The organism is Dyella sedimenti (assembly GCF_022760995.1).
In the GTDB taxonomy this organism is placed as follows: Bacteria; Pseudomonadota; Gammaproteobacteria; order Xanthomonadales; family Rhodanobacteraceae; genus Dyella; species Dyella sedimenti.
This window is the reverse complement of record NZ_JAKWJO010000003.1, coordinates 283794-512709: the sequence shown is the minus strand read 5'-3', so window position 1 is coordinate 512709 and position 228916 is coordinate 283794. Positions and strand designations below refer to the sequence as shown.

The window sequence follows — 228916 nt, the reverse complement described above, 5'->3', positions numbered from 1 at the left end:
CCCCGGCGTGGCGACGCTGCTGCTGGCCGGGGTGGCGATCAACGCCATCGCCATGGCCGGCGTGGGGTTGCTGACCTTTCTGGCCAACGAGCACCAGTTGCGCGACCTGAACTTCTGGACGCTGGGCAGCCTCGGCGGCACCGACTGGACGCGGCTGGCGGCGGTGGCGCCGCTGATGCTGCCGCCGCTGTGCCTGCTGCCGCGTTATGCGCCGGGCCTGAATGCGTTGCTGCTGGGCGAGCGCGAGGCGGCGCTGCTGGGCTTCGATCCGGAACGGCTGCGCCGCGAGCTGATCGCCCTGGTGGCGTTGGCCACCGGCGCGGCGGTGGCGATGTGTGGCGTGATCGGTTTCGTCGGCCTGCTGGTGCCCCATGTGCTGCGCATGATCTGGGGGCCTGACCATCGCCTGTTGCTGCCGGCCTCGGCGCTGGCCGGGGCGGCGCTGCTGATCGGCGCCGATGCCGTGGCGCGCGTGGCGGTGGTGCCGGCGGAGCTGCCCATCGGCGTCATCACCGCGCTGCTGGGCGGACCGTTCTTCCTGTGGCTGCTGCTGCGCCTGCGCATGGGGGAGGGGACATGAACCTGGCCCTGGATTGGCGGGCGGCGTCCACCGCGGTGGCGGGCCTGTTGGAGGTGCGCGAGGTCCACCTGAGCCTTGGCGGGCGGCGCGTCCTGCAGGCGGTGAACCTGGTAGCCCAGCCGGGACGCCTGCTGGTGCTGGTCGGCCCCAATGGCGCCGGCAAGAGCAGCCTGCTCGGCCTGATGGCCGGCCTGTGCCGGCCGTCGCTGGGCAGCGTGGCGCTGGATGGCAAGCCGCTGGTCCGCTGGAGCGCGACCGAACTGGCCCGCCGTCGCGCCATGCTGTCCCAGCAGGTACGGCTGGGCTTCGCGTTCCGGGTGGAGGAAGTGGTGATGCTGGGGCGCAGCGTGCATGGCGCGGCGACGCCCGGCATGGCCGACCGGCAGGTGGTCGAGGCGGCGCTGCAGGCCACTGGCGCGCATCACTTGCGTGGCCGCAATTACCTGGAGCTTTCCGGCGGCGAGCAGCAGCGCGTGCAACTGGCGCGCGTGCTGGCGCAGATATGGGATTGCCGCGACGCGCCCGGCTGGCTGCTGCTGGACGAACCGGAAGCCGGGCTCGACATCGCGCACCAGCACCAGCTGCTGCGCCATGCCAGGGATTGGGCGGCGCGCGGCTACGGTGTCGTGGTGGTGCTGCACGATCTCAACCTGGCGGCGCGCTATGCCGACGAGGTGGCCTTGCTCGCGCAGGGACGGCTGGTGCGCCACGGCAACGTGGCCCAGGCGCTGGATGCCGAGGTGCTGTCGCACGTGTATGGCATCCGCCTGGGGCGTTCCCTCACGGCAGATCGGCACTGGCTGTTCCATGCGCAATGAGGGCGTGCGCCGCACGGCTAGCAGGCATGGCGTGAGTCCCTCGTGACGGCGCGCCACGCCTCACGCGCACGATGCCGCCATCCGGTCAAGGATTGACTTCAACCGGACGAAACCTGTACCAAGAGCCACGACACTTACTCTTTCCGAGACGGTGGTTGTGATGGTGGCTCTGGCGACAGAAACCGTGATCGACGTTCATCACTGGAACGACAGTCTCTTCAGCTTCCGCACGACGCGCGATCCCGGCTTCCGCTTCGACAGCGGCCACTTCGTGATGATCGGCCTGGAAGTGGACGGCCGTCCGCTGATGCGTGCCTATTCCATCGCCAGCGCCAACTACGAGGAACACCTGGAGTTCGTCAGCATCAAGGTGCCCGACGGCCCGCTGACCTCCCGCCTGCAGCATCTCAAGCCCGGCGATCCGGTCATGGTCAGCCGCAAGCCGACCGGCACGCTGGTGCTCAACGACCTCAAGCCCGGCAAGCACCTCTACCTGCTGGGCACCGGCACCGGCCTGGCGCCGTTCCTGAGCATCGTGCGCGACCCGGAGACCTACGAGCGCTTCGACAAGATCGTGCTGGCGCACGGCGTGCGCCGGATCAGCGACCTGGTGTTCGCCGGTTACCTGGAACAGGAACTGCCGCGCCACGACTACCTGGGCGAATGGGTGCGCGAGAAGCTGGTCTACTACCCCAGCGTCACCCGTGAGCCGTTCCATCACCGTGGACGATTGACCGACGCCATCGTGGATGGCCGCCTGAACGAGGCGGCGGGCCTGCCGCCGCTGAATCCGGCCACCGACCGCCTGATGCTGTGCGGCAGCCCGGCCATGCTGGAGGACGCCTGCGCGCTGCTGGACGGCCGCGGTTTCCAGGCCTCGCCGCGCACCCGCGAGCCGGGTGACTATGTGATCGAGCGGGCTTTCGTGGAAAGGTGAGCGAAGGTCGGTTCGGCGTAGGTTGGAGCCACACGCCAGGACAGGCGACACGAATCCGGCCGAACGGCCAGTCGAGACTCCGCCCCGAGGAGCGTCCGTCGTGCATGCATTGCCCCGAGTTGTCGAAGCGTTGAAAGTGGCGTATCCGCCGACGAGGCGGGAGGCCGGCGCATGAGCGGTTCCCGCGAGCGCTTGTCCATCCTCGGCTCCACCGGCTCCATCGGCACCAGCACGCTTGATGTGGTGGCGCGCCATCCGGAACGCTTCGAGGTGGTGGCGCTGACCGCGCACCGCCGCATCGATCGCCTCTACGAGCAGTGCCTGGCATTCCGCCCCGCGCTGGCGGTGGTCGACGCGGCGGCGGACGCCGAGCGTCTTGCCAGGCGCCTGCGCGAAGCCCGGTTGCCCACCGAGGTGGCCCATGGGCCCGAGGCGCTGTGCGATGCGGCCTGTGCCGGCGACGCCGTGGTGGCCGCCATCGTCGGTGCCGCCGGGCTGGCCTCGTCGCTGGCCGCCGCGCGCGCCGGCAGGAAGATCCTGCTCGCCAACAAGGAGGCGCTGGTGATGTCCGGCGCGCTGTTCATGCGCACGGTGGCCGAGCACGGCGCCACCCTGCTGCCGCTGGACAGCGAGCACAACGCCATCTTCCAGTGCCTGGACGGCGGCAAAGCGAGCGGCGGCGTGGAGCGGCTGATACTCACTGCGTCCGGCGGGCCGTTCCTGCATCGCGACCTCGACAGCCTGGACGAGGTCACGCCCGACGAGGCCTGCGCGCATCCCAACTGGGTGATGGGGCGCAAGATCTCGGTCGATTCGGCGACCATGATGAACAAGGCGCTGGAAGTGATCGAGGCGCGCTGGCTGTTCGACGTGCCGCCCGAGCGCATCGAGGTGGTGATCCATCCGCAGAGCGTGATCCATTCCATGGTGGCGTACGCCGACCAGTCGGTACTGGCGCAACTGGGCAATCCCGATATGCGCACGCCGATCGCCCACGCGCTGGCCTGGCCCGGGCGCATGGCCTCGGGCGTGGCGCCGCTGGATTTCACCCGGCTCTCCGGCTTGAGTTTCCTGGCGCCGGACCTGGCGCGCTTTCCCTGCCTGCGCCTGGGCCTGCAGGTATTGCGCGAGGGTTGCGCGGCCAGCGTCACGCTCAACGCCGCCAACGAGGTGGCGGTGGACGCCTTCCTGCAGGGGCAGGTCCGCTTTACCGCCATCGCGGCGGTGGTGGAGGAAGTGCTGCAGCATGCCCCCGTGCTGGCGCCCGGCCATCTGCTGGATGACATTCTCGCCGCCGACGCGCACGCGCGTGCCTTGGCACGACATCTCATTCGCCGCCTGCCGGCGCCCGGCATCCGCCGGGTGGCCGCCCATTAGGAGACCCTTGTGAGTGAAGCTTTCCAGCTCTGGCCCGATGCGTCGTCCACCGCGGGTCCCGAGCCGTTCGATGCCTGGATGGCCAGGATCCTGGCGCGTACCGAGCATGCGCTCGAACGCTACCTGCCGGCGGCCGACGCGCCGCCGGCAACGCTGCACGAGGCGATGCGCTATGCCACGCTGGGCGGCGGCAAGCGCCTGCGCGCTCTGCTCTGCCATGCGGCGGGCGAACTGGTCGGCGCCAGTCCTGTGGCACTCGACGGCGCGGCCAGCGCCATCGAGATGATCCATGCCTATTCGCTGGTGCACGACGACCTGCCGGCAATGGACAACGACCTGCTGCGCCGCGGCCAACCCACCGTGCACGTGCGCTACGGCGAGGCGATGGCCATCCTGGTCGGCGACGGCCTGCAGGCCCAGGCGTTCGCGGTGATCGGCGAACTTCCAGTGCCGGCGACACAGCGCGTCGTGCTGTTGCAGGAGCTGGCGCGGGCCAGCAGCTCGCACGGGTTGGTGGGCGGGCAGGCGATCGACCTGGCCAGCGTCGGTGTCGCGTTGCCGCGCGAGGAACTGGAATGCATGCACCGCATGAAGACCGGTGCGCTGCTGCGCGCCTCGGTGTTCATGGGCGCGGCTTGCGGCGCCGGAGTGCTGGAACCGTCCCTGCTCGCCGCGCTGGATGACTACCAGCGCGCGGTGGGGCTGGCCTTCCAGGTGGTGGACGACGTGCTCGACGTCACCACCGATGCCGCCACGCTCGGCAAGACGCCGGGCAAGGATGCGCAGGACAACAAGCCTACCTACGTGTCGCTGCTGGGGCTGGAGGCCGCGCGCGTACTGGCCGAGGATCTCGGCGCGCGCGCACGCGCTGCGCTGGTTCCGCTGGGCGAGAGCGCTGCCTACCTGGATGCGCTGGCCGACATGGTGGTGCACCGCGTGCGCTGATCGCTGCCCGGTGGGAAGCCCGGATCAGGCTTCCCGGTACCACAGCAGGATCACGCCGGTCAGCATGAAGCAGATCGGCCACACCACGCCGGCGATCCGGCCGCCGCGCCCAGGCAGGCGCAGTTCCAGCCAGCGCGCCCAGCCGGCGGCCACGCCGCTCAGCGCCAGCGGCGTATGCGTCAGCTCGATCAGCAGTTGGTCCTTCACGTTGGAGATCTGGTGGCTGTGCGTCAGCAGCATGGCGCCGCCCACCGCCACCAGCAGGGGAAACACCAGCGCGGCGCGCGCGCTGCGCAGGCGACCGGTGCGCACCGACCATTCGAACGCGCCGAACAGGACGATCAGCAGCACGAAGAAGCGGTGCTGCGACACCTCGACATCGCGCCACGCCGCCCACCATCCCTCCTGGCCCAGCGGCCATACCTCGGGATCGGAGCGCACCAGCAGGAAGGCCGCCATCACCAGGAACAGCAGCGGCCAATGCCTGGCCCATCCCACGCCCGCGCGGCCGAGCAGGGCCAGCAGGCCGATCAGCAGCACGAAGATGCCAGCCCAGTGGTGGTTGTATTCCGACCACGCGATGTCCTCGGCATTGCGCGGCGGCAGCACGCCCGAGCCGGGCACTGTGGCCGCCTGCGCCACCTGGTGGTGGCGCTCGGCGTCCCGGTCGAGCTGCGCCTGCAACTGCGAGATGGCCAGGCTGTCGTGGTCGGGCGAGCTGAGCCGCGGCCACGACGGCGCGTTGCGCTCGGCGATCTCGTGCAGACTCACGCGGTCGGCGGTGAGGTCGATCGCCGGCGGCACCGAAGTCAGCGAGGCGGCCGCGAAGAAGATGGTGAAGCCGATGCCGATCTCCACCTCGGCGAACCGGCGCATGCGCAGCACCGGCGCCACCTGGCCCTTGCGCAGGCGCTCGGTGACCCGGAAGTTGCCCAGGCCCAGCAACAGCAGGGCCAGGAACATCACGATCTTGGCGCCCACCATCACACCGTAGGCGGTGCCGTAGAAGCCGGACCAGTCGCCGATGTAGAACACGCACATGGTCACGCCGGAGAGCAGGATGCATGCCACGCCGGCCATCGACATGCGCGAGAAGCGCGCGCCGACCTGGCGCAATCCCTGGGCCTCGTCGAGATGGTGCAGCACCAGCACGAAGGCCGGGATGGCGCCGATCCAGATCGCCGCGCCGAGCTGGTGCAGGCCTTCCACCGCCAGCAGCAGCGCGTTGTCGTCCAGGCGCGCGTAGGCGTGGGTGGTGAAGGTAGCCGCGGCCAGCTCGGCCACGCCGACCAGCAGCAGCGCCAGGCGCCCGCCACGCGAGGCAAGCGTGCGCGGATTCAGTCCGGCCAGGATCAGCGCGGCGCACAGTATCTTCACGCCGCCGGCGATCGCGAACGATGCCTGCAGCACGTTGCCCAGCGGCAGGTCCACCGTGGCCATCAGCACCGCCACCTGCAGCGCCGTGGTGGCAAGCTCGGCCAGGATCAGCCCCGCGGCGGCCGTGCAGGTCAGCCGCAGCACGCGCCGTTCGAGCGAGGCGCCCCGCGCCAGCGACGGCGCCAGGGGAAGCAGCAGCAATAGCAGGAATGACAGGCCGCCGAGCGTCATCGACTGCGCGACGATGACCAGTCCATGCAGGATGATGCTCAGGTAGCCGAAGATATCGACGAACAGGTTCACGCGATCCCTCGTTGGCGGGCGGTGGATGGGCCGGCAACGGTATGGAGATTACGGCGCGGCTGCGCCCACCGTGAACGGCAGATCGCCGCGGGTGATATGGCCGTCCAGCGCGAGGGCCTGCCAGTGGATCACGTAGCTGCCGGGCTTGAGGTCCGCCTCGCTGTCCAGCTCGCTGGGCTTGCCGGCATCGGCGGCGATGCGCAGCGTGACGTCCTGCTGGCCGGGGCCGCCGGAAAGCACCAGCTTGGAGCGCGCCTGATCGATCTTGCTGTTGTACTTGAGCGCCAGCGGAACGTGCCCAGCGGCCACGCTGCCGTTCGCCTTGGGCGAACTGTCGATGAGGATGGCATGGGCGCTGGCGGCCATGCTGGCGAACGCCATGGAGGCAGCGAAGGCGACGGTCGCGAGGCGATGGACGGGACGCATGGGTCACTCCTTGGATGGGTCAGTGGTGGGGATCGGGCCGTGCCGGCGGTGGCTCGCACAACCCGATCGAATACAGCATGGCGGGCAGGAAGGCGAAGGTGGACAGCAGCACGGCCAGCAGGCTGAGCAGCAGCACCTGGCCCATGCTGGCGGTGCCGGGATGGCGCGCGATGGCCAGGCTGCCGAAGGCGGTGCCGGTGGTGAGCGCCGAGAACAGGATGGCGCGGGCGGTTGGCGAGCCGAGGAACAGGTGCATGCCGTGCCGCCAGTTCATCACGAAGTACACGTTGAACGACACGCCCACGCCCAGCAGCAAGGGCAGGGCGATGATGTTGGCGAAGTTGATCGAGATGCCGGCCAGGCGCGCCAGCAGGGCGGTCAGCAGGGCCGACATGATAAGGGTGGCGAGCACCAGCCCCGCGTCGCGCAGCCGGCGCAGCACCAGCAGCAGCACCACGCCGATGGCCAGCGTGGCGTAGATGGCGGCCTCGCGGAACGCATCGAGGATGGTGTCCGCGGCCTTGATGGTGCTCACCGCCGAGCCTGCCGCATCCGGCGCCAGGCGATGCACCGCCTGTACGAAGTTGCGCAGGCCCATGGTGTTCTGCGCCTTCGCCGTCGGCGTCACCTGCACGCGTACCCGGCCATCCGGCGTGAACCAGTCGCGCTTGAGGTCGCCGGGCAGGCTTTGCAGCGTGATCGGCTCGGCCGACAGCGAGTCGGCCAGCTGGTTGAGCGTATAGGGCAGGAATTGGGTGAGCGCCTGGTTGGCCATGGCCATCTGCGCGTCGGTGCCTTTCGCCAGGGCCGCCAGCGCCTTGCCGATGCGCAGCAGTGGCGAGCTGGCCGGCAGCTCGCTGGCCACGCTGGCGATGTTGTCGCTGGTATCCCTGGCGGCGGCGCGCATGTCGTCGTAGCTGGGTGCCGGCGCCTTCTCGCCCGGGTTCAGCACCGCGTACATCAGGTCGGAGGCCTGGCCGATCTGTTCGAGCTTGTCCGCCTGGCCGGAGGGGATGAAGTCCGCGCCGCTCACCACCTGGATGACCTCGGGCAGCTTGTCCAACTGCTCGCTCAGCTGCTGCGCCGCGGGCAGGTCACTGGCCAGGATGTCCATGGTGAACGGGTTGGTGTTGGGGTCGTTCATCAGCGTGGTCAGCGTGCGCATGGCCTCGCTGTCAGCGCGCTTGGTATGCAGCGGGTTGGCGTCGAAGGGAATGGTGGCGGCGCACCACGCGCCCGCCAGCCCAAGCAGCACGAACACGACCAGCACCGCCTTGCGCTGGCGGTCCAGCCAGCCGTCCGCCCGGGCGCCACCGGGCAGCGCGACCTCGACGTGGGGCGAGGCGCGCGACAGCAGGCGCAGCAGGGCCGGCAGCACGGTGAGCGTGCAAACCAGCGCCAGCAGCATGCCGACGCCGGCGATGATGCCCAGCTCGGCCACGCCGGTGAAATCGGTAGGCGCGAAGGCCAGGAAGCCGCAGGCGGTGGCCAGCGCGGCCAGGCCGATCTGGCTGGCCGCGCGCTGGGCCGTCTCGTGCAGCGAATCGTGGAAGCTGTGGTCGCTGTATTGGCGGGCGCGCAGGCGCACGGCGAACTGGATGCCGAAGTCCACCGCCAGGCCAACGAACAGCACCGCGAAGGCCACCGACACCAGGTTGAGGCGGCCCACGGTGAGCGCGGCGAAGCCCAGCGTATAGATCAGGCCGACGATGAGCGTGACCAGCACCGGCACGATCAGCCGCCACGAGCCCAGGGCCAGCGCCAGCCAGAACACCAGCAGCACGGTGCTGCCGATGGCGATGGGCGTGGCCCGGTCGGTGAGCGAGGCGAACTCCTCGTCCGACAGCGGCACCGAGCCGGTGTAATCCACCCGCACGCGTCCCGACTTCACCTCGGGCAGCTCCGAGGCCAGCCGCAGCATGGCCTCGGTGGCGGCGCGGCCGGGCTCCAGCGCGCGATGGTCGAGCACGGGGTGGATCAGCACGAATTCCTGCCCGCCCTGGGCGCCCACCAGGTTGGGCGTGAGCAGGGCCTGCCAGGAGAGCGGTGCGGCACGGCCGGCCACCGCGTCCTCCATGGTCCGGGCCACGTTGCCCAGGGCGGCGTCATAGGAGGACAGGTCCTTGGCCATGCCGTGGCGCACGCCTTCGACCATCAGGTCGATGCCCTTGAACAGGCCCCGCGCGGAAGGATCGGTGGCCAGCGGTCCCAGCAGCGGCTGCGCCTGCAGCATGCTGTCCAGCGTGGTGTTCAGCTCGTCCTGGGGCAGCAGGACCAGGCCCTCGCGGTTGAGGAACGGGCTGATGCCCGGCGTCGAGGACGAACGGAAGTGGACAGGGTCGCCTTGCAGCTTCCGGTTCAGCGCCTGGGCGGCGATGCGCGCTTCCTCGGGCGTGGGCGCGCGCACCACGGCGGTCAGCGTGTCGTTGAACTGGGGAAACTGCCGGGCCAGTGCCAGGCTCTGCTGGCGCCAGGGAAGCTGGTCGGAGAACAGGTGGTCCGAATCGGTATCCATGCTCAGGTGGTGCGAGGCGCCGAACAGGCTCAGCAGCACCAGCAGGGCGGCCAGCAGCAGCACGATGAAGTGATGGCGGCCACTGCGGTCGACCAGCCACACCAGTCCTTTCTGAATCGCATGGAACACGCCATCTCCTCGGGGTTGATACGCCGGCGGCCCATCGAGGCCGGACTGGTATCCGTCATCGCTCGCGCAAGGTTAGCAGGGGCCGCATGACTCGCGCGCCCATCCATCGCCGGCGGCATCGGCTGCCGCGCGCAGGGCGCGGGTGGCCTGGCGCATGCGCGAGGCCAGGCGGGGCAGTTGGGCGAGCAGGCCGGGGTGGCGGCCCAGCGCGGCCAGCAGCGCCAGTGTCCGGGGGCGGCCCCAGGCGTCCACGGCCGACTGGAGCGTGAGCGGGACATCGTCGTCGCATTCGTCGACGATGGCGCGCAGCACCACGAACGGGACCTGCCGCTCGCTCGCCACCGCAGCCACCGCCGCGCTCTCCATGTCCACGGCAAGGGCCTGGTGCCGCGCATGCATCGCCTGCTTGTCGGCGACGCCGAGCAGCGGTGCATCCAGGCCGAGCAAGGTGCCGTTGTCCCGTACGGGATGAGCCGTGGTGCGCAATCGGCTGGCGAGCGCCGCCTGCCAGTCCGGCGTGGGCTGGTACTCGCGGCCGGCCGCATCGATGACCCGCGAGGGGCAGAACAGCGTGCCGCTGCGCAGCCCGGGCGCGAGCCCGCCCGCCACGCCGAACACCGCCAGTGCATCGGCGCCTTCGCGCACCAGCGCTTCCGCGGCTTCGTGCGCCGCGCTGGGACCCATGCCGCACAACCACAGGCAGCGGCCCTCGCCAAGGCGAATGGGCCGGTCCGGCGCCACCGCGCGATGCGCGAGCACGCGCGCTTCCGCCGCCAGTGCCGTGACGATGCCTACCCGGTGTTTCACTTCGCGGTGTTGGCTCGCGGGGACGACAGTTGCCGGTAGCGGGTCAGCGCCCACAACGGGAAATACGCGGTGTAACCGTGGTATTTCAGGAAGAACACGCGCGGGAACCCGGGGGCGTTGAAGCTCGGGTGGTACCACAGCCCCGTTTCACGCTCGCCCGTGGGTTGCTGGTGGTCGAGCAGCCAGTCGATGCCGCGTCGCACCGCCTCGCTGTCCGCCTCGCCGGCGGCGAGCAGGCCGAGCACGGCCCAGGCCGTGCTGTGCGGGGTGCTGACGCCGCCGTTGGTGCCGCGCAGCGCCGGGTCGAAATAGCTGTCGTTGGTTTCGCCCCAGCCGCCGTCCGCGTGCTGCCTGGACAGCAGCCAGTCGATCGCGCGGCGGATCCACGGCTGCGACATGTCCTCGCCGACCAGGGCCAGGCCCGCCAGTACCGACCAGGTACCATAGATGTAGTTGGTGCCCCAGCGCCCCCAGAAGGAGCCGTCCGGCAACTGCGCCTGGCGCAGGTAGGCCAGGCAGCGCTCGATCGCGGGCTTGTCCTTGGCGCGGCCGAGCACGCCCAGGCACGCCAGCACGCGGCCGGAAACGTCCTCGGTGGGCGGGTCGAGCATGGCGCCGTGGTCGGCGAAGGGAATCTGGTTGATGTGGTAGTGCGTGTTGTTGCGGTCGAAGGCGGCAAAGCCGCCGTTGTCCGACTGCATGCCGACCAGCCAGTCCGCCGCGCGCTCGATGCGCTCGCGGTAGCGCTCGGCCTGCGGCGTGCCGCGCACGGCCACGTGCAGCAGCCCCGCCACCACGGCGGTGTCGTCCAGGTCCGGGTAATAGGCATTGGCGTACTGGAAGGCCCAGCCGCCCGGGGGCAGGCCGGGGGCCTGCACTGCCCAGTCGCCTTCCAGGGTGAGTTCCTGCAGCGGCGCGAGCCATTCCAGCGCGCGCGTCACCGCATCCTGCGTGGCTTGGTCGGGCGAGGCGCGCAGCAACGCCATCGCCGCCCAGCCGGTATCCCATACCGGCGATACGCAAGGCTGGCAGAACGCCGTGCCGTCCGGGCGGTGCACGACGAGCTTCTGCAGCGACTTCAGGCAGGTGGCGCGGGCGGGGTGGTCCTTGGCGTAGCCCAGCAGGTCCATCGCCTCCAGCGCGTTCACCATCGGCGGGAAGATCGCGCCCAGCCCGTCCTCGCCGTTGAGTCGCGGCAGGAACCATTGCTCGGCCCTGGCGATGGCCTTGCGGCGAAGCGCGCGGGGAACCAGCGGGTCGCAGGCGCGGCCGATCTTGTCCAACGCCAGGAACAGCCGGTTGACGAATCCCTGTCGGGCGAAATAGTGGCGCTCCTGTTCCGGCGGCGTCACGAACAGCTCGGCGATGCCCACGCCGCGCGGGTTCTTCGCGCGTGCCTTGAGCGAGCACAGGATGAACAGCGGCACCATGGTGGTGCGCGCCCAGTAGGACACCTTGTCCAGGTGGAACGGCGCCCAGCGCGGGAACAGCATGATCTCCACCGGCACGTAGGGCGCGGCGCGCCAGGGCACCTGGCCGAACATGGCGAGCAGGATACGCGTGAACACGTTGCTCTTCGCCGCGCCGCCCAGTGCCAGGATGGCCGCGCGCGCGCGCGCCATGTGCGGCGCCTGCGGGTCGTCGCCGGCGGCCTTGAGTGCGTAGTAGGCCTTGACCGAGCACGAGATGTCGATGGCGCCATCGTGGTAGAGCGGCCAGCCGCCGTGCGTGTCGGTGCACTGCTTGAGGCGGATGTAGCGCGCCAGCTTCTCCTGCAGCACCTCGTCGATCTCGTCGAGGAAATGCATCATCAGGATGTACTCGGCCGAGATCGTGCAATCGGTCTCGAACTCGAAGCACCAGTGGCCGTCCGGCTGCTGCCGCTCCAGCAGGGCCTTGCGCGCCCGCTCGATGGCGCGGTCCAGCCTGGCGTTGCCGGTCTCCTGGCGCTCGTCCGGGGCGACCGCGGCGTCCGCGGAGGAGACGCCCGTCATAGCGTGCTGACGTCTTTGGTGTTGCGGCCCGGCGCCACGCCGCCGTAGTACGAGCGGCGGCGGCGCGGCCAGGCATGGAGCGTGCGCGGCGGCTCGCCCCATTCGGGCGCCAGCGGGGTCAGCGGCAGCTTGCGCGCGGCCGCCGCGAACAGCCAGCGGACCGCCGGGTCGAACTTGTCGGTCAGCCGGGTCAGGCCGATGGTCTGCGCCACCGCGGCGCGCGACACCTTGACCTGCGTGCCGGAGGAGAAGTCCAGGCGGTCCTGCAGGTTGCGCAGGGTGAGAACGGCCAGGCCGATGCTCCACAGGCAGAAGCGGCGGAAGCCGGCGTGCCGCGCCGGTACGATCAGGGAATATTCGACCGCGTCGCACAGGTGGGCATGGGCGACGCCGATCAGTTCCGTCATCGCCTGCGCATAGTGCGCATCCTGCTGGCCGGCGCGCAGGTCTTGCAGCGTCACGCCATGGCGCGCGAACACATCCTGCGGCAGCCAGCACACGCCGTGGCTGCGATCCTCCCACTGGTCCTTGAGGATGTTGGTCATCTGCAGGCCCTGGCCGAAGGACACCGCCAGCCGCATCAGCGTCTTGTACTGCGGCACCAGCTCGGGCTCGAAATCGACCAGCAGGCGGGTAAGCATCTCGCCCACCACACCGGCGACGACATAGCAGTAGCGGTCCATGTCCTTGAGGGTGGCCAGGCCCTGCAGGCCGACCACGCGCTGGAACTCGTGCATGCCCTGCGACATCACCTGCAGGCACTCGATGATGGCCGCGCGCTGCGCTGTGTTGAAGGACTGCGTGACCTCCAGCACCAGCGGCAGCCTGGCGACCAGTTCGCGCTCGCTTTCGGACGTGGCGTCGGAGAGCCGGGCGGCTACTTCGCTGGCGAACGCCTGCGCGTCGATACGGCCGGTGACCGCCTCGACGAAGGCGGCCTCGTACTGGCCCTTCTGTTCCGCCGACAGGGCGGGCTCGTCCTCGATGGTGTCCGCGATGCGGCAGAGCAGGTAGGCGTTGGCGACCACGTGGCGCAGCGCCGGCGGCAGCTGCGGGATGGTCAGGGCGAACGTGCGTGAGACTTTCGGAAGGATCTCTTCCTGGTAGGCAGCAGCGTTGCTCGGGGCGATCGCGGCGGCTTGCTTCACTTCAAACATGGGCATGCCTCGGCCTTCTTAGTATTCACATACAGAGAAACGCACGACATCGGCATGTTAACACCCGGATCTCCGCGCATGCAGCCTTCCTTTTTTTCGGTCTGAATATAGAAGCGACGCGGCGGCGCGGGGCGGGGGATGCGCCAGGCAGCGCCTTCATCGTACATAATGAACCGCAACGGTCCCAAGAGTTCACGGAACGCCCGCGCTATGCATCCAGGTGTCCTGCAGGTGATCTTCAGGTTTCGCGGCGCGGTGCGATGGCCATGAAAGCCGTCATCACCGGCGCCACCGGCTTCGTGGGTTCGGCGGTGGCGCGGCGCCTGCTGCGGGAAGGACACGAGGTGCGCGCGCTGGCGCGTCCCGGTTCGGATCGCCGGAACCTGCAGGGGCTCGAACTGGAGGTGGTCGAGGGCGACCTGGCCGACGCTGCATCCCTGGCGCACGTGTGCGACGGCTGCGATGCGCTGTTCCACGTGGCGGCCGACTACCGGCTGTGGGCGCCGCAGCCCGAGCAGTTGTACCGCACCAACGTGGACGGCACGCAGGCCCTGATGGAGGCAGCCAGGCGATCCGGCGTGCCGCGCATCGTCTATACCAGCAGCGTGGCCACGCTGGGCATTCCCACGGACGGACGCCCGGGCGACGAGGATACGCCGGTCTCGCTGGCCGACATGGTGGGACACTACAAGCGTTCCAAGTTCCTCGCCGAGGCGCTGGTGCGCCGCTACGCGGCGGAAGGCCTGCCGGTGGTCATCGTCAATCCGTCCACGCCGATCGGGCCGCGCGACATCAAGCCCACGCCCACCGGCCGGATCGTGCGCGATGCGATGGCCGGCCGCATGCCGGCCTATGTCGATACGGGCCTCAACGTGGCGCACGTGGACGACGTGGCCGAGGGACACCTGCTGGCCTGGCAGCGGGGCGCGATCGGCGAGCGCTACGTGCTGGGCGGCGCCAACCTCAGCCTGCGCGAGCTGCTGTTCGAGATCGCCGACATCGTGGGCCGCAAGCCGCCGCGCTGGCGCCTGCCGCACGCGGCGGTGATGCCGGTGGCCTATGCCGCCGAGGCCTGGGCGCGGATCAGCGGCAAGCCGCCGATCGCCACCGTCGAGGAGGTGCGCATGTCCAGGAAGCGCATGTTCTTCTCCAGCGCGAAGGCCGAGCGCGAACTGGGCTATGCCGCCGGCCCGGTGCGCCTTGCGCTGGAAGATGCGGTGGCGTGGTTCAGCCTGCACCACTAGGGCCTGTTCAACGCACGAAGCGTCGGGCCAGCCGCGCCAGGCGCGGCACGAAGGTGGGGCGCAGCAGGCGTTCGTCGTAGCCGTCCATGCGCAGGCTGTTCTGGGCGAGGCAGAGGTCGATGAGTTCGCCCAGCTTCAGGTCCAGGCCGATCTGCTGGTGGCCGGTCAGGGTGAAATTGGCGTCCTGCATCTCGCCGTTGTCGTCCAGGCCCTTGGCGATGCCGATGCGTTCCCAGATCAGGAACAGCCATACGCGCATCACCTTCAGTTCGAAAGCGGGGCGGCGCCACCACGGCAACTGCCGGCGATGCCAGGCGACCCAGTTGGCGAAGAACAGGATGTGGCGCGCCTCTTCCTGCATCACCGGCTCGAAAGTCTCGACCAGTTCGGCGGGGAAATAGCCGGTGCGCTTGGCCGACTCGAACAGGCCGAAGGCGAAGAAGCTGTCGATACATTCGCTGTAGCCGGTCACCAGCCAGCCCCACTCGGGGTCCTTCGGCACTTCGTATTCCGGTTCCGGCGCCAGCGCGATGCCGTAGGCCTCGACCATCTTGCTCAGCACGACCTTGTGGCGCGCTTCCTCGTCGCCATCCATGGTCATGGCCTCGTGCAGCAGCGGGTCGCCCACCGTCGCGGTATAGGTCGCCACGCGCAGCTTGGCCTTGCCCTCGGTCTGCACCGCGATGTCCCAGATCGGCAGCGAAGTGATGCGCTGCAGGGCGTCGGCTTCCAGCGCAGGCCATTCGATCACGGCCGGCTTGTACGGGTTGTGGGTGTCCAGCAGCATGCGGCAGAACAGGCGCTTGTGCGCCTCCGAGCCGATGCGGATGCGACCGGGCTCGCCGAGCCAGTGGCGCATGGCGTGGTCGGCGGCGGCAACGGTGGCGTCATGCGTCATCAGGCATCTCTCTCCGTGGATCAGGAAGGCAACTGGCCGTCGGAGGCGTCGGCCGCCACGCGGGCGCGGCGCGCCCGCCAGCCGGCATGCAGGCGATGCGCCTCGGCCCATTGCCAGGACAGCAGGGCGGGCACGCCAAAGCCCACCTCGCGGGCGCGCTTGACCAGCGACAGGGCGATGGCGGCGTCGGCGGGCAGGCCGATCATGCCGCCGAACAGCACCAGGCCGCCTTCCTGCACGCCCAGTCCTGCGGGAACGAAGAAGATGATGTGGCGCACCGACTGGGTCACTGCCTCGATCGCGATGGCATCCCACGGCGAGATTGGATAGCCCAGCAGCTGTAGGGCCAGCCAGCTCTCGAAACTGCCGACCACGAAGCCGGCCACCTGCCAGCCGCACGACACCACCAGCCGCAGTGGTCGCCCGTAGAGGTCGCGCACCTCGCGGTCCAGCCGCGAGCCGTCGAGCAGTTCAGTGAAGCGCGAGGGGCCGCCGAGCAGCTTGGTGGCAAACGCTTCCAGTCGCGAGAACAACTGGCCGTGGCGCAGCAGCAGGATCAGCGCGATCGGCAGGGGCAGGCTGGCGGCCAGGGCACCGATGACCGAGTTGAGCGTGCCGATATGCTCGGTAAGGCCGATCAGCAGCAGGATGCCGAGCGCGGCGAACACGTACTGGCTCACCAGCGTGAGCAGCACTTCGATCACCACGCTCGCCGCCGTCGCGGCGCCGTCGAGGCCGCGCCACTTGACCAGGCGGATGCCGACGATCTCGCCGCCGATATTGGCCACCGGCAGCAGCCGGTTGCAGGCCTCGCGGACGGTGGCGACCCAGAACAGGAACGGCACGCCGGCGCGGCGCTGCGGATCGCGCGGGGCCAGCAGCGTGCGCCAGCCCAGCACATCCAGCAGCAGCGGCAGTACATGGAACGGCAGTAGCCACAACAGGGCCCAGCCCGCGTGGTCGAACGCGCCGCGGATCGCCGTCCAGTCCTGGTGCACGACCAGCACGATGGCCGCGGCCAGGCCCAGCAGGCCGGTGATGTAGACCAGGTATTTCATGCGGCCGCCGGGTCGGCGAAGCCGTGGCAGAGCTGGCAGTGCTCGTCGATGGCGCGGCGCACGCGCGGCGACAGCAGGGCGGCCAGCTCGTCCGCGTGACGATAGCTGGCCATGGCGGGCGTAAGCTCGCCGTGCGTGGCCGGATGCAGGTAAAGCTCGGAGAGGCCGGCGGGCAGGCGCCCGATTACGTCCAGCACCACGTGCTCGTCCATGCCGCCACTGTGCCGGATGCCGAATACATGGTCGTTGTAGCGTATCCCGGCACGCCGCAGCCGCCAGCGCATCAGCGCCAGCCAGGGTTGCAGCCAGCGGGACATGCCCGGCTCCGCCGGCAGGCGCACCGCGCGCAGGCCGTACTCGCGCCCGATCGAGACCAGCAGCGAGAGCACGGTGGGATGCAGGTGGAAGTGCTTGTGCGCGTTCACGTGGTCGAGCGCCAATCCGGTGGCGGCGAAGGCGTCGAACTGGGCGCGGATTTCAGCGGCGAGCTGGCGCCGCACATGCGGCAGGAAGAAGAAGCGGCATCCGTCGCGCGCCATGGCGTCGCCGAAGCGGCCGTCACCGTCCACCAGGGCGGGAATGCGCGAGGGCGGCAAGGCCGATCGGCCATCGGCCAGCACCAGGTGCAGCCCCACGGCCAGGCCCGGCAGTTGCCTGGCGCGCGCGACCGCATCGGCGGCCGCCGGCGCGGTGACCATCAGGCTGGCGGCGCCCAGCACGCCGTCGCGGTATCCGCGCTCGACCGCCTGGTTGACTGCCTCGTGCAGGCCAAAGTCGTCGGCGGTCACGATCAGGCGTGGTCGCGAATGAAGCGGTTTCGAGCCCATGGCGCGCGGCGTGGCGGGGCGCTCAGGCCTCGTGCGCACGCAGGAAGCGGAAGAATTCCACGCCCTCGCGCAACCGGCGCTTGGTCATTTCCCAGCTGCCGAGCATTTCCCTGACGATCTCCCAGATCTTCGACGGGCGGAAATAGAAGCTCCGGTAGAACGTCTCCACGCCGTGGAAGATCTCTTCCTTCGACAGGTGCGGGTAGCTGATCAGTGCCAGCTGCACGCCCTTGTCGTTGACCAGGTTGTGCGTCTCGTCGGGCTGCAGCCAGCCGTTCTCGACCGCCTGCTTGTAGAGCGTGGTGCCGGGGTAGGGCGCGGCCAGCGATACCTGCACGGTGTGCGGGTTGATTTCCTTGGCGTACTGGATGGTGCGCGCGATGGTTTCCTTGGTCTCGCCCGGCAGGCCGAGGATAAAGGTGCCGTGCACGGTGATGCCCAGCTTGCGGCAGTTCTCGGTGAAGGTGCGCGCGATGTCGGTGCGCAGGCCCTTCTTGATGTTGTGCAGGATCTGGTCGTCGCCCGACTCGTAGCCCACCAGCAGCAGGCGCAGGCCGTTCTCCTTCATGATCTTGAGCGACTCGTAGGGCACGTTGGCCTTGGCGTTGCAGCTCCAGGTCCAGCCCATGGCGTGCAGGCCGCGCGCGATCTCGTGCACGCGCTCCATGTTGGAACTGTCGGTGAAGGTGTCGTCGTCGAACATCAGTTCGCGCACTTCCGGCATGTTCTCCTTGATCCACTTCGCCTCGGCCAGCACATTGGCGGCCGAGCGCACGCGGTAGCGGTGCCCGCCCACGGTCTGCGGCCACAGGCAGAAGGTGCACTTGGAACGGCAGCCACGGCCGGTGTAGATCGACACGTAGGGGTGCTTGAGGTAGCCGATGAAGTAGCGCTCGATCTTCAGGTCGCGCTTGTAGACCGGCGCCACGAACGGCAGGTCGTCCATGTGCTCGATGGTGGCGCGCGGCGGGTTGTGCTGCGCGCGGCCATCCGGGAGCTTGTAGCTCAGGCCGGTGATGTCCTTGAACGGGCGGCCCTCGGCTACTTCCTTGCAGGTGTAGTCGAATTCCTCGCGGGCCACGAAGTCGATCGCCGGCGAGGCCAGCAGCGAGCCTTCGGCATCGACCGCCACCTTGGCGCCGACCATGCCGATCAGGATGCCGGGGCGGCGCGCCTTGAGCAGTTCGGCGAATTTCGCGTCGGTGGGGAAGGACGGCGTGCTGGTGTGGATGATCACCAGCTCGTAGTCCGCGGCGATGTCCAGCGTGTCTTCCACCGAGAGTTCTTCCACCGGGGCGTCAAGCACGCGCGAGCCGGGCACCAGCGCGGCCGGCTGCGCCAGCCAGGTGGGGTACCAGAAGCTCTTGATCTCGCGCTTGGCCTGGTAGCGAGAGCCGGCGCCGCCGTCGAAACCGTCGAAGGAGGGCGCCTGCAGAAAAAGCGTTTTCATGGATTGCCAAGCTCCTGCAGCAGTCTGGTTCAGATCCGCAACGAGTCGTTCATCGATGATGCGCCGCACGGTCCTGTGTGCCTCAAGAATACCGCGAGGGCGCATGCTTGCGCGCGTGCAATACCTGTCCGCGCCAATGGACCTGCCAGCGGATCAAGGCGCCGGCCCATTCCAGCAGCAATAGCGCGTCACGGAAAGGGGTCAGCAAGATATCGCGACGGGGGAAAGGCCGGCGCATGTCGATCCGCGTCACAAAATAACGCAGGAGGCGCGCGCCGATGCCAGCCGCCGCAAACACGGCATTCGGCCAGCCCGGAGCGATCCACAGGCCGATCGCCAGCACCGGCCAGGTGAAGCACACAAAGCTCATGGCGAAACCGGCCGGCGAAACGGAGCGTATGGTGCGCAGCCAGCGCAGCTCGTGTGTCCACAGCTCGCGCAGGCGGCCCTCGTTGACGCCGGTGCCGACCACCACCTCCGACAGCACGGTGCGCCGGCCGAGGCGGCGGCTTGATTCGCCGAGCCAGAAGTCGTCCGCCAGCGTGTCGCGCAGGCTCTCGAAGCCGCCGATGGCGGCCAGCGTGTCGCGGCGCAAGGCGATGGTGGAGCCGAAGGCGAAGCGGGTGGAGCCGAAGGCGTGCGCCAGCCGCACCGAGGGAGCGAACCAGTCGTCGATGAACAGGCAGCCCAGCCGCGACCAGAAGCCACCGCGCGGCACGCCGTGGTAGAGGCAGGTGACGATGCCTACCTCCGCATTGGCCAACGGTGCCGTTACCCTGGAGAGATAATCGGCTGTCACGCTGATGTCGCTGTCGGCCAGTACCAGCCAGTCGTGCCTGGCGTGCGCCATCAGGTTGATGAGGTTGCTGACCTTGAGGTTGGCGCCATGCACCGTCGGATCGACGACCAAGGTCATGGCCCGTTGCGGAAACTCGGCCTGCAGCCGGCGCACGACCGCGATGGCGGGATCGTTGGCATCGCGCACGCCGAACAGCAGTTCGTAGTCTGCATGATCCTGCAGGCAGAACCCGCGCAGGTCGTCGTACAACCCGGGTTCCCCGCCATGCAAGGGCTTGAGCACGCTGATCGGACGGCCGTGGAAGCGGCTTTCCGGTTGCGCGATCCTGCGTCGATGGCGAAGGCCCGCCCACAGGCTTGCGCAGGCGTAGCCGCAGGCGCACAGGCACAAGGCCGTGCCTAGCCAAGCCAGCAGGGTGGGGACGATAGCGTGGGGCAGCATGGGGTGGCTGTGCTCGATCCGTCTTTACTTCTAAAGTATTCCCATGAGTCAGGCAATGCTTGCCTTTTGGCGCATCTTCTGCCCAGGCGTGCGCAAGTGGCGATGGGGATGGTGGCTCGCATGGGCGAGCCTGTGCGGATGCCTGGCGCTTCATGCGCAATCGCCCGTGCCGGATGGTTCATCAGCCATCGTCGGCGATTGGCTGGTGGCCAGTCGCGACGCGATCATCCGCATCGAACGGGAAGGCGACGGTTATGCCGGCCGCATCGTCTGGCAGCTGCACGACACCTATGGTCCCGAGGATGGCTCCGCGCTTGCGGGCAAGACGGTCACCGACCGCCACAATCCCGATCCCTTGCTGCGTTCGCGGCCCTTGGCCGGGCTCCGGCTGCTGTGGGGGTTGCATTACGATCCGGATGGCCGCAAATGGGTCGGCGGACGTGTCTACGACAGCGACGACGGCAAGACCTACCACTGCGAGATCCGCCTGCTCGATCGCGATCGCCTGAGCCTGCGCGGTTACATCGGCGTTCCCCTGCTGGGCGGCAGCACCACCTGGACCCGCACGCAGGCGCCGCCTGTGACCGGGTCGCCATGAGCAAGGCGTGGGGACTACTCGTGCCGGGGCTGCTTTGTTAGCCTGACGCGGAGTCCTTGCCGCCACGTTCCGTTTTTGTGACGAAGACGTGATGGCGTGAACCGTATGCCGCCCGCAGGATCTGAGAGGTTCGACCTTGGCCAATCGCGAACTGGACTATGCCGTAGGACAATGGACGACGGAGATCGTCTCGTTCCAGGACGAACCACTGGTGCTGGTCGACGAAGACGACCGTGAGACCGGTTTTCTCGACAAGGCCGCCGCCCATCAGGGGCGTGGCACCTTGCATCGTGCTTTTTCGCTGTTCATCTTCAACCGCCGGGGCGAACTGCTGCTGCAGCAGCGCGCGGCGGGCAAGCGGCTGTGGCCCGGCTACTGGTCCAACACCTGCTGCAGCCATCCGCGCCGCGGCGAGGCGATGGAGGCGGCCATTCATCGTCGCCTGCACGAAGAACTGGGACTGGACTGCGAGTTGCGCTTCGCCTTCAAGTTCCAGTACCAGGCCCAGTTCGACAGCGAGGGTGCCGAGAACGAGCTGTGCTGGGTCTACCTGGGGCAATGCGACGACGAGCCGGTGGTGAACGCGAACGAAATCGCCGCGCTGCGCTATATCTCGCCCGAGGCGCTGGATCGCGAAGTGGCGGAAACCCCGGACAGGTTCACGCCGTGGTTCAAGATCGAATGGGAGCGCCTGCGCAGGGAGCACGCGGCATGGCTCGCGCCGGGCGCGTCACTTACCCCCTGAACGCCGCCGCGTGGTTATACTCCGGCTCCATGGCGGTCCGGCAACGGACGGGCTCTCCGGGTGTTCCGGGAAGCAGGCAGGTTACAACCGATAAGGCGGCGAGGAGATTCCGTTGGGCATTCCTCTGATTCAGCAGACCAAGATCGCGCGCTACATCATCGGCAAGAAGCTGAGCGGACAGAAACGCTATCCCCTGGCGATGATGTTGGAGCCGTTGTTCCAGTGCAATCTGGCTTGTGCGGGCTGCGGCAAGATCGATCACCCCAAGGACATCCTGCAAAAGCGCATGAGCGTGGAGGATGCGCTGCGCGCGGTGGACGAGTGCGATGCGCCGGTGGTGTCCATTCCCGGCGGCGAGCCGCTGATCCACAAGGAGCTGCCGCAGATCGTGCAGGGCATCGTGGCGCGCGAGAAGTTCGTGTACCTGTGCACCAACGCCATCCTGCTGCCCAAGCACATCGACGAATACACGCCCTCGCCGTATTTCACCTGGTCGGTCCACCTCGACGGGCTGAAGGAGCGCCACGACGCGTCCGTGTGCCTGGAGGGCGTGTTCGACAAGGCGGTGGCGGCGATCAAGCTGGCGCTGTCGCGCGGCTTCCGCGTCACCATCAATTGCACCCTGTTCAACAACGAGAAGCCGGAAGAGATCGCCGAGTTCTTCGATTTCGCCATGTCGCTCGGCATCGAGGGCATCACGGTGTCGCCCGGCTACAGCTACCAGCATGCGCCGCGCCAGGATGTGTTCCTGGGCCGCACGGAGAGCAAGCAGCTGTTCCGCGACGTGTTCCGCATCGGGCGCGCGCGCAAGAGCAAGTGGGTGTTCAACCAGTCGTCGATGTTCCTGGACTTCATCGCCGGCAACCAGAGCTACCAGTGCACGCCCTGGTCCAACCCGACCTACAACATCTTCGGCTGGCAGCGCCCCTGCTACCTGCTGGTGGACGAAGGCTACGCCAGGACCTACAAGGAACTGCTGGAAGAGACCGAGTGGGACAAGTACGGCGTCGGCATCAATCCCAAGTGCGACAACTGCATGGCGCATTGCGGCTTCGAAGGCACGGCGGTGGACGACACCTTCGCGCATCCGCTGAAGGCGGCGCGCGTGGCGCTGTTCGGACCCGCCACCGAAGGCGCGATGGCGCCTGACCTGCCGGTGCTGTACGGCGACCGTGCCGACGCTACCGCGATCCGCATTCCGGTCAGCGCCATCGAGCGTCGCGGCGCCGCCGCGGGAGCGGACGCCGGCCACTGACGCCGATGCTTGTCCTCATCGGCGCCATCGTTCCCGTCCTGGTGTGGGTGGGACTGCTGCTTGTGCCCTGGCGCCCATGGAGCACGCGCGAGCACCTCGAGGCCGGCGGCGACGCCACGCTGGACGAGGTGACGGTATTGATTCCCGCGCGCAACGAGGCCGAGGTGATCGCCGCCACCCTGGCCGGGCTGCAGGCGCAGGGCGAAGGACTGCGTGTCATCGTGGTCGACGACCAGTCCACCGATGCGACCGCGGCCATCGCGGCGGGGTTTCCCGGTACCGAAGTCGTTCGCGGCGAACCCTTGCCGCCCGGCTGGGCCGGCAAGCTGTGGGCGCTGGAGCAGGGCCTGCGGCACGTACGCACGCCGATGACCCTGTTGCTGGACGCGGACATCCAGTTGCGTCCCGGCCTGCTGGCCGCCTTGCTGGCGCATAAGCGATGCGGGCAGCGCCAGCTGGTGTCGCTGATGGCCGATCTTCGCCGCACCAGTTTCTGGGACCGGTTGTTGCTGCCGGCCTTCGTGTACTACTTCAAGCTGCTGTATCCGTTCGCCCTGTCCAACTCGCGCTCCCGCCTGGTGGCGGCCGCGGCGGGCGGCTGCATCCTGGTCGATACCGAGGTGCTGCGGCGCGTGGGCGCCTTTGCCAGCCTGCGCGATGCGCTGATCGACGACTGCACGCTGGCGCGGCAGGTCAAGCAGGCGGGCTTCCGCACCTGGCTGGGATTGAGCCGCGACGTGGTGAGCCTGCGCCCCTACGGCACGCTGGGCTCGATCCACCAGATGGTGGCGCGTTCGGCATTCACGCAACTGCATTACTCGGCCGCCCTGCTGCTGGTCGTCACCGTGCTGTTCGCGCTGGCCTATGGCGCGCCGCTGCTGCTGATCGGCTCGGTGTACTGGCCGTGGGCGGCGCTAGCCCTGCTGGCGATGATGTTCGGCTACCTGCCGATGCTGCGCTACTACCGCATGCCGCCATGGTGGGCCTTGCTGCTGCCGCTGGGAGCGCTGCTGTACCTTGGCATGACCTGGAGCTCGGCCTTGCGCTACTGGCGCGGCGTGCGTTCGCAATGGAAGGGGCGCGTCTACAGTTCCTGAGCAGGGTCGGCCTGGCAGCCGGAGCGCATGGCGCGGCCAAGGTCGGCGGGCGTATCCACGTCCACCAGTTCGCCGAAGTCGAAGGTCTCCACGCGCGATGCCTCCGCCTTGAACAGGTCGCGTGCGCCACGATCGCCAGCGCAGGCCCGCAGCGCATCGAAGCAATCACGGGGGAACAGGGCCGGCGGACCGGCCGCGTCGCCGTGGCGGGCGGCAAGCACGCGCGTGGGGGCCTGGGCATGCCGCGCCAGCAGGCGTTGCAGCATCCATGCGCGCAAGCCGGGCTGGTCGGCGAGGCAGGCCAGGATGCCGCTGGCCGATGGCTGCCAGGCGAGCAGGGCGCGTACGCCGGCGGCAAGCGAACCGCCCATGCCCTCCCGCCAGGCTGCGTGATGCTCGATGCGCAAGGGGAGATCGCCAAGCTCGGCCTCGACCGGGGCGGCGTGCGCCCCGGTCACCGCCAGTACTGGCATGCCGGTGGCCAGCAGGGTACGCGCCGCGCGCCGGACCATCGGCTCTCCCTCGATCCGGGCGAGCTGCTTGATGCCGCCATAGCGGCGCCCTTCGCCGGCGGCGAGCAATACGATGCCGACCTGCGGCGCGTTCATCCGTGGATGCTGCCTTGCATGCGATGCAGCGGCGCGCCGCTGCGGCGGTGGAGCACCGCGAGGATTTCCGCCACCACGGCCAGTGCGATCTCGGTGGGCGTCTCCGAGCCGATGTCGAGGCCGGCGGGGGCATGCAGGCGCAGGTCGGCGAAGCCTGCCTCGCTTTGCATGCGAAAGGCGCGTTCGCGCGAGGCGAGTGCGCCGATATAGGCCACCGGCGAGTCGCGCAGGGCGGCGAGATAGGCGATGTCCTGCTCGACATTGTGCGTCATCACCAACACGGAACTGTGCGTATCCAGCGCCAGTGCCTCCCTGATCCTGCCTGGCGAAGCGCAGACCGTCGCCAGTCCGGATGGCAGGCTGCCGGCGCGCAGGCGCTGCGGGTCCTGGTCCACCAGGGTGAGCTGCCAGCCCAGCAGATCGGCTACCGGCAGCAGGGCGCGTGCCGCGGCATTGCTGCCGATGACCACCAGCGCATGGGCGGGTTCCACCGGCTCGATCAGCACATCGGCCACCTGCCCGTGGGCCGACAGGCGCCGCGTGGCCGCGGGCATGACATCCACCGTGCCGATGGCGTCGGCGATGGCCGCCGTCCAGGCGGGATCGCCAAGGCCGTCATACAGGACGTGCTGTCCATGCGATACCAGGTGGCGTGGCGTCAGCGTGGCGCCGTCCACCGCGAACAGGGTAGCCAGCCACAGGCTGCGGCGTTGTTCCAGGCCGCGCGCCAGCGCGTCGGCGAACGCCGCCGAGCCGGGCGTGGCCAGGGGCTCGACCAATACGTCCAGCTCGCCGCCGCAGCCCATTTCCATCAACACGTCCATGCCCGACTCGGCGTTGTAGCTCACCACCTGGGCCTGCCCGGTGTCGATGGCTTCCAGGCAGCGCAGCAGGATGTCGCGCTGGGGGCAGCCGCCGGATAGCTCGCAAACCACCTCGCCATCGTCGAACACCAGCATGTGCGTGCCCGGCCGGCGGAAGGTCGAGCCATGCGTACGCACGATGGTCGCCAGCGCCGCCTCGCGGGATGCTTCCTGATGCAGCGAACGCAGCGCGCCGACCAGCGAGCGCCATTCCTGTGCGGAATTCATCGGTACCTCGCAGCTGGGCGGAAGAGCGGATGCAAGGCTAGGCCGGCTTCTCCGGGGCATCAAGCGGGAATGCCGGTGGGCAGGGCCGCATCGCTAGGCCACTTTGGAGGCGAGCAGGTCCTCGATGCGGATCGGCAGTTCCCTCACGCGGATGCCGGTGGCGTGGTGGACCGCCGACGCGGTGGCCGCGGCGAAGCCGGCCAGGCCGATCTCGCCGATGCCGCGCGCGCCCATCTGGTTCAACTTGGTGTCGGGGTAGTCCAGGAACACCACGTCCATCGTCGGCGCGTCGGCGTGGGTGGTCATCACGTAGTCGGCCAGGTTGCCGTTGGCCGCCATGCCGTTGCGCGGGTCGTAGTGGGTTTCCTCGAACAGGGCCATGCCCACGCCCATGGCGATGGCGCCCTCGATCTGGTTGCGGCCGGTCAGCGGGTTGATGATCTTGCCCGCGTCGATCACGCTCACCACGCGGCTGACGCGCAGCCGCGCGATCTGTGGCTGCCAGGCCACCTCGACGAAGTGGGCGCCGTAGGAATGCGTGGAGTAGGCCTTCTTGGCCTTGCTGCCGAAGGTGCCTTCCGACTTGCCGCGGCCTTCCACATGGCCCACCCGCGCCGACGCCAGCACGTCCTCGAAGCGATGCCCACTGCCGGGCGGCTGGTCGCGCCGGTGGACGAAGCCCTGGGTGAAGGCGAGCTGCGCCGCCGCCGTGCCGCCGAAGTGGGCATGGTCCTCGCTCGCCGCGGCCAGCAGGTGCTCGGTGGCCTGTTCGATCGCCTGCGCCATGGCAGGCACCATCGAGCCGGTGACCATGGAGCCGCCGGAGATGGGGCCTGGCGGCAGGTGGGTGTCGCCCAGCACCACCCTGATGCGCGACAGGTCCACGCCGGTCAGCTGCGAAGCCATCTGGGCGATCACGGTATAGGTGCCGGTGCCGATGTCCTGGGTGCCACTGGCCACGCGCACGCTGCCGTCGCTGTTGAACATCACGCTGACCTCGGCGGGAAAGCGTTCGGCGATCCAGGTGCAGGCGGCCACGCCCCAGCCGAGGATATGGTCGCCCTCGCGCATGGCGCCGATGGCCGGGTTGCGCCGCGCCCAGCCGAAGCGTTCGGCGCCGGTGGTGAGGCATTCCTTGAGATGGCGCGAGGAGAACGGGATGTTCTCGCTTTCATCGATGCCAGGCTCGTTGAGCAGGCGCAGTTGCACCGGGTCCATCTTCAGGGCGAGCGCCAGCTCGTCCATCGCCGATTCCAGCGCGAACAGGCCGGGCACCGCGCCGGGTCCGCGCATCGCGGTGGCCACGGGAATGTCGCGCAGTGCCGGCGCCCAGGCGGCGCGCAGGTTCGGCGTGCTGTACAGGAACCCGGTGGCCTCGCCGCAGTTTTCCTTGTAGTCGCCGATGCGTGCGCGGTGGAACAGGTAGTCGTGCTGCAGCGACACCAGCTTGCCCTCGCGCGTGGCGCCCAGCCGGATGCGCTGCTGCGTGCGCGGGCGATGGCCCACGTTGTGGAACATCATCGGGCGGGTGACCACCAGTTTCACCGGCAGGCCCAGGTCGCGCGCCGCGGCGGCGGCCAGCAGGCTGTGCGGCCACACCCACAGCTTGCCGCCGAAGCCCGAGCCGAGGAACTCGGTGATGACCTGCACGTTCTCCACCGGCACGCCGAGCATCTGCGCCAGCGACGCGCGCTGGTTCATCACCGCCTGGCTGGTTTCGTAGAGGGTGAAGCGCGTGCCGTCCCATAGCGCCACGCTGGCGTGCAGCTCGATGGGATTGTGGGTCTCGGTGGGCGTGACGTAGGTTTCATCGATCTTGACCGGGGCGCCGGCGAAGGCCGCCGCGGCGTCGCCGCGCTGGGTATCGACCTTCTGCGGTTCGCTGCCGGACAACCGGCCGTCCACGTCGGGCGCCTGCCTGTCGGCATAGCTCACCGCGACGCGGTGCGCGGCGGCGGTGGCCTGCTCGAAGGTGTCGGCCACCACCAGCGCTACGTACTGGCCGTAGTAGTAGATGCGGTCGTCCTCGAATGGCGGGCGGTTCTCGTCGATCATGGCGCCGCTGGACTTGGAGACGCGGTAGAAGCGGCCGATGTTCTCGCGCGTATAGATCTTGCGCACGCCGGGCATGGCAGCGGCGGTGGCGGTGTCGATCGAGGCGATGGTGCCATGCGCCACGCGCGCCCCCACCGGTACCGCGTAGAGCATGCCGGGAAAGTGGAAGTCGGAGCTGTAGCGGGCGGCGCCGCTGACCTTGAGCGGCCCATCGACGCGCGCGGTGGGGCGTCCGACCGGGGAAAGGGGGATGACGGATGCATCGGCGGGCATATCGGTTCCTCGCAAGGCTTGCGTTCAGGCGGCGGCGGTGGCCAGTGCATGGGCCAGGCAGCGCTGGGCCAAGTCGATCTTGAAGCCGTTCTGGCTTTGCGGCCGCGCGTCGTGCAGGGCCGCCTTGGCGGCGATGGCGAAGGTGGCCGGCGTGGCGGGCCGGCCTTGCAATACGCGCTCCGCTTCCGGCGAGCGCCACGGGCGGGTGCCCACGCCGCCGAGCGCCACCCGGGCATGCGCCACCTTGCCGCCTTCCACCGCGAGCACCACCGCGGCCGAGGCCAGGGCGAACTCGTAGGAGGCGCGGTCGCGCAGCTTGAGATAGTGCGAACGCGCGCCCTGGCGTGGCGGCGGCAGGATCACGTGGGTGATAAGGTCGCCCGGCATCATCACCGTTTCCTGATGCGGCGTGTCGCCGGGCAGCAGGAAGAATTCGCCGATCGGCACCCGACGTTCGCCATGGGCGCCGCGGATGACCACGGTGGCCTCCAGCGCGGTCAACGCCACGTTCATGTCCGACGGGTTGGTGGCGATGCAATGCTGGCTGGTGCCGAGGATGGCGAGGTTGCGGTTGTAGCCCTCGATGGCCGCGCAGCCGCTGCCGGGCTCGCGCTTGTTGCACGGCATGCCGGTGTCGCGGAAGTACACGCAGCGCGTGCGCTGCAGCAGGTTGCCGCCGGTGGTGGCCATGTTGCGCAGCTGCCCGGAGGCGCCCGCCAGCAGGGCCTGCGAGAGCACGGCATAGTCGCGCTGCACGGCGGGGTGGTGGGCCAGGTCGGCGTTGCGCACCAGCGCGCCGATCTTCAGACCGCCCTCGGGCGTGGATTCCACTTCGGCCAGCGGCAGGTGGTTAATGTCCACCACCTGGTGCGGCCGTTCCACGTCCAGCTTCATCAGGTCGATCAGGGTGGTGCCGCCCGCTACGAAGCGGACTTCCGCACCCTGCTGGGCGGTGCTGGCCCCGGCGGCCCATTGGATGGCCGCATCGGCGTCGGTGGCGCGGGCGAAGGCGAACGGCTGCATCACGCATCTCCCTTGGCGCCGCGCACCTGCTTGATGGCGGCAAGAATGTTGGGATAGGCGCCACAGCGGCAGATATTGCCGCTCATGGCTTCCTTGATGTCGGCGTCGGCGGGGCCCCAGGGCTCCTTCAGCATGGCGACCGCGGACATGATCTGGCCCGAGGTGCAATAGCCGCACTGGTAGCCGTCATGGTCCACGAAGGCCTGCTGCATCGGGTGCAGGTGTCCCGGCTGGCCCAAGCCTTCGAGCGTGGTCACTTCGTCGCCCTCGTGCATGGCCAGCAGGCTCAGGCACGAATTCACGCGGCGGCCGTTGACGTGCACGGTGCAGGCGCCGCACTGGCCATGGTCGCAGCCTTTCTTGGTGCCGGTGAGGTACAGGTGCTCGCGCAGCGCGTCCAGCAGCGTGGTGCGGGGATCGACCCGCAGGGTCTGCGGCTGGCCGTTCACTTTCAGCGTCACCGTGATACGGTCATCCGGCTTGCCGTTGGCCGTCTGGACGGCCGCCACCGCCGCCGCGGCCTGTACCCCGAGCGGCAGCCCCAGGCCCGAGGCCGCGCCGGTGACGCCGACGATCTGCAGGAAACTGCGTCGGCCCGGCCGCAAGGGTTGGTCCTGGGCGGGCGTGGGATGTTCTACGGAGCGCTTGTCGGACATGGCTGGCTCTCCCGGAGCTGGCTGTTTCGCATGGCATCGCGGCAAGGCCGGAGGATGTCACGGCATCGATAAGCAATGTGTGATTGCCCCGTGCACTGCATGTGGCACGGGGCGGTCGCCTACAGTCCCACCATTTCCCGCAGTTCGCGCGCATGCGAGCGGCTGACCGGCACCCGGGCCAGTTCCGGCCGGTCGTACACGATATACATCAGCTCGCCGTCGCGCTCTATCTCATGCACATGATGGAGGTTGACGATGTGGCTGCGATGACAGCGGAAGAAGCGGGCCGGGTCGAGCCGTTCCTCAAGGTCGCTCAGCGACAGGTTGCTGAGATAGCGGTCGGTGGCGGTGACGATCCAGGTGTAGTGGTCGTTCGATTCCAGGCGCAGCGTATCGTCCACCTCGATCAGCACCAGCCGGTTGGCGCGATAGACCGGGATCTTGTTCAGCCGGCGCGGTGGGCGCGGCAGGGGCGATGGCGTGTCGTCGTCGTGCGGGGTGGTGGTGATCTCGGTGAGGTCGTAATAGACCATGCAGGCTCCCACCACGCCCTCGGCGTTGAACATCTTCGACACCTTCAGCAGCAGCACGCGGTCGGGGATGTTGATCATCATGGTCACCGGCGGCGGCGAGCGCACGGGACAGCGGTCCACGCCGGAAGGCTCGCCGCCGCCCAGCAGCAGGGCGATCTTCTCGCGGCTCTTGGCGGGGTGCAGACGAAGCAGGTCGATACCGATCAGCTCCTCGCGCGATACGCCCAGGGTCTGCTCGCCGGCCGGGGCCAGCAGTTGCCAGGCGACGTCGTTGAAGCCGATCACGCGGTTCTGCCTGTCCACCCAGACCATGCCGAGGTCGAGGCGCTGCAAGCGATGCTGGAGGGTTTCGTTGTCCATTGAGTCCGCCTGGGTTGACGAACCACGCGCCGGCTTCCGTTGACGCATGGATTTCTTCCAATCGCGCTTCAAGGACTCCATTGACGAAGACGGCATTGAATCTCAAGGACACTTGCGCGCAGGGTTCCGCCCGCATCGCCGTCCATGGCTTCCAGGCATTCGCCTGGGAAACGCCGGCTTCGTGCCAGGGAGATCTTACTCATGATCTTTCCACGTTACTTGTGCGTCGCATCATTGCTCGCGTCGTGCTGCCCGCTCGCCGCGGCGCAGGACAGTCCGCCCGACGCCTATCGCTGGGTGGTGAAGGTCGGCGTGCACAACGTCGATCCGAAATCCAACAACGGCAGCCTGGCGGACAGCGCGTTCGCGGTGGACGTGGGCAATTCGGTGCGCCCCACCGGCACCATCGAATACCTGCTCACGCCCAACCTCGGCATCGAGGCGCTGGCCGCCTGGCCGTTCAAGCACGACATCCGGCTCAACGGCACGCGGGCCGCCACCGCCAAGGAACTGCCGCCGGTGATCTCGCTGCAGTATCACTTCCTGGTGGAACAAAAGCTGTCGCCGTATGTCGGCGTCGGCGTCAATTACACGCGCTTCTTCAACATCGGCGAGACCGGCGCGCTGGCCGGCACGCACCTGTCCCTGGGCAGTTCCTGGGGCGTGGCCGCGCATGCCGGCGTGGACTACCGCATCAACGATCGATGGCTGGCCGGCGTCGACCTGCGCTGGGTCGACCTCGATACGCGCGTCAAGCTCAACGGCTCGCGCCTGGGCACCGTCAACGTCGATCCGCTGGTGTATGGCGTCTACGTCGGTTACCGCTTCTGAGCTTTCGCCTGCTGCATCGCATCACGGCTTGCGCTGGCGAGCCATCCCTGGTCGTCGGCGCACGGATGGCGTGCGTTCGCGAAACCGCCGTTGCCTGCGCGGCAGGGCTGACGCTTCCTACCGGCATGGCTTGTGGCGACCCGGGCCAGGCAACGATCCAGGAGGCAGGCGTCCATGATTCCGCGGCCGTTCGAATACCACGCACCGACCTCGCTGAACGATGCGGTGAAGCTGCTCGGAGACCTGGGTGCCGAAGCCAAGCTGCTGGCCGGCGGGCACAGCCTGCTGCCCATGATGAAGCTGCGTTTCGCCGAGCCGGCGCACCTGATCGACCTGGGCAGGATCGACGCGCTGCGCGGCATCGGTATCGACGGGCAGGTGATCCGCATCGGCGCGATGACCACCGAGAACGAGCTGGTGTGGTCCGAACTGTTGCAACAGCATTGCCCGCTGTTGGTGGAGGCCGCGCGGCTGATCTCCGATCCGCAGGTGCGCTACATGGGTACCATCGGCGGCGACATCTCGCATGGCGATCCCGGCAACGATCATCCGGCGCTGATGATCTGCCTGGATGCGACCTTCGTGCTGCGCGGGCCGCAGGGCGAGCGCACGGTCAAGGCGGTGGACGGCTTTTTCCTCGGCACCTACACCACCGCGCTGGCGCCGGACGAGATCCTTACCGAGATACGCATCCCCATTCCAGCCGAAGGCAGCGGCTGGTGCTACGCCAAGCTCAAGCGCAAGACCGGCGACTTCGCCACCGCGGCGACGGCGGTGCTGCTGCGCATGAAGGGCGGGCAGGTGGAGGACGTATCCATCGCGCTCACCAATGTCGCCGACACAGCGCTGAAGGCGCGCGATGCCGAGGGCCATCTGCGCGGCAAGCGCCTTGACGAGGCAGCGATCGGCGAGGCAGCGCGGCTGGCCATGGCGATCTGCCAGCCGGCCGAGGACTTGCGCGGCAACGTCGAATACAAGACCGCCATGGCCGGCGAGATGACGCGGCGGGCACTGCGCACCGCCGCGTCGCGGGTCCACTGACAGCGGAGACGGCGATGGCCAAGAAGACCGTGGTGAGTTTCAGGCTCAATGGCGTCGAGACCGATGTGATGGTCGAACCGCGCGAGCTGTTGATCCATGCCCTGCGCGAGCAATGCGTGCATACCGGGCCGCATATCGGCTGCGACACCTCGCATTGCGGCGCGTGCACGGTGGACTTCAACGGCAAGTCGGTGAAGTCCTGCACAGTGCTGACGGTGCAGGCGGAAGGCGCCGAGATCATCACCATCGAGGGCATGGCCCAGGGCGGCGAGCTGCATGCCTTGCAGGAAGGCTTCATGCAGGAACACGCCTTGCAGTGCGGCTTCTGCACGCCGGGCATGATCACCCGCGCCTACCGGCTGCTCAAGGAAAACCCCAGCCCGACCGACGAGGAGGTCCGCTACTGGATGGCGGGCAACCTGTGCCGTTGCACCGGCTACCAGAACATCGTCAAGGCGGTGCAGTACGCCGCCCGCAAGCTGCGCGGCGAGGCGGTGGAAACCTCGCATCCCCTGCTGGAAGAAGCCGGCAAGCCAAGCGAGCCAGTCACGGCCTGAGCCGACGAGGACACGCACCATGGGTCTCGAACCGAACCTGGAACGCCTCACCCAGCTCGAAGGCATCGGCTGCGCGCGCAAGCGCCGCGAGGATCCGCGCTTCATCCAGGGGCGGGGGACTTACGTCGACGACGTGAAGATGCCCGGCATGTGCTTCGGCGCGATGGTGCGCAGCCCCTATGCGAGCGCGCGCATCAGGAAGATCGACGCCAGCCGCGCGCTGGCCTTGCCCGGCGTGATCGCGGTGATCACGGCGGAGGAACTGAAGCCCTTCAAGCTGCACTGGATGCCGACCCTGGCCGGCGACGTGCAGGCCGTGCTGGCCGATGGCAGGGTCTCCTTCCAGAACCAGGAAGTGGCCTTCGTGATCGCCGAGAACCGCTACATCGCGGCCGACGGCGCGGACCTGGTCGAGGTGGAATACGAGGAACTGCCGGCGGTCGTCGACCCGAGGAAGGCGCTGGAGCCCGATGCCCCGGTGGTGCGCGAGGACCTGGCCGGCAAGACCGACGGCGCCCATGGCGCGCGCCGCCACCACAACCACATCTTCACCTGGGAAGTGGGCGACAAGGACAAGACCGCTCGCGCCTTCGAGCAGGCCGAGGTCACTGTCACGCAGGACATGCTGTACCCGCGCGTGCATCCGTGCCCGCTGGAAACCTGCGGCTGCGTGGCCTCGTTCGACAAGGTCAAGGGCGACCTCACCGTCTACATCACCTCGCAGGCGCCGCATGTGGTGCGTACCGTGGTGGGGCTGCTGTCGAGCGTGCCCGAATCGAAGATCCGCATCATCTCGCCGGACATCGGCGGCGGCTTCGGCAACAAGGTGGGCGTGTATCCGGGCTATGTCTGCGCGATCGCCTCATCGATCGTGCTGGGCCGCCCGGTGAAGTGGATCGAGTCGCGCAGCGAGAACCTCACCACCACCGCCTTCGCCCGCGACTACTGGATGACCGGCGAGCTGGCTGCCACCAGGGATGGCGTGATCAAGGCGCTGCGCGTGAAAGTGGTCGCCGACCACGGCGCCTTCGACGCCTGCGCCGACCCGAGCAAGTGGCCGGCAGGCATGTTCCATGTCTGCACCGGCTCGTATGCGATACCGAATGCCTTTGTCTCGGTCGATGGCGTGTATACCAACAAGTTTCCCGGCGGCGTGGCCTATCGCTGCTCGTTCCGCGTCACCGAGGCGGTGTACCTGATCGAGCGGATGATCGACGTGCTGGCCCAGAAGCTGGGCATGGACAAGGCCGAGATCCGCCTGCGCAATTTCATCCGCAAGGAACAGTTCCCGTACCAGACCCCGCTCGGACTGGAATACGACTCGGGCAACTACGAGACGGCGCTGCGCAAGGTGATGGACGCAGTGGACTACGCCGGGCTGCGCGCCGAGCAGGCCGCGCGGCGCGCCGACCCCGGGGCGGAGTGGCTGATGGGCATCGGCGTGACCACCTTCACCGAGATCGTGGGCGCCGGGCCGTCGAAGATGTGCGACATCCTCGGCGTGGGTATGTTCGATTCCTGCGAGATCCGCGTGCATCCGGACGGTTCGGCGATCGCCCGCATGGGCACCATCACGCAGGGCCAGGGCCACCAGACCACCTACGCGCAGATCATCGCGAGCGAGGCCGGCATTCCCGCCTCGGTGATCCAGGTGGAGGAGGGCGATACGGCCACCGCGCCGTACGGCCTGGGTACCTATGGCTCGCGCTCTACCCCGGTCGGCGGCGCGGCGACCGCGCGCTGCGCGCGCAAGATCCGCGAGAAGGCGCGCCTGATCGCCGCGCACCTGCTGGAAGTGAGCCCGGACGACCTGGAGTTCGACCTCGACCGCTTCGTGGTCAAGGGCGCGCCGGGGCAGGCCAAGACCATGAAGGAGATCGCCTGGGCGGCCTACAACAACGTGCCGTCCGGCCTGGAGATGGGGCTGGAGGCGGTGGACTACTACGACCCGCCGAACTTCACTTTCCCGTTCGGCGCCTACCTGTGCGTGCTCGACATCAACCGCTACACCGGCGAGACGAAGGTGCGGCGCTTCTATGCGCTGGACGACTGCGGCACGCGCATCAACCCGATGATTATCGAGGGCCAGATCCACGGCGGCCTTACCGAGGGCTTCGCCGTGGCGATGGGCCAGCAGTTGCCCTACGACGAGCAGGGCAACGTGCTGGGCGGCACCTTGCTCGACTACTTCGTGCCCACCGCGGTGGAAACCCCGGTATGGGAGACCGACTACACGGTGACGCCCAGCCCGCACCATCCCATCGGTGCCAAGGGCGTGGCCGAGTCGCCGCACGTGGGCTCGATCCCCTGTTTCTCCTCGGCGGTGACGGACGCCTTCGCGCACCTGGGCGTCACCCATATGGACATGCCGCACAACGCCTATCGCATCTGGCGGCAATCGCACGCACTTGGACTGGACCGGCGGTGACCCATGAAATTCTCGGTGGAAAAGACCTTTCCCATGCCAGGCAGCAGCGAGGCGGCCTGGGCCTTGCTGCAGAACGTCGAGGACGTGGCCGGCTGCATGCCGGGCGCGACGATCACCGAGCGGGTGGACGACAGCCATTACAAGGGCACGGTCTCGGTCAAGCTCGGCCCGGCCAGCCTGGTGTTCAAGGGCGATATCGAAGTGGCCGGGATCGACGCGGCCACGCGCACCCTGCACCTGGTGGGCAAGGGTGCCGACGCCACCGGCACCTCGGGCGCCTCGATGGACCTGCTGGCCAGCGTGCAATCCGGCGACTCGCCCGCCAGTTGCCAGCTGGTGGGCAAGAGCGACGTCTCCGTCAGCGGCAAGGCCGCCACCTTTGGCGGACGCATGATGGGCAGCGTCACCGAGCAGATCCTGCAGCAGTTCGCCAGGAACTTCGCGGCGGAGGTGGCCAGGCAAGCCCCCGCCGCGCCCGCGCAGGAGGCTGGCGAAAAACCTGCGCCACCGCCGGCCAAGGGTCGCGAGCTGAATGCGTTCGCCTTGTTCTGGGCGGTGGTGCGCGACTGGTTCCGCCACCTGTTCGGCCGCCGCGGCTCGGCGTGATCCGGCGAGGCTGGCCATGGACCGCATGCGCGACGTCATCGACCTGCAGGAACGGCTGTTGCGGCTGGGCTATGTCGCCGAGCGGCCGATGGTGGCGCTCCTGCTGCTGATGAACGAACTGCGCCGTCCGTTGCTGCTGGAGGGCGAGGCCGGGGTGGGCAAGACCGAGGTGGCCAAGGTGCTGGCCCGCCTGCACGGCACCGATTGCGTGCGCCTGCAGTGCTACGAGGGTCTGGATGCATCCGCGGCGATGTACGAGTGGAACTACCAGCGCCAGCTGCTGGCCATCCGCCTGCTGGAGCGTGACGAGCGCTCCGCCGCAGCCAAGGAGCAGGACATCTTCTCCGAGCGCTACCTGCTCAAGCGCCCGCTGCTGGAATCGATCACGCGCGAACAGCCGGTGGTGCTGCTGATCGACGAGATCGACCGCGCCGACGAGGCCTTCGAGGCCTACCTGCTAGAACTGCTCTCGGACTTCCAGCTGTCCATTCCCGAGCTGGGCACCATCGTCGCGCGTTCGCGCCCCTGGGTGGTGCTGACCAGCAACGGCACGCGCGAGCTGTCCGATGCCTTGCGCCGGCGCTGCCTGTACCACTACGTCGAATACCCCGCGTTCGAGAAAGAACTGCTGATCGTGGAGACGCGCATGCCCGAGGCGCCGGCCGCGCTGGCCCGGCAACTGGTGGAGTTCGTGCAATCGCTGCGCCAGCTGGGCCTGCAGCGCCGGCCCGGCATTGCCGAGACGCTGGACTGGGCGGCGGCGCTGTTGCGCCTGGAGGTGCAGCGGCTCGACCAGGCTAGCCCGGACGTTCTGCTCGACAGCCTGTCGGCCCTGCTCAAGACCCGCGCCGACCGTGCCGGGGTCGGCGTCGAGACCGTGCAACGGCTGGTGGCTGCATGCTGAAGGCGAAGGCTACCGCGGCGGCCGGGCACGCGCTCACCGTGCGCCTGACGGGCTTCGTCTCGTTCCTGCGCGCCAACGGGTTCGGCGTCGGGCTGGACGACGCGGTGCTGCTGCTGGGCGCGGCGTCCCGCATCGACCTGCTGGAGCCCAGCCTGTTGCGCTGGTCGGCCCGGGCGCTGCTGTGCCACCGCGCCGGCGACCGCGAGCATTTCGACGAATTGTTCGATGCCTGGTTCCAGCCGCCCAACCGGCAGCGGCTGGTGGCGAGCCAGGGTGTCGGCGCGGGCGCGCTGTCCAAGGGAAAGCCGTCGGCGGGCGGCCCGTCGGATCGCAGCGAAGGCCAGGCGCAGGCCGCCGCCAACGACGATGCCGATGCCGATGCCGATGCCGAGGGCGGCGCGGCGCAGCGTGGGGCCAGCAGCCGGCCATCGCTGGAACGCGCCGATTTCAGCCACCTGCACGAGCCGGACAGCCTGCGCGCCATGGATGCCCTGATGCGCCGCCTCGCACAACGCCTGCGCTGGCTGTCGCTGCGACGCGAGCGATCCGGCGAAGGGCGCCGCATCGACCTGCGCGCCACTGCGCGGCATAGCGTGGCCCATGGCGGCGAGCCGCTCGAACTGGCCTTCCGCACATCGCGGCGTCAACGGCCGAGGCTGGTGTTGCTGCTGGACGTGAGCCGCTCGATGAACCTCTACAGCTTCTTCTTCCTGCGGCTGGCACGTGCGCTGCAGGGCGCGCACTGGGATACCCATGTCTTCCTCTGGCATACCCACCTGAGCCTGGTGGGCGATGCCTTGCGCGACCCTGATCCGCGGCGTGCGCAGGAACGGCTGCAATTGCTCTCGGCGGGCTGGGCCGGCGGTACGCGCATCGGCGAGTGCCTGCATCAGTTCGAGCGCGGACACGCCGCGCTGCTCCACCGCCGCACCGGGCTCATCGTGGTCAGCGACGGCTACGACACCGGCGATACCGAACTGCTGGCCGTCACGCTGCGGAGCCTGCGCCGGCGCGTCCGGCGGATCCTATGGCTGAATCCGCTGGCGGGCCGCGACGACTACCGGCCGCTTGCCCGCGGCATCGCCGCCGCCATGCCATACCTCGACCTGCATGCGCCGGCCCATGACCTGGCCAGCGTGGAACGCGTGCTGGAGCCCTTGCTCCGGGCACTACGATGAAGGAGGCTGCCGTGAGCACTCCCGAACTGCTCGATCTCGCGCGCGAACTGATGCGGCAGGCGCGGCCGCATGCCTGGGTCACGGTGATCGCCGTGAAGCCACCGAGCTCGGCCTACCTGGGCGCCCAGGCCGTCGTGGAAGCCGATGGCAGCCTGCATGGCTGGGTGGGTGGCGGCTGCGTGCAGAGCGTGGTCAAGGCCACCGCGTTACGCGTCATTGCCACCGGCCAGGCGCAGCGGCTGCGGCTGAGCAACAGCGGCGATCCGATGGACGACGTGGACGTGCAGCCCATGCAGTGCGCGAGCAATGGCGACGTGGAGCTGTTCATCCAGCCGGCGGCGGTGACGCCACGCCTGCGCGTGTACGGCAATACGCCGGCGGCGCGCGCGGCGGCCTGGTTCGCGCGTGAGGTGGGCTTCGAGGCGCTGCTGGATTCGGCCGTGGCGGCCACGGGCGAGTTCGCCGCCACCTTCGGCCTGCCAGGCGATGCGGCGCATGTTTCCGCCTTGCCGGCGCCGGAATCCTACGCGCTGGTGGCCACGCAGGGGGATGGCGACGAGGCGGCACTGGAGGATGCCCTGCAATCGCCCGCGCGGGGCGTACTGGTAGTGGCGAGCCGGCGCAAGGCCGAGCGCCTGCGGGCGGCGATGCGCCTGCGCGGCATCGCCGAGGAGCGCCTGGCCGACATGCACGCGCCGGCGGGGCCGGATATAGGGGCGACCACGCCGGGCGAGATCGCCCTGGCCGCCGTCACCGGGCTGGTGGCCCTGCGCCACGGCCGCCGCGAGTCGACGGCCGGCGGCGCCGGTGAGGAGACCCGGGCCGAGCCGGGGAAGGCTGGCCCGCCCGTCCAGATCGCGACGGGCTACGTGAATCCCGTCTGCGGCGCCCAGGTCGACCCGTCCACCGCCCTCAGCAGCCTGACCATGGAGGGGCAGACCCACTACTTCTGCTGCACCGGCTGCCGCGAGGAATTCGAGCGGCACCCAGGCAAGTACCTGGCCATCGGCGCGCGCATGCGGCTCACCGAAACGCCGAAGGCCGGCGCATGAGCACGGTGTCGTTTTCAGCGGTGCTGCTCGCCGCTGGTAGCGCCTCGCGCATGGAGGGCGCCTTCAAGCAGCTGCTGCCGCTGCCGCGCGACGGCGGAGCGATGCCCGCCGTGCGCCTGACCGCCACCGCCTTGCTCGAGGCCGGGCCGGAAGAGGTCATCGTCGTCACCGGGCATCGCGGCCGCGAAGTGATGGCGGCGCTGGCCGACCTGCCATTGGCGTTCCGCCACAACCCGCGCCATGCCGCCGGGCAGATGGGCTCGGTGGTCGCGGGGCTGGCCGCGCTGCAGCGTCCTTGCCTGGCGGTGATGGTTTGCCTGGCCGACATGGTGCTGCTCGAAGGCGGGGACTACCGCGCGCTGGCCGAAGCCTTCGCGGGCCTGCCACGCGATGCCATCCTGGTGCCGCATCACCAGGGTCGGCGCGGCAATCCGGTGGTTTTCGCGGCCAGCCGCGTGCCGGAGGTGCTGAGCGGGCAGGTGAATCCGGGTTGCCGCCACCTGATCGAGGATCACCCGCAGGACGTGGTGTGCTTCGAGGTTGGCCATGACCGCTGCACCACGGACATAGACACGCCAGACGACTACGCCCGCATCCGGCGACGCCTGGCCGATGCGGCGGCGATGGCGCAGGCATCGTAGGCATGCCGGCGGCCGGCTCGCGCAGGCCATCGCTGTCCGGTGCCGCCGAAGCCGCTAGACTCACTGCCGGCAGGCTGGCGTGCCAGGCGGGGAGGGCGCTCCATGTTGGAACTGAAGGGAATGCTCTGGCTTCATGCGGGTGGCCACGCGCTGGGCGGCAAGGATCGTATCGAGCTGCTCGCCAGGATCGGCGAGACCGGCTCGATCACCGCCGCGGCGCGTGCCGTTGGCATGAGCTACAAGGGCGCCTGGGACGCCGTCGAGGCCATGAACAACCTCGCCGACGAGCCGCTGGTGCACCGGGCCACCGGCGGCAGGCACGGCGGCGGCACGCGGTTGACGGCGCGTGGGGAGCAACTGGTCATGACGTTCCGCGCGCTGGAGCAGGAGCACCAACGCTTCGTGGAGCGCCTGGGCGCGCTCGACGGGGCTTCCCTCGACAACATCGCACTCGTGAGGCGGCTGATGATAAGGACCAGTGCACGCAACCAGTTCGCCGGCAAGGTCGTCGGCATCCGCAAGGGCGTGGTCAACGACCTGGTGGAACTGGAGATACCCGGCGGCGACCGCCTCGTGGCCGCCATCACCAGCGAGAGCACGCACGGCCTCGGCCTGGCGCCGGGCGGAGAGGCCGTGGCGCTGATCAAGGCATCCTCGGTGCTGATCGGGTTGCCCGACGATGGCCTGCGCCTCTCGGCCCGCAACCAGCTCGCCGGCACCGTGACCGGAGTCACTTCCGGCGCGGTCAATGCCGAGGTCAAGGTGGCCCTCAAGGGCGGCAGCGTGCTGGTTGCCATCATCACCAACGACAGCGTCGATGCGCTGGGCCTGAAGGAAGGCATTGCGGTCCTGGCCATCGTCAAGGCATCCAGCATCATTCTCGGCACCACCGGCTGAGCAGGTAGCCCCATCACAGGCATCCCAAATAGACGGCCAATCCACGCCACGAGTCATGTGCACATGCACAAATGTCATTTCCGGCCGGATTGTTTCCTGGCCAGCATGGCCTGATTCGCTGGGAGGCGGCCCGTGCCATTGCCAGTGTCTGGACGTCGATATGTATCGCGTTATATAACGCCTGCGGAAACTGCCTTGTTCGCCAACCCGCACCTGTCCCAGGGAAAAGGATGCGTTTCATGCTGACGAATGCCATGCGCAGGAACCATGCCCGTGGGTGGCTTTTTCTCCTCGGATGCCTGCTGGCTGCGGTAGCCCAGGCGGCCGAGCCGGTCGCGTCGGTCCGTGTCGCGGTGGCCGGCCAGCCGCCGGTCAGCTTTGATCGTGCCGCGCTCGCCGCCATGCCGCAGGCCACGATCACCGCCGCCGCCCACGAGGAGGCGCAGAGCCAGTGGCAGGGCGTGGCGCTGGACGAGTTGCTGCGCCGCGCCGGCGCACCGCTGGACAAACCCTTGCGCGGGCACAACCTCGCCCGTTTCGTGCGGGTTACCGCCACCGACCATTACCAGGTCGTGTTCAGCCTGGGCGAGCTCGACGCGACCCTGGGGCACGCCAAGGTGATCCTCGCCAGCCAGCGCGACGGCAAGCCCCTGGCGGCCGACGGCCCGTTCAGGCTGGTCGTGGCGGGCGACGAGCGGCCTGCGCGCTGGGTACGCAACGTAGTCAGCATCGATGTGATCGACGGCGCGATAGCGCCCTGATTTCCCGCGTGGTGCAGGGGGCGGCGCCATGGCCGCCATCGCCGCGCGTCCTTCCACGTTCGACTATGTCCAGGAGACCCGCTTCATGCCAAAGAAACTCCTTGCCACGGCGTGCGCTTCCGTACTTGCCACCTGCTGCCTGCAGGCGCATGCCGACGACGATAGCGGCTTCGATGACATCTTCACCAAGGGGCATGTCGACGGCCAGCTGCGCGCCTACGACTTCAGCCGCCTGTACAACACCAACCAGACGCCGGACGCGCATGCATTCTCCCTGGCTGCCCTGCTCAACGGGCAGACGGGCGCCTTCGCCGGCGGCTTCAGCGTGGGCGCCTCGTTCTTCGTCGCCTCGTCGCTGAATACGCATGACGACCCGGTGGCGAGAGTCGACACCTCCCTGGCGGGCCCCGACAACGAAATCGCGGGCGTGACCCAGGCCTACCTGCAGTTCAAGCGCGATGGCTTCCTGGTCCGCGGCGGCTACCAGTTCCTGGATACGCCATGGATGGGCAACAACGATTCACGCGTGATCCCATCCTCGTACAACGCCATCACCGTCGCCTATTCGCCCAACGCCGAATGGAACATCATCGGCATCCGCGAGTTCGAGTGGAAAAGCCGCACCTCCACCGGCATGTACAAGGACAACCTCTACTACCCATCGACCTTCGACGGCGATTCGATGTACGGCAACAACGGCTCGCTGCCGGCGGACGCATCCAAGGCCAATGGCACCTGGGCGCTGGGCACCACCTACAACGGCGGCGCGCTCAAGGCCGAGGCCTGGTACTACAACTTCCTCGGCTTCGCCCGTACCGGCTACCTCAATGGCAGCTACACCTTCCAGACCGACACGCCCTTCAACCCCTCGATCGCGTTCCAGTACCTCACCCAGAACGGTGGCGGCGACGGCAATGTCCTGGTCGATACGCAGGCCAAGCTGCTGGGCGTGGCCGGCGACCGGGTACGCAGCCAGGTGTGGGGCGCGGACATCGGCACCAGCGTGTTCGATGGCCGCATCGATTTTGCCTACAACAAGCTGGACCAGGAGAACGGCGCCGTCGGCGGCGGCGCGCTGATCTCGCCCTACACCATGAACTACGGCACCGACCCGCTGTTCACCACCTCGATGATCCGCGGCCTGGTCGAGACGGGCCCCGGCCATGCCTGGAAGGCCAAGGCGCTCTACAACTTCTTCGACAAGAAGCTGCAGCTGGTGGCTTCATATGCCAAGTACACCACCGATTACCGGGGTACCAGCCATGATGTGTACTTCGACGTCATCTACCACCTGGATTCCCTGCTGAAGGGCCTGACCCTGCGCGACCGCTGGGAGCGTTCCGTCGGCGGCGCCGGCAACCTCAACCCCAACAACGCCTCGTTCACCTATAACCGCCTGATGATCTCCTACGTGTTCTAGCCGCTTGCCTGGGCCGCGCGGGCAGGCAAGGACGGAAGGTGATCTTGTCGCAGGGATGCGACCAATCAACGCGGGAACAAGGCACATATCGCAACGGCGGCCCGGGTTTCCGCCGCCGGAGCAGGGCCGCCATGGGCCCGCCATGGCTTGCCAGGGCGCGCTCCGCCTTCGCGCGCCCTCCATTTTCAGATTCGTCTGATACTTCCGCCGACGGCCATAGTGAAGATAGGCACGGCTAATGAATCCTCATTAGCGGGAAGTGCGTCGCATGCGACCACCGGGATGCATGGCCGATCCAGCTACCGGCCGCTTGGCCACGCACTTCCTTGCCATCCCCAACGCCAAGGAAATTCCATGAAAAGGACAAGCGTCTCCACCGTGCTGGTGGCGGCTTTGGGTCTCGCTGCGCTGTTTCCCGGCCATGTGCAGGCCCTCGAAGGCATTCTCACGTTCTACGGACAGCTCGACGACGCCACTTGCGACCTTGCGGGCGGAGGCGCCGCCACGGGCGACGACCACAATTTCTCCGTGACCTTGCCGGCGGTCAGCGCCGCCGGCCTGCCGGTATATACCGGTGGCGGCGAAACCCCGTTTTCCTTGATCGTGAGCGGCGCCAACTGCACCAATGGCAAGCTGGTTTCCTTGTGGATCGACCGCACCATCAGCCCCGCCATCACGCCGCAGGGCACCTTGCGCAACGCGACCTACAGCAGCGACATGGCCGAGGGCGTGGAAATCGAACTGCTCAATGCAGCCAACGGCAACCGGGTCAACCTGGCCGTGGACGCGCCGCTCGACGACGGCAGCGGCGACACGCTTGGCGCCAACAACCAACCGGTCGCCACCATCAGCAACCACACCGCCTCGCTGAACTATATCGTCCGCTACTACAACCCGGGCCCGGCGGGCGCCATAACGCCCGGTCGCGTCCAGGCCCACATCGCCTTCACCTTGCAATACAACTGACAGGCCACGCCTGGCCTCCGACCGGCGGAGGCCAGGCATTCGCCGGTGCGTTGAATCGGCGCAGGGGCATGGCCCATCGCCGATGGCGCTCCTGTCCTTTTCCTCGCGGGCCAAGCGTGGCGCGACGTTCGTGCCGCACGCCGCCGCCTGCGCTGCCACACGTTCTGCCCGAAGGTCTCCCGCTATTTGAGAGTCGTCTGATGTACCCGCTTGTCGCCGTGGCGAAGATGGGCGCGCTGATGAATCCAATGGCCGGCGTGCCACAACGCCAAGGAGACCTTATGAAGAACGCACTTTTCCTCGCCGCCCTGGTGGCGGCGACAGGCATGGCCATGTTGTATCCCGGGCGCGTGCCGGCCTACGACGGCACCATGGTGATCAGCGGCAACGTCATCGACAGCACCTGCAATATCACGGGTGGCGGCGCGGCCACGGGCAATGCAGGCAGCATCACCATCAAGTTGCCCGGAGTCAGCCTGGCGGCGATACAGAACCAGAGCCACGCCGGCGATACCCCGTTTTCGCTGGTGCTGAGCGGCGCCAACTGCGCCAACGGCAAGATGGTCTCCCTGTGGATCGAGCCCACCGTGCCCAACAGCATCACGCCGTCCGGCACCCTGAGCAACATCCAGGGAGGCAGCGGCTTCGCCAGCGGCGTGGAAGTGGAACTGGTCAATCCGGCCAATGACAACCGGATCAACCTGGCCGTCAATGCGTCCATCGACGGCGCCAGCGGCAACGTGATCGCCGGCAACAACCAGCCGGTCGCCACCATCGCCGGCAACACCGCCTCGCTGGACTATGTGGCCCGTTACTACAATCCGGGTACGGGTTCGATCACGCCTGGGCAGGTTCTGACCTACCTGGCCTTCTCCCTCCAATACAACTGAAACGGCCGAGGCCTCCGGCGGCTCGGCCCACGGGCTACTGGCACATGGCCGGCATCCGGGACAGGTCGCGATGGATGGCCTCGGCCAGCGTCGCGGAAACCTCGGGCGATGGAGGGGCCATGAGGCCGGGCTTGCCGCGCAGCGAAGCCTCGCAGGTGGCCAGCGCCCGCTTGCGCAGGTTGGCGCGCAGGTTGGTGCATACCCAGGCGCGCTGGTCGCCGAGCGGCAGCACGCCGTAGGCCACGGGGGTGCATGGATCGCCCAGGCGCTCCCGCAGGTCGCGTCCCGCGATGTCGGGCGGCGCCACGTCCAGGCCGGGATCGAAATAGCTGTCGGGAAAATGCAGGGCGTAAGGTTCGGGGTCCAGCCGCAAGGCGTAGCCGCCGGCATCGATGTCGAGCCGGCGGCCACAAGGAGCCGTCGCCACCAGTCGCCGGATCATGGCGTATAGCACCGGGCGCAGTTCGGGTTGCCCGGACAGGGCATCGGTCATGCCCTCCAATACCGGAAGCCGCGCGAGAACCGCCATGCGGGCCAGCTCGTGGGCATGGGATGGATCGCAGCGGTCGCGCAGGCCGCTGGCCAGCAGGAACAGTACGTCGCGCGCGAAATCGTCGCGGGACCGCAGCAGCCCCGCCAGCACCGTGGCCTGCGCCTCCGTGCCACCATCCATTCGGACCGCCATGCCTGGCGGAGCGGCTGAGGGCGGGCCGGAGGCAGGCATCGACCGCGAACGGGGCTCGCCGGTGTCGCCGATCCGAGCCAGCGGCAGCAGGCCCATGATCGTCACGGTGAGGATGGCCATGACCCATCGCCGCACGCGGCCATGGGATTCATTCGAAGGCATTGCGCAGGTTTTGCGTGTTGTCGTCGCTGTACGGCTGCAGCGTGCCATCGTGCATCGCATAGGCCGACTCGGCCATGCTGTTGCGAGTGGTCTCGATCCGCAGCACGCCCTCGAGCCAGAAGGCGTCCCATAGCTGCGGCGCCTCCACGCCGCGCGCCAGCGTGACATGAACCATCATGTTGGGCGGCGGGGGCGGCACATGGATGCAGGCGCCATAGAAGGGCACGAAGAAGAACTCGTTCATGTGCCCGGCATCGTCCGAGCCCAGCGGCACGACGTAGCCCGGCAGGCGGACCTTGCGGCCATCCAGCGCGGCGATGGTATGCAGCGTGCCGAACTGCTTGCCGCGTTGCGTGCCGATGTGCACGACGGGCGGCGCCTGTTCCAGCAGCTTGGCGTCCTCCTTGGGCATCATGCGCGTCCATTCGAGTTCGGCGTAGCCGTTTTCGTCCGCGTCGCCGAGGGTGCCGGGCGGCAGGCCGTCGTCCGTGCTGGCGGGCTTGGCTTCCTCGGCGGCCAGGCCTCGCGCGGCGAGCATGCCGGCGGCCATGGCCTTGGCGCGGCGCGCCCGGCCGGCGGCGGCTTCGGCTTCCGCATGCGCCAGCACGGCCGAGGCGCTGGTGCCCGCCGGCGCCGGGGCATCGGCCGTGCCGGTGGCGGGGTGGTGGCAGCCGGCCACCAGCAGGCCGAGGGCGGCAAGGCCAGGCAGGAACAGGCGGCGCGTCATAGGCGCATCCGCAGGCCGTCGGCCAGCGAACGGCGGTACGCGATCCAGGCCGGCAGGCAGCCGGCGAGCAGGGCCATGACGAGCACCGCGCCCATCAGCAGCCATTCGCCCGGTGCCGGCGGCGACAGCGTCAGCATGATGCCCAACCGTTCCTGCACCACGCCACGCACCACGGCGAGCATGGCATACAGCAGCGCCACGCCCAGCACGATGCCGGCGATGGCCAGCAGGGCGGATTCGGAGAGCAACAGCAGGAACACGGCGTGCGCGGGCGCGCCCACCGCGCGCAGGATGGCCATTTCCCGACGGCGTTCGTCCAGCATGGTCAGCAGGGCGGTGAGCATGCCGCACAGGCCCACCAGTACGACCATCGCGCTGACGGCCCGCAGGGTGTTCTCGGCGGCGCCCACCAGGTTCCACAGCTGGTCCAGCGCCACGCCCGGCAGGATCGCCAGCAGCGGCTCGGCCGTGTAGTCGTTCACCGCGCGCTGCACCGCGAAGGTGGCCAGCCGCGACTTCAGGCCGACCATGAAGGCGGTGATGCTGGTCGGCGTCAGGTTCATCGTGCGCGCCTGCGCGGCGGAGATCTGCATGCCGGGCAGGCGCATGCCCGAGCGCCAGTCGACGTGGATGGCCTCGATGCCAGCGAGGCTCACCATCACGGTGCCGTCCACCGGCGTGCCGGTAGGCGCCAGGATGCCCACCACGCGGAACGGCTTGTCCGCGTGCAGCATCTGGCGCATGCCGCCGAAGCCGTGGGCGATCACGATCGACTGGCCGAGCCGATAGTGAAGTCGCCGGGCTACCTGGGCGCCAATCACCGCGTCGTACAGGTCGCCGAACGGAGCGCCTTCGGCAAAGCCCAGCCGGTTGCCTGCGCCATAGCGATAGCGGTCGAAGAAGGCGGTCGTGGTCCCCATGACGCGGAAGCCACGGTGGGAATCGCCCAGCGAGATCGGCACTGTCCATGCCACCTCGGGCAGGGCGGCGATCTCCTGGTAGCTCTGCCACGAGACATTGCTGGTGGCGTCGCCCACGTGGAATATCGCGTAGAGCAACAGGTTCACCGGGCCCGAGCGGGCGCCGACGATGAGGTCGGTGCCCGACACGGTGCTGGCGAAACTGCTGTGCGCCTGGCGGCGCAGGCGATCCACGCCAAGCAGCAACAGCACGCTCAGCGCGATGGTCAGCACGGTGAGCGCGACGGCGTAGCGCCGTTGCCGCATGCTCTTGAAGGCCAGTACCAACAGCCGCATGGTCAGGCGGCCGCCGTCTGGGGCATGGCGTCGAGCCGGACCATGCGGTCGAAGTGTTTGGCCAGGCCCAGGTCGTGGCTGACGAAGAGCAGGCCGCTGTGATGTCGCGCGCACTCGGCCAGCAGCAGGTCCAGAAAGGCGTCGCGGGCGTCCGTGTCCAGGGCCGAGGTGGGTTCGTCGGCGACGATCAGCTCGGGATGACCGATGAGCGCCCGTGCCGCCGCCACGCGCTGTTGCTGGCCGACGCTCAGCTCGGTGGCACGCTGCCGTTGCAGGGCGGCGCCGTCGAGGCCCAGGGCATCCAGCAGGCGTTCGGCCTCGTCGCGGCAGGAGCCCGCCAGGCTGGCGTTGGCATGGCGGCGGCGCGAGAAGGCGCAGCTCAGCAGCACATTGTCCACGACGTCGAGGTAGGGCAGCAGGTTGAACTGCTGGAAGATGTAGCCGATGTGGTCGGCGCGCAGACGGTCGCGGCGCGTGGCGGGGAGATGGGACAGCGGCTTGCCCAGCAGGGTGATGTTGCCTATGCGCGGGGTGATCATCCCGGTGATCAGGCTCAGCAAGGTGCTCTTGCCGCTGCCGCTGGGGCCGTGGATGAACACCCGTTCGTCGCGCCGCACTTCCAGCCGCGGCAGCGCGATGACGTCACGGAGGCCGTTCCAGGCGAAGCGCAGGTCGCGGCACACCAGCAGCGGCGGACGATCGAGCAGGTTCACGGGGCGAGCCTTACCCGGTAGCTGCCTGCCTCCAGCACCTGGCGATCCTCGCGCTGGGGGAGCACCAGGTCCACGACCAACTGGTGCGTGGCGGGAAAGCGCTCGGCCAGATGGATGTCGATATGCGCCAGCGCATCCGGTGCCGCGCAGCGATAGTCGTAACGCGCATCGACGTCGGCATGCTCATGCCCGCCTTCGGTCTGCGTGGTGTCGTAGCCATGCGGCGTCACCTGGGCATCGGCGAGCCGGCATTGCGCGGCATCGGCGGGCTGCATCCAGTCCTGCGGCTTGCCGAGCAGCGCGAGCGCGGCCTTCAGTTGGGCTTGCTGCTGGGCATCGCCGGGCGGGTGCTCGAAGCCCACCACGTTGATGCCGGGAGCTTCCAGCTCGACTTGCAGGTCCTGGTTTTCCAGGGCGATGGTGACATGGGTGATGCCATGCACGTGTGGCGCGGACTGGCGCAGGGTCTGGGCCATCAGGCCGGGAGACAGGACCAGCGTCGACAGGGCAAACGGGATGATGGCCGGCAGGATACGTCGCATGGAGATCGGTCGATGGATGAGTGTGAAACGTTATAACATTCCATGACCATGCCGTGGCAAGTTTTTTGGACGACCGTGGATGGCGGATGCGCGCGGACCCTCACGGTGTCCGCGCGCATGGCCGGGCTTATCGGTGGCCGTTGGCCAGCTCGTCGGCGAGCTGGGGCAGCTTGTAGACCTTGCGCACGGCCTCGACGATGGCGGCGGTATCCACCGCCACGGCGCGGTTCACGCTGCCGTCGAAGGTGAAGTCGCCGCCCAGCGAGTGGATGTTGCCGTCGAAGATCAGGCCCACCGCGTGTCCCTCGCGGTCGATCACCGGGCTGCCCGAATTGCCGCCGATGATGTCGTTGTCGGTGACGAAGTTCATCGGCGTGGACAGGTCCAGCGACGCCTTGGCGTTGAGCCAGTTGTCGGGCAGCTTGAACGGATCGGCCCCGGTGGCCCGGCGGTACATTCCCGCGAGGTCGGTGAAGGGCGGCACCGGCTTGCCCTGTTCGTTCCAGCCGACCACCTTGCCGTAGGAAAGACGCAGGGTGAAGGTGGCGTCGGGATAGCTGGAGGTGCCGTCGCGCTCGAAGCGCGCACGGGCGATCGCCTCGCTGGCCTTCTTGGTGGGCGCTTCCACTTCCTCCTCGTACAGCTTGCGCAGGCGGCGGGCCTCGGGATCGATCTGGCGGGCCAGCGCGATCATCGGGTCGTCGGAGGCGGCGATGCCCTGCGCACCGGCCTTCCACAACTGCATGCGCACCGCCGGATCGCCCAGCCGAGTACCGCTCACCAGCGCGTGGGAAAGCTGGTCGGGCGACTTCGTGCCCAGCACCGCGTGCACGAAGTCATCGTCCGCGCCCAGGCTCTGGCGCAGCTTCTCCAGGGTCCAGGACAGGCGGGTTTCCTCGTAGCCGGGATAGACCGGCGCGGTCGAGGCCAGTTCCTGCTCAAGCGCGGGCAGGTTGGCCTCGCGGTAGTTCGGCAGACGCTCGGCGTCGGGCTTGGCACGCTCGGCGGCGGCGCGGACCAGCATGCGCGCATAGCCGAACAGCCCGCTGCCGAAGCCGCGGCCGGCCTCGATCATGGTGTAGCGCTCGCGCAGCTCGGCACCGCGCTGCTGCGCCTTGTCCAGCGTGGCCCATGGGTCGCCGTAGGTCGCGCGGCGCTTGGCGTCGGCCGCGATCCATTCGCGCAGCGTGGCATCCTCCTGCTGCTTTTTCGCGATGAAGCGCTCATCGCTGAGCGTCTCCAGCCAGCCCTTGTAGACCTTCAGCGAATTGTCGGTGCCGAACAGGGCGTCCTGCGCCTCCTTGGTCTGCTGGTCGCCGAGCCGGCTGTATTGCCAGAGCTGGCCGCGCGACTCGGACAGGTAGCCGAAGTTGGGGGTGAGCACGTGGTCGCGCATGTAGGCGAGCGAAGTCCACGGCGTCTCGCGCTGGGTGGAACCGGGGTTGCCGACGACGAAGGTCAACTCGCCCGCCTTGGGGCCCTTGAGGTCGAACTTCAGGTATTGCGGCGTCCTGGCCGGCTTGCCGTCCACGTAGGCGCGGAAGAAGGTGAGGTCCAGGTCGTAGCGCGGGAAATTGAAGTTGTCCGGATCGCCACCGAAGAACGCGACGCTCTGCTCCGGGGCGAATACCAGGCGCACGTCCTGGTAGCGGCGGTACTTGTACAGTGCGTAGCGGCCGCCGTGGTAGAGCGTGACCACGTCGCAGCGCCAGGTGCCGGCATCGCCGCCCACGCATTCCTGTTCCAGCGCGCTGTTGATCGCTCGCTCGGCCTTGACGCGGTCCGCGCCATCCTTGCCCTGGGTGGCCGCGTTGACGCGGTCGGTGACGTCGGTGATCTTCTCCAGCTGGTTGAGCTCCACCTCGGGGCACCTGGGCTCTTCCTGCCTGGCCGCGTAGCCGTCCTGCATGTAGTTGGCCGTCTTGGACAACTGCGACAGGCAGCTGTTGGCGCAGTGGTGGTTGGTCATCACCAGGCCGTCGGCGGAGACGAAGGAGCCGGAGCAGCCTTCCGCCAGTCGCACCGCCGCGTGCTGTACCAGGTCGATCCACTGCTGGCTGGGGGTGAACCCGTAGCGCGCCTGGATCTGCGCCACCGGCAGGTGATCGAGCGTCCACATGCCTTCGTCCGCCATGGCCGCACCCGCGCCCGCCACCAGCAGGCCGCCCAGCGCGGCACCCAAGATTCGCTTCATGCTGCTTGTTCCCATTGTTGGATGACCCGATTGCCGGGCCGGATGAACTGCTTCCTATCCTGACTTACTTTGTTACTTTATAACAATAGGGGCGCCCGTTCAGATCGCCCTGGCGCGCCAGCGATTGACCGCGAAGCCAATGGCCAGCATCAGGGCCACGGCCAGCTGGGCCAGCAGCGATTGCCAGGTCGGGTAGATGCCGAGCAGGTCGATGGAAGGCACGGGCGCGATCGTGACGCCGGTCCAGCCGGCTTCCTGCAGCGCGGCCACGCCCTTGCCGGTGAGCACGATGGCAAGCACCGCGATCACCACCGAGCTGAGGGAGAAGAACAGGCCCAGCGGCAGGCGGCGGCTGGTGCGCAGCAGCAGCCAGGCGACCAGCACCAGGACCAGCGCGCCCACCACCAGTCCCGCCAGCATCCACAGGCCCTGGTCCTCGCTCCACAGCGCCGTGTAGAACAGGATGGTCTCGAACACCTCGCGGTAGACCGAGATGAAGGTCAGGCCGAACACGAACCAGGCCGAGCGCCGGTCCAGCGCGGTGGCCATCCTGGCCTTGAGATAGGACTGCCAGCGGCCGCCGATGCTTTTCTGGTGCATCCACAGGCCGACGCCAAGCAGTACGGCGGCGGCGAACAGCGAGGAAAGCCCTTCGGTCAGTTCACGACTGGCGCCGCTGATGGCGATGGCGTAGCGCGCCACCGCCCAGGTCGCCGCGCCGGCCACCAGCGCCAGCACCCAGCCGGCATGGACGTAGCGTGTCGCATCGTGCCGCTCGGCCTTGCGCAGGAAGGCGAGCAGGGCAACCACCACCAGCAGGGCTTCCAACCCTTCGCGCACCAGGATCGTCAGCGCTCCCAGGAAGGTGGTCATGGGACCGGCGGCGGTCTCGGCCAGCAGGGATTGCGCCTCGGCCAGCAGGCCATCGACGCCGTCCGCCTGGGCCTGCGCCGCGTCGGCATCGCCGCCTTGCGACAAGGCGGTGCGGTACGCGCCCATGGCGGTTTCGATACGCGAGCGCAGTGCGGTGTCGCGGGCGTCGAGCTGGGCCTCGACGGGCTCGACGCCGTCCAGGTAGGCGGAGAGGGCCAGTTGCCTGGCTTGCTCGGTCGCGCCCTTGCGGTACGCGGCCACGCTGCCGGCGAGCCGCGCCCGAGCCAGCGGGATGCCGGCAAGCGCCTCGTGCACGGCCTGCGGGTGCGCACGCAGGTAGCCCAGGACCAGGCGCGCCTGGTCGGTATCCATTGCCTCGGCCAGGCTGGCGACACGTGCCCGCGCCAGTTCGCTGGCCGAGGTGATCGCGCCACGGGCCTTCTCGCTGCGGTGCCAGGCCTGCTCGCCCTGCGCCGCGGCCCGCGGATAGGCGAAGGTGCCGACGTAATAGGCCAGCGACCAGCGATCATCCGCCGACAGCGTGCCGGCATAGCTCGCCATGGCCGTATCCGGCACGCCCTGGGTGATGACTTCATAGAGCGAAAGCGCACTGCGCTGGTCGGCGCGCGACGGGTCGGTGAAATCGATGGGACGCGGCGAAAGCGCGACCCCTGCCGGGCCATCGCCATGGCCGCTGGCGCCATGACAGGCGGCGCACTGCGCCTGATAGACGTCGGCCCCGCGCGCCAGGGCGGGCGTGCGCGACGGCGCGGTAGGTATCGGGTAGGCCTGCAGCAGGCTGTCCGCCAGCAGATGGGCCTGGCGGGCCACGTCGCCTTCCGCCGCTTTGGCGTCGATCAGCGCGATGAGAACGTCCGCCTGCTGGCGCAGCACGGGCGTCGCGGCCGATGGCGGCAGGGCGAGCACGCGCTCGCGCGTATGGCGGGCGAACTCCTGCATCTCGGCGTATTCGGAGGTACTGACCACCTCGCCATGCTTCACCGCGCCGGCGTAGTCCGCCGCGAGATAGTCGAGCATCTGCCAGGTCTGCGGCACGCTCGCCGCGGGATCGGTCGTCGCCGGCGGCGCCGCATCGGCGAACGACGTGCACGGGATGCCGATCATCAGCGCCAGCAGGACAAAGAGAGCCAGCAGTTGACAAATACGATTCGTTCTCATTTGTCCAGTGTACTCTCCCGTCCGATCCTGGCCACAGCGGCCCGTGAGTCGGAAAGGATGCGCTGGCCCGGGCCCATTCGATTCACGGCGTGGCCAGGCCCGCCTCCATCTCTCTCGCAAGCGGGGAAGGGGGTGGTGCCTTCATGGCTACAGGCTTCGGGAAATCAAAGGGGATAGGCCGGCGCTTCGCCCTTGACGGTCAGCCATTGCCACTGGGTGAACTCTTCCAGGTTGGCGGCGCCGCCCACGCTCGATCCGTTGCCCGACGCACCCACGCCGCCGAACGGGTTGATGACCTCATCGTTCACTGTCTGGTCGTTGATGTGCAGCAGCCCGGTGCGCAGTTGCTCGCCCAGGGCGAGGGCACGGCCGACGTTGCCCGACAGCACCGCCATGGAGAGGCCGTATTCGGAATCGTTGGCGAGCGCGATGGCTTGCGCATCGGTATCGAAGGGCGTGATGACCGCCACCGGCCCGAAGATCTCCTCGCGGAAGGCCGGGTTGTCGGGCATGACGCCGCTCAGTACCGTCGGCTGGAAGAACAGCCCCTCGTACGTGCCGCCCGTTTCCAGCCGGGCGCCGGCGTCGATGGCCTCGGCCACCACCTTGGCGACATGGTCGCGCTGGGTCGCGTTGATCAGGGGGCCCAGTTGCACTTGTCCCTTGGCGGGATCGCCCACGACCAGGCCCCTGGCGTGGGCCACGAGTTTCTCCAGGAAGGCGTCGTGGATGCCGCGCTGGACGAGCACCCGCCCGGATGACATGCAGATCTGTCCCTGGTGCAGGTAGACGCCCCAGGCGGTATTGGCGATCGCCAGGTCCAGGTCGGCGTCGTCCAGCACGATGAGCGAATTCTTGCCGCCCAGCTCCAGCGACACCTTCTTCAGCTGCCGGCCGGCGGCTTCGCCCACCTTGCGGCCGGCGGCGGTGGAACCGGTGAACTGGATCATGGCCACATGCGGATCGGCGGTCAGCGCCGCGCCGGCCGCGCCGTCTCCCGGCAGCACCTGCAGCACCCCCGCGGGCAGGCCGGCCAGTTCGAACAGGCGGGCGATGACGAAGCCGCCGCTCACGGCGGTACGCGGGTCGGGCTTCAGCACGACCGCATTGCCCAGCGCCAGGGCGGGCGCCACGGCGCGCATGGCCAGGTACAGCGGGAAATTGAAGGGGGAAATCACGCCGATCACGCCCAGCGGGCGGCGGCGCGCCAGGCTGAGCCTGCCCGGCACGGAGGGCAGCACGTCGCCCACGGCGCGCGAGGGCAGGGTGGCCGCTTCGTGCAGCGACTTGGTGGTGACCGACGTCTCGAATGTTGCCTTGGGTTGGGTCGAACCGCTTTCGCGCACCAGCCAACCGACGATCTCCGCCGCATGGTGCTCGGCCAGCGCCGCCGCCTGGCGCAGCACCTGCGCGCGTTCCTCGTAGGGGCGCCGGGCCCATGCCTTCTGCGCGTGGGCCGCCGTGGCGGCGGCAGTGGCCACGGCGGCGGGTTCGGCCATGCCTATCCGGCCCAGCTCATCACCGGTCGCGGGCTCGATGACCGCCTGGGAGAAATCGCTGGGTTCCCATTGCCCGGTGAAGTAGGCACCGTTCCATAGGGCGGCGGGGAGGAAATCGTGGGTCGTGGTCGTCATGGTCCAGCCTCCATTGGGGGGATGACGGCAATGTCCAATGGGAGCGACGCCGGGGCCATCCGCCTTTGGCCCCATGGGCCAAGTGCCTGTGTTGCCTGGGCCTGTGCCGGGAAAGTGTCCAGTAAGCGGACACATCGCCCAGCGGCCTGTTCGCATGGCGGCGCCGGCGGAGTGCGCGTCAGGGGATTTTCAGAGCAAGCCTGCGCGCCGAAGCTGGGCCAGCTTGGCATAGAGAGTGGTGCGGGAAATGCCCAGGTGGCGCGCCGTGGCCACCATGTTGCCGCCGTGCGCCCGCAAGGCATGGGCAATGGCCAGCAGGCTCTGGTGGCGCAAGGTGTCGGCCGGTGCCGGCGCTGTCTGCGCGGGAACGTCCGCCGCCAGGGCGGTGATTTGCGTCATGGCGGACGCGACGGACGAGGCGCGTTGCGGCGGGCGGGCATGCTGTATCCACAGATGGCTGCCGTCGGCCAGCGCCATGCGTTGCGCCGGGCGGCGTGGATGCATCAACTGGCGGCGCTGCCGCGATGGGGCGGTACCGAACAGCGATTCGATGCGCCACGAGCGTACCGGTCCGGCGTCGGGCAAGCCCAGCATCCGCCGGGCCCTCGAACTGGCGGCGCGCAGCCGCCCGTCCTCCTCGAAGGCGAGGACGCCGGCCAAGGGGCTGGAAAGCCAGCGCGGATCGTGATGCACGCGCAGCAGATGGCAATGGCGCAAGGTGGAGAGCAGCCGCGTTTCGGCGGAAAGCGCGGCGATGCGGGCCTGCTCCAGGAGCAGGCTCGCATCGCGTTGGCCGCGTCCCGTCATGTCCAGGGCGCCGATTACCTGACCCTCGATGCCCATCAAGGGCAGCGAAAGGCAGAAGATGTGCTCGAATTCGGCCAGGTAATGCTGGTTGCCGCGCACGATGGCCTCGGCGCCTTCGTTCAGCACGCAACCGGGTGCGGTGGTGCCGATGTCGCTCTCGGCCAGGCGACGCCCCGGCGTGATATGGCGCAGGACGGTATCCTGGCATCCGGGACTTTGCCGCGCGTGCAGCACCACGCCCTCGGGATTGGCGCAGAAGATGGCCCAGTCGGGGCCGCCGAAGGCGCTCCAGAGCTGCTCCATTTCCTCATGCACGCACTGGTAGAGAAGCCGGTCCGCAGGGGATTGCCGGACGTTCCGGGCCGGCAGGCCGGCCTCGTAGCGCGGCGGTTGCCAGGGCAGCAGCCCCGCCTGGCGCGAACGCTCCCAGGAACGCGCCACGAACCCGGGGACGAGGGCAGGCGGCAGGGGCTCGCCCTCCAGAAAGCGCAGGCGCGCCGTGCGCAGCTGCTGTTGATCGGGCGAGCGGGCCAGCATGGTCGATCGAGTCTTCGCCATTTCAGGCCGCCATGCTACGCCAGGGTCACGTCCACGTCGAAAACGCGGGATGGTTACCGCCGCTATTTTCCCTGGACCACCAGCGGCGTGCCATCGCTGTCGATCATCTTCAACTCGAAACCGTCCGCGGTCTGCCGGTAATCGACGTTGATGGGAACCGGCATGACTTCCTGGACGCTGCGGGGATATTTGCCATGGAATATGCCGTAGTCATGGATGGCCTTGGATACCAGCAGCAGCGATGCCTTCTGACCGGCCCGCAGTTCTTCCGGTGTCGGCTTGGCGGGATACGGGTCCAGCGTTCCCTGGAAATACAGCGCCAGGGCGCCCACGCTGAGCAGCAGCAGTATCGGCAAGCCCCACTTGCGGGCACGCCCGCCGGGCAGGCGCGATGCCGGCTTTCCGGAAGGCGGCGGCTGGCCTGGGTTCTTGCGGCTCTGCTTCACCAAGCGGTTCCATTCGTCCTGGACAGGGTCTGTCATGGTTTCACGGTCTGGTTGAATGAGGGTTTCACGCCATCCCACAAGGGCGAGGTCGCACCATTGGTCGGCGGGTTGTAGTCCACCACCTGGTTCACCTCGACATGGAAATTCCCGCCCAGCGGCAGGCCGCCGTAGCTGCGGTCCACGCAGCCGGTCGCACTGTCGATCTTCAGGTTTTCCTGGAAGTTGGCGTAGGGCGTCACGATGGTGAAGATCACCGATGTGTTGTTCTGCCCGGTCAGCGGGCCGCCGCTTGCCGCGCCGATGCAGATATGGACGTCGGCCGTCCAACTGCCGCCGTTGTTCGTGCCGGTGACGGTAATGATGGAGCCGCCTCCCGATGCTGGCGGCACCGTGCCGGTGCCGGCATTCGACTCCCCGCCGTTGCCTGGCGATGTGCCGCCGGAAGCCCCGCCGCCCGCGCTCGACGATCCTCCAGGATTGGAGCCGGACCCAGTCGATTCGTCGGTCGAGCCGTTGGACGTGCCGCCGTTGGATCCGCCGGGACTGCCCGGCTCGGTAATGGTCGTGCCGCCGCCCGGCGGCTGGCTTCCGGACGAACCGCCACCGCCGCCGGCCACCGTGCCGCCCTGGCCGCCCGCGCCACCGATATTGATGGGATAGATCAGCTGCGCGCTGGATGCGTCGGCGCTGGACTGCACCCATATCTTGTCGCCGTCCCCATGCGGCAGGATGGAACGAAGCACGCGCAGGCGGACCACGCCGGGAAGGTTGTTGACCGTGGCGACGAGCGCGTAGGTATCGTCCTTGGGAAACGAAGCGAACGTGCCGGCCGGCGCACGTATCAGCTGGAAAGTCATGCCGTCCTTGCCGTTGAATTCCGATGCGCCCATTGAACCGGCCAGCGCCGGCGGCACGGCGCCCGGCACGCTGTCGTGCTCCAGGTTCGCCTCGCCATCGGCATAGGTCTTGACGGCGAGCACGGTGCGGATGTGGCCGTAGTTCACCAGCGCCTGGGATTCCTCGGCCTTCAGCACGTAAAGCCGATAGACGGGAAGGGCGAGCGAAGCGAGGATGGCGATGATGGAAACCACCATCATCAATTCGAGCAACGTGAATCCCCATGAGCGCCTCGGCCCCTGGGCGAATGGCATGGACCAAAAGGAGGGACGCAACATGCGAAGATCCGTTGCTTTTGTATGTGGAATGACGTTATAGGCCGCCTTGCGCCGTCGTCAAGGATGGCGCCTCGGGTGAACCGTCTGGCCTCGGCAATCGCAACGGCGCGTGTGCCCCGAAGCGCACATGCCCCCCGGCCGAAGCGTGTCGCCGAGGATGCTACGGGCCCTGCATGCCGGCCGTGAACACAAAGTCTTCATCTCCCTTGTCGCTCACTTGATGCAACGGCCGCCGCGACGCACTATTTGCCGAAAGGCTTGCCCATAACGATCCGTTGGGAGCATCGATGACCGCTTCAAGGGGAATACGGATTCTTCTCGCGGACGATGAGAAGCATGTGCGCCAGCTTCTGAAGGCCGTCCTCATGCCTTTCCACTGCGAGGTCGTCGCCGAGGCGGAGAACGGGGCGCAGGCGGTCGCCCTGTACAAGGAACTCCGCCCGGACGCCGTGCTGCTCGACATCAACATGCCGGTCAAGGACGGCAGGGCAGCCCTGCGCGAGATCATCGCGTTCGATCCGAACGCCGTGGTCGTCATGCTGACTTCGATGTCGGACATCGCCACGATCGAGGGCAGCCTGGACGAAGGGGCGACCCACTACATCAGGAAAGACACGCCCCCCGCGCAGATGCGGGAGCTGCTTTCCGACGTGTGGAAGGAGCACTTCCAGGATGCCTCGCCATGAGCGGGCAGCCGGCAAGGAACGAGGCGGACGACGACCGGCTGGAGCTGAACAGGCTGCTGCGCGAGATCGAGGCCGAAGCCAAGGAGAAGCCGCAGGGCACCGTCAAGCAGTCCGATATCCTGGAACTCATCAAGAACCGCAAGAAGCGTGGTCCTCATGCCGATGGCTAGGTCCGCGTTCGTCCAAAGTCTCGTCGAACAGGGCGTGGTGCACGAGTCGGAGGTCGACGAACTGCCGCAGCGCTACGGCACCAGGGACTTCGACATCGCCATTGGCCTCTACAGCGACCTTTCGCTGCCCGAGGACCGGGAACTGCTGGGGCACCTGTACGGCACCAGCATCGGCAAGGCCTATGTGCCGCTGTCGAAGACCCTGTTCCAGTCCGAGGCGCTGGAAAAGCTCGTTCGCGACATGGCGGTCAAGCTCCAGTGCATCCCCATCTACCTGCTCGGCAACGTGCTGACCTATGCCACCGCGCATCCCGAGGACGAGTCCGCGCAGGCGGTGCTTTCCCGGCTGGTCGGCTGCGCGGTGAGCCCGGTATTCGCCTTTCCCCAGGAAATCGCCAACTACATCGAGATCGAATACGGCAGCGCGAGCGACCTGCAGCAAATCGGCAACGAACTGTCGGACCAGGCCAGGACGCCGGACCAGATCACGCCCGAGCAACTGAAGCAGTTCGCATCCTCCGCCGGCGTGGTCCACCTGGTGCGGGGCCTGCTGCTCTACTGCATCAAGCACAATGCCAGTGACATCCACATCCAGCCCACGGCCAAGTCGCTGGCCGTGCGGTTTCGCGTCGATGGCCAGTTGCAGACCCTGCTGACGCTGAGCAACGCCCTGAAAGAACCCGTGATGATCCGCCTGAAGGTTCTTTCAGGCCTCAACGTCGTGGAGAAGCGCGAGCCGCAGGATGGCCGCGTCAGCCTGGAATTGAAGGACAAGAGCTACGACTTCAGGCTTTCCACCACGCCGACGGCGTTCGGCGAAAAGGCCGTGTTGCGCGCCATCGGATCGTCCGACCAGGTCGTGAAGTCGCTGGACGAGCTGGGGCTTTCCCAGCGCAACCGCCAGTTGCTCGGCGACCTGATCAAGGTGGCCCACGGCGTGCTGTACGTCACCGGCCCCACCGGATCGGGCAAGACGACGACGCTGTACTCGGCCCTGTCCAGCCTCAACACGCCCGATATCAATATCGTCACGGTCGAGGACCCGGTCGAGCTGCGCATCGACGGGCTTTCGCAGATCCAGGTGAACCCGACGATCGGCCTGGATTTCGCCAAGGCGTTGCGCGCCATCCTGCGCCAGGATCCGGAAGTCGTGCTGGTGGGCGAGATCCGCGACCTCGAAACCGCCCGCATCGCCTCCCAGGCCGCCCTGACGGGCCATCTGGTGATGACCACGCTGCACACGAACAATTCGTTCCAGGCGATCACGCGGCTGGTCGACATCGGACTGGACCCGTACCTAGTGGCGCCATCCGTCATCGGCATCGTGGCACAGCGTCTGGTGCGCAGGATCTGCATCCACTGCCAGGAGAAGTACGCACCCTCGCAGGACGTGCTCAACCGCCTGTTCAAGGACTGGACCGACCAGGAGGTGTTCTTCTACCGCGGGCGCGGATGCGAGGCGTGTCACCATTCAGGGTACGCGGGCCGGATCGCCATCCACGAGATATTCGTGATGACCGATGACATCCGCGACATGATCACCAAGCACGCCTCCGTCACCGAGATCGAGCGGGAAGCCACGCGTCACGGATTCACCACGATGCGGTACGACGGCGTGATGAAGGTCCTGAAGGGACTGACCACGCTGGAGGAGGTGGATCGCGTGACCGGCGCCGTCAAGCAGCAGCGGTAAGCGGGGCGTTCGTCGCTCCCAGGGGCAGCCGGGCCCAGAAGTAGGCGCCTTGCCCGGGCGTGCTGTCGCAGCCGACCTGTCCGCCGTGCAGTTCGACGATGGCTTTCACGATCGACAGGCCCAGGCCCGTCGAGGATTCACCGGCGGTCGGCCGGGCGCTGAGCTTCTTGAACTTGCCGAACAGCTGCGGTTTGTCTTCTTCGGTGATGCCTGGTCCCTGGTCGCGCACGCCGAACTCGATCCACTTGCCGTCGGCGGCCAAGGTGAGCGACACCGTTACCGTCTTTCCCTGCGGGGAATACTTGACGGCGTTGCTGATGTAGTTGTCGAGGGCTTCGCGCAGGCGGGTCTTGTCGCCCTGGTAATGGATATCCGGCGTGATGACCGCGCTCAGGGTGATGCCCTTGCGTTCGGCGGATGGCGTGGCGAATTGCACCAGGTCTGTCGCCAACGCGCTCAGGTCCACGTCGTCCTTGGTGATCGACAGGCCCTCCTGTTCCAGCCCCTCGTTGGCCAGGATGCCCTTGACCACCTCGAACATGTGGCTGGAAGCCTCGTGGATGCTCTTGAGGAACTCGATGTCCTGCTGGGAGGCGCCCCCTTCGGCCGTTTTCATGTCGAGCAAGATCTGCGCGAGCCCCGCGATGGAAGACAGCGGATTCTTCAGGTCATGGCTGGCGATGGCCAGCAATTCGCCCTTGGCCTTGTAGGCCGCCTCGGCCGCTTCCTTCTTGGCCCTGAGTTCCTCCTGGGCCTTGCGTTCGGAAATATCCACGACCGAAACGAGAACCATGAGATCGTCGTTGGTCTGGACGGGATTGAGGCCTACCTCGATCGGCATCGTGGTCCCATCCTTGCGCAAGCCGATCAGGTCGCGTCCCGATCCCATGTAGCGCGTCTGCGGATGGTCGAAGAAGCCATCGCGAAGAGAATCGTGGTGCTTGCGGAACTGCTCGGGGATCAGGATTTCCACCTGGGCGCCGCATAATTCCTTTTCGCTGTAACCGAACAGGGTGCCGGCCTGCTGGTTCGCCAGCATGATGCGGCCCTTGCGATCGACCAGCAGCATGGCATTGGGAGCCGAATGCACCACTTGGCGAAACCGGTCCTCGCTGCGCTTGCGCTCGGTGATGTCCACCACGGTGGCCAGCACCCAGATACCGTCGACCAACACCAGCGGGTTCAGGCCGATCTCGACCGGGAATTCGGTGCCGTCCTTGCGCAGGCCATAGAGTTCACGTCCCACGCCCATGGAGCGCAAGGTGGGCGCCTTGGAATAGTCGGAGCGCAACGACGGATGCTTGTCGCGGAACCGCTCGGGAATCAGGGTCTCCACCTGCTGGCCGATCAGCTCCGCCGCGTTGTAGCCGAAGAGCACCTCGCATTGCCGGTTGACGTAGGCGATGCGTCCGTCATTGTTGGCCAGGAGCACGGCGCTGGGCGACGATTCGACGATCAGGTGAAAAGTAATATCGGTCAGCTTGGTCGGGTTGGTGTCCATGACCCATTCCGCATTGGTTCGAAGAAGTGATGTCCGAGAGCCGCGAGGCGGGGGTGCTCATCCATCGGCGGTGCCGTCATGCCCGCGCTTGACAGCATGAAGCTCGTAGCCGGCGGCGCCGAGCAGGCGCAGCACGACCTTCAGGCTCATGTCGTCCTTGGCGACAGTCTCCATGCGCGAGACCGTCGAGCGCGTCACGCCCGCCAGCTCGGCCAGCTGCTGCTGGGAAAGGCTGGCCGCCTTGCGCAACTGTCGCAATCGGTGAGCAACGTCCTCGAGTGTCAGCACGGATGATCCACCTGGGTCGAATGGCACGGCGAAAGCTATCGGCGGCATGACGGTTCCCGGCCGTCACTTTCCCATGACCCGGGCCACCCCTATATGCCGCGAATCATGGGGGCCGGGGATGTGAATGAGGCGTGATAGCAGCGCAGTCAATGCACCACTGGGCGGGTTCCCCGGCGGATCACGTCGAAGCTGTGCCGCGCGATCTGTTCGTCTTCCTGCGCCGGCAGCACGGCCACCCGGCAGGACGACTCGGCGGTTTCCAGTTCGCCGGCGCCTTCGGCGTTGCGTGCTGGGTCGAGTACGACGCCCAGCCAGCGCAGTCCGGCGCAGACATCCGCGCGGGTGGCGGCATCGTGTTCGCCGATGCCGCCAGTGAAGACGAGCATGTCGATGCCCTGCAGGGCCGCCGCCATCGCGGCGACCTGGCGGCGCACGGCATACCCGAACATGCGCACGGCCAGGCTGGCCTGCGCATGCGTTGCCATGGCCTCGCGCAGCACGCGCATGTCGCCGCTGAGCGCGGAGACGCCGAGCAGCCCCGACCGGTGATCGGTCAGCTGTTCCAGGCGGGCGGCGTCGAAGCCGTGTTCGCGCAGCAGGTAGATCAGCACGCCGGGATCGATGTCGCCGCATCGCGTCGCCATCATCAGGCCGCCGCTTGGGGTGAAGCCCATGCTGTTGTCGATGGAGCGGCCTTCGAGCACGGCCGTCACGCTCGCGCCGTTGCCCAGGTGGGCGATGACCAGCCGCGGCGGCAACGAGGCCCCGAGCTGGTGCAGGATCGACTCGCAGGAAAGGCCGTGGAAGCCATAGCGCTTCACGCCTGCCTCGCGCCATGAATGATCGATCGGCAGGGTTTGCGCGACATCCGGCATGGTGGCGTGGAAGGCGGTATCCAGGCAGGCAACCTGGGGCAGGCCGGCGAAGTGCTCGCGGGCGAAGCGTACGCCCGCCAGGGCCGCCGGTGTGTGCAGCGGCGCCAGCGGCGTGGCCGCCTCGAGTTGGGCCAGCACCGCATCATCGATCAGTACGTGGTGGCGCACGCTTTCGCCACCGTGGACGATGCGGTGTCCCACCGCTTCCGGCGGCGGCAGCCGCTTGCCGTCGAACCAGCACCCCAACTGCAGGAATGCCGCGCGATGGTCCGGCAGGGGCAGGGACTCCTCGACGGGCTTGCCCTGTGGCGCCGGTTGCACGACGAGGCGGCTCTTGCCCGTGCCCAGCGCCTCCGCCATGCCGGAAGCCAGCCCGGTCGTGGCGCCCGAGGGCGCCACCTCGAATATGCCGAACTTGAGCGAGGAGGAACCGATATTGAAGGTGAGAACGCGCATGTCGCATCGTCCATCGGCGGGGTAGGGCCGAGCGTAGCAGGATCGATGCGCGGCCTTTGCCGGGCCGTACCCGCAGCGTGGCGCGCGCGTGGTCCATTGATATCCGTCAACGGCACGCCGCCTGGGCGGCGCCAGGATGACGGCTTGCTTCACGGCACCGTCACCGGCCATGGCCTACGCGGTGGCACGCGATAGCCCAGCATGGGCGCCTCGATCCTCCATAAGGGAAGTCCTTGCAATGACCACGCATGCACTCGATGCGGAACTTCTGCGCAGGATGGACGCCTATTGGCGTGCCGCCAACTACCTCTCGGTCGGGCAGATCTACCTGTTCGACAACCCCTTGCTGCGGCGGCCGCTGAGCCTGGCGGACATCAAGCCCATGCTGTTGGGACACTGGGGCACCACGCCGGGCCAGAACTTCATCTATACGCACCTCAACCGCGTCATCCGGCAGTACGACCTGGACATGATCTACCTGTCCGGTCCCGGCCATGGCGGACCGGCGGTGGTCGGCAACGCCTATCTCGAGGGCACCTATAGCGAGGTCTATCCCGAGGTGGGCCAGGACGAGGAAGGCCTGCGCCGGTTGTTCCGGCAGTTCTCCTTTCCCGGCGGCATCCCCAGCCATGCCTCGCCGGAGTGCCCGGGTTCCATCCATGAGGGCGGGGAGCTGGGCTACTCGCTCAGCCATGCCTTCGGCGCGGTGCTGGACAATCCCGGGCTGATCGCCGCCTGCGTGATCGGCGATGGCGAGGCGGAGACCGGGCCGCTCGCCACCGCATGGCATTCCAACAAGTTCCTCCATCCCGCCAGCGACGGCGCCGTGCTGCCGATCCTGCACCTCAACGGCTACAAGATCGCCAACCCGACCGTGCTGGCGCGCATCGACAGGCAGGAACTGGAATCCTTGCTGCGCGGTTATGGATGGACGCCCATCTTCGTCGAAGGTGACGATCCCATGCCCATGCATGCGGCCATGGCCGCCGCGCTGGACAACGCGATCGAACGGATTCTCGACATCCAGGCGCGGGCGCGAGAGCAGGGCGAGCAGGCACGGCCGCGCTGGCCGATGATCGTGCTGCGCAGTCCCAAGGGCTGGACCGGGCCGAAGACGGTGGATGGTATCCCGAACGAGGGCACCTTCCATTCGCACCAGGTGCCGATGGCCGTCTCCGCCGACGCACCGCCCGAGCATCTGCGACAGTTGGAGGCATGGCTGCGTGGCTACCGGCCCGAGGAACTGTTCGATGCCCAGGGTCGCCTGCATCCCGAACTGGCCGAGCTGGCACCCAGGGGCGAACGGCGCATGAGCGCCAATCCGCATGCCAACGGCGGCCTGTTGCTGCGCGACCTGCGGCTACCCGATTTCCGGGCCTACGCCTGCAAGGTGCCGATACCCGGGACGCCAGGCACCGGGGATACGCGCGTGCTCGGCCCCTTCCTGCGCGATGCCCTGGCGCTCAACGATGCGCCACGGCATTTCCGCCTGTTCGGGCCGGACGAGACCATCTCCAACGGCCTTGAAGCGGTGTTCGACGTCACCGCGCGCCAATGGGAGGCCGCCACGCTGCCTACCGACGAAGCACTGGCGCCCCAGGGCGGCGTGCTGGAGATGCTCAGCGAGCACCAGTGCCAGGGTTGGCTGGAGGGTTACCTGCTGACCGGCCGGCACGGTGTATTCAACTGCTACGAGGCCTTCATCCATATCGTCGATTCGATGTTCAACCAGCATGCGAAATGGCTGAAGGTCTCCGCCCATCTTCCGTGGCGGCGGCGGATCGCCTCGCTCAACTACCTGCTGTCCTCGCACGTATGGCGCCAGGACCATAACGGCTTCTCGCACCAGGACCCCGGTTTCATCGACCACGTGATGAACAAGAAGGCCGAGGTGGTGCGGGTCTACCTGCCACCCGACGCCAATTGCCTGCTGTCGGTGATGGACCATTGCCTGCGCAGCCGGCACTACGTCAACGTGGTGGTCGCGGGCAAGCATCCCGCACCGCAATGGCTGGACATGGACGCGGCGATCAAGCATTGCACCAAGGGCATCGGCATCTGGCCTTGGGCCAGCAACGACGAGGACGCCGAAGAGCCCGACGTCATCATGGCCTGCGCGGGCGACGTGCCCACGCTGGAAACCCTCGCGGCGACCAAGCTGCTGCGCCAGCACCTGCCGGACCTGAAGGTTCGCGTGGTCAACGTGGTGGACCTGGCGCGCCTGCAGCCACCCAGCGAGCATGCCCACGGCCTGCCGGACGAGGAGTTCGATGCCTTGTTCACCCGGGGCAAACCGGTGATCTTCGCCTTCCACGGTTACCCCACGCTCATCCACAAGCTCACCTACCGCCGCGTCAACCACGACAGCTTCCACGTGCACGGCTACAAGGAAGAGGGCACCATCACCACGCCCTTCGACATGACCGTGCTCAACGAGCTGGATCGCTTCCATCTCGCCATGAGCGCCATCGCCCGCCTGCCGCACCTGGGCTCCCGTGGCGCCTACCTGCGGGAACACCTGGCCGACAAGCTGGTGGAGCACCGCCAGTACATCAACGCCAACGGCAAGGACATGCCGGAGATCCGCGAGTGGCAATGGCATTCACCGCAGGCATGAGTGGTGATGCCTTGTCTATCGAGGCGATGCGTGTTGCTTCTGCCAGACGGATGTCCAAACCGGCGCGCCCGGTCGATCTTGCGAGGCATTTGCAGCTAGGATATTGCCAGGGATGGGGCATGGCGCGCATCAGGTGAGCAAAGCAGCGACGCAGGTTGCGAGCGGATCGATCGGCTGGCCAACATGGCTATGGCGCGACCTCATCGCGCTGGCCCTGTGCCTCTGCGCCGCCGGGCAATTGCAAAGCCTGTTCGCCGGTATAACGAATACGGCCTACCGCCCACGCGAATCCCTGGGCGTGGTCTATAGCGTGTCGATTCCGGCACCCTTCTGGATCGGCGTCGCGCGGGTGACACCCGACGGCCCGGCTGCGGCCGCCGGAATCCGGCCGGGGGACTCGTTGCACTTCGATGCTTTCCCCGGGCAATCCATCATCTGGCAACCTGGCGATCATGTAGAAGTCACCGTTGCCCGGGGCGATACGCGCTTCCGGACGACGATCGTCGCCGCCTCGCCGCCGGAGCGTGACGATACCGAACGCATGGTGCCCCTTCTGTTCGGCATACAAGGCCTCATCACGGTCGGACTTGCCGTCCTGCTGCTGATCCGGGGCCGATATATCCCGGTGGCGGTGTTGTTGGCTGCGCTATTGATCGCAGCCAATGGACAGGCGCCAACCGCATGGCTGCCGAAGAGCCTCGCGGCGCCCGCCCTGATGCTGGACTTGTCGCTGAACGTGGCGATCGTCTATCTCTGGCCGGTCTTCTGCCTGCAGATCTCCGGCGGAGCATCCAGCCGTTCGCAAACCAGATGGATACGGGGTGTGGCAATCGCCTTCGTCGTCGTCCATTTCTATAACCGCCTCGGGGATTTCCTGCCCGCCAATCTCCCCGGGACAGGGCCGGCGCTCTACGCGCTGATCATTTCGCTCAACCAGTTGTTCGGCTACGCGATCCTTGGCGCCAACTACCGCAGAAGCAGCGCACCAGCGCGCAACCGGATCAAGATCGTCATCCTGGCCTTCGCCTGCTATCTGTTCTCGGCCCTGTTTCAGCTCTTTGCCAACCGGATTCCCTGGGTTTCGATGCCCTGGTCGCTGATCGTCGCGGGCAGCCTGCAGATATTCGCGATCGCTCTTCTGTCCTACTCGGTGCTGCACCGCCGGCACTTCGACGTCGGCTTCGTGATCAATCGCACCCTGGTCTATGGCGCCGTGAGTTTTACGCTGCTCGCAAGCTTCGGCCTGGGTGAGTGGGCGGTCGACCATTTCATGCCGCAGACGTGGCACGGCGCGAGCGAGGTCTACAGTGCCGCGATCGCGGTGGCCCTGTTCCTGTCCTTCCACCGGTTGCGGGACTGGGTCGAGCATCGTGTCGAACGGTTGTTCTTTCATCGCTGGCAGCAGAATGAAGCGGAGCTGCGACGCTTCGTGGCGGCGGCAAGCCATTTCGAGCAGACCGAGGCGCTATGCGATGCCTTCGCTCAAGAGATGACCCGTTTCTCACAAGGAGCGGCCACGGCGCTCTACCTGCGCCGTCTTGACGGTTCCTACCGCCTGGAGGCGGGCACGCTGGACAGAGCGCTCCCCCAGCTGGCCACCGATGACCGGGCTCTCGCGCTGATGAAGGCGGAGCGCCATCCCATCGACTTGACCGAAGAGGCCAGCGCCTTGCCCGGTGCGCTTGCCCTGCCGATGCTCGACCAGGGGCTTCTCGTGGGCTTCATCCTGCTGGATCGCAAGCCTGACGGTATCGATTACCGCCCTGACGAACTGGATATCCTGGGATGGGCCACGCATCAGGTCGGCCTGGTCTTGCAGGTGCTGCGCGCCCACTATTTGGAGGCACAGGTCATCCACCTGCGCGAAGGTCTCAGTTGGCTCAGCGAGGAAGGTGCCGACAACCCCGGGGGGCACAATATCGTGCAAGCACTCAGGATGGCGGTCGACAAACTGACGAAGTAGCGCCACGCACCAATGAATCTTCCGGCGCGGGAGCGCACCTGACCGCCGAATAAGGATTCGTGCTCAAGGCGCATGGAGAACCGCAAGAGGTCCGCGGAATGGGAAAGGCAAGCCGTGCCAGAGGTGCGTGCCGCTTGTGGTACTCGACGGGTGAAACGCCAACGTGCGTCATGGACGAAGCTGTGGCGAAGCGCCCGGAAACCCTCGGGGGAGACGTACCAGGGGCGCATGGCGCGGCGTTTTTTGCCCTTGCCAGCGGCCATCCATGACTTCGCATAATGTATATTATGTAAAATATGAGAAGTTACCTTAGATATCTCATATAACAGTTTGAATTTTCAGCTTTTTGTCGGCCTGTGATGGGTCCATAAATGGACCCGATGTGTGATACCGCGCCGTTACAGTCAAATCAAGCGCTCTAATCCAGAAGGCCAAGCGCTGCATGTGGATCGTCAGGATGCGCTGGCGCGATTTGAGCGCATCCTGTCCGGCAATCGATCGCCCACAACAGTGCGCCTGTACGTCGGCGTCGTACGTCGCTGGCTCGCTTACGGCGGCGCATCGGACCGGCTGCACGCCGATCTGCTGCATCGCTGGTTGGCCGACCGGCGAATCCAAAAGGCGGCGCCGGCTACCATCAATGTGGATTTGAAGGCGCTGCGCGCCTTCTACGAAACGATGATCCTTTTGGGCATCGCTCCGCAAGGAGAATCGAATAATCTTCCGTCCAATCGTCATGTGCCGGTGCGCGTGGTGCGATGCTTTTCCGATCACCAGGTGCTTGCCATGCTGGCCGCTCCGGACGTGTCGACCTTCACCGGCTACCGTGACAGCGTGCTGATGCGCACCTTGTGGGAGACAGGCTTGCGCGCCACCGAACTGGTCAGCCTGGGCATTGGCGACGTGCGCCCGGATGCCATCTATGTGGCGTCCGGAAAAGGTGGTCGAAGTCGCTGGGTTCCGATCAGCGAGGAATTGTACCAATTGCTTCAGGGTTATCTGGCGCTTCGCACGGGCACACGGCCTGGTAAGCGCAACGCGCTTTGGGTGACAGACGGCGGACTGGCCCTTCACAGCCGTCGAAGCATATGGTTCATCGTCAGCCATTGGGCGCGAGCCACCCTTGGCGGTGCAGTTGGATACGATCGCGTGCGCCGCGCAGCCCAACAGCGCCCATGGAGCGGTCAATACCCTCACCTGCTCCGGGCTAGTATGGCCACTACCCTGCTCCGCCACGGTTGCCCGTTGCCTGCCATCATGCAGATGCTTGGCCATGACAGTCTCGACAGCACGGCGCGCTACCTTAGTGCTGATATCAGTCACCTGCGTGCCGAGATTCGTAAGCATCCCCGTTTCCATGCGTCAGGCCGCTCGCTTGGCGCTTCGGCTAAGGAATGATGGGCAATCGGGTAATGCACTGAGACCGGCGAGCAGTTGGTGAAACTGTTCATGGCTCAACGCAAGGGAACTGCTTGCGCCTACCGCTCCAAGCCGCATGAGGTATTCCTCTTCGGTCAGACCCTTCCGGGATCTGGCCAGCACATGGATCAAGCGCACATGATCTTTAGTCATGCGCCAGCGCTTGCGGGCTGTGAGATCGATCCCGCAGCACCAGCGTTCATTGGTGGCGGCATGACATCGCGGGCAAGTTCGCTTTATCACGGCCGCCTCCTTATGCCGCCGGTCGGCCGCATCACCGAGCGCCATACCCCGAGCAGCCGATTGTCTGCGGGACAGTTGGCCACCAAGATGGCGCTATTCATAATGGATGGGGGTTCACGCATGGGCATCGCCACCGTTGGAAAGTTCACGATTACCAGCTCGTATTCCTCGCAGGACCACAAGATCTGGTTCGGCAAATACCGAATCACCTGCGATGGATCGCACATCGCAATCGAAACCCTTCAAGAACCATTTCCAGATGGAATCGCCGCAGCCGCTCACGCGCTGAAGATTGGAGTGGAAAGAGCGAAGGCACTTCTGCAGGGCGATTGACATCACGCCACCTCCCTGACTCTGTGCGTGATTAGGGCATTGACCAGAGCAATGCGCTGTCCGATCCATCGCATGCATGGGACGGCCATGCTGTTGCCCAGCGCCTTGTAGCGCGGGCCATCGGCCGCCGGCTTGCCTCGGTATTCGATCAGCGTGTAACCATCGGGGATGCCCTGCAGGCGCTCGCATTCGGTGGGGGTGAGGCGCCGCACGCCGCTGTAGTCGAAGGCGATAGCACCCAGAGAATTGCTACCGGAACGAGGATGCCCTCGCAGGATATCGACCAACAGGAGCGTCTCGCTCTCGAAGTCATGTCGGCCGGTGCCGCCATGAGCGTTCCACGCGGTGGCGACCTCGATTGAACCGCTGGTGTTGTTGCCGCCGAAGGCAACAGGGACGAGCATGCCCCTTTCCGCATCTTGCTGCGTGGCGCTCCCTGCGGCTTTTCCAGAAGCCATGAGCGGGCCGGCAATCAGCGTATCGCTTCCGTCTCCCCTAGGGCTGCTATGGCCGTGGTGGCCAGCGCTTGCTGTAAGGCTGGCGGCAATGTCTTGCCCCGCTTCTCGGCGCGGAGGCCGTGCGCGCAGCTATCGCCGCGGGCAAGGACGTCTATAGCGAGTGGCCGCTGACCACGCTCACCGCCACTTCGAAGGCGCTGGTCGAACTGGCCGGCCAGGCCGGCGTCCGGCACATCGTGGGCCTGCAACGCCGCCTGGCGCCGCACAACCGTTACCTGCGCGACCTGGTGACCCAGGGTTACGTGGGCAAGCTGCGTTCGGTCCGCATCCACGTGAGCATGAATTACTTCCAGGCGCTGCGTCCGAATGCGTTGCGCTGGACGATTCCCCCGGAGAATTTCTCCAGCGTGGTGGCCATCTATGCCGGCCACTTCCTCGACATGCTGTTCGCCGCCACCGGCTGGCCCAGCAGCCTCTCGGCGCTCTCGGTCAACCAGTTCCCCGAGGTCACCATCACCGAGACCGGCGAGGTTTTCCACACCAGCAGCCCGGACCAGTTGGTGTTGATCGGCACACTGGCCGATGGCGCTGTGCTCACCGTGCACATCGAGGGCGGCAAGCGCAATGGCTCGGGCGTCCAGATCGACATCACCGGCGACCAGGGCGACCTGCGCATCACCAACACCTCCGCCTTCGGCGGCGTGGGCGACGACTATCGCGTGGAAGGCGTCCACGGCGACAAGCTGCCGTTGAAGGCATTGCCGGTGCCGGCAAGCTACCGGCGCCTGCCGGCGTCGGAGCTGCCGTCGGCCGTGCTCGAACTGGCCGAACTGTATGCCGCCCATGCAGACGACATCGCCCACGGCACGCATACGGCTCCGACGTTCGAGGATGCGGTACGCATGCACGAGTTGCTGGATGCGGCGGCTGAATCCACGCGAAGCGGGCAACGCATCGCCCTGGCCTGATCGCACCGCGCGGCCGGCGCCATGCCGCGCTGGCCGCCTAGGCGGGTTGCTTCGGAAACAGGTGCTCGGCGAGGAAGTCCACGAACGCCCGCCGCTTGGGCGAAAGATAGCGGCTGGAAGGCCATACCGCCCGGAACACGCCCTGGTATTCCACATACTCGTCCAGGACGCGTTCCAGGGCGCCCTCGTCCACTTGCCGGCGTATGGCGAAATCCGGCACGCAGGCCAGGCCGTGTCCCAGTTCCGCCAGGGCGATCAAGGGTTCCAGGGTGCTCGCCGCGGCCGCCACCGGGGGCGACCACTCCGTACCGTCCTCGCCCTTGCGCAGAGGCCACCGCTCCAGTTTGCCCGTGGTCGGGAACCGGTGATACAGACAGGCGTGGCCGGCCAGGTCCACCGGTACGCGCGGACGCCCCCGCCTGGCGAAATACGCCGGCGAACCCACGATCTGGAACTTAAAGTTGCCCAGCGTCCGCGCCATCAGGCGCGAGTCGGATACCTCGCCCGTACGCACGACCACGTCGTAGCCATCGGCGATCACATCGACCATGTGATCGGAGAAATCCATGTCCAACTCGATGTCCGGGTAGGCCGCCATGAACCTGCTCAGGGTGGGAATCAGCAGCATCGCCACCAGCGGCAGGCTCACCCGCAGCTTTCCCCGGGGCGCTCCCTTGTTCTGGGCAAACTCCATGCCGACCGCCTCGATCTCCCCGATGATGCGCCGGCAGCTTTCCAGGAACAGCTGGCCTTCCTGGGTCAGCGTCATGCTGCGGGTGCTGCGATGGAAAAGCCGCACGCCGAGCCGTTCCTCCAGGCGCGCGATGGCCTTGCCGATGGCCGACGAGGAAATGCCCAGCTGGCGACCGGCCTCCTTGAAGCTCAGTGCTTCGGCCGCGCGGACGAAGATCGTCAACGCGCCAAGGCTGTCCAGGATGGGGTCGTGGTTGCTCATGGCGGGATTCCGGCAAAGGTGCCCGAGGGCGCGGCGCGACATTCGCCACGGCAGGCATGGTGCGGCCTGCGCACCGCGCGCGCAACGGGAAAGGCGGCACGAAGGCGCCATGGCCGGATAGCGGACATCCCGATCCGGAGTGTTGCGATCCCCGGCCCACTTTATCGGCCATCCATGCCGCCCCAGTTTGCGCGCGTACCGGACGGCGACTTCGTTCGAGCCCAGGCGCAGGTCCCCCTCACTTTTCTCAGGACGTGATTCGTATGTCAGCCCCCACCGCTTTTCCGCGCACTGCGCTGTACTGGCTCGCCGCCGGCGCATTCGCCGTCGGCACCGAAGGCTTCATGATCGCCGGCATGCTGCCGGGCATCGCCTCGGACCTCGGTACGACCATCGCCGCGGCCGGCCAACTGGTGACGGTGTTCGCCTTCGCCTATGCGGTCAGTTCACCGGTATTGACGGCCCTTACTGGCGGTATTCACCGGCGGACCCTGCTCATCCTCGCCATGTCGGTATTCACCCTGGCCAACCTGGTGGCGGCCAGCGCCACCGGCTATGCGGGCCTGATGGCCGCGCGCGTGCTGCTCGCCTTCGCGGCGGGCATCTATGTACCGGGCGCCAACGCATTGGCCGGCGTGATCGTCGCCCCCGAGCGGCGCGGCAAGGCGATCGCCATCATCAATGGCGGCCTGACGGTCGCCATCGCGCTGGGCGTTCCCCTGGGTACACTCGTCGCCACGCATTTCGGCTGGCGTACCACCTTCGTGGGCGTCGCCGGCCTGTCCGTCATCGCCACCACGGGTCTCGTATTCGGCCTCGACAAGCGCATCGGCGCCCATCTCCCCGTCGCCACGCTGGGCGAACGCCTTGCCGTGGCGCGGCAACCGGCCATCCTGCTGTCGCTGCTCGTCACCACGCTCTGGGCCACGGGCGCCTATACCGTCTACACCTACCTGGCCCTGTTCGTCGGTACCGTGACGCCACTGCATGGCGCGCAGGTGGGCTGGGTGCTCTTCACCTGGGGCGTTGCCGCCGGCATCGGCGTCGCGCTGGGTGGCCCGACCATCGACCGGGTGGGACCACGCCGTGTCATCATCCCGACCTTGTCGCTGGGCGCGCTCGCCTTTCTCGCGCTGTCGCTGACCGCGTATCTCGTTCCCCTGGCCTGGGCCATCCTGCCCGTCGTCGTCGCCGTGGTGGTCTGGGGCGTGGCGCACTGGTCGTTCTACCCTGCCCAGCAGGTCCGGCTGATCGGCCTGGCTGGCACGCGCGCCGCACCGATCGCCACGGCGCTCAACGCTTCCTTCATGTACCTCGGCTTTTCGCTGGGCGCGGCCGCCGGTTCGCTCACCTTGACGCTCGGCCACGGCGTGGTGGGCCATCTCGGATGGGTCGCCGCGCTGTTCGAGCTGGCGGCGCTGGCGCTGATGCTCGCCATCACCCGCCCGCAAGCACATGTCGCCGCCCAGGCGACACAGCCGCATCCCCCGCTCGAGGCGATCGGCCTAGACTGAGCCGCTCCGATGCCTCCCCGGAACCGCACCCCGGGCCATCACTCTCCAGGATCTTTCATCATGTATTCCCATGCTTCCTCTTCCGGCGTCTTCCGCATCGGCGGGGACCTGCCGATCCATCGACTGGGCTTCGGCGCCATGCGCATCACCGGCAAGGGCATCTGGGGCGAACCCGACGATGTCGCTGGGGTCATCCGCACGCTCAAGCGGCTTCCGGAGCTCGGCGTCAATTTCATCGACACGGCCGACTCCTACGGGCCGGATGTGTCCGAGCGGCTGATCCGCGAAGCGCTGCATCCCACCATGCACCGCTATAGCGGCATGGTCGTCGCCACCAAGGCCGGGCTGGTGCGCACCGGGCCGGACCAATGGACACCGCTGGGAAGGCCGGAATACCTGATCCAGCAGGCGCACCGCAGCCTGGCGAAACTGGGCATCGACCAGATCGATCTCTGGCAGCTCCACCGCATCGATCCCAAGGTGCCGCGCGAGGAACAGTTCGACGCCATCCGCTACCTGCAGAAACAGGGCCTGATCCGCCATGCGGGACTGAGCGAGGTCGGCGTCGAGGAGATCGAAGCGGCCTCCAGGTACTTCAAGGTCGCCACGGTGCAGAACCAGTACAACCTGACCAACCGCGGCAGCGAGGACGTGCTCGACTACGCCACCGAGCACGGCATCGGCTTCATCCCCTGGTTCCCGCTGGCCGCCGGCGGCTTGGCCCAGCCCGGCACCCCGCTCGACCAGATTGCCCGCCGCCACCAGGCCACCCCGGGACAGGTCGCCCTCGCCTGGCTGTTGCGGCGCAGCCCGGTGATGCTGCCGATCCCGGGCACCTCGAAAGTGCAGCACCTGGAGCAGAACGTGGCGGCCGCCGGCATCGAGCTTTCGCAGGAGGAATTCACGGTGCTCGACCGGCTGGGACGGGCGGACTGATTCGCCCGCTCCAAGCCTAATCTTCGGCCTACTCCGGTCTTGGGAATTGCCCTACTATCGGGCGATGAATCCTACGGCCCCATCTTCCCCGGGCGGCGCTCCCCGGGGCAGCCTGTCCTGCGTCGGCCTGGGCATGACCCTGGGCTCCCATCTCACGCCGCTGGCGCGCAGCCATATCGAACAGGCGGACGTGGTGTTCGCCGCGCTGTCCGACCACGTGGTGGAGCTGTGGCTGCAGCGCATGCACCCTGATGTGCGCAGCCTCCAGCCCTATTACGCGGAAGGCAAGTCGCGGCTGAAGACCTACCGCGAGTGGGTTGAGTTGATGATGGCCGAGGTGCGTGCAGGCAAACGGGTCTGCGGCGTGTTCTACGGCCACCCCGGGATCTTCGCCTGGTCGCCGCACAAGGCCATCGAGGTGGCGCGTGCGGAAGGCTACGAGGCACACATGGAGCCCGGCATCTCCGCCGAGGATTGCCTGTATGCCGACCTCGGCATCGACCCCGGCCGTTTCGGTTGCCAGCACTTCGAGGCCAGCCAACTGCTTTTCTACGAGCGGCGCATCGACCCCGCCGGCTACCTGGTGCTGTGGCAGGCCGCCCTGGTCGGCGACCGCTCGCTGGCGCGCTTCGAGACCGGCTCCGAATACCGCCAGGTGCTGGTGGACCTGCTGGCTCGGGACTATCCACTCGACCACGAGATCACCATCTACCGCGGCGCCACGCTGCCGATCGAACGGCCGAGGGTCCGGCGCATCGCCCTGCGCGAATTGCCCTATGTTCCCTTGGCTGCCGAGGAAACCGTGGTGCTGCCGCCAGCCGAGACTTTGAAGCCGAATCTTGCCATGCGTGAGCGGCTAGAGGCGCTTGACAGGCTCAATGAGGCAAGCACGATCACATCGTAAGGGGAAATTGGGCACGGTGCCTGTTGCTGGCTATCAATAAGCGCCGATATCGGCCGTTATCATGCTTTGAGCGAATGAATGCATGGCATAGACACGCCGGTTCCATCGCGCAAATGCGACGATACAAAACAGGGGAATCCAAAATGACAGATACGATCGAGCTGTTGGAAACCATTGGCAAGAATGCCTCCTTGCGCCATGCCGCGACCGACGAACTGGCGTACGCCTTGGAACGCGCAGACGCCTCGGAAGCATTGATGGCCGCCGCCTTGGTTGGGGACAGTGCCTTGCTGGCCGTCGAACTGGGCCAGAAACCGATGAAGGTAAATCATGACGTTCACGCTCCAGGTCATGAGGAAGAGCCGGAGCAGGCACCGGGTGAAGCGGATCCGCTTCTTCCGGCCCATCCCGACCAAGGCGGATCCGTGCGCGACCAGTAGGTCTTGTCTACATGCCCCGGCAGTGGAGGCGCTTGCAGCCATGGCCCCTTTTCGTGGCCATGGCTTTCTGCGCATTCACGCAGCCATCCTTCGCGATAGATCAGGAAGCCAGCGCCACAGCACTGCTCGACCAGGCTGAAAGCCTGCGCACCATCGACAATCCACGCTTTCTTCGCCTACTCGAAGAAATTCGCCAGTCATACCCTCACCTGTCGGTCCATGAGCACTGGAAGCTGCGCTATCTCGAGGCATGGCAAGCCTCCTTCCAGGGCGACTACGCCCATGCGGACCCCTTATTGCAAGATGTCATCGACCATGCCGGCGATCCCGCCCTGGTAGCCAAGGCATCAGCTGTGCTCATAGACGACATGGGTAGCAACAAGCGCTATGGCGAGGCATTCGAGCTGGCCAATCGATTGGTGGCCGATCTGCCGAATACGGAGGATAAGCTGGCACGCTTCTTCGTACTGTTTTATGTATCCCAATTGCTCAGGTCAGCCGGGCAGTACGAGTTGGCCGCCAACTATGCCAGCCAGGCACTAGCACTCTCCTCAGGCGAGGCCGCGTGCCCAGCAACAGCACTGCTCCTGACGGTGCGTTATGAAAGCCACAAGCTGACCTCCACCAGTCCCGAGCTTCAGCAAGGAATCAACATCTGCCAGGCCGCCAACGAACCGGTCTACATGGATTCCATCTGGCTGTTGAAGAGTAGTCTTTATCTGGATGAGGACCAGCCAGGCAAGACTGTTGCCTTGCTGCAGCGTATCGCTCCCAGCGTCCGTTCAAACCACTACTACGCGAACATGCTGGCGTCCCAAGTCGAGCTTGCCCAGGCCTACTTGAAACTGGGCGACGATGCATCGGCCCGAAGGGCAGCCCTGGCCGCTTTGGCGCTTAGCGATCCTGACGATATCAGCGAATCGCTGAGAGATACCTACCAAGTGCTTTATCTCCTCGACAAGAAGCACGGCGACTCCGCTGCGGCGCTGGCCAATTACGAACACTACGTCACCCAGAACAATGGCTATCTCAACGACATCAGCGCCAGGGCGCTCGCCTATGCCATGGCCCAGCAACATATGCTGGTGCAGAAGTTCGAGACGGAAAAGCTGAGCCGGCAGAACAATATCCTCCGGCTGCAACAGGCGCTGGATACCAAGGCGGTGGAAGCTGGGCGGCTCTATATTGCCTTGCTGCTGATGGTCCTGGCTTCCGTGATCTTCTGGCTGTTCCGGCTGCGGCGCTCGCAGCTCCGCTTCAAGAAACTGTCTCGCCATGATGGGCTGACCGCCATCTACAACCACCAGCACTTCGTCAGCGAGGCCGATCACGCCTTGCAGCTGCTGAAGAAGAAAGCTGGCGCCGCCTGCCTGGTCTCCATCGACCTGGACTACTTCAAGCAGATCAACGATACCCATGGCCATGCGGTGGGCGATGCTGTGCTCAGGCACACCGTGGCCCTCTGCCGACTGCAGTTGCGTCCGGGCGATCTGTTCGGCCGCCTGGGTGGCGAGGAGTTCGGCATCCTGCTGGTCGGCTGTGCGCGCGACCAGGGCAAGGCCATCGCCGATCGCATACGCATGGCCATCGAGTCCTCGCCAGTGAACGAGGATGGTTGCGTCGTCTCGTTTTCCGCCAGCATCGGCATGGCGTCCACCGATACCTCCGGCTACGAGTTGCAGCGCCTGCGCCGGGAAGCCGATGCCGCGCTCTATCGGGCCAAGCGCACCGGGCGCAACCGGGTCATCGCCGATACCCAGGGGGATGGGTTGGTTGGTGTCTGATCCTGGGGCTTTTCGCGGGTTGGTCGCGCACTGGGTGCGCTCCTACAGACAGCTAGACCCGTCAGATCAGTGTCTGGTCCAGTGGTGTCGGCTCCTTGCCCAGCAGATCCACCAGGGTTCGCAGCGCCTGCTCCAGCCGATAGCGCTGCTTGATGCCGCCCAGCGAGATACGAATTGCCCGGGGCTTTTCCGTGCCGGCGGCAAAGGCATCCGAGGAGGTCACCGCCAGTCCTTCCATGCGCGCGGCAATGGCCAGTTCCGTCGGCGTCCAGTGCCCGGGAAGCTCGTACCAGAGGTGGATCGTACCGCGCGGCCAGCGCCGCTCGCCGTCGGCCAGTATGTGCTCGGCCAGTTCCTGGCGCGTGCGTGCCTCCGCCTTGACGCCCTGCAGCCACTGGCCGGCGGTGCCGTCATGGATCCATTGCGTGACCATCGCCGTCGCCAGCGGCGAGGGCATCAGCGTGGTCGCCCGCAGCGCGGTGAGCAGCGCCTTCCGCGCATGTTCGCTGGGCGATGCCACGTAGGCCGTCCGCAGGCCGGGCGCCAGGCACTTGGATAGCGTGGAGAGATAGTGCGTGCGCTCAGGCGCCCAATGGGCGACAGGCGGCGGCGGGTCCTCGGCCAGCAGCCAGTAGGGATCGTCCTCGATGATCTGCAGGTCGTGCCGCGCGGCGACCTGGGCCAGCTCGCGCCGTCGCGCTTCCGGCATGGTGGTCGCGGTGGGGTTGTGCAGGGTCGGGTTGAGATAGAGCACGCCTGCCCCACCCTCGCGGCAGGCCGAGGCCAGCGCGTCGGGCCGCATGCCGTGCGCGTCGCGCTCGACCACCGCGAGCGAGCGGCCGAGCTGGCGGCAAGCACCGATCAGCCCAGGATAGGTCATCGCCTCGGTGAGGATGCGGTCGCCCGGCCGGGTCAGCGCCAGCACCAGTCCGGCCAGCGCCGCCTGGGCGCCGGGCGCGGTCGCCATCCGCTGCGCGTCCACGCGTCCCAGCATGGGGGCAAGCCAGCGCGCTCCCGCCGCACGCTCGGCCGGGCTGCCGCCGCCGGTCTGGTAGCTCACCAGTTTGTCGATGTCGGCATGGGCCAGCACCTGCGCCATGCCGTCCTTGAGCAGGCCGGCCACGTCGATCCGTGCCGGTGGCGGCGGCATGTTCATGCCCAGGTCGAGCACCGGTGACAGTTCCACCATCGGCGCCGAGACGAAGGTGCCCAGCGCCCCGCGCGCGTGAATGAGCTGGCGCGCGCTCGCCTCGGCATACACGCGTGTCACCGTGGTCAGGTCCAGACCCAACTGCCGGGCCAACTGGCGCTGGGGCGGCAGGCGGTCGCCCGGACGCAAGCGCCCGTCGGCGATGGCGCGCTCCAGGAAATGCAGCACCTGCAGGTAGCGCGGGCCTCGACCGCCCAGGGCGTCCGTCCAATCGAGCGCAGCGCCAGGCTCTTGTATGGGTCTTGTCCGAGGCATTTTGCCGCCGATGTATGGATTTTGTCGGCGACTAGTATGCGCGCACCTCCCTAGCAGAATCCAAGCGTGGCGGCCTTGACGTTGCTCATGAGCTACCAGGCGCCCTTCCCAGGTGCATATTCCCCATGTCTGATTTCCTGGCCCGACATGTCCGCAAGGCCATGCAAGGCATCGCCGACCCGATGCGTCCCCGCCTTGGCGGCCTTGCCCGCCTCCTGAGCCTCGGCTCGACCAGCTTGCTCGCCGGTTGCCACCTTGCCCTGTTCGATCCCAAGGGCGACATCGGCATGCAGGAGCGGCATCTGATCGTGCTGTCGCTGGGCATCATGCTGGCGGTGGTGATCCCGGTCATCGTGCTGACCCTGTTCTTCTTCTGGCGCTACCGCGCCACCAACACCAAGGCCACCTACGCCCCCGAGTGGGCACACTCGACGCGCATCGAGGTGGTGGTGTGGACCATCCCCTGCGTGATCGTCGCCTTCCTCGCCGTGCTGATCTGGCGCAGCACGCACAGCCTCGATCCGTACCGGCCACTGGCCTCGGACGTGCCCTCCGTGCGCGTGCAGGTGGTGGCGCTGAACTGGAAGTGGCTGTTCATCTACCCCGACTACGGCATCGCCACGGTCAACGAACTGGTCATTCCCGCCCGCACGCCGATCGATTTCGAGCTGACCGCCGACTCGATCATGAACTCGTTCTTCATCCCGCGCCTGGGCAGCCAGGTCTATGCCATGGCCGGCATGCAGACGCAGTTGCACCTGGTCGCCGACCAGCCTGGCACCTACCTGGGCCAGTCCTCGGCCTATAGCGGCTCGGGCTTCTCGGATATGCATTTCCAGGCACGGGCGATCGGCGATGCGGACTTCAGGCAGTGGATCGAGCAGGCCAAGGCCTCGCCGCTGAAACTCTCGCGCGATGCCTACCGCTCACTGGCCGAGCCCAGCCATGGCTACGAACCCACCGAGTACGCCGCCGTGGACCCGGGCCTGTTCCAGACCGTGCTCAACCAGTACATGCCGGCGCCCAAGGACGGCCAATTCTGCGGCCCCGCCTTGCCCGGCCTGCGCGCCCAGGCGTCCTGGGCCACCGCGAAACCCGTGAACGAGTAACCAGCCATGTTAGGAAAGCTCACCCTCGACGCCATTCCGCTGCACGAGCCCATCATCATGGGCACGCTGGCGGTGGTGGCCCTGCTCGGCGCCGCCTTGCTCGGCGCGATCACCTACTTCGGCAAGTGGAAATACCTGTGGAGCGAGTGGCTCACCTCGGTCGACCACAAGCGCATCGGCGTCATGTACATCATCCTTGCCCTGGTGATGCTGCTGCGCGGCTTCGCCGACGCCATCATGATGCGCGCGCAGCAGGCCATGGCCGCCAACGACGCGGCCGGCTACCTGCCCCCGCACCACTACGACCAGATCTTCACCGCGCACGGCGTGATCATGATCTTCTTCGTGGCCACGCCGCTGATCCTGGGCCTGATGAACGTGATCGTGCCGCTGCAGATCGGCGCGCGCGACGTGGCCTTTCCCTTCCTCAACCAACTGAGCTTCTGGCTGTCCGCCGTGGGCGCGGTGCTGGTGATGATGTCGATGTTCGTGGGCGACTTCGCCGCCACCGGCTGGGTGGCCTATCCGCCGCTGTCGGAACTGGGCTATAGCCCCACGGTCGGCGTGGACTACTACATCTGGTCGCTGCAGATCTCCGGCCTGGGCACGCTGCTCACCGGCATCAACCTGGTGGTGACCATCCTGCGCATGCGCGCGCCGGGCATGGACCTGATGAAGATGCCGGTGTTCACCTGGACCGCGCTGATCACCAACATCCTGATTATCGCCGTGTTCCCGGTGCTCACCGCGACGCTGGCCTTGCTCACGGCCGACCGCTACCTGGGCATGCACTTCTTCACCAACGAGGCCGGCGGCAACGCGATGATGTACATCAACCTGATCTGGGTGTGGGGCCACCCGGAGGTATACATCCTGATCCTGCCCTGCTTCGGCGCCTTCTCCGAGATCATCGCGGCCTTCTCGGGCAAGCCGCTGTTCGGCTACACCTCGATGGTCTATGCCACCTCGTCCATCGGCGTGCTGTCGTTCTTCGTGTGGCTGCACCACTTCTTCACCATGGGCTCGGGCGCGAACGTCAATGCCTTCTTCGGCATCATGACGTCGATCATCTCGATTCCTACCGGCGTCAAGCTGTTCAACTGGCTGTTCACCATGTTCCGGGGGCGCATCCGCTACCACTCCGCCACGCTGTGGACGGTCGGCTTCATGGTGAGCTTCGCCATAGGCGGCATGACCGGTGTGCTGCTGGCGGTGCCGGGCGCGGACTTCGTGCTGCATAACAGCCTGTTCCTGGTGGCGCACTTCCACAACGTGATCATCGGCGGCGTGCTGTTCGGCTGCCTGGCCGCCATCAGCTTCTGGTTTCCCAAGGTGTTCGGCTTCACGCTGGACGAGTTCTGGGGCAAGGTCTCGTTCTGGTGCTGGCAGATCGGCTTCTACCTCGCCTTCATGCCGCTGTACGTGCTGGGTTTCGACGGCATGACGCGTCGCATGAACCACTACAGCAACCCGGACTGGCATCCCTGGCTGGTGGTGGCGCTGTGTGGTGCGGTGGTGATCGGCGCGGGCATCGTGGCGATGTTCATCCAGTTCGCCGTCAGCATCCGCCATCGCCACGCGCACCGCGACCTCAGCGGCGACCCGTGGAACGGCCGCAGCCTGGAATGGGCCACCTCCTCGCCGGCGCCGTTCTACAACTTCGCCCACATCCCACAGATCACCTCGCTGGAGCAGCACTGGGAGGACAAGGTCACCGGCCGCGCCTACAGCCAGCCCGACCGCTACGAGGACATCCACATGCCACGCAATACCGGCGCCGGCTTCATCATCTCGATGCTGTCGCTGGTGCTGTGCTTCGCCCTGGTCTGGCATATCTGGCCGCTGACCTCGGCGTCGCTGGTGGCGGTGATCGTCGCCTTCCTGGCCCGCACCTACGACCGCGACGTCGACTACATCGTGCCCGCCGCCGAGGTGGCGCGCATCGAGCGCGAGCGCTACGCCCGTCTGTGGACGTCCGTCTCGTCACTGGAACTTCATCCTCACCGCGCCGAGAAGGCGGCCTGATCCCATGGACATGACGCTTGCTACCACTCACCACGACGGCGCCCATGAGGGCGGATCCATGACCACGCTCGGGTTCTGGATCTACCTGATGAGCGACTGCCTGATCTTCGCGGTGCTGTTCGCCACCTTCGCCGTGCTGGTGGGCAACACCGCCGGCGGTCCCAGCGGCAAGGATCTGTTCGAGCTGCCCTACGTGCTGGGCGAGACGGTGTTGCTGCTGTTGAGCAGCTTCACCTTCGGCGCGGGCGTGCTCGGTGCGCGCGCCAGCCGCAAGGGCCAACTGCTGCTCTGGCTGGGCGTGACCTTCGTGCTGGGCTTCGCCTTCATCGCCATGGAAGTGCACGAGTTCGGCGCGCTGATTCATGAAGGCGCGGGGCCGGGCGTCAGCGCCTTCCTCTCGGCCTACTTCACCCTGGTTGGCACACACGGCCTGCACGTCGCCTGCGGCCTGCTCTGGCTCGCCGTGCTGATGCACCAGGTCGTGCGCTACGGGCTGGACGGCATCGCGCAGCGCCGCTTGGCCTGCCTCAGCCTGTTCTGGCATTTCCTCGACCTGATCTGGATCTGCGTGTTCACCTTCGTCTACCTGCGTGAATTCCTATGAGCATTCCCAACCACGGCCATGACGCCACGGCCTCGCACGGCAACCTGCGCTCGTACTTCGCCGGCCTGCTGATCTCCCTCGCGCTGACGCTCGCCGCCTTCGGCGCGGTGATGACCGGCAAGGTGCCGCACGCAGCGCGCCTGCCCGCCATCGTCGTGCTGTGCGTGGCGCAACTCTACGTGCAGCTGGTGTACTTCCTGCACCTGGGCGCGGCACGCAGCCAGCGCCAGAACACGGCGATCTTCATCTGCACCACCTTGCTGATCGCCATCCTGGTGGCCGGCTCGCTGTGGGTGATGCACAACGCCAACGTGAACATGATGCCGATGTCCATGTCGGCGCAGGATGCGATCAACCGGCTCTAGCCATGATGGCCGGCCGATGGCGCCGGCCGTCATGCCCGCTGCGGATAAGCCAGCGCCAAGGCCGGCGTGCCGGTGATCTGCCGGATCAGCTTGCCGACCGCCGCCGAACGCTCCTGCCGGCGATAGACTGCCGCCACGCCGGAAGCGATGGGCGTTCCCGCCAGCGGCTTGAAGCGCACGCCCGGCATGTTGACCACGTCCTTGAGCACGCTGGGCACGATGGCCACGCCCGCGCCCACCGATACCTGGGTCAGCACCGCGAGCAGGCTGCCCGGTACCCCGCCGATACGTGGCGTGAAGCGCCCGCGCCGCGCCACTTCGTAGGTGCCCAGCGATTGCTCGGGCACGATGAACGCCTCGCCCGCCAGCGCCTTGGCGCGCAGCGGGCCTGACGCGCCCGTCAACGCATGCGTGGAAGGCAGCGCCGCGCAGAACACATCGTTCAGCAGCGTGTGCGAGGCCAGCGAAGCGGGCAGCCGCATCGGCAGGCGGACGAAGCCCACGTCGATGCCGCCCGCTTCCAGCAGGCCGGGCAGGTCGTCCATGCGATGTTCCCGGGCGACGACCGCCACCTCCGGCCAGCCCTTGCGGAAACGCTGCACCTGCGCCTGCAGTACCCCGGCATAGACGGCCGAACCCACGTAGCCGATCTCGATACGCCCTATTTCGCCACGCCCCGCGCGCTGGCCCACGCTCTGCGCCCGTTCGAACTGGGCCATGGCGAGGCGGGCCTCGGCGAGGAACGCCTCGCCGGCGGGCGTCAGGGCCACCGACCGCTTGGAGCGCGCGAACAATCGAGCGTGCAGGCTGCGCTCCAGTTCCTGGATCTGCACCGTCAGCGTAGGGCTGGCGATGCCCAGCCGTTCCGCGGCCCGGGCGAAGTGCAGTTCCTCCGCCACGGCGATGAAGTACCTGACATGCCGCAGCTCCATGGAGGCTCGCCTTTATTAGTTATTGCCTAATATAAAACCCGATTCGTCGCAATGAAAACGAACTCATGCGGCGCTTGAATAGGTGCATTGCAGCCGCTGGGATCGCTACATGAGCGACTTCATTAGCACACCGACCGCCCATATGCCTCACGCCGAGGGGCGCGCCATGCCGGTGCTCGCCCTGGCCTCCGCCGGCTGCGCGCTCACCGTGCTCGACACCAACGTGGTGGGCATCGTGCTGCCCGCCATCGCCAGGGATCTCCACGCCAGCTTCGCCGGCATCGAATGGGTGGTCAGCGCCTACGTGTTGCTGTTCGCCGCACTGCTGCTGCCGGCCGGCGCCATCGCCGACAAGCATGGACGCAAGCGCGTGTTCCTGGTTGGCATCGCGGTGTTCGGGCTGGCCTCCCTCGCCTGCGGACTGGCCGGTTCGGCGATCACACTGGCCCTGGCCCGTGCCTGCCAGGGCGTGGGCGCGGCCTTCCTGATCGCGCCGGCGCTGGCCATCATCGGCCACCGCTTCCACACGGAGCGCGACCGCGCCCATGCCTGGGCCATCTGGGGCAGCGTGATGGGCCTGACCATGGTGCTGTCGCCCATCATCGGCGGCCTGATCAGCAGCACCTACGGCTGGCGCTGGGCGTTCTACATCAACGTGCCGATCTGCATCGCGCTGCTGGCCACGGTGCCGGCCATCGTCGAGGACTCCCGCGATCCCCATCCACGTCCGCTGGACCTGGCCGGCATGGCGCTGTTCGTGCTCGGCATGCTCGGCGTCACCTCGGCCCTGATCCTGGGCCCCGGGAAGGGCTGGACCTCGAACGCGGTGACCGCGCGCTGGCTGGGCGGCATCGGCATGTTCGCCCTGTTCGTGCTGGCCGAGCAGCGCAACGAACAGCCGATGCTCGATCTCGGCCTGTTCCGTCGCCCATCCTTCGTCGGCGCGGTAACGGCGATGTTCGCCTACGCCGCCTCCGCCCAGGTCATGGCTTCGCTACTGCCGCTGTACCTGCAGGGCGCGCAGGGCCATGCCCCGCTCGCGGCCGGCATCGCCATGCTGCCGTTCGCGCTGGCCATGCTGCTGTTCCCCCGCGTCGGCCGCTGGCTGGGCACCCATGGGAACGGCTACCAGGTGCTGACGCTCGGCTTGCTGCTGGTGGGCTTCGGCAATGCGCTGATGGTGCATGCCGCATGGCATGGCGGCCATGCCGCCCTGGTGGCCGCGATGGCGATACTCGGGGCCGGCGGTGGCCTGCTCAACGGCGAAACGCAGAAGGCGGTGATGGTGAACGTGCCGCCGCAGCGCGCGGGCATGGCCTCCGGCATCAGCACCACCTCGCGCTTCGCCGGCATCCTGCTCGGCTTCTCGGGCCTGGGCGCGCTGCTGGCCAGCGGCACGCGCGCGGCGCTGGCCAGCGATCCGCGTTTGCGTGGGCTCCTTCTTTCGAATGAACTCATCGACCGCATCGTGGCCGGCGACGTCGATCTCCGGCCGTCCGTGATCCCCATGGGTGACTGGCCCACCTTCCTCCAGCAGGTACGGCAGGACTACGGCCATGCCTTCGCCGACGTGTTCCTGCTGGCCGCGCTGATCGCGGGCACGGCGGCCAATATCGTGTTCTGGACCATGCGCCGCCGCCGTGCGGACGGTCAACGCTGACTTTTCCGGCTTTCCATCGGCATCCTTATCCCATGAAACCGCATACCTCCCCGCTCCCCCCGCCCGACCCCGAGCATGCCTTTGTGCTCGATACCGAGCGTGTGGCCATCTTCGATCTCGATGGCACCCTGGTGGACTCCGTCGACGGCATGACGGCGGCGATCAACCGGATGCTGCGCTCGTTGAAGGCCGCACCGCTGGATCGCCAGGAAGCCACACCGCTGCTCGGCCATGGCCTGGAACGATTCGCCAGGCGCGCATGCCAGCTGCGCGGCGTGCTGCCGACGGACGAGGACATCGAACGCTTCCTGCACGACTACCGCCTGGATCCCCTTAGCGGCACCCAGCTCTATCACGGCGTCAACCCGGTGCTCGGCCTGCTCGCCCAGACCGGATGGCGCCTGGCCGTATGCACCAATAAGGCCGAGGCCGCCGCGCTGACGATACTGGACGGCCTCGGCGTGCTGGGCTATTTCGACGTCGTCTGCGCCGGCGATACCGTGGCGTGGCCCAAGCCCGATCCGCGCCATATCGGCCAGACACTGCAACTGGGCGGCCTGCTTGGCCTGCCCGCGGTGATGATCGGCGACAACGCCGTGGATATCGCCGCAGCCGCGGCCTACGGCATACCCTGCATCTTCGCTTCGTGGGGATACGGCCAAGCAACCGGTGATGCGTCGGCCTGCCATCCGGCTGGCGTCTTCACCGAACTGCCTGGTCTACTGGAGAGACTGGTGCCGGCGTCCCATCGCCAGCCGCTCCGGTGATGCGTCCTCGCGGGTATGGACCGCGCACGCCCACGCCGCGCCGGCGAAGCGGCCGGAGCCGGCAGCCACGCTGAAACAGCGAAGGCGCGCCCCGAGATGTTCATCCGGCGGCTCACGATGTATCTTGCGGCAGAGCCGCCCCGGTAACGGGGCCCAGCCTTCGCACTCCCGCCGGACGCCATTCGCAACGACTGCCCATGCCTGTTGCCGAGCCCGCCAAGACGTCTTCGCCACCGCTGCCGCATATCCTGGTCGTGGACGACGACGTGGAAGTCTCCTCGCTGGTCAAGCGCTACCTCGGCACCCAGGGCTTCACCGTCTCCGCCGCCGAGAACGGCAGCCAACTGCGCGAGACACTGCGCGCGACGCCGGTGGACCTGGTGCTGCTGGACCTGGGCCTGCCCGGCGAGGACGGGCTGGATCTCACCCGCTACCTGCACAGCCACTGGGCCGGGCCGGTCATCATCGTGTCCGGCCGCGGCGAATCGATCGACCGCATCGTCGGCCTGGAACTGGGCGCCGACGACTACGTCACCAAGCCCTTCGAACTGCGCGAGCTGCTGGCGCGCATCCGCAGCGTGCTTCGTCGCACCGGCCGCCTGGCCACGCCCGAACCAGTGCCGTCGCGGCAGCCCACGCTGGTGTTCGGGGGCTACCGCATGGAGATCGCCTCGCACGTGCTGCGCGCGCCCGGCGGCGAGGAAGTGCCGCTGACCACCGGCGAATACGAGCTGCTCAGATTGTTCCTGGAGCATCCCAACCGGGTGCTTTCGCGCAATGACATCATGACCCGCATCCATGGCCGCGACGCCGGCCCGTTCGACCGCGCGATTGACGTGCAGATCGGCCGGCTGCGCCGCAAGATCGAGCCCGACCCGGGCCGGCCCAGCATACTCAAGTCCATCCGGGGCACCGGCTACATCCTGACCGAGCAGGTGCACCGCGAATGAACGACGCCCCCGCCATCCACGGCGACCTGTTCCAGGCCCTGTTCAACACGGCGCCGGACGCCATGGTGGTGGTGGACCGCGAGGGACGCATCGTGCTCGCCAACCCGCAGGCCGAGCACATGTTCGGCTACGGGCCGCACGAGCTGCACGGCCAGCCGGTGGAGGCCCTGCTGCCGGAACGCGTCCGCGTGGCGCACCAGTCGCATCGCTCGGGCTACATGGACCGTCCCCGCGTGCGTCCGATGGGAGCCGGCTACGAACTGACCGGCGTGCGCCGGAACGGCCAGCCGTTCCCGGTCGAGATCGGCCTCAGCCCCATCCGTACCGGCGAGCAGTTGCTGTTCGCCGCATCGATCCGCGACATTTCCGAGACGCAACGCGCGCGCCAGGCGCTGGTGCGCGCCCGCTACGACGCGGCTGCCGGCCAGGTCAGCCGGCTGCTGCTGGAATCGCCCAGCTACGACATGGCGGTGGACAAGGTGCCCTCGCTGGTCGCCACGGCGCTGCACACGGATGCCGCCGCCATCCTGTTCCGCGACAGCCATGGCCGGGGTTGGCATTGCCGGGCCGCCGTCGGCGCCGGACAACTGCTGCAGAAGGCCATCTGCCGCGACCTTTCCGAGGGCGGCTGGCACGGCGACGCGCGCGCGCTGGCGCTGGGCGAGCCGAGCGTCGAAGCGTTTCCCCGCATGCGCGCCGCGGCGGAAGCCGAGCATTTCATGGACGCCGCGCTGGTGCCGCTGCTGGACCGCTACGAGCCCCTGGGCCTGCTGCTCGTGCTCTCCAGGGGACCGGGCACCTTCGACCACGACAAGATGCACTTCCTGCAGTCGGTGGCCAACATGCTGGCCGCCGCCGTGCAGCGCAGCCGCAGCGAGGAGCAACTGGCGCATGCGCAGCGGCTGGACGCCATCGGCCAGTTGACCGGCGGCATCGCGCACGACTTCAACAACCTGCTGACCGTCATCTCCGGCAACCTGCAATTGTTGAGCGCCGCGCTACCGGACGATCCGCTGGCCCGCGAGGCTGCCGACAGCGCGGCGCGCGCCGCCGACCGCTGCGCGGCGCTCACCGGCAAGCTGCTGTCCTTCGCCAGCCGGCGCCACCTGTCGCCGCGCGCCATCCAACCCGGCCAGTTGCTGGCCGAGCTGAAGGAGATGCTGGGCCGCACGCTCGGCGAACGCATCGTGGTCGCCACCGCCACCGCCGGGGCGCTGCCGCCGATCGAGGTGGACCCTTCCGAATTCGATACCGCACTGGTCAACCTGGCCGTCAATGCCCGCGATGCGATGCCGCGCGGCGGCCGGCTGGACATCGCGGTCCGGTTCGACGCGGGCGAACCGTCGCAGCCGCCCGGCAGCGGCCAGGTGGTTTTCCGCATCCAGGACACCGGTTTCGGCATGCCCCCGGAAGTGCTGGCCCACGCGCTCGATCCCTTCTTCACCACCAAGGAGGTGGGCAAGGGCAGCGGGCTGGGGCTGAGCATGGTCTACGGCTTCATGAAGCAGTCCGGTGGACGCATGACGATCGAGAGCCAGCTCGGCTACGGCACCGTGGTGGAACTGTTCTTCCCGGCGGCGGACCCGTCGCGCCTGCCATCGCCGGAAGGCGCTCCGCCCGCCTCGCCGCCGGGTGTGGCGACCATCCTGGTGGTGGAGGACGAACCGCAGGTGCGCGGCGTCGCGCTCGCCTTCCTGCATTCGCTCGGCTATACCGCCCACGAGGCCGCCAGCGCGGAGGAAGCCATCCAGCGGCTGCGCGAGCATCCCGCGATCGACCTGCTGTTCTCCGATATCGTGCTGGGCAACGGCATGACCGGCGTGGAACTGGCGGAAACGGCCCGGCACCTGCGTCCCGACCTGCCCGTGCTGCTCACTTCCGGCTATGAACGGCTGGCGCCCGACATCAGCGACGCGGCCCTCCAGCAATTCGCGATGCTGCCCAAGCCCTACCGCAAGGAAGACCTCGCCCGCGCGGTCTACCGGGCGCTAAGAGCCGTGCAACCCTGATTCCCCAAGGCCGGTCAGGCGTGCTGGCCCGCCAGCGAGCGCAGCGCGCTATCGTCGAGCACCCGCACCTCGCGCCGGGCCACGTCGATCAGCTTCATGTCGTGCAGGCGGGTCATCACCCGGCACACCGTCTCGTTGGTCAGCGCGAGGAAGCTGGCCATGTCCGCGCGGCGCATGCGCAGCACGAAATGCCTGGCGCTGAAACCCTGCCTGGCCTGGCGCCGCGCCTCGTCGAGCAGGAAAGTCGCCACCCGCTGTTCCGCGTTCAAGGTGCCGATGGTCAGCATCCAGGCGTGGTCCGCGCGGATCTCGCGAGCCAGCGCGGCGGTCAGCTTGGCGTGCAGCTCGGGCATCTCGCGGCAGGCGTTGAGCATGGCGGGATAAGGCAGCTCCCATGCCTCGCCGCCCTCCAGCGCCACGGCGCCGCAGGCATAGGTGGAGAGCCCGATCGATTCGGTGCCGAGGAAGTCGCCCTTGCTGCGGAAACCGGTGATCTGGTCACGCCCATCGTCGGACAACTCGATTGTCTTGAGGAATCCCGCATGGACCAGGAACAGCGACTTGAACGGCTGCCCCGCGTGATAGAGCGCATGGCCCGGCGACAGCTTGTGGCGGAACACCGGCACGTAGCGCCGAAGCGTCTCGACATCGATGGTGGTGCCGTCCTCTTCTTCATCCGACGGCAGCGACATGGACGTGATGGAACGTGAGCGCATGTACATGGCGACACCCCTCATAGATCGCAACGATTCGCTGCTGGGGGTGGACGATAGTTGCCGACTGTCACGGCGTGACGTCGGCCCGGCAACAGTTTGTAACGGTGTGTAACAGCGCGGGGAGTGTTGACGCAACGCAATGTCAACGCACTGTCATCGGGCAACACTCGCCGTGACATGAAGGAACCCCCCGGCATCCCATGATCTGGCCCTCGGCATTCATCGATCTCGCCGCCGTCGAGGCATGGGATGCATGGTTCCGTTGGCGCCAGCACGACGAACTGCGCGACGTATCCATCCAGGATACGTGGACGCGCGTGGCGCATGCCCTGGCCGGCGCGGAATCCCCGGAGCAGGCGGGTGCGTTCGAACTGCGACTGTTCGAAGCCATGGAGGGCTGGCGCCTGCTGCTGGACGAACGCGTGCTCGCCACCGCAGGCACCGATCGCCCCGACTGGCCGGACGACGACCTGGTTGCCGTGGTCAACCTCGCCAGCCTGGTGCGCGAGCCGGGCCAGGCCGAGGCCTGCCTGGACCACGCCGGGCTGGAGTCCACTGCCGAGCTCGCCGTGGTCGCCCTGGATAACGCCGCCGCGCTGGCCGTGCCGCGTATCGGACCGCCGGCCATGCATCTGCGCATCGGCCTGATCGGCCTTGCCGACGCCATGGTGCTACTGGGATATCGCTATGACAGTTCGGACAGTCGCCGCCTGGCCCGTGAAGTGGCGCGTGGCCTGGCCCATGGCTGCCTGCGCGGCAGCCTGCGCCTGGCGCGCGAACGGGGCGCCCGCGCCCGACTGGACGAGCATCCCGCGCTGGGCGACAAGCTGCGCGGGATGTCCGCCGACATGGCCGCCGAAGCCGCGGCGTCCGGCGTCCGCCATGCCCGCCTGACCGCCATCACTTCCCAACCTCGCCTGGCGCAGCTGGCCAACCATGTTTCCGATGCGATCGATCCCCTGGCCGTGCGGGACGACGCCCCGGCGGCGCCGGGCGCACCGACCCGGCTGCCCGGCTCGCCGGGCTTCGCCCTGGAGATCCTGCGCCGCCAGGGGCTGAGCACCAGTCAGTTGAACGCCTCGATGACGGATGCGACGGCCTCCACGCAGGCGCAGGTCGAATTGCGGGTCGCGATGCAGGCCTGGATCGACCATCCCATCGCCTATCCGCTGCCTGCCCATGGCGCGCCGGGCCAACGGGTACCGCTGGATTCGTAAGGCTCAGCATTTCATTGCGCGGGATCAATGCCCACTGGGCCGCCTGTGACAGGCTGACAGGTACGGCCCCACCGACCCGAGGGCACCGGCCATGAAACAGATCCATCCCGCTTCCTCCAGGCCACTGGCCTGGCCTTTCCTGGGCTCACCGTACCTGGATGCCGCGTCCAACCTGTTCACCGCCTGGATGCAGGAGAACGGCCGGATACAGAAGGAGTGGCTGCGTTTCTTCAGCCAACGCCTGGAAAAAACCGCGACGTGGTCGGTCCAGTGCGCCGAGTGCGCCAGCCCGGACAGCTGGCTCGACCTGCAGGTGAACCGCTGGACCAGCCTGGCGACCGATTACCTCGACGAAACCCAGGCGATGTCCTCATTGTTGCGGGAGGCGGCCGAACGCTGCTGGGAACAGCTCGACAAGGCCTTCGCCTCCGTTGACGCCCATCAACGCGCCACGCCGCCCGGCAGGTAGCGTGGCGGGCCCCATCGGAGCCATGCCATGCAGCCAGCGGACATCGCACGCCATTCCACGGAAGAGACGCCCCACACCCGCTTCCGCCTGCTGCTGGAACGCTGTCGCGGGCTGCCGCCGATTCGCATGGCGGTGGTGCATCCCTGCGATGCCGCCTCGCTGCAAGGCGCCATGGACGCCTGCGAGGCAGGCCTGATCGAGCCCGTGCTGGTTGGCCCGGAAGCGCGCATCCGGCGGGCCGCCGAAGCGATCCAGCGCGACCTGGGCCACCTCGAGATCATCGCCACGCCGCACAGCCATGCCTCGGCGGCCCAGGCCGCGACGCTGGCGCGCGATGGGCGGGTGGCCGCCCTGATGAAGGGCGCGCTGCATACGGACGAACTGATGCACGCGGCGTTGGAAAAGACCGCCGGACTGCGTACCGAACGGCGCGCCTCGCACGCCTTCGCCATCGATGTGCCGGGCTATGGGCACCCGCTGATCGTGGCCGACGCGGCGGTCAACATCCTGCCCGACCTGGAAACCAAGCGCGACATCTGCCAGAACACCATCCTGCTGGCCCATGCGCTGGGCATCGCCGAGCGCCGCGTGGCCGTGCTGGCGGCGGTGGAAACCGTCCATTGCAGCATGCCCGCCACGGTGGACGCCGCCGCCCTGAGCAAGATGGCCGAGCGCGGCCAACTGGTCGGCGCCCAGGTGGACGGGCCGCTGGCCATGGACAATGCGCTCAGCGAAGCCGCGCGGCGCGAGAAAGGCATCGTCTCGCCGGTCGCCGGCCGGGCCAACATCCTGCTCGTGCCCAGCGTCGAGGCGGGCAACATCCTGGTCAAGCAACTGGTGCTGCTGGCCGATGCCATCGCTGCTGGCATCGTGCTGGGCATGCGCGTGCCGATCGCGCTCACCAGCCGCGCCGACGATGCGCGTGCGCGCCTGGCTTCCGCCGCCATCGCCCTGCTCCTCGCCCATCAGCCCGACGCCGAGCGCCTGGCCGCGCTGAAGGCGGCGGTCGCCGAGACGGCCTGATGCCTCCTCGCCAGATTGATCGCCATCAACTTCCCTCGAAGGATGGATACTAGGCTTGCGGGCATCGGCCCGGACCAGCCCGGGAGCGGATCGAATCCATGTCCGAATACCTGATGCCATCCAGCGGCGGCACCCGCCGTGCGGTGCGCGCATGCCCATGACGTCCGGGCGCGCTCCCGCCATCGAGCGATCGTGGCGCGGCCTCGCCAAGGCCATACCGACGTGGCTCGGCCAGTTACGGGCGGGCCTGATTACCGGCGCCGCCGACGACGATCCCAGCGGCATCGCCACTTATTCGCAGGCCGGCGCGCGCTACGGCTACGGCACCCTGTGGACGGTGATCCTGACCCTGCCGCTGATGATCGGCATCCAGATGATCTGCGCCACCGTCGGGCGCGTCACCGGCCGGGGCCTGGCCGCCAACATGCGGCTGTACTTCCCGCGCTGGCTGGTGCTGGCGCTGGTGTTCTCCCTGCTGGTCGCCAACATCATCAACCTGGCGGCCGACATCGGCGCGATGGGTGCCGCGTGGCACCTGCTGATGGGCGGCTCGGCGCCGCTGTATGCCGCCCTGTTCGCCACGATCTCGCTGCTGCTCGAAGTGTTCGTGCCGTTCCCGCGCTATTCGCCGTTTCTCAAACTTCTCACGCTGGCCCTGTTCTCCTACGTGGCCGTGGCCTTCATGGCCGACGTGCCATGGGCCAGCCTGGGGCGGCTGCTGTGGCCCCGCGGCGTGCCGCTGCACGATTATTTCGTGATGATCGTGGCCATCTTCGGCACTACGATCAGCCCTTACCTTTTCTTCTGGCAGGCCTCGGAGGAAGTGGAGGAAGCGGACGACTCGACGGCCATGGCGCCGCTGTCGCTGGCGCCGGCGGAAGCGGTGGCCGATCTCAAGCGCATCCGCTTCGACACCGTGGTCGGCATGACCTATTCCAACCTGGTGGCGTTCTTCATCATGGTGACCGCGGCGGCCGTGCTCCGTCCCAACGGCATCATCGACATCCAGACCTCCAGCCAGGCGGCGCAGGCGCTGGCGCCGCTGGCCGGCAAGGCTGCCTCGCTGCTGTTCGCCGTGGGCATCATCGGCACGGGACTGCTGGCCGTGCCCGTGCTGGCCGGCTCGGCGGCCTATGCGGTAACCGAGGCCGCCGGGCAATCGGCACGCCTGAGCCAGAAGCCCGGCGACGCCCGCATCTTCTACCTCATCATCGCCGGCGCGACCGTGCTCGGCACGCTGCTGAGCTTCTCGTCGATGGATCCCATCCGCATGCTGTTCTGGGCGGCGGTGATCAACGGCGTGATGTCCGTGCCGCTGATGGTGGGCATCATGTGGATCGCCACGCAGCGCAAGGCCATGGACCGTTTCGTGATCGGCGGCAGGCTGCGCTGGCTGGGCTGGCTGGCCACCGCCGCGATGGCCTTCGTCGTGCTGGGCATGTTCCTGTAGGGAGGTTTCCCCATGTTCGCCATGGTCGCCAGAGCGCCTGGCCTGCCGCTGTCCGCCGAGGAGCGCGAGGACCCGCGTCCCGCGCCGGACGAAGTCCTCATCCGTGTCGAGGCCTGCGGCGTGTGCCGTACCGACCTGCACCTGGTGGACGGCGAGCTGCCGCAGGCGCGCTATCCGGTGATCCCCGGGCACGAGGCGGTGGGCGTGGTCGAGGCCCTGGGCGAGCAGGTCACCGTCCTGTCGGTGGGCGACCGCGTGGGCGTGCCCTGGCTGGGCGGTGCCTGCGGCGTGTGCGAGTACTGCCGCAGCGGCCGCGAGAACCTGTGCGACACCCCGGTATTCACCGGCTGCAGCCGCGACGGCGGCTACGCCACCCACATGACCGCGCGCGCCGCGTTCTGCCTGCCGCTACCGCGCGAGAGCTACCCCGATGCGGCGGCGGCCGCGCCCCTGCTCTGCGCCGGCTTGATCGGAGGACGCGCCCTGCGCCTGGCCGGCGAGGCCCAGCGCGTGGGCCTGTACGGCTTCGGCGCCGCCGCGCACATCCTGGCCCAGCTGCTGCACCACCAGCAGCGCGAGGTGTATGCCTTCACCCGGCCGGGCGACGACGCCTCGCAGGACTTCGCGCGGCAGCTCGGCGCGCAGTGGGCCGGCGGCTCCGACGAGATGCCGCCGCGTCCGCTGGATGCGGCGATCATCTTCGCCGCCGTAGGCGAACTCGTGCCCCTGGCGCTGCAGGCGGTGCGCAAGGGCGGCAGCGTGGTCTGCGGCGGCATCCACATGTCGGACATCCCCCGCTTTCCCTACCGGCTGCTGTGGGAGGAACGCCGGCTGCTCTCCGTCGCCAATCTCACCCGGGCGGACGGGCATGCCTTCCTCGATGCCGCCAGCGACGCCGGCATCGCCACCCAGGTCACGCCCTACCCGTTGGCCGAGGCGAACCGCGCGCTGGACGACCTGCGCCATGGCCGGCTGCATGGCGCCGCCGTGCTGGTGCCCGGCTAGCGCCGGGATTGTTGACACACGTCAACGGCCGGAGCGATGGAGGGCCTACAAGGGAAGCGCGCCATGCCATGGGCGCATGCTATACGAGGTTCCCATGTCCACTCCCACCCAGCCGAACCCGACGCATGTGGGTGATTTTTCCGCCTTTCCCGATGCGCTCACCGGCGATCACTGGATAGAGAAACTGCGTGACGGCACCACGGTGCTCATCCGCCCCCTGCGCGAGGAGGATCGCGAGCGCGAGATCGCCTTCGTGAGCCGGTTGTCCCACCAGGCGAGGCGGCTCCGCTTCCTTGGCGATTTCAGGCAGCTCAGCGCCGCGCAGGTGCAACAGCTGATGGATATCGACTACGACAAGCGCATGGCCTTCGTGGCGCTGGTCCACGACCAGGGCGAACTGCGCGAGATCGGCGTCAGCCGGTACGGCGCCACCACCGACGAGCGGACGTGCGAGTGCGCCGTGACCGTGGCCGACGATTGGCAGAATCGCGGGCTCGGCGTGCTGCTGATGCGCCACCTGATCGACTTCGCGCGCCGCAACGGCTTCAAGCGCATGATCTCCATCGACGCCGCCAGCAACGAAGGCATGCGCGACCTGGCCAGCTATCTCGGCTTCCACCGCGAAATGGACCTGGCGGACAGCTCACAGGTCATCCACACGCTGGCGTTGTAGCCTGCCGCCGGCTTGTTGAGCACGGTCGACACGCGCTCATGCCATCGGTCCAGGATGAAACGGCGGCGCGTCCTTCATCCAGCCCAAAGGGAGTGACCATGTTCAAGCGCATCCTGCTGCCTACCGACGGTTCCGACCTCTCGCTGCGCGCGGTCGATCTCGGCATCGCCCTCGCCGCGCAGCTCGGGGCGAGCGTGTACGCCTTCCACGCCATGCAGCCTTTCGAGGCGGTGCCCTATTTCACCGACATGATGCTGTTCCCCGAGGACGCCTACGAAAAGGCGGTGGAGGAACGCGCGGTCCATTGCCTGGAACAGACCAAGGAGCGCGCCAAGGCGGCGAACGTGTCCTGGGACGGCCATCACGAATACGCCCACCAGCCCTACGAGGCGATCATCCAGGCGGCCAAGGACCAGCATTGCGACCTGATCGTGATCGGCTCGCACGGCCGCACTGGCCTGGATCGCCTGTTCCTGGGCAGCCAGACCGCCAAGCTGCTGCCCAACTGCGATATCCCGGTGCTGGTCTGCCATTGACCGACGCCAATCAGTCGTTGCGCCGGCCCGGCAGGTTGATGTGCACGGCCTGTACGCCGGCCAGGGAACGGCAGGCATCGGCCATCGCGCTCAACTGGCGGGTATCGATGGCCGTGGCGAAGCGCACCTCGGCATTGTCCTCGCCGCTGGGCGAGCGGCGCAGCCGGATCTGCCGGATGGGCGCATGGAGATCGGCGAGCACGCCTTCCAGCGCCGACAGTTTCCCCGCGGCGCCCAGCTCCACCTCCAGCGACACGTATTGGTGGCGCGGCTTGACGAAGCGGCGTTCCAGCGGCTTGAGCAACGCGAGGATGCCCCACAGCAGCACCGTGGCGATGACGGCGGGCACGAACAGTCCCGCCCCGGATGCCAGGCCCACGGCGGCCACTGCCCACAGTCCCGCGGCGGTGGTGAGGCCACGGATCACCTGTTCGCGCTCCAGGAACAGGATGGTGCCGGCGCCGAGGAAGCCGATCCCGCTGACCACCTGCGCCGCCACGCGCGACGGGTCGAGGACCACGTGCGGATAGGTCAGCGCATGCTGGAAACCGTAGGCTGACACGATCAGCGCCAGCGCGGCGCCCACGCTCACCAGCATGTGCGTGCGCAGGCCCGCCGCCCATTCCAGACGCCCCCGGTTGACGCCGATGACGCCGCCGAGCACGGCGGCCATGAACAGTCGCAGCGCGACTTCGTAGACGCTGATCATCAGAACCCTCCTCGCGGATGGCGGAACCCATGGCGCCTGCCTCGTCCCTACCCTGGCAGGGTGCGCCACACGCAGGCGTGAGTGCGCGTGCCGGGCGTTAAGACCTGTTCAAAGTTTCAATGTGACCCACAGCCCCCTCCCAGCCTCCCCCTACAAGTAGGGGGAGGAGCCAAGGCGTGCCGCATTTACTCCCTCCCCTGCATGCAGGGGATGGTTGGGGAGGGGTAACTGGCCACGCGGAGACGCCACCCAACCCTCAAACGTGCCCTGCCACCGCATGCGGCACGTAGGGCTCTTCCAGCGCGGCGATCTCCCCGGCGGTGAGCTTGAGCGACAGCGCCGCCACCGCATCGTCCAGGTGCCGCGGCTTGGAGGCTCCCACGATGGGCGCGGTGATGAAGGGCTTGCCGAGCATCCAGGCCAGCGCCACCTGCGCACGCGGGACGCCGCGCGCCTTGGCCACCGCGGCGACGGCCTCCACCACGCGGCGGTCCGCATCGGGCACGTACAGGGTCTTGCCGAACTCGTCGGTGCGGGTGCGCTCGGTTTCCTCGTCCCAGTCGCGGGTCAGGCGTCCGCGCGCCAGCGGGCTCCATGGGATCACGCCGACGCCCTGGTCCTGGCACAGCGGCATCATCTCGCGCTCTTCCTCGCGGTAGAGCAGGTTGTAGTGGTTCTGCATGGTGACGAAGCGCGTCCAGCCGTGGCGCTCGGCCACCTGCTGCGCCTTGGCGAACTGCCAGGCCCACATCGACGAGGCGCCGATGTAGCGCGCTTTGCCGGCCTTCACCACGTCGTGCAGCGCCTCCATGGTTTCCTCGATCGGCGTATGCGGGTCCCAGCGATGGATCTGGTAGAGGTCCACGTAGTCGGTGCCCAGCCGGCGCAGGCTCTTGTCGATCTCGCCCAGGATGGCCTTGCGCGACAGGCCCATGCCGTTGGGTCCCGGGTGCATGCGGTTGAACACCTTGGTGGCGAGCACGATGGTGTCGCGGTCGGCATGCTCCTTCAGCACGCGCCCGACGATCTCTTCCGACGAGCCGTCCGAATAGACGTTGGCGGTATCGAAGAAATTGATGCCTAGCTCCAGCGCCTGGCGGATCAGCGGGCGGCTGGTCGCCTCGTCCAGCGTCCAGCTGTGGTTGCCGCGTTGGGGATCGCCGTAGGTCATGCAGCCCAGGCAGAGGCGGGAGACGTCCACGCCGGTGGTGCCAAGCTTGATGTAGTCCATGGGAGATGCTCCGGCAACGAGGGGAAGCGCCGATGGTAGCCAATGCGCCCTCCTTCCCGGGATGATCGGGGTGGCAACATGAAATATGTTTCATCGAAGCGCGGCGTGAAATTTCACGTCAAGTCCTTGATGGCCCCACGCCCTATCGGGCCTACTTCCACCCTTGGCTAGCATGCGGGATGGAAGTTCATGTCCGACGGTCGACAGGAAACGCGCCACGTGGGCCTGGTGTTGCTCGCGCTGGCCGTCGGCGGCTTCGCCATCGGCACCACCGAGTTCGCCACCATGAGCCTGCTGCCGCTGTTCGCGCATGGCCTGGGCATCGATGCGCCCACCGCGGGGCACGTCATCAGCGCCTACGCCCTGGGCGTGGTGGTCGGCGCGCCGGTGCTCGCCGTGCTCGGCGCGCGGCTGCCGCGGCGCACCCTGCTGATCGCGCTGATGGCGATGTTCGCGCTCGGCAACGGCCTGAGCGCCTTCGCGCCCACCTACCACTGGATGCTGCTCTTCCGCTTCCTCAGCGGGTTGCCGCACGGCGCCTACTTCGGCGCGGCGGCGCTGATGGGCACCTCACTGGTGCCGGAGAACCGCCGCACCATGGTGGTGGGCCGCATCTTCCTCGGCCTGACCTTCGCCACCATCGTCGGCGTGCCGCTCGCCAACGGACTCGGCCAACTGGTCGGCTGGCGCTGGAGCTTCGGGCTGGTCGCCCTGCTGGGCTTGCTCACCTGCGTGCTGGTGCGCCTGTACGCGCCAGCGGCGCCAGCGGACGCGGCCTCCAGCCCGTTGCGCGAGCTGGGTGCGCTCACCCGCGTGCAGGTGTGGATGACCCTGGCCATCGGCGCCATCGGCTTCGGCGGCCTGTTCGCCGTGTATACCTATCTCGCCGACATTCTCGAAACCGTCACGCGGGTCTCGCCGGCCGTGGTACCGGTGGTGCTGAGCGTGTTCGGCGTGGGGCTCACCGTGGGCAACCTGGTGGTGCCGGTGTTCGCCGACCGGGCACTGATGCGCACGGCGGGCGCCCTGCTGGCGTGGACCGCCGTCATCCTGGCGGTATTCCCGTTCACCGCGGGCAGCCTGGTGGCGATCACCGTGGACATCTTCCTGCTCGGCTGCGGCGGCGCGCTGGCCACGGTGCTGCAGACGCGGCTGATGGACGTGGCGGAGGATTCCCAGGGCCTGGCCGCCGCGCTGAACCATTCGGCCTTCAATATCGCCAACGCGCTGGGCCCGTTCCTGGGCGGCATGGCCATCGCCGCCGGCCACGGCTGGACCTCGCCGGGCTGGGTGGGCGCGCTGCTGGCGGTCGCCGGCATCGTGCTGTGGGCGATCTCGTGCCTGCTGGACCGCCGTGGCGCCGGCGCGATGGCCGAGTGCGCCTGTTCTTCCTGAGCGAACGCATCTTGGAATGGCCACGGCCATCCCCATGACTTCAGTTTCCGTCACCCACAGAGGACCTTCCCCATGGAATATCGGCAATTGGGCGCATCGGGCTTCAAGGTGCCCGTGCTCAGCTTCGGCACGGGTACGTTCGGCGGCAAGGGCGAGCTGTTCGCCGCCTGGGGCAATACCGGCGTGGCCGAGGCCAAGCGGCTGGTCGATATCTGCCTCGAGGCCGGCCTGACCCTGTTCGACAGCGCGGACATCTATTCGGGCGGCGAGGCGGAAGCGGTGCTGGGCGAGGCGATCAAGGGTCGCCGCGACCGCGTGCTGATCTCCACCAAGGCCACCTTCCGCTCCGGCGAGGACGCCAATGACGTGGGCTCGTCACGCTTCCACCTGCTCAAGGCCTGCGACGCCGCCCTCAAGCGGCTGGGCACCGACTACATCGACCTGTTCCAGCTGCACGGCTTCGACGCCGTGACGCCGGTGGAGGAAACCCTCTCCACGCTGGACGACCTGGTGCGCGCGGGCAAGATCCGCTACGTGGGCGTCTCCAACTTCTCCGGCTGGCACCTGATGAAGTCGCTGGCGGTGGCCGAGCGCTACGGCTATCCGCGCTACGTGGCCAACCAGACCTACTACTCGCTGATCGGCCGCGACTACGAGTGGGAGCTGATGCCGCTGGGCCTGGACCAGGGCGTGGGCGCGGTGGTGTGGAGCCCGCTGGGCTGGGGCCGCCTCACCGGCAAGCTGCGTCGCGGCGCCGAACTGCCGGCCACCAGCCGCCTGCACAAGACCGCCGACATCGGCCCGCCGGTGGACAACGAGTATCTCTACCGCGTGGTCGATGCGCTGGACGAGATCGCCGCCGAGACCGGCAAGAGCGTGCCGCAGATCGCCCTGAACTGGCTGCTGCAGCGCCCCACCGTCTCCACCGTGGTGATCGGCGCGCGCAACGAGGAACAGCTGCGCCAGAACCTGGGCGCGGTGGGCTGGAACCTCACCAAGGAGCAGGTGGCCAGGCTCGACAAGGCCAGCGAGGTGACGCCGGTGTATCCGTACTGGCACCAGCGCGGCTTCGCCGAGCGCAACCCGCCGCCGGTGTGAGCGGCTGAAAAGCTCGTCGTGCCCTTGTCCCCAAGGGGGCAAGGGCCGGAACCCAGTCGCCGGGCGGTCACGCCACAGCCAACGCCTCGTCCACCATCCGCTGCGCCTCCTGCAGCAACTGCCGCAGGTGCGCCTCGTCCTTGAAGCTCTCGGCGTAGATCTTGTAGATGTCCTCGGTACCGGACGGGCGCGCGGCGAACCAGCCGTGGGCGGAGGCTACCTTGATGCCGCCGATGGAGGCACCGTTGCCGGGAGCCTTGTCCAGCACGGCCTCGATCCGGTCGCCGGCCAGCTCGGTACTCTTCACCTGCTGCGGAGACAACCTGGACAGGCGCGCCTTCTGCTCCACGCTGGCCGGCGCGTCCACGCGCTCGGACAGCGGCGCGCCCAGCTCGGCGGTGAGCTGGCGGTACAGCTCGCCCGGATCGCGGCCGTTGCGCGCGGTGATCTCGGCCGACATCAGCGCGGCGGCGATGCCGTCCTTGTCGGTGCTCCACACGCCGCCGTCGCGGCGCAGGAACGAGGCGCCAGCGCTTTCCTCGCCGCCGAAGCCCAGCGAACCGTCGAACAGGCCATCGACGAACCACTTGAAGCCCACCGGCACCTCGTACAGCCGGCGGCCCAGGCGCGCGGCCACGCGGTCGATCAGCGCCGTGCTCACCAGCGTCTTGCCCACCGCGGCGTCGCCGCGCCACTGCGGGCGATGGCGGAACAGGTAGTCCACCAGCACCGACAGGTAATGGTTGGGCGGCAGCAGGCCGCTGCTGCGCGTGACGATGCCGTGGCGGTCGTGGTCGGTGTCGCAGGCGAAGGCCACGTCGTAGCGGTCCTTCAGCGCGATCAGGCGCTGCATCGCGTACGAGGAGGAAGGATCCATGCGGATCTTGCCGTCCCAGTCCACGCTCATGAAACGGAAGGTGGGATCGACCTCCTGGCTGACCACGGTGAGGTCGATGCCGTAGCGCTCGGCGATCGGTCCCCAGTAATGCACGCCCGAACCGCCGAGCGGGTCCACGCCCAGGTGCACGCCGCTGCCGCGGATGACATCGAAGTCGATCACCTGCGCCAGGTCGCCCACGTAGGCGTCGATGTAGTCGTGCTCCCGCGTGGTGCCGGCGCGCAGCGCCTGCGCGAACGGCATGCGCCTGACCTGGGCCAGGCCATTCTCGATCAGCGCGTTGGCGCGTTTCTGGATCCAGCCGGTGACGTCGGTATCGGCCGGGCCGCCGTTGGGCGGGTTGTACTTGAAACCGCCGCCATCGGGCGGATTGTGCGAGGGCGTGACCACGATACCGTCGGCCAGCCCCGCCTCGCGGCCACGGTTGTAGGTGAGGATGGCGTGCGAGATGGCGGGCGTGGGCGTGTAGTCGCCGTCTTTGGCGACCAGCGTAGGCACGCCGTTGGCGGCAAGCACTTCCAGCGCGCTCTCGAACGCGGGCTGCGACAGCGCGTGAGTGTCGATGCCCAGGAACAGCGGCCCGTCGATGCCCTGCTCCTGGCGGTAGTCGCAGATCGCCTGGGTGATGGCCAGCACGTGCCATTCGTTGAAGCTGCGCTCCAGCGACTGGCCGCGATGCCCGGAGGTACCGAATGCCACCCGCTGCGCCGGCACCGAGGGATCGGGGCGCAGGTTCACATACGCGTCACGCAGCGCGGCGACGTCCGCCAGCAGCTCGGCGGGCGCATTCTTGCCGGCCAGCGGGCTGAGCCGGGCGCTCACGAACGCGCCTCGCGGCAAGCCGGCGGGCGGATGCGGAAGGACATCATCATGGCAACAGGCGCTCCTGGCTGCGGGAAAGCCTGGTATTGACCACCGCCGCGCGCACCAGTGTCAAGCTCAGCGCAACTGGCTGTCCTTGCTGCCGCGGCGGTTATAGCCGCTGAACGTGGCCTGCTCCTGGTCGCTGGCCTCCTGGCAGGCCACGCATAGCCGCACGCCAGGCACGGCCACGCGGCGCGCTTCCGGAATGGGCGCGTCGCACTCTTCGCAGCGGGTCAGCCCCGGCCCGCGCCGCAACTGGCTGCGGGCGCGCTTGACGGCGTCGTCCACCGTCGCGTCGATTTGGTCCTGAACGGCGCCGTCACCGGCCCAGCCAGTCGCCATGTTCGCCTCCAGGTGGCCCTGAAAGACAAGGAAAACGAGCGGCCACCAGAAGAATGGATATAGGGCTCTTGCCGGCGGAATTCCAGCCGTTACCTGTCCAGCGACGCTTGCGACGGCTGCGCCTGGCTGACCTGCGCCACGTCGGCGCTACCGTCGAAGCCGCCGCCCAGCGACTCGACCAGGCGGATCGAGATATCGGTCTGCTGGCTCTCCAGCAAGGCCAGGCGCTGCTGGGCCGCGAGCAGTTGCTGGCGGCTGGTCAGCGGCGTGAGCGGCCCCTTCAGGCCGCCCTTGTACGCCTTCATCGCATCGTCCCAGCTCTTTTGCGCGTCATCCACGGCGCGCTTTTCCAGCACGATCTGCTCGCGCACGGAGGACAGCGCCGAGACGTTGTCGGCCACGTCGTTGAGCGCCTTCACCAGCAGGCCGTTGTAGCGCGCCACCATCGCGTCGTAGTCGGCGTCGGCGATGGCCAGGTGCGCGCGGCGGGCGCCGCCGTCGAACAGTGGCAGGCTCAGCGCGGGACCGAACGCATAGGTGCGCGCCGGCAACTGCAGCACGTTGGCGCTGTTGCCGCCCACGGCGATGAAGCCCGCCATCGCGCTCAGGCTGATATTGGGCAGGAAGGCGGTCTTGGCCGCCTTGATGTCCTTGTGGGCGGCCTCGATCTCCCAGCGCGCCGCGACCAGGTCCGCGCGGCGGCCGAGCAGGTCCACCGGCAGCTTGTCCGGCAGCACGGCGGGACCGCGATCAAGCATGTGGGGACGCTCGATGGCGAGGCCGCGATCCGGCCCCTGCCCCAGCAGGATGGAGAGAGTGCTGCGCGCCGCGTCGATGGAGCGGTCCGCCGCCACCTTCTGCTGCTGGGCGCTGGCCACCTGCGAGTCGGCCAGATGTTCCTGCTGCGGCGTGCCCAGGCCGCCGGCCACCAGCTTGCGCGTGACCTCCAGCGACTGCGTGGCGCGCTGCAGCTCGGCCTCGGCCACATCCCGCTGGGCGAAGGCATAGCCCAGGTTCACGTAGGCGCGTGCCACGTTCACCGAAAGTTCGATGCGCGCGGCGTAGGCCTCGATCTGCGCGGCGCGACTGCGGCCCAGCGACGCTTCCCAGGCGGCGCGCTTGCCGCCCCACAGGTCCACGTCCCAGCTGAGTCCGCCGGTGAGCGACTTGCTCCATGCGAACACGCCCAGCACGTACTCGGGATAGATCGGATTCATCTTGGACAGGTAGGCGCCGGTGATCGAGGCATCGAGCTGCGCCTGCGGCTTGCGGCCAGCATCCACGCCCTCGGCTACCGCCTGGGCCTGGCGCGCGCGCGCCTGCGCCTGCTCCAGGCTGGGATTGTTCTTCAGCGCCTCATCGATCAGCGCATTGAGCTGCGGGTCGCCATAGCTCACCCACCAGTCCTGCGCCGGCCATGCCGTGGGGCTCAACGGCGTGTCGGCCAGGCTGCGCCCGGATTGCAGCGTGTCCGGATCGGTCATGCTCCCCGTGGTATGCAATCCGCGGCTGGTCGCGCAACCAGCAAGGACGAGACAGAACGCGACGGCGGAAGCTAGGGCAAGGGAACGCATGGGGTGGGAGATCCGGATGTAAAGAGTGCTTGCGGAATGGCAACCTGCCGGCGGGATTCAGGCGGCGGCGATAGCCTCGCGGCGGCAGGCGCATGGCGCGCAGTATATCGCCGCCTCGCCGGCGGGACGCCCGAGGCGCTGGCCGACCATGGTCGAATGGCGTCGCGCGGCCATCGCCATGGCACGGCGGCATCTTCACCCGGATATCACCCCGGGTCGTGTCAAAGTACTATGTCGTGATTCGACGCCGTTCCCGGTTCGGGCGGCGCGACCGGCGTATCAGGAACCATTGGCAAGTTGCATGCGATCGAATGCCCGCGGATGGCCCGCCCGCTCGTTCTGCCCGGGGCGGGGAGTGATGGCGGCATGATCGTCCAGCCGCCCACGCGAACACAGGCCCGCGCGAAGCTGTGGCGCGAACGCAACCACGGGGAAAAGCATCATGGGGGAAGCAACGGTAGTGCGTGACTGGGGACGCCATGTATCCATCGTCATCGCTTACGCGCTCTGCTACGTACTGCTGCACGACGTTTCCGTCTCGCACTGGAACCTGCCCGCCGGCCTGCGGGTGGCCAGCCTGCTGCTTTTTCCCTATCGCTACTGGCCGGCGCTCATCCTCGGCGAGTGCCTGCCGGTGGGCTACCACGCCTGGGACTGCCGCGACGAATTCGGCCTGCGCTGGGCGGTACTGGCGGCCCTGCCGCCGATCCTGCCGACGGCGGCCGTGGTGGCGGCATGCCGCCAGCGGATACGCCTGCTGCAGGGTGGCCAGCAGATCAACATGGCGCTGCTGCTGGGCGTCGTCCTGGCCAGCGCGGCGCTGACGGCCGCCGACAACGCCATCGTGCTCTCGGCGGTGCGGCTGCCGCCGGGCGAATCCGCCCCCGGGATCGATGCGCAGATCCTGCTCGGCTACTTCCTGGGCAACTACCTGGGTGGGCTGGCCATCGCGCCCACGGCCATCGCCCTCTACCTGCGCCTGCGCCGCCACCCGGAGCACGCGGCCAACCTGTCGCTGCTGGCGCGCGACTGCCTGGCCGGCGTGCTGGTTCCACTGTTCGTGCTGATGGGGCTGGCCTTCAGCAGCGAAGGCGACAGCACGCAGGTATTCCGTCTCGCCATGTTCCTGCCGGTGGTATGGCTGACTTCCCGCCACGGCTGGCAGGGCGCTGCCCTGGGCGGCACGCTGGCCAGCACGGCGGTGACGCTGACCTCCAGCATGGTGCGCGACCCGGCGGTGATCCAGGCCCAGGCACTGATCGGCTTCGCCGTCACCACCCTGCTCATGCTCGGCTCGCGCATCACCCACCAGGCCAGCTCGGCCCAGGCCAGCCATATCGATACGCTGCGCGGCTTCCAGCTCGCCCAGCAGGGCCTGTACCTGGAAGAGCTGCGCATGCGCCAGGCGGCCGACGCGCTGGAACACATCGGCCATTCCATCCGCGAGAACCACAACCGGCTGCTGGAACGCCTGCGCCACGTGCTGCCCGCCAACGAGGAACGCAGCTATTCCAAGCAGGTCGCCCTCGCCCAGCACGAGATGCACCGCCTGGCCAACGCGCTGTACCCGCGCGGCTGGCGCGAGCGCGGCGTACCCGCCACCCTGCGCGAGGGGCCGTTCGCCCAGGCCATCCACATGGCCGGCGCCACCTACCAGTGCGAACTGTCGGGCCGTGGGCTGAGCCAGCTGGCGCCGGATGTGCACATGACGCTCTACCGCCTGGCCTGCGAGGTGCTGGTCTACGTGCTGTCGCGCGGTTCGGCGCGGCACATCCACCTGCGCCTGCGCGGCGGCTGCACCGGCGGGCGGCGCTGGGTGGTCATGCGCCTCACCGGCGAGGAGATCGACGCGGCGGGACACGCCGTCGATGCGTCATGGAAGCAGGCTATGGCCCTGCTGGGCGCCAGCGGCCTCGGCATCGCCACGATCCGCGACCGCACCCAGATCTACGGCGGCGACGTGCACCTGCGCGAGCGGCCCGAAGGGCTGAGCGTCACCCTGTTGCTGCATGACTCGCTGCGTGCCGTGCCGCTGCGCCAGGGCGCCTCCCGCTAGGAGACGCCCCGACGCACGCGCCTCAATTGGCGCGCGAACTGCATTCGATGGGATCCTTGCAGTCGCCGTTGGCGGTGAATACCCGCGCCGTGCCGTTGGACTGCGGCGCCACCAGCACCTTCACCGACGGATCCTGGTAGACGATTTCGCCCTGGGTGCCGGACGGTGCCGACTGCGGCTCTTGCGGCGTCGCCAGGCGCGATGCGTCGCTACCCAGCGGAAGCGCCAGGAAATGGCCGGACGACACGGCGAATGCCGCGCGCACCTTGCCGCCCAGGTCGTTGATCTGGACATAGCGGATGCCGCTGCGCTCGAACACATAGACATGCCAGTGAGGACTGGCGCTCACGTCGGTGGCATTGGGCCACGACTGGCCGAGCCCGGTGGATGGCAGGCCGTCGTCCGCGAGCGCACGGGTGGAAACCATGGCCATCGCCGCCAGCCCCAGCGCCGCCATGCGGCCCAGCCACCGATTCGATACGTGGTGCATTTGCTTTCCCTCCATTGCTGATTCCAGGTTCGGGATGCCGAGCGGCATTGCCCAGTTCCATCAAGGCCGACACCCGCGCCAGCGGCGCGTTGCCGGCCTGCCCAATGTGCCTCACGCCATTCCGCTCCGTAAGTGCCCCGCGCGGCCCCAAGGCCCGTACGCCATCGCAAAAACGGCAGCCGCGCGGCGAATTTCACGAAGTCGTCACATCCAGCCCATAGCGTGGCGGCCTTGCCCGTAACACTGCCGACGACCGGAGTCGACGGCGCTGCGAGTGCTTGTGACCATCGATCCGATGTCCGGGCTGGCGCGCTTGTTCGAAGAACAGCACGACACGCTCAATCGCTACTTCCTCAAGCGCACCGCGCATGCCTGGGATGCGCAGGATCTCGTGCAGGAACTCTACCTGCGGCTGTTGCGCACCGATCGCGGCAGTCCCGAGGTGATCCGCAACCCCGAGGCTTACCTGTTCACCGTGGCCGCCAACCTGGTGAAGGAGCATGCGGCCAAGCGCCAGCGCAACCCGCTGGGCAGCGACGAACTGGACGTGGTGATCGATCGCCTCGCCACGCCGTGCGACGCGGCGGCCGGCATCGACCGCGCCCTGCGCCGGCAGCGGCTGGCCGACGTGATCGGCCGGCTCACGCCCAAGTGCCGCGCGGCGCTGGTGATGCATTACCGCGACGAACTGGGCTACCGCGAGATCGGCGAGCGGCTGGACATATCCACGCACATGGTGAAGAAGTACATCGTGAAGGCATTGGCCGCATGCCGGCTAGGGATGGCGCGCTATGACTGAGTTCGCCCGCCATCGCCAGGCCGCCGAACAGCAGCGCCGCGCCGCCGAGCAGGCCGCCAGCTGGTACCTGGACCTGCGCGAAGGACTCGACGAGGCGCAGCGCCAGGCCTTCGCCGACTGGCTGCGCGAATCGCCGGTGCACGTCGCCGAGTACCTCGCGATGACGCGCCTGCATGGCGACATGGGTGCCGCCAGCGCACTCGATCCGCTGGGTGGCGACGAACTGCGCGAACTGGCCCGCCACGAGCGCGCCGTCGTTCCCCTGCGGCTCAAGCCGGCGATGGCACCCGCCGAGGTGGCGCCGCGGCATCGCTGGCGCGCTGCTCTCGCCCAGGTGGCCGCGGTCCTCATGGTGACCCTGCTCGGTGGCGGCGCGTGGCTGTACGGGCCGCCGCCGGGCTGGGATGCCTATGCATCCGCGCCAGACACCTTGCGCAGCGTGCGCCTGCCTGACGGCACCGACGCGCAACTGGACCGCGCCAGCGTCGTGGCCGTCCACTTCGATGCCCGGCAGCGCCATATCGAGATCATTCGCGGCGGCGCGCTGTTCGACGTCGGGCACGATCCCGCGCGTCCCTTGACGGTGCGGCTGGGCGCCAATGAGCTGCAGGACATCGGCACCGTGTTCGATGCGCACCAGTGTGCCGATGGCGGCACCGTCACCGTAATCAGCGGCCGCGTGCGCATCTGGCAGGACGGCGCGCACGCCGCGGCTGCGCACTTTCCCGCCACGCGCAGCGCACCCATCGCGGAACTGGCCTCGGGCCAGCAGGCCAATCTGCGCCACGATGGCTCGCTCGACCTGGTCGACCGCCATGCCGACCTGGCGCGCAGCACCGGCTGGCTGCCGCCCGACATCCATTTCGAGCACGCCAGCGTGGCCGAGGTGGCGCGCCGCTTCAACGCCTACAACCCGCATCCATTGGTGATCGAGGATGCGGCCATCGCGGCCACGCGCATTTCCGGCCGCTTCCATGCGCGCGACATGGAGTCCTTCGTCGCCTACCTGGGCACGCTGCCCGGCGTGCGCGTGACGCGCAGCCAGGACGACATCCGCGTGGACAGCACGCGGGCCGCTTCACCCATGCCCCGTTCGCTGTAAGAAAAAATTCACGAAAAGAGCGGTACCCAACGGCGGGCTTGCCCACTCGTAGAGGGTCATGCAGCGGCGATGGCGATGTGTCTCGCCGCCCCGTCATCCTCCATCGAAGGCCCGCCCCACCATGCGTAAACTGCTTCCCCTCCATATCGCGCTGCTGCTCGGCAGTTCCCTTCCCTCCCTTGCGCTGGCCCAGGCCGCGCCGGCACCGGCCATTGCCGCGATGCCGCTCAGCCAGGCGCTCGACCAGTTCTCGCGCAACAGCGGCCTGCAGGTCGTGTACGGCGCGGACGTGGCCGACAACCTGCACAGCGGCGGCGCCACCGCCGGGCTGGACGCCAGGCAGCAGCTGGCGCAGTTGCTCAAGGGCACCGGCCTCGGCTTCCGCTTCGTCACGCCGACCACGGTGACCATCGTGCGGGAGTCCGCCGCGGGAAAGGCGCTGGCCGCGGGCACGGATCCGGCTCGCGGCCTGCCGCCGATCAATCCCAATGACGGCACGCGCGAGCTGGCCCCGATCAGCGTGCACGCCAACGCGGTGGATACGCTGGCGCCCAGCGCCGCGCCACTGGACGCCACCCAGCCCACCTCGGTGATCGACGAGCGCTTCATCCGCGACGGCCTGCGCTTCAACGCCAACTTCGACGACATCATCAAGTACGCGCCGAGCGTCACCGTGACCTCGCCGGAAGGCCCCGGCCTGGGCAAGAACGAAAGCATCAGCATCCGCGGCTTCCAGGACGGCCAGTTCAACATCACCTTCGATGGCATCCCCTTCGGCGACGCCAGCGACCTGCACCACACCACTTCGGCCTACTTCAACAACCACGTGCTGGGCCAGGCCGAGATCGATCGCGGCCCGGGCGGCGGCGCCACCATCGGCAACGCCACCTTCGGCGGCACCGTCGCGCTGCGCTCGCGCGATCCCAGCGACGTATCGGGCATCACGCCCTACGTCACCGCCGGCAGCTGGAATACTTTCGCCGGCGGCGTGAACGTGGACGAGAAGCTGGGCTCGAGCACGCGCCTGTTCGCCGACCTGTCGAAGGAATCGAGCGACACCTTCCTCAAGGGTACCGACGATAAGCGCGAGCACGTATTCATCAAGACCATCACCGACCTGGGCGCGCAGACGCAGCTGACCTTCGTCACCAGCTACAACCAGGAACACCAGAACACCGTGCAGGGTGCCACCAAGGACGAGATCGCCCAGTTCGGCTGGCGCTACGGCCTCACCGACGACCCGACGCTGCAGTCGTACACGGGCTACAACAAGGCCGCCTACTACTCCAGCTTCACCTACGTGGGCATCACCAGCCGCCTGGGCGACTGGGACCTGGACAACAAGGTCTACTACAACAGCTTCGACCACTGGTCACGCAAGGCCAGCGACGCCACCGACAACGATCCGGCCGACAACGGCGTGACCTTCTACAACGCCAGCGGCAAGAAGGTGAGGACGGTCGCCGCCGACGTGCCGGGCAAGCTGGCCGACAACGGCTTCCATGCCTTCGGCGACGTGCTGCGCCTCGCGCGCGACCTCGGCCCGGGCTCGCTGCAGACCGGCGTATGGCTGGAGCGCGACCTCGACGCCCGCTACCAGCTACCCATCGACGAGACGACCGGCGCCAACACCGGCACCAAGTACGGCCCGATCTACAACTACGCGTTGAACGACCGCACGGACACCGTGCAGCCGTACCTTCAGTATGACTGGAACGTCACCGACCGCTTCACGCTGAGCCCGGGCGTGCGCTATTCCGAAGTCACCCGCGAACTCAACGCCGCCCTCAACAAGGTGTCGCCGCCCGTGCCGTCCTATGCGGAGGCGACCTACCACGCCACCCTGCCCTCGCTGAGCGCGCACGAGAAGATCACCGACGAATGGAGCGCTTACGCCCAGGTCGCCAAGGGCTTCCTCGCGCCGCCCATCGACGTGATCTACGTGAACGGCTCGCACGACCTCAAGCCCGAGCAGACCACCAACTACCAGCTCGGCACGGCCTATGCGACGCGCCAGTTCACCTTCGGCGCCGACATCTACTACATCGATTTCTCCAACTATCTCACCGAGACCGAGGTCAAGACCGGCAACGGCAACGAGACCACGTACATCAACGCCGGCGGCGCGGTGTACAAGGGCGCGGAAATCGAGGGCACCTACGCGCTCACGCAGACGCTGAGCATCTACGGCAACGCCAGCTACAACAAGGCCACCTACAAGAACACCGACGTGCAGATCGCCGGCACGCCCAAGGTCACCGCCGCGTTGGGCCTGCTCTATTCCAGCCCGACGGGCTACTTCGGCTCGGTCATGGGCAAGTTCGTCGGCAAGCAGTACGGCCTGGACAACGTCACCGACGACGCTGGCAACAGCGTGTTCGGCAACGACCAGCGCATCGCCGGCTACTTCAGCACCGATGCCGCGCTGGGCTACCGCTCCGACCATGGTCCGTGGGGCCTGAAGGGCTATTCGGTGAGCATGGACATCAACAACCTGTTCAACGTGCGCAAGATCACCGGCTATGCGGGCACGCAGTCGGTCAGCGGCACGCCGCTGTTCTTCGGCCTGCCGGGCCGCGGCGTGTTCCTCGACCTGTCGGTGAAGCTGTGAGGCTCGCCGCCATGCGGCGCCTGCTGTGCGGCCTGCTACTGGCCTGCCTGCCGCTGGCCGCGGCAGGCGCGGACACCGCCTCGCCGCTGGTGCGCGTGGTGGTGCTGCGCCACGGCGTGCGCGCGCCTACCAGCGGCCCGGCGGAACTGGCGCCGTACGCCAACCGCGACTGGCATGCCTGGCCGGTGGCGCCCGGCATGCTCACTGAGCACGGCGCCCAGGGCATGACCGCGCTGGGCGCGCGCTATCGCCGACTGTTCGCGGCCGATGGCACATGGTCCGGCCAGTGCGATGCGCGCGACCAATTGGTGATCATCGCCGACAGCACGCCACGCAACCGCGCCAGCGGCGCGGCGCTGGCCAGGGGGCTGGCGCCGGATTGCGCGGCGCCCTACCTTGCGCTGCCCGAGACGCAGTCCAATCCGCTGTTCCACTTCGGCAAGGAGGACAAGGACGACGACCTTTCCGCCGCCCCTGCCACATGGCCACCGGCGGCATTGGCCGAGCTACAGTCAGTGCTGCTCGGCTGCACGGGCGACGATTGCCTGGCGCAGGCGCGCAGCCACCAGCGCAAGCTGCTGCTCGATGCCGCCGATGACCGCGCGCGCGCCAAGGCGCTCAAGCAGGCAGGCAGCCTGAGCGAGAACCTGATGCTGGAATACGCGCAGGGCTTCCCCGCCGCGACGGTCGCCTGGGGCCAGGGCGACGAGGCCGCCATCGGACGGCTGATCGGCCTGCACAACCTGCAGTTCGATCTCGCCAAGCGACGCATGCCGGCGGCGGCCAGGGGCGGTTCCAACCTGCTGGCCCACATCCTGGCCACGCTGCAGCGGGCCGCGGGCATGGAGACGCCGGTGGCGCCGCTGGCCTCCGCCGACGCCCGCGTGGTGCTGCTGGTGGCGCACGACACCAACCTGGCGCAGCTGGGCGGCCTGCTCGACGTGGACTGGCGCGATGCGCGCCAGCCCGACGAGTACCCGCCCGGCGGCGCCCTGGTGTTCGACCTGGTGCGGGAGCACGGCGTCGATAGCGTGCGCCTGTCCAGTTGGATGCCGACGCCGGATGCCCTGCGCCGGGCGGACGTCAGCCGGCCCGATGCGCTGGTGCGGCGCACGCTCGGCCTGCCGGCCTGCGACGGCAAGGCCAGTTGCCCATTGCCCGTGTTCGCGCACTGGCTGGAGCAGCGCGTGGACCCCGCGGCGTACGACCCGGCCATGCCCGCGCTGCCCGCCAACCTGCCCTGAACGACGAATGGCGTGCACGGACGCGTGCGCGCTTTTTTCTCCTGGCCATCATCGTGCGCGACCTAGCCTGCTAGCGCAGGTTCGGTCGCGCCGTCATGATCGCCCCTTCCCCCGCCCGCTGGACTGTCCGATGCACGTCGCCTTCGCCTTGCCGGCCACCATGACCGAGATCCAGATCACCTCGCCCGGCGATGCGAGCGTGCTGCAACCGCGCGAGGTTCCCTTGCCGCAGCCACGGCAGGGCGAGGTGCTGGTCAAGGTGCTGGGAGCGGGCGTCAACCGTCCCGACGTTTTGCAGCGCGCCGGCCATTACCCGATCCCGCCCGGCGCCCATCCCGGCCCCGGACTGGAAGTGGCGGGCATCGTGGCCGCGCTGGGCGAGGGCGTGGCGGGCTTCGCGGTGGGCGACTCCGTCTGCGCCCTGACCAATGGCGGCGGCTATGCCCAGTACTGCGCAGTCCCGTCCGGACAGGTGTTGCCCATGCCGCCCGGCCTGTCGTTCCTGCGGGCGGCGGCGATCCCGGAGACCTTCTTCACGGTATGGGCCAACCTGTTCCAACTCGGGCGCGCCAGGCGCGGCGAGGTGGCGCTGATCCACGGCGGCACCAGCGGCATCGGCACCACGGCGCTGATGCTGTGCCGCGAGTTCGGTCTGCGCGCCTTCGCCACGGCGGGCGACGTGCGCAAGTGCGAGGCGATCCGCGAATTGGGCGGCGAGCCCATCAACTACCGCCAGGAAGCCTTCGCCGAGGTGGTGCGGGCCAGGACCGACCAGCACGGCGCCGACGTGATCCTGGACATCATCGGCGCCAGCTATTTCGAGGACAACCTGGCCACGCTGGCCCGCGACGGCCGCCTGCTGCTGGTGGGCTTCCTTGGCGGCTCGGTGGTGGAGCAGATCAACCTGCAGGCCATCATGGCCAAGCGCGCGACCATCACCGGCTCGGCCATGCGCCCACGCAGCGCGCAGGAAAAGGCCGCCATTGCAGCCGACCTGCGGGAACGGGTATGGCCCGCGCTCGCGCAAGGCCGCTGCCTGCCCCTGGTGGATGCCGTCTATCCGCTGGAACGTGCCGCCGACGCTCATCGCGCCATGGAAAGCGGCCAGCACATCGGCAAGATCGTGCTGGAAGTGCGGCACGAGCGCTAGGAGCCTGATTTTGAACAAAAGCCCTAATAGACGGCCGGCAAGCCCTGGCGCGCGGCGGTCGGCAGCGGCGTGTGGCCGCGCGAGGCTTCCATCAGCTCGTCCATCTGGCGGCGCGCCTCCCTGATCTGCATTTCGCCAGCCGGGTGGCGGCGCAGTTGGGCACACAGCAGCTCGATCTCCTGCTGCAGCAGCGAGTTCTGCTCCAGCAGCTCGTCGCAAGCGCGGGACAACAGGTCGTTTTCGCGTTCCCAATCGATCATGGCACCGCCTCTTCGCCGGTGGGATGACCAAGCTGCCCCGAGCGCCGTTAAGCCGGCGTGACCCTTTGGGAAAAGCTTTCGCGCCACGTCCACATCCATCGGTTGTAGGCTCCGGGTCCATGGACAAGCCACACGCCGAAATCGACCGCATGCTCGATACGCTGGACGCGTCGGTGCCACGGCTGCTGCAAGGCAAGCCCAGCCCCGGCGATTTCTGGGCCAGCTTCATGGGCATGGCCAACGCCATCCAGGACTGCGCCACGCCCGACGAGCGCGGCTGGGTGTGCGATCGGCTGGACGCCATCCAGGTCAAGCATCACCTGGTGCCCCCGGCCGACCAGATCTGACCGCCCTGCCGGCTAAGAGCCTGTTCACGATCTCCCCGCGGGCTACGGTGAGATCGTGAACAGGCTCTAACGGCTGGACAGATAGGCGCCCAATGCCTGGATGTCCTCGTCCGTCAGCGCTTGCGCCACGCCTTGCATGATGCGCGCGTTGCTGGTGCCGGCGCGTGCACCGCTGCGGTAGTCGCCGAGCGCTTTGGTCATGAAGGTGACCGATTGCCCGGCCAGATGCGGGAACGTCGACCATGGCGGCTGCGGCGCTTGGCGCTTCTCGGGACGCGGCCCGAGGCCATCGGCGCCATGGCAGCCCTGGCATGGCGGGATACCACGCGCGGGATCGCCATCGCGGTAGAGCCGCGCACCGGCGGAACCATCGTCGCCTCCGCCATGGATGGCCGGAGGAAAGCCGGCGAAATAGGCGGCGATGTCGCGCATGTCGGCGTCGCTCAGCAGTGCGGCCTGGCCGTTCATTACCGCATCAGTGCGCTCGCCACCCTTGAACGCCTTCAACTGCACGTAGAGATAGGTGGCGGGCTGGCCGCCCAGGTTGGCCAGCGCCGGCACCACCGCCGTGCCCTGTTGACCATGGCAGGCCGCGCATACGGTGACCTTGCCGGCACCGGCATGGGCGTCGCCAGCGATGGGCTGTTGGCCGCGCAGGTCGAGGAAGGCGGGTGGCGGCGCGGCCCGGCTGGCCGCCGGCGCCGCCTCCTGCGCAAGCACGGGAAACGACCATGCCAGGCAGAACAGCGCGGGGAGAACCATGTCGGTGCGCATTGTGGTGGCTCCCTACAATTTCACGTTGAGCATCACGCCGAGCGTAGTCACGCTGTAGTGCAGCTGCGGGCCCTCGTCGGTGTAGATGCGATGGTCGTAGACCAGCGTGTCGTCGAAACCCAGGTAATGCCAGTCGAGGAAGCTGCCGCTCTGGTAGCTGCCGAACAGGCGCACGCTCACGTTGCGCACCACCGGGAAGGTCAGCCCCGCGTTGAACGTGCTGCTGCGGTAGTGGTTGTTGGGAAAGGCGCCGACGCCGTCCGGCGTAGCAGCTTCCGGGTGGGTGAGCGCACCGGGCGAGGCGTAGTCGTAGTTCATCTTCGACAGCGATTGCGTGTAGTTCCAGCCCAGGTCCAGCCGCACGCGGCCGAAATCATGCGCGAAGGTGATGCCCGCGTTGTAGTCGCGCTCGTTGTCCAGGTCGTGCCAGTAGTTCTCCAGCGGATAGAACGGACCGCCGAGGTCCGCGTTCTCGCCGCCGGGCTCGTCTACCAGGGCCTCATTGTCGGCCACGTTGGCCAGCTTCAGGTGCGTGCTCTCCACACCGATGTAGGCGCTGCCGGTGGTCTGCGGCCCGGGCTGCCAGTCCCACGAGGCGGTGAAGCCGGTGGTGCTGGTGTTCTGCCGTCCCACCGGCGCATCGTAGTGGTCCCGCGTGCCGTAGAAAGTGCTGGTCAGCGTGCTGGTCTCGCCCAGCGGATACAGCACGATCAGCTTGGCCTTGGCCTCCTTGCGGTCGCTCATGTCGTACTTGCGCATGGCGTCCACGGTGAAGGCGGTCGGCGCAATGCCGTCGGCCGGCACGTAGCCCGGCAGCGAGGCGGAGTAGTAGGCCAGGTACGGGTCGTAGTTGTACTTGCCGCCGTCGCGGTCGCCGTACTCGAAGCTGGCGCGGAGGGTGGCGCGACCTACCGCGCGGTTGCTCCAGGTGAGCTTGATGCGCTGCTCGTCGAGGCGGCTGCGCTCGCGGTGCTTGGGCTGATCGTGGTCGTAGGTGTAGGTCAGGCCCAGCGTATTGCTGCGGCTCGGGTTCCAGTCGGTGCCAAGCTCGAACAGCGTGTCCTGGTAGCCGAACGGGATGCTGGCGATCTGCACGTTCGAGGTGTTGTAGTAGCCGTTGTCGAAGATGCCGACCTCGCCCGGCACCACCGTGCCCTGCGAACCGTTCTCGGAGATATAGCCATACTGGCCGGTGATCGGGTTGTAGGACAGGTAGCGGGTCTTGTTGTCTTCCTGGTAGTAGCGCAGGTCCGCGTGCCAGGCGAACGCGTTGGTAGGATGGAAGCTCACCTTCGCGTCGAGCAGGTGGGTATCGATGCGCGCGTTGGCGCTGGTCTTGGACAGCGCCGCGCTGGTGTTCCAGTCCGCGCAGGGAATGAGCTGCTGCAGGGGTCCGGCGGAAAAGCCCAGGGTGCCGGTGCAGTTCACCGGCGGCAGCAGGTCGTCGTCCTGGCGCATGGTGCCGTAGGCCGCGGCCAGCGAAAGCTCGCCGCGCCATGTCAGCTCGCGCGACAGCTCCAGCCGCAGGTTGTGGTAGTCGTTGTCCGGTTCCAGCGAGAACTGGCCGTTGGTCACCAGCCCCGCCGCCGGCACGCCCACCACCGGGCTGACCAGGAACGGGTTCTGGTAGTTCAGGTAGTCCTTGTGGTCGCGGAAGAACGAACCGGTGTACAACGCATTGAAGTGCCACAGCTTGCCCACGTTGCGCAGGCCCAGGTTGACGTCGGTGGTGGTGAAGTCGATCGGCCGCACCGTCTCCAGCACGCCGCCGTTGCCGCCGTAGGGCGATCCCGTGCTGGGAAAGGCGAAGTTGAAGAACATCGGGCCGCCCCATAGCCGGTCGCCGTTGCGCTCCTCGTTGGTGATCGAGGCGAAGCCCACCCAGTTCCTGTACAGCCCGCCCTCCACGCTCAGGCCAGTGCGCGTGCGGGTGAGCTTGATCTCGCGCCGGGCGGCATCGCGCGAGGCCTGCTGCACCGCCGCCACCGTGCTGTCGCCGGGCGTCAGCCCGGCCGGCAGGGTCAGGTTGGTGCCGCCCACGCCGTTCCATAGCGGGTAGGCGGCGGTGGACACGGTATGCGGGATGTCGCGGTAGAACGCCTCGACGCGGTAGCTGCCATAGCGTCCTGCGCGCAGCCGGTAGTACTGGTCGTCGCTGCTGATGCGGCTGCCACGGAACTCCACGTAGCTGCCGGTCTTCGTATTGTTCAAACCCACCGCGAGCAGGCCCAGCGCGGCGCCGTTCTTCCAATCGGTGTACTGGCGGAAGAATTCGGCGTTGCGGTCGCCGTTGAGGTGGATGTAGCCCAATTGCAGCAGGCCCCAGTAGGTCCAGTCACTGCCCGGCGCCAGCGGCTTGTCGCCCAGCGGCGCGTTGGGATACGGATACAGCGCGCCCGAGGGCGTGCGCAGTGTGCCGGCATGCAGCCAGGACATGCCGTCGGCATCGGGATCGACCAGCGGTGTCCAGCCGCGCGGGTCCAGGCCATTGCCGTACTGCATGTCGCCCACGCGCATGGTGCCGCTGGTATCGCTGGCCGCCGCCACGACGGACCAGCCGACGCACAGCCCCAGCAGCACGGCCACGGAGATCGGATTGAACGCGCGCATCGTCACCCTCCTCCTTGCGGCTATTTGTGGAATCGCGACCCGGACGGATTGTTCGAGCCGTGGACGTTGGCGTGGCAAGTCAGGCACGAACGGCCCATCAGGCGCTCGTCCGGCGTCGGCCCGGTGCCCAAGTTGGTGGGCACCTGCAGGTCGTTCGGGTGGCGCGTCATGGTGTGGCATTGCTGGCACAGCATCGGCAGCGGCGCGACCAGCAGGGTCTGCTGGTTGGAGCCATGCGGGTCATGGCAATTGAGGCAGTTCTCGCGCACCGGGGCGTGCTCGAACAGGAACGGCCCGCGCTTCTCCGCATGGCAGGTGTAGCAGGTCTCGTTGACCGTATCGGTCTTGAGCAATGGACGCGTCAGCGTGCCGTGCGGATTGTGGCAATCGGTGCACGCCATCTGCCCTTCCGGCAGCGGCATGTGCGAGCGGCGGTTGAACTTGGCCAGGATGTCCTGGTGGCAGGTGGCGCACACCTCGTTGATCGAAGGCTTGGCCAGTACGCCTTCGGGCGACATCCGCGCCATGGGATTGTGGCAATCGCTGCACGACAGGCCGCGCTCCTGGTGCACCGACCCGAGCCAATGCTGCCGCGCCCCACCCGCATGGCAGCCGAGGCAGACCGTGGTCTGCGTCTCGGGCGCCGTATCCGCCCCATGCGTGAACCCGATGATCGAACCCCTTGCCGTGGGGTTCTTCGCATGCTCCGAACCTGGACCGTGGCAGGCTTCGCAGGCTGCCTGCGGTCCGGTGCGGGCGGTGCCCACGCGGAACGAGGCCACATGCAGCGTGTGCGAGGCCTGTACGTTCTCCAGCGCATGGCAGGCGATGCAGGTCTTGGCGCCCACCGCCTGCGCCTCGGGCGCCAGCGGGTTGGCGGGAATACTGGCCGCGTCGAATGGTGTGGCCGGGCTGTCGTTCACCGGTCGCAGGTGCGGGTCCGCGTTGCGTGCCGCGTCCGCTCCCATGTCCGTGGCGGGCAGCATGCGCGCGATGTCGCTTTGGGTGAGCCCTGCGCTGCCCGATGCCGGCGGCGAGGATGGCTGCTGGGCCTGGGCGGATCGCGACGCCAGCAGCAGCCCACCCATGGCTAGCAACAGCGAAAGCGCGACCGCGAACGAAAGCGGCAAGGCACGCATGGCTTCAGATCCCCTTCTGCTTTGCGTGTTCGGTGGCAGCGGCGGCGGCCAGCCCCCTGGCCTTGCGTCGCGCCGCAAGTATTCACGCAAGCGCCACGCGGATTAACCGTCAATGGTTGGAATGAATTTCCGGGATCGCAGAACAATGCGCCGGATACTGCACTGCAACGTGGCAATCTTGCGCCGCCGGGTAGTCTGGATGGCAGGGCGAGGCCACGAAGGGGAGCTATCCATGCGGGATCTGAACGACCTCTACTATTTCGTGCAGGTGGTCGAGCAAGGTACCTTCACCGCCGCGAGCAAGGCACTGGGCATCGCCAAGTCCCAGCTCAGTTCCCGCATCGCGCGGCTGGAGGAAAACCTGGGCGTGCGGCTGATCCAGCGCACCACGCGGCGCTCGCACATCACAGACGTCGGTCGCCTGTACTACGCCGAATGCCTGCAGGTTCTTGCGGCGGCGCAACATGCCGAAAGCGTCATCGAAGAGGCGCGAGCCACGCCGCGCGGGCGCATCCACGTGGGCTGCCCGGTGCTGTTCGGCCAACTGCTGATGGCGCCAGTGCTGGCCGATTACCTCAAGCAGTATCCCGAGGTGCAGGTGGACCTGGGCATCTGCGGCCACCAGGCCGACGTGCTGGCGGGCGGCTTCGACATTGCCTTCCGCGTACGCCAGTCGGTGAAGGATTCCAGCCTGGTCGTGCGCAGCTTCGGCATGGACCCGCATATCCTGGTCGCCAGCCCCGCGCTGCTGCAAGGCATGCCGCCGCCGCAGCAACCGGCCGACCTGCAACACCTGCCCAGCATCGACGTGGTACAGGACGACGGGCGCCACTTCTGGACCCTCACCGATCGCCAGGGCCATACGGAAACGATCGAGCACCACCCGCGCCTGGTGACGGACGACCTGCACGTATTGCTCCGCGCGGTGGCCAGCGGTGTGGGCGTGGCGCAACTGCCCCAATGGCTGTGCCGCAGCGCGCTGGCTCGTGGCGAGCTGGTCAGGCTATTGGGAACCCACGCGCTACCGCCGGGCAATGTGCACAGCGTCTACGCCTCGCGGCACGGCCATACGCCGGCGCTGCGCAGCTTCATCGAATTCGTCGCGAAGGAACTGCCACGCACGCTGCTGTCGCTGCAGCGCAGCTCGTATGCCTATGCGCCGGAGCCGATGGCACAGGCGATGTGACGTCCCCTCAGTGGCAGACCAGCACCGGGATGTCGCAGCTCAGCATCACCTTGTGCGTCACGCTGCCCAGCAGCACGCGCTCCAGCCCCTGGTAGCCGCGCGAGGCCATCACGATCAGGTCGCAGTGGTGCTTGTGCGCCGCGGCCACGATGGCGACGTAGGGGCGCAGGTCGAACACGTATTCGGTTTCGCACGCCACGCCGGCGGCCTGGGCGCGCCTGGTCACCTCGGCCAGGAAGCCTTCCGCGCGCTGCTTGGCCAGGTTGGTGTAGGAATCGCGCGACTGGAGCAATTCCGCCACGTAGGACACTGCCGGCAGCGGCGGCAGCACGTGCACGCCGTAGACCCTGGCCTGCAGGCGGCTCGCCAGTTCCACGCCTGTCTCGATCGCCCGCAGGGAATGCTCGGAACCGTCGACCGGCAAAAGAATGTTCTGGAACATCGGAAAGCCTCCCCTTTGGCAATGGCCTCAAGTGTAGCCGCCGAATGTTGGCGCCGTGTGCATGGCCCGGTCGAAGCGTATGGCATCGCGTGAACGCGCCATCGCGCGGCAGATTGACGCTCGCCAATATCTCTCCTGTCCACCGCGCCTAGGCTAGGAACCAGCCGGGCGCCCCGTTCGTGACGGGTGCCGCACGGGCCGCGCGCGACGCTGGGCCTTCCGGCGACGCGTCCCGCTCCACTCCATCGCCGCCACCGCGGCCATAGCGAGGAACCCATGTTCAAGCACATTCTCATCCCGATCGACGGCTCGGAACTTTCCATGCGCGCGGCCAGGACCGGCATCGAGCTGGCCAAGCTGTGCCAGGCCAAGGTGACGGCCCTGCACGTCATCGCGCCCTTCCAGACCATCGCCTACATGGGCGCCATCCTCGCGGCTTCCGAGATCGTCTACAACGAGGAGGCGCGCGCCAATGCCGAGCGCTATCTGCTGGAGGCGCGCCAGCTGGCGGAAGCAGCTGGCGTACCCTTCGAGGGCGAGGCCATCTTCGGCGACCAGCCCTGCGGGACCATCGTGCAGACGGTGGCCGACAAGCAGTGCGATCTGGTAGTGATGGGCTCGCACGGCTGGCGCGGCATGACGCGCCTGCTGCTGGGCAGCGAGACCCAGAAGGTACTGCTGCGCGGTAACGTGCCCGTGCTGGTCTGCCGCTGAAGAAACCGCCGCCTTGCCACGTTGACTCAAGTCAACCAGACCGAGTCCGGGGGGCGGTACAAGTCCACCGATCACTGCGGCCGACTCATCGTCGCCAGGCTCGGGACCGTCCGCCTGGCACGCCCCTTCCGGAGGCTTCCATGTCCACGTCCCCTCGTCCGAACGACCCCGCAGGCGGTGCCGTCATCCCGCCTGGCCCGACCCTGGCCGGCGCGGGCCAGTGGGAGGAACGCCTGCGGGACGGCACACCGGTCACCATCCGCCTGCTGCGGCCGGAGGACCGCTCGCTGGAAACGGACTTCCTCCGCGGCCTGTCGCCCCGGACGCGGCGCGCGCGCTTCCTGTGCGACTTCCGGCAACCCAGCGACACGCTGGTCGACCAGCTGATGGACGTGGACGACGACCGCCGGCTCGCCTTCATCGCCCTGGCCGACCTTGGCGGCGAGCTGCGCGAGATCGGCGTCAGCCGCTATTGCGCCGCCGGCGGCGGCTACGGCTGCGAGTGCGCGGTCACCGTGGCGGACGACTGGCAGCGGCGTGGCCTGGGCGTGCTGCTGATGCGGCACCTGATCGGGGCGGCGCGGGAACACGGCTTCCGCCGCATGGTTTCGGTGGACGCCGCCAGCAACCAGGCCATGCAGAGCCTGGCCACGCGCCTGGGCTTCCGGCGCCGGCTGGATCCGGCCGAACCGTCGCAGGCCATCCACACCCTTGAGCTGGAGGCGCCCTGCCCATGACCGCCGCCGCCCCATTCGCCCCATTCGCCACCGGCGCGCCGACCGACGTGCTGGCGCTGGTGACGTCGGTATCGCCGTGGAGCCCGGCCGCGCGCGCCGCCGTCGCCCTGGCGGCACGCTTCGGCGCGAGGCTCACCGGCTGCTACGTGGATCCCTCGCTGCGCATGCTGCATGGCGGCGAGGCCGAGCCCTCGGTGCTGGCCTTGCTGATGGACACGCCGGGCGAGCGTCCGGAGGACCACGAGGCCTTCCTGGCCTACGCCCGGGAAAGCGGCGTGCATCGCGCCTCCTGGCTGGCCACCCGCGCGGGCATCGCGCCCACCGTGCGGCGCCTGGGCGCCTGGCATGACCTGGCGGTGATCGAACGCGACCTGGCCGGGGAGGACATGGCCTTCGAAGTGCTGGGCGAGGCCTTGCTCACCTGCCGCACGAGCTCGCTGATCTTGCCGCCGGCCTGGTCGGGCGACACGCGGTTCCCACGCGTGGCCGTGGCCTGGAATGGCTCCATCGAATCCGCCCGGGCCATCCATGCGGCCCTGCCCTTCCTGCGCGCGTCGGAAGAAGTGCTGCTGCTCGATGGCGAAGCCCCGGTCTACGAGGACGACCAGGTCCACGCCCCGCAGTTCGATCCCGAGGCCTACCTCGGCAACCACGGCGTCCTGTTCCGCACGCGCCGCGTGCGCGCCACGCCGCGCGACGCCGGCGCGGTGCTGCTGCGCGAGATCGCCCAGGCCAGGGCGGGGCTGCTGGTGATGGGCGCCTACGGCCATTCGCGCGTGCGCGAGCGCGTGCTCGGCGGCGCCACCCGTCACATCCTGCAGCACGCCGAGCTGCCGATCTTCGTGCAGCACTAGGATGGCGGCATGCGCCGCCACGCCGGGTTCACCCGTCCGCGGCCATGCTGTGCCGGTTCCGGGCGCCGCAAGGGAGAAAGCATGCCCCCGTCGATGATCTACAGCTGCCACGGCGCCGCCAAGCAGGTCACCGGCTCCTGCCACCTCGTACGCTGCGGCGACCGCCAGATCCTGATCGATGGCGGCCTGTTCCAGGGTTCCCGCGAGGAGGAACAGGCCAACACCGAGCCGTTCGGCTTCGATCCCCGGCACGTCGATGCGCTGCTGCTGACCCACGCGCACCTCGACCATTGCGGGCGCATTCCCCGGCTGGTGCGCGAAGGCTTCCGCGGCCCGATCCTGGCCACGGCGGCCACGCGCGACCTGGCCCGCATCGTGCTGCTGGACGCCGCGCGCCTGCAGGAAGAGGACGCCGCCCGCGCTGCGCGCGGCAACCACCGGCGGGGCGAGCCTCCCGCACCGCCCATCTCCACGCTGGACGATGCCTTCAGCGCGCTGGAACGCTTCGCCGATCCCGTGGTCTATGGCGACACCGTGGCGGTGGCGCCCGGCATCCAGGCGCAATTCCTCGACGCGGGGCACATCCTCGGCTCGGCCAGCATCCTGCTTCACCTGGACGACGGCCGCCAGACGCGCCGCATCGTGTTCTCCGGCGACCTGGGCAGCCCGGGGCGTCCTCTGCTGCGCGATCCCGTGCCGGCGCCGCCGGCCGACTTCGTGGTGATGGAAAGCACCTATGGCGACCGCGACCACCGCAGCCTGCCCGATTCGGTCGACGAGCTGTACGAGGCGGTGAACGACACCTTCAAGCGCGGCGGCAACGTCATCATTCCCACCTTCGCGCTGGAACGCGCGCAGGAAGTGCTCTACTACCTGCACCAGGGCCTGCGGCGGCGGCGCATCCCCGAGCGCACGCCGGTGTTCCTCGATTCGCCGATGGCGATCTCCGCCACCGAGGTGTTCCGTCGCCACCCGGAATGCTTCGACGAGGAGTTCGCCGCGCTGCTGCACAGCGACGATCCCTTCGCCATGCCCAACCTGCGCTTCTCGCACGACGCCGCCGACTCGATGGCGATCAACCGCATCGAGGGCGGCGCGATCATCATGGCCGGTTCGGGCATGTGCAATGGCGGCCGCATCCGCCACCATCTGCGGCACAACCTGTGGCGCGACAAGAGCAGCATCGTCTTCGTGGGCTACGCCGCCGAAGGCACGCTGGCGCGGCGCATCATCAACGGCGCCCGGCGCGTGGCGATCTTCGGGGAGGAGATCGCCGTCAACGCGCGGATCTGGACCATCAACGGCTTCTCCGCCCACGCCGGCCGCGACGAACTGCTCGCCTGGCTAGGCGACCATCCCCGTCGCGCGGTGATGCTGGTGCACGGCGAATACGATCGCGGCATGCGCGCGCTGGACGAGGCCCTCACCGCACGCGGCGTCACCGCGCGCATGCCCGGCAAGCAGGAACCCATCCTGCTCGACTGAGCCCGTCCCCTATTCCTGTGAGAGCGCACCCTGTGCGCGACGGGACAGGCGCGACGCTGGACATGGCGGTCGTGCACGGGGCGCGCTTCCACAAGGGCGAAAAGCCGGCTTGTCCCTCCCGCCAAAGCGCAGGCCGTGGGCTACAGGCTCAGCTTCACGTCCGCCACAAAGGTGCGCTGCGGGAACGGGTGGTAGAGGTAGTACTTCTCGTTGTTGATATTGTCGATGCCGAACGAGGCCGCCAGATGGTCGTTGACCTGGTAATGCGCCCTCACGTCGAACACGCGGAAGCTGTCGAACGCGCCGAACACGTGCGCCGTGTGGTCCGAGTTGTCCAGCGTGGAGTACTGCCGCCCGCTGTAGCGCCCGGCCAGGGTGAACGCCCAGGCGGCATCGGGCCGGTAGGTGGCCACCGCGGTGGCGCGCCATCGCGGCACGTACGGCGCGTGCTTGCCCTCCGAAGTGGTGCCGGTGGTGCTGACGAAGCTGTCGTTGGAAAGAATGGTGGAGTCGACGAAGGTAACGCTGCCGGACAGGCTCAGCCCGTGCACCAACACATCGTCCTTCTGCGCCACCAGTTCGAGGCCGCGATTGCGCAGCTCGCCCACGTTCATCACATAGGTCACCGGCACCGCCACGTTGGGCAGCGTCGAGGTCTGCGAGACCAGCGCCTGTTTGGTGTTCTCCTGGAACAGAGACAGGCGTACCAGCCCATGGTCGATCGCATGCTCGATCGCCAGTTCGCCGGAATACGCGGTTTCCGGCTTGAGGTCCGGATTGGGCACGCTGTACGTCGAGCCGGTGGACACCAGTTGGTACAGCTCGCCCACCGTGGGGAAGCGCACCGCCTTGGCCAGCGAGCCGTTGATGCGCCAGCCGGGCGCCAGCGACCACTGCAGGCTCAGCTTGGGCGAAAACGCGTCGGCCTTTTCCACCGGTTGCGTCACCGCCGTCTTGCCGCTGAAGTTGAAGCCGTCGCTGGCCTTCCACCATTCGTAGCGCCCGCCGAGCGTCAGCAGCCAGGCCGGTGCCAGCTGCCAGGCATCCTGCAGCCATAGCGCCTGCGTCCGTGTCTTGCCGCGTCCCGAGGCGTACAGCGTGGTGATGCTGGAAGGATCCTGCCAGTCGGCCAGGTTGTCGGTCGGGTTGTTCAGTTCGTACTGGTCGGCATGCGCGCCCAGCGAGACCTCGTGTGGCCCGCCATAGCCCTGCGGCCGCCAGATGCCGGTGGCATCGGCGGTGGACCACTGCGTGCCGCCGTAGCTCGCCAGGCGTCCGTTGGTGGTGAAGCTGGTACCCGCGCCGACGCCCGCCGGCTGCCACTGGTCGTCCTTGAGGAAGGCGTAGTGGGTCGCCACGAAGGAGGCGTCGTAGTCGCCCTTGGTATCGGACTTCAGCGACAGCGCCTGCATCAGGTGATGCGCGCTCAATTGGTACACGTTGTTGGCGAAGCCGGCGACCTTGCCGTAGGTGGGATCGCCCGAGGCATCGTCCAGGTAGGTGTCGGCGCGCGACTGCCCGTGGTCGCTCCAGTAGCCAACCAGATAGGTCAGCCGCCACTGCGGCGTGAGGTCGTAGCTGAGCCTGCCGTTGAGATCGAGCATGCGCGTATGCAACAGCCCGCCCGCGCCATAAACGTTGGCTACCTGCCCCTGCTTGTTCAGCGCCGGAAGAGTGCCGGTGGTGCCGGCCGGCGTGCTCGTGCCCGTGATGATGGACAGCGGCTGGCTGAAGCTGTTGGCGGCGTTGGCGCCGAAGAACCAGTCCAGCTTGCCCGTATGCCCTCCCGCGGCGAGGCTGGTCTGGCTGGTGGCATAGTCGCCCTGCGTACCGTGCAGGTCAAACGATTGCATTGCCTCGGTCTGCTTGATGGTGACCTCGGTGTGGTCCGGCGCGCGCGTGACGATATGCATGACGCCACCCATCGCGTTGCCCGCATAGGCGGCCGAGAACGGGCCGTAGAGCATGTCGATATGGTCGATCGCCTCCGGCGAGACCATGCCCCAGCGCGGCGCGCCGATGGTGTTGTTGTTGGCGATCAGCGCCGAGATGGGAATGTCGTCGATATAGACCAGTGTGCGCGCGCTGGAATTGAGTCCCCAGGTGCGCGTGGCCAACACCGGCTGGGTATCGCCATAGTTGCGCTTGCGGATGAACACGCTGGGCAGGTACTTGGCCGCATCCTCCACGTCCACCGCATTGATGGTGGCCTCCACCTGCTCGGAAGGCACGGTGGCCAGCGTGGCGGGAAAGCCTGGCGCGGGCAGCGCCGGGGTGGCCGCGCTCACCTTCACCGCGTCCAGGTTGGTGGTTTGCAGGCCGCTGGGCGGCGGCTCGGCGTCCGGCCCGCCCTGGGCCAACGCGATGGAGGAGGCAAGCAGCGTCAGCGGCAGCCCCAGGGCCGCGCCGCGCAGGAAAGAGGAACGCATGGCAGGAAGATCCGTCGTTGCCCGGCACCGCCTTGCGGCGCCGGAAAGTCCTGGCAAGCGGACACGCAGGCACGCGGAACCGATCCTCCGGCGCAGCGATCCGTGGTTGCCTCGTCATGGGGCGTGGCTGCCGAAAGGCACCCGCGACCCGGCTCGGTCATGCGATCGGCGACGACGGCGGGCCGCGCGGACGCGCGCCCTGCGAGGGGCGCGCATACCATCGAATGACGCTGTGGACGGCGGGCGGCAAAGCGGGCGACGACGAGGCCACCGACAGGACGGACACGCCGCCTGCCAGCCAGGGACTCTCGCCCGCGAGCACGCAATAGCCGCACAGGTCCATGTGCGGTGAGGACTTGTCGGGCGCGGAGGGATGCTGGCCACCGGCATGTTCCGGGCACTCGTCGCCCATCGCCATGGCCATGGCATGAGGCACGGGCAGCACCCGCGTGATCGTCGGCGCGGCCACGAGCAGCCACATGGCGGCAACAGCCAGCCATGCGACGAAACCCCGTGGTGCACCGCGTCGGATCAAGGTATCCCCAACTCTGGAGTGTGCTCCAGGCTATGATCGCACGCCTCGCCGTGTAGGAGCAGTCTTACAACCGTGCGGCAAGGCGTCACATCGTCAACGCGGGTTGGGCATTCGGTCTGTGCCGGGGAATGGGAAATACGGCGTCCGGCAAGCCCGTCAAGCGGACGCCCGCCTGCGGATAAGCGACCTGATCCGCTCCGCGTCCTCCGGCGTGGCCGGGTTATAGACCACCATGCCGAGGTCGGTGCGGCCGTCGACGGCAAAGACGGAATATTCCATCGAGATCAGGCCGGCCACGGGATGGCGGAGGGACTTGATGCCCTCGCCATAGGCGCGCACATCGTGGTCGCGCCACATGGCCTCGAACTCCGGGCTCAACCGGCTCATTTCCCCGGCGAAGGCCGCGATATCCTTCGCCGCGCCGGCACGTGTGGCATCGGCGCGGAACGTGGCCACCACGAACCGGGCCACGTTCTCCCAGTCGAGCTGCGCCGCACGGACGCGCGGGTCGCAGAACATCATGCGCAGCACGTTGCGCTCCCTGGGCGGCAGCGATTCGTAGTCGGTCAGCACCGCTGTCGCGGCGCGGTTCCAGGCCACGATGTCCCAGGTCGGGGTCTTGACGATGGCCGGGCTGTATTCCAGCGAATCGAGCACGTGCTGCAAACGCGGCGTCACGCCTTCCACTGCCCGATAGCGCACTTCGGGTGGCCGCCCCAGGCCGAGCAGGAACAGGTGTTCGCGCTCGACCTCCGTCATCATCAGCGCATGGGCGATGCGGTCCAGCACATCGGCCGAGGGCGCACCGCCCCGCCCTTGTTCGAGCCAGGTGTACCAGGTGGCGCTGACGCTGGCGCGCTGGGCCACTTCCTCGCGCCGCAGCCCGGGCGTCCGCCGGCGCGCCATGGGGAAGCCCAGCGCCGCCGGATCGAGCTTCGAGCGGCGGTCCCGCAGATAGGCGCCCAGCAGGTTTTCGTCGGTGATCGCCATGAAAGTGTTAATCCCTATACCTGGATAACGCCACTACTTTACCGGGATAAGACGCACCACCGAGGATACCTCCGCTCAACTCCTGGAGGATATTTCCATGCGTGTCTTCGTTACCGGCGCCACGGGTTTCGTCGGCTCCGCCGTGGTGGAAACCCTAGTCGCCGCCGGGCACCAGGTGCTCGGCCTCACCCGCTCGGAAGCCGGCGCCGCCGCGCTTGCGGCGGCGGGTGCCGAGGCGCATCGCGGCTCGCTGGAGGACCTGGCAAGCCTGCGCAGCGGCGCGGCCGCAGCGGATGGCGTGATCCATACCGCGTTCAACCATGATTTCTCGAAGTTCGCCGCTAACTGCGAACTGGATCGCCATGCCATCGAGGCGCTCGGTGCCGCGCTGGCAGGCACCAGCCGTCCCCTGCTGGTCACCTCCGGCGTGGCGGTGCTGGCCCAGGGCCGCCTCGCCACCGAGGACGATGCCGCCGTGCCGCCGTCCGCCGCCTATCCGCGCGCCTCGGAAGCGACGGCGCTCGCGCTTGCCGCGCGCGGCATCCAGGCCTCGGTGGTCCGACTGCCGCCATCCGTGCATGGCGACGGCGACCATGCCTTCGTGCCGCACCTGATCGAGGTGGCGCGCAAGAGCGGCGTATCCGCCTATGTGGGCGAAGGACTCAACCATTGGCCTGCCGTGCACCGGCGAGATGCCGCCGAGGTCTACCGGCTTGCGCTGGAGAAGGCAGCCAAAGGCGCGCGCTACCACGCGATCGCCGAGCAAGGCGTACCCTTCCGCGACATCGCGACGGTGATCGGGCGACGCCTGAGCGTGCCCGTCGCCGGCAAGACACCCGACCAAGCCACCGCTCACTTCGGCTGGTTCGCGGCATTCGCCGGCATGGACGTATCGGCTTCCAGCGAGCAGACCCAGGCGCGACTGGGATGGCGACCGACGCAACCCGGCCTGCTCGCCGACCTCGACCATCCGCGCTACTTCGAAGCCTGAACGTGCGGCGGCGATGTCGCAGGCGAGAAACCCGGTCCGCGATTCCGCCTAGCGGAGGATGCCGTTGATGCACGCCACGGCCTTCTGCAGCGTCTGGCTGTCCCGCCGTTCCCCGACCTTCGAAAAGATCTCGTGCAGCGGGGTCATGGACCACCAGAGGCTGCTTTCATCTTCCAGCGTGTCCACGCTCACCCAATCGAAAGAGATCGCATCGCCGCGCTTGGAACGCTGGTGAAGCTGATACTGGTCGCCCTGGAAGCGCAGCCGGCAACCACGGATAAACAGGGAGGGCGAGTCGAACGCATGCAGGCTCTGCGCTCCGGCGTTGATGGAAACCAGCGTGAGCTCGCCGAAGATCTTCGCCTGGTCACGCACCTCGTCGAAGATGGCCCTGCCCCAGTCGCTCCGGTACTTCACCTCCACCAGGAATTTCTCGTTCTGTTCCCGGTTCATGACGGTGAAGTCGGGAAGCCGGCTGAGCGCGTCCGGATAGCCCAGGGCGGAGTATTCCGCGTGGCTCAGGCATGAGAGTTCGCGCAGGACCTTCTCGATGCCGGAGTCGATCACGCGATAGCCAGCGTCCTCCAGGATCGCGCGCACGATGCCCTCGGCCATTTCCTTCTTGATGCGATTCACAAAGTCCATGGACATGCTTTTCCCTCGTAAGAATCGGTTTGCCGCGGTCATGCGCTTTCCTCGGAGGCCGGCGCCGCGCCCGGCTTCGGCGGCCCCAGCACCACGGCCAGGTGACGCAGGTCGTCGATGGCGAAGCTGTAGCCCCGCCCCGTCTCGCTCTTGCCCAGCGAGCCGAGCGCATAGACGGTGAAGTAGCGGACCTGCTCGTCCATCTTCAGCAACGCATCGAGATAGGCGCGATACCGATAGGCCTCCATCATGCTGGAAGGCACGTATAGCGAGACGGCCTCGCCCTGGTACTTGTCGTAGAACTGGAAGCGGAAGCCCAGGCCATAGCGCTTCATCGTGGCCCCGCCCCACATCACGCGCGGGTTCCCGCCCTCGCGGACGTACTTGATCGGCGCGAAGTACGAGCGGAACTTGACCTCGCCGCGCTCCGGCACGCGGATCGTCAGCGCGTCGAATTCCTCTTCCGTCAATTCGCCGTTCCTCACCCCCGTCACCACGTTGCGATAGCACTCGACCAGCCGTTCCAGGCTGTTGGTCCGCCGCTGCGGTGACTGGGCCGATGGCTTGACGCCACGGACGGCTTCCGCCTTGTCGGCATCGTCATCGTCGGTGGCATCGGAGGCGTCGCCCTTGGCGGTGGCGGGCCGGCCCTTGCGCGCCTCCTCCCGCAAGGGCTCGAATACGTCGATATAATCGTGCAGCTTGCGCTTGGCCTTGCGCGCCGCGGCTTCCTTCTCCGTCTCGCCGGGCCGCGCGCCCTCGTCGTCCCCGTCGCGGCCATGGTCGATCCATTCGCACTCGGGCGCGTGCTCGTCCCTGGAATTGGCGCGGAAATGCGGCGCCTGGACCTTGACATCCTCCTGCGGCCACTTGTCGTAGTTCACCCCGGTGACCTTGGCGCCGCTGCCGGCATGGCGACAGGCCCCGGTCGAGCAGAGGAACCCGAAGCGCCGTCGCGGCGCCTCCTGCTGGAAGTACTCGCGACGCGCATCGACGATGGACACCACCCGGTCCAGCTCGACGCAATAGGCGTAGGCAATGCGCTTGTTGGTCTTCATGACACCTCGCTGCGAGGCTTCTTGCCAGGAGCGATGGATCGTACCAACAACCCGATGTTTGAAGAGCGCCCTCCGCCGCTCGTCATTCCGGCACAGGCCGGAATGACGGCAAGGGGCACGCCTACCGCTCGGAAGCCCAGCCGAGCCCGAGGCTTTTCTGCAGCGACACGAAATCCTTGAGCAGTTCCGCCCTGCCCTGCACCAGGTTCTGCTGGGCGTTGAATTGCGTCCGTTGCGTATCCAGCAGGTCGATCAGCGACGAGGCGCCCGCCTCGTAGCGCTGGTGCATCAGGGTCGAGGAGCGGTCGGCCGAGGTTTCGATCTGCTGCAGGCGCGTCACGCTTTCCCGCTGGTGGCCATAGCGCGACAAAGCGTTGTTGGCGTCCTGCAGGGCGGCGAGCACGGTTTGCGCGTAGCGCGCAGCGGCCTCGTCGCGGCCCGCCTCGGCCTGGCGGATGCTACCGCGCGTGCGGCCGAAGTCCAGCACGTCCCATTGCAGGTAAGGCACGCCCAGCCAGGTAAACGAACTCTTTCGCGGCAGGTGTCCCGGGTTGCCCGCGCTGGAACCGATAAAGCCGAGCATCGTCACCTTCGGGAACAGGTCCGCCTCGTGCTGGCCGATCTGTGCGTTGCTGGCGGCAAGCCGGCGCTCGGCGGCACGGATATCCGGACGCCGCTTCACCACCTCGGACGGATCGTCCACCGGCACGGATGCCGGCAGCGCGGGCAACGGCGCCGGCGCGGCAAGCGCCTGGTCCAACGCACCGGGGGCCTGCCCGGTCAGCACCGCCAACTGGTCGAGCGACTCGGTGATCTGCTCATCCAGCGGGATCAGCGTGGCCCTGGTGTTTTCCACCTGCGTGGTCTGTCGCTCGACATCCGCCTCCGGCACCACGCCACGCTCGCGCCGCTGCCGGATCAGCTCCAGCGTCTTTTGCTCCAGCTCCGCCGACTGGCGGGCCAGCACCAGGCGCTGCTGCTGGCTGCGCAAGTCGATATAGGCCTGCGCCACTTCGGCGGCCAGCGATACCTGCGCATCGGCCAGGTCCGCATCGACCGCCTGCGCCTGCGCCGAGGCCGCCTCGGTGGCGCGGCGCGTGCCGCCGAACAGGTCGATCTCCCAGGAGGCGTCGAACCCCGCGCTATACAGTTGCAGCGGGCCACGCCCCTTGGAAGCACTGCCCTGGCTGTCCTGCGTGCCGTCGGATCCCTGCTGCGAATTCTGCAGGCCGGACAGGTCTGGTTGGCGCATGCGCAGGATGGCCGCATCGCCCGACACGGTCGGCATGTCCGCCGCGCGCTGCTGCTGCAGTTGGGCTCGCGATTGCCGCAGGCGCGCCTGGGCCGCCTGCAGGTCCGGATTGTTCGCCAGTGCCGCGTCGATCAGCGCGTTCAACTGCGGATCGCCCAGCGATTCCCACCAGCGGCTTGGCGCATGGGCTGCCGGCGCAACGCCGGCAACGGGCATCCGCACGAACGTGTTGGCCTGCGTGGCGCCGTGGGCCACGTCCGGCGCGCCGCGATAATCGGGACCCACGGTGCATGCGGAAAACACGACCGCCGTGGCCATCAGCGCGATATGCGAGGCATGCCTGCCGCGCAAGGAAGAAATCGACATGCGGAACATCCTCAATGAGCCTCGCCGGCCGGCGCGTGGTAGCGCGGCGTCCTCAACAGCAACGCGAGCGGAATGCAGCACAGCAAGGCGATGCCCAGCACGTAGAACACTTCCGAGAAGGTCATCACCATGGCCTGCTGCCGGATCTGGCTGGCGAGCTGGCCCAACGCGCGCATCTGCGAATACGCCAGGTCACCGGTGCGATCGAGCCAGCTCGCCGCGTTGGCGGCCATGCGCTCCTGCCCGAGCACGGAGTTGGCCGTCAGCGTTTCGCGTATCGCCGCGACGTGGAATGTGTTGCGGCGGTCGATCACGGTGCCGATGATGGCCAGGCCAATCGATCCGCCCAGGTTGCGCGCCATGTTGTAGATACCCGCCGCGTCGCCCGATTCCTCGCGCGACACCGCCGCCATCGACGCCTGGTTCAGCGGCATCATCGCCAGCATCTGTCCCGCCCCGCGCACCAGCTGCGACCAGAAGAAATCCTGGCCGACGCTCTGCGCCGTCAGGTGGATGTCCAGCATGCAGCTCCACACGAAGCACAACAGGCCCGTGATGACCAGGATGCGGAAGTCCACCCGGCCGAGCAGGCGCGGCAGGATGGGCATCATCAGGAAGGCGGGCACGCCCGACACCAGCATCACCCAGCCCGATTGCTCCGCGTTGTAGCCCGCGATCAACCCCAGGAACTGGGGAATGATGTAGATGACGCCATACAGCGCCGCGCCGACCACCAGCACGATGAAGATGACGCTGGCATAGCGCGGATTGCCCAGCAGGCTCAGGCGCATCACCGGCCGCCTGGCGGTGAACTGCGAGATGGCGATCAGCACCATGCCGGCCAGCGAGAGCAGGCTGAGCCAGACGATCATGTCCGATTCGAACCAGCGCTCGCGCTGCCCTTCCTCCAGCACCACGGTCAGCGAGCTGAGCCCTACCGACAGGCCCACGATGCCCAGCCAGTCCGCCTGCCTCAACGCCTCCAGATGCAGCGACGCGGACGGAAGGCCGGCCAGCAGCAAGGTAATCAGGCCGATGCATACCGGCAGGTTGATGAAGAAGCACCAGTTCCAGCTGATGTTCTCAGTCAGCCAGCCGCCCAGCACCGGTCCCAGCAACGGGCCCAGCAATACGATCAATCCGAACGCGGTCATGCCGATCGGCAACTGCGACAGCGGCAGGCGGGTGCGGATGATCGTCTGCGCGGTCGGGATCATGGCGCCGCCGGTGAGTCCCTGGCCGATGCGGCCGATCACCATCGCCATCAGCGTGTGCGAAAGGCCGCACATCATGGAAAACAGGATGAACAGCACCGCGCAGCCCAGCAGGAAGTTGCGCAGGCCGAACACGCGCGTGAGCCACGCCGCGAGCGGGATGATCACGATCTCCGACATCAGGTAGCCGGTGGAAATCCAGGTGCCCTCGGTGCCGGTGGCGCCGATCTCGCCCTGGATCTGCGGCAGGGCCGAGTTGGTGATGGAGATATCCAGCGTGGCCATCAGGGCGCCCAGCGAACCGGCCGCCACGGCGATCCAGTCCGCCACGCTGGCGCGCTCCGGATGCGGAACCGAAGGGGCGGCCGCCTCAGCCATGGCGGTCGTCCGACGTAGCGCCGCCTTCCTTTCGCGTATCCACGTCCACGGTGACCGAGAGGCCCGGCACCAGCCGCTTGCGCGTCGGCTCGTCGGCATCGATGCGGATGCGCACCGGCACGCGTTGCACGATCTTGGTGAAGTTGCCGGTGGCGTTTTCCGGCGGCAGCAGCGCGAACTCCGACCCCGTGCCCGGCGCAAAGCTGTCCACCACGCCATGCAGGTCCGTGTCGGGCAGCGCGTCCACGTGCACCTCGGCCGGCTGGCCCGCGCGCATGCGGCCAACCTGGGTTTCCTTGAAGTTGGCGGTGAGGTAGATGCTATCCACCGGCACCACCGTCATCAGGCGCGTGCCCGGCTGCACGTACTGCCCCACGCGCACCGTGCGATCCCCGACGCGGCCGCCCAGCGTGCTGCGCACCAGCGTGTCCTGCAGGTCCAACTGTGCCTGCTTGGCCGATGCCTGCGCGGCTTCCAGCTGCGCCTTGGCCTGGGCGACCTGCGCATCGAGGTCCGCGACGCGGGCCTGCGCCTGGTCCAGCGCGGCCTGGTCGGCCGCCACCGTAGCCTGCGCCTGGTCCCGGTTGCTGAGCAGCACGGACAACTGGTCGCCGCTTTCCGCGCCAGTCTTTTCCAGCGGACCGTAGCGACGCACTTCGTCCTCCGCATGCCTGGCGCTGACCTGCGCGACCCGCAGCTGCGCCCTGGCCTGCTCGATGGCCGCCTGCTGCTGCAGGATGCCCGCCTGCGCGCGGGCGATGTCCGCCTTGCGCGCATCGACGGTCGCCTGCGCCTGGTCCAGCGCCGCCTGGTACTGGCGGCCATCCAACCGCACCAGCGGGTCGCCCGCCTTCACCGTCGCGTTGTCGCCCACGTAGACGTCCGTGACATAGCCGCTGACCTTGGGCGCCACGGTGACGCTGTCGGCCTTCAGGTAGGCATCGTCGGTGCTCTGGATAAAGCGCCCGACCACCCACCAATAGCCCAGGGCCGCCAAGGCCGCCACCGCCAGCGCCACGCCGACCGGCAACAGGAACCGCGGCGGCTTGCGGCGCGCCGGCGTGGCGGCAGGAGCGTTCGGCGCATCGTTCGATGCGCTGTTGTTGGAAGCAGGCATGCCTATTCGACCCCAAAATTATTCCAAGTGGAATATTTATACCGACCGGTACAATTCTGTCAAATGCTATCGTGGAGCCGGAGACGGAGAACCGCATGACCCAGACCAAGCGCCCACGTCGCTCGCCCGCCGGCGGTTATGCCCGGGGCGACGAAACCCGCCAGCGCATCATCGACGCGGCCATCCGGCTGTTCGGCGAACACGGCTTCGACGGCGCCTCGACGCGCGACATCGCCACCGCCGCCGGCGTGAACGCGCCGGCGCTGCAGTACTACTTCGAAAGCAAGGAAGGCCTCTACAGGGCATGCGCCGAATACATCACCAACGACCTGAGGGCCCGCTATGCGCCCAGCATGAAGCGGATCAGCGATGCACTGAAGGACGACGCAGGCATCGACGCGCTGGTCGATGCCTACCTGGGCATCCAGGCGACGACCCTGGACAGCGTGCTGGTGCCGCCGCACCTCTCCAAGGGGCGCCTGGTCGGGCGGGAACTGGCCGGCGAATCGCCCAACGTCGCCTCCGAGATGCTGCAGCGGCGCATCAAGCGGCCGATCAACAAGCTGCTGCTCGCCCTGCTCGCGCGCATCATGCACACCCGTCCCGACGATGCGATCACGCGCATCCGCATGCTGACCCTGAAGGGCCTGATGATGGCCTTCTACTACCCGCCCGGCGCCTGCCTGGACCTGCTCGGCTGGAAGGAAATCGACGCCGGCCGCAGCGCCCTGATCAAGGCCGCCATCCAGGAGCAGACACGCACCCTGCTGATGAGCTGGCACAAGGCCGGCGGCTCGCCCAGGGAAGGCGGAAAGGCCTAGCTTCCCACCTCTCCCCGGCCCTTCGGAGGCCGGGCGAAAGTTGAGCAGGGATTTGCTTATGTGATAGACAAACCGCGTTACTTCGACCAAGGATCCCCATGGCCATCAATCTCGACGCCCTATCCCCCACCGAACTCGAAGCCCTTATCAAGAGCGCGGAAGCGCAGATGGAGGCCGCGCGCAAGAGCCAGATCCACGAGGTTCGCGCCAAGATCGAGACCCTGCTCAAGAACGCTGGCCTGACCCTGGCCGAGGTCTACCCGACGCAGGGCGGCAAAGGCGCGAAGGGACCGAGGTCGGTCGCGCCGAAGTATCGCAATCCGGACAATCCGGCCCAGACCTGGTCCGGTCGCGGCAAGCGCCCCCTGTGGTTCAACGAGGCCCTGAAGAAGCGGGGCGTGACCGCGGAGAGCCTGTTGATCCAGGCCCCCGCCAAGGCGCCGGCGACAGCCCGGAAAAGCGTGGCCAAGGCCACCCGGAAGGCCCCGGCAAAAAAGGCCCGCGCCAGGAAATAGTCCCGGCCGACCAGCACGTGAAAAGCCCCGCGGTAGACCGGCGGGGCTTTTTTCATGCCCCTGCCGCACAGGGGCTTGCGGCAAATCAATTGTCATCGCCACTCAGCAAGGAGCCCACGATGCCTCCGAGCAGGCCGCCGCCGATGGCCGCCCGACCGCTTGCGCCATCGTTGCCAGGCAGATATTCGGCAACCTGGTGCGCCAGGCGTGAAATGGGCAGCGTCTGCAGCCATACGGTTCCAGGTCCGGTAAGCGCCGCCAGGAAGATGCCGTCGCCGCCGAAGATGGCGTTCCTGATGCCGGGCACCGTGGTGATCTGGAAATGGACCGAAGCCTGGAACGCACCCACGTGTCCGGGATGAACCCGCAAGGTCTCGCCAGGCGCCAGGTCCTTGCGGATGAGTTCGCCGGAAAGTTCCAGCCATGCCGTGCCCATGCCGCCCACTCGCTGCAGCATGAAGCCCGAGCCACCAAAAATGCCGGCCCCCAGCGACTGCTGGAAACCCAGGCCAAGGGTGACTTGCGACGTGGCGCAAAGAAAGCCATGCCGATGCACCAGGTATTCGCTGCCCGGGCTTACCGGCACCGGCACGATATGGCCGGGCACCTTGGTGGCGAAGGCCACCTCTCCCGTCGCCTGCATGGCGCGATACTCGGTCATGAACAAGCTGCCGCCACCGGCCACGCGCTTGAACATGCCAAACAACCCTCCGCCGCCACCCATCTGCGTATGCGTGGTCATCTGGATCGACGAAGTCATCCATGAAAGCTCCCCGCTCTCGGCAAAGACGCTTTCGCCGGGTTCGAGCCGTACTTCCAGCACGGGCATCACCGTGCCCTGGATGCGTGTCTGCATGGAATGTTCTCTTGGTGGTGAATGGTTGCGGCGGGTTCCGGGAGAGCAAGCCCCCGGGCCAACTTGCCGCTCTTGGCCGCTGTTCACGGCAGCCGACGCATCGCCACGGGGAAAACGCCCGATTGGCGTATCCATCGCAGCGGGCAGCATACCCCCGTTCGCATGGGGCGCGGCGCCTCCCGGCTGCGAAACGCAAAGCCGTCCATCGACACAAGAGATACTCCCTGCCGGCCCGGCAAGTTGCCATACTGGACGGCGGGAATATCAGGGGATGCCCGCCGTCCACCGGGCGGGCATGGGAATCAGGGGGGAACCATGAAGTTCTGGACAGTCCTGGCTGTCGGGCAGGGGTTGCCCCGTCCCGAAGGAGCCACGGGTTTCGAACTCTACGGCGTCGTCTCGGCAGCCGATCCCGATGCGGCGTTCGCCAAGGCCATCGACCTGGCGACGCAACGCTGGCCGGAATTGGCACCCGGCAGCCAACCGTCCGCGCTCATCCGTGCCGAAGCCATCGACGAGGTCACGCCGGTGCCGGGCATGGAGGTCGACGTGGTCGATGTCTCCTGGGACTAGGCTGCGACCAAGGGCCCCCGCGTAGCGGCCAATACCGGCGAGGCGATGCGCGGGCCACCGGCCGATCATGCATGCCGCCGCCCTTCCGCCTGGCCAAGCCATGCGCCGGTAGCGCCGCGCTCATACCAGCCCTTGGAGCGGTTCACGATCCGGACCACGGACAACATCACCGGCACCTCGACCAATACGCCGACCACGGTCGCCAGGGCCGCGCCCGAGTCCAAGCCAAACAGGCTGACGGCCGCCGCCACGGCCAGCTCGAAGAAGTTGCTGGCGCCGATCAGGGCCGACGGCCCCGCCACGCAATGCTGGACGCCCAGCCGGCGGTTCAACAGGTAGGCCAGGCCCGAGTTGACATAGACCTGCACCAGGATCGGCACCGCCAGCATGGCGATGATGAGCGGCTGGGCCAGAATTTGCCGCCCCTGGAAACCGAACAGCAGCGTCAGCGTGACAAGCAGCGCGACCAGCGACACCGGCCCCAGCCGGCGCAGGCATCCGGCCAGCAGGGCCTCGCCGCCACGGGCCAGGATCAGGCGGCGCAGCAGGGCCGCCCCGATCACCGGCACCACGATGTAGAGCCCCACTGACAGCACCAGCGTGGCCCACGGCACCGTGATCGCGGAAACACCGAGCAGCAGCGCCACCAGCGGCGCGAAGGCCACCACCATGATGGCGTCGTTGATCGCCACCTGGCTGAGGGTGAACGTCGGCTCGCCGCCGCACAGGCCGCTCCACACGAACACCATGGCCGTGCACGGCGCGGCGGCCAGCAGGATCAGGCCCGCCACATAGCCGTTTACCTGGTCCGCAGGCAGATGGCCGGTGAAAACGTGGCGCAGGAACAGCCAGGCGAACAGCGCCATGGAAAACGGCTTGATGAGCCAGTTGACGAGCAAGGTGACGCCGATGCCCTTCCAATGTCGCCCCACCTGGCGCATCGCGCCCAGGTCGATCCTCAGCAGCATGGGTACGATCATCAGCCAGATCAGCGCGGCGATCGGCAGATTGACCTTGGCCACCTCCATCGCCCCCAGGGCGGCGAACGGTCTTGGCAGCCAATGGCCGAGCGCCGTGCCCAGCACGATGCACGCCGCCACCCAAAGGCTCAGGTAGCGCTCGAAGAACCCGATGGCAGGCCGGGAAGCGGCGGCTTCAGCCATGGCCGGCCCCCCCGGACTGGATAAGGCCGATACGGTCCAGCGCCATCTTCAGTGCCTCGCGATCGGCCCAGGTCTCCGGCGGCAAGGCCAGGAAGGCCCTCAGCCGCGCCATGATGACGGCATGGGCCCTGGCGAACGCCTCCCGTTTTTCGGCATCGCCGCCCTCCACCGCCGCCGGATCCGGCAAACCCCAATGCGTGCGCACGAAGTCCCCGAAAAAGACCGGGCATGGTTCCGAGGCCGCGCTGTCGCACACGGTCACCACCAGGTCCAGCGGCGGAGCGCCCGCCCCTGAAAACACATCCCACGACTTGCTGCGCAGGCCCGCCGTCGGCATGCCGGCGGCGGCGAGCGCCTCGAGCGCATAAGGGTTGATTCGCCCGGCAGGCTGGCTGCCCGCGCTGAACGCCTCGAACCCGGCACCGCCCCAGGCGCGCAAGGTAGCTTCGGCCAATACGCTGCGGGCGGAATTGCCGGTGCAGACAAACAGGACGCGATGGGTCACGGGATGTCCTTCGATGAATCAGCAACAGGCATCGCCGGGCCGGCAAGCCGAGGTCATGGGCGCGCAGCCGTCCTGCGGGCTGCCCGCGCAGCAGTTGTCGGTGAGGTAGGCGATGAGTCCGTTCATGGCCTCGAACGCCGCGCGATAGCAGACGAACCGCCCCTGCGGCTCCGCCGTGATCAGGCCCGCATGCACCAGTTCCTTCAGATGGAAGGACAGCGTGGCCCCCGGCAGCCCCAGCTCATCGCCGATGTCGCCCGCCATGCGCCCCGTGGGGCCGGCCACCACCAGCAAGCGAAAGATGGCCAGGCGCTTGGCATGGCCCAGCGCGGTCAGGGCGGCAATGGCGTCATTTGTTTCCATGAAACTAGAATAATCGAATCATTGAGCCCTGGACAAGCCCAGGCGGCACCCGCCAGTTCCCCTCCCCCTGCGACCGCAGGGAGTTCCTTTTCGGGACGAGCAGGGGGAGGGGCCAATCTTCTCGCCGCGAGATGATGGCCTCAGTCTTTTTTTGCCAGCGCCTCCGCGACGGTAATCCCCCCGCTTTTAACGCGAGGCAGAAGTAGAAGCTATGCCGCGGCCCTCAGCCGCTGTTTCGGCGTTATGCCGCCAAGACCCATGTTGGGGCGCTCGTGATTGTATTGCCACATCCATTCCGTCGCGAAGTGCTGCACATGTGCTAGGTCATCCCAGTAGTACTGCGATAGCCACTCGTAGCGCACTGTGCGATTGAAGCGCTCCACGTAGGCGTTCTGCTGCGGCTTGCCAGGCTGGATGTAGTTCAATGCGATGCCTTGTGTCCTCGCCCATTGGGTGATCGCTTCACTCAGGTATTCCGGGCCGTTATCACAACGTATCGCCGCCGGCTTTCCCCGCCAGCCGATGATCTGTTCCAGGGCGCGTATGACACGCGTCGAGGGCAACGAGAAGTCGATTTCGATGCCTAAGGCTTCTCGGTTGAAATCGTCGATCACGTTAAACAGCCGGATGCTGCGGCCATCCTTCAACTGGTCGTGCATAAAATCCATCGACCACACCGCGTTCATCGACACAGGCACGATCAATGGCTCCGGCGCCTGCCGCACAAGGCGCTTACGCGGCTTGATGCGCAGATTCAATTCGAGCTCGCGGTAGATCCGGTAAACGCGCTTATGGTTCCACCCAAAACCCTTGACGTTGCGCAGGTACAGAAAGCAAAGACCGAAACCCCAGTTACGGTGGTTGTCGGTCAGTCTCAGTACCAGTCAGCGATCTGATCGTTCTCTGCGTTGCGCTGGCGCTCATAGCGGTAGCACGTCCGGCTCACGCCAAATGCCTCGCATGCAAGCCGGATCGAAACCCCTCGGCGTGCCACTGCGTCCCTGGCCATCTCGCGGCGAGAAGATGGCCTCAGTCTTTTTTTGCCAGCGCCTCCGCGACGATCTCCGCCTTGATCTTTTCCTCGACGTACATCTTGCGTAGGCGGGCATTCTCCGCTTCCAGCTCCTTCATCCGGGACATCAGCGACACGTCCATGCCGCCGTACTTGCCGCGCCAGTTGTAGAACGTCGCCGTGCTGATACCCAGCTCCCGGCAAATCGCCGGCACCCCCAGCCCCGATTCCGCCCGCTTGAGCGCATCCATGATCTGGCTATCCGTGAATTTCGACTTCTTCATTGCGTAGAACTCCCTTTGCTGGAAATTCTACTTCTGGGCCCGCTTACTGGGCGGGGGGATTACCTCGCAACGCGCCTACTTGAAGCGCCACGGCCTACTGCTGCCGGCAGAGCGCCGGCAGATTCCCGAGCCAGTCCGGTATCCGCTGCGCATTGAGGCCGCTACGCGGTGGAAGTAATGGCACCTCAACCTTTTGACATTGCTCGATATGTATCTAGGAGTTCACGATTGCCGGATGCCACTTCGATTATGACTTGAAGGAGCATCGTCGGCCCAGGAAGGATGTCATCAAGCGAAATATCTTCGCCATCAAAGTCGGGGTTTGTTGGAATCTCGACATTGTAAATCCACCATTTTTCCAGCTTGTCCAAAAGGATGGCAAGCTGTTGAAAATTGCATGTCAGGTCAATGTCTTTATCACCAAAAACGTAATGCTGAAGCTCATGCGCGAGCTGATTACGAACCGCTTTCAGTCCATCGAAGATGATGAGATCGCTCCTATCAATCACTTCATTCTCGATAAGCCATTCGAGAGATGCATACAGCTTGCTGGTGTTTCTGCTGGTGACTTCTGATTTGTACTTGTCGTCGAGTGAAGGGCCGGAAGGATCGAAGCCTATGGTGTAGAACGATTCAATCCTTCCGCATATGGAGTCTTTGAGTAGCTCAAATGCCGTAATGTAAAGCGATACAGACACCAGTCTTTCGCGAAGTGCATTTGGGTCAAGGAATCTTTCCCATGTGTTGAACGAATCTGTCATCGCTTTCACTCGGTTGTGGCTGAGGCCATCAGAAGTCGAGATGCTTTCCACAATGCCCAATTACGATGCGCTTTTCTGGTGCAACCCATTCAAAATGGATGCGAAGCGTCTCCGCCGAGCTATCTTTGACGCCGTGCTTCAAGTGTCGCTCCATAAGGATAGGTTGACCTTTGTACTGGAAAGTCCTGCGCGATTTTCCATCAGCGCTCAGTTTCTTGCTCTCTTGCGCGGCATAGTCGTCACGCCCGAAAACACTTTTTGCTTGCGCGTCTGGCTTCCCTTCATTTAGGGCTTCCCAATACCCGTCTGCCAGTTTTGCCAAGAGGTCAATTGCGACCTTCCCATACTTGAAGTCGCTAGAGTCCTGCGCGCTTTTCCTCGCTGAGGGAAGCACGATCACTCGTGAGCCATACATGAACTCTACGAAGTCTAAGCATTCCTCTAGCGATGGTGATCCATTGAGTAGCGGGAACACGATTCGCCTTAATTTCTGTATCTCTTCACTCTCATTAAAGGCTGTGTTCGCGCGTGCGTCCAGCGCGTGATTCAAAGTATCCACTTCAGCACGAGACTTTCGAAGGTCAGCAGAGGACTCTTCAAGTATGGAGCGGAGTTCTGATATTTCCTTGTCCTTTGAACTCAACTCTTTGTCTGCTTCGATCAATAGATCGGTAAACACCGAGTTTTGTTCATCGGTTTTTGAGTCTGCGATTGCCTGAGCAAGCTGATTACGAAGGCGAGCTTGCTGTACGACTTCTAGCGAGATGTGTCGCCACGACATCGGTAAATTTGTGCGATGCGTTATCGCTGCAAGAACTTCGGATTCGATATTTGTTCCAGACTCAAGCATGTCGGCGAGTTGTGCTGGTCGAAAGAGCACTGACTCGCAAGTTCCGCCACTTGCCCCCGGTCGCGGCGGAAAGATGATATTTATTGCGCCACCCCAAGCGGAATAGCGACGACCAACTATATCTTCAAGCGTGAATGTGTCCGTCCCGTTAGGAATGTCCACCACATCAGCAAGCCCGATGAGGAGCGATTTCAGGCGATCAGGCGAAATCATGTACTCACCCTTTATCGTGCAGCTTGTCACTACCAAGGGTGCTGAACGATCCTCTCGCTCCACTGCTGCCAAATAGGCGTGAGCGCTTGCAACATCTAGTGTTTTTATTCGTGTGCCCGCGGTAGCAGGTGTGGGACTGCAATTTTTTGCTAACTCGTCAACCAAGCGAGGTCGAGTCACTTGGATTGGCGCGGTAACACGCGCACTAATTTCGTCCGTTTTCAATAGGAATGAGCACTCGATATCTTCATCTTCGCCGTCTTGGCGTATGCCGATTTCAGTTACCCATCGCCGCCCAGAAACTGTTTGGTCGGCATGAGAAAATTTGGTGCAAAAAAGATATGGATATGCTTTGGGCGAAGATTCGCCGATCTGGTTCGTTCGGGCTTGAACACGTTGACCTTTGGCTAGCACAAGTTCCCGTATCCCGCTCTCCAGCCGGATTGGATCAACAAACGATCCGCCTAGGCTCCCCATCCACCGTGCAACTTGCTGGACGATGCTTTCAGAACCGTTCTTCGCACTCAGTACGAGCTTGCTGCAATAAACGAGCATAGCGTTCCCCCCATCAGCGCTAGGCCACAGTATTCACCGACTTAGAACGGGTTGCTAGCCAGCTTCCGCGCCATTGTCTAAGACCATGCAGGCATGTGCAGGAGCGTGTCGCGCGGAGACATCAGTACGTACCTACTGCCCCCCGCGACCCGTACACAGCGAAATCGCTTCGTACATGGCGGCCATCCGTGTCCGTAGCCGTCCGCGCACAAGCGGCCTGTAACATAGGGACGAAAGTAGGGACGCTAACCAATAGGCAAGAAAAAGCCGCTTAATTCAGCGACTTAGTTCCATTTCTGGCGGAGAGAGTGGGATTCGAACCCACGGTAGGCTTACACCTACGGCAGTTTTCAAGACTGCTGCCTTAAACCACTCGGCCATCTCTCCGATTTGTGTCCGCGGCAGGCGCGCGTTGCGCGCCGCTACGGCAGTTTGATTCCTGGCATCCTGCCCTCCACCCCTGCGGGGTCATCGACTTCGTCGATGTTCGTTACGGCATCCTGCCTTCGCGTCAAGACTGCTGCCTTAAACCACTCGGCCATCTCTCCGGATTGCTGCTGTGGGCGCTGCTAGGGCGTTTCGCTATGGGTGCCCTGCCCTTCGCTCCATTTGGGACCATCCGGCGCTGGATTCCGGCCTGCGCCGGAATGACGAGCGGGTGGGAGGCTCCTTGCAGGCGCCACATCCTATCAGGAATGCGGGGCCGTGCCGTGCCCCTTGCGGGCCAGGGCGAACATGGCCCATAGCATGATGCCGACGGGGATGGCGGCGCCTAGCAGGGGGAATAGCAGTACGGGTTGGCGGATCACCATGGGCGCGAGCTGGGTGGCGGCGGCGAAGCCGATGATCCAGAAGCGGGCCTTGCGGCTATGTCGGGCGAACCAGAAGGCGCCGATCACCAGCACGGTGGCGATGAGAGACAGCACCATGTCCACCGGCGGCAGCGGGAACATGGTGAATAGACCGAGGCGGGTCAGCAGTTCTATGGCCAGGATCGTCAGCAGTGTGTAGCTGGCGGTAAGTTCGACCTTGTCCCAACGCTGGGCGCTCATGGTGATGGCCTCAGGCAATCTGGTCGAGGTTGCGCAGGTAGGGGCGCAGCGCCTCGGGCACGGTGATGGAGCCGTCGGCATTCTGGTAGTTCTCCATCACCGCGACCAGGGTGCGGCCCACCGCCAGGCCGGAGCCGTTGAGGGTGTGCAGCAGTTCCGGCTTGCCGGTGGCGGGGTTGCGCCAGCGGGCCTGCATGCGGCGGGCCTGGAAGTCGCCGCAGTTGGAGCACGAGGAAATCTCGCGGTAGGTGTTCTGGCTCGGCAGCCACACTTCCAGGTCGTAGGTCTTGATGGCGGCGAAGCCCATGTCGCCGGTGCACAGCAGCACCTTGCGGTACGGCAGGCCCAGCAGTTGCAGCACCTTTTCGGCGTGGCCGACCATTTCCTCCAGCTGGGCGTGCGACTGCTCCGGTGCGGCGACCTGCACCATCTCCACCTTCTCGAACTGGTGCTGGCGGATCATGCCGCGCGTATCGCGGCCGTAGCTGCCGGCCTCGGCGCGGAAGCACATGGAGTGCGCGGTCAGGCGCATGGGCAGCGCGTCGGCCTCGACGATGCTGTCGGCCACCAGGTTGGTCAGCGCCACCTCGGCGGTGGGTATCAGGTAGCGCTTGCTGTCGCCCACCTGGGTGGAGAACAGGTCTTCCTCGAACTTGGGCAGTTGGCCGGTGCCCTGCATGGCCTCGCCGTTGACGATCAGCGGGACGTTGCATTCCAGGTAGCCGTGCTCGGCCGTGTGCAGGTTGAGCATGAACTGGGCGAGCGCGCGGTGCAGGTGCGCCAGCTGGCCGCGCAGCACGGTGAAGCGCGCGCCGGAGAGCCGGGCGCCGGCGTCGGCGTCGAGCCAGCCGTGGCGGGCGCCCAGGTCCACGTGGTCCTTCACCTCGAAGTCGAACGTGCGCGGCGTGCCCCAGCGCAGCTGTTCGGCGTTCTCGGCCTCGTCCTTGCCCAGCGGCACGGACTCGTGCGGCAGGTTGGGAATGCCCAGGGAAATTCCGGCGAGCTGGGCCTGCACCTCGGCCAGGGCGGCCTCGTTGGCCTTGAGCTTGTCGCCGATGCCGGCGACCTCGGCCATCAGCGGGGCCACGTCCTCGCCCTTGGCCTTGGCCTGCCCGATCGCCTTGGAACGGGTGTTGCGCAGGTTCTGCAGTTCCTGCGTCTCGGTGGACAGCTGCTTGCGGCGACTCTCCAGGGACTCGATGGCGGCCACGTCCAGTACGTAGCCACGGGTTTCCTTGAGACGCGCGGCGGTGTCGGCCAGGCGCGAGCGCAGCAGTGCGGGGTCCAGCATGATGGGTCCAGGTGGATGGCTCGGAACGAGGGATTATCGCTGCGGGGTGGCAGGGGTCGCAAATGGTGGGGAATGTCCGCGCTGGACGAGGCGGCTCACGGCCTTGGTTGGGAACCGGGGCGCTGGGTCCGGCCCTCACCCCCTTTTGCGGGATACGCCGGGACGACGGGCCAGGCAGCGGCTCAGGCCTTGCGCTCCGCCCCTATGGGCAGGGTGGCGAGGCGGTGCATTTCCGGCTCGTCCCACAGCGTGGGGTCTTCCAGGCAGGCCAGCGCGAAGGCGTGGGCGTCGTCGCCCCAGAACAGGCGGCCGTCCAGCGACAGCGTGGGCACGCCAAACACGTTTTCCGCCACGGCCGCGTCGAAATGGGCGCGCAGCTGGGTCTTGGTCGAGGCGTCCTTGATAGCCGCCGCCGGGTCGTCGATGCCCAGGCGCGCGGCCACCGGGGCCAGCGCCTCGATGCTGTCGCCCGCGTTGCCCTGTCCCCAGATCCACTCGAAGATCGCATCCGTCGCCGCCACCGTGGTGCCGGCGGCGATGCACAGCCGCAGCGCGGCCAGCGGGTTGAACGGGTGCGCCGGCGGGAAGCGCAGCGGCTGGCCAGCCTGCCGCGCGCGCCACAGCGCATGGCGATAGGTGAACTCGCGCTTGCCCGGGATTTCCGCCGGCCCCTTCTGCCCATGCCGGTCGAGCAGGCCGGCGAGCAGGATGGGCCGCAGCGTCACCGGGCGCGAGGCCGCCAGTGCCTTCACCTTGGGCCATTGCAGCCAGGCGAACGGGGAAACGAAATCGTAGTACCAGACGATGGACATGCGTCACCCTGGGAGTTAGCCAATTACCTGCCGCGCGCCTTGCGCCGCGCCTCGCGCAGGCTTTGCAGCTTTTCGCGCAGTTTCAGTTCCAGCCCGCGCTCCACCGGCTCATAGAAGGTCATGCCGTCCAGCGCGTCGGGCAGGCATTGCTGGTCCAGCGCGATACCGCCTTCGGCATCGTGGTCGTACTGGTAGCCCTTGCCGTAGCCCAGGCCCTTCATCAGCTTGGTGGGCGCGTTGCGCAGGTGCATGGGCACCTCCAGCGTGCCGGTTTCGCGCACCACGGCGCGGGCCTGGTTGTAGGCCACGTAGGCGGCGTTGCTCTTGGGCGCGATGGCCAGCCAGATGGCGAGCTGCGCCAGGCCCAACTCGCCCTCGGGGCTGCCCAGGCGCTCGTAGGTGTCCCAGGCGTCCAGCGCCATGCGCCAGGCGCGCGGCTCGGCCAGGCCCACGTCCTCCACCGCCATGCGCGTCATGCGGCGGGCGAGGTAGAGCGGGTCCACCCCGCCATCGAGCATGCGGCACAACCAGTACACGGCGGCGTCGGGGTCGGAGGAACGCACGGATTTGTGCAGCGCCGAGATCTGGTCGTAGAACTGCTCGCCGCCCTTGTCGAAGCGGCGCGTGCGGTCGGCCAGCACCTGGGTCAGCGTGGACTCGTCGATGCGATGGTCCTCGGCCAGTTCCGAGGCGATTTCCAGCAGGGTCAGCGCGCGGCGCACGTCGCCGTCGGCGGCCTGGGCGATCAGCCGCAGCGATTCGTCGGAGACCTCCAGTTCCAGCTCACCCAGGCCACGCTCGCGGTCGTCCAGCGCGCGCTTCAGGGCCACCACGATGTCGTCGGCGGTGATCGCCTCCATCACGTGCACGCGGCAGCGCGAGAGCAAGGCGGAGTTGAGCTCGAACGAGGGGTTTTCCGTGGTGGCGCCGATGAAGATGATCACGCCCCGTTCGATATGTGGCAGGAAGGCGTCCTGCTGGGCCTTGTTGAAGCGGTGCACCTCGTCCACGAACAGCACGGTGCGGCGACCCTGGGCGAAGTTCGCCTCGGCCTCGGCCAGCGCCTTGCGCACCTCGGGCAGACCGGAAAGCACGGCGGAAATCGCGCGGAAATCCGCGTCGGCATAGCGCGCCACCAGCAGCGCCAGGGTGGTCTTGCCGCAGCCGGGCGGCCCCCACAGCACCATCGAATGCACGCGCCCGGCTTCCAGGGCGCGGCGTAGCGCCTTGCCCGGCCCCAGCAGGCGCTGCTGGCCGACGATCTCGTCCAGCGTGCGCGGCCGCATGCGCTCGGCCAGGGGCTTGAGGTCGTCGGGCTCGCCGAACAGGCCCGGCGCGTCGTACATATCGCTGCGTGACATGCCGTGCATGATAGGGCATCGGCATCCCGGCCGGGCTCCGGCGCCGCTACCCGTCCAGCGCGGGCAACGCGGGAAGCCCGCCCGCATCGCGTGGCGAGGTTGCCTCGCCATCGTGGCGGTGCCACAGCTCATGCGCATCCACGCGCACCCGGGTGACCGCCTCGAAGGCATCGATGGCGGCCTGGTGCTCGGCCAGGGTGGCCTCGCGTTCGGCACGCCGCGCGGCCAGCAGGTCCTCGATGCCGGCCTCGCCCAGGGCATAGGCGCGCGCGGCCTTGGCGGCATGCTGGCGCGCGGCTTCCAGGGCCTGGCGCTGGCTGGCCCAGAGGGCGCGGTTGGCGCGCGCCATGGCTACCGCCAGGCGTGCGTCGCGCTCGATGTCGCGCCGCACGGCGGCCAGCCCGGCCTCGGCCGCATCGGCGTCGGCCCTGGCGGAAGCGGCCTCGGCGCTGCGATAGCTGCCTCCCAGCGGAAGGCCCAGCACCACGCCATAGGCGCGCTCCCTGCCCGCCAGGTCGTTGATGACGCGGATGCCCACCGTGGGATCGGGCACGCGGTCGGCGCGCACGCGGCGGGCCTGCGCATCGGCCTGCCGCGCCAGCGCGGCGCTGGCGCCGATCTCGTGGCTGCGGGCCACGATGGCAGCCACCCAGGCTGCGTCGTTGCCGGCAAGCTCGGGCGGCGCGTAGTCCTCGCCGGGCTCGACCTGCGGCAAGGGCAGCGCGGGAAACAGGCTTTGCCAGGTGAGTTCGGCCTGCGTCTGCCCACGCCGCGCCTCCACCAGCATCGCCTGCGCCTGGGCCAGGGCGGCATCGGCGGCGATGCGCTCGCGTTCCGCGGCGTCGCCCAGCGCCACGCGCCGGGCCACCACATCGCGATCGCGCTGGGCGATCTCCGCCAGCCGCTCGCGCTGGTGGCGCGCCGCCCTCGCCCGCTGCCAGTCCGCCCAGGCGGCCAGCAGGCGCCGCGCGGCGGTGTGGTGGGCATCCTCCAGGTCCAGCCGGGCCACGTCCTTGCCCAGGCTGCCTATCTCGCGATCCAGCCGCGCCTTGCCCGGCAGCCGGATCGGCCGGGTGATTTCCAGTTCCCATTCGTTGTATGCGCGATCGCCTTCCACCCGGCGCCGCTGGGGAATCACGGTGGCCTGCCCTTCGTAGCTGCCGCCGTTGAGCAGGCGCGCCTGCGCATCCGCGCGCGATACGCCGGCTTCGGCGCCATGCACTTCCGGCGTGCCGGCGATGGCGCGCCACACCAGTTCGGTAGGCGGCAGCATGGCGTCGTCCGCTTCCGCGGCCATCGCCGGCATGCAGGCGACGGCCAGCCACAGGGTCCAGCGCCTCATGCCAGCCTCCCGCCGCGTTCCACCGGTTCCACCCACCACACCACGTCGCTGGAAGGCAGCTCCGCGGACAACCGCGCCAGCAGCCGGTCCAGCGTTTCCACCGGCAGCACCAGCCACAACAGCACGCGATCGATGCTGCCGCGCACCCGCTCGGCGGTGCTGGCGCGTTCGAAACCCTGCCCATGCCCGGCCACCGGCAGCACGGTGAAGCCGGGCAGCGGCGGATGCATGCCGAGCAGGATGGCGACCAGCTCATTCTCCAGGGCGCGCGGCGCCACCAGGGTCAATCGTTGCAAGGGGGGCTGCATGGGATTACCTCGCGGCGCAGAAGCGGCGGAACAGCACCGGCAACAACAGCAGGGTCAGCGCGGTGGAGGTCACCAGGCCGCCGATCACCACCACGGCCAGCGGGCGTTGCACTTCTGAGCCCGGGCCACTGGCGAACAACAGCGGCACCAGCCCCAGCGCCGTGATGGACGCGGTCATCAGCACCGGGCGCAGGCGCCGCATGGCACCCTCGCGCACCACCTCCGCCAGCGGCATGCCGGTGTCGCGCAGGTGGTTGAAGTACGACACCAGCACCAGGCTGTTGAGCACGGCGATGCCCAGCAGCGCGATGAAGCCGACCGAGGCCGGCACCGACAGGTATTGGCCGGACAGCCACAGCGCAACCATGCCGCCCACCAGCGCGAACGGCACGTTGCACAGGATCAGCAGCGCCTCGCGCACGGCGCCGAAGGTGAAGAACAGCACCAGGAAGATCATGCCCAGCGCCACCGGCACCACCAGCCCGAGCCGGGCCGCCGCGCGTTGCTGGTTCTCGAACTGGCCGCCCCAGCTCACCTGGTATCCCGAAGGCAGATGCACCTCGCGTTCGACGACGGCCCGGGCCTCATCGACGAAACCGACCAGGTCGCGCTCCGCGACGTTGGCCTGCACCAGCGCATAGCGCGAGGCATTCTCGCGGCGCACCTGCACCGGGCCGCTGGTCGGTTCCAGCCGGGCCATGCGCTCCAGCGGCACCTCGCCACCATCGCCGCGCGCCACGCTGATCTGGCCGAAGCGCTCGGGCGCGCTGGCGATCCGTTCGGCGCCGCGCACCACGATGGGAACGCGCCGCTGCTGTTCGATGACGGTGCCGGCCCGGGCGCCTTCCAACTGGGCGCGCAGTTCGTCCTGCACGGCGGTGACGTCGAGCCCATAACGTCCCGCCGCCTGCCGGTCGATCTGCACGCCCAGGTAGCGCATGCCCTCCTGGGTCTGCGCCAGTACGTCCTGGCTGCCGCGCGTGCGCTCCAGGATCGCCGCGATCCGGTTGGCCAGGTCGTTGAGCACGCCCAGGTCGGGGCCGAACACCTTCACCGCCACGTCGCCGCGGCTGCCGGTGAGCATCTCCGACACGCGCATCTGGATCGGCTGGGTGAAGCCGTATTCCACCTCGGGGAAGGCCTTCATCACATCGCGCAGCTGCTGTTCCAGCCAGGCGGCATCCGGCGTGCGCCACTGGGCACGCGGCTTGAGCTGGAGAAACATGTCCGTCTCGTTCAGGCCCATCGGGTCCAGGCCCAGTTCGTCCGAGCCCAGGCGCGCGACGATGTGCTCGACCTCGGGCAACCTGGCCTTCACGGCGCGTTCGATCTTCAAGTCCAGGTCGCGCGAGGCTTCCAGCGAGATCGAGGCGGGCTTGACCAACTGCACCAGCATGTCGCCCTCGTCCATGGTCGGCATGAAGGTCTTGCCGGTACCGAGGTAGGCGACCACGCCGATGGCGAGGCCTGCCACGGCCATCGCCGCCATCGCGCGTCCGTGGGCCAGCGACCATGCCAGCAATGGCCGGTAGATACGTTCCAGCTGGCGCATCAGCCACGGCTCACGGTGCGTCCCCTCGCGCAGCACCAGCGAGCACAGCACCGGGATCACGGTGAGCGACAGCACCAGCGAGGCGGCCAGGGCGAATACGATGGTCAGCGCCACCGGCGCGAACAGCTTGCCCTCCAGGCCCTGCAGGCTCAGCAGCGGCATGAACACCAGCATGATGATGACGACGCCGGCCGCCACCGGCGCGGCCACTTCGCCCGCCGCGCGATAGATGCGGTGCAGTCGCGGCAGGGCCGGGCCGTCGGGTCCCGCCAGGCCGCTGACGGTGTTCTCCACCACCACCACGGCGGCGTCCACCAGCATGCCGATGGCGATGGCCAGGCCGCCGAGGCTCATCAGGTTGGCGCTCATGCCGGTGATGCGCATCAGCACGAAGGTGAGCAGCACGGCAAGCGGCAGCGTGACCGATACCACCAGCGCCGCTCGCGCGTCGCCGAGGAACAGCAGCAACAGGATCACCACCAGCACGCTGGCCTCGACCAAGGCGCTCTGCACGGTGCCCACGGCGCGCTTGATCAGGTCGCTGCGGTCGTAGAAGGTCTCGATGCGCACGCCGGCGGGCAGGCCGCGTTCCAGCCCGGCCAGGCGCTCGCGCACGGCTGCCACGGTCTGCGACGCGTCCGCGCCACGCAGGCCGACCACCAGGCCTTCCACCGCCTCGCCCGCGCCATCCCGCGTCACCGCGCCGTAGCGCGTGAGCGCGCCATAACCGACCTGCGCCACGTCGCCGACGCGCACCGCCACGCCGTCGCGCAGGCTGACCACCACCTGGCGAAGATCGTCCAGCGAGGCGATGGCGCCGGCGGCCCGCACGATCAAGGCATCCTCGCCATCGCGCAGGCGGCCCGAGCCATCGTTGCGATTGTTGCGGCCGATGGCGTCGGCCACGTCACGGAAATGCAGGCCGGCCGCCGACAATCGCGCACGGTCGGGCGTCACGAGAAAGCTGCGCACCTCGCCGCCCAGCGCATTGATGTCGGCCACGCCGGGAATGGTGCGCAGCGCGGGACGGATGGTCCAGTCGAGCAGCGTGCGCCGCTCGGCCAGCGACAGGCCGTCGCCCTCGATGGTGAACATGAACATGTCCGAGAGCGGCGTGGAGATCGGCGCCAGGCCGCCGCTCACATCCGGCGGCAAATCCGCCGCCACGCCGGCATAGCGTTCGGATACCTGCTGGCGCGCCCAGTAGATGTCGGTGCCTTCGGCGAAATCCAGCGTGATGTCGGCGATGGCGTACTTGGCGGTGGAACGCAGCATCGCCGCCTGCGGGATGCCCAGCAGCTCCATCTCCAGCGGCACCACCACGCGGTTTTCCACTTCCTCCGGCGTCATGCCGGGCGCCTTGAGGATCAGCTTGACCTGGGTGGGCGCGATGTTGGGATACGCATCGATGGGCAGGCCGAGGAATGCCCATGCGCCGGCGGCCACCAGGCCGAGCGCCGCCACCAGCACCAGCAGGCGCTGCGCCAGCGAGAACGCAATCAGCCGCCGCAGCATCTCAGCGGACCTCCGCCGCGGCATCGGCCCGCAGCGCGTCGAGCGAGCCGGTGGCCACCTCCTCGCCCGGCTTCACGGCGCCGCGCACGATGCGGCGGACCTCGCCATCGCGCGCCAGCTGTTGCACGTCCACCGCACGGAATCCGTTCGTGCCGCGCACGTAGACCTTCAACGCTTCGCCTTCGCCCTGCAACGCGCTGGCCGGCACCGAGACGGCATCCGGCGGCGCGGGCAGCCATAGCGTGGCGTTGGTCTGCATGCCGGGCAGCAGGGCGCCCGCCTCGCCTTCCGCGCGGACCAGCACGGTCTGGCTGGCCGGGTCCAGCACGCCGCCGGTCTCGCTGACCTGGGCCAGCGCGCCCTCGCTGGTGCGCACCTCCTGGCCGCGCCGCACCTCGCCCGCCCGTGAGGCCGGCACGCGCAATTCCAGCGTCATGCGATGGCCATCCACCAGCACGAAAGCCTTGGCCAGCGCCTCGCTGGTGGCGCCCGGCTGCAACGCGCGCTCGATCACCCGGCCATCGGCCAGTGCCCGCAATTCATAGACGCCCATGCCGGCCCTGCCGCCAGCGGCGGGCGCCCAGGCACGCAAGGCCTGCAACTCGTGCAGGCGCGCGGCGGCGGCATCGCGCGCCGCCGCGCTGGCCTGGGTCCGCGCCTGCGGCACGATGCCTTCGGCCAGCAGTTGCCGGTCGCGTGCCGCCTGCGCGGCCGCCACGCCATAAGCGCCTTGCGCGGCGGCGAGATCGGCATCCAGCGTCATCGCCTCCCGGCTCTGCAGGCGCGCCAGCGGCTGGCCCCGCGTCACCGCGTCGCCTTCGCGGACGAGCACCTCGAGCACGACGCCGGGCAAGGGCGTGGTGACGGTCGATGTTCCGCGCAGGGGCAACCGCACCGTGGCGGGCAGCGACTCCAGCGGCACGCGCTCGACACGCGCTGCGGAAGCGGTGGGTATGGGAGCGGAAGGCTCCGCGGCGAATGCCTGGGCGATGGCCAAGGCCATCAGGCCCAGGCCCGCAAGCCGGCGCAGCATGGCGTATCTCCTGTAGGGGGTGAGGCGCGAGTATCGGCAGCGGCCGCTTTGGTTCCGCTTAAGCCGCCGGACCGCCGCCGCGCCGCCCGGGCAGCATCCGCAGCAAGGTGTCGTCGTGCCGCACCCAGTGGTGGAACAGCGCGGCGGCGGCATGGACCATGGCCAGCCACATGAAGACGTTGCCGGCGGTTTCGTGGATTTCCTCCAGGACATGCGCCAGCCCCGGGTCGGGCGTAGCCATCGACGGCAAGGGCAAGCCGAGCAGGTTCCATGGTTTGCCCGAGGCGAACATCATCGCCACGCCCAGCAACGGCACGGCCCATGCGAGCAGATACAAGGCCAGGTGGACCAGCTTGCCCAGCCACGCCTGCCAGCGCGGCAGCGGCGGCGTGATCGGCGGCACCTGGCTGCGCAGCCGCATCCACAGGCGCGGCCCCATCAGCAACAGCACGGCGATGCCGAACTGGATGTGCCCCCATTGGACGGCGCGTCGCTCCGCCGAGCCGCGCGGTAACCATCCCTTGGTTTCAATCAACACCAGCGCGAAGGCAACGCAACCGGCAACCAGCCAGTGCAGGCGCCTCAGCCAGGGGGCGTAACGCACAGTGGACATGGCCATCTCCTCATGACGTGGATGCCACGGGGCGGCTTGGGCGCAAGAAGCCCGCGCCCGCTGCACGTGACCGGGGAAGGATGGGAGACGCGGCTTTGGATCCGCTTAAGCTCGTATCCGCGCTCAAGCCATTGCGGCACGACGACGCATGACTCAGCCGTCGCTGGGGATGGTCGCGATATCGGGCAGCGCTCCCAGCTCCGCCCACAACCGGCCGTCACTCAACGAAAAGCGCAGCGTGGCGCCGAGCACCACCGCCAGCGTGCCGGCCAGGGCCAGGCCCAGCCCGCCATGGCCATCCGCCTCGCGTGCCGGCGACTTGCGCCAGAAACGCTGGCCGAGATGCGACAGGTCCGCCTCGGTCAGCTCGGGCGCCGCGTTGCCGATGCGCAGCAGCCATTGGCCCCGCGCCAGTTCGAGCGCCAGTTCGACCGTGCCGCCCTCGGGCGCGTACTCCAGCGCGTTGCGCATGAGGTTATCGACGATGCGCTCCAGCAGCGCGGGATCGGATTGCACCCAAGCCTCCGCCGGCAACACCGCATGCACGCGCGCCTGGCCGTCCATGGCGCGACGCAGCAGCGGCACCAGGTCTACCGGTTCCAGCTCCGGTGGCACCAGCCCGGATTCATAGCGGGACACGGCCAGCAGGCTGTCGATGCAGCGCTGCATGCGCTCGATCGCCTCGCCGAGATTGGCCAGCGAGACCGGCGTGCTGCCATCGCGGCGCGCCAGCTCCACCGCCGAGCGCATCTCGGCCAGCGGCGTGCGCAGCTCATGGGCGACGTCGCGCGAGAAACGGCGCTCGCGTTCCATGCCCGCCCGCAGGCGATCGAACGCGTCGTTCAGCGCCTCGGCGAAAGGTGTCAATTCCAAGGGCAACTGCCGCTGGGGCAAATGCGGCGGCTCCTCCGAGCGGCGCGCCACCGCACCGAACCGCACCAGCGGCCGCAAGCCCCGGCGCACCGTCACGATGGCAAGCAGCGCTGCCGACAGCGCCGTGCCCACGACGCCGCCCAGCAGGGCCATGTGCACGCTGCGCTCGAAGCGATCGACCTGCTCGCGCTCTTCCGCCACCGCGATGGTGGCGGGTTCGCGCACGCCCGGAAACAGCAGTTGCAGCGCGACCGCGCGGCCACGGTGGTGGTCCGGCAGCGCCAGATCGTAGAACAACGGCTTGTTGGCGGGCACCGCGGCCGGACGCTCCAGCCGGCCGCGAGGATTGCTGCCCGATACCAGCAGGGTACGCCCCGCGGCATCCCACACCTGGAGAAACTCGGTATGGCCGCCACCGGCATAGGCCGGCCGGAAGGTTTGCAGCCGCGCCATCTCCTGCTCGGCGGGCTGCGTCTCCAGCAGCGCGGCGATGCCGCGGGCACGCTGCAACAGGTCATCGTCCAGGCGCTGGTAGATCTTGTGGTCGATGCTGTGGTCGAGCAGCACGAACATGACCGTCATCAGCACGCCCAGGCCGACGCACAACGTCAGCAGCAGGCGGCCGTGGATGGAATGGAACAGCCAGCTACGCGGGGATGACATAGCCAAATCCCCGGCGCGTCTCGATCAGCTCCGGCATGCCTGCGCGCGCCAGCTTGGCGCGCAGGGTGCTCACCAGTACCTCGATCACCTTGTCGGAAGCATCGCTGCGCGCATCATAGAGGCGCTCGAACAACGCACCGCGCGCCAGCACAGTGCCGCGCTGGCCCAGCAGGGCTTCCAGCAGTGCGTATTCCTTCGGGGTCAACGCCAGCACCTTGCCGTCGATGCGGGCCAGCCGGGCGCGCGGGTCGACCTCCAACGCCCCGGCTCGCAGCAAAGGCGCCAGGCTGGCGCCGCGCCGCGACACGGCAAGGATGCGCGCCAGCAGTTCGTCGTAGGCGAAGGGCTTGACCAGGTAGTCGTCCGCGCCGAGGTTCAGCGCTTCCACCCGGTCAGCCACCTGGTCGCGCGCCGACAACACCAGCACGCCCGGGCTGCCCTCGCCCTGCTTGACCCGTTGCAGCACCGCCCAGCCATCCACCTTGGGCAGCATCAGGTCCAGCACCAGTACGTCGTAGGCATAGGCGGCGGCGAAAGCCAGCGCCTGCGCGCCATCCACGGCGAGATCCACCGCATGGCCATCGCGCACCAGGGCGACCCGCAGGTCGTGCCCCAGGGCGGGCGAATCCTCGACGATCAACAGGCGCATGGAAGAGACGGCAGCGGCATTTTTCCATGATAGGACATGCGGAGCGACGGGCACCTGCGGCTATGATGCTGCCGCGCGCACGGAATGGAGGCGCGGGCGGGATCGAAGCCATGCCGAAAACGCGAAGGCTCCATGAGGGCGGGCGCGCCGTGATCCGGTACCTTGCCGGCCGCGCGCCGCGCGGATGGCGGCTGGCCCTCCTGCTGCCCTGGCTCGTGCTGTTGCCGCTGGGGCTGGCGCGGGCCGAGGATCCGTGGGCACCGTTCGACGCGCCCTGGTTCGATCGCCTGGGCGTCAGCGACGGCCTGCCCCACTCGATCACTACCGCGCTCGCCCAGGACGAGCGCCAACTGGTCTGGATCGGCACCATGGCCGGCCTGGTGCGCTACGACGGTTACCGCATGCAGGTGTTCACCGCCACCGGCAACCCGGCCTATGGCCTGCCCGACGCCTATGTCCGCAGCCTGCTGGCCCTGCCCGACGGCAGTCTGCTGATCGGTACCAACGCCGGCGGATTGAGCCGGTTCGATCCCGCCGACAACCGCTTCCACAACTACCCCGTCGGCAAGGACGGCACCAGCGACGGCAAGATCTATGCGCTGGCGCGTGACGGCGACAGCGGCGCATGGATCGCCACCGAGCGCGGCCTGGACCACCTGGACCTGCGCAGCAACCGCATCACCGCCGTGCCCACCGGCAACGCCGCCGCGCCACGCAACTTCAGCGTGCTGCAGGACCATGCCGGCAACCTGTGGCTCGGCAACAACCTCGGCCTGTTCGTGCGCTATGTGGGCAGCCACGCCTTCGTGCGGCCGAGGCACCCGGCGGGCGACATCCACACCGTGCTGAGCGACGGCATCTGGGCCTTGCACGAGGACCGCGAGGGACGGCTCTGGGTGGGCAGCACGCGTTCCGGCGCGGCCTACCGTGATGCCGACGGGCGCTGGCAGGCGGTGGGCGGCTTCAGCGGCTATCGGCAGGATGGCGAGCGGCACCCCACCGTGCGGGACTTCCTGGAACTGAACGCCGACACCCTCTGGCTGGGCACCGATGGTGATGGCGTGCTGGCCTACACGCCCGGCAGCGACCATGTGCGCCCGATGCTGCACGACACGGCGATGCCCTCCTCGCTGCCGGGCAACGCCGTGCGCGCGCTGCTGCAGGACCATGCCGGCAATGTCTGGGTCGCCACGGACCTCGGCGTGGCGCGCCACGATCCCGACGCCCGCACCGCGTTCGCACTGCTGCCTTCCAGCCATGACGAGCGCACCCTCGCCAACACCAACGTGCGCGGCATCTATGTCGATACGCGGGGACGCATCTGGCTGGGCATGAGCGCCGGGCATATCGACGTGATCGATGTCGAGCACGGCGTGATCCGGCACCTGCAGCTCGGCGGCAGCCAGACCCGGCGCGACGTGCAGGCGTTCCATGAAATGCCCGACGGCGCGATCTGGGTCGGTACGCAGGGGTTGGCCCGCATCTCGCCCGACACGCTGGCGGTACAAGATTCGGCCATCCCCGCGCTCGACGACAAGCCGGTGCTGCACCTGCTGGGATACGACCGGCAATTGCTGATCGCGACGTACGACGGCGTGTACCGCTACGACACGCGAACCCGGGCGCTGGCACACATCGGGCACGATCCCAACGACCCGGACAGCCTGGCCAGCAATACGGTGCGGGCCATCGAGCGCATCGGCAACGCGGTCTGGTACCTCACCAGCCATGGCATCAGCATCGCCGGCGATGCGATGCAGAACCACGGCTTCCGCAACGTGCTGAACCAGCCGGACGATCCGTCCAGCTTGCCGAACAACCTGGTCAGTTCGATCGCCAGCGACCCGCAGGGCGCGCTGTGGATCGGCACCTACGGCGGGCTCGCCCTGCTCGAATCGCACGCCCCCGGCGAGCCGTTCCGCTTCCGCACCATCGGCGTGCCGCAAGGGCTGAGCAGCGAGAACATCAACGCCGTGCAGAGCGACGACCAGGGCAATGCCTGGGTCAGCCTGCCCAACGGAATCTCCCGCATCGACGGCACCACCCATGTCGCACGCAACCTGGGCAGCCGCGATGGCCTGCGCATCGCCAGCTACATCTATGCCGCCACGGCACGCGCGCCCAGCGGCGAGCTGCTGTTCGGCGGCCTGGGCGGGCTCACCGTGGTGCGCCCCGACTGGCGCCCGCCGGACCGTCCCGACGCGCCGCTGGCCATCACCTACGCCACGCTCAACGGCCAGCCCCTGCCGTTCGCCCGGCTGCCGCGCGCGGGCGAGACCCTGCGGCTGGGACCGCACAGCCGCAGCCTGCGCCTGGACTTCGCCCTGCTGGATTACCAGGCGCCCGCGGAAACCAGCTACAGCTACCGCATGATGGGTTTCGACGAGGAATGGACCGAGGTACCGCACGGCAGCCTGCCCTCCGTCATCTACACCAACCTGCCCCATGGGGATTACGCGCTGCAGCTGCGGGCGCAGACGCATGGCATGGAGCCGCGCGCCATCATGGCCACGATCGGCATCGCGGTCGAGCCGCGCTGGTACGAAACGCTCACCGCCCTGGTCGCGGGCGGCCTCCTGCTGTTGGCGGCGCTGGCCGGAGTTACCCAGTTGCGCACGCTCTACCTGCGGCGCCAGGCGCGCCAGCTGCAGCAGCAGATCGACGCGCACACCCGCGACCTGCTCAGCGCCAACCAGCGCCTGGACGAACTGGCCAGCACGGACGAGCTGACCGGCCTGTGCAACCGGCGGCGCTTCCTGCAGCTGGCCGAGGAGGTCCGCGGGCAGGCCGCCGACGGGAATGCCTGCGTCGCCCTGCTCGACCTGGACCACTTCAAGCAGATCAACGACACCTATGGCCACCTGGCGGGCGACGCGGTGATCCGCACCGCCGGCCGCATCGTGCGCGAACAGTGCCGCGAAGGCGACCTGGCCGGCCGCTACGGCGGCGAGGAACTGGTGGCCTGCCTGCCCGGCACGACGCTGGCGCAAGGCATGGAGGTGGCTGAACGGATCCGCCGGGCCCTGGCCGCCTCGCCCGTCGTGCACGAGGGACAATCCATCGCCATGACGGCGAGCATCGGCGTGGCCGCCTGGCGGGCCGGCGAGAGCCTGTCGCAATGGCTGTCGCGCGCCGACCGCGCGCTGTACGAGGCCAAGCACGGCGGGCGCAACCGCAGCGCGGCCGCGCCGTAGGGCTTGTTCGAGGTTGCCCCCCTCCCAGCCTCCCCTGCGACCGTAGGGGAGGGTTGGGGAGGGGTTCGACTCTCTCAGCCGCCCGATGGTGAACCGAGATACAAATGCCGGTAGATCGTGTAGCCCAGGCCCACCACGCCGGTGATCGCGGCGGGCACGTACAGGACGTGCTCCTGGAAGGCCATGAAGCCCAGCGCTCCCAGGGTGGCGCCGACGATGAAGTGGGAGGCCACCAGCAGGCACACGTGGATGCGCAGCCAGTCCACTTCCAGGCCGCGCAGGCGCTGGCCGAGGTAGATGCCCAGGTCGGTGAAGATGCCCGACAAGTGGGTGGTGCGGAAGGTGGCGCCGCTATAGGTGCTGACCATGGCGTTCTGCAGGCCGCAGGCGCCCGAGGCCAGGTACAGGCCGAGATCGCGGCCTTCGTGGATCAGCGGCGTGGCGGCGAACAGCAGCAGCGACTCGATCATCAGCACCACGCCGTAGCGGCGCCCGAGCTGCAAGGTGCGCTGCTGCACGATGAAGCCGCTCGCCACCGCGCCGATCAGGAACGACAGGATCGCCATCGCCCAATGCAGGATCTCGCCGGCGTCGAGCCGGGCCAGGGCCAGGCCAAGCTCCGTGCTGGTGCCGGTGAGGTGGGTGATCGGCTGGTGGCGGAAGCACAAGTAGCCGACCGCGTTGATGCAGCCGGCGATCAGGGCCAGCAGGCCGCCACCGACCCAGGCCCAGCGAGGCAGCTGACGCAGCATGGCGGGATCAGTTCTTGATGGGCTGGGTCTGGATCACCGGCAGGTCGCCGATCACGTCGGCTCCCTGCGGCGGCACGAAGTTGAAGGTGGCGGGCGGAATCTCGATGTTGCGCCGCCAGCCCGAGAAGCGGATGTCGGTGACCGCGCCCAGCTGGTCGCGGAACACCATGCGCGCCAGGCCGTTGGCATCGAAGCCGAGGTCGGCGTAGTCGAACTGCGGGTCCTTGGCCTTGGAGGTCAGGCGCAGCCAGGCCAGGCCGTCGTGCTCGCCCTGCTCGGCCACGTTGAAGTCCTTGTCCATCTGCTTGACGTCGGTGAGCACGGTGAGCGGGCTGTGCGACTCCTCCGCGCTCTGCACGCGCACCGTTACCTGCTGCAGGTCCGGGTCGTACAGCCACACGCGGCTGCCGTCGGCCACGATGGTTTGCCTGGACGGCGCCAGCGTTTCCCAGCGGAACTGCCGCGGCGCCTCCAGCGCGAGCGTGCCCGAGCTGGGCTTGCCCGGATCGCCGTTGGCGTCGCGGATGGTCTGCGCGAACGTACCGGTGAGCGAATGCAGCCCGCTGGTGAAGGTCTCCAGGCGCGCGCGCGCGGGACCCGCGGCGGCCTGGGCCAAGCTGGCCAACGCGAAAACGAAGGTGGCGGCAACGAGTAGAAGCGAGCGTTTCATGAATGCCCTGGAAAGGAGGCTGATGGGCGAATTTCGAGGTGTGTAAGTTTAATGGCAAATCGCCCGGATCTTTCAGCCGTCATGCCGGCGCAGGCCGGCATGACGAGCAAGCCGGCTCAGTTCTTCGGTGGCGGCGGCGCCAGCACCTCGCGGTTGCCGTTGTGCTGCGGGGCGCTCACCACGCCGTCCTGCTCCATCTGCTCGATCAGGCGCGCGGCGCGGTTGTAGCCGATGCGCAGGTGGCGCTGCACACCGGAGATCGAGGCGCGGCGCGTCTCGGTGACGATGCGCACGGCCTTGTCGTACAGCTGCGCATCGGCGTCGCCGCCTTCCTCGCCGTCCTGCGGCAGGCCCGAGTCGTTGATGAACTTGCCGTCGGCGGTGGCCTGCACCTCTTCCAGCACGCCCTCGATGTACTGTGGCGAGCCCTGCGCCCGCAGCCAGTTCACCACGTTGTGCACCTCGTGGTCGTCCACGAAGGCACCGTGCACGCGGTCCGGCGTGGCCGTGCCCGGCGGCAGGTAGAGCATGTCGCCGTGGCCCAGCAGTGTCTCCGCGCCGGACTGGTCGAGGATCGTGCGCGAGTCGATCTTGCTCGACACCTGGAAGGCGATGCGGGTGGGGATGTTGGCTTTGATGAGGCCGGTGATCACGTCCACCGACGGGCGCTGCGTGGCCAGTATCAGGTGCACGCCGGCGGCGCGCGCCTTTTGCGCCAGGCGGGCGATCAGTTCCTCGACCTTCTTGCCGACGATCATCATCATGTCGGCGAACTCGTCGATGATGATGACGATGTGGTACAGCGGTTCCAGCGGCTCGGCGGCGAGGTTGGGCATCTCCGGATTGGGGCGGAACAGCGGGTCCAGCAGCGGCTGGCCGGCGTTCTCCGCCTCCCTCACCTTCTTGTTGAAGCCGGCGAGGTTGCGCACGCCCACCGCGGCCATCAGCTTGTATCGGCGCTCCATCTCCGCCACGCACCAGCGCAGCGCGTTGGCGGCCTCCTTCATGTCGGTCACCACCGGCGCGAGCAGGTGCGGGATGCCCTCGTAGACCGAAAGCTCCAGCATCTTCGGGTCGATCATGATCATGCGAACGTCTTTCGGGCTGCTCTTGTAGAGCAGGCTCAGCACCATGGCGTTGACCGCCACGGACTTGCCCGAGCCGGTGGTGCCGGCCACCAGCAGGTGCGGCATCTTCGCCAGGTCGGCCACCGCGGGCCGGCCGGCGATGTCCTTGCCCAGCGCCAGCGCCAGCGGCGACTTCAGCTGGTCGTACTTGTCCGAGCGCAGGATCTCGGAGAGATAGACGATCTGCTTCTTGGCGTTGGGAATCTCCAGGCCGATCACGTTCTTGCCGGGGATCACGTCCACCACGCGCACGCTGACCACCGACAAGCCGCGCGCGATGTCCTTGTCCAGGCTGGACACCTGCGAGCCGCGCACGCCGGCGGCGGGCTCCAGCTCGAAGCGGGTGATGACCGGGCCGGGATAGGCGCCGACCACCCTGGCCTCGATGCGGAAATCCTTGAGCTTGAGCTCCACCTGGCGCGACAGCACCTCGAGCGTTTCCTCGGAATATCCCGGCCCCTGCGGCGGCGCCTCGTCCAGCAGCGACAGCGGCGGCAGCTCGCCCGGCATCGAGGCGCCGGTGAACAGCGGGATCTGCGTCTCCAGCCGGGCGCGCTCGCTCTTGACCACCGGTGCAGGCGGCGTCTCGATGCGCAGCGGCTCGCGCCTGGCCTGCTTGACGGCCTCGGTCTTCTTGACCACTTCGCGCTCGGCGCGGGCCTGACGGGCGGCCATCATTTCCGGGGCCTCGCGCAGCTTGCCGCCGAACCAGCCGGCGAGCTTGAGCACGCCCTGCCCGGTCAGGTCCATCACGCGGAACCACGACAGTCCGGTGGCCAGCGTCACCGCCACCAGGAACAAGGCCAGCAGCAGCAGCGGCGCGCCCTTGTCGCCCAGCGCATGCAGCAAGCCGCGACCCAGCCACAAACCGATGATGCCGCCTACGCCACCCGCGCCCTGCGGGGCGACATAGTCACGTTGAAAGATGATGTACAGCAGCGCCGGCGCGGTGATGAAGAAGAACACCGAGCCGATCAGGCGCAGGGAGGGCTCCCACGGCTGCACCCTACGCTCGCCGCGATGGCGCAGCACCTGCACGCCCAAAGCGAGCAGCAGCAGCGGAAAGCAATAGGAGACCAGGCCGAAGATGTAGCGCAGCACGTTGGCGATATTGGCTCCCACCTCGCCGCCGAAATTCCTGGTGTGCTCGGCGGTGCCCGCGTGGCCCCAGCTCGGGTCCTGGTCGTTGTAGCTGAACAGGCAGACCAACAGGTACAAGGCCAGGGGCAGCAGCAACAGGGCGCCGGCCTCGCGCAGACGGCGTTTCAGCTCCTCGCTGAGGCCCTCGCGCGGCTTTTCTTTCTTGACGTTCGCGCTACGCGCCACCGTGGTCCTTTTCCCGATTCTCTGGCGTAAGGCCGGCCACCCATGGAGGCGACCGGCCAGTGTTGCATCCGCCGAAACGACAGGGAGACCTTAGATCATGCCCTTGAGCGCCGGATGAACCAGCTCGCCGTTGTCGACGTTGATGCCCCCGCGCAGCGGTTCGAACTGGCGCCATTCGTTGCCGGCGGCCAGACGCTGCACGTAGGGAAGGATAGCCGCAGAGATCGCTACCGACGAGGTCTGCGGGACGGCACCCGGCATATTCGTGACGCAGAAGTGGGTTACGCCGTGCACGTCGTAGGTCGGCTCCTTCCAGGTGGTCGGGCGCGAGGTCTCGAAGCAGCCGCCCTGGTCGATGGAGATGTCCACCAGCACGCTGCCCTTCTCCATGGTCTTGACCATGTCCTCGGTGACCACGCGCGGCGCCTTGGCGCTGGGGATCAGCACGGCGCCGACCACCAGGTCGGCGGTGGCCACTTCCTCGGCCACGGTCGATTCGTAGGCATACAGGGCGGTGACGTTCGGACCCAGCGCCATCATCTCGGCCAGGCGGTCCTGGCGCTTGTCGAACACCACCACGTTGGCACCCGCGGCGGCGGCCAGCGCGGCGGCGTTGCCGCCCGCGGCGCCGGCGCCCAGCACCACCACCTTGCCGCGCGGCGTGGAGGCCATGCCGCCCAGCAGCTTGCCCTTGCCGCCCTCCGGGCGATGCAGCAGGGTGGTGCCGATCTGGGTGGCGATGCGGCCGGCGATCACCGACATCGGCAGCAGCAGCGGCAGGCCGCCGTTCTCCTCCACCGACTCGAACGCCACGCCGGTCAGGCCGATCTCGAGCAGGCGCCTGGTCAGCTCCGGCTCGGCGGCCAGGTGCAGGTAGCAGAACAGCAGGTGGTGCTTCTTGAGCAGGGCCAGGTCGCCGGCCACCGGCTCCTTCACCTTCACGATCAGCTCGCCCGCCTCGTACAGCGCGGCGGCGTCCGGCGCGATCTTCACGCCGACCTTGGCGTAGGCCTCGTCGGAGAAGCCGCTCTTCTCGCCGGCGCCGGACTGGATGAAGACGTCATGGCCGCGGCGCACCAGGTCGGCGGCGGCGGCGGGAATGAGGGCGACACGACCTTCGAGGGTCTTGGTTTCGGAAGGAATACCGATACGCATGGGGAGTGGATCCTGTGGGAGAAGCTTTGGGTGGCAACGACACCGGACCGGGCAACGATCCGACGAAACGCGAGGTACGGCGGCCTTGAATCGCCCGTGCGCCTTCCCCATCCTTGCGGGTTCGGACGCTTCGCCCGGACCTGCGACACGGCCTGAGGAAACCGCCGCAAGGGATGGAGCGAATGGCTGTTCAAGCCGCCAGCAAACCCGCAGGATTATAACCATGACGGACCGGCCGTTTTCACATTCCCGACACGCCGCATAAGCAGACCACTTTGCGCATGATTAGGAAAGTCAAAGGGATAGCCTGGCCTTAGGTGAAAACCAGCCAGTCCACCCCCATGATGGGCGACGCCGTCCACCCTTCGCCGGAGCCTGGTTGTCCGTCCGCGGCGGCCAGGCTCCCTCGCCCACCCGACCCTAAAAAGCAGATCGCCGCCCACGAGGCGGAGAGAAGGAACGCATGAACGCATCGACCAAGCACAGCCGCCTGCTGATCCTGGGCAGCGGTCCCGCCGGCTACACCGCCGCCGTCTACGCGGCCCGCGCCAACCTCAAGCCGACGCTGATCACCGGCCTGCAGCAGGGCGGCCAGCTGATGACCACCACCGAGGTGGACAACTGGCCGGGCGACGACAAGGGCGTGCAGGGACCGGAGCTGATGCAGCGCATGGCGCAGCATGCGGAGCGCTTCGAGACCCAGATGGTGTTCGACCACATCCACAGCGTGGACCTCAAGCAGCGGCCGTTCCGCCTCAAGGGCGACTCGGGCGAGTACACCTGCGACGCGCTGATCATCGCCACCGGCGCCACCGCCAAGTACCTCGGCATCGCCAGCGAGGAGCACTTCAAGGGCCGCGGCGTGTCCGCCTGCGCCACCTGCGACGGTTTCTTCTTCCGCGAGCAGGAAGTGGCGGTGATCGGCGGCGGCAACACCGCCGTCGAGGAGGCGCTGTACCTCGCCAACATCTGCAGCAAGGTCTACCTGATCCACCGCCGCGACAAGCTGCGCGCCGAGAAGATCATGCAGGACAAGCTGTTCGATAAGGCCGCTGCCGGCAAGATCGAGCTGGTGTGGAACCACTCGGTGGACGAGGTGCTGGGCGACGACTCCGGCGTCACCGGCGTGCGCGTGAAGGACGTCAACTCCGGTGCCACCCGCGACCTGCCGGTCACCGGCTTCTTCGTGGCGATCGGCCATACGCCCAACACTGGCATCTTCGACGGCCAACTGGACATGCACGACGGCTACATCAAGATCCGCAGCGGCCTTGCCGGCATGGCCACCATGACCTCGGTGCCGGGCGTGTTCGCCGCCGGCGACGTGGCCGACCACGTCTACCGCCAGGCGATCACCTCGGCCGGCTTCGGCTGCATGGCCGCGCTGGATGCCGAGCGCTGGCTGGACCAGCAGGGCCCGGCGAGCTGAACGCCTGCCCATCCCTCCAGTGCATGGATGCGCCGCACCCCTGCCCGTCATTCCGGCGCAGGCCGGAATGACGGCCTGTCCTTCAATCAACGGTCGTCGCGATGCGCCGGCATGACGACATGGCGTTGCGTTACTCTTGAATGACGTGATCGAAGCCCGCTTCCACGACAGCATCGAAACCATCCCCGCACCCGTGTGGGATGCGCTTCGCCCCGACGACAACCCGTTCGTCTCGCATGCCTTCCTGGCGCTGCTCGAGCGCACCGGCTGCATCCGCGCCGACTGGGGCTGGCGCGCGCACCATCTCGGCCTGTACGAGGACGGCGAACTCATCGCCGCCGCGCCGCTGTACCTGAAGGGCAACTCGCACGGCGAGTTCGTGTTCGACTGGAGCTGGGCCAGCGCATGGGAGCGCGCCGGCGGCGACTACTATCCCAAGCTGCTCAACGCCGTGCCCTACTCGCCCGTGCCCGGCCCGCGCCTGCTGGCCGGCAATGGTGCGCAGGCTCCATCGCGGCGGCAAGCCCTGGTATCGGCCATGGGCATGTTCGCCGAGCGCATGGGACTTTCCTCGGTGCACGCCAATTTCCTGCGCGAGGATGAACTCGCCGCCTTCGACGATGCCTGGCTGGCGCGTTCGGACGTGCAGTTCCATTGGCACAACGCGGGCTACGCGGATTTCGACGCCTTCCTGCACGCGCTGAACCACAAGAAGCGCAAGAACATTCGCCACGAGCGCGCCCAGGTCGAACGCAGCGACCTGGCCATCGCCATGCGCGGCGGGGCCGCGCTGAGCGCCGCCGAGTGGCGCCAGGTGCATGCGCTGTACGAGTCCACCTTCGACGCCAAGGGCAACCATGCCGCGCTCACCCGGCGCTTCTTCACCGCGCTGGGCGAGACGCTGGGCGATGCCGTACAACTGGCCCTGGCCCGCCGGGGTGAGGCGATCGTCGCGATGGCGCTGTTCCTGCAGAGCCACGACACCTTGTATGGGCGCTACTGGGGCGCCATCGAGGACGTACCCGGCCTGCACTTCGAGCTGTGCTACTACCAAGGCATCGAGCATGCCATCCGCCATGGCCTGCAACGCTTCGAACCGGGCGCGCAGGGCGAGCACAAGCTGGCCCGCGGTTTTCTTCCCACGCGCACGCATTCGCGCCACTACCTGGTCGATCCGGGCTTCCGCGAGGCGGTGCGCCAGGCGCTGCTGCACGAGGCCGAGGCCATCGACGACTACGCGCGGGAACTGGATACCCATAGTCCCTACGCCAAGATGGATGCCCCGTAGCGGTTCATCGCCTCGCACTGGATACGGCATCGGCCGCTTGACGGGCCTGCCGGTAGCCGATGGCCATGGAGGCCAGCCATGCGGCGCCGGCGACCGCGTGGAGGGCGATCATGCTAATCGGCGCGGCATGCCGCTAGCATGTGTCGCGTAGCGCTCGCGCCCCAAGGTTCTCCGCAGACCCCGACGATGATCCGACTGCCCCTGCTCGATTCGGCCAAGCCGGAGCATTTCCCCGATCCGCGCAAGGCATTGAACGAGCCGAACGGCCTGCTGGCGTTCGGCGGCGACCTGTCGCCCCGACGGCTGCTGGCCGCCTACGCCCAGGGCATCTTCCCCTGGTTCAACGAGGACGAGCCGCTCTTGTGGTGGTCGCCCGACCCACGCTGCGTGTTCCACACCGCTGCGCTCAAGGTCAACCGCAACCTGCGCCGCCGGCTGGCCCGGGTCTCCTGGCGGATCACCGTGGACCATGCGTTCCGCGAGGTGGTGGACGCCTGCGCCGCCCCGCGCCCCGGCCAGGCGGGCACCTGGATCGTGCCGGCCATGGTCGAGGCCTATACCCGCCTGCATGAGCTTGGCCATGCGCACAGCGTCGAGGTATGGGAGGGCGAGCGGCTGGTCGGCGGCGTCTATGGCATCGCGGTGGGACGGCTGTTCTGCGGCGAATCGATGTTCAGCCGCGAAAGCGGCGGCTCCCGTGCGGCGCTGACGGCGCTCGCGCAGCTGCTGCACCGCTGGGACTACCCGCTGATCGACGCGCAGGTGACCAACCCGCACCTGCTGCAGCTGGGCGCGGTGGAATATCCCCGCCCCCAGTTCCTGCGCATGATCGCCCAGCTCACCCAGCTGCCCGGCCAGCCCGGCAGCTGGGCCGCGTTCACGCCGCTGGCGCAGTTGCGGCCGGTTGCGCCATAGCTCACCGGCGCCCCGTCACGCGCCGGCGATGAAGCCCCAGCCTTGAAGCAGCTCGTGCACGCCGTTGATGGCGAACTGCACGCCGATGCACACCAGCAGGAAGCCCATCAGGCGCGACAGCGCGTCGATGCCCGTCTCGCCGAGGACACGCATGATCCTGGCCGCGCCGCGCAGGCACAGCCAGAAGATCAGCGCGAACAGCAGCGTCGTAGTGGCGACGGCCAGGTGCACGACCAGCGGGCCGGCCTGCCCGGCGGGCAGGGACGAGGCGGCGCTGATGACGAAGGCGATGGTGCCCGGTCCGGTGGTGCACGGCATGGTCAGCGGAATGAAGGCGACGTCCTGCAATTTCGCCGGCGATCCATGCGCGGCCATCTCGGCCTGGACCTCGTCCTCCGCCGCCCGCGCCGGCGGGAACAGCATGCCGAAGCCGATATAGGCCACGATCAGGCCGCCGGCCAGGCGCAGCCCGGGAATCGAGATGCCGAAGCCGCGGATTACCGCGTTGCCGGCGTAGAAGCACACCAGCAGTACGATCGCCACGTAGAGCGTGGCCCGGTTGATCTGCCGGTTTCGCTCCGCTTGCGGGTAGCGGCCGGTGAGTGCCAGCAGCACGGTGGCGCTGGTCACCGGGTTGGCGATGGGCAGCAGGCCCAGCAGGCCGAACGCGACGTAATCGAGGAAGAGGTTCATGTGCCTCCCGCAGGCCTACGGCAGGAGCCAAGCCTAGCGAACCCTCCCGGGCGGGGAGAAGTGCCCGCGATCACGCCTCCAGCCGCTCGTCCATGCCGATCGCCTTCAGCTCGGCATAGTGCCGCAGGAACAGCGCCACGATGGCCGGATCGAGCTGGCTGCCGGCGGCGTTGCGCAGGTACGCCAGCACCTCCTCCTCGGGCCAGGCCGGCTTGTAGACGCGCGGGAAGCTCAGCGCATCCCATACGTCCACCACGCTGAAGAGGCGCGCCGCCAGCGGGATCTCCTCACCACGCAGGCCGCGCGGGTAGCCGGTGCCGTCCCAGCGCTCATGGTGGGCGTAGGGAATGTCCACGGCCGGGCGCAAGAAGGGCGTGCGCATCAGCAAGTCCCGACCCAGCGCCGGATGCGTTCGCATCAGCGCCGTTTCCTCCGCCGTGAGCGGGCCAGGCTTGATCAGGATGGCATCCGGCAGGGCCAGCTTGCCGATGTCGTGCAGCAGCGCGCCGAAGCGCACGTGGCGCAGGGCGTCGCCATCCAGCCCGGCGCAGCGCGCCAGCGCCACCGTCATGCGCATCACGCGCTCAGAATGGTCGCTGGTTTCCTTGTGGCGCGCGTCCATCGCCGACACCAGGGCGCGCAGCGACTGCTCGTTGCCGGTGAGCAGCAAATGGTTGAGGCGATCCAGGCGCTGCATGTCGCGTCCGATCAGCCAATACAGCAGCAGGCCCGTGCACAGCACGTACAAGGTGCCCTTGAGGGTCTGCAGCAGGCTCTGCAGGCGCTCGTCGGACACCAGCGAGGACAGCAGGCGGTCGGAAAGGAAGATCCACGCCAGGGCCAGCGTGACATAGATGAACACGATGCGAATTTGCGGCTTGAGCCTCACCGATCCCCCCCGCCGTCCCAGCACTTGTCTCCTGGCGGGGGGCGCCGGCGAGCATACCCGCAGACGGAAGGCCGTGGGCAACGCTGAGATCGTGAACAGGCTCTTAGCCCTCTTCCGGCTCGATCAGCACATCCACGCTCTGCCCGGGATCCACCCCGGCCGCCTCTTCCAACTGCAGCCAGAACGCACCGCCCCGCTCGACCACAGCACCATGGAAATCACGCCCGTTGAGGCTGCCGCGGACACGGTGCCCATGGCCGCATTTCCACAGCGGACGCGCCGGCGTGGACCACTGGCTGACCGGATCGAACGGCAAGAGCACCAGCCATGGCTGGTGGCCGCCCTGCACGATGGCGCGAAACGCAACGGCACGATGCCTGCCCATGCCCCGTCCCCCTTCAGCGGGTCCCCGCCGTGAAGATAACGGAAGCCGGCCTGCCGGTGCGAGGGTGCAGCGGCTCGTGCAGGGCGGTCAGGCGCAGGCCCGCGACGGTAAAGGCGTCCAGCCATCCGCCAAGGGTGCGGAAATACCAGGGCGCCGGGTCGCCGAACCCCTCGCCGCAGCCGGCCCATGAGCCCTCGCGCCAGCCGTCCCGGTAGGGCTGGACGCCGGCATACCAAGGATGCAGCGTCTGCACCAGCAGCGCCCCGCCCGGCTCCAGCAAGGCGGGTACGGCGGCCAACAGGCCGTCCACGGAAGCCGCGCCCAGCAGGGAGAAATTGCATACCACCACGTCGGCGCGCCGCCTGAGCGCCCCGCCCGCCACCTCGGCGTAGGACATGACCTGGAACGAGCCGCCGCCCTGGGCCTGGGCCGCCTCGACCAGGGCCGGCACCGCATCCACGCCGGTGACGTCGACGCCGTGCGCCGCCAGGGCCCGTGCCAGCCAGCCCTCGCCGCAGCCGAAGTCGATCGCGGTGCGCGGCGCGCGCGCCAGCACGGCCTCGACGATGGCGCGGTCGGTCGCCAGGCGGCGGCTCTCGATGCCGCCCGCGCGCACGGCGCGCGTCCAGGGCGTGGCGTTGGCGTGCCAGGCGTCGAGGATCAGCGATTCGCCCGGGCCGCCGATGGCCATGCGCCCGTCAGCCCACCCGGCTGGCGTACTTGTTGGCGACGTAGTCGTCGAGGATGCCGATGAACTCATGGGCAATGTTGTCGCCGCGCAGGGTCATCGCCTTCTCGCCGTCGATGAACACCGGCGCAGAGGGCGCCTCGCCGTTGCCGGGCAGCGAGATGCCGATGTTGGCGTGCTTGGATTCGCCCGGCCCATTCACCACGCAGCCCATCACCGCCAGCGTGAGGTTCTCCACGCCGTCGTACTTCACCCGCCACACCGGCATCTGCTCGCGCACGTGCGCCTGCACCGTGCGCGCCAGTTCCTGGAAGAACTCGCTGGTGGTGCGTCCGCAGCCCGGGCAGGCGGTCACCAGCGGGGTGAACGCGCGCAGGCCCATGGTCTGCAGCAGCTCCTGCGCCACGATCACCTCGCCGGTGCGCGAAGCGCCCGGCTCGGGGGTGAGCGAGATGCGGATGGTGTCGCCGATGCCTTCCTGCAGCAGCACCGCCAGCGCCGCCGACGAGGCGGTGATGCCCTTGGAGCCCATGCCCGCCTCGGTCAGGCCCAGGTGCAGGGCGTAGTCGCAGCGCGCGGCGATGTCGCGGTACACCGCGATCAGCTCCTGCACGCCGGAGACCTTGCACGAGAGAATGATGCGCTCGCGCGGCAGACCCAGTTCCTCGGCGCGCCGGGCCGAATCCAGCGCCGAGCGGATCAGCGCCTCGCGCGCCACGTGGGAGGCGTCCCACGGCTCGGCGCGTTTGGCGTTCTCGTCCATCAGGGTGGCGACCATGCTCTGGTCCAGCGAGCCCCAGTTGGCGCCGATGCGCACTGGCTTGCCGTACTGGATGGCCTTCTCGATGATCGCGCCGAACTGGCTGTCTTTCTTCTTGCCGAAACCCACGTTGCCGGGATTGATGCGGTACTTGGCCAGCGCCTCGGCGCAGCCCGGCTCGGCCTCCAGCAACTGGTGGCCGTTGTAGTGGAAGTCGCCGATGATCGGCACGTCCACGCCCATCATGGCCAGCCGGTCGCGGATGCGCGGCACGGCGGCGGCGGCGGCGGGCGTGTTGACCGTGATGCGCACCAACTCGGAGCCGGCGCGCGCCAGTTCGGCGATCTGCCTGGCGGTGCCGACCGGGTCCTCGGTGTCGGTGTTGGTCATCGACTGCACCACGATGGGCGCGCCGCCGCCCACGGTGATCTTGCCGATCTGTACGCCCACGCTGGGGCGGCGGGACTCGGGCTGGGCGGAACGCGGGGAGGGAGACTGGTCGCTCATGGGAAGTCGGGATCGCGCACTTGAGCCGCGGACGATGGCGGCAACCGCCACAGCATAACCGAATGGCGCCCGGGCGCCCCAGCAAGCCCCCAGTACGGTTCAGCGATGCGGCAAAACCGCGCACGACGGCCATTCCCGGCCCGCGAGCGAGGATCATGGCGGCACGGAAACGAGCTCGGACCAGGAGGCCTAGCACTTATGTTGCAGACTTATTTCCGCCAGGAAGGCGCTCATCCCATGTCGCCCTCCCCCTCTTGCGCCGGTTGCGGCCACGCCTCGGTGTGCCAGGCCAGCGGCTACGACCGGGCCGAACTGTCGGGCCTGCGCCATATCGCCGAGCGCATCGGACCGCTGCGCACCGGCGAGTACCTGTACCGCCCCATGTCGCCGTTCCGCGCCATCTACGCCGTGCAGTCGGGCATGGCCAAGACGGTGGCGGTGGATATCGCGGGACGCGAGCAGGTGTTGGCCTTCCACCTGCCCGGCGAGCTGATCGGGCTGGATGCCATCGACCGCGAGTTCCATGACAACGCGGTGGTCGCCCTGGGCAAGACCCAGTTCTGCCGCTTCCCGTTCCAGGCGGTCCGCCAGATCTCGGCCGAGCAGCCGGAGGTGCCCTGGCACCTGATGCAGGCGGCCAGCCAGCGCATTTCCCGCCTGCAGCTCAGCGGCGGCAACTACCTGGCCGAGGAACGCTTCGCCGCCTTCCTGGTCGACATGCGCGACCGCCGCGCCCTGCTGGGCCTGTCGGCCGACTACCTGCCGCTGCCCATGTCGCGCGCGGACATCGGCAACCACCTGCGCCTCACCACGGAAACCGTGAGCCGCCTGCTCGGCCGCTTCCGCCAGCGCGAACTGATCGCGCTGGACCGCCAGGGCCTGCACGTGCTGGACCTGCGCACGCTGCGCGAGCTGGGCCAGTCGCTGCTGATGAACTAGGCCGGTGCCGGCGGGAGCGTGCCCGCACGTTCCCGCCGAAGCGGCTCACCCGGCCCGGCGCAAGGCCGCGAGCAGTATCCGGCGCAACATGTACCCGCCAAGGCTCGCCGGTCGTTCCAATCCCATGCGCGCCAGCGCCTCGTCCTCCCCGGCCGCCGGCGTACCCGGGCGCAGCGCCGTGCGCAGGATCTCGAGCTTGCCGCGCCAGTGGCCGCCACGCTGCTTCAGCCAGTCCAGCGCGGGCAGCAGGCGCTGCTCGACCTCGGTGAAGTCGCTGCCGAACGGGAACGCCGGCAACTGGCCCTTGGCCTGCCAGGGCTTCAATGCCTCGCGCAGGTGCTCGGGCCGGTTGCGGCGCCAGCGCTCGGGCACCTGGAAATCCGCCGAGAGCTTGCCATGCGACTTGGCCTCGGCGCACAGCGCGTCGATGAAACGGGCGTCGGTGATCGCCAGCATGGCTTCGATGCACTCGCTGTCGCTCTTGCCGCGCAGGTCGGCCACGCCGTATTCGGTGACGAACAGGTCGCGCAAGTGGCGGGGAATGGTCGAACTGCCATAGTTCCAGCGGATATTGGTCTCCACCCCGGCGGGACCCTGGCGCGTCGAGCGCAGCAGCAGCACGGAGCGCCCGTCCGGCAGCTCGTGCGCCATCGCGACGAAGTTGTACTGGCCGCCGACGCCGCTGACCACCTCGCCGTTCTCCAGGCCGTCGGACACCGCCGAGCCGAGCAGCGTGGCCATCATGCAGGTGTTGAAAAAGCGCGCGCCCCGGCGCTGCAGCATCGCCAGTGCCTGATGGTCGCCATAGAGGTGATTGACGTTGGACACGCGACACATGTCCAGCGCGCCCGGGGCTTCCGCTTCCAGCGCGGCGATCCATTCGTACAGCTCGCGCGAGCCCAGGTAGAACGCGCCGCGCAGGACGTGCCCGCCCGGCGTTTCCGGCGGCAGCCGGCCGCAGGCGGCGGCGCGTTCCTGGTCGAGGTCGTCCCAGGCGCGGCGCTTGAGTACGCCGGCGCGATGCAGGTGCATGAAGCCATCCATCACCATCTCGCTGGCGCCGTACAGGCCGATGCGGAACGGCGCCAGGCCGCCCATGCGCGCCGCCAGCGCGTGCGTGCCGCCGCGCGGGTCCAGCGCTACCAGGGCGCGGCGCCACTGGGTGTTGTCCTGCTGGCGCCAGCGCAACGCATGCACCAGCGCATCGGACAGCGCGCCGATGCCGATCTGCAGGCAGCCGCCGTCGCGCACCAGCGCGCTGGCGTGCAGGCCCAGGGCGTATTCGGTGATGTCCACCGGCTGGCGCGGCAGCGCGAACAGCGGCGGCGCCTCCTCGGTGGCGAGCTCAAGATCGAAATAGTCGCGCGAGACTTCCGCATGCCCGCTGACGTAAGGCAGGTCCGGATGCACCACCGCCACGCACAGCGGCCGCGGCTTGCCGGACTGCACCACCTGGTCGATGAAATCCAGCGTCAGGTCGGGATTGCACGAGAGGCTGTAGCGCGCGCCATCCGGCGTGTCGCGGCGGGCCACCAGCTGCACCAGCACGTTGATGTCCTGCACCGCCAGGTCGCGGGCCACGTGGGTGTAGTTCTGGCTGATGTAGTTGCGCTGCGCGCTGCCGGACGACAGCAGCGCGCCGGACTGCATGTAGAACTCGTGCACCGCCACGTTGAACGGCAGGGCGTTGGCCGCCTGGTCGACCGCGTAGGCCGGATCGACCGCGCCAGCGCCGAAGTGCCGTTCGACAAAGGGCGCGAGGAAGCGCTCCTCCAGCCCGCGCGCCGGATGCGGGCGGGTCAGCGAAAGCGCGGTGTACAGCGTCAGCGAGCGCGAGGTATCAGCCTGGGTCAGGCGGTATAGCGCATTGAGCAGACCGTGCGGCTTGCCCAGCCCGAGCGGGGCCGCCACGCGCAGGTCGGGGCCAATCCTTTCGGCGATGTGCTGTGCGCAGGCTTCGGTGTCGGTATGACATTGCTCAGGCGACATGGAGTGGACATGACAGTGGGTTCATGGGAACGGCATGTCGGAACGGACGGCGCGTAATTCGTGGCATGTTCCGGGTGAACGCGGCTTGAAGGCGGCACCGAGGCATAGCCTACACTCGGCCCATGGATTCCAAGCCCTTTGCCCCCGCGACCACCCGCCTGCTCGCCGAACAGGCCCTGAGCCGCGCCGCCGGCGCGCCGCTGCTGGGCGGCAATGCCGCCGAACTGCTGATCGACGCCGCCGCCCACTACGAGGCCTGGCTCGCCGCCATCCGCGGCGCGCGGCGGCACGTGCTGCTGGAGAACTACATCGTCCGCGACGACGCGGTGGGTCAGTCCTTCCGCGAGGCCCTGGTGGCCTGCGCGCAACGCGGCGTGGCGGTGGCGGTGATCTACGACTGGCTGGGCTGCAAGGGCCAGTCCGGCGACCGCTTCTGGGCACCGCTGCGCGCGGCCGGGGGACAGGCACGGGCGTTCAATCCGCCACGCTTCGGGGCGCCCTTCGGCTGGGTCAGCCGCGACCACCGCAAGCTGTTGGCGGTGGACGGCGAGATCGGCTTTCTTTCCGGCGTCTGCATCAGCGAGAAGTGGCTGGGCGAACCCGCGCGCGGCGTGCCGCCCTGGCGCGACACCGGCGTCGCCCTGCGCGGCCCGGCGGTGGCGGAACTGGAAAACGCCTTCGCGGAAAGCTGGGCCAGCATCGGCACGCCGCTAGCGCCGCTGGATTCCCCGCCGCAGGGAGCGGACGAGCCGGGCTCGATCGCCCTGCGCGTGATCGCCACGCAGCCCTCCACCGCGGGCATGTACCGGCTCGACCAGCTGATTGCCGCCATGGCGCGCCGCACCCTGTGGCTGACCGACGCCTACTTCGTCGGCATGGCGCCCTACGTGCAGGCATTGGCCGCCGCGGCACGCGACGGCGTGGACGTGCGGCTGCTGGTGCCCGGCAGCAGCGACATCCCCCTCGTGGCCGGGATGTCGCGCTCGGGCTACCGGCCGCTGCTGAAGGCCGGCATCCGCGTGTTCGAGTGGAACGGCTCGATGCTGCACGCCAAGACCGCGGTAGCCGACGGCCTGTGGGCGCGCGTGGGGTCATCCAACCTCAATATCGCCAGTTGGCTGGGCAACCGCGAGATCGACGTGGCTGTCGAGGACGCGGGCTTCGCCGCCGCGCTGGCCGCGCAATACGAGCAGGACCTCACCAACGCCACCGAGATCGTGCTGGCGCCCCGGCGCTGGCGCCGCCACGCCGACCAGGTGCGCAGCAGCGCCGGGCAGCCATCGCGGCAACGCCACGTGGGCGGCAGTTCCGGCCGCACCGCGGCCGGGGCGCTGCGCATCGCCAATACGGTGGGCGCCGCGCTCACCGACCGCCGCGTACTGGGCGACAGCTCACCCACTCCCCTGCTGGGCGGCGCCCTGCTGCTGGCCCTGCTGGCGGTGGTGGCGGTGCTGTGGCCCGCCGTGCTCGGCTGGCCGCTCAGCGTGGTCGCCGCCTGGCTGGCGCTCAACCTGGTGGCTCGCGCCTGGCAGCTGCGGCAGCGGCGCCGGTCCATGCCCGCGGAAGACTGACCGCCACGCGCCCGCAAGCGAGAAAAAACCTGCAGAGGATCGGGCAAGCGATTGTTATCCAAGCCATCCATGCTAGGCTGCACAGTCCATGCAGACGCCCGACGACCACCCGCCCTCCCGCCAGATCCTGACGCCCAGCACGCTCAACCGGCTGGTGCGCGACCTGCTGGAGGACGCGCTGCCGCTGGTCTGGATCGAAGGTGAATTATCCAACGTGGCCCGTCCGGCCTCGGGCCACCTCTACTTCACCCTGAAGGACGCCGGCGCCCAGGTGCGCTGCGCCATGTTCCGGCCCAAGAGCGGTTGGCTGAAGTTCCGCCCGGCCGACGGCATGCACGTGCTGGTGCGCGCCCGGGTGGGCCTGTACGAGCCGCGCGGCGAATTCCAGCTCGTCGCCGAGCACATGGAGCCGGCCGGCGAAGGCGCGCTGCAGCGCGAGTTCGAGCAGTTGAAAGCGCGGCTGGACGCCGAGGGCCTGTTCGATCCGGCCCGCAAGCGTCCCCTGCCCCGCTATGCCCGCCGGATCGGCGTGATTACCTCGGCCACCGGCGCGGCGATCCGCGACGTGCTGAGCGTGATGTCCCGCCGCTGGCCGCTGGCCGAGGTGGACGTGTTGCCGGTGCCGGTACAGGGCCGCGAGGCGCCGCCGGCCATCGCGGGCATGCTGCGCAAGGCCTCGGCCAGCGGCCGCTACGACGTGCTGCTGCTTACCCGCGGCGGCGGCTCGCTGGAGGACCTGTGGGCCTTCAACGACGAGGCGGTGGCGCGCGCCATCCACGCCAGCGCGGTGCCGGTGGTATCGGCGGTGGGCCACGAGATCGACTTCAGCATTGCCGACTTCGTGGCCGACCTGCGCGCGCCCACGCCCTCGGCGGCGGCCGAACTGTTGGTGCCCGACGCCCATGCGCTGCGCCGCCACCTGCAGCAACTGGAACAACGGCTCTCCACGCTGGAGCGGCGGCGCCTGCAATCGCGCGTCCAGCAACTGGACCACCTGCTCGCCCGCCTGCAGGCGCAGCGGCCGCAGGCACGCCTGGCACGCGACCGCGAACGCCTGCTGCATCTGCAACGCCGTCTGCTTGGCGTGCAGCGCGAACAGGCGCGTTGGCGCCGTGCGGAACTCGAACGCCTGCACGCCCGCCTGCTGGCCCAGCATCCGCGCCAGCGCCTGGCGCTGCTGCAACAGCGGCTGGCCGAGTTGTCGCAACGCCTGCGCCGGACGGTGGAGCGGCGGCTGGAACGCGACCGCCTGGCCTTGCGCCACGCCGGGCGCGCCCTGCACGCAATCAGCCCGCTGGCCACGCTGGAGCGCGGCTACGCCATCCTGTTCGATGCCGAAGGCAAGGTCGTGCGTTCGGCCAAGGATGTCTCCGACGGGGCCTCTCTACGCGGGCGGCTGGCGGATGGCGAGCTGCCGCTGGTGGTACGAAGCGATGAGCCCCATCGCCCCTGACGTTCCCCTCTTTGTTTTCCCTCGTGGGAGCGCACCCTGTGCGCGACTGATGTGCCCGACGACGATGCAGGTTTCCCTCATCCGCCAGTCGCGCACAGGGTGCGCTCCCACAAGGGATAGATGGCGGCGCGGCCTTTCGCCTCACGCGATATGAACGAGCCATGCCGCATCCTGCGCGCTTCGCAGCGGAGAGCCTCGCATGAAGGCAGCGGCATTGTTCGTCAAGGCGCTGGAAGCGGAAGGCGTGCGCAGCATCTTCGGCGTGCCCGGCGAGGAAAACCTGGACCTGGTCGAGGCGTTGCGCGAATCGTCGATACGCCTGGTCGTGACCCGCCATGAACAGGCCGCCGGTTTCATGGCGGCCACCTGGGGCCGGCTTACCGGCGAGGCCGGCGTCGCGCTCTCCACGCTGGGTCCCGGCGCCACCAACCTGGTGACCGCCGCGGCTTACGCCCAGCTCGGCGCCATGCCGATGCTGATGATCACCGGGCAGAAGCCGATCCGCGAGCACAAGCAGGGCCTGTTCCAGCTGGTGGACGTGGTGGACATGATGCAGCCGCTGACCAAGTACACGCGCCAGCTGGTGTCGGCCGCGACCATTCCCGCGCGCATCCGCGAGGCGTTCCGCCGCGCCGAGGAGGAACGTCCCGGCGCGGTTCACCTGGAACTGCCCGAGGACATCGCGCGCGACACGGTGGAAGAGGCGATCCTGCTGCCCACCGAATACGCGCGGCGCCCCGCGCCCGACGAGGCGGCATTGGTGCAGGCCGCCGAGGCCATCGCCAGCGCGAAGCATCCGATCCTGATGATCGGCGCCGCCGCCAACCGCCAGCGCACCACGGTGGCGCTGCGTGCCTTCATCGACAAGCTGGGCATCCCGTTCTTCACCACCCAGATGGGCAAGGGCGTGATCGACGAGGACCATCCGCTGTGGCTGGGCAATGCCGCGCTGTCCGACGGCGACTTCGTGCACCGTGCCATTGACGCCGCCGACGCCATCGTCAACGTGGGCCACGACGTGGTGGAAAAGCCGCCGTTCCTGATGCGCAAGGGGCGGCGCACGGTCATCCACATCAACTTCTCCAGCGCCGAGGTGGATGCGGTCTACTTCCCGCAGATCGAGGTGGTGGGCGACATCGCGCACACGGTGGAGCGGCTCACCGACGCGCTGGAACCCCAGGCGCACTGGGACTTCGCCTTCTTCGACCGCGTGCGCGTGGCGTTCCACGCGCAGCTGACCGACCATGCGCGCGACCAGCGCTTCCCGATGCACCCGGTGCGCATCGTGGACGACACCCGCCGCTTCATGCCCGACGACGGCGTGCTGTGCCTGGACAACGGCATGTACAAGCTCTGGTACGCGCGCTACTACCGCGCCCGCCAGCCCAACACCATCCTGCTCGACAACGCGCTGGCCACCATGGGCGCCGGCCTGCCCTCGGCGATGGCGGCCACCATGGTCTATCCCGGGCGCAAGGTGCTGGCCATCTGCGGCGACGGCGGCTTCATGATGAACGCGCAAGAGCTGGAAACGGCCGTGCGGCTGAAGCTGGACCTGGTGATCCTGCTGCTGCGCGACGATGCCTACGGCATGATCCGCTGGAAGCAGGCGGAGATGGGCTACGCCGACTACGGCATGGCGTTCGGCAATCCCGATTTCGTCCAGTTCGCCCAGGCGCATGGCGCGCACGGCCACCGTCCCGGCAGCGCCGCGGAGTTCCTGCCGACGCTGCAGCGCGCGTTCGACGCCGGCGGCGTGCACTTGATCGACCTGGCCATCGATTACTCGGACAATCACCGCATCCTCAACGAAGAGATCAAACGGCTGAGCGCCGCCGTCTGATCGCACGGAGCCCCGCATGCTTGCCAAGAACTACCCGTACTACCTCGCCAACCAGCCGCAGACCTCGAAGGAAACGATGGACGTGCTGGACAAGTACAGCGGCAAGGTCGCCACGCGCGTGGCGGTGCCCGACGCCAAGGCGGTCGAGAAGGCCATCGCCGCCGCGGTGAAGGCCACCGGCCCCATGCGCGAGTTCAAGCCGTGGGCGCGCCAGGCGGTGCTGCGGCACTGCGCGCGGCGCTTCGCCGAACGCCGCGAGGAACTGGCCTATGCGCTGTGCGTGGAAGCGGGCAAGCCGATCAAGGATTCCGATGGCGAAGTCACCCGCCTGATCGAGACCTTCGAGATCGCCGCCGAGGAAGCCGTGCGCGTCAACGGCGAAACCATCAACCTGGAGATCGCCAAGCGGCTGGACGGCTACCACGGCTACACCCGGCGCGTGCCGCTGGGGCCGGTGTCGTTCATCACGCCATTCAACTTCCCGCTGAACCTGGTGGCGCACAAGGTGGCGCCGGCCATCGCGGCGGGCTGCCCGTTCGTGCTCAAGCCGGCCGAGCGCACGCCGATCGGCGCGCTCATCATCGGCGAGGTGCTGGCCGAGACCGACCTGCCCAAGGGCGCCTTCTCGGTGCTCACGCTGGATGGCAAGCACGCCGATCCGCTGGTGGAGGACCCGCGCTTCAAGCTGCTGTCCTTCACCGGCAGCCAGATCGGCTGGGACCTGAAGGCCCGCGCCGGCCACAAGAAGGTGACGCTGGAGCTGGGCGGCAACGCCGCCTGCATCGTCGATGCCGACCAGGGACCGCGCCTGGACCGCGTGATCGAGCGCGTGGTGTTCGGCGCGTTCTACCAGTCCGGCCAGAGCTGCATCAGCGTGCAGCGCATCTACGCGCACGCGTCGATCTACGAAGAGTTCAAGAAGCGCCTGGTCGCCGCGGTGAAGAAGCTCAAGGCGGGCGATCCGAAGAAGAAGGACACCTTCCTCGGCCCGATGATCGACGAGGCCGCCGCCGAGCGCCTGCACGGCTGGATCGAGGAGGCCCGCAAGGGCGGCGGCAAGGTGCTGTGCGGCGGCAAGCGACATGGCGCCATGCTGGAGGCCACGCTGATGGAGAACGTGCCCACCGACGCCAAGGCGTACCGCCAGGAAGCGTTCGGCCCGTTCGCCCTGCTCGCCCCGTTCCGCGATGTCGACCAGGTGGTGACGCAGGTCAACGATTCGGACTACGGCCTGCAGGCCGGCATCTTCACCGACAGCCTGTCGAACGCGATGCGCGCCTGGAACGAGCTGGAACAGGGCGGCGTGATCGTCAACGACGTGCCCAGCTTCCGCGTGGACAACATGCCCTACGGCGGCGTGAAGCTCTCCGGTATCGGCCGCGAAGGCGTGCGCTGCGCCATCGAGGACATGACCGAGCTGCGGCTGATGGTGATGCGCGAGGTGTAAGAGCCTGTTCACGATCTCCACGTAGCCCGCGCGGAGATCGTGAACAGGCTCTAAGACGGCGACGACGGGCGGCGCCCGGGCTGTCATGAACCTGTCGCGTGGCGGTGCTTAGCTTCCTCGAGGCCGACCTTGAGGACGCGTCATGCAGACCGAAGCCGCCGTCGTCACCGCCACCGACCAGGGCCAGGGCAGCGGCCGCCTCTTCGCCATCGTGTTCGGCGTGATCCTGCTGATCGGCGGCGCCTACGCCGGCCTGCACCTGGTGGACGACCTCTCGGTGGTCCGCTCCCACGCCATCGGCCCCTTCATCCTGCTCGGCATCGCCCTGCTGATCGCGCTGGGCTTCGAGTTCGTCAACGGCTTCCACGACACCGCCAACGCGGTGGCCACGGTGATCTACACCCACTCGATGCCGGCCAACCTGGCCGTGATCTGGTCGGGTACCTTCAATTTCCTCGGCGTGCTGACCTCTTCCGGCGCGGTGGCCTTCACGGTGGTGTCGCTGCTGCCGGTGGAGCTGATCCTGCAGGTGGGCAGCCAGGCCGGCTTCGCCATGGTGTTCGCCCTGCTGCTGGCGGCGATCCTGTGGAACCTGGGCACCTGGTATTTCGGCTTGCCCAATTCCTCCTCGCATACCCTGATCGGCTCGATCATCGGCGTGGGCCTGGCCAACCAGCTCATCTCGGTCAAGAGCGGCACCAGCGGCGTCAACTGGGATGCCGCCATGGGCGTGTTCAGGGGCCTGGTGTTCTCGCCCATCGCCGGCTTCATCCTCGCCGGGCTGCTGATGGTGCTGCTCAAGGCGGTGGTGAAGATGCCGGCGCTGTACCGTGCCCCGGAAGGCCGCAAGCCGCCGCCGTGGCCGATCCGCGCCCTGCTGGTGCTGACCTGCACGGGCGTCAGCTTCAGCCATGGCTCCAACGACGGGCAGAAGGGCATGGGCCTGATCATGCTGATCCTGATCGGCACGGTGCCCACCGCCTACGCGCTGAACGGCGCCGTGTCCGGCGGCCAGGTGCAGAGCTTCCACCAGGTTTCCATAGCGACGCAGCAGGTGCTCGCCGACGCTGCCCATGGCGCCGCGTTCGACGGCGACCCGCGCGCGGCCGTCACCGACGCGGTACAGCAGCGCAAGCTGCTGCCCACCACCGTGCCGGCGCTGGCCCGGCTGATCGGCGAGATCGACCGCCAGGTCGGCAATCGCGCCTCGCTGCGCGCCGTGCCGCCGGAGCAGATGGGCAACGTGCGCAACGACATCTACCTGGCCAACAGCGCCATCCCGCTGGTGCTGTCCCAGCCCGGCCTGGACAAGGCGCAGACCGCCACGCTCACCAGTTGGCGCGGGCGTGGCACCGAAGCCATCCAGTTCATCCCGCCGTGGGTGAAGGTGGCGGTGGCGCTGGCGCTCGGCCTGGGCACCATGGTGGGCTGGAGGCGCATCGTGGTGACCGTGGGCGAGAAGATCGGCAAGGAGCACCTCACCTATGCCCAGGGCGCCTCGGCCGAACTGGTGGCGATGGGCCTGATCCAGGCCGCCGACATGTACCACCTGCCGGTGAGCACCACCCACGTGCTCACCTCCGGCGTGGCCGGCACCATGGCGGCGAACGGCTCGGGCCTGCAGTGGGCCACCGTGCGCAACCTGCTGATGGCCTGGGTGCTCACCCTGCCCGCCTCGATCCTGCTGGCCGGCGCGGTCTACGTTGTCCTCCGCCAGTTGCTCTGAGAGCCTGTTCAAAGTCTCGGTGTCGTCCCAGCTACCCCTTGGCGCTAATCGGTTCCCTCTGTAGGAGCGCACCCTGTGCGCGACCGCCTTTTGCCTCGGTCTCCATGTCCGTCATCCTGGTCCCTGTCCACGTTTGCGGAGGCGCCAGGATAACCAGCCATGAGGCGAAAGGCGTCGCGCACAGGGTGCGCTCCTACAGGGGGCTGGGAGGGGGGTAGGAGGGCACCAAGATTTTGGACAGGCTCTTAGCGTTACCCCGTTCTCCCGGACCATGGCCTTCCGTCCGCCGCGCATGGCGCGGCGTGGCGCGCTATGGTTCCACCGTGGAGCGCGGCCAGAAGGTTTCCGCCGTCGCGTCCCTTCATGGAGTTCCTGGATGCACGCGAAGACCGCTTTCTGCCTTGCCGCCCTGCTCGCAGCCGCGCCGCCCAGTTGGGCGCAGTCCGGCGGCCCGCCCGCCGCGGCCAGCGTGCCGAGCCCCCCGGTGGTGGACCTGCAGGCGGTGACGGTGCGCGGCGAGCAGCCCGGCCCCGCGCTGTGGGAAGTGCGCCGGGGCGACCACGTGCTGTGGGTGATCGGCACGCTCTCGCCCCTGCCCAGGCAGGCGCAATGGCAATGGACCCAGCTGGAGCAGGCGCTGTCCCGCTCCACCGAGTTGCTGGAAGCGCCGTCGGCACGCCTGAAGATGCCGCCCAGCCTGTTTTCCCGCCTGGCGCTGCAACCGTCGGCCCGGCTCAATCCGGGCGGCGCGACCCTGCAGCGGCTGCTGTCGCCGGACATGTACGCGCGCTGGGCGACGCTCAGGCGCGAATACCTCGGCAATGACGACGCGCTGGAATACATGCGCCCGATCGTGGTGGCCGAGCAGCTCTACCAGAAGGCGCTGGAGGCCAGCGGCCTGACCGACGAGACCGACGTCGCCGAGATGGTCGAGAAACTGGCCCGCCACCATGGCGTGCGCATCATCGGCGTGCGCTACGAACTGGTGGTGCGACGCGTGCCCGGTGCCTCGGGCAACGCCACGCAGGACCAGCAGCAAGGCATCGCCTGCCTGGACGAGACCATGCGGCTGGTCGAGCAGGACCTGCCCAAGCTCACCCAGCGCGCCAATGCCTGGGCCACCGGCGACATGAAGACCCTGCAGGCGCTGGTGCAGGGCACCCATTACGATCCCTGCGTGGTGGCGGCCATCAATGGCGACTTCGAGCACCAGCTCGCCATCCCCGACCTGCCCAAGCGCATCGCGGACGTCTGGTTCGCGGCGGCCGATGCCGCGCTGGTGCGCAACAAGCGCACCGTGGCGATCCTTTCGATGGAACAGTTGATGGGGCCCGACAACTACCTGGCCCGGCTACGCTCGCTCGGCTACATCGTGCGGCCGCCGGAGGGCGTCAGTCCCTAAGGGTCCCGGGACATCCCTCCCCTGCGCGCAGGGAGGGAGCCAGCAGTTCCTCCCCCTGCTGGCAGGGGGAGGCTGGGAGGGGGGGGCTTGTGGCTGCTACGCCATCACTTCGCGCCGTACAACGCCGCCGCGTCCGCCTTGAATGCCACCGCGCTGTCCGGACGGCTGTAGAACATGTGGCCGCCCGGGTAGATCCCCAGCTTCACGCGCTGCGCCTGGCCGAACGCGGGCATCTGGTCGATGATCAGGCGCGAGGTGAAGAATGGGCACGACAGGTCGTTGTAGCCGTGCGCGATCATCACCTTCATGTGCGGATCGTTGGCGATCGCCTTGCGCAGGTCGGCCACCGGCTTGTCGTCGGCGTCGCCGCGGTCCCAGGCGCGGTTCACCGCATAGGACAGCGCCTCGTAGTGGGCGTCGGTCTTCCAGCCCACCTCGCGCGTCACGAAATCGACCATGGCGCTGGTGGCCGGCGCCAGCAGCGCGTCCAGGATCGGATCGCCGGACTGGCGGCGCGCCGAGCCCGGGAACGGATCGAACGCGGTGACGTTGGAGTCGTATACGCTGCCGATCTTCTTCTCGGCGCGATGCACTTCGCGCAGGTAGGTGCCGATGTCCACGCGGCCGTCGAGCTTGGCCACGATCGCCGGATCCAGGCCGGTATAGGCCGAGACCTTCTGCACCATGCGGCCGATTGCCTGCGGGTCGGAGCGGCCGGCCAGGAAGTCGGTGACGAACTGCGTGCGCACGTAGTTCTCCACGTCGGCCATGGCGGCCGGGGTCAGCTTGCCCTCGGACTCCAGGTGCGCGGCGGTCATCGACGGCAGGTTGATCATCCACGGCAGCGGCGACAGCGCGTCGCCGTCACCGATGGCGGCCGGGTCGAGATACGGCGACACCATCACCAGGCCGTTCACGCCCACGCCCATCTGGGTCTGCAGCGCGTAGGCGATGCGCGGCGCGCGGTAGCCGCCGTAGCTTTCGCCCATCACGTACTTGGGCGCGCGCAGGCGGCCGTGCTTGACCAGCCAGTCATAGACCACGCGCGAGAGGTACTTGATGTCCGCCTCGGTCGAGTAGAAGTCCTTCTTGGTCTTGTCCTCGTCCTCCAGCGAACGCGAGAAGCCGGTGCCCACCGGGTCGATGAACACCAGGTCGCTCATGTCGAGCCAGGTGTTGGGGTTGTCCTTGGTCACCGCCGCGTCGGAAGGCGCGTCGCCGTCCACGCCGAACTGGATGCGCTTGGGACCGATGGCGCCCATGTTGAGGTACACCGAGGAAGCGCCCGGGCCACCATTGAACGCGAACGTGACCGGACGTTGCGGGTCGCTGCCCGGCACCGTATAGGCCGTGTAGACCACGTCGGCAATCTTCTTGCCCTTGGCATCGCGCACCGGGATGGTGCCCACCGTGGCCTCGTAGGACAACGTGCGGCCACCTACGCGCACGCTCTGCTTGATGGTCTTGTCCGCGGGCAGCGGCGGCAGCTCGCCCTCGGCCTTCTTGTCGGCACCCGCCTCCGCGGCGGCCGGCTTGGCATCGGCGGCCAGCGACCACGGCGCATAGGCCAGGCCGGCCACCAGCAGGGCGGCACCGCAGGCGGCGCCGCGCGTCAGGCGGGCCATCCTTGCTCGAACGGACAAATCTGGATTCATCGGCAATCTCACGCAGTGTTCGGAAGAAAAAACGACACGTCCCGTCGCGGACCGCGCCGCGACGGAGCGAAGCGGGCATAGAAGCGGCAAGCCCTCGGGCGTCACCAGTGCCGTAAGACAGGGGTCGCTGCGTTCAGCAACCTGTGCCGACGCCGCATGCCTTCACTTGCAAGCCCGGCCAAACCCCGGAAACTAGGGCGTTCGCCTTGGCCAGACCGGTGCCGTGCACGTGCCTCGTCCCCACCCTTTCCCCGTACGCCGGCCCTTGATGCGATGGTGCTGGCTGGTCGCCGTCCTCGCCGCCACGCTGGCGCACGGCCAGGCGGCCCCGGCCGCAACCGCGCCGCTGGCGGTGCAGATCAACGACGACCGGCTCACCCTCGCCGTCACTCACGTGCCGCAGATCTACCTGTACGGCACGATCGACGCCGATGCCCCCGACCGCATCGGCGCGTTGATCCGTTCCAACCGGATTCCTGCCGGCTCGGACATCTATCTCGATTCGCCCGGCGGCGACCTCAAGGCGGGCGCGGCGCTGGGCCGGCTGTTCCGCCAGGGCCGCATGACCACGCACCTGGGCGTGCCGCGGCGCCCCTCGCGCGCGCCGGCGATGCCCCGGGAGGCCGCCTGCCAGGGTGCCTGCGCGCTTGCCTATGCCGGCGGCCTCTACCGCTGGGCGCCGACCGGCAACGACCGCTTCGCGGTGCAGGCGCCCGGCGATGCCGCCCAGATCGCCGGCGCGCGCGACGAGCTGGCCGCCTACCTGTGGCAGATGGGACTGGACCCGCTGCTGTTCGGCATCACCGCGCGTACGCCGCGCGACTACACCGGCTGGCTCGACGGCGACCAGCTGCTGGCCACCGGCATCGCCAACAACGGCTACCTGCCGCCAGCGGCGCAATACGAGCTGGTGTCCGGCGCGCCGCTGCTGACGCTGCGCCAGAACGCCCGCGAAGGCGAGCGCCGCATCACCCTGCTGTGCAAGCCCGATGGCTTGACGCTGACCGCCTATTACACGCTCGCCCCGGAGCGTGCGCAGCGCATCGCCAACCGTGCCGACCGCTCCTATATCGAGATCGACGGGCAGCCCACCCTGCAGGGCCAGCGCGAGCGCATCCATGCCGTGGACCAGTCGCTGGTAATCAGCCGGCCGCTGCCGCTGGCGCAGCTGGACCCGCTGTCCAGCGCGCGCTCGATGGGCGCATGGCTCAGCGACAAGGGCGGCGCGGTGCGCTATGGCTTCACCATGTACCTCGATGCGGTACGCAACAGCCTGCGCGACTACCGCAGCCACTGCGAGCAGTTGGGCCGCGCCCTGCCGACCAGTTGAACATGCCTAGTCCAGCTCGCGCCACCGGTAGTAGCGGTGGTGCGCGATGCGCAGCAGGTCCAGGTCCTCGTGGGTGTCGCCGTAGGCGTACACCACCGGATAGGCATCCAGGTCATAGGCCTCGCGCACGCGGCGCGGCTTTTCCGCGCTGACGCACTGGGCGCCGTGGTAGCGGCCGGTGAGCCGGTCGCCGCGGATCTCCAGCCGCGAGCACAACAGTTCCAGCCCCTGCGCACGGCACCAGTGCGAGAGATAGATGTCCAGCGCGCCGGATACCACCACCACGCGATCGCCCTGGCGCTGGTGCCAGCGGATGCGCTCCAGCGCATGCTCGCGCAGCACGCCGGGAATGATCTCGCTGGCGAAGCGGCGCCCCTTGTCGTCGGCCCGGTCCAGCGCCATGCCGCGCAGTCCCAGCCGCACCGCGCAGGCGCGCATCGTGTTGGACGACACCGCGCCCAGCTTGTAGCCCGCCACCATGGGCGCGAGCAGCAGGCCGCCCCAGCGCAGCCGGCGCGACGGCACCGCAAACTCCAGGAAAGGCCGGAACAATTCCCGGGTGGTGATGGTGCCGTCGAAATCGAACAGGGCGAGGTTCATGGGGCCGGCATGCTCCATGGCGGCCCGCGGGAACGCAAGCCCGCACATCTCAACCGGCGGATTCGGCCTGGCGCAGGCGCGAGACGTCGCGCAGGGGCGGCGCGCCGAAATGGCGGCTGTATTCGCGGCTGAACTGCGAAGGGCTTTCGTAGCCCACGCGATGCGCCGCCGTGGCCACGTCGCACAGCCCGGCCAACAGCAGCCGCCGCGCCTCGTGCAGGCGCAGCTGCTTCTGGTACTGCAGCGGGCTCATCGCCGTGATCGCGCGGAAATGATGGTGGAACGACGAGGTGCTCATGTTCACCCGCGCCGCCAGCGTCTCGATGCGCAGCGGCTCGTCGTAGTGGCGGCGCAGCCATTCGATCGCGCGCGAGACCTGATGGCTCTGGCTGCCGGAGGTGGCGATCTGCGCCAGCCGTGCGCCCTGCTCGCCCGTCAGCAGGCGGTAGAACAATTCCTGCTCGATCATCGGCCCCAGCACGGCCAGGTCAGCCGGCTTGTCCAGCAGGCGCACCAGCCGCAGCAGTGGATCGAGCAGGTGGCCGTCCAGCCGGCTCAGCGACAGTCCCGGCGCCGACAGGGTGGCGCTGCGCGGCGGCGTCACCTGCGGCAGCAGCTCGCGGATGCGCTGCACGTCCAGGCGATAGGTGAGGCACAGGCAGGGTTCCGCCGGCGTGGCGCGCAGCACCTGGGCGGACACCGGCACGTCCACTGAGGTCACCAGGTAGGACCCGCGCTCGTGCACGAAAGGCTGCTGTCCCAGCAGAATCTGCTTGGCCCCCTGCAAGGCCAGTCCCAGGCCGGGCTCGTACATGGCGCAGGTAGGCACGCCGGGCGAGTCGGCGCGGAACAGGTTCAGCGCCGGCCACGCGGTGGCGAGTGAGCCTTCGCTCGACGCCAATCGTTCAACGATCGCTGTCAATTCCTCGCGATCCTGTTCCAGGCGCGGATCCGTGAGCGGGGAAGAAAGCTTGATGTTCATGGCATCGCCAATGAATGCGGACTCCGCAAGGTTGCCTGTTCCTCCGCCCCATGGCGAGGGCGTACCGCCCCATCCCACAGGATCGGGCAAGGATCTCGCAGGATCCGGCTACCGGCCGCCGTGCGGCGGCTTCCATACTTGCCGCCTTCGCTTCCCCGTTTGCCCAGGAGTCACGCATGGCACTCTCGATCCGCGGCTATGCCGCGCAATCCGCCACCACCCCGCTCGCGCCGCACCGGTTCGAACGCCGCGATCCGCGGCCCGACGACGTGGTGATCGACATCCTCTACTGCGGCGTCTGCCACTCGGACCTGCACCAGGCCCGCAACGACTGGCACGGCAGCGTGTATCCGGTGGTGCCCGGCCACGAGATTATCGGCCGCGTCAGCGCGGTGGGTGGCGAGGTCAGCGGCTTCAAGGTCGGCGACATGGTCGGCGTGGGTTGCATCGTCGACTCCTGCCGCCATTGCGCGTCCTGCGACGCGGGCCTGGAACAGTACTGCGAGGAGGGCCCGACCTGGACCTACAACGGCACCGACCGCCATGACGGCCGGCCGACCTTCGGCGGCTATTCCGAGCGCATCGTGGTGTCGGACAAGTTCGTGGTGCGCGTCTCCGAGAAGCTCGATCCCCGCGCCGCCGCCCCGCTGCTGTGCGCTGGCATCACCACCTGGTCGCCGCTGCGCCACTGGAACATCGGCAAGGGCAGCAAGGTCGCGGTGGTCGGCCTGGGCGGCCTGGGCCACATGGGCCTGAAGTTCGCCAAGGCGCTGGGCGCCGACGTCACCCTGTTCACCCGCACGCCGGGCAAGGAAGCCGAGGCGCGCCGCCTGGGCGCCGACCACGTGGTGTTGTCCACCGACCCGGCGCAGATGGAAGCGGCCGCGCGCCAGTTCGATTTCATCCTCGACACGGTGCCCTCGCCGCACGACCTCAACCCGTACCTGGCCACGCTCAGGCTCGACGGCGTGCTGTGCCTGGTGGGCCTGCTCGAACCAGTCGAGCCGCCGGTGCAGGCGGCCGCGGTGATCCTGGGCCGCCGCTCCATCGCCGGCTCCGCCATCGGCGGCATCGCCGAGACGCAGGAAATGCTCGATTTCTGCGCCGAGCACGGCATCGTCAGCGATATCGAGGTCATCGACATCCAGGACATCAACGATGCCTACGAGCGCATGCTCAAGAGCGACGTGAAGTATCGCTTCGTGATCGATATCGCCTCGCTGAAGCAGGCGGCCTGAGCGCCTGCGTCACCCCGGCGAAGGCCGGGATCCAGCGCCCCTGTCCATCGACCGGACATGGGCGCTGGATATCCTTTCACGGGAGCGACGGGTGGAAGGGGGCACGCAGGCGACTAGGCGCGGCGTGTCCGCAGAGAGCGGGTAGCCTCGCGCTCTCCGCGCAGCCGTCCCGTATGCGCCGCCAGCAGGTCGCCGCGGGTGAGCATGCCCACCACCTGCCCAGCATGCTCGCCACCCACTACCACCAGGCGCCCGACGTCGGCTTCCACCATATGGTCGGCGGCCTCGCGCAGGCTATGGTCCTCGCGCACCACCAGCGGCGTCCGCGTCACCAGCGAACCGAGCATGGCCTCGCCCGGCGCCTGGCCCAGCAGGTCGCGCCGCGTTACCACGCCAAGCAGCCGTCCATCCTCGCCGATGACGGGAAAGCCCTGGTGATGGGTCTGCACGCCACCGGCCGCCAGCCAGGCACGCACCTCGGCCAGTCGCCGCGACGCATCGAGCGTGACGGCCGGCTGGCTGCAGGCCTCGCCCACGCTGATGCGCTCCAGGTGATCGACCACATGGTCGGCCGGCACCCGCACGCCGCGGCGCGCGATCTTCTCGGTCATGATGGTGTGGCGCATCAGCAGGCCGGATACCAGATAGGCCATCGCGCAGGCCGCCAGCAGCGGCAGCAATCCCTGCGGCTGCTGGGTGGTCTCGAAGGCGAACACCACCGAGGTGAGGAAGGCGCGCGAGGCGCCGGCGAAGATCGCCGCCATGCAGACCAGCGCCGCCGCGTGCGCATCGACATGCAGCCAGGGCGCCCATGCCACGCAGGCCGCGCCCATCACGCCGCCGAACGCGCCGCCGATGGTGAACAGCGGTGCCAGCGTGCCACCGGAGGTGCCGCTGCCCAGCGCCACCGACCACGACAGCAGCTTGAGCAGGCATAGCGCGACCATCGCGCCCAGGCCGAGCTGTCCGCCCAGCACGGCGGCGATGTTGGTATAACCCACGCCCAGCGTGCTCGGCATCGCATAACCGACCAGGCCCACCACCAGGCCACCCAGCGCCGGCCACCACATCCAGTGGACAGGCAGGGTCTCGAACGCGTCCTCGATGGCATAGGTCAGCTTGGTGATGCCCACGCTGGCCACCCCGGTCACCAGGCCCATGGCCATATAGACGGCCAGGGCGAGCAGGCCCGGCGTGGGCATGGCGGGCATCGGGAACATCGGCGCGCTGCCTTCCAGCACGTAGCGCACGCCGGTGCCGACTGCCGCCGCCAGCGCCACCGGGATCAGCGAGCGGGCGCGGCGCTCGAACAGCAGCAGCTCCAGCGCCAGCAATACCGAGGAGATCGGCGCGGAGAACACCGCCGCCATGCCCGCCGCCGCGCCGGCGGCCAGCAGCGTCTTGCGCTCGTCGGCGGTCACCCGCAGGCACTGCCCCAGCAGCGAGCCGAGCGCGCCGCCGGTGGCGATGATCGGCCCCTCCGCGCCGAACGGCCCGCCGGTGCCGATGGCGATGGCCGACGACAATGGCTTCAACCAGGTCATGCGCGCGGGAATGCGGCTTTCATTGAGCAGCACCTGCTCCATCGCCTCGGGAATGCCGTGCCCACGGATGGCCCGCGAGCCCCAGCGCGCCATCGCGCCCACCACCAGGCCGCCGGCGACGGGCACCAGGATCACCCAGGCCCCGAGGTGATGCCCCATCGGACTGCCGAACGCCGTGCTCCAGCGTCCATGGAAGGCCAGGTTGGTCACCAGCCCGATCAAGGCCGTCAACAGGCGGGCCACCAGCGCCACCAGCGCGCCCAGGCCCATCGCCAGCGCGGCGATCCATGCCACGCGCCCGGACAGCGGACGGAACTGGCGCGGCATGCGCGCCGCGGCGAGCGCGGGGTCCAGCGAAGGGGCGAGCGGAAGCGCCGCACGCGAGTGCGGTTCGGTCGTTGCGGAGGGAGGCATTGGGAAACCCGTGGACTGGGAAAGCCGCGCAAGGTTACGCGGTTACGGACTCGATAGCTGGCTGGAAAATGAACGGCGATGACTTGGGTCAGGACGGCAGCGCGGCCGCCCTGGGCGCGTTCCAGCCCATCGCGTTGTAGACGTGGTAGCGCAGGATGCCGAGGTATTCGTGCAGCACGGCATCGGTCACCGCGTAGTTCCAGGAATCGGGGAACAGTTCGCGGCGGCTGTTCAGCCAGTCGCCCGCCACCGGCTGCGGCACGATGCCGAAATGCGCGAAGTACAGCAGTGCGCGGCGCAGGTGGATGCCCGAGGTGACCAGCACCGTGTGCTGCGGCGCATAGGCGGCCAGCAGCGGGCGGCTGAACTGCGCGTTCTGCCAGGTCGACATGCTGCGCGTCTCGAGCAGCAGGTCTTCCGGCGCAATGCCCAACTGGCGCAACGCGCGCCCGTAAACCACCGACTCGGCCTCGCCATGGCCCTGCGAATCGCCGCCGCTCACCAGCAGCCGGCATTCCCTGCCGGCCTGCTTGCAATCGCGGTAGAGCTGCGCCGCGCGCAGCACGCGCCCGTCGGCGAAATAGGACGGCTGTAGCGGTTCGCCTTCCACCACCGCGGTGCCGCCGCCCAGCAGCACGATGGCGTTGCGCGGTGCCCAGGCGATCGCGGGCTCGACGCCCGGCCCCTGCAGCGCATGCAGCAGCAGGCGTGGGATCGCGCCGCAACCGACGCCAAAGAACAGCAGCAGCGCGCATGCCACGCAGGCATGGCCGCCACGACGCCAGCGCCAGCGATAGAGCAAGGCGGCCGCCAGCAGCAGCGCGAACAGGAGGGTAAGCATGCGGTTTCCCCGGACCCTGGAAAGTCGTGGCATCTTACGCGAGGCGATATGACCGAGGGGGCGCGTGCGCGGCCACCCGGCACGACATGGAACCGGCATGACCACCCTCGTCTTCGTACACGGCTGGAGCGTCAGCAACACCTCGACCTACGGCGCCCTGCCGCAACGGCTGCAACAACAGGCGGCGGCCCAGGGTGTGCCACTGCGGGTCGCGGATCTCTGGCTGTCCGAATACGTCAGCTTCGACGATACCGTGACCATGGGCGACATCGTGCGCGCGTTCGACCATGCGCTGCGCGACCTCGAACTGGGAGACGCGAGCTTTGCCTGCATCACCCACTCGACCGGCGGCCCGGTGGTGCGTGAATGGCTGCGCGCGCAGCGCGAACGCCCAGGCGCCTTCAACGCCCTTCGGCTCACCCACCTGATGATGCTGGCGCCGGCCAATTTCGGCTCGGCGCTGGCGCAGCTCGGCAAGGGCGTGCTCGGCCGCCTGCGCGCCTGGGCCGACGGCGTGGAACCGGGCCAGCGCATCCTCGACTGGCTGGAACTGGGCAGTGCCGAATCGCTGTCGCTCAACCTCGACCACATCCACGGCGACGATCCCGCCCGGCGCGGCCAGTTCCTGTTCGTGCTCACCGGCGACCGTCCCGACCGCTCGCTGTACGACCATATCAACAGCTACACCGGCGAGGACGGTTCCGATGGCGTGGTGCGCATCGCCGCCGCCAACCTCAACGCCCGCCATGCGGTGCTCGCCCGCGCGGACGGCGCGCCCGCCGACAACACGCTGGCGCTGCACCTGGTCAGCGCGCCGCGCAGCGCCTTCAAGCTGATCGCCGGTGCCGCCCATTCGGGCGAGGCCCAGGGCATCATGGCCGCCGCGCCGGCGGAGACGGTGGACGCCCTGCTGCGCTGCCTGCGCGTGGCCGATGCGGCGGATTACGCCCGGTTGTGCGACGCGTTCGAGGCGGAGAACGCGCGGCGCGACGCGGACAAGGTGGAGCACGAATCCGTCGGCCCCTTCCCTGCCCGCGTGCATATCCACGACCCGCGCAGCCTGGTGATCGTGCGCCTGGGCGACGAAAGCGGCGAGCCGCTGATCGGCAGCCGCCTGCTGCTCACCGCGGGCGATCCGCCGAACCCTGATTGGCTGCCCCAGGGTTTCCTGCTCGACCGGCAGGCCAACAGCCGCCAGCGCCACGTGGTCTCGCTGTTCCTCAACCATGCCCTGCTCGCCGGCACCCCGCGCGTGGCCGATCCCGCAGGGCGCCGCACGCTGCGCGCCGCCGTCAAGGCGCATCGGCCGTATGGCGCCACCGTGCAGCCGGCGCTGCTCCAAGGCCTGGTGCATCACGCCATCGCGCGCACCGCCGCCGGCGACGACCTGCTGCACATGCTCGGCCCGCACCAGGCCACCGTGCTGGACGTGGTGTTGCCGCGCCACGTCCACGAGGGCGTATTCCGCCTCACGCGCCGGCTGGCGCCGGAGGATTTCCGCCATCCCGTCCCCGGCCCCGTCATTGCCTGAGAATACGCGCCACCGCGCCAATCGACCGTTCCCATGAGTGACATGCCGTACACCCTCGCAGCCATCTGCCGGCACAGCGAGGACGTCAGGAAAAGCCGCTTCCTCGCCCAGGCCGCGCCGGTGCAGACAGCGGAACAGGCGCTGGCCTTCGTGCGGCAGGTCGGCGATCCGGCCGCGACGCACAACTGCTGGGCCTACCGCATCGGCCAGGACTACCGCTTCAACGACGACGGCGAACCCGGCGGCACCGCCGGGCGGCCGATCCTGCAGGCCATCGAGGGCCAGGGCATCGACCGCGCCGTGGTGGTGGTGACGCGCTGGTTCGGCGGCATCAAGCTGGGTGCCGGCGGCCTGGTGCGCGCCTATGGCGGCACCGCCGCCGAGTGCCTGCGCCGCGCCGAGCGCGTGCCCATTGTGGCGATGGCGCGGCTGGGCCTTGCCTGTGACTTCGCCGAACTGGCCCTGCTCAAGGCGCGGCTGCGCGAACTGGATGCCGAGGTGCTGGACGAACGGTTCGGCACCGACGGCGTGACGCTGGAGATCCAGTTGCCCGAGCGGCGCGTGGACGAAGCGCAGGCGCGCGTCACCGACATCAGCCGCGGACGCCACAAGGCCCGGCGGCTGGATTGATATCCATCGCGGATTGCCCCACGTTGCATGACCATGGGGTCAAGTCGCGCACAGGGTGCGCTCCCACAAGGTGGCTTCGCCCGTGTGGGAGCGCACCCTGTGCGCGACCGGCCTTGCACGCAACCACCACGCCACGGCCAGCCCCTTCATGAGCGAAACTCCCGCCACGCCACGCCCGACCCGCCGCCTTGGCGCCCTGCTGCAGCTGTGGCCGTTCCTCCGGCCGCATCGCGGGCTCGCCGTCGGCTGGCTGGTGTTCCTGGCCATCTCCTCCACGGCCACCCTGGTGCTGCCGTTGGCGGTGCGCCACATGATCGACCAGGGCTTCGGCCATAGCAGCGCCACGGCGATCAACGCGACCTTCCTGGCCTTGTTCGGCGTGGCCCTGGTGCTGGCCTTCGCCACCGCCGCCCGCTACTACTGCATCGCCTTGCTGGGCGAGCGTGCGCTAGCCTCGCTGCGCGCCAGGCTCTATGCGCACGTGATCGGGCTGGACGTCGGCTTCTTTGAGCGCAGCAGGGTCGGTGAGCTGATCTCGCGGCTGGGCACCGACACCGAGGTGATCCAGGCGCTGATCGGGTCGGGCATCTCGGTGGCCCTGCGCAGCGCGGTGATGCTGCTGGGCGCCACCGCCATGATGGTGTGGACCAGCCCGCGCCTGGCAGGGCTCACCGCGCTGGTGATCCCCGCGGTGATGCTGCCGATCCTGGTGTTCGGCCGCCGCGTGCAGAAACTCTCGCGCGCCAGCCAGGACCGGCTCGCCGACGCCGCCGCCATCGCCAACGAAACGCTCAACGCGGCGCCGGCGGTCAAGGCCTATGCGCGCGAGGACATCGAGAGCGCCCGCTATGGCGGCGCCATCACCCGCGCGCTGGCCACCGCGCGCCAGCGCATCGGCATGCGCTCGATGCTGACCGCCACGGTGATTGTGCTGTTCTTCGGCGCCATCACGCTGGTGCTGTGGGCCGGCGCGCGCGACGTGCTGTCCGGCACGCTGGATGCGGGCGTGCTGGGCCAGTTCGTGCTGTATGCGATCTTCGCGGCAGGCTCGCTGGCCGGCCTGTCGGAAGTGTGGGGCGACGTGCTGCGCGCGGCCGGCGCGATGGAACGCATCGGCGAGCTGTTCGCCGAACGCGCGGACATCACCAGCCCCGCGCAGCCCACGCCGCTGGCCAAGCCGGTACAGGGCGCGCTGCGCTTCGAGAACGTAGCCTTCCACTATCCCAGCCGTCCCGACGCGCCGGCGCTGTACGACTTCGACCTGGCCATCCGTCCCGGCGAGACCGTGGCGCTGGTCGGCCCTTCCGGCGCGGGCAAGAGCACGGTGTTCGCGCTGCTCCTGCGCTTCTACGACCCGCAGCGCGGGCGCATCACGCTGGACGGCGTGGACCTGCGCGCGCTGTCGCTGCCCGAGCTGCGCGGCGCCATCGCGCTGGTGCCGCAGGAAACGGTGATCTTCAGCGGCAGCGCCGCCGACAACATCCGCTTCGGCCGCCAGGACGCCGGCCTGGACGAAGTGCGCGAAGCGGCCGACGCGGCCGAGGCGCACGAGTTCATCAGCGCGCTCGGCAAGGGCTACGACGAGGAACTGGGCGAGCGCGGCGTGCGCCTCTCGGGCGGCCAGCGCCAGCGCATCGCCATCGCCCGCGCGATCCTGCGCGACGCTCCGCTGCTGCTGCTGGACGAAGCCACCTCCGCGCTCGACGCGCAGTCCGAGGCCGCCATCCAGCAGGCACTGGAACGCCTGGAAAAGGGCCGCACCACCCTGGTCATCGCCCATCGCCTGGCCACCGTGCAGCGCGCCGACCGCATCGTGGTGATGGACGGCGGCCGCATCGTGGCCCAGGGCACGCACCAGAGCCTGCTGGCCGAAGGCGGCCTCTATGCCGAACTGGCGCGGCTGCAGTTCACCGCCTGATCCATCGCCGCCCGGCTGTAGGAGCGCACCCAGTGCGCGACCCGGCGCTGCACTCAACCACCCGCCAACGCCCGCACCAGCGCCCTGACCTCGTCCGTGTCGCTGCGCACCTCACCATCGCCCATGCCCAACGCATCCCCGCGCATATAACCCATGCGCGAGGCATGCGCGCGCTTGGCCGAGGCATGGAATTCCACGGCGCCGGTCGCCGTGGCCAACCCGGCCGCATTGGCGGGCGTGATGCCCGCGCCCGGCATCACGACGATCCGCCCGCGGGCCTGCATCACCAGCTCGCGGATGCATGATGCGCCCTGTGGCGCCGAAGGTGCGCCGCCCGAAGTCAGCACGCGCTCCGCACCCAGGGCGATAATGTCTTCCAGCGCCCGCGCCTGATCCCGCACCAGATCGAATGCGCGATGGAACGTCACGCCCATGCGACCGGCGGCATCCATGAGTTCACGGCAGCGCGCCTTGTCCACTTCCCCATCGGCATCGAGCACGCCGAACACCACGCCGTCGCAACCCAGCACAGCGCAGGCCTCGATGTCGCGCAGCATGGTTTCCAGTTCCCCCTCGCCGTAGAGAAAATCGCCCGCGCGCGGACGGATCAATACGTACAACGGCAATGCCACCCGCTCGCGTACCAGGGCGATCTCGCCATGCGAGGGCGTCAGCCCGCCCAGTTCCAACGCCGTGCACAACTCGATGCGTCCCGCTCCGCCTTCCTGCGCGGCAAGTGCCGAGGCCAGCGAGTTGGCCGCCACTTCCAGCAGGCGGGCTGCCATCTCAGAACACGCTCTTGGCCGGCAACAGGCCATCCTGCTTGCGCGCATCGCATACCGCATAGGAGAACCCGGGCTGGATCGCGAATGCGCCCACCTCGCCATAGCGATTCATGGCCAGGAAGCCCACCTGCAGGTCCTTCGACGCGCCCGGCCGCTTCTTCACGATGCGCATGACGGCTTCGTGGCAAGCCTCCTGCGGCGAGCGGCCCTGGCGCATCAGCTCGACCACCAGGAAGCTGCCGGCGTTGCGGATCACTTCCTCGCCCACGCCGGTGGAGGTGGCCGCGCCGACCTCGCCATCCACGTACAGGCCGGCGCCGATGATGGGACTGTCGCCGACGCGCCCGCGCATCTTCCAGGCCATGCCGCTGGTGGTGCAGGCGCCGGCCAGTCGCCCGCTGGCATCGATGGCCAGCATGCCGATGGTGTCGTGGTTGTCCTTGCCACCGGGCAGGCCGGTCTTGCCGTAGTCGCGCACCTCGCTGTTGGCCGAGGGCTGGTAGTGCGCGGTCTTCAGCCATTCCTTCCAGGCCTGCTCCGACTCGGGCGTGAGCAGCTCCTCGCGGGGGAAGCCCTGCTCCAGCGCGAACTGCAACGCGCCCTCGCCCACCAGCAGCACGTGCGGCGTGCGCTCCATCACCCGGCGCGCCACCTGGATGGGATGGGCGATGTGCTCCAGCGCGGCCACCGCGCCGCAACTGCCGTCGGCGTCCATGATGCTGGCGTCCAGGGTGACATGGCCGTCGCGGTCCGGGTAGCCCGCACGCCCCACGCTGTGGTTCTTCAGGTCCGCCTCCGGCACCATCGCGCCGGCCTCCACCGCGTCCAGCGCATGGCCGCCCCGGGCCAGCACCGCCCATGCCGCCTGGTTGGCGGCCACGCCAAAGTCCCAGGTGGACACCACGCGCGCGCCGCCTGCCGGCTTGCCTGATCCCGCGGTGTCCGCACCGGCCTTGCCGGCCAGCGCCAGGGCCGAGGCGCCCAGCAGGGATGCCTTGAGGAAATCTCTACGGTCTGCCATCGCCACTCCGCATGATGCAACGCGCCAAAAAGCAAACCCCGCGCCTGGCGACGCGGGGTTTGCTCGACTACATCGGTGACCGGCGCTTGCGCCGACCCGCCGAAATCAACCAGCGATCTCGACGCCCGAAGCCTGGGCACCCTTGGGACCCGTGGTGACTTCGAACTTCACGCGCTGACCTTCCTGCAGGCTGCGAAAGCCCTTGGCGTTGATCGCCGAAAAGTGGACGAACACGTCCTCCCCACCGTCCTCGGGCGCGATGAAGCCGAAACCCTTGGCGTCGTTGAACCACTTGACCGTACCGAAACGCATTGCGTGAACCTCTGAATCATGGACTGGATGCACCATGGTATAGCGCTGAACCACCTTGACCCCTTGGTCCGCCGCCCCTGGCACAGCGCGAAGTATCAACATGTTTCGTGGCAAAGCGCAATACGAAAAATGCTTTGGCACGATCAAAAGCCAAACCGCTGCTCAGCTTTTGAGCAACTCGCCAACGATGCGGGGGACCTCGGCGGTGGCCGCCGCCAGATGGGCGAAGATTTCCTCGATGCTGATCTCCGCCTCGTCGCCGCAGCCGGCCGCGAAATTGGCGACCAGGGCCAGGCAGGCATAGGACAGCTCCAGCTCGCGGGCCAGTACCGCCTCGGGCATGCCGGTCATGCCAACCAGATCACAGCCATCGCGCTTCATGCGGGCGATCTCGGCCCGGGTCTCCAGGCGGGGACCCTGGGTCGCGCCGTAGCAGCCGCCGTCGATCACCGGCACGCCTGCCCTGCCCGCCGCCGCGATGAGCTGGCGTCGCAGCGACCCGGTATAGGGCTCGCTGAAATCAACGTGGCGGACCTCCGCGCCTTCCACGTCGCAGAAGCTGGTGTAGCGGCCATGGGTGTAGTCGATGATCTGGTCGGGCACCACGATCACGCGCGGCCCCATGTCGGCGCGGATGCCGCCCACCGCGTTGACGCCCACCACCCGGCGCGCGCCCAGCGCATGCAGCGCCCACAGGTTGGCGCGGTAGTTGACCCGGTGCGGTGCCACCGTGTGGCTTTCGCCATGGCGGGCCAGGAAGGCCACCCGGCGGCCGGCGAAGTCGCCCGTCACCACCTCGCCGGAGGCGGCGCCGAACGGCGTGTCGATACGCTGGCGGGTGGCGTTCTCCAAGCCGGGGAAGTTGTACAAGCCGCTGCCGCCGATGACGGCCAGGTCGATAGTCACGGGTCGTTCCTGCATGGGAGGGGAAAGTCGGTCACGGTGGCGCCGCTCACCGCAGCGCATAGATGCCCGGCAGGTTGCGGCCCTGCTCGTGGTAGTCCATGCCGAAGCCGAACACGTAGCGGTCGGGCAGTTCCACCCCATTGAAGTCGGAGGCGATGCCCTCGGCCACGCGGTCGTGCCGCTTGGTGCACAGGCTGACGATGAATACCCGGCGCGCGCCGCGGCGCAGGCAGTCGTCGCGCACCGCCTTCAGGGTATGGCCTTCGTCGAGAATGTCGTCGACCAGCAGTACCGTGCGGCCCGCCAGCTCGGCCGCGGGTTCGCGCAGCCACACCAGCTCGCTGCCGGAGGTGGCGCCGCGATAGCGCGTGGCATGCACGTAATCGAACTCGAGGTCGGTGCGGATGGCCAGGGCCAGTTGCCCGGCGAAGATCAGCGCGCCGTTCATCACCGTAAGGAACACCGCGCGCTCGCCTTCCAGGACGGCATCGATGCGCCGGCCCAGGTCGGCGATCACCGATTCCAGCGCGGGGCGGTCGAACAGCAGGTCGGCCTCGACCAGGGCGGCGGCCAGCGGAAAGGTGTCAGCGGTCATGCGGGAGTCTGTCCTTGCGCGGCGTCCAGCGCCGTGATGCGCGCGATGAAACGCTCGCGCTGCGGGTTGTCGGTCAATCCGTCCCAGGTGGACGCCACCGCGCCGCGCAGGGCGGCCAGCCGTTCGGGCGCCGTGGCGGCGCGTCCGCGCACGGCCATGATGGCTTCCTCCACTACCTCGGGGAAACAGGCGAGCACCAGGTCGCAGCCCGCATCGAGGTGCGCCGCGACGCGGGCCGCGACGCCGCCGGCCGCGCCGGCGGCGGCCATGCTGATGTCGTCGCTGATGACCGCGCCATCGAAGCCCAGTTCGCCGCGCAGGATGCCGCCGATCCAGCGGCGCGAGAAACCCGCCGGCTGCGCATCCACCTCGGGATAGATCACGTGCGCCACCATCACCGCCTCGGCATGGGCGGCCAGCCCTTCCACGAACGGCACCAGGTCGTCGCGGCGGATCGCGTCGAGCGGACGCGGGTCGATCGCCGCCGCCTTGTGCGTGTCGACGGCCACCGAGCCATGCCCGGGAAAATGCTTGAGCACCGCGGCCATGCCACCCAGGTGCATGCCGCGCACGTAGGCCTGCGCGAGTTCGGCGGCGGCCGCGGGATCGGCGTGGAAGGCGCGCGTGCCGATCGCCGCGTTGCCGCGCGCCAGGTCCACCACCGGCGCGAAGCTGAAATCCACGCCGCTGGCGCGCAACTCGCTGGACATGACCCAGGCATGCTCCTCGGCGAGGCGGATCGCTTCCTCGGCATCGCGGTCGTACACCGCGCCGATCGCCGCCAGCGGCGGCAGCCGGGTGAAGCCTTCGCGGAAGCGCTGCACCGGGCCGCCTTCCTGGTCCACCGCGACCAGCAGGTCCTCGCCGCCCGCCTCGCGGATCGCATCCACCAGCGCCATCAGCTGCCCGCGCGACTGGAAGTTGCGCGAGAACAGCACCACGCCCGAGACCCCGGGCGCGGTCAGCCAGGCATGCTCGGACGGCGCCAGCGAGGTACCGGCCAGGCCGATCATCAGCATGGCGAGCCCTCCCCGGCGGCCTCGCGTTCCTCGCGCGTCCACTGCCGGTAGGGATGGTCGATCAGGTTGACGTTGTAGTAGCGCGCCAGGTGGCTGACCTCGCGCCCCAACCAGGATGGCCGCGGGAACGGCGCATCCGGCGCGGGCAGCTCGACCTCGGCCACCACCAGCCCCGCGTTGTCGCCGAAGAATTCGTCGACCTCGAACAGCACGCCCTCGACGGTGACGTAGTGGCGAATCTTCTCCAGCACGCCATCGCACAGCGTGGCCAGCATCTGCTCGGCGTCGGCCAGCGGCATGGGGTATTCGAACTCGGCCCGCTCGATGCCGAGCTGCGCCGACTTGATGTTGAGCCAGGCGCGCTCGCCGGTGCGGCGCACGCGCACCGAGGACAGCGCCGTGCCGTCGCGCAAGGCCTGCGCACCGACCAGGTAGCCCTGCGCGATGCGCTCGCTGCGCATGGCGGCCTCGCGCCAGCCATCGCCGGCGAGGAGGAATTTGCGTTCGATCTCAATACCCACGACGGCTCCCGGCCATGGCACGGCTCTTTGGTGCGGCCACGGATGGCCGCTTCCCGATCTTCGCATGCGTGGATGACCGCACAAGCATCAGCGTTCGAACAGCGCGATCGATTCCACGTGCGCGGTGTGGGGAAACATATCCATCACGCCAGCCGCGCTCAAGCGGAATCCATGTTTCTGCACCAGGATGCCGGCATCGCGCGCCAGCGAGCCGGGGTGACACGAAACGTACACCATGCGCTGCGTTTCCTTGCGCGGCAGGTATTCCAGCAGCTTGTCCGCGCCGGCGCGCGGCGGATCGAGCAGCAGCTTGTCCCACGGCAGCCGGGCCCAGTGCGCCTGGCGCTGGTCCTCGAACAGGTTGGCGACCTCGAAGCGGGCATTCGCGATGCCGTTGCGCGCGGCGTTCTCGGCGGCGCGCTCGACCAGGCCATGCTCGCCTTCCACGCCCACCACCTCGGCCACGCGGCGGGCGATCGGCAGGGTGAAGTTGCCCAGGCCGCAGAACAGGTCGAGCACGCGGTCGCCCGGCTGCGGGTCGAGCAGTTCCATGGCACGCGCCATCATGCGCTGGTTCATGCCGGCATTGACCTGCACGAAGTCCAGCGGGCGGAAGGCCAGCTCCACGTCCTGCACCGCGGCATCCCCGCTGGGAATGCGGAAGGCCAGGCGCGGATGCTCCGGCCACAGCGGATGCACGCTGCTGACACCGCCCGGCTGCAGGTAGATGGCGAAGCCGTGCTGCTGGCCGAAGGCCAGCAGCACGGCGCGATCGCGCTCGCTCAGCGGCGACATGTGGCGGAACACCAGGGCCACGGTATCGTCGCCGGCGGCGAACTCGATCTGCGGGATCTCGCTCGACGCGTCCATGCCGCCGACCAGCTCGGCCAGCAGACCGATCTTCGGCCCCAGCGCCGGGTGCACCACCTCGCACTGACTGATGTCCGCCACGAAGCGCGGGTTGCTCTCCTCGCGGAAGCCCACCAGTACCCGCCCCTTCTTGGCCACCGCGCGCACCGACAGTCGCCCCTTGCGGCGGTAGCCCCACGGCTGGTCGGTCAGCGGCGGCAGCCAGGCGGCGGGCTCGACCTTGCCGATGCGCTCGAAGTTGTCCTTCAGCACGCGCTGCTTCATCTCGATCTGCGCGGCCGCGTCCAGGTGCTGCAGCGAGCAGCCGCCGCACTGGCCGAAATGGCGGCAGCGCGGTTCCACGCGATGCGGCGAGCGGCTCAGCAGTTCCGCCACCTCGGCTTCGTCGTAGTGGCGGTGGCGCTTGCGGATGCGCAGCGTCACTTCCTCGCCCAGCAACGCGCCACTGACGAACACGGCCTTGCCGTCGATGCGGGCGACGCCCTTGCCGTCATGGCCGAGGTCGGTGATGGTGGCTTGGAGTTCTTTCATGGTCTCGAAACAGGCGCGCCCGGGCCGTGGGGACCCGGGCGCGGCAATCGGGTGGAAAGGGGCGGCGCGGCTTACTTCTGCTTCCAGGCGCCCGAAGGGTCCCGATAATACCAGCCTGGGCGGGCTCGCTCGATCCAGCCCCGGGCAAAGGTCGCGCGGATCTGCGCCTCCCACTCCGGGTGATTGTTGGCATTGGCCACCTCGCGGTAGAGCGCGTTGCGGTCGCGGTTCTCGTCGGCCACGGCGGCATTGACGCCGGCGCGCTGGCCCAGCGGCACCTTGGCCGCATCGCGCACGGCCACCAGGCCGTCCTGGGTGAACCCGACGACGCCGCTGTCGAACAGCGGCGCCAGGGTGCGGAAACGCTCCTGCATGCGCCCGTGGATGGCGTCGGTGGCCGGCGTCTGGATGCGGATGTCCGGGGCGTCGGCCGCATAGGCGGCGGGGATCAGCAGGTCCAGCAGCATGGCCGAGGGCTGGCCGCCCTTCTTCCTGGCCGGCGCGGGCGGTCCGGCGGTGCCGGCCGGCGCGGCAGGCGCGCTGTCGATCACGGTGCCGATGAACTGGTCCGCCGCCTTCTGCACCGCGGCTTCCGGGAAATAGACATTGATGGTGACGCATCCCACCAGGGCGACCAGCAACGCAGTCAGCAATCCATAGACGAGCTTGCGCATGTTCGACTCCTTCGGTGGGGACTCACGCCGGGCGGGCGTGCTCAGTGGACTTCCGGTCCGTTGCCTTCAACGGCGGCTTTCAGGCGGCGCACCAGGGTTGGCCAGTCCACCTGGGTCTGGTGGCCGATGACCTGCAAGTGCGGCAAACCGCTGCCTTCGACGATAGTGTAGCCGTCCGCATCGCCATCCAGTCCGCCCATGTGGCAGACCGAAGCCTGCAGCGTGCAGTTGAGCCCGATGCGCTTGTAGCCGAAGGTCTTGAACAGTTTCAGCATGGCGCCCTGCAAGCCGGCCGCCACGCCACCGCCGCCGACGGCGGTGAGGTTGTTCACCGCGCGCTGGCTGATGCGGCCGCCGCCATCGGCACGCAGGCTGGCCTTGAAGGCCACCGGACTCCAGTTGACCAGACGCAGCTCATCGATGGCGCCATCCAGGCGCCCGGTGATGTTGCCGAAGTCGAACACGCCGGTCATGGCCGCCAGGTCCAGTTGGTTCAGCTGCACGTCGGCGGTGAGCACCGGGCTGGCTCCGAACGGATCCTGCACGCTCATCCGGGTGACGTCGACGAACCCGTCGAACACGTTCACCGTGAGCCCGCCATCCAGTTCGATACGATCATCGATCCAGTGCAACCCCGGAATCGCGCCACCCAGCGTGCCCGGGAACTCCGGCCAGCCCATGGCCCGCGAGAAGGCCGCCATGTCGATGCCGGTGAAAGCCAGCGAACCCGACAGCCGCCGCCCCTTCGCCGCGGCGGGCCGCCATTCGGCATCCGCCACACGGGCATGGCCATTGAGCACGGGAACGTCCAGCGGACGCTGCAGCAGCAGGGCGCCACTCCGGCTCTGCCAATGCGATTGCGCGCCGCCATACACCAGGCGACGCACCTGCAGCCCTTGCCAGGCCAGGCTGGTGGCCGGACGCTCGCCGTCCAGCGCCCAATCCAGCCCGCCGCGCAGCCCCTTCACGGCCAGCCGGCCCTCGCTATCGGCCAGGTCCAGGCCATCGGTCTCGAAGGCGAAGCTGCGCAGGCCGCCGGCATCCATGTCCAGGCTGCCCGAGATCTGGCCGTCCACGCGCATGTCGCGCAGGCCCAGGGTGGCCAGCCAGGCCTGGCCATAGCGCTGGTAGGCCGCCGGGAAATGGGATTGCAGCCGGTCCAGCTTGAGCTTCTGCCATTCGCCCTTGGCGTTGAAGGCCATGGCGCCATCGAACTGCAACGCATCGGCATCGGCCACGCGCAGGCGGTTGATGTCCACTGCGCCGTTGTGGGTGGCCGCCGACAGGCTCAATTGCACGGCATGGTCGGGCAGGCGGGCGAAGATGGGGCCCAGCAGCAGCTCGCCGCCGTGCAGGCTGGCATCCAGGTCGATGCGCGAGGGACTGGCCGTGGTGTCGATGTTCAGGCGCCCATTGGCATTGACGGCCTGCCCGGCCAGGGTGCCGCCGGGCGTGTCGAAGCCGGCAGCGGTGAGGGCGAACTGGCCCGAGGCCTGCACGCCCTCGTCCGCCAGGTCCAGCGCCATGTCCGCATCGAGCTTGCCCGCCGTGGCCCGCCCGGACCAGGCCGTGCCCAGCAGGCCCTGCAGCCACAGCGCCGGCACGCCCTTGAGGCTGATCTGGGCATGGGTGGGCTGGTCCAGCGGCAGGGCCGTACTGGCCTGGGCCTGTCCCTGGCTCAGGTCGATCTCCAGCGTATTGGCCGCCGGATCCACCACCATCGATACGCTGGCATTGCTCAGCGCGCCACCCGGGGCACCGATCAGCTGCGCGGTGCCGTCGAACAGCCAGCGCATGTGCGAGTCCCGTTGCAGCACGCCGGCAAGCTCCACCCCGACCCGCTTCCAGCCCATGTCGGGCACGTCGGCCCTGGCCGCGCGCAGGCTCAACCGCAGGCCGCCCTGCCCGTCCTCGCCGACCTGGGCCTGCACGTCCTGCAGCTTGAGCCCCGGCACCTCCATGGCCTTGGCGCCCATCGCGATATCCGCCCGCGCAGGCCAGGTCGCGCCCATCCAAAGCAGGATGCCGAGAGTGAGCAGCAGGTAGCTTGATGTGGAACGCATGACGCGCCATTCTGCCAAACTCAGCTGAACGACACGGACTGGTCATGTTCAACACGCCCGCCAGCGACCCCGCGGGCGCCTCCGGCGCCCCTGAAACCATGCGTGCCCTGGTGGCCGACGACGACCCCGCCAGCCGCCTGTTCCTGGTCGAGGCGCTGCGCAGCCTCGGCCTCGAGGCCGAGGCCTGCCACGACGGCACCACCGCGATCGCCCTGGCCCGCCGCCAGCCGTTCGACCTACTGCTGCTGGATTGCCGCATGCCCGGCGCCGGCGCGGAGGACGTGCTGGCCGCCCTGCGGCAGGACCCGGCCGCCTGTTCCAGCGATTGCACCGCGGTAGCCACCAGCGCCGACATGGATGCGCCGGAACGGCAGCGCCTGCTGTCGGCCGAATTCAGCGAGGTGTTGCACAAGCCCTGCAGCGTGGCGGACCTGCGGCGCATCCTCACCCTGGTGCAGGCCGGCACCACGGCCATGCCGTTGCTCGACGACGCGCAGGCCATCGCCACCATGGGGGATGCCGACGTGGTGAAAGCCATGCGCGCCCTGCTGCGCGCCGAACTGGCCAGCCTCTATCAGGATCTGGATACCCTGCGCGACGACCCCGAAGCTTTTGCCGGACGGCTGCACCGCCTGCGCTCGTCCTGCGGATTCTGCGGCGCCACCGCGCTAGCGGCACAGGCCACGCGGTTGCAGCGCCACCTCAGGCTGGGGCACTCCGGCTCGCTGGCGCCGCTGTCCCGCTTCCGCGGGGCATTGCTGGCCACCATCGAGGCCCTGGAGGCGCGAGCGGCCTAGCGGCGGGACATCGCCGCGCCCAGCACATGCCAGGCGCGCAGCTCGCCGCCACCGAGATGGAAGCGGATGACCTCGCGCATCATGCTGCGCAAGGCAGACAGGCCCGCCGCGTCGGGCATGCGGTCCTGCGCCAGCGCCAACAGGTCGCTGCCGCGCAGGGCATGCGCGGTTCCCGGCCGGCACGGCGAAGGCCCCTGCTCGACGTGGTAGCGGTAGGACCCGCCGGCATCCAGCGGTTCGCCGGACTCGGCCTCGCTCTCCAGTTGCAAGCCATAGCCGAGCGCTTCCAGCAGGTCGCGCTCGAAGCGCCTCAGGGTCCATGCCAGCGGTTCGGGGCCCGCCAGGCGGGGAAGCGCCAGGGCATAGGCCCCGTACAGCTCCGGATGGGGATCCTGGCGGCCGGTCAGGCGCACCACCAGCTCGTTGAGATAGAGCCCGGCCAAGCCCGCATCCCCCACCAGGCGGCCCGATCCGCCGCCCGCCTCGGCCGCCTGCAAGGTGGCCAGTTCGCCGCGGAACAGCAGGTCCAGCAGGAGGGGTTGGAAGGGTTCCAGTTGGGCGCGCTGCAGGCGCGAGCGTTCACGCCGGACGCCCCGCGCCACCACGCCAATGCGGCCGTAGTCGCGGGTCAGGCATTCAAGCAGCAGCGAAGTCTCGCGGTAGGGTCGCGAATGCAGGACGTAGGCCGGCTGTTGCTCGATGCGCATGGGGTGGGATGAAGAGTAAGGCGTGAATGGCAAAGGGTCGACGCGTGGCAGCCCGATGCCCTCCGCCTACTTCCCGCTATTCATAGCCGAATTTCTTCAGCATGGTCTCGTCGTCGACCCAGCCCTCGCGCACCTTGACCCACAGGCGCAGGAACACCTTGCGCTCGAAGGTACGCTCCATGTGGCGGCGCGCGGCGCTGCCGATGGCCTTGAGCTGGGCGCCGCCGTTGCCGATCACGATCGCCTTCTGGCCATCGCGCTCCACCCAGATCACCGCGTGGATCTCGGCCACGCCGTCCGGGCGGTCCTTGAACTGCTCGATCTCCACCGTGGTGGCGTACGGCAGCTCCTGATCCAGCCGCAGCATCAGCTGCTCGCGCACCATCTCGGCGGCCAGGAAACGTTCGCTGCGGTCGGTGACCTCGTCCTCGCCGTAGACCGGCGGCGCCACCGGCAGGCGCTTGAGGATGCCCTGCTCCAGTTCCTTCAGGCCCTTCTGCTTGAGCGCGCTGGCGTAGTACACGTCATCGAACGCGTGGCGCGTCATCAGCTCGGCCACGAACGGCAGCATCGTGGCCTTGTCCTTGGCCAGGTCGACCTTGTTTATCACCAGCAGGCGCGGCACCTTCTGCTCGACCAGGGCGTCGTACAGCGCCTCGTCCTCGTCGGTCCAGCGCCCGGCCTCGATCACCTGCACGGCCACGTCGACCTCGCTGATCGCCGAGCGAGCGGCGCGGTTGAGGCTGCGGTTCATCGCCCGCTTGGCGCCCCGGTGCAGGCCCGGCGTGTCCACGTACATGATCTGGCCCGCTTCGCTGGTGGCGATGCCGAGGATGCGATGGCGAGTGGTCTGCGGGCGCGGGCTGACGATGGACAGGCGGAAGCCGACCAGCGCGTTCAACAGGGTCGACTTGCCCACGTTGGGCCGGCCCGCCAGGGCCACCGTGCCACAGCGGTAGTCGTCATGGGGAAGCTCGGCAGGAGCGCCGAGGTCGAGGTCGTCTTGGTCGTTCATGGCGATAGCCTGTGTCGGGTACCCGCCCCGGGCATGCCGGTTGGGTGGCGGGGAAAGTGTATGTCGTCGGCGGTGCCGGCAGGGAATCCGGCGCGCCAGGGCGGGACTCGGTATCCCGCCGGGCGGAATGTCAGGCCTGCCACTCCTGCAGGCGGCGCAGGACCGTCTCGGCGGCATCCTGCTCGGCCGCCCGCCGGCTGCTGCCCCGCCCCTCGGCCCGGATCGGCGCCGGTTCGGCGATCTCGCAGGAGACGTCGAAGGTCTTGGCGTGGTCCTCGCCATGGCTGTCGATCAGCTCATAGTGCGGCAACGGCCAGCCCTTGGCCTGCAGCAGTTCCTGCAGGCGGGTCTTGGCATCCTTGGAAGAGCGCGGGATGGCCGCCACCAGCGGCTCGAACAGCGCGCGCACCACGTCGCGGCATTCGGCGAACCCCGCGTCCAGGTAGACCGCCGCGACCAGCGCCTCGAAGGCATCGGCCAGGATCGAGTCACGCCGGAAACCGCCGCTCTTGAGCTCGCCGGAACCCAGCTTCAACTCCTCGCCCAGCGCCAGCTCGCGCGCGATCGCCGCCAGCGCCTGGCCATTCACCAGTTGGGCCCGCAAGCGCGACAGTTCGCCCTCGCTGGCGTTCGGATGGGCCTCGTACAGCAGCTCGGCGACCACTACGCCAAGCAGGGCGTCGCCGAGGAATTCCAGGCGCTCGTTGTTCGGACGTCCTGCGCTGCGATGGGTCAGCGCCAGTTGCGCGAGCGCGGGATCACGGAAACGGTAGGTGAGCCTGGTCAAATCCTGTGCCTGTGCTTAGCCGCCGACATTGCCCTGCAAGGCCACGCTCTTCTCGAAGTGAAGCAGGAAGTCGATGTTGTACATGAAGGGAATGCGCTTGTCGTAGCTCACGTTGAGCTGCGCGGCGCCGTTGTCGCGGGTGATGGTGATGTCCTTGGGCTTGATGGTGGCATCGTCCACGTACTGGAAGCCCAGCTTGAACATCAGGTCGCGACGGATATCGTCCAGCGACTTGCCTTCCACCCCGCTGCTGGCCACCTGGTTCATGGCCTTGTCCACGCCCATGAACTCCGTATAGGACGGCACCAGCTTCATCGCCATGAAGCCGAAGAATCCGACCACGACCAAAATGAACAGGAACCCGATCAGGGTGATGCCCGACTGCTTCGATTTCATAGTCCCCTCGCTATGCCGTACCGCGACGACGCCGTTCCGATCCGGCCCGGCGTCCCGCATGGGGACCGCCCGGCCTCCGGCGCATTGTCGCCGGAAGCGCTCCATCCGTCACCGTGAGCAGATCAACCCGCGTCACGCTTTGGATCAATGGATGATGGTGCCCATGCGGTGGAAGGCGATGCCGGAGCCGGTCCAGCTCAGCCAGATCAGGAAGGCCTTGCCGGCCAGGTTCTGCTCCGGCAGGCAGCCCCACCAGCGGCTGTCGGTACTGTTGTAGCGATTGTCGCCCATGGCCAGGTAGCAGCCCTGCGGCACCACCAGCGGCACGTGGGGATTGGGCAGCGGCGGCGGCACGGCGTAATTGGGCATGCGCGCGGTCAGATGGTTGACCACGCCGCCGGCACCGTTGGGCAGGTGCTCGTTCCACACCGTGGCGCCCATTTCCAGCATCAGCCGCGACTCGGGGCGCTTGGGATCGCCCTCGTAGGGCCCCACCAGGTCGGCCGCCACCGGCTCGCCGTTGACGATCAGCTGGTCGCCGCGCATCTCCACGCGGTCGCCCGGCACACCGACGACGCGCTTGATCCAGTTCTGGCTGGGCACCGGCGCATGCGGATCGACGCAGCTCTGGTCGCCGCTGCGCACCAGCTTGCCGCCGTCCTCGCACAGGTAGCCCGGGAAGCGGAACACCACCACGTCGCCGCGCTTGGGCTCGCCCAGGCTCAGGAACTTGTTGTTGAAGGCCGGCATGCGCAGGCCATAGGAGAATTTGTTGACCAGGATGAAGTCGCCCACGTCCAGCGTCGGCATCATGGAACCGGAGGGAATGCGGAACGGCTCGGCCACGAAGGATCGCAGCAGCAGCACCACCAGCACCACCGGGAACAGCGAGCGCGACCAGTCCACCAGCATCGGCTCGCGCGGCTCGGCGCCGGCCGCCTCCGCCCTGGCCTTGCGCCCCTTGTAGAAGAACAGGCGGTCCAAGCCCCACACCACGCCGAACACAACGGTCAGGCCAAGCAGAATCGCCGAAAAATCGAAATCCATGAATGCTCCTTTGGAGAGCAGAGAATAGAGAAAAGGGAATAGAGAATAGAAGAGGCGCGCGCGCCGTCGTTGCTATTCCCTCTTCCTACTCCCGGTTCCCTGCCTCACTACTTGTCCACCTTCAATACGGCAAGGAAGGCTTCCTGTGGGATCTCCACGCGGCCGACCTGCTTCATGCGCTTCTTGCCTTCCTTCTGCTTCTCCAGCAGCTTCTTCTTGCGGCTGACGTCGCCGCCGTAGCACTTGGCCAGCACGTTCTTGCGCAGCGCCTTCACCGTGGAGCGGGCGACGATCTGCGCGCCGATGGCGGCCTGGATCGCCACGTCGAACTGCTGGCGCGGGATCAGGTCCTTCATGCGCTCGACCAGGTCGCGGCCGCGGCGCTCGGCATGGACGCGGTGCACGATCAGGCTCAGCGCATCGACGCGGTCGCCGTTGATAAGCACGTCCACGCGCACGAACGGACCGGCCTCGAAGCGCTCGAAGTGGTAGTCCATCGAGGCGTAGCCGCGCGAGACCGACTTCAGGCGGTCGAAGAAATCCAGCACCACTTCGGCCAGCGGCATCTCGTAGGTGATCTGCACCTGGGTCGCCAGGTACTGGATCGAACGCTGCACGCCGCGCTTCTCCTCGCACAGCGTGATGATGTTGCCGATGTAGTCCGGCGGGGTGAGGATGTTGGCGACGATGATCGGCTCGCGGATCTCCTGCATCAGGTTCGCCGCGGGCAGCTTGGCCGGGTTGTCCAGCAGCATCACCGTGCCGTCGCTCTTCAGGACTTCGTACACCACTGTCGGCGCGGTGGTGACCAGGTCCAGGTCGTACTCGCGCTCCAGGCGCTCCTGCACGATCTCCATGTGCAGCATGCCGAGGAAGCCGCAGCGGAAGCCGAAGCCCATCGCCTCGGAGCTTTCCGGTTCGAAGAACAGCGCCGCATCGTTCAGGCGCAGCTTCTCCAGCGCCTCGCGCAGCGCGGGGTAGTCGTCGGCCGAGACCGGGAACAGGCCGGCGAACACGCGCGGTTGCATGGTCTGGAAGCCCGGCAGCGGCTTGTCGGCCGGCTTGCCGGCGTGGGTCAGCGTGTCGCCCACCGGTGCGCCGTGCACGTCTTTGATGGCCGCGGTGAGCCAGCCCACCTCGCCCGAGGCCAGCTTGTCCAGCTTTTTGCGCTTGGGCGTGAACACGCCCACCTCGCTCACCTCGTGGGTGCGCCCGGTGGACATCACCAGCAGCTTGTCGCCCGGCTTGATCTCGCCCTGCACCACGCGCACCAGCGACACCACCCCCAGGTAGTTGTCGAACCAGGAGTCGATAATCAGTGCCTGCAGGCGGTCGGTGTCGCCGGGCTTCGGCGGCGGGATGCGCGCCACGATGGCTTCCAGCACCTCGACCACGTTCTGGCCGGTCTTGGCGCTCACCGCCACCGCGTCGGTGGCGTCGATGCCGATCACCGCCTCGATCTCGCCCTTCACCTTCTCCGGATCGGCGGTGGGCAGGTCGATCTTGTTGAGCACCGGCACCACTTCCAGGCCCATTTCCACCGCCGTGTAGCAGTTGGCGACCGACTGGGCCTCCACGCCCTGCGCGGCATCCACCACCAGCAGCGCGCCCTCGCACGCGGCCAGCGAGCGGCTCACCTCGTAGGAGAAATCCACGTGGCCCGGGGTGTCGATGAAGTTGAGCTGGTAGGTCTTGCCGTCGCGCGCCTTGTACGGCAGCGACACGGACTGCGCCTTGATGGTGATGCCGCGCTCGCGCTCGATCGGATTGTTGTCGAGCACCTGAGCCTCCATCTCACGCTCGGTCAGACCACCGCAGATCTGGATGATGCGGTCGGCCAGCGTCGACTTGCCGTGATCGATATGGGCGATGATGGAGAAGTTTCGGATCAGTTCCATGGAGCACGCTGGCTGCGTTCACTGCCCTGCGCGGCGCGCAGGCAGCGTATCGCCGGGGTGGCGACACGAACCCGGCATTATCGCATGGATGGGATAGTGAAAGGCCGGGGGGCGTAGAGAGCGGGGAAGATGGGTAGCGGGGGCGCCAAAACCGGCCTTCTCGCCCACATGGGCGGGTAGAGCGCAGACCCTGCGCCCCCACGACTCATCCCTTCATCGTCCAGGATAAAACCGCTCCGCCCGGGAACGCGGCGCCCTCCATGGCGCCCCAAGCCCTACTCGTCCTTGCCGCCCGGCACGGTCAGGCCGATGAAGCCGCTCTGGTCGCCATGCCGCACCAGCAGCAGCACGGTGTCGCCCGGCTTGGCGTCCTTGGTGGCCTCGCGGAAAGCCGCCGCGCTGCCCACCTTCTTCTGGTTGACCATCAGGATCACGTCGCCCGGCTGCAGGCCGGCGCGGGCGGCCACGGCGCCGGTGACATTGCCGATGGCCACGCCCTCGCCCGCCTTGAGGCCCAACTGCTCGCGGGTATCGCTATCCAGGTCCTGGACGGTGAGCCCCAGGGCAGCGGAGCCCGCATGGCCGGCAGGCTGGTCCGCGTCGGACGAGGCCAGCACCGCATTCCTGTCGCGCGGCATCTCGCCCACGGTGACGGTCACGTCCTGCTTCTTGCCGTCGCGCAGGATCTGCAGGGTGGCCTTGCTGCCCGGCGGGGTCTGCCCGACCAGTGGCGGCAGGTCCACACTGGAATTGATGGACTGGCCGTTGAAAGCCAGTATCACGTCACCCGCATGCAGTCCGGCCTTCTCCGCCGGGCTGCCCTTGGTCACCTGGGTCACCACCGCGCCGCTGCCCCCGTCGAGCTTGAACGCCTTGGCGATGTCGTCGCTGATCGGCTGCACCATCACGCCCAACTGGCCGCGCGAGACATAGCCCTTCTCCTTGATCTGCTTCACCACGCTCATCGCCACGTCGATCGGGATGGAGAACGCCACGCCCTGGTAACCGCCGGTGTTGGAGTAGATCTGCGAATTGACGCCCACCACGCGGCCTTGCAGGTCGAACAGCGGGCCGCCGGAATTGCCGCGGTTGATCGGCACGTCGGTCTGGATGAAGGAGGTGTACGGCTGGTCCTGGTTGCCCAGGTTGCGGCCCACAGCGCTGACGATGCCCTGCGTCACCGTGTAGTCGAAGCCGAACGGCGAACCGATCGCCAGCACCCACTGGCCCGGCTTCAGGGCACGCGAATCGCCGATGCTCACCGCCGGCAGGCCGCCCTTGGCGTCCACCTTCAGCAGGGCGATGTCGTACTGAGGGTCGCTGCCCACCACCTTCGCGGCCAGGGTGCGACGGTCCTGCAGGCGCACCGTCACCGTATCGGCGCCGTCCACCACATGATTGTTGGTGAGGATGTAGCCGTCGCCGGAGATGATGAAGCCCGAGCCCAGCGAGGTGTGCTGCTGTTCCTCCGGCGAAGGCATCTGCGGCATGCCGAAGAAGCGCCGGAACATCTCCATCTGCGGATCGTCGTCGTCCGGCGTGTCCGGCATGCCGCGCTGGGCGCCACGCCCGCGGACCTGCTTCTTGCCGCTGTACTTGGCCTCCACATGCACGACCGCCGGGGCATTCTTCTGCACGATGCCGGTGAAGTCCGGCAAGCCGGGGGCCGCGGGCGCGGCGCTTTGGGCCTGGACGCCGCCGGCCAGCGCCAGGCTCATCAGAACAGCGCACGACAGCGTACGCAGGGCGAGTCGATTCATGCATTCCTCCTTCGGTGTTTCACGCACGCTCCCGCCAGCCCATCGCGGGCGGGCGGGAACCCATGGCAAGGGAAAAAGAAAGCAGGCCGCGAACGAAGCCACACGGCCATGGATTACTGGGCGCTGGCGGGTGCCTGCGCGGACGGCTGCTGGTCGGGATGGATCAGCAGCAGGTAGCTGCCATCGCCGTTGTTGACGACGGGATAGCGCGCCACCCTGTACGGGGTAAGGCTGTTGCGGGAGTAGAGCAGCATGCCGTTGTCGCCGCCATCCAGCGTGGCCGAGGCCTGCTGGCTGATCCGGTAGGGCGCGTCGGCATAGGCGTTGACCCACGGCGGCGCCATCGCGGGCGCTTCCGTGCGGCCGGCACGCTCGCCTCCGTCATTGGCGGCCACGGTCACCGGCGAGGCCAGGCTCGGCGAGGAGGCGCGGTCGGCACCCTGCCCGGCCGGCTGGGCCACCATCAGGGCCGCCACCGCCACGCTGGCGGCGATGGCGCCGCCGGCCGACCAATGCAGCCAGTGTCGGCGCTTGCCGTGCACCACCACGCTTTCCTGCTCGATCGCCTGCATGACGCGGCTGGCGAACTCCGACGAGGCCAGCGGGGGCAACTGGTGGCGCAGGCCATCGCGCGCCACGTGGTAGCGCGCCCATGCCTGCTGCAGCGAAGCATCGTGGTCGAGCCGGCGCAGCAGGAAGCGCAGTTCTTCCCTGGACAGGGCGCCATCCATGCCGGCAGACAGGTTTTCGCGTTGAGTGTCAGTCATGGGGATTTGTCCTCGCGGTCGGAGAGCAGCGGCCGCAGTTTCTCATCGATAGCTTCCCGCGCCCGAAAAATACGTGAACGCACCGTACCGATCGGGCAACCCATCGCTTCGGCGATTTCCTCGTAGCTCAGGCCATCCACTTCGCGCAGGGTAATCGCGGCCCGCAATTCCTCGGGTAGCGATTGGACAGTGGAAAACACGGTTTGTTCAATTTCCTGCCGCATGAGCTCGCGCTCGGGCGTGGCGCTCTCCTGCATGCGGTCGGCGCCGGGCAGGAAGGCGGCATCGTCGATGGCGATGTCGTCCGTCGGTGGCCGGCGCCCCATGGCCACCAGATGGTTCTTGGCCGTGTTCACGGCAATTTTGTACAGCCAAGTATAGAAAGCGCTTTCGCCCCGGAACGAGCCGATGGCCCGCCAGGCGCGGATGAAGGCCTCCTGCGCGACGTCCTCGCTCTCGCTCTGGTTCTTCACATAGCGCGATACCAGCCCGATGACCTTGTGCTGGTACTTGCGCACCAGCAGGTCAAACGCTCGCTTGTCCCCTTGTTGGACACGCTCGACCAGCGCACTGTCCAGTTCGTTTTCGCCCATCCGGGCCGTCTCCTTCGTCGATGCCGCCACGCGCCTCGGGATGCCTTTACGGATGGAAGCGAGCCTGCTCAGACAAGAACAATCCTTCCTAGTTCAGCATGCCCGCGCATGTTTACCAACCCCCGGGCGGAAGGCCCGCCCGCAAGGGGATGAAACGCGCGGGCGCGCGAGCGGCGCACCGGCGCCCTGGTAGCCGGACCGCCAGCGGCGCCGGATGGGATCGATATGGGGGCCTGGCCGGCCCGCGCAAGTCAGGCGGCGGAGCCGCCGACGCCGGCCAGCAGGCGCTGGCGCTCCAGCAGCAGTTTCTCGAAAGCCGGCTGCGGCAGCGGACGGCAGAACAGGTAGCCCTGCAATTCGTCGCAATGGTTGTTGCGCAGGAACTGCAGGTGCTGCTCGGTCTCCACGCCTTCGGCCACCACGCCGCGCTTGAGGCGGTGGGCCATTTCGATGGTGGCGCGGACAATGGCCTCGTCGTCGGGATCGACGCCGATGTTGCGCACGAAGCTCTGGTCGACCTTGATGCGGTCGGCGGGCAGCTTGCGCAGGTAGTCCAGCGAGGCCGCCCCTGTGCCGAAGTCGTCGATGGCGATGCGGCAGCCCAGGCGGTGCAGGCCCTGCAGGTTCTCCATCAGGTTGGGCGCGGCCTTGATGCTGATGCTCTCGGTCACTTCCATTTCCAGCAAGCTCGCCTCCAGGCCACTTTCCTCCAGCGCCGAGGCCACCACCTCGAGCAGGTTGGGCTGCATCAGCTGCACCGCCGACAGGTTCACGCCCAGGCGCAGGCCCAGGCCGAAGCGCCGCTCCCACTCCTGGGCGTGCCGGCACGCCGTGCGCAGCACCCATTCGCCGATGGAGACGATCAGGCCGGTTTCCTCGGCCAACGGGATGAAGAAGCCCGGGCCGATGAAGCCCAGTTCCGGGTGCTCCCAGCGCACCAGTGCCTCCATGCCCACGATGTCCTCGCTGGCCGCATCCACCTGCGGCTGGTAGAACACACGCAGCTCGCCCTTGTGCTCGGCATGACGCAGGCCGGACTTCAGCGCCAGGTTCTGCTGGTGCGATTGCTCGCCGTTGCCTTCGTAGATCTGGTAGTTGTTGCGGCCCAGGCTCTTGGCCGCGTACATCGCCTCGTCGGCATGCTTGAGCAGGGTCTCGGCGTCGGGGGCGTCCTCCGGGAAGAAGCTCACGCCGATGGAGGCGGTGACCTGCAGCTCGGTGCCGTCGTCGATGCGCAGCGGCGCGCCCATCACCGCCACGATCTTCTCGGCGACGCGCAGCACGTCCTCGTTCTTGACGATATGGCGCAGGATCACCACGAACTCGTCGCCCGCGTAGCGCGCCACCGTATCCGACGCGCGCACGCTGCCGCGCAGGCGCTGGGTGGTGGTGAGCAGCACCTGGTCGCCCACGGCATGGCCGAGCGTGTCGTTGATGGTCTTGAAGCGGTCCAGGTCGACGAACAGCAGGGCGAACGACTCGCCGGTGCGGTTGGCCTCGCGGATCACCGTGTCCAGGCGGTCGTTGAACAACAGGCGGTTGGGCAGGCCGGTGAGCGCATCGAGCAGGCCTTCCGCGCGGCCCTGCTCGCGGGTATGGCGCAGTTCCAGCGCATGCGCGAAACGCGAGGCGGCGCAACGCAGCACCGGCTGCACGATGGACAGTGCCGGCAGCGGCTGGCGTGTGCCGATCAGCAGAGCGCCCAGCACCGTGCGCCGCTCGTCCTGCAACGGCCAGCCGGCGAATCCGGCCAGCCCCAGCTGCTGCAGCAAGGGGTCCATCGCCGCCAGGCGGGCCGCATCGGACTGGTGCAGCATGGCCTGGCCGGACAGCACCAGGCGCAGCGAACTCTGCAGGTGCGGACCGGGCCACAGCTGCTCCTCGCCCCGCCAGTACTGCACCAGTTGCACCGGCGCGCCGCCCTCGTCGGAACGGGCCGACCACACGGCCACGTAGTCCAGCCCCATTTCCTCGTACAGCAACCTAGCGGCGGTGGCGATGCCTTCGTCGCCGCCGCCCGAGGTGAACATCTTCGCCAGCAGCGCCAGCGCGACTTCCGCCCGCGCCCCGGCGCGATCGCTGCGGAACACCAGGGCCACCGCGTCGCGCCCGCCATGGCGCACGGCGCGCGCGCTCGCCTCGCCGCTGTCCACCCCGCGCACGGAACGCCGCCGGCTCGGATGCCAGCGGCGCGATCCCTCGGCCAGCACCTGCTCCACGCTGGTCTCGGCGAAGGCGAGCACTTCCTGCAGCGGCCGGCCGCGCAACTGGTGGTCGCCCAGCCCGCTGTGCCGGGCCAGGGCCGGGCTGTAATCCAGGATCCGGCCGCGCACCGGATCGACAATGATCCACTCGTTGTCCATTTCCTCGAAGGCAAAGCGGTAGTCGCTTTCGCCCGCAGCCGCGTTATCGGCGTGACTCGCGCGCCCGGACCGCCGCAGGCGCTGCCAGCGCGCCAGCAGCTCGTGTTCGATCTGCGAGCCGTACAGCCAGTCGGCGATGCCGGCAGGCAGCGCGCCCGGCTTGAAGGCGGCCTCGTCGTCGAGCACGGCGATCAACGGCGCCGCGGCGCAGGCCGGCAGGCTGCGCAGCACCTCCAGGCCCGCCATGGCCTCGCGGCCGTCGCCGTCGAACACGATCACCACCAGGGCCAGAGCGGGACGCCCCTCCAGCAGGATGCCGGCATGGGTGGCGTCGCGCGCCGAATGGACGTGGAAGTGACCATCGCGGTCGAAGGTGTCGAACAAGGCGCGGCGCAGCTCGCGCTGGGCCGCCACCACCAGGATCCCGGTCTCCGCGCTCATGTCAGAGCAACCACCGGCCATCGCGCAGCCGCGGCCGCTGCGCCGGCTTGGACTGGCAGCTCAGGCGCACCAGGACATCGTTGAAACTGTTCACCAGCGCCTCCGGGGGATCCAGCAGCACGACGCGCCGCACGTGCCCGGCGGTGGGGCGCGCCAGCTGCCGCAGCAAGGCGGCGTCGCCCATGGATAGCGGCAACGGCAGGCGCTGCAGCAGGTAGACGCCGAAATGGTTGCTCTGCTGCACGTAGCGCAAGGCGACGTTCAGGCGCTGCGAGCCCGGCAGGCCGATGTGCTCCTCGCGCAGGTTGCCCAGCCCGGCCTCCGGGTTCCACAGGTATACCGCCTGTCCGCTGCGCCGCACCAGCGAACGCAACTGGCCGACCAGCCCGGCCTCCTCGCCGCCCTCGAGCGCGATCAGGTTGCCGCGGGCGGCCAGGATGCGCTCGAGGATCTCGGTGCCGGTATGGCTGGGAGGGGCAGCGATTAGGGTGCTCATTCGAGCCTAAATTACGTGGTCTGAAGGCGTTCGCCTAGATCGGCCATAAGCCTCGCCGGATTCCGTGACGCATTTCATGCGACAGCGCACAGCTCGCGCTTTTACGGGATTTTCATGATCGTCCGCGGGCACCCAGGACCGTCTCGCAATCCTCGCTACGGGAAGGTATGGTGCGAGGCTTCCCGGTCACCTCCTTATCCCTATGTTCGAAGGATTGCGCTTCAATCACTGGAAGACGAGCTTGGATGACAGCGGCATCGTCACCCTCGCCCTCGACCGCGCCGGAAGCAAGGTCAATGCCATCTCCCGCGAGGTGCTGGACGAACTGGGCCAGATCGTGGAGCGGCTGGCCATCGAGAAACCGGCCGGCGTGCTGATCCATTCGGCCAAGCCATTCGGCTTCGCGGTCGGTGCCGACATCAAGGAATTCGTGACCTACGCCCAACACGGCACGGTGCTGGAGAACATCGAGAACGGCCAGCGCGTCTATGAGAGCCTGGCCCGCCTGCCCTGCCCCACGGTGGCGGCGATCCAGGGCGCCTGCATGGGCGGCGGCACCGAACTGATCCTTGCCTGCCGCCAGCGCATCGCCGCGGACGACGACAAGACCCGCATCGGCCTGCCCGAAGTGATGCTGGGCATCCATCCCGGCTGGGGCGGCACCGCGCGCCTGCCACGCCTGATCGGCGCCACCGACGCCCTGCCGGTGATGCTCACCGGCAAGGCCTTGTCGGCCAGGCGGGCGCTTGCGCTGGGCGTGATCGACCGCGTGGCGCCGCCGGCCGAGCTGCTGGCCGAGGCCCGCGCCCTGCTGCGCCGCCCGCATGCGCGTCCGCTGGCCCTGCGCGCCAAGGCCTGGGCCACCAATACCTGGCTGGCCCGGCAGCTCCTGGCGCCGATGGTGATAAAGCAGACCGCCGCCAAGGTGCGCAAGGAGCACTACCCGGCCCCGTTCGCGCTGATCGACGTATGGAAGCGCGGCGGCGCCAGCATCCAGCAGCGGCTGAAGCTGGAGGCACGCTCGGTCGCGAAGCTGGCGGAGACGCCCACCGCGCAGAACCTGATCCGCATCTTCTTCCTGCAGGAACGCCTCAAGGGCCAGGGCGACGGCACCGAGCACGGCATCAGGCACGTGCACGTGGTCGGCGCCGGCGTGATGGGCGGCGACATCGCCGCATGGGCGGCCTTCAAGGGCTTCGAGGTCACCCTGCAGGACCGCGAGATGAAGTTCATCCAGCCCGCGCTGGATCGCGCCCGGCAGCTTTATGAAAAGCGGCTCAAGACGGCGGACAAGATCGAAGCCGCGACACGTCGCCTGCGCGCCGACGTCGAGGGCAAGGGCGTGGCCGGCGCCGACCTCGCCATCGAGGCGATCTTCGAGAACGCCGAGGCGAAGAAGGCGCTGTACGCCACCATCGAGCCGCAGTTCCCCTCCGACGAGCTGCTGGCGACCAACACCTCGAGCATTCCGCTGGACGAGCTGCGCGTTGGGCTGAAGGCACCGCAGCGTTTCCTCGGCCTGCACTTCTTCAACCCGGTGGCGCAGATGCCGCTGGTGGAAGTGGTGCGCCACGACCAGCTCGATCCCGCGGTCGAGAAGCGCGCGCTGGCGTTCTGCAAGGCCATCGGCAAGCTGCCGGTGGCCGTCAAGGGTACGCCGGGCTTTCTGGTCAACCGCATCCTGATGCCTTACCTGCTCGAAGCGATGCGCCTGTACAGCGAGGGCATACCGGGCCCTGTGCTCGACAAGGAAGCCAAGAAGTTCGGCATGCCCATGGGCCCGATCGAACTGGCCGACACGGTGGGCCTGGACGTATGCGCCTCGGTGGGCAAGGAACTGGGACCGTTCCTGGGATTGGAATTGCCACCGGGCCTGGAAGACAAGCTCGCCGCCGGCAGGCGCGGCAAGAAGGATGGCCAGGGCATCTATGTGTGGCAGGACGGCAAGCCGCAGAAGCCGGAGGTCGATCCGGACTACGTGGCGCCGGCCGACCTGCAGGAACGCATGATCCTGCCCATGGTCAACGAGGCCGTGGCCTGCCTGGCCGATGGCGTGGTCGACGACGCCGACCTGCTCGATGCCGGCGTGATCTTCGGCACCGGCTTCGCGCCATTCCGCGGCGGCCCGATCCAGTACGTGCGCAGCGAAGGCGCCGCCGTGGTCAAGGGCAAGCTGGAACGCCTGGCCCAGCGCCACGGCGAACGCTTCTCGCCCAAGGGCGGCTGGGATCTTGCCACGCTCAGCCGGACCGGCTTTGAGTTGCCCGCCGCCAGCGACAGTCCGGACGACGCCGAAGCCTGAATGGCCCGGCACGTCTCGGCAAAACGCCCGGCCTAGGCCGGGTGTTTCATTTGCAGGTGCGCGACCGGATCACCACACCAGGTCGTCGGGCACACCATCCTCGCCGACACTGCCCGGACTGCCCGGCTCGACCAGCAGGGCCACTTGGTGCGCATCGATCGCGCGCACCTGCTCGGCCAGTTCGCGCGTCACCAGCAGGTAACGTCCCTGCTGCTGCACGACGCCCAGCTCGCCGGCATTGAGCGCGGCAAGCTGCCCCGCATCCACGTGCACGCGACGGATCTTGCCGCCGTACTCGAAGTGCCGCACCAGGTCGACGTCCGCCAGGTTGAGCGCCTTGCCCTCCAGCAATTGCTGGATCTTCTGCTTGCGCTCGCGGCGCAACCGCGCCTCTTCCGCCGCGGCCTGCTCGGCGCGCTTGCGTTCGTTCGCCTCGGCCTGCGCACGGATGGCATAGGCCTTGGCCAGGTCGATCTCGCCGTCCGGCCGGCCCTTGTTGCCCGAGGCGGGCTTGTGCGACGGCGGCTTGCCGTGCGGCTTCTGGAAAGGCTTGCCGCCCTTGGAAGGCTGGCCTTGCGGGGCAGCCTGCCGCTTTTCGTCGCGGACCTGTTTGACGATGCCGCTCTTTAGCAGCTGATCGCGCAGGGATTCGGCCATGTTCGGAACTCGCTTGCGTGGTGCGGTGACGATGTAGCGCTTCGCGTATCAATAATGCGGAGGCGGTGGCTCGCTGTGCGGATCGTGTCCCTGGCCCAGGCGCAGCGAGGACAATTCGCTGCGCAAGCCGCGGATCAACTCTTCCAGCGCGGCGAGGCGCATGGACAACTCCGCATCCGCCGCCGCCAGTCCGTTCACCGTGTCGTCGATGAAGGTGAGCTTCACTTCCAGCTCGGTGAGGCGCTGCGCTAACGGTTCGCCAGCCATCGTCAACGCCTCAGGCTACGGCCGCGGCCGATGCCGTAATAGGCCAGGCCGGCATCTTCCACCGCCGCCGGGTCGTACAGGTTGCGCCCGTCGAAGATGGCGGGATTCGCCAGCAACGAACGGATGCGTGCGAAATCGGGACTGCGGAACGCCTTCCACTCGGTGACGATGGCCAGCACGTCGGCGCCTTCCAGCGCCTGGTAGGCGTTGTCGCACAGCACGAGGTCGTCGCGGTCGCCATAGATGCGATGCGTCTCGTGGCGCGCCTCCGGATCGTAGGCGCGCACCTTGGCGCCGGCCTGCCACAGCGCTTCCATCAGGTGGCGGCTGGAAGCCTCGCGCATGTCGTCGGTATTGGGCTTGAACGCCAGACCCCACAGCGCGATGGTCCGGCCGGCCAACTGGCCGTCGAAATGGCGCGCGATCAGTTCGTACAGCTTGGTCTTCTGGCCATGGTTGACCGCCTCGACCGCGCCGAGCAGGCGCGCCTCGTAGCCCACGCTGCGCGCGGTGCGCTCCAGCGCCTGCACGTCCTTGGGGAAGCAGGAGCCGCCGTAGCCGGCGCCCGGATAGATGAAGTGATAGCCGATACGCGGATCCGAACCGATGCCCTGGCGCACCAGCTCCACATCCGCGCCCACGCGCTCGGCGATGTTGGCGATCTCGTTCATGAAGCTGATCTTGGTGGCCAGCATTGCGTTGGCCGCGTACTTGGTCAGCTCGGCCGAGCGCTCATCCATCACCACGGTGCGCTCGTGGTTGCGGTTGAACGGCGCGTACAGCTTGCGCAGCACGCCGATCGCGCGCTCGCTGGAGCTGCCGATGATGATGCGGTCGGGACGCAGGCAGTCTTCCACCGCATCGCCTTCCTTGAGGAATTCCGGATTGGAGACCACATCGAACGCCACCGACGCGCCGCGCCTGGCCAACTCGTCCGCAATGGCCTCACGCACGCGGTCGGCGGTGCCCACCGGCACGGTCGACTTGTTGACGACCACGCTGTAGCCGTCGATGTGCTGGCCGATGGTGCGCGCCACCCCGAGCACGTACTTGAGGTCCGCGCTGCCATCCTCGTCCGGCGGCGTGCCCACCGCGATGAAGATGACCTGGCCATGCGCGATCGCCGGGGCGGGCTCGGTGGTGAAATCCAGCTGCCCGCTGGCATGGTTGCGCTTGACGATGGGCTCCAGGCCCGGCTCGTAGATCGGGATCTCGCCCTGCTTGAGGCGTTCGACCTTGCCCGCGTCGATATCGACGCAGACCACGTGATTGCCCATTTCCGCCAGGCAGGCGCCGGTGACCAGACCCACATAACCGGTGCCGAAGATGGTGACCTTCATTGTCGTGCAAACTCCTGGAGCCAAGACGTGGGATTCTAGCAGGCCAAGCGTGACAGCACGCCTGGAGCGCCCCTGCGGGAGAGACTTGTCCCTTTGCCGGCCGCCCCAAAAAGAAGCGGGGCGCGAATCGCTTCGCGCCCCGCCTTATTGGCCTGTCGGCCCGGTCGGCGATTACTTCGCGCCGCCACCCGCCTGATCGCCGCCCTGGGTCGGGCCGGTCTTGACCAGGGTGACGTCGAAGATGATCGTCTGGTTCGGCGGGAAGCCGTTCTGCGGCTGCGCACCGTAGGCGATGTTCGACGGGATGAAGAACTTGTAGTGGCCGCCGACCTGCATCAGCTGCATGCCCTCGCGGAAGCCCGGGATCACACCGGCGAGCGGGATCGAGGCCGGGCCGCCACCCTCGTGCTTGGACGAGTCGTCGAAGGTCTCGCCATTGACGAAGGTGCCGACATAGTTGACCTGCACGGTGTCGTTCGGACCTGGGCGGGCGCCGGTGCCCTGGCTGATCACCTGGTACTGCAGGCCCGAGGCGGTGGTCTTCACGCCCGGAGCGGTCTTGTTCTTGGCGAGGAAGGCATCGCCCTCGGCCTTGTTCTTGGCAGCCACCTGGGTGTACTCGGCCTTGGCCTTGGCCTGCAGGTTGGCGACGAAGGCGTCACGCACCTGCTTGGCTTCGGCTTCGCTCATGGTCGGCTTCTGGCCGGACAGCGCGGACTGCAAGGCACGGGCCACCGTGGCCGGATCCACTTCCTCGCGTACCAGCGGCGGCAGCGAACTGGCCAGATCCCAGCCAACCACGTAGCTGGCCTTGGTCTTGTCGACCGCCGGCGGCGTGGTGGAAGCAGGAGCGGCGGACTTCGCAGCCTGTGCGTGCACGCCAACGGTCATGCCCAGAGCAACAGCGAGCGCGGCCGCCGTCAGCGTGGGACGCAGAAAATGCTTCATGTGGAACTCCCTCGTATTTGAGATGTGCCGGCGCTACCGGACTTAAGCCCCCCCGATGGAGGCAGGCCCCGCATTGTGCGGTGCTTGTCGAGTCTTGGCAACGATGTGGGGCCTGGGACCGTCAGTCGTGATTAAAAGTTCACGAGTTGGCTCTGTGACGCGGTTTTTTACGATTTCTGCACATCCCGGCGAGGCCATCTTTCAGCCGGGCTCTCAGGCATGCCCATCGCCGGAACGGCCCGGCTTTTCCAGGGTGTCTCGCAGGGCTGCCTGCAGGCGCGCGTGCACCTGCACCAGGCCGCGCCACAGCAGCCATGCCAGCAGCAGCAGCACCAGCACCAGCACCACCGCCACTTCGCGCGGCGGCAGGATGGTCGATGCCAGCGCCGCCACCAGCAGGCCCAGCACGCCCATCGCCGCCAGCGGGATGAAACGCGCCAGCACCGAGCGGATGCGCATGTTGTAGGCGCCGCCGATGCGCTCGGGAATACTCAGTTCCGCCAGCAGCATGCCCAGCGCGGTGGCCTTGCGGTAGGCCGCCACGATCATCGGCAGCGATACCAGCGCCGCGACCGACCAGGCCACGCTGCGCCTGATCTGCGGGCTGTCGGCCAGGAAATCCCAGTGGAACACGCCCCGGCGATACAGGTAGGACATGATCAGGAACGCCGCCACCACCAGCATCATGTTGATGATCACGTGCCAGACCAGGCGCCGGATCATCTTGGCCACGATCGCACCCTGCCCGCTCAGGCTCAGGCTGCCCATCCAGTCGGTATAGGCCCCGAGCAGGCCGCCCAGCCCCTTCGGCAGGCGGCGGCCCAGGGTGTTCGCCAGCGGGTCCGACGCGCGGATCAGGTAAGGCGTGAGGAACGTGGTGATGGCCGATACCGCCACCGCCACCGGATACAGGAAGCCGCTGGTCACCTTCAACGATACGCCCAGCGAGGCGATCACGAACGAGAACTCGCCGATCTGCGCCAGGCCCATGCCCACGCGCAGCGCCGTGCGCCCGTCGTTGCCCGCCACGAAGGTGCCGAAGCTGCAGGTGAGCACCTTGCCGAGCACCACCACCAGGGTGACCACCAGGATCGGCAGCCAATACTGCTTGAGCATGGCCGGATCGATCAGCATGCCGATCGCCACGAAGAAGATCGCGCTGAACATGTCGCGCACCGGCCCGACGATGCGCTCGATGCGCTCCACGCTCTGCGATTCGCCCACGATGGCGCCGATCATGAAGGCGCCCAGCGCGACGCTGTAGCCCATCTCGGTGACCAGCAGGCAGAAGCCGAAGCAAAGGCCGAGCACCGCCACCAGCAGCACGTCGTCGCGGCTCACCCGCGCAATGTAGTCCACCACCCGCGGCACCAGCAGCAACCCCACCACCAGCGACACCGCCATGAACAGGGTCAGCCGCCCGATCGCGCCTACCGCGTCGGCGGCCGCCAGGCCGCCCGTGCTGGCGATGCCGGTGAGCAGTGCCATCAGCACGATGGCCAACACGTCCTCCACGATCAGGATGCCGAACATCAGCTGGGCGAAGCGCTCGCGCTTGAGGCGCAGGTCGTCCAGCGCCTTCATGATGATGGTGGTGGAGGACATCGACAGCATCGCGCCGAGGAACAGCGCATCCATCGGGCTCCAGCCGAAGAAGCGGCCCATCTCGTAGCCGAGCCACAGCATCAGCACGATCTCGCATACCGCCGCCACCAGCGCAGCGCCGCCGACCTCGCGCAGCTTCTTCAGGCTGAATTCCAGCCCCAGCGCGAACAGCAGCAGGATCATGCCCAGCTCGGAAAGCGTGCGGATGGTCTGCTCGTCCTGGATGAACACCACCGGGAACGTATAGGGCCCCACCAGCACGCCGGCGATGATGTAGCCGAGCACGACCGGCTGCCGCAGCCGCTGGAAGATCACCGTGGTCAGGCCCGCGACCAGCATGACGGTCGCGAGATCCTGGATGAAGTGCAGGTCGTGCATCGACGAATTCCGTGGGGACGTCGGTCAAGACTAGCAATCGAACACTCGATGCACAGCCCCACGCATCAGGTATGCGCTGGCCATACCGACGCGGCGCGCCCACGTGATCGTTGGCTTGGCGTAACCGCTTGTTGTGATTCATTCGTGAAAATTTCTTGAAAAATTTTCACATCGGATGCTTGACGAAATCGCAAACCCTATCTATTCTTTCGGGCTTCCAGAGGCACGGGGCCATAGCTCAGCTGGGAGAGCGCCTGCATGGCATGCAGGAGGTCGGCGGTTCGATCCCGCCTGGCTCCACCAACTTAGACAACGTCCCCATCGTCTAGAGGCCTAGGACATCACCCTTTCACGGTGGCGACCGGGGTTCGAATCCCCGTGGGGACGCCAAGTTGGTACTTGGTTGTTTGCAGTGTAGCTGGAATGCAAAGTGGAGCGGTAGTTCAGTCGGTTAGAATGCTGGCCTGTCACGCCGGAGGTCGCGGGTTCGAGTCCCGTCCGCTCCGCCATCATCGAAGAGCCCGCCGTTGGCGGGTTTTTTGTTGCCTGGAGAAAGCCCCCGCCTTTCCCTGTAGGAGCGCACCCTGTGCGCGAAAAGCCTACGAAGCGATGACGCCGTCGCGCACAGGGTGCGCTCCTACAACAGGAAGCCGGGCTCGTCCGGCGAATGGTGATCCTCCAGCCGCTCCAGCGTTCCCTTCGAATGCCCCTGCTCCGCCAGGTATTCCAGCCAGCGCGAGAGGAACCCGTTCATGCGCAGCCGGTGCTGCAACACCGTGTGCGCCGGCGGGAACGGACCGAGCACCTGCCACAGGTGCCGGCCCGGATGGCAATGCAGCGCCTCCGCCACGTGCGCGTCGGTATACATGCGCAATTGCGCCGAGGGCGATGGCTGGCCCGTGTGCGCATCGACGAAGCTGTAGGTG

At 68.1% G+C, this 228916-nt stretch carries 202 protein-coding genes, 4 tRNA genes and 1 pseudogene (2 of these 207 only partly in view); 91 read left to right on the top strand and 116 right to left on the bottom strand.

The genetic code is table 11. The features are described from left to right. The 5 genes from MJ605_RS09990 to MJ605_RS09970 form a co-directional block, all read left to right on the top strand. A protein-coding gene (locus MJ605_RS09990; RefSeq protein WP_243041349.1) for a FecCD family ABC transporter permease crosses the window boundary here: on the top strand, positions 1-580 show its 3' portion. 479 nt of this gene lie to the left of the window's left edge; only the last 580 of its 1059 coding nucleotides appear in the window; its start codon lies off the left edge, out of view; its stop codon occupies positions 578-580. Then, a complete protein-coding gene (locus MJ605_RS09985; protein WP_243041347.1) occupies positions 577-1398 on the top strand; it encodes a heme ABC transporter ATP-binding protein in 822 nt (273 codons plus the stop codon). Before MJ605_RS09990 ends, MJ605_RS09985 begins: the two co-directional genes overlap by 4 nt. A gap of 160 nt (positions 1399-1558) precedes the next feature. Next, positions 1559-2335 (top strand): ferredoxin--NADP reductase, encoded by a 777-nt coding sequence (locus MJ605_RS09980; protein WP_243041345.1) that lies wholly within the window; start codon positions 1559-1561, stop codon positions 2333-2335. Between the two features lie 171 nt (positions 2336-2506). Further along, entirely contained in the window at positions 2507-3712 is a 1206-nt protein-coding gene (gene ispC, locus MJ605_RS09975) for a 1-deoxy-D-xylulose-5-phosphate reductoisomerase (RefSeq protein WP_243041343.1), read from the top strand. Positions 3713-3721: 9 nt separating this feature from the next. Then, the gene (locus MJ605_RS09970; RefSeq protein WP_243041341.1) at positions 3722-4657 is read left to right on the top strand and encodes a polyprenyl synthetase family protein; all 936 of its coding nucleotides are present in this window, start codon (positions 3722-3724) and stop codon (positions 4655-4657) included. Between the two features lie 24 nt (positions 4658-4681). Here the strand turns inward: MJ605_RS09970 and MJ605_RS09965 are convergent, their stop codons facing one another. The 6 genes from MJ605_RS09965 to MJ605_RS09940 form a co-directional block, all read right to left on the bottom strand. Further along, positions 4682-6337, bottom strand: a complete 1656-nt coding sequence (locus tag MJ605_RS09965; protein WP_243041340.1) for a copper resistance D family protein — start codon at positions 6335-6337, stop codon at positions 4682-4684. 48 nt (positions 6338-6385) lie between these two features. Next, positions 6386-6763: a copper resistance CopC family protein gene (locus tag MJ605_RS09960; protein WP_243041338.1), complete on the bottom strand. Its 378-nt coding sequence runs from the start codon at positions 6761-6763 to the stop codon at positions 6386-6388. Between the two features lie 19 nt (positions 6764-6782). Continuing rightward, the gene (locus tag MJ605_RS09955) at positions 6783-9407 is read right to left on the bottom strand and encodes an MMPL family transporter (RefSeq protein ID WP_243041335.1); all 2625 of its coding nucleotides are present in this window, start codon (positions 9405-9407) and stop codon (positions 6783-6785) included. A 72-nt stretch (positions 9408-9479) separates the two neighbouring features. Further along, complete coding sequence (locus tag MJ605_RS09950; protein ID WP_243041334.1) at positions 9480-10214, bottom strand: phosphorylase family protein; 735 nt, start codon at positions 10212-10214, stop codon at positions 9480-9482. Continuing rightward, on the bottom strand, positions 10211-12208 hold the full coding sequence (gene shc / locus MJ605_RS09945; protein WP_243041332.1) for a squalene--hopene cyclase: 1998 nt from the start codon (positions 12206-12208) through the stop codon (positions 10211-10213). Before shc ends, MJ605_RS09950 begins: the two co-directional genes overlap by 4 nt. Next, the gene (locus tag MJ605_RS09940; protein ID WP_243041330.1) at positions 12205-13365 is read right to left on the bottom strand and encodes a phytoene/squalene synthase family protein; all 1161 of its coding nucleotides are present in this window, start codon (positions 13363-13365) and stop codon (positions 12205-12207) included. Before MJ605_RS09940 ends, shc begins: the two co-directional genes overlap by 4 nt. A gap of 266 nt (positions 13366-13631) precedes the next feature. On the opposite strand from MJ605_RS09940, the gene hpnA reads away from it, so the two are divergent. Continuing rightward, entirely contained in the window at positions 13632-14609 is a 978-nt protein-coding gene (gene hpnA, locus MJ605_RS09935) for a hopanoid-associated sugar epimerase (protein ID WP_243041328.1), read from the top strand. A 7-nt stretch (positions 14610-14616) separates the two neighbouring features. On the opposite strand, the gene MJ605_RS09930 is transcribed toward hpnA, so the two are convergent. From MJ605_RS09930 to hpnI, 5 genes are all read right to left on the bottom strand, one after another. Beyond that, on the bottom strand, positions 14617-15507 hold the full coding sequence (locus tag MJ605_RS09930) for a ferritin-like domain-containing protein (protein ID WP_243041327.1): 891 nt from the start codon (positions 15505-15507) through the stop codon (positions 14617-14619). A gap of 20 nt (positions 15508-15527) precedes the next feature. Further along, a complete protein-coding gene (locus MJ605_RS09925) occupies positions 15528-16565 on the bottom strand; it encodes a lysylphosphatidylglycerol synthase domain-containing protein (protein ID WP_243041325.1) in 1038 nt (345 codons plus the stop codon). Continuing rightward, a complete protein-coding gene (hpnK, locus tag MJ605_RS09920; RefSeq protein ID WP_243041324.1) occupies positions 16562-17353 on the bottom strand; it encodes a hopanoid biosynthesis-associated protein HpnK in 792 nt (263 codons plus the stop codon). Before hpnK ends, MJ605_RS09925 begins: the two co-directional genes overlap by 4 nt. A gap of 61 nt (positions 17354-17414) precedes the next feature. Then, complete coding sequence (hpnJ, locus tag MJ605_RS09915; protein ID WP_243041322.1) at positions 17415-18842, bottom strand: hopanoid biosynthesis associated radical SAM protein HpnJ; 1428 nt, start codon at positions 18840-18842, stop codon at positions 17415-17417. A gap of 82 nt (positions 18843-18924) precedes the next feature. Continuing rightward, positions 18925-20082: a bacteriohopanetetrol glucosamine biosynthesis glycosyltransferase HpnI gene (gene hpnI, locus MJ605_RS09910; RefSeq protein ID WP_243041320.1), complete on the bottom strand. Its 1158-nt coding sequence runs from the start codon at positions 20080-20082 to the stop codon at positions 18925-18927. 55 nt (positions 20083-20137) lie between these two features. Here hpnI and MJ605_RS09905 point away from each other — a divergent pair, with 55 nt between their 5' ends. The 4 genes from MJ605_RS09905 (at position 20138) to MJ605_RS09890 (ending at position 23777) form a co-directional block, all read left to right on the top strand. Further along, on the top strand, positions 20138-20680 hold the full coding sequence (locus tag MJ605_RS09905) for a DUF2147 domain-containing protein (protein WP_243041318.1): 543 nt from the start codon (positions 20138-20140) through the stop codon (positions 20678-20680). 136 nt (positions 20681-20816) lie between these two features. Further along, positions 20817-21425 carry an isopentenyl-diphosphate Delta-isomerase gene (gene idi / locus MJ605_RS09900; protein ID WP_243041317.1) on the top strand — a complete coding sequence of 203 codons (609 nt, stop codon included), beginning with the start codon at positions 20817-20819 and terminating at the stop codon, positions 21423-21425. A 112-nt stretch (positions 21426-21537) separates the two neighbouring features. Continuing rightward, complete coding sequence (gene hpnH / locus MJ605_RS09895; protein ID WP_243041315.1) at positions 21538-22680, top strand: adenosyl-hopene transferase HpnH; 1143 nt, start codon at positions 21538-21540, stop codon at positions 22678-22680. 5 nt (positions 22681-22685) lie between these two features. Further along, positions 22686-23777: a glycosyltransferase gene (locus MJ605_RS09890; protein WP_243041313.1), complete on the top strand. Its 1092-nt coding sequence runs from the start codon at positions 22686-22688 to the stop codon at positions 23775-23777. On the opposite strand, the gene MJ605_RS09885 is transcribed toward MJ605_RS09890, so the two are convergent. From MJ605_RS09885 to MJ605_RS09860, 6 genes are all read right to left on the bottom strand, one after another. Then, on the bottom strand, positions 23765-24385 hold the full coding sequence (locus tag MJ605_RS09885; protein WP_243041312.1) for a nucleotidyltransferase family protein: 621 nt from the start codon (positions 24383-24385) through the stop codon (positions 23765-23767). The two genes, MJ605_RS09890 and MJ605_RS09885, sit on opposite strands and share 13 nt — an antisense overlap. Further along, positions 24382-25476: an XdhC family protein gene (locus MJ605_RS09880; RefSeq protein ID WP_243041310.1), complete on the bottom strand. Its 1095-nt coding sequence runs from the start codon at positions 25474-25476 to the stop codon at positions 24382-24384. Before MJ605_RS09880 ends, MJ605_RS09885 begins: the two co-directional genes overlap by 4 nt. Positions 25477-25569: 93 nt before the next feature. Then, entirely contained in the window at positions 25570-27804 is a 2235-nt protein-coding gene (locus MJ605_RS09875; protein ID WP_243041308.1) for a xanthine dehydrogenase family protein molybdopterin-binding subunit, read from the bottom strand. 24 nt (positions 27805-27828) lie between these two features. Beyond that, positions 27829-28827 carry an FAD binding domain-containing protein gene (locus MJ605_RS09870; protein WP_243041307.1) on the bottom strand — a complete coding sequence of 333 codons (999 nt, stop codon included), beginning with the start codon at positions 28825-28827 and terminating at the stop codon, positions 27829-27831. Next, positions 28827-29483, bottom strand: coding sequence for a (2Fe-2S)-binding protein (locus MJ605_RS09865; protein ID WP_345779525.1), 657 nt, complete (start codon positions 29481-29483; stop codon positions 28827-28829). The genes MJ605_RS09870 and MJ605_RS09865 overlap by 1 nt, the downstream gene beginning before the upstream one ends. 119 nt (positions 29484-29602) lie before the next feature. After that, a complete protein-coding gene (locus tag MJ605_RS09860) occupies positions 29603-30376 on the bottom strand; it encodes a LytTR family DNA-binding domain-containing protein (protein WP_243041305.1) in 774 nt (257 codons plus the stop codon). A gap of 201 nt (positions 30377-30577) precedes the next feature. On the opposite strand from MJ605_RS09860, the gene MJ605_RS09855 reads away from it, so the two are divergent. The 14 genes from MJ605_RS09855 to MJ605_RS09790 all read left to right on the top strand — a co-directional run bounded on the left by MJ605_RS09855 (position 30578) and on the right by MJ605_RS09790 (position 44548). Further along, positions 30578-31207 carry an OmpW/AlkL family protein gene (locus tag MJ605_RS09855; RefSeq protein WP_243041303.1) on the top strand — a complete coding sequence of 210 codons (630 nt, stop codon included), beginning with the start codon at positions 30578-30580 and terminating at the stop codon, positions 31205-31207. 174 nt (positions 31208-31381) lie between these two features. Further along, complete coding sequence (locus MJ605_RS09850; protein ID WP_243041301.1) at positions 31382-32248, top strand: FAD binding domain-containing protein; 867 nt, start codon at positions 31382-31384, stop codon at positions 32246-32248. 14 nt (positions 32249-32262) lie between these two features. Next, positions 32263-32805: a (2Fe-2S)-binding protein gene (locus MJ605_RS09845; RefSeq protein ID WP_243041299.1), complete on the top strand. Its 543-nt coding sequence runs from the start codon at positions 32263-32265 to the stop codon at positions 32803-32805. Positions 32806-32824: 19 nt separating this feature from the next. After that, positions 32825-35233 (top strand): aerobic carbon-monoxide dehydrogenase large subunit, encoded by a 2409-nt coding sequence (locus MJ605_RS09840; RefSeq protein WP_243041297.1) that lies wholly within the window; start codon positions 32825-32827, stop codon positions 35231-35233. A 3-nt stretch (positions 35234-35236) separates the two neighbouring features. Continuing rightward, entirely contained in the window at positions 35237-35839 is a 603-nt protein-coding gene (locus MJ605_RS09835; RefSeq protein ID WP_243041296.1) for an SRPBCC family protein, read from the top strand. A gap of 16 nt (positions 35840-35855) precedes the next feature. Further along, on the top strand, positions 35856-36743 hold the full coding sequence (locus MJ605_RS09830) for an AAA family ATPase (protein WP_243041294.1): 888 nt from the start codon (positions 35856-35858) through the stop codon (positions 36741-36743). After that, entirely contained in the window at positions 36737-37921 is a 1185-nt protein-coding gene (locus MJ605_RS09825) for a vWA domain-containing protein (protein WP_243041293.1), read from the top strand. Before MJ605_RS09830 ends, MJ605_RS09825 begins: the two co-directional genes overlap by 7 nt. 11 nt (positions 37922-37932) lie before the next feature. Beyond that, a complete protein-coding gene (locus tag MJ605_RS09820) occupies positions 37933-38973 on the top strand; it encodes an XdhC family protein (protein WP_243041291.1) in 1041 nt (346 codons plus the stop codon). Continuing rightward, complete coding sequence (locus tag MJ605_RS09815; protein ID WP_243041289.1) at positions 38970-39614, top strand: nucleotidyltransferase family protein; 645 nt, start codon at positions 38970-38972, stop codon at positions 39612-39614. Before MJ605_RS09820 ends, MJ605_RS09815 begins: the two co-directional genes overlap by 4 nt. Before the next feature lie 120 nt (positions 39615-39734). Next, entirely contained in the window at positions 39735-40511 is a 777-nt protein-coding gene (locus MJ605_RS09810; RefSeq protein WP_243041287.1) for a TOBE domain-containing protein, read from the top strand. 239 nt (positions 40512-40750) lie between these two features. Beyond that, on the top strand, positions 40751-41272 hold the full coding sequence (locus tag MJ605_RS09805) for a molybdopterin-dependent oxidoreductase (protein WP_243041285.1): 522 nt from the start codon (positions 40751-40753) through the stop codon (positions 41270-41272). Positions 41273-41357: 85 nt separating this feature from the next. Beyond that, positions 41358-42692: a hypothetical protein gene (locus MJ605_RS09800; RefSeq protein ID WP_243041283.1), complete on the top strand. Its 1335-nt coding sequence runs from the start codon at positions 41358-41360 to the stop codon at positions 42690-42692. A gap of 354 nt (positions 42693-43046) precedes the next feature. Then, on the top strand, positions 43047-43658 hold the full coding sequence (locus MJ605_RS09795; RefSeq protein WP_243041281.1) for a fimbrial protein: 612 nt from the start codon (positions 43047-43049) through the stop codon (positions 43656-43658). 281 nt (positions 43659-43939) lie between these two features. After that, positions 43940-44548, top strand: coding sequence for a fimbrial protein (locus MJ605_RS09790; RefSeq protein WP_243041279.1), 609 nt, complete (start codon positions 43940-43942; stop codon positions 44546-44548). A 34-nt stretch (positions 44549-44582) separates the two neighbouring features. Here MJ605_RS09790 and MJ605_RS09785 read toward each other — a convergent pair whose 3' ends face one another. From MJ605_RS09785 to MJ605_RS19310, 11 genes are all read right to left on the bottom strand, one after another. Then, positions 44583-45353 carry a hypothetical protein gene (locus MJ605_RS09785; protein WP_243041277.1) on the bottom strand — a complete coding sequence of 257 codons (771 nt, stop codon included), beginning with the start codon at positions 45351-45353 and terminating at the stop codon, positions 44583-44585. Between the two features lie 28 nt (positions 45354-45381). Continuing rightward, positions 45382-46122, bottom strand: a complete 741-nt coding sequence (locus MJ605_RS09780; RefSeq protein ID WP_243041275.1) for a DUF3299 domain-containing protein — start codon at positions 46120-46122, stop codon at positions 45382-45384. Then, positions 46119-47378 (bottom strand): ABC transporter permease, encoded by a 1260-nt coding sequence (locus MJ605_RS09775; RefSeq protein WP_243041274.1) that lies wholly within the window; start codon positions 47376-47378, stop codon positions 46119-46121. Before MJ605_RS09775 ends, MJ605_RS09780 begins: the two co-directional genes overlap by 4 nt. Positions 47379-47380: 2 nt before the next feature. Beyond that, positions 47381-48091 (bottom strand): ABC transporter ATP-binding protein, encoded by a 711-nt coding sequence (locus tag MJ605_RS09770; RefSeq protein WP_243041273.1) that lies wholly within the window; start codon positions 48089-48091, stop codon positions 47381-47383. Beyond that, positions 48088-48633: a ZrgA family zinc uptake protein gene (locus MJ605_RS09765; RefSeq protein ID WP_243041271.1), complete on the bottom strand. Its 546-nt coding sequence runs from the start codon at positions 48631-48633 to the stop codon at positions 48088-48090. Before MJ605_RS09765 ends, MJ605_RS09770 begins: the two co-directional genes overlap by 4 nt. Positions 48634-48760: 127 nt before the next feature. Continuing rightward, complete coding sequence (locus MJ605_RS09760; RefSeq protein ID WP_243041270.1) at positions 48761-50827, bottom strand: S46 family peptidase; 2067 nt, start codon at positions 50825-50827, stop codon at positions 48761-48763. A gap of 99 nt (positions 50828-50926) precedes the next feature. Further along, positions 50927-52879 carry an FTR1 family protein gene (locus MJ605_RS09755; protein ID WP_345779524.1) on the bottom strand — a complete coding sequence of 651 codons (1953 nt, stop codon included), beginning with the start codon at positions 52877-52879 and terminating at the stop codon, positions 50927-50929. A gap of 164 nt (positions 52880-53043) precedes the next feature. Further along, a complete protein-coding gene (locus MJ605_RS09750; protein ID WP_243041268.1) occupies positions 53044-54513 on the bottom strand; it encodes a benzaldehyde dehydrogenase in 1470 nt (489 codons plus the stop codon). 189 nt (positions 54514-54702) lie between these two features. Further along, the gene (locus MJ605_RS09745; RefSeq protein WP_243041266.1) at positions 54703-55878 is read right to left on the bottom strand and encodes a helix-turn-helix domain-containing protein; all 1176 of its coding nucleotides are present in this window, start codon (positions 55876-55878) and stop codon (positions 54703-54705) included. A 62-nt stretch (positions 55879-55940) separates the two neighbouring features. Next, the gene (locus MJ605_RS09740; RefSeq protein WP_243041265.1) at positions 55941-56360 is read right to left on the bottom strand and encodes a hypothetical protein; all 420 of its coding nucleotides are present in this window, start codon (positions 56358-56360) and stop codon (positions 55941-55943) included. Beyond that, positions 56357-57475 carry a prepilin-type N-terminal cleavage/methylation domain-containing protein gene (locus tag MJ605_RS19310; protein WP_279237517.1) on the bottom strand — a complete coding sequence of 373 codons (1119 nt, stop codon included), beginning with the start codon at positions 57473-57475 and terminating at the stop codon, positions 56357-56359. Before MJ605_RS19310 ends, MJ605_RS09740 begins: the two co-directional genes overlap by 4 nt. Before the next feature lie 311 nt (positions 57476-57786). Here MJ605_RS19310 and MJ605_RS09730 point away from each other — a divergent pair, with 311 nt between their 5' ends. The 3 genes from MJ605_RS09730 to MJ605_RS09720 are packed head-to-tail and all read left to right on the top strand — an operon-like array spanning position 57787 to position 60048. Beyond that, positions 57787-58185 (top strand): response regulator transcription factor, encoded by a 399-nt coding sequence (locus MJ605_RS09730; RefSeq protein ID WP_279237492.1) that lies wholly within the window; start codon positions 57787-57789, stop codon positions 58183-58185. Beyond that, entirely contained in the window at positions 58182-58355 is a 174-nt protein-coding gene (locus tag MJ605_RS09725; protein ID WP_243041261.1) for a hypothetical protein, read from the top strand. The genes MJ605_RS09730 and MJ605_RS09725 overlap by 4 nt, the downstream gene beginning before the upstream one ends. Then, positions 58348-60048 carry a GspE/PulE family protein gene (locus MJ605_RS09720; protein ID WP_243041260.1) on the top strand — a complete coding sequence of 567 codons (1701 nt, stop codon included), beginning with the start codon at positions 58348-58350 and terminating at the stop codon, positions 60046-60048. The genes MJ605_RS09725 and MJ605_RS09720 overlap by 8 nt, the downstream gene beginning before the upstream one ends. Here the strand turns inward: MJ605_RS09720 and MJ605_RS09715 are convergent. The 3 genes from MJ605_RS09715 to MJ605_RS09705 form a co-directional block, all read right to left on the bottom strand. Beyond that, positions 60032-61549: a PAS domain-containing sensor histidine kinase gene (locus MJ605_RS09715; RefSeq protein ID WP_243041258.1), complete on the bottom strand. Its 1518-nt coding sequence runs from the start codon at positions 61547-61549 to the stop codon at positions 60032-60034. The two genes, MJ605_RS09720 and MJ605_RS09715, sit on opposite strands and share 17 nt — an antisense overlap. A 57-nt stretch (positions 61550-61606) precedes the next feature. Then, the gene (locus MJ605_RS09710) at positions 61607-61837 is read right to left on the bottom strand and encodes a helix-turn-helix transcriptional regulator (protein WP_243041256.1); all 231 of its coding nucleotides are present in this window, start codon (positions 61835-61837) and stop codon (positions 61607-61609) included. Positions 61838-61983: 146 nt separating this feature from the next. Next, a complete protein-coding gene (locus MJ605_RS09705) occupies positions 61984-63168 on the bottom strand; it encodes an acetate/propionate family kinase (RefSeq protein WP_243041254.1) in 1185 nt (394 codons plus the stop codon). 238 nt (positions 63169-63406) lie between these two features. Here MJ605_RS09705 and MJ605_RS09700 point away from each other — a divergent pair, with 238 nt between their 5' ends. The 4 genes from MJ605_RS09700 (at position 63407) to MJ605_RS09685 (ending at position 69743) form a co-directional block, all read left to right on the top strand. After that, entirely contained in the window at positions 63407-65785 is a 2379-nt protein-coding gene (locus MJ605_RS09700; protein WP_243041252.1) for a phosphoketolase family protein, read from the top strand. Between the two features lie 112 nt (positions 65786-65897). Then, a complete protein-coding gene (locus tag MJ605_RS09695; protein ID WP_243041251.1) occupies positions 65898-67748 on the top strand; it encodes a hypothetical protein in 1851 nt (616 codons plus the stop codon). 384 nt (positions 67749-68132) lie between these two features. Further along, a complete protein-coding gene (locus MJ605_RS09690; RefSeq protein ID WP_243041249.1) occupies positions 68133-69146 on the top strand; it encodes a tyrosine-type recombinase/integrase in 1014 nt (337 codons plus the stop codon). 39 nt (positions 69147-69185) lie between these two features. Next, entirely contained in the window at positions 69186-69743 is a 558-nt protein-coding gene (locus MJ605_RS09685; protein WP_243041248.1) for a hypothetical protein, read from the top strand. Between the two features lie 2 nt (positions 69744-69745). On the opposite strand, the gene MJ605_RS19435 is transcribed toward MJ605_RS09685, so the two are convergent. Beyond that, entirely contained in the window at positions 69746-70147 is a 402-nt protein-coding gene (locus MJ605_RS19435; protein ID WP_425600996.1) for a DNA cytosine methyltransferase, read from the bottom strand. A 173-nt stretch (positions 70148-70320) separates the two neighbouring features. On the opposite strand from MJ605_RS19435, the gene MJ605_RS09675 reads away from it, so the two are divergent. Beyond that, a complete protein-coding gene (locus MJ605_RS09675; protein WP_243041246.1) occupies positions 70321-71169 on the top strand; it encodes a Gfo/Idh/MocA family protein in 849 nt (282 codons plus the stop codon). 37 nt (positions 71170-71206) lie between these two features. Here MJ605_RS09675 and MJ605_RS09670 read toward each other — a convergent pair whose 3' ends face one another. Further along, the gene (locus tag MJ605_RS09670) at positions 71207-72124 is read right to left on the bottom strand and encodes a LysR family transcriptional regulator (RefSeq protein ID WP_243041245.1); all 918 of its coding nucleotides are present in this window, start codon (positions 72122-72124) and stop codon (positions 71207-71209) included. A 263-nt stretch (positions 72125-72387) separates the two neighbouring features. Here MJ605_RS09670 and MJ605_RS09665 point away from each other — a divergent pair, with 263 nt between their 5' ends. The 5 genes from MJ605_RS09665 to MJ605_RS09645 all read left to right on the top strand — a co-directional run bounded on the left by MJ605_RS09665 (position 72388) and on the right by MJ605_RS09645 (position 77702). Further along, a complete protein-coding gene (locus MJ605_RS09665; protein WP_243041243.1) occupies positions 72388-73638 on the top strand; it encodes an MFS transporter in 1251 nt (416 codons plus the stop codon). Between the two features lie 60 nt (positions 73639-73698). After that, a complete protein-coding gene (locus tag MJ605_RS09660; RefSeq protein WP_243041241.1) occupies positions 73699-74574 on the top strand; it encodes an aldo/keto reductase in 876 nt (291 codons plus the stop codon). A 64-nt stretch (positions 74575-74638) separates the two neighbouring features. Continuing rightward, a complete protein-coding gene (locus MJ605_RS09655) occupies positions 74639-75478 on the top strand; it encodes an SAM-dependent methyltransferase (RefSeq protein WP_279237491.1) in 840 nt (279 codons plus the stop codon). A 143-nt stretch (positions 75479-75621) separates the two neighbouring features. Next, positions 75622-75918, top strand: a complete 297-nt coding sequence (locus MJ605_RS09650) for a hypothetical protein (RefSeq protein WP_243041239.1) — start codon at positions 75622-75624, stop codon at positions 75916-75918. Positions 75919-75950: 32 nt separating this feature from the next. Continuing rightward, positions 75951-77702 carry a GGDEF domain-containing protein gene (locus tag MJ605_RS09645; protein ID WP_243041238.1) on the top strand — a complete coding sequence of 584 codons (1752 nt, stop codon included), beginning with the start codon at positions 75951-75953 and terminating at the stop codon, positions 77700-77702. 61 nt (positions 77703-77763) lie between these two features. On the opposite strand, the gene MJ605_RS09640 is transcribed toward MJ605_RS09645, so the two are convergent. Further along, positions 77764-79167 (bottom strand): aminotransferase-like domain-containing protein, encoded by a 1404-nt coding sequence (locus MJ605_RS09640; RefSeq protein WP_243041236.1) that lies wholly within the window; start codon positions 79165-79167, stop codon positions 77764-77766. 125 nt (positions 79168-79292) lie between these two features. On the opposite strand from MJ605_RS09640, the gene cyoA reads away from it, so the two are divergent. From cyoA to cyoD, 4 genes are read left to right on the top strand one after another with little or no spacing between them, the layout of a single operon-like run. Further along, the gene (cyoA, locus tag MJ605_RS09635) at positions 79293-80276 is read left to right on the top strand and encodes a ubiquinol oxidase subunit II (protein WP_243041234.1); all 984 of its coding nucleotides are present in this window, start codon (positions 79293-79295) and stop codon (positions 80274-80276) included. A gap of 6 nt (positions 80277-80282) precedes the next feature. Continuing rightward, the gene (gene cyoB / locus MJ605_RS09630; RefSeq protein ID WP_243041232.1) at positions 80283-82301 is read left to right on the top strand and encodes a cytochrome o ubiquinol oxidase subunit I; all 2019 of its coding nucleotides are present in this window, start codon (positions 80283-80285) and stop codon (positions 82299-82301) included. Positions 82302-82305: 4 nt separating this feature from the next. Further along, positions 82306-82905: a cytochrome o ubiquinol oxidase subunit III gene (cyoC, locus tag MJ605_RS09625; RefSeq protein ID WP_425600995.1), complete on the top strand. Its 600-nt coding sequence runs from the start codon at positions 82306-82308 to the stop codon at positions 82903-82905. Further along, a complete protein-coding gene (cyoD, locus tag MJ605_RS09620) occupies positions 82902-83270 on the top strand; it encodes a cytochrome o ubiquinol oxidase subunit IV (RefSeq protein WP_243041228.1) in 369 nt (122 codons plus the stop codon). Before cyoC ends, cyoD begins: the two co-directional genes overlap by 4 nt. Positions 83271-83299: 29 nt before the next feature. Here cyoD and MJ605_RS09615 read toward each other — a convergent pair whose 3' ends face one another. Continuing rightward, on the bottom strand, positions 83300-84202 hold the full coding sequence (locus MJ605_RS09615; RefSeq protein ID WP_243041226.1) for a LysR substrate-binding domain-containing protein: 903 nt from the start codon (positions 84200-84202) through the stop codon (positions 83300-83302). 109 nt (positions 84203-84311) lie between these two features. Here MJ605_RS09615 and MJ605_RS09610 point away from each other — a divergent pair, with 109 nt between their 5' ends. The 4 genes from MJ605_RS09610 to MJ605_RS09595 all read left to right on the top strand — a co-directional run bounded on the left by MJ605_RS09610 (position 84312) and on the right by MJ605_RS09595 (position 89588). Continuing rightward, positions 84312-85862: an MFS transporter gene (locus MJ605_RS09610; protein WP_243041225.1), complete on the top strand. Its 1551-nt coding sequence runs from the start codon at positions 84312-84314 to the stop codon at positions 85860-85862. A 32-nt stretch (positions 85863-85894) separates the two neighbouring features. Continuing rightward, positions 85895-86629: an HAD hydrolase-like protein gene (locus MJ605_RS09605; protein WP_243041223.1), complete on the top strand. Its 735-nt coding sequence runs from the start codon at positions 85895-85897 to the stop codon at positions 86627-86629. Between the two features lie 197 nt (positions 86630-86826). Continuing rightward, entirely contained in the window at positions 86827-87579 is a 753-nt protein-coding gene (locus tag MJ605_RS09600) for a response regulator (RefSeq protein WP_243041222.1), read from the top strand. After that, positions 87576-89588 (top strand): PAS domain S-box protein, encoded by a 2013-nt coding sequence (locus MJ605_RS09595; RefSeq protein WP_243041221.1) that lies wholly within the window; start codon positions 87576-87578, stop codon positions 89586-89588. Before MJ605_RS09600 ends, MJ605_RS09595 begins: the two co-directional genes overlap by 4 nt. Before the next feature lie 14 nt (positions 89589-89602). Here MJ605_RS09595 and MJ605_RS09590 read toward each other — a convergent pair whose 3' ends face one another. After that, positions 89603-90304 (bottom strand): Crp/Fnr family transcriptional regulator, encoded by a 702-nt coding sequence (locus MJ605_RS09590; protein WP_243041219.1) that lies wholly within the window; start codon positions 90302-90304, stop codon positions 89603-89605. 200 nt (positions 90305-90504) lie between these two features. On the opposite strand from MJ605_RS09590, the gene MJ605_RS09585 reads away from it, so the two are divergent. From MJ605_RS09585 to MJ605_RS09555, 7 genes are all read left to right on the top strand, one after another. Continuing rightward, positions 90505-91521: a hypothetical protein gene (locus MJ605_RS09585; protein ID WP_243041218.1), complete on the top strand. Its 1017-nt coding sequence runs from the start codon at positions 90505-90507 to the stop codon at positions 91519-91521. A gap of 91 nt (positions 91522-91612) precedes the next feature. Then, the gene (locus tag MJ605_RS09580; protein ID WP_243041216.1) at positions 91613-91990 is read left to right on the top strand and encodes a hypothetical protein; all 378 of its coding nucleotides are present in this window, start codon (positions 91613-91615) and stop codon (positions 91988-91990) included. Positions 91991-92017: 27 nt separating this feature from the next. Then, on the top strand, positions 92018-93013 hold the full coding sequence (locus MJ605_RS09575; RefSeq protein WP_243041215.1) for a bifunctional enoyl-CoA hydratase/phosphate acetyltransferase: 996 nt from the start codon (positions 92018-92020) through the stop codon (positions 93011-93013). Between the two features lie 151 nt (positions 93014-93164). Continuing rightward, complete coding sequence (locus MJ605_RS09570; protein ID WP_243041213.1) at positions 93165-94463, top strand: NRAMP family divalent metal transporter; 1299 nt, start codon at positions 93165-93167, stop codon at positions 94461-94463. 12 nt (positions 94464-94475) lie between these two features. Further along, entirely contained in the window at positions 94476-95468 is a 993-nt protein-coding gene (locus MJ605_RS09565; protein ID WP_243041212.1) for a zinc-dependent alcohol dehydrogenase family protein, read from the top strand. Positions 95469-95562: 94 nt separating this feature from the next. Then, positions 95563-96141, top strand: coding sequence for a GNAT family N-acetyltransferase (locus MJ605_RS09560; RefSeq protein WP_243041211.1), 579 nt, complete (start codon positions 95563-95565; stop codon positions 96139-96141). Positions 96142-96239: 98 nt separating this feature from the next. After that, positions 96240-96677 carry a universal stress protein gene (locus MJ605_RS09555; RefSeq protein ID WP_243041210.1) on the top strand — a complete coding sequence of 146 codons (438 nt, stop codon included), beginning with the start codon at positions 96240-96242 and terminating at the stop codon, positions 96675-96677. 10 nt (positions 96678-96687) lie between these two features. On the opposite strand, the gene MJ605_RS09550 is transcribed toward MJ605_RS09555, so the two are convergent. Continuing rightward, positions 96688-97386, bottom strand: coding sequence for an MgtC/SapB family protein (locus MJ605_RS09550; RefSeq protein WP_243041208.1), 699 nt, complete (start codon positions 97384-97386; stop codon positions 96688-96690). A 256-nt stretch (positions 97387-97642) separates the two neighbouring features. Further along, positions 97643-98617: an aldo/keto reductase gene (locus MJ605_RS09545; RefSeq protein WP_243041207.1), complete on the bottom strand. Its 975-nt coding sequence runs from the start codon at positions 98615-98617 to the stop codon at positions 97643-97645. Between the two features lie 189 nt (positions 98618-98806). Here MJ605_RS09545 and MJ605_RS09540 point away from each other — a divergent pair, with 189 nt between their 5' ends. Then, positions 98807-100012 carry an MFS transporter gene (locus MJ605_RS09540; protein WP_243041206.1) on the top strand — a complete coding sequence of 402 codons (1206 nt, stop codon included), beginning with the start codon at positions 98807-98809 and terminating at the stop codon, positions 100010-100012. A 72-nt stretch (positions 100013-100084) separates the two neighbouring features. Beyond that, positions 100085-101110 (top strand): aldo/keto reductase, encoded by a 1026-nt coding sequence (locus MJ605_RS09535; RefSeq protein WP_243041205.1) that lies wholly within the window; start codon positions 100085-100087, stop codon positions 101108-101110. Between the two features lie 67 nt (positions 101111-101177). Here the strand turns inward: MJ605_RS09535 and pgm are convergent, their stop codons facing one another. From pgm to MJ605_RS09520, 3 genes are all read right to left on the bottom strand, one after another. Continuing rightward, positions 101178-102830 carry a phosphoglucomutase (alpha-D-glucose-1,6-bisphosphate-dependent) gene (gene pgm / locus MJ605_RS09530; RefSeq protein ID WP_243041204.1) on the bottom strand — a complete coding sequence of 551 codons (1653 nt, stop codon included), beginning with the start codon at positions 102828-102830 and terminating at the stop codon, positions 101178-101180. Between the two features lie 117 nt (positions 102831-102947). Then, positions 102948-103214, bottom strand: coding sequence for a DksA/TraR family C4-type zinc finger protein (locus MJ605_RS09525; RefSeq protein WP_243041202.1), 267 nt, complete (start codon positions 103212-103214; stop codon positions 102948-102950). Between the two features lie 89 nt (positions 103215-103303). Further along, complete coding sequence (locus tag MJ605_RS09520; RefSeq protein WP_243041201.1) at positions 103304-104788, bottom strand: efflux transporter outer membrane subunit; 1485 nt, start codon at positions 104786-104788, stop codon at positions 103304-103306. Between the two features lie 442 nt (positions 104789-105230). Between MJ605_RS09520 and MJ605_RS09515 the strand changes: the two genes are divergently transcribed. Next, positions 105231-106844, top strand: coding sequence for an MASE1 domain-containing protein (locus MJ605_RS09515; protein WP_243041200.1), 1614 nt, complete (start codon positions 105231-105233; stop codon positions 106842-106844). A 22-nt stretch (positions 106845-106866) separates the two neighbouring features. Here the strand turns inward: MJ605_RS09515 and MJ605_RS09510 are convergent, their stop codons facing one another. Next, complete coding sequence (locus MJ605_RS09510) at positions 106867-107334, bottom strand: hypothetical protein (protein WP_243041198.1); 468 nt, start codon at positions 107332-107334, stop codon at positions 106867-106869. A gap of 295 nt (positions 107335-107629) precedes the next feature. On the opposite strand from MJ605_RS09510, the gene MJ605_RS09505 reads away from it, so the two are divergent. From MJ605_RS09505 to MJ605_RS09485, 5 genes are all read left to right on the top strand, one after another. Further along, positions 107630-108133 carry an RNA polymerase sigma factor gene (locus MJ605_RS09505; RefSeq protein ID WP_243041379.1) on the top strand — a complete coding sequence of 168 codons (504 nt, stop codon included), beginning with the start codon at positions 107630-107632 and terminating at the stop codon, positions 108131-108133. Further along, positions 108126-109235, top strand: coding sequence for a FecR family protein (locus tag MJ605_RS09500; protein ID WP_243041197.1), 1110 nt, complete (start codon positions 108126-108128; stop codon positions 109233-109235). Before MJ605_RS09505 ends, MJ605_RS09500 begins: the two co-directional genes overlap by 8 nt. A gap of 121 nt (positions 109236-109356) precedes the next feature. Next, on the top strand, positions 109357-111846 hold the full coding sequence (locus MJ605_RS09495; protein ID WP_243041196.1) for a TonB-dependent receptor: 2490 nt from the start codon (positions 109357-109359) through the stop codon (positions 111844-111846). An 11-nt stretch (positions 111847-111857) separates the two neighbouring features. Then, on the top strand, positions 111858-113090 hold the full coding sequence (locus MJ605_RS09490; RefSeq protein WP_243041194.1) for a histidine-type phosphatase: 1233 nt from the start codon (positions 111858-111860) through the stop codon (positions 113088-113090). Between the two features lie 130 nt (positions 113091-113220). Beyond that, complete coding sequence (locus tag MJ605_RS09485) at positions 113221-114240, top strand: NAD(P)H-quinone oxidoreductase (RefSeq protein ID WP_243041193.1); 1020 nt, start codon at positions 113221-113223, stop codon at positions 114238-114240. 23 nt (positions 114241-114263) lie between these two features. Here the strand turns inward: MJ605_RS09485 and MJ605_RS09480 are convergent, their stop codons facing one another. Continuing rightward, the gene (locus tag MJ605_RS09480) at positions 114264-114500 is read right to left on the bottom strand and encodes a hypothetical protein (protein ID WP_243041192.1); all 237 of its coding nucleotides are present in this window, start codon (positions 114498-114500) and stop codon (positions 114264-114266) included. Positions 114501-114619: 119 nt separating this feature from the next. Between MJ605_RS09480 and MJ605_RS09475 the strand changes: the two genes are divergently transcribed. Then, complete coding sequence (locus MJ605_RS09475) at positions 114620-114847, top strand: hypothetical protein (protein ID WP_243041190.1); 228 nt, start codon at positions 114620-114622, stop codon at positions 114845-114847. 66 nt (positions 114848-114913) lie between these two features. Here MJ605_RS09475 and MJ605_RS09470 read toward each other — a convergent pair whose 3' ends face one another. Genes MJ605_RS09470 through MJ605_RS09460 form a run of 3 tightly spaced genes read right to left on the bottom strand, consistent with a single transcriptional unit; the run spans position 114914 to position 119370 of the window. Beyond that, a complete protein-coding gene (locus MJ605_RS09470; RefSeq protein ID WP_243041189.1) occupies positions 114914-115621 on the bottom strand; it encodes a c-type cytochrome in 708 nt (235 codons plus the stop codon). 12 nt (positions 115622-115633) lie between these two features. Then, the gene (locus tag MJ605_RS09465) at positions 115634-118231 is read right to left on the bottom strand and encodes an MtrB/PioB family outer membrane beta-barrel protein (RefSeq protein WP_243041187.1); all 2598 of its coding nucleotides are present in this window, start codon (positions 118229-118231) and stop codon (positions 115634-115636) included. A gap of 20 nt (positions 118232-118251) precedes the next feature. Continuing rightward, a complete protein-coding gene (locus tag MJ605_RS09460) occupies positions 118252-119370 on the bottom strand; it encodes a DmsE family decaheme c-type cytochrome (protein ID WP_243041186.1) in 1119 nt (372 codons plus the stop codon). Between the two features lie 232 nt (positions 119371-119602). On the opposite strand from MJ605_RS09460, the gene MJ605_RS09455 reads away from it, so the two are divergent. Then, positions 119603-120556 carry a LysR substrate-binding domain-containing protein gene (locus MJ605_RS09455; protein WP_243041185.1) on the top strand — a complete coding sequence of 318 codons (954 nt, stop codon included), beginning with the start codon at positions 119603-119605 and terminating at the stop codon, positions 120554-120556. A gap of 7 nt (positions 120557-120563) precedes the next feature. On the opposite strand, the gene MJ605_RS09450 is transcribed toward MJ605_RS09455, so the two are convergent. Further along, the gene (locus tag MJ605_RS09450) at positions 120564-120998 is read right to left on the bottom strand and encodes a universal stress protein (protein ID WP_243041183.1); all 435 of its coding nucleotides are present in this window, start codon (positions 120996-120998) and stop codon (positions 120564-120566) included. Positions 120999-121274: 276 nt separating this feature from the next. Between MJ605_RS09450 and MJ605_RS09445 the strand changes: the two genes are divergently transcribed. From MJ605_RS09445 to MJ605_RS09430, 4 genes are all read left to right on the top strand, one after another. Beyond that, the gene (locus MJ605_RS09445) at positions 121275-121712 is read left to right on the top strand and encodes a universal stress protein (protein WP_243041182.1); all 438 of its coding nucleotides are present in this window, start codon (positions 121275-121277) and stop codon (positions 121710-121712) included. Positions 121713-121852: 140 nt separating this feature from the next. Then, positions 121853-122449: a GNAT family N-acetyltransferase gene (locus tag MJ605_RS09440; protein WP_243041181.1), complete on the top strand. Its 597-nt coding sequence runs from the start codon at positions 121853-121855 to the stop codon at positions 122447-122449. After that, a complete protein-coding gene (locus tag MJ605_RS09435) occupies positions 122446-123303 on the top strand; it encodes a universal stress protein (protein WP_243041180.1) in 858 nt (285 codons plus the stop codon). The genes MJ605_RS09440 and MJ605_RS09435 overlap by 4 nt, the downstream gene beginning before the upstream one ends. Before the next feature lie 81 nt (positions 123304-123384). After that, a complete protein-coding gene (locus tag MJ605_RS09430) occupies positions 123385-124788 on the top strand; it encodes an MBL fold metallo-hydrolase RNA specificity domain-containing protein (protein WP_243041178.1) in 1404 nt (467 codons plus the stop codon). A 140-nt stretch (positions 124789-124928) separates the two neighbouring features. Here MJ605_RS09430 and MJ605_RS09425 read toward each other — a convergent pair whose 3' ends face one another. The 3 genes from MJ605_RS09425 to MJ605_RS09415 all read right to left on the bottom strand — a co-directional run bounded on the left by MJ605_RS09425 (position 124929) and on the right by MJ605_RS09415 (position 128742). Further along, on the bottom strand, positions 124929-127217 hold the full coding sequence (locus MJ605_RS09425) for a TonB-dependent receptor (RefSeq protein WP_243041177.1): 2289 nt from the start codon (positions 127215-127217) through the stop codon (positions 124929-124931). Between the two features lie 157 nt (positions 127218-127374). Continuing rightward, positions 127375-127752 carry a DUF2946 family protein gene (locus MJ605_RS09420; protein ID WP_279237490.1) on the bottom strand — a complete coding sequence of 126 codons (378 nt, stop codon included), beginning with the start codon at positions 127750-127752 and terminating at the stop codon, positions 127375-127377. Between the two features lie 156 nt (positions 127753-127908). Then, a complete protein-coding gene (locus MJ605_RS09415; RefSeq protein WP_243041174.1) occupies positions 127909-128742 on the bottom strand; it encodes a helix-turn-helix transcriptional regulator in 834 nt (277 codons plus the stop codon). A 97-nt stretch (positions 128743-128839) separates the two neighbouring features. Here MJ605_RS09415 and MJ605_RS09410 point away from each other — a divergent pair, with 97 nt between their 5' ends. Beyond that, positions 128840-129733: an SDR family oxidoreductase gene (locus tag MJ605_RS09410; RefSeq protein WP_243041173.1), complete on the top strand. Its 894-nt coding sequence runs from the start codon at positions 128840-128842 to the stop codon at positions 129731-129733. A 48-nt stretch (positions 129734-129781) separates the two neighbouring features. Here MJ605_RS09410 and MJ605_RS09405 read toward each other — a convergent pair whose 3' ends face one another. From MJ605_RS09405 to MJ605_RS09385, 5 genes are all read right to left on the bottom strand, one after another. Beyond that, entirely contained in the window at positions 129782-130420 is a 639-nt protein-coding gene (locus tag MJ605_RS09405; RefSeq protein WP_243041171.1) for a hypothetical protein, read from the bottom strand. After that, positions 130417-131436 carry a hypothetical protein gene (locus tag MJ605_RS09400; protein ID WP_243041170.1) on the bottom strand — a complete coding sequence of 340 codons (1020 nt, stop codon included), beginning with the start codon at positions 131434-131436 and terminating at the stop codon, positions 130417-130419. The genes MJ605_RS09405 and MJ605_RS09400 overlap by 4 nt, the downstream gene beginning before the upstream one ends. 121 nt (positions 131437-131557) lie before the next feature. Beyond that, entirely contained in the window at positions 131558-133054 is a 1497-nt protein-coding gene (locus MJ605_RS09395) for an efflux transporter outer membrane subunit (protein WP_243041169.1), read from the bottom strand. An 11-nt stretch (positions 133055-133065) separates the two neighbouring features. Next, positions 133066-134646, bottom strand: a complete 1581-nt coding sequence (locus MJ605_RS09390; RefSeq protein ID WP_243041168.1) for an MDR family MFS transporter — start codon at positions 134644-134646, stop codon at positions 133066-133068. Then, on the bottom strand, positions 134639-135763 hold the full coding sequence (locus MJ605_RS09385; protein ID WP_243041167.1) for an HlyD family secretion protein: 1125 nt from the start codon (positions 135761-135763) through the stop codon (positions 134639-134641). The genes MJ605_RS09390 and MJ605_RS09385 overlap by 8 nt, the downstream gene beginning before the upstream one ends. 95 nt (positions 135764-135858) lie before the next feature. On the opposite strand from MJ605_RS09385, the gene MJ605_RS09380 reads away from it, so the two are divergent. Next, positions 135859-136584 carry a CerR family C-terminal domain-containing protein gene (locus tag MJ605_RS09380; RefSeq protein ID WP_243041166.1) on the top strand — a complete coding sequence of 242 codons (726 nt, stop codon included), beginning with the start codon at positions 135859-135861 and terminating at the stop codon, positions 136582-136584. Between the two features lie 98 nt (positions 136585-136682). Further along, complete coding sequence (locus tag MJ605_RS09375) at positions 136683-137099, top strand: H-NS histone family protein (protein WP_243041165.1); 417 nt, start codon at positions 136683-136685, stop codon at positions 137097-137099. A gap of 85 nt (positions 137100-137184) precedes the next feature. On the opposite strand, the gene MJ605_RS09370 is transcribed toward MJ605_RS09375, so the two are convergent. Further along, positions 137185-138105 (bottom strand): TIGR00266 family protein, encoded by a 921-nt coding sequence (locus MJ605_RS09370; protein ID WP_243041164.1) that lies wholly within the window; start codon positions 138103-138105, stop codon positions 137185-137187. Positions 138106-138270: 165 nt separating this feature from the next. On the opposite strand from MJ605_RS09370, the gene MJ605_RS09365 reads away from it, so the two are divergent. Further along, the gene (locus MJ605_RS09365) at positions 138271-138528 is read left to right on the top strand and encodes a hypothetical protein (RefSeq protein ID WP_243041163.1); all 258 of its coding nucleotides are present in this window, start codon (positions 138271-138273) and stop codon (positions 138526-138528) included. Positions 138529-138593: 65 nt separating this feature from the next. Here the strand turns inward: MJ605_RS09365 and arsB are convergent, their stop codons facing one another. The 18 genes and pseudogenes from arsB to MJ605_RS09275 all read right to left on the bottom strand — a co-directional run bounded on the left by arsB (position 138594) and on the right by MJ605_RS09275 (position 157298). Then, complete coding sequence (gene arsB, locus MJ605_RS09360; protein ID WP_243041162.1) at positions 138594-139691, bottom strand: ACR3 family arsenite efflux transporter; 1098 nt, start codon at positions 139689-139691, stop codon at positions 138594-138596. Next, the gene (locus tag MJ605_RS09355; protein ID WP_243041161.1) at positions 139684-140196 is read right to left on the bottom strand and encodes an arsenate reductase ArsC; all 513 of its coding nucleotides are present in this window, start codon (positions 140194-140196) and stop codon (positions 139684-139686) included. Before MJ605_RS09355 ends, arsB begins: the two co-directional genes overlap by 8 nt. A gap of 18 nt (positions 140197-140214) precedes the next feature. Then, a complete protein-coding gene (locus tag MJ605_RS09350) occupies positions 140215-140559 on the bottom strand; it encodes an ArsR/SmtB family transcription factor (RefSeq protein ID WP_243041160.1) in 345 nt (114 codons plus the stop codon). Positions 140560-140768: 209 nt separating this feature from the next. Next, positions 140769-141855: pseudogene (locus MJ605_RS09345) on the bottom strand (IS3 family transposase). A gap of 185 nt (positions 141856-142040) precedes the next feature. Continuing rightward, on the bottom strand, positions 142041-142616 hold the full coding sequence (locus tag MJ605_RS09340; RefSeq protein WP_243041159.1) for a hypothetical protein: 576 nt from the start codon (positions 142614-142616) through the stop codon (positions 142041-142043). 28 nt (positions 142617-142644) lie between these two features. Further along, complete coding sequence (locus tag MJ605_RS09335) at positions 142645-144234, bottom strand: hypothetical protein (protein ID WP_243041158.1); 1590 nt, start codon at positions 144232-144234, stop codon at positions 142645-142647. A 297-nt stretch (positions 144235-144531) separates the two neighbouring features. Next, positions 144532-144621 (bottom strand) — tRNA-Ser (locus MJ605_RS09330). 302 nt (positions 144622-144923) lie between these two features. Beyond that, positions 144924-145286, bottom strand: coding sequence for an LrgA (locus tag MJ605_RS09325; RefSeq protein WP_243041157.1), 363 nt, complete (start codon positions 145284-145286; stop codon positions 144924-144926). Positions 145287-145296: 10 nt separating this feature from the next. Further along, positions 145297-146577 (bottom strand): serine--tRNA ligase, encoded by a 1281-nt coding sequence (gene serS, locus MJ605_RS09320; RefSeq protein ID WP_243041156.1) that lies wholly within the window; start codon positions 146575-146577, stop codon positions 145297-145299. Between the two features lie 182 nt (positions 146578-146759). Next, complete coding sequence (locus MJ605_RS09315) at positions 146760-147389, bottom strand: 2-hydroxychromene-2-carboxylate isomerase (protein ID WP_243041155.1); 630 nt, start codon at positions 147387-147389, stop codon at positions 146760-146762. A gap of 23 nt (positions 147390-147412) precedes the next feature. Beyond that, positions 147413-148759 carry a replication-associated recombination protein A gene (locus tag MJ605_RS09310; RefSeq protein ID WP_486599040.1) on the bottom strand — a complete coding sequence of 449 codons (1347 nt, stop codon included), beginning with the start codon at positions 148757-148759 and terminating at the stop codon, positions 147413-147415. Between the two features lie 37 nt (positions 148760-148796). Then, on the bottom strand, positions 148797-150092 hold the full coding sequence (locus MJ605_RS09305; protein ID WP_243041153.1) for a TolC family protein: 1296 nt from the start codon (positions 150090-150092) through the stop codon (positions 148797-148799). Next, entirely contained in the window at positions 150089-150400 is a 312-nt protein-coding gene (locus MJ605_RS09300) for a DUF3240 family protein (RefSeq protein ID WP_243041152.1), read from the bottom strand. The genes MJ605_RS09305 and MJ605_RS09300 overlap by 4 nt, the downstream gene beginning before the upstream one ends. Before the next feature lie 4 nt (positions 150401-150404). After that, entirely contained in the window at positions 150405-153467 is a 3063-nt protein-coding gene (locus MJ605_RS09295; protein WP_243041151.1) for an efflux RND transporter permease subunit, read from the bottom strand. A 1-nt stretch (position 153468) separates the two neighbouring features. Further along, a complete protein-coding gene (locus tag MJ605_RS09290; protein ID WP_243041150.1) occupies positions 153469-154500 on the bottom strand; it encodes an efflux RND transporter periplasmic adaptor subunit in 1032 nt (343 codons plus the stop codon). Between the two features lie 58 nt (positions 154501-154558). Continuing rightward, entirely contained in the window at positions 154559-155113 is a 555-nt protein-coding gene (locus MJ605_RS09285; RefSeq protein WP_243041149.1) for a cytochrome b, read from the bottom strand. A 153-nt stretch (positions 155114-155266) separates the two neighbouring features. Beyond that, on the bottom strand, positions 155267-156649 hold the full coding sequence (locus MJ605_RS09280; protein WP_243041148.1) for a sensor histidine kinase: 1383 nt from the start codon (positions 156647-156649) through the stop codon (positions 155267-155269). Beyond that, complete coding sequence (locus tag MJ605_RS09275; protein ID WP_243041147.1) at positions 156633-157298, bottom strand: response regulator transcription factor; 666 nt, start codon at positions 157296-157298, stop codon at positions 156633-156635. Before MJ605_RS09275 ends, MJ605_RS09280 begins: the two co-directional genes overlap by 17 nt. Positions 157299-157447: 149 nt before the next feature. Between MJ605_RS09275 and MJ605_RS09270 the strand changes: the two genes are divergently transcribed. Further along, positions 157448-160492, top strand: a complete 3045-nt coding sequence (locus tag MJ605_RS09270) for a ligand-binding sensor domain-containing diguanylate cyclase (protein ID WP_243041146.1) — start codon at positions 157448-157450, stop codon at positions 160490-160492. Positions 160493-160566: 74 nt separating this feature from the next. Here the strand turns inward: MJ605_RS09270 and MJ605_RS09265 are convergent, their stop codons facing one another. The 4 genes from MJ605_RS09265 to MJ605_RS09250 all read right to left on the bottom strand — a co-directional run bounded on the left by MJ605_RS09265 (position 160567) and on the right by MJ605_RS09250 (position 165522). Further along, entirely contained in the window at positions 160567-161244 is a 678-nt protein-coding gene (locus MJ605_RS09265; protein ID WP_243041145.1) for a YoaK family protein, read from the bottom strand. Between the two features lie 7 nt (positions 161245-161251). Next, positions 161252-161914, bottom strand: coding sequence for an outer membrane lipoprotein periplasmic chaperone LolA (gene lolA, locus MJ605_RS09260; protein ID WP_243041144.1), 663 nt, complete (start codon positions 161912-161914; stop codon positions 161252-161254). Positions 161915-162030: 116 nt separating this feature from the next. Continuing rightward, the gene (locus tag MJ605_RS09255; RefSeq protein ID WP_243041143.1) at positions 162031-164367 is read right to left on the bottom strand and encodes a DNA translocase FtsK; all 2337 of its coding nucleotides are present in this window, start codon (positions 164365-164367) and stop codon (positions 162031-162033) included. Between the two features lie 90 nt (positions 164368-164457). Beyond that, positions 164458-165522 carry an alanine dehydrogenase gene (locus MJ605_RS09250; protein WP_243041142.1) on the bottom strand — a complete coding sequence of 355 codons (1065 nt, stop codon included), beginning with the start codon at positions 165520-165522 and terminating at the stop codon, positions 164458-164460. A gap of 463 nt (positions 165523-165985) precedes the next feature. Here MJ605_RS09250 and trxB point away from each other — a divergent pair, with 463 nt between their 5' ends. The 3 genes from trxB (at position 165986) to aat (ending at position 169154) form a co-directional block, all read left to right on the top strand. Further along, complete coding sequence (trxB, locus tag MJ605_RS09245; RefSeq protein WP_243041141.1) at positions 165986-166951, top strand: thioredoxin-disulfide reductase; 966 nt, start codon at positions 165986-165988, stop codon at positions 166949-166951. Positions 166952-167096: 145 nt separating this feature from the next. After that, complete coding sequence (locus MJ605_RS09240; RefSeq protein ID WP_243041378.1) at positions 167097-168239, top strand: GNAT family N-acetyltransferase; 1143 nt, start codon at positions 167097-167099, stop codon at positions 168237-168239. A 186-nt stretch (positions 168240-168425) separates the two neighbouring features. Continuing rightward, positions 168426-169154 carry a leucyl/phenylalanyl-tRNA--protein transferase gene (aat, locus tag MJ605_RS09235; protein ID WP_243041140.1) on the top strand — a complete coding sequence of 243 codons (729 nt, stop codon included), beginning with the start codon at positions 168426-168428 and terminating at the stop codon, positions 169152-169154. A gap of 15 nt (positions 169155-169169) precedes the next feature. Here the strand turns inward: aat and MJ605_RS09230 are convergent, their stop codons facing one another. From MJ605_RS09230 to ispG, 5 genes are all read right to left on the bottom strand, one after another. Then, positions 169170-169847 carry a MarC family NAAT transporter gene (locus MJ605_RS09230; RefSeq protein WP_243041138.1) on the bottom strand — a complete coding sequence of 226 codons (678 nt, stop codon included), beginning with the start codon at positions 169845-169847 and terminating at the stop codon, positions 169170-169172. 70 nt (positions 169848-169917) lie between these two features. Further along, the gene (locus MJ605_RS09225; protein ID WP_243041137.1) at positions 169918-170736 is read right to left on the bottom strand and encodes an HD-GYP domain-containing protein; all 819 of its coding nucleotides are present in this window, start codon (positions 170734-170736) and stop codon (positions 169918-169920) included. A gap of 103 nt (positions 170737-170839) precedes the next feature. After that, positions 170840-171121: a DUF1905 domain-containing protein gene (locus MJ605_RS09220; RefSeq protein ID WP_243041136.1), complete on the bottom strand. Its 282-nt coding sequence runs from the start codon at positions 171119-171121 to the stop codon at positions 170840-170842. A 13-nt stretch (positions 171122-171134) separates the two neighbouring features. Beyond that, positions 171135-171812 (bottom strand): class I SAM-dependent methyltransferase, encoded by a 678-nt coding sequence (locus MJ605_RS09215; RefSeq protein ID WP_243041135.1) that lies wholly within the window; start codon positions 171810-171812, stop codon positions 171135-171137. A 7-nt stretch (positions 171813-171819) separates the two neighbouring features. Beyond that, positions 171820-173076 carry a flavodoxin-dependent (E)-4-hydroxy-3-methylbut-2-enyl-diphosphate synthase gene (ispG, locus tag MJ605_RS09210; RefSeq protein ID WP_243041134.1) on the bottom strand — a complete coding sequence of 419 codons (1257 nt, stop codon included), beginning with the start codon at positions 173074-173076 and terminating at the stop codon, positions 171820-171822. A 237-nt stretch (positions 173077-173313) separates the two neighbouring features. Between ispG and MJ605_RS09205 the strand changes: the two genes are divergently transcribed. Next, on the top strand, positions 173314-174015 hold the full coding sequence (locus tag MJ605_RS09205) for a helix-turn-helix domain-containing protein (protein WP_243041133.1): 702 nt from the start codon (positions 173314-173316) through the stop codon (positions 174013-174015). Between the two features lie 45 nt (positions 174016-174060). On the opposite strand, the gene MJ605_RS09200 is transcribed toward MJ605_RS09205, so the two are convergent. Further along, positions 174061-176004 carry an acetyl-CoA hydrolase/transferase C-terminal domain-containing protein gene (locus tag MJ605_RS09200; RefSeq protein ID WP_243041131.1) on the bottom strand — a complete coding sequence of 648 codons (1944 nt, stop codon included), beginning with the start codon at positions 176002-176004 and terminating at the stop codon, positions 174061-174063. A gap of 122 nt (positions 176005-176126) precedes the next feature. Between MJ605_RS09200 and MJ605_RS09195 the strand changes: the two genes are divergently transcribed. The 6 genes from MJ605_RS09195 to MJ605_RS09170 all read left to right on the top strand — a co-directional run bounded on the left by MJ605_RS09195 (position 176127) and on the right by MJ605_RS09170 (position 185446). Further along, the gene (locus MJ605_RS09195) at positions 176127-177575 is read left to right on the top strand and encodes a phospholipase D-like domain-containing protein (protein ID WP_243041130.1); all 1449 of its coding nucleotides are present in this window, start codon (positions 176127-176129) and stop codon (positions 177573-177575) included. 88 nt (positions 177576-177663) lie between these two features. After that, positions 177664-179028: an exodeoxyribonuclease VII large subunit gene (xseA, locus tag MJ605_RS09190; protein WP_243041129.1), complete on the top strand. Its 1365-nt coding sequence runs from the start codon at positions 177664-177666 to the stop codon at positions 179026-179028. Positions 179029-179227: 199 nt separating this feature from the next. Further along, the gene (locus MJ605_RS09185) at positions 179228-180871 is read left to right on the top strand and encodes an acetolactate synthase large subunit (protein ID WP_243041127.1); all 1644 of its coding nucleotides are present in this window, start codon (positions 179228-179230) and stop codon (positions 180869-180871) included. A 16-nt stretch (positions 180872-180887) separates the two neighbouring features. Then, positions 180888-182318, top strand: a complete 1431-nt coding sequence (locus MJ605_RS09180; protein ID WP_243041126.1) for an aldehyde dehydrogenase family protein — start codon at positions 180888-180890, stop codon at positions 182316-182318. A gap of 142 nt (positions 182319-182460) precedes the next feature. Next, positions 182461-184044 carry an inorganic phosphate transporter gene (locus MJ605_RS09175; protein ID WP_243041124.1) on the top strand — a complete coding sequence of 528 codons (1584 nt, stop codon included), beginning with the start codon at positions 182461-182463 and terminating at the stop codon, positions 184042-184044. Positions 184045-184420: 376 nt separating this feature from the next. Next, entirely contained in the window at positions 184421-185446 is a 1026-nt protein-coding gene (locus tag MJ605_RS09170; protein ID WP_243041123.1) for a TraB/GumN family protein, read from the top strand. A 104-nt stretch (positions 185447-185550) separates the two neighbouring features. Here MJ605_RS09170 and MJ605_RS09165 read toward each other — a convergent pair whose 3' ends face one another. Next, positions 185551-187071, bottom strand: coding sequence for a S10 family peptidase (locus MJ605_RS09165; RefSeq protein ID WP_243041122.1), 1521 nt, complete (start codon positions 187069-187071; stop codon positions 185551-185553). Positions 187072-187366: 295 nt separating this feature from the next. On the opposite strand from MJ605_RS09165, the gene MJ605_RS09160 reads away from it, so the two are divergent. After that, a complete protein-coding gene (locus MJ605_RS09160) occupies positions 187367-188431 on the top strand; it encodes a hypothetical protein (protein WP_243041121.1) in 1065 nt (354 codons plus the stop codon). 6 nt (positions 188432-188437) lie between these two features. Here the strand turns inward: MJ605_RS09160 and MJ605_RS09155 are convergent, their stop codons facing one another. Together MJ605_RS09155 and MJ605_RS09150 are read right to left on the bottom strand one after the other, a co-directional pair. Further along, positions 188438-189031, bottom strand: a complete 594-nt coding sequence (locus MJ605_RS09155; RefSeq protein WP_243041119.1) for an HAD family hydrolase — start codon at positions 189029-189031, stop codon at positions 188438-188440. 49 nt (positions 189032-189080) lie between these two features. After that, the gene (locus tag MJ605_RS09150) at positions 189081-190013 is read right to left on the bottom strand and encodes an AraC family transcriptional regulator (RefSeq protein WP_243041117.1); all 933 of its coding nucleotides are present in this window, start codon (positions 190011-190013) and stop codon (positions 189081-189083) included. Between the two features lie 176 nt (positions 190014-190189). Here MJ605_RS09150 and MJ605_RS09145 point away from each other — a divergent pair, with 176 nt between their 5' ends. After that, on the top strand, positions 190190-191251 hold the full coding sequence (locus tag MJ605_RS09145; RefSeq protein ID WP_243041116.1) for an NAD(P)-dependent alcohol dehydrogenase: 1062 nt from the start codon (positions 190190-190192) through the stop codon (positions 191249-191251). Positions 191252-191364: 113 nt separating this feature from the next. Here MJ605_RS09145 and MJ605_RS09140 read toward each other — a convergent pair whose 3' ends face one another. Both MJ605_RS09140 and MJ605_RS09135 read right to left on the bottom strand, forming a co-directional pair. Then, positions 191365-193209 (bottom strand): chloride channel protein, encoded by a 1845-nt coding sequence (locus MJ605_RS09140; protein WP_425600994.1) that lies wholly within the window; start codon positions 193207-193209, stop codon positions 191365-191367. Positions 193210-193297: 88 nt separating this feature from the next. Then, on the bottom strand, positions 193298-194050 hold the full coding sequence (locus tag MJ605_RS09135) for a YdcF family protein (RefSeq protein ID WP_243041115.1): 753 nt from the start codon (positions 194048-194050) through the stop codon (positions 193298-193300). 97 nt (positions 194051-194147) lie between these two features. On the opposite strand from MJ605_RS09135, the gene MJ605_RS09130 reads away from it, so the two are divergent. The 3 genes from MJ605_RS09130 to MJ605_RS09120 all read left to right on the top strand — a co-directional run bounded on the left by MJ605_RS09130 (position 194148) and on the right by MJ605_RS09120 (position 198129). Further along, positions 194148-195581 (top strand): lipase family protein, encoded by a 1434-nt coding sequence (locus tag MJ605_RS09130; RefSeq protein WP_243041114.1) that lies wholly within the window; start codon positions 194148-194150, stop codon positions 195579-195581. A 33-nt stretch (positions 195582-195614) separates the two neighbouring features. Then, the gene (locus MJ605_RS09125; protein WP_243041113.1) at positions 195615-196211 is read left to right on the top strand and encodes an IMPACT family protein; all 597 of its coding nucleotides are present in this window, start codon (positions 195615-195617) and stop codon (positions 196209-196211) included. 148 nt (positions 196212-196359) lie between these two features. Beyond that, positions 196360-198129 (top strand): ABC transporter transmembrane domain-containing protein, encoded by a 1770-nt coding sequence (locus tag MJ605_RS09120; RefSeq protein ID WP_243041112.1) that lies wholly within the window; start codon positions 196360-196362, stop codon positions 198127-198129. Positions 198130-198182: 53 nt separating this feature from the next. Here MJ605_RS09120 and MJ605_RS09115 read toward each other — a convergent pair whose 3' ends face one another. From MJ605_RS09115 to MJ605_RS09070, 10 genes are all read right to left on the bottom strand, one after another. Continuing rightward, positions 198183-198914 carry a copper homeostasis protein CutC gene (locus tag MJ605_RS09115; protein ID WP_243041111.1) on the bottom strand — a complete coding sequence of 244 codons (732 nt, stop codon included), beginning with the start codon at positions 198912-198914 and terminating at the stop codon, positions 198183-198185. 1 nt (position 198915) lies between these two features. Continuing rightward, on the bottom strand, positions 198916-199935 hold the full coding sequence (locus MJ605_RS09110; protein ID WP_243041110.1) for a glycosylasparaginase: 1020 nt from the start codon (positions 199933-199935) through the stop codon (positions 198916-198918). 105 nt (positions 199936-200040) lie between these two features. Then, entirely contained in the window at positions 200041-200247 is a 207-nt protein-coding gene (locus MJ605_RS09105) for a cold-shock protein (protein WP_019465945.1), read from the bottom strand. Positions 200248-200409: 162 nt separating this feature from the next. Next, positions 200410-201168: an S-methyl-5'-thioinosine phosphorylase gene (locus tag MJ605_RS09100; RefSeq protein WP_243041109.1), complete on the bottom strand. Its 759-nt coding sequence runs from the start codon at positions 201166-201168 to the stop codon at positions 200410-200412. Positions 201169-201199: 31 nt separating this feature from the next. Beyond that, positions 201200-201748, bottom strand: coding sequence for a hypoxanthine-guanine phosphoribosyltransferase (locus MJ605_RS09095; RefSeq protein WP_243041107.1), 549 nt, complete (start codon positions 201746-201748; stop codon positions 201200-201202). Next, a complete protein-coding gene (nagZ, locus tag MJ605_RS09090) occupies positions 201745-202767 on the bottom strand; it encodes a beta-N-acetylhexosaminidase (protein ID WP_243041106.1) in 1023 nt (340 codons plus the stop codon). The genes MJ605_RS09095 and nagZ overlap by 4 nt, the downstream gene beginning before the upstream one ends. Then, positions 202761-203288 (bottom strand): CYTH domain-containing protein, encoded by a 528-nt coding sequence (locus MJ605_RS09085; protein WP_243041104.1) that lies wholly within the window; start codon positions 203286-203288, stop codon positions 202761-202763. Before MJ605_RS09085 ends, nagZ begins: the two co-directional genes overlap by 7 nt. A gap of 87 nt (positions 203289-203375) precedes the next feature. Continuing rightward, a complete protein-coding gene (rlmD, locus tag MJ605_RS09080; RefSeq protein WP_243041103.1) occupies positions 203376-204689 on the bottom strand; it encodes a 23S rRNA (uracil(1939)-C(5))-methyltransferase RlmD in 1314 nt (437 codons plus the stop codon). 71 nt (positions 204690-204760) lie between these two features. Continuing rightward, the gene (locus tag MJ605_RS09075; protein ID WP_243041101.1) at positions 204761-205363 is read right to left on the bottom strand and encodes a YdbL family probable chaperone protein; all 603 of its coding nucleotides are present in this window, start codon (positions 205361-205363) and stop codon (positions 204761-204763) included. Positions 205364-205404: 41 nt separating this feature from the next. Then, positions 205405-207426: a translocation/assembly module TamB domain-containing protein gene (locus MJ605_RS09070; RefSeq protein WP_243041099.1), complete on the bottom strand. Its 2022-nt coding sequence runs from the start codon at positions 207424-207426 to the stop codon at positions 205405-205407. A 44-nt stretch (positions 207427-207470) separates the two neighbouring features. Between MJ605_RS09070 and MJ605_RS09065 the strand changes: the two genes are divergently transcribed. Next, entirely contained in the window at positions 207471-208223 is a 753-nt protein-coding gene (locus MJ605_RS09065; protein WP_243041098.1) for a response regulator, read from the top strand. On the opposite strand, the gene recO is transcribed toward MJ605_RS09065, so the two are convergent. From recO to MJ605_RS09010, 11 genes are all read right to left on the bottom strand, one after another. Then, on the bottom strand, positions 208220-208930 hold the full coding sequence (gene recO / locus MJ605_RS09060; RefSeq protein WP_243041096.1) for a DNA repair protein RecO: 711 nt from the start codon (positions 208928-208930) through the stop codon (positions 208220-208222). The genes MJ605_RS09065 and recO overlap by 4 nt on opposite strands. A 76-nt stretch (positions 208931-209006) precedes the next feature. Continuing rightward, complete coding sequence (gene era / locus MJ605_RS09055; RefSeq protein ID WP_243041095.1) at positions 209007-209945, bottom strand: GTPase Era; 939 nt, start codon at positions 209943-209945, stop codon at positions 209007-209009. Between the two features lie 130 nt (positions 209946-210075). Further along, a complete protein-coding gene (rnc, locus tag MJ605_RS09050) occupies positions 210076-210732 on the bottom strand; it encodes a ribonuclease III (RefSeq protein WP_243041094.1) in 657 nt (218 codons plus the stop codon). Between the two features lie 15 nt (positions 210733-210747). After that, entirely contained in the window at positions 210748-211128 is a 381-nt protein-coding gene (locus tag MJ605_RS09045; protein ID WP_243041093.1) for a DUF4845 domain-containing protein, read from the bottom strand. 144 nt (positions 211129-211272) lie between these two features. After that, positions 211273-212175, bottom strand: a complete 903-nt coding sequence (gene lepB / locus MJ605_RS09040; protein ID WP_243041092.1) for a signal peptidase I — start codon at positions 212173-212175, stop codon at positions 211273-211275. A gap of 107 nt (positions 212176-212282) precedes the next feature. Next, positions 212283-214073, bottom strand: coding sequence for a translation elongation factor 4 (gene lepA, locus MJ605_RS09035; RefSeq protein ID WP_243041090.1), 1791 nt, complete (start codon positions 214071-214073; stop codon positions 212283-212285). 275 nt (positions 214074-214348) lie between these two features. Next, complete coding sequence (locus MJ605_RS09030) at positions 214349-215833, bottom strand: DegQ family serine endoprotease (RefSeq protein WP_243041088.1); 1485 nt, start codon at positions 215831-215833, stop codon at positions 214349-214351. Positions 215834-215946: 113 nt separating this feature from the next. Beyond that, on the bottom strand, positions 215947-216600 hold the full coding sequence (locus MJ605_RS09025) for a sigma-E factor negative regulatory protein (protein ID WP_243041087.1): 654 nt from the start codon (positions 216598-216600) through the stop codon (positions 215947-215949). Next, entirely contained in the window at positions 216597-217193 is a 597-nt protein-coding gene (rpoE, locus tag MJ605_RS09020; RefSeq protein ID WP_243041086.1) for an RNA polymerase sigma factor RpoE, read from the bottom strand. Before rpoE ends, MJ605_RS09025 begins: the two co-directional genes overlap by 4 nt. 251 nt (positions 217194-217444) lie before the next feature. Further along, positions 217445-219997: a putative bifunctional diguanylate cyclase/phosphodiesterase gene (locus MJ605_RS09015; protein WP_243041085.1), complete on the bottom strand. Its 2553-nt coding sequence runs from the start codon at positions 219995-219997 to the stop codon at positions 217445-217447. Between the two features lies 1 nt (position 219998). Next, positions 219999-220493 carry a hypothetical protein gene (locus tag MJ605_RS09010; RefSeq protein ID WP_243041084.1) on the bottom strand — a complete coding sequence of 165 codons (495 nt, stop codon included), beginning with the start codon at positions 220491-220493 and terminating at the stop codon, positions 219999-220001. Between the two features lie 202 nt (positions 220494-220695). On the opposite strand from MJ605_RS09010, the gene MJ605_RS09005 reads away from it, so the two are divergent. Further along, positions 220696-222795: a 3-hydroxyacyl-CoA dehydrogenase NAD-binding domain-containing protein gene (locus tag MJ605_RS09005; protein WP_243041082.1), complete on the top strand. Its 2100-nt coding sequence runs from the start codon at positions 220696-220698 to the stop codon at positions 222793-222795. A 69-nt stretch (positions 222796-222864) separates the two neighbouring features. Here MJ605_RS09005 and MJ605_RS09000 read toward each other — a convergent pair whose 3' ends face one another. From MJ605_RS09000 to MJ605_RS08980, 5 genes are all read right to left on the bottom strand, one after another. After that, positions 222865-223452: a DUF2058 domain-containing protein gene (locus MJ605_RS09000; protein ID WP_243041081.1), complete on the bottom strand. Its 588-nt coding sequence runs from the start codon at positions 223450-223452 to the stop codon at positions 222865-222867. A 48-nt stretch (positions 223453-223500) separates the two neighbouring features. Beyond that, positions 223501-223719 (bottom strand): SlyX family protein, encoded by a 219-nt coding sequence (locus MJ605_RS08995; protein ID WP_243041080.1) that lies wholly within the window; start codon positions 223717-223719, stop codon positions 223501-223503. 2 nt (positions 223720-223721) lie between these two features. Next, a complete protein-coding gene (locus MJ605_RS08990; RefSeq protein ID WP_243041079.1) occupies positions 223722-225059 on the bottom strand; it encodes a UDP-glucose dehydrogenase family protein in 1338 nt (445 codons plus the stop codon). A gap of 171 nt (positions 225060-225230) precedes the next feature. Continuing rightward, on the bottom strand, positions 225231-226007 hold the full coding sequence (locus MJ605_RS08985; protein WP_243041078.1) for an FKBP-type peptidyl-prolyl cis-trans isomerase: 777 nt from the start codon (positions 226005-226007) through the stop codon (positions 225231-225233). Positions 226008-226220: 213 nt separating this feature from the next. Beyond that, on the bottom strand, positions 226221-227990 hold the full coding sequence (locus MJ605_RS08980; RefSeq protein ID WP_243041077.1) for a cation:proton antiporter: 1770 nt from the start codon (positions 227988-227990) through the stop codon (positions 226221-226223). A 227-nt stretch (positions 227991-228217) separates the two neighbouring features. Here MJ605_RS08980 and MJ605_RS08975 point away from each other — a divergent pair. The 3 genes from MJ605_RS08975 to MJ605_RS08965 all read left to right on the top strand — a co-directional run bounded on the left by MJ605_RS08975 (position 228218) and on the right by MJ605_RS08965 (position 228499). Next, positions 228218-228293: transfer RNA gene (locus MJ605_RS08975), tRNA-Ala, on the top strand. Between the two features lie 11 nt (positions 228294-228304). Continuing rightward, positions 228305-228380: transfer RNA gene (locus tag MJ605_RS08970), tRNA-Glu, on the top strand. 42 nt (positions 228381-228422) lie between these two features. After that, positions 228423-228499: transfer RNA gene (locus tag MJ605_RS08965), tRNA-Asp, on the top strand. A gap of 128 nt (positions 228500-228627) precedes the next feature. Here MJ605_RS08965 and MJ605_RS08960 read toward each other — a convergent pair. Beyond that, a protein-coding gene (locus MJ605_RS08960) for a DUF1249 domain-containing protein (RefSeq protein ID WP_243041076.1) crosses the window boundary here: on the bottom strand, positions 228628-228916 show its 3' portion. The gene runs 209 nt beyond the window's last position; only the last 289 of its 498 coding nucleotides appear in the window; the start codon falls outside the window, past its right edge; the stop codon is at positions 228628-228630.

Coding starts and splice junctions, on each gene's coding strand:
- MJ605_RS09740 (WP_243041265.1), bottom strand. CDS start 56,360: ATGACAGACCCTGTCCAGGACGAATGGAACCGCTTGGTGAAGCAGAGC.
- MJ605_RS09400 (WP_243041170.1), bottom strand. CDS start 131,436: ATGAAGACCAACAAGCGCATTGCCTACGCCTATTGCGTCGAGCTGGAC.
- MJ605_RS09520 (WP_243041201.1), bottom strand. CDS start 104,788: ATGCGTTCCCTTGCCCTAGCTTCCGCCGTCGCGTTCTGTCTCGTCCTT.
- MJ605_RS09510 (WP_243041198.1), bottom strand. CDS start 107,334: ATGCACCACGTATCGAATCGGTGGCTGGGCCGCATGGCGGCGCTGGGG.
- MJ605_RS09095 (WP_243041107.1), bottom strand. CDS start 201,748: ATGACCGCTGACACCTTTCCGCTGGCCGCCGCCCTGGTCGAGGCCGAC.
- MJ605_RS09880 (WP_243041310.1), bottom strand. CDS start 25,476: ATGAATTCCGCACAGGAATGGCGCTCGCTGGTCGGCGCGCTGCGTTCG.
- MJ605_RS09580 (WP_243041216.1), top strand. CDS start 91,613: ATGAAACAGATCCATCCCGCTTCCTCCAGGCCACTGGCCTGGCCTTTC.
- MJ605_RS09200 (WP_243041131.1), bottom strand. CDS start 176,004: ATGTCGCCTGAGCAATGTCATACCGACACCGAAGCCTGCGCACAGCAC.
- MJ605_RS19435 (WP_425600996.1), bottom strand. CDS start 70,147: ATGCTCGTCCCTGTTGCCTTCGGCGGCAACAACACCAGCGGTTCAATC.
- MJ605_RS09075 (WP_243041101.1), bottom strand. CDS start 205,363: ATGCGCAAGCTCGTCTATGGATTGCTGACTGCGTTGCTGGTCGCCCTG.
- MJ605_RS09615 (WP_243041226.1), bottom strand. CDS start 84,202: ATGGAGCTGCGGCATGTCAGGTACTTCATCGCCGTGGCGGAGGAACTG.
- cyoA (WP_243041234.1), top strand. CDS start 79,293: ATGTCTGATTTCCTGGCCCGACATGTCCGCAAGGCCATGCAAGGCATC.
- MJ605_RS09780 (WP_243041275.1), bottom strand. CDS start 46,122: ATGACGCGCCGCCTGTTCCTGCCTGGCCTTGCCGCCCTCGGCCTGCTG.
- MJ605_RS09250 (WP_243041142.1), bottom strand. CDS start 165,522: ATGCGTATCGGTATTCCTTCCGAAACCAAGACCCTCGAAGGTCGTGTC.
- MJ605_RS09100 (WP_243041109.1), bottom strand. CDS start 201,168: ATGCAGGAACGACCCGTGACTATCGACCTGGCCGTCATCGGCGGCAGC.
- MJ605_RS09585 (WP_243041218.1), top strand. CDS start 90,505: ATGATCTGGCCCTCGGCATTCATCGATCTCGCCGCCGTCGAGGCATGG.
- MJ605_RS09575 (WP_243041215.1), top strand. CDS start 92,018: ATGCAGCCAGCGGACATCGCACGCCATTCCACGGAAGAGACGCCCCAC.
- MJ605_RS09660 (WP_243041241.1), top strand. CDS start 73,699: ATGTATTCCCATGCTTCCTCTTCCGGCGTCTTCCGCATCGGCGGGGAC.
- MJ605_RS09805 (WP_243041285.1), top strand. CDS start 40,751: ATGCTGACGAATGCCATGCGCAGGAACCATGCCCGTGGGTGGCTTTTT.
- MJ605_RS09340 (WP_243041159.1), bottom strand. CDS start 142,616: ATGACAGATTCGTTCAACACATGGGAAAGATTCCTTGACCCAAATGCA.
- MJ605_RS09860 (WP_243041305.1), bottom strand. CDS start 30,376: ATGGACAACGAAACCCTCCAGCATCGCTTGCAGCGCCTCGACCTCGGC.
- MJ605_RS09725 (WP_243041261.1), top strand. CDS start 58,182: ATGAGCGGGCAGCCGGCAAGGAACGAGGCGGACGACGACCGGCTGGAG.
- MJ605_RS09130 (WP_243041114.1), top strand. CDS start 194,148: ATGACCACCCTCGTCTTCGTACACGGCTGGAGCGTCAGCAACACCTCG.
- MJ605_RS09980 (WP_243041345.1), top strand. CDS start 1,559: ATGGTGGCTCTGGCGACAGAAACCGTGATCGACGTTCATCACTGGAAC.
- MJ605_RS09025 (WP_243041087.1), bottom strand. CDS start 216,600: ATGACTGACACTCAACGCGAAAACCTGTCTGCCGGCATGGATGGCGCC.
- MJ605_RS09785 (WP_243041277.1), bottom strand. CDS start 45,353: ATGGCCATCCTCACCGTGACGATCATGGGCCTGCTGCCGCTGGCTCGG.
- MJ605_RS09335 (WP_243041158.1), bottom strand. CDS start 144,234: ATGCTCGTTTATTGCAGCAAGCTCGTACTGAGTGCGAAGAACGGTTCT.
- trxB (WP_243041141.1), top strand. CDS start 165,986: ATGAACGCATCGACCAAGCACAGCCGCCTGCTGATCCTGGGCAGCGGT.
- lolA (WP_243041144.1), bottom strand. CDS start 161,914: ATGAAACGCTCGCTTCTACTCGTTGCCGCCACCTTCGTTTTCGCGTTG.
- MJ605_RS09325 (WP_243041157.1), bottom strand. CDS start 145,286: ATGAGCGCCCAGCGTTGGGACAAGGTCGAACTTACCGCCAGCTACACA.
- MJ605_RS09285 (WP_243041149.1), bottom strand. CDS start 155,113: ATGTCCACTGTGCGTTACGCCCCCTGGCTGAGGCGCCTGCACTGGCTG.
- MJ605_RS09480 (WP_243041192.1), bottom strand. CDS start 114,500: ATGATCGATTGGGAACGCGAAAACGACCTGTTGTCCCGCGCTTGCGAC.
- MJ605_RS09490 (WP_243041194.1), top strand. CDS start 111,858: ATGCGGCGCCTGCTGTGCGGCCTGCTACTGGCCTGCCTGCCGCTGGCC.
- MJ605_RS09560 (WP_243041211.1), top strand. CDS start 95,563: ATGTCCACTCCCACCCAGCCGAACCCGACGCATGTGGGTGATTTTTCC.
- MJ605_RS09850 (WP_243041301.1), top strand. CDS start 31,382: ATGATTCCGCGGCCGTTCGAATACCACGCACCGACCTCGCTGAACGAT.
- MJ605_RS09150 (WP_243041117.1), bottom strand. CDS start 190,013: ATGAACATCAAGCTTTCTTCCCCGCTCACGGATCCGCGCCTGGAACAG.
- MJ605_RS09105 (WP_019465945.1), bottom strand. CDS start 200,247: ATGCGTTTCGGTACGGTCAAGTGGTTCAACGACGCCAAGGGTTTCGGC.
- MJ605_RS09755 (WP_345779524.1), bottom strand. CDS start 52,879: ATGAGAACGAATCGTATTTGTCAACTGCTGGCTCTCTTTGTCCTGCTG.
- MJ605_RS09590 (WP_243041219.1), bottom strand. CDS start 90,304: ATGCGCTCACGTTCCATCACGTCCATGTCGCTGCCGTCGGATGAAGAA.
- MJ605_RS09430 (WP_243041178.1), top strand. CDS start 123,385: ATGCCCCCGTCGATGATCTACAGCTGCCACGGCGCCGCCAAGCAGGTC.
- MJ605_RS09390 (WP_243041168.1), bottom strand. CDS start 134,646: ATGGCTGAGGCGGCCGCCCCTTCGGTTCCGCATCCGGAGCGCGCCAGC.
- MJ605_RS09640 (WP_243041236.1), bottom strand. CDS start 79,167: ATGCCTCGGACAAGACCCATACAAGAGCCTGGCGCTGCGCTCGATTGG.
- MJ605_RS09815 (WP_243041289.1), top strand. CDS start 38,970: ATGAGCACGGTGTCGTTTTCAGCGGTGCTGCTCGCCGCTGGTAGCGCC.
- MJ605_RS09670 (WP_243041245.1), bottom strand. CDS start 72,124: ATGAGCAACCACGACCCCATCCTGGACAGCCTTGGCGCGTTGACGATC.
- MJ605_RS09535 (WP_243041205.1), top strand. CDS start 100,085: ATGGAATATCGGCAATTGGGCGCATCGGGCTTCAAGGTGCCCGTGCTC.
- MJ605_RS09960 (WP_243041338.1), bottom strand. CDS start 6,763: ATGCGTCCCGTCCATCGCCTCGCGACCGTCGCCTTCGCTGCCTCCATG.
- MJ605_RS09370 (WP_243041164.1), bottom strand. CDS start 138,105: ATGCTGCCCGCTGCGATGGATACGCCAATCGGGCGTTTTCCCCGTGGC.
- MJ605_RS09525 (WP_243041202.1), bottom strand. CDS start 103,214: ATGGCGACTGGCTGGGCCGGTGACGGCGCCGTTCAGGACCAAATCGAC.
- MJ605_RS09385 (WP_243041167.1), bottom strand. CDS start 135,763: ATGCCTGCTTCCAACAACAGCGCATCGAACGATGCGCCGAACGCTCCT.
- lepA (WP_243041090.1), bottom strand. CDS start 214,073: ATGGAACTGATCCGAAACTTCTCCATCATCGCCCATATCGATCACGGC.
- MJ605_RS09570 (WP_243041213.1), top strand. CDS start 93,165: ATGCCCATGACGTCCGGGCGCGCTCCCGCCATCGAGCGATCGTGGCGC.
- MJ605_RS09070 (WP_243041099.1), bottom strand. CDS start 207,426: ATGCGTTCCACATCAAGCTACCTGCTGCTCACTCTCGGCATCCTGCTT.
- MJ605_RS09265 (WP_243041145.1), bottom strand. CDS start 161,244: ATGCTGCGTCAGCTGCCTCGCTGGGCCTGGGTCGGTGGCGGCCTGCTG.
- MJ605_RS09875 (WP_243041308.1), bottom strand. CDS start 27,804: ATGCCCGCCGATGCATCCGTCATCCCCCTTTCCCCGGTCGGACGCCCC.
- MJ605_RS09230 (WP_243041138.1), bottom strand. CDS start 169,847: ATGAACCTCTTCCTCGATTACGTCGCGTTCGGCCTGCTGGGCCTGCTG.
- MJ605_RS09195 (WP_243041130.1), top strand. CDS start 176,127: ATGGATTCCAAGCCCTTTGCCCCCGCGACCACCCGCCTGCTCGCCGAA.
- MJ605_RS09445 (WP_243041182.1), top strand. CDS start 121,275: ATGTTCAAGCACATTCTCATCCCGATCGACGGCTCGGAACTTTCCATG.
- MJ605_RS09925 (WP_243041325.1), bottom strand. CDS start 16,565: ATGAAATACCTGGTCTACATCACCGGCCTGCTGGGCCTGGCCGCGGCC.
- MJ605_RS09300 (WP_243041152.1), bottom strand. CDS start 150,400: ATGCAGCCCCCCTTGCAACGATTGACCCTGGTGGCGCCGCGCGCCCTG.
- MJ605_RS09415 (WP_243041174.1), bottom strand. CDS start 128,742: ATGGCGATCACCGACGAAAACCTGCTGGGCGCCTATCTGCGGGACCGC.
- MJ605_RS09695 (WP_243041251.1), top strand. CDS start 65,898: ATGGGGCATGGCGCGCATCAGGTGAGCAAAGCAGCGACGCAGGTTGCG.
- MJ605_RS09840 (WP_243041297.1), top strand. CDS start 32,825: ATGGGTCTCGAACCGAACCTGGAACGCCTCACCCAGCTCGAAGGCATC.
- shc (WP_243041332.1), bottom strand. CDS start 12,208: ATGACGGGCGTCTCCTCCGCGGACGCCGCGGTCGCCCCGGACGAGCGC.
- MJ605_RS09870 (WP_243041307.1), bottom strand. CDS start 28,827: ATGCAGCCGTTCGCCTTCGCCCGCGCCACCGACGCCGATGCGGCCATC.
- MJ605_RS09760 (WP_243041270.1), bottom strand. CDS start 50,827: ATGAAGCGAATCTTGGGTGCCGCGCTGGGCGGCCTGCTGGTGGCGGGC.
- MJ605_RS09115 (WP_243041111.1), bottom strand. CDS start 198,914: ATGGCAGCCCGCCTGCTGGAAGTGGCGGCCAACTCGCTGGCCTCGGCA.
- MJ605_RS09905 (WP_243041318.1), top strand. CDS start 20,138: ATGCTTGCCTTTTGGCGCATCTTCTGCCCAGGCGTGCGCAAGTGGCGA.
- MJ605_RS09515 (WP_243041200.1), top strand. CDS start 105,231: ATGGGGGAAGCAACGGTAGTGCGTGACTGGGGACGCCATGTATCCATC.
- MJ605_RS09350 (WP_243041160.1), bottom strand. CDS start 140,559: ATGGAAACAAATGACGCCATTGCCGCCCTGACCGCGCTGGGCCATGCC.
- ispG (WP_243041134.1), bottom strand. CDS start 173,076: ATGAGCGACCAGTCTCCCTCCCCGCGTTCCGCCCAGCCCGAGTCCCGC.
- MJ605_RS09655 (WP_279237491.1), top strand. CDS start 74,639: ATGAATCCTACGGCCCCATCTTCCCCGGGCGGCGCTCCCCGGGGCAGC.
- MJ605_RS09985 (WP_243041347.1), top strand. CDS start 577: ATGAACCTGGCCCTGGATTGGCGGGCGGCGTCCACCGCGGTGGCGGGC.
- MJ605_RS09715 (WP_243041258.1), bottom strand. CDS start 61,549: ATGGACACCAACCCGACCAAGCTGACCGATATTACTTTTCACCTGATC.
- MJ605_RS09280 (WP_243041148.1), bottom strand. CDS start 156,649: ATGTCATCCCCGCGTAGCTGGCTGTTCCATTCCATCCACGGCCGCCTG.
- MJ605_RS08980 (WP_243041077.1), bottom strand. CDS start 227,990: ATGCACGACCTGCACTTCATCCAGGATCTCGCGACCGTCATGCTGGTC.
- MJ605_RS09730 (WP_279237492.1), top strand. CDS start 57,787: ATGACCGCTTCAAGGGGAATACGGATTCTTCTCGCGGACGATGAGAAG.
- MJ605_RS09395 (WP_243041169.1), bottom strand. CDS start 133,054: ATGTCGATTTCTTCCTTGCGCGGCAGGCATGCCTCGCATATCGCGCTG.
- MJ605_RS09890 (WP_243041313.1), top strand. CDS start 22,686: ATGCTTGTCCTCATCGGCGCCATCGTTCCCGTCCTGGTGTGGGTGGGA.
- MJ605_RS09565 (WP_243041212.1), top strand. CDS start 94,476: ATGTTCGCCATGGTCGCCAGAGCGCCTGGCCTGCCGCTGTCCGCCGAG.
- MJ605_RS19310 (WP_279237517.1), bottom strand. CDS start 57,475: ATGCCATTCGCCCAGGGGCCGAGGCGCTCATGGGGATTCACGTTGCTC.
- MJ605_RS09425 (WP_243041177.1), bottom strand. CDS start 127,217: ATGCGTTCCTCTTTCCTGCGCGGCGCGGCCCTGGGGCTGCCGCTGACG.
- cyoC (WP_425600995.1), top strand. CDS start 82,306: ATGGACATGACGCTTGCTACCACTCACCACGACGGCGCCCATGAGGGC.
- MJ605_RS09810 (WP_243041287.1), top strand. CDS start 39,735: ATGCTCTGGCTTCATGCGGGTGGCCACGCGCTGGGCGGCAAGGATCGT.
- MJ605_RS09435 (WP_243041180.1), top strand. CDS start 122,446: ATGACCGCCGCCGCCCCATTCGCCCCATTCGCCACCGGCGCGCCGACC.
- MJ605_RS09505 (WP_243041379.1), top strand. CDS start 107,630: ATGTCCGGGCTGGCGCGCTTGTTCGAAGAACAGCACGACACGCTCAAT.
- MJ605_RS09220 (WP_243041136.1), bottom strand. CDS start 171,121: ATGGGCAGGCATCGTGCCGTTGCGTTTCGCGCCATCGTGCAGGGCGGC.
- MJ605_RS09610 (WP_243041225.1), top strand. CDS start 84,312: ATGAGCGACTTCATTAGCACACCGACCGCCCATATGCCTCACGCCGAG.
- MJ605_RS09205 (WP_243041133.1), top strand. CDS start 173,314: ATGTCGCCCTCCCCCTCTTGCGCCGGTTGCGGCCACGCCTCGGTGTGC.
- era (WP_243041095.1), bottom strand. CDS start 209,945: ATGAACGACCAAGACGACCTCGACCTCGGCGCTCCTGCCGAGCTTCCC.
- MJ605_RS09295 (WP_243041151.1), bottom strand. CDS start 153,467: ATGCTGCGGCGGCTGATTGCGTTCTCGCTGGCGCAGCGCCTGCTGGTG.
- MJ605_RS09845 (WP_243041299.1), top strand. CDS start 32,263: ATGGCCAAGAAGACCGTGGTGAGTTTCAGGCTCAATGGCGTCGAGACC.
- MJ605_RS09790 (WP_243041279.1), top strand. CDS start 43,940: ATGAAGAACGCACTTTTCCTCGCCGCCCTGGTGGCGGCGACAGGCATG.
- MJ605_RS09305 (WP_243041153.1), bottom strand. CDS start 150,092: ATGAGGCGCTGGACCCTGTGGCTGGCCGTCGCCTGCATGCCGGCGATG.
- rlmD (WP_243041103.1), bottom strand. CDS start 204,689: ATGAAAGAACTCCAAGCCACCATCACCGACCTCGGCCATGACGGCAAG.
- MJ605_RS09450 (WP_243041183.1), bottom strand. CDS start 120,998: ATGTTCCAGAACATTCTTTTGCCGGTCGACGGTTCCGAGCATTCCCTG.
- MJ605_RS09475 (WP_243041190.1), top strand. CDS start 114,620: ATGGACAAGCCACACGCCGAAATCGACCGCATGCTCGATACGCTGGAC.
- xseA (WP_243041129.1), top strand. CDS start 177,664: ATGCAGACGCCCGACGACCACCCGCCCTCCCGCCAGATCCTGACGCCC.
- MJ605_RS09485 (WP_243041193.1), top strand. CDS start 113,221: ATGCACGTCGCCTTCGCCTTGCCGGCCACCATGACCGAGATCCAGATC.
- MJ605_RS09375 (WP_243041165.1), top strand. CDS start 136,683: ATGGCCATCAATCTCGACGCCCTATCCCCCACCGAACTCGAAGCCCTT.
- MJ605_RS09600 (WP_243041222.1), top strand. CDS start 86,827: ATGCCTGTTGCCGAGCCCGCCAAGACGTCTTCGCCACCGCTGCCGCAT.
- aat (WP_243041140.1), top strand. CDS start 168,426: ATGATCCGACTGCCCCTGCTCGATTCGGCCAAGCCGGAGCATTTCCCC.
- MJ605_RS09185 (WP_243041127.1), top strand. CDS start 179,228: ATGAAGGCAGCGGCATTGTTCGTCAAGGCGCTGGAAGCGGAAGGCGTG.
- serS (WP_243041156.1), bottom strand. CDS start 146,577: ATGCTGGACCCCGCACTGCTGCGCTCGCGCCTGGCCGACACCGCCGCG.
- MJ605_RS09855 (WP_243041303.1), top strand. CDS start 30,578: ATGATCTTTCCACGTTACTTGTGCGTCGCATCATTGCTCGCGTCGTGC.
- MJ605_RS09885 (WP_243041312.1), bottom strand. CDS start 24,385: ATGAACGCGCCGCAGGTCGGCATCGTATTGCTCGCCGCCGGCGAAGGG.
- MJ605_RS09310 (WP_486599040.1), bottom strand. CDS start 148,759: ATGCACGGCATGTCACGCAGCGATATGTACGACGCGCCGGGCCTGTTC.
- MJ605_RS09460 (WP_243041186.1), bottom strand. CDS start 119,370: ATGCGTGCCTTGCCGCTTTCGTTCGCGGTCGCGCTTTCGCTGTTGCTA.
- MJ605_RS09705 (WP_243041254.1), bottom strand. CDS start 63,168: ATGCGCGTTCTCACCTTCAATATCGGTTCCTCCTCGCTCAAGTTCGGC.
- lepB (WP_243041092.1), bottom strand. CDS start 212,175: ATGGATTTCGATTTTTCGGCGATTCTGCTTGGCCTGACCGTTGTGTTC.
- MJ605_RS08990 (WP_243041079.1), bottom strand. CDS start 225,059: ATGAAGGTCACCATCTTCGGCACCGGTTATGTGGGTCTGGTCACCGGC.
- ispC (WP_243041343.1), top strand. CDS start 2,507: ATGAGCGGTTCCCGCGAGCGCTTGTCCATCCTCGGCTCCACCGGCTCC.
- MJ605_RS09140 (WP_425600994.1), bottom strand. CDS start 193,209: ATGCCTCCCTCCGCAACGACCGAACCGCACTCGCGTGCGGCGCTTCCG.
- MJ605_RS09750 (WP_243041268.1), bottom strand. CDS start 54,513: ATGACGACCACGACCCACGATTTCCTCCCCGCCGCCCTATGGAACGGT.
- cyoB (WP_243041232.1), top strand. CDS start 80,283: ATGTTAGGAAAGCTCACCCTCGACGCCATTCCGCTGCACGAGCCCATC.
- cyoD (WP_243041228.1), top strand. CDS start 82,902: ATGAGCATTCCCAACCACGGCCATGACGCCACGGCCTCGCACGGCAAC.
- hpnI (WP_243041320.1), bottom strand. CDS start 20,082: ATGCTGCCCCACGCTATCGTCCCCACCCTGCTGGCTTGGCTAGGCACG.
- hpnJ (WP_243041322.1), bottom strand. CDS start 18,842: ATGAAAACGCTTTTTCTGCAGGCGCCCTCCTTCGACGGTTTCGACGGC.
- MJ605_RS09865 (WP_345779525.1), bottom strand. CDS start 29,483: ATGTCCGACAAGCGCTCCGTAGAACATCCCACGCCCGCCCAGGACCAA.
- MJ605_RS09120 (WP_243041112.1), top strand. CDS start 196,360: ATGAGCGAAACTCCCGCCACGCCACGCCCGACCCGCCGCCTTGGCGCC.
- MJ605_RS09495 (WP_243041196.1), top strand. CDS start 109,357: ATGCGTAAACTGCTTCCCCTCCATATCGCGCTGCTGCTCGGCAGTTCC.
- MJ605_RS09180 (WP_243041126.1), top strand. CDS start 180,888: ATGCTTGCCAAGAACTACCCGTACTACCTCGCCAACCAGCCGCAGACC.
- MJ605_RS09455 (WP_243041185.1), top strand. CDS start 119,603: ATGCGGGATCTGAACGACCTCTACTATTTCGTGCAGGTGGTCGAGCAA.
- MJ605_RS09720 (WP_243041260.1), top strand. CDS start 58,348: ATGGCTAGGTCCGCGTTCGTCCAAAGTCTCGTCGAACAGGGCGTGGTG.
- MJ605_RS09405 (WP_243041171.1), bottom strand. CDS start 130,420: ATGACCGCGGCAAACCGATTCTTACGAGGGAAAAGCATGTCCATGGAC.
- MJ605_RS09595 (WP_243041221.1), top strand. CDS start 87,576: ATGAACGACGCCCCCGCCATCCACGGCGACCTGTTCCAGGCCCTGTTC.
- MJ605_RS09365 (WP_243041163.1), top strand. CDS start 138,271: ATGAAGTTCTGGACAGTCCTGGCTGTCGGGCAGGGGTTGCCCCGTCCC.
- MJ605_RS09175 (WP_243041124.1), top strand. CDS start 182,461: ATGCAGACCGAAGCCGCCGTCGTCACCGCCACCGACCAGGGCCAGGGC.
- MJ605_RS08995 (WP_243041080.1), bottom strand. CDS start 223,719: ATGGCTGGCGAACCGTTAGCGCAGCGCCTCACCGAGCTGGAAGTGAAG.
- MJ605_RS09010 (WP_243041084.1), bottom strand. CDS start 220,493: ATGAGCACCCTAATCGCTGCCCCTCCCAGCCATACCGGCACCGAGATC.
- MJ605_RS09800 (WP_243041283.1), top strand. CDS start 41,358: ATGCCAAAGAAACTCCTTGCCACGGCGTGCGCTTCCGTACTTGCCACC.
- MJ605_RS09650 (WP_243041239.1), top strand. CDS start 75,622: ATGACAGATACGATCGAGCTGTTGGAAACCATTGGCAAGAATGCCTCC.
- MJ605_RS09030 (WP_243041088.1), bottom strand. CDS start 215,833: ATGAATCGACTCGCCCTGCGTACGCTGTCGTGCGCTGTTCTGATGAGC.
- arsB (WP_243041162.1), bottom strand. CDS start 139,691: ATGGCTGAAGCCGCCGCTTCCCGGCCTGCCATCGGGTTCTTCGAGCGC.
- rpoE (WP_243041086.1), bottom strand. CDS start 217,193: ATGGGCGAAAACGAACTGGACAGTGCGCTGGTCGAGCGTGTCCAACAA.
- MJ605_RS09665 (WP_243041243.1), top strand. CDS start 72,388: ATGTCAGCCCCCACCGCTTTTCCGCGCACTGCGCTGTACTGGCTCGCC.
- MJ605_RS09940 (WP_243041330.1), bottom strand. CDS start 13,365: ATGTTTGAAGTGAAGCAAGCCGCCGCGATCGCCCCGAGCAACGCTGCT.
- MJ605_RS09555 (WP_243041210.1), top strand. CDS start 96,240: ATGTTCAAGCGCATCCTGCTGCCTACCGACGGTTCCGACCTCTCGCTG.
- MJ605_RS09155 (WP_243041119.1), bottom strand. CDS start 189,031: ATGAACCTCGCCCTGTTCGATTTCGACGGCACCATCACCACCCGGGAA.
- MJ605_RS09540 (WP_243041206.1), top strand. CDS start 98,807: ATGTCCGACGGTCGACAGGAAACGCGCCACGTGGGCCTGGTGTTGCTC.
- MJ605_RS09170 (WP_243041123.1), top strand. CDS start 184,421: ATGCACGCGAAGACCGCTTTCTGCCTTGCCGCCCTGCTCGCAGCCGCG.
- MJ605_RS09145 (WP_243041116.1), top strand. CDS start 190,190: ATGGCACTCTCGATCCGCGGCTATGCCGCGCAATCCGCCACCACCCCG.
- MJ605_RS09775 (WP_243041274.1), bottom strand. CDS start 47,378: ATGCGGCTGTTGGTACTGGCCTTCAAGAGCATGCGGCAACGGCGCTAC.
- MJ605_RS09605 (WP_243041223.1), top strand. CDS start 85,895: ATGAAACCGCATACCTCCCCGCTCCCCCCGCCCGACCCCGAGCATGCC.
- MJ605_RS09275 (WP_243041147.1), bottom strand. CDS start 157,298: ATGCGCCTGTTGATCGTCGAGGATTCGCCCGCCCTGGGGCACGACCTG.
- MJ605_RS09545 (WP_243041207.1), bottom strand. CDS start 98,617: ATGGACTACATCAAGCTTGGCACCACCGGCGTGGACGTCTCCCGCCTC.
- MJ605_RS09795 (WP_243041281.1), top strand. CDS start 43,047: ATGAAAAGGACAAGCGTCTCCACCGTGCTGGTGGCGGCTTTGGGTCTC.
- MJ605_RS09465 (WP_243041187.1), bottom strand. CDS start 118,231: ATGCGCGCGTTCAATCCGATCTCCGTGGCCGTGCTGCTGGGGCTGTGC.
- MJ605_RS09380 (WP_243041166.1), top strand. CDS start 135,859: ATGACCCAGACCAAGCGCCCACGTCGCTCGCCCGCCGGCGGTTATGCC.
- MJ605_RS09165 (WP_243041122.1), bottom strand. CDS start 187,071: ATGGCCCGCCTGACGCGCGGCGCCGCCTGCGGTGCCGCCCTGCTGGTG.
- MJ605_RS09290 (WP_243041150.1), bottom strand. CDS start 154,500: ATGCTGCGCCGGCTTGCGGGCCTGGGCCTGATGGCCTTGGCCATCGCC.
- MJ605_RS09830 (WP_243041294.1), top strand. CDS start 35,856: ATGGACCGCATGCGCGACGTCATCGACCTGCAGGAACGGCTGTTGCGG.
- MJ605_RS09015 (WP_243041085.1), bottom strand. CDS start 219,997: ATGAGCGCGGAGACCGGGATCCTGGTGGTGGCGGCCCAGCGCGAGCTG.
- MJ605_RS09215 (WP_243041135.1), bottom strand. CDS start 171,812: ATGGCCATCGGCGGCCCGGGCGAATCGCTGATCCTCGACGCCTGGCAC.
- MJ605_RS09825 (WP_243041293.1), top strand. CDS start 36,737: ATGCTGAAGGCGAAGGCTACCGCGGCGGCCGGGCACGCGCTCACCGTG.
- MJ605_RS09470 (WP_243041189.1), bottom strand. CDS start 115,621: ATGCGCACCGACATGGTTCTCCCCGCGCTGTTCTGCCTGGCATGGTCG.
- recO (WP_243041096.1), bottom strand. CDS start 208,930: ATGCGCATCGAGCAACAGCCGGCCTACGTCCTGCATTCGCGACCCTAC.
- MJ605_RS09700 (WP_243041252.1), top strand. CDS start 63,407: ATGACCACGCATGCACTCGATGCGGAACTTCTGCGCAGGATGGACGCC.
- MJ605_RS09000 (WP_243041081.1), bottom strand. CDS start 223,452: ATGGCCGAATCCCTGCGCGATCAGCTGCTAAAGAGCGGCATCGTCAAA.
- MJ605_RS09125 (WP_243041113.1), top strand. CDS start 195,615: ATGAGTGACATGCCGTACACCCTCGCAGCCATCTGCCGGCACAGCGAG.
- MJ605_RS09440 (WP_243041181.1), top strand. CDS start 121,853: ATGTCCACGTCCCCTCGTCCGAACGACCCCGCAGGCGGTGCCGTCATC.
- MJ605_RS09110 (WP_243041110.1), bottom strand. CDS start 199,935: ATGGCAGACCGTAGAGATTTCCTCAAGGCATCCCTGCTGGGCGCCTCG.
- MJ605_RS09410 (WP_243041173.1), top strand. CDS start 128,840: ATGCGTGTCTTCGTTACCGGCGCCACGGGTTTCGTCGGCTCCGCCGTG.
- MJ605_RS09765 (WP_243041271.1), bottom strand. CDS start 48,633: ATGCGACGTATCCTGCCGGCCATCATCCCGTTTGCCCTGTCGACGCTG.
- MJ605_RS08985 (WP_243041078.1), bottom strand. CDS start 226,007: ATGAAGCATTTTCTGCGTCCCACGCTGACGGCGGCCGCGCTCGCTGTT.
- MJ605_RS09745 (WP_243041266.1), bottom strand. CDS start 55,878: ATGGCGAAGACTCGATCGACCATGCTGGCCCGCTCGCCCGATCAACAG.
- MJ605_RS09065 (WP_243041098.1), top strand. CDS start 207,471: ATGTTCAACACGCCCGCCAGCGACCCCGCGGGCGCCTCCGGCGCCCCT.
- MJ605_RS09045 (WP_243041093.1), bottom strand. CDS start 211,128: ATGAAATCGAAGCAGTCGGGCATCACCCTGATCGGGTTCCTGTTCATT.
- MJ605_RS09005 (WP_243041082.1), top strand. CDS start 220,696: ATGTTCGAAGGATTGCGCTTCAATCACTGGAAGACGAGCTTGGATGAC.
- MJ605_RS09500 (WP_243041197.1), top strand. CDS start 108,126: ATGACTGAGTTCGCCCGCCATCGCCAGGCCGCCGAACAGCAGCGCCGC.
- MJ605_RS09835 (WP_243041296.1), top strand. CDS start 35,237: ATGAAATTCTCGGTGGAAAAGACCTTTCCCATGCCAGGCAGCAGCGAG.
- nagZ (WP_243041106.1), bottom strand. CDS start 202,767: ATGCTGATGATCGGCCTGGCCGGTACCTCGCTGGCGCCGTCCGAGCAT.
- MJ605_RS09930 (WP_243041327.1), bottom strand. CDS start 15,507: ATGACGCATGACGCCACCGTTGCCGCCGCCGACCACGCCATGCGCCAC.
- MJ605_RS09135 (WP_243041115.1), bottom strand. CDS start 194,050: ATGCTTACCCTCCTGTTCGCGCTGCTGCTGGCGGCCGCCTTGCTCTAT.
- MJ605_RS09550 (WP_243041208.1), bottom strand. CDS start 97,386: ATGATCAGCGTCTACGAAGTCGCGCTGCGACTGTTCATGGCCGCCGTG.
- MJ605_RS09315 (WP_243041155.1), bottom strand. CDS start 147,389: ATGTCCATCGTCTGGTACTACGATTTCGTTTCCCCGTTCGCCTGGCTG.
- hpnA (WP_243041328.1), top strand. CDS start 13,632: ATGAAAGCCGTCATCACCGGCGCCACCGGCTTCGTGGGTTCGGCGGTG.